Annotated in this window: 171 protein-coding genes, 2 tRNA genes and 1 riboswitch (2 of these 174 cut by a window edge); of the genes, 82 read left to right on the forward strand and 91 right to left on the reverse strand. The window is 63.6% G+C overall.

Features of this window, described 5'->3' with window-relative positions:
• Window positions 1-471, reverse strand: the 5' end (the start) of a protein-coding gene (locus A0W34_RS14620) for a COX15/CtaA family protein (RefSeq protein ID WP_021332987.1). It extends 504 nt beyond the left edge of the window; only the first 471 of its 975 coding nucleotides appear in the window; the start codon lies at window positions 469-471; its stop codon lies beyond the left edge, outside the window.
• Between the two features lie 216 nt (window positions 472-687).
• On the opposite strand from A0W34_RS14620, the gene A0W34_RS14625 reads away from it, so the two are divergent.
• Window positions 688-1,293: a site-specific integrase gene (locus A0W34_RS14625; RefSeq protein WP_081557854.1), complete on the forward strand. Its 606-nt coding sequence runs from the start codon at window positions 688-690 to the stop codon at window positions 1,291-1,293.
• A gap of 399 nt (window positions 1,294-1,692) precedes the next feature.
• On the opposite strand, the gene A0W34_RS32795 is transcribed toward A0W34_RS14625, so the two are convergent.
• Window positions 1,693-2,295 (reverse strand): hypothetical protein, encoded by a 603-nt coding sequence (locus A0W34_RS32795; protein ID WP_156888928.1) that lies wholly within the window; start codon window positions 2,293-2,295, stop codon window positions 1,693-1,695.
• Window positions 2,296-2,749: 454 nt separating this feature from the next.
• Between A0W34_RS32795 and A0W34_RS14635 the strand changes: the two genes are divergently transcribed.
• Window positions 2,750-2,992: a DUF2188 domain-containing protein gene (locus tag A0W34_RS14635; protein ID WP_064075319.1), complete on the forward strand. Its 243-nt coding sequence runs from the start codon at window positions 2,750-2,752 to the stop codon at window positions 2,990-2,992.
• A gap of 188 nt (window positions 2,993-3,180) precedes the next feature.
• Here A0W34_RS14635 and A0W34_RS14640 read toward each other — a convergent pair whose 3' ends face one another.
• From A0W34_RS14640 to mptB, 4 genes are read right to left on the reverse strand one after another with little or no spacing between them, the layout of a single operon-like run.
• On the reverse strand, window positions 3,181-4,575 hold the full coding sequence (locus A0W34_RS14640; RefSeq protein ID WP_232330050.1) for a hypothetical protein: 1,395 nt from the start codon (window positions 4,573-4,575) through the stop codon (window positions 3,181-3,183).
• A 47-nt stretch (window positions 4,576-4,622) separates the two neighbouring features.
• Window positions 4,623-5,459, reverse strand: coding sequence for an ABC transporter permease (locus A0W34_RS14645; protein ID WP_442971949.1), 837 nt, complete (start codon window positions 5,457-5,459; stop codon window positions 4,623-4,625).
• A gap of 14 nt (window positions 5,460-5,473) precedes the next feature.
• A complete protein-coding gene (locus A0W34_RS14650) occupies window positions 5,474-6,415 on the reverse strand; it encodes an ABC transporter ATP-binding protein (protein WP_007727917.1) in 942 nt (313 codons plus the stop codon).
• Window positions 6,412-8,166 (reverse strand): polyprenol phosphomannose-dependent alpha 1,6 mannosyltransferase MptB, encoded by a 1,755-nt coding sequence (gene mptB / locus A0W34_RS14655; protein WP_081557857.1) that lies wholly within the window; start codon window positions 8,164-8,166, stop codon window positions 6,412-6,414. Before mptB ends, A0W34_RS14650 begins: the two co-directional genes overlap by 4 nt.
• A gap of 217 nt (window positions 8,167-8,383) precedes the next feature.
• Between mptB and A0W34_RS14660 the strand changes: the two genes are divergently transcribed.
• The 8 genes from A0W34_RS14660 to A0W34_RS14695 all read left to right on the forward strand — a co-directional run bounded on the left by A0W34_RS14660 (window position 8,384) and on the right by A0W34_RS14695 (window position 29,569).
• Window positions 8,384-9,043, forward strand: a complete 660-nt coding sequence (locus A0W34_RS14660; protein WP_003944857.1) for a helix-turn-helix transcriptional regulator — start codon at window positions 8,384-8,386, stop codon at window positions 9,041-9,043.
• Between the two features lie 155 nt (window positions 9,044-9,198).
• The gene (gene sufB / locus A0W34_RS14665; protein WP_003944799.1) at window positions 9,199-10,659 is read left to right on the forward strand and encodes a Fe-S cluster assembly protein SufB; all 1,461 of its coding nucleotides are present in this window, start codon (window positions 9,199-9,201) and stop codon (window positions 10,657-10,659) included.
• Window positions 10,659-11,879 (forward strand): Fe-S cluster assembly protein SufD, encoded by a 1,221-nt coding sequence (gene sufD / locus A0W34_RS14670; protein ID WP_081557858.1) that lies wholly within the window; start codon window positions 10,659-10,661, stop codon window positions 11,877-11,879. The genes sufB and sufD overlap by 1 nt, the downstream gene beginning before the upstream one ends.
• Before the next feature lie 61 nt (window positions 11,880-11,940).
• A complete protein-coding gene (sufC, locus tag A0W34_RS14675; RefSeq protein ID WP_003944795.1) occupies window positions 11,941-12,747 on the forward strand; it encodes a Fe-S cluster assembly ATPase SufC in 807 nt (268 codons plus the stop codon).
• Window positions 12,748-12,752: 5 nt separating this feature from the next.
• Window positions 12,753-14,018 carry a cysteine desulfurase gene (locus A0W34_RS14680; RefSeq protein ID WP_081557859.1) on the forward strand — a complete coding sequence of 422 codons (1,266 nt, stop codon included), beginning with the start codon at window positions 12,753-12,755 and terminating at the stop codon, window positions 14,016-14,018.
• Window positions 14,019-14,021: 3 nt separating this feature from the next.
• Window positions 14,022-14,525 carry a Fe-S cluster assembly sulfur transfer protein SufU gene (sufU, locus tag A0W34_RS14685; RefSeq protein WP_003944894.1) on the forward strand — a complete coding sequence of 168 codons (504 nt, stop codon included), beginning with the start codon at window positions 14,022-14,024 and terminating at the stop codon, window positions 14,523-14,525.
• Window positions 14,522-14,944, forward strand: coding sequence for a metal-sulfur cluster assembly factor (locus tag A0W34_RS14690; RefSeq protein WP_003944963.1), 423 nt, complete (start codon window positions 14,522-14,524; stop codon window positions 14,942-14,944). The genes sufU and A0W34_RS14690 overlap by 4 nt, the downstream gene beginning before the upstream one ends.
• A gap of 339 nt (window positions 14,945-15,283) precedes the next feature.
• A complete protein-coding gene (locus A0W34_RS14695) occupies window positions 15,284-29,569 on the forward strand; it encodes a non-ribosomal peptide synthetase (RefSeq protein ID WP_081557860.1) in 14,286 nt (4,761 codons plus the stop codon).
• A gap of 1 nt (window position 29,570) precedes the next feature.
• Here A0W34_RS14695 and ku read toward each other — a convergent pair whose 3' ends face one another.
• Window positions 29,571-30,410: a non-homologous end joining protein Ku gene (ku, locus tag A0W34_RS14700; RefSeq protein WP_172932851.1), complete on the reverse strand. Its 840-nt coding sequence runs from the start codon at window positions 30,408-30,410 to the stop codon at window positions 29,571-29,573.
• Window positions 30,411-30,559: 149 nt separating this feature from the next.
• Between ku and A0W34_RS14705 the strand changes: the two genes are divergently transcribed.
• Window positions 30,560-31,531: an alpha/beta hydrolase gene (locus A0W34_RS14705; protein WP_081557861.1), complete on the forward strand. Its 972-nt coding sequence runs from the start codon at window positions 30,560-30,562 to the stop codon at window positions 31,529-31,531.
• Between the two features lie 14 nt (window positions 31,532-31,545).
• Here the strand turns inward: A0W34_RS14705 and A0W34_RS14710 are convergent, their stop codons facing one another.
• Together A0W34_RS14710 and A0W34_RS14715 are read right to left on the reverse strand one after the other, a co-directional pair.
• Window positions 31,546-32,676 (reverse strand): lycopene cyclase family protein, encoded by a 1,131-nt coding sequence (locus A0W34_RS14710; protein WP_081557862.1) that lies wholly within the window; start codon window positions 32,674-32,676, stop codon window positions 31,546-31,548.
• Between the two features lie 10 nt (window positions 32,677-32,686).
• Entirely contained in the window at window positions 32,687-33,472 is a 786-nt protein-coding gene (locus A0W34_RS14715; protein WP_081557863.1) for an SDR family oxidoreductase, read from the reverse strand.
• Window positions 33,473-33,601: 129 nt separating this feature from the next.
• Here A0W34_RS14715 and A0W34_RS14720 point away from each other — a divergent pair, with 129 nt between their 5' ends.
• The gene (locus A0W34_RS14720) at window positions 33,602-35,233 is read left to right on the forward strand and encodes an ABC-F family ATP-binding cassette domain-containing protein (protein ID WP_003944932.1); all 1,632 of its coding nucleotides are present in this window, start codon (window positions 33,602-33,604) and stop codon (window positions 35,231-35,233) included.
• A gap of 60 nt (window positions 35,234-35,293) precedes the next feature.
• Here the strand turns inward: A0W34_RS14720 and A0W34_RS14725 are convergent, their stop codons facing one another.
• A complete protein-coding gene (locus tag A0W34_RS14725; RefSeq protein WP_003944970.1) occupies window positions 35,294-35,860 on the reverse strand; it encodes a TetR/AcrR family transcriptional regulator in 567 nt (188 codons plus the stop codon).
• A 180-nt stretch (window positions 35,861-36,040) separates the two neighbouring features.
• Window positions 36,041-38,842: an aconitate hydratase AcnA gene (gene acnA / locus A0W34_RS14730; protein WP_081557864.1), complete on the reverse strand. Its 2,802-nt coding sequence runs from the start codon at window positions 38,840-38,842 to the stop codon at window positions 36,041-36,043.
• A 456-nt stretch (window positions 38,843-39,298) separates the two neighbouring features.
• On the opposite strand from acnA, the gene A0W34_RS14735 reads away from it, so the two are divergent.
• The 8 genes from A0W34_RS14735 to A0W34_RS14775 all read left to right on the forward strand — a co-directional run bounded on the left by A0W34_RS14735 (window position 39,299) and on the right by A0W34_RS14775 (window position 48,028).
• Window positions 39,299-39,889 carry an Rv1476 family membrane protein gene (locus A0W34_RS14735; protein ID WP_021332993.1) on the forward strand — a complete coding sequence of 197 codons (591 nt, stop codon included), beginning with the start codon at window positions 39,299-39,301 and terminating at the stop codon, window positions 39,887-39,889.
• A 451-nt stretch (window positions 39,890-40,340) separates the two neighbouring features.
• Window positions 40,341-41,888, forward strand: a complete 1,548-nt coding sequence (locus A0W34_RS14745) for an NlpC/P60 family protein (RefSeq protein ID WP_003944866.1) — start codon at window positions 40,341-40,343, stop codon at window positions 41,886-41,888.
• A 150-nt stretch (window positions 41,889-42,038) separates the two neighbouring features.
• Window positions 42,039-43,253, forward strand: coding sequence for an AAA family ATPase (locus A0W34_RS14750; RefSeq protein WP_081557865.1), 1,215 nt, complete (start codon window positions 42,039-42,041; stop codon window positions 43,251-43,253).
• The gene (locus A0W34_RS14755; RefSeq protein WP_003944991.1) at window positions 43,250-44,242 is read left to right on the forward strand and encodes a DUF58 domain-containing protein; all 993 of its coding nucleotides are present in this window, start codon (window positions 43,250-43,252) and stop codon (window positions 44,240-44,242) included. The genes A0W34_RS14750 and A0W34_RS14755 overlap by 4 nt, the downstream gene beginning before the upstream one ends.
• Window positions 44,239-45,219, forward strand: coding sequence for a VWA domain-containing protein (locus tag A0W34_RS14760; protein WP_003944878.1), 981 nt, complete (start codon window positions 44,239-44,241; stop codon window positions 45,217-45,219). Before A0W34_RS14755 ends, A0W34_RS14760 begins: the two co-directional genes overlap by 4 nt.
• A gap of 70 nt (window positions 45,220-45,289) precedes the next feature.
• Complete coding sequence (fabG1, locus tag A0W34_RS14765; protein WP_081557866.1) at window positions 45,290-46,039, forward strand: 3-oxoacyl-ACP reductase FabG1; 750 nt, start codon at window positions 45,290-45,292, stop codon at window positions 46,037-46,039.
• Window positions 46,040-46,093: 54 nt separating this feature from the next.
• Window positions 46,094-46,891 (forward strand): NADH-dependent enoyl-ACP reductase InhA, encoded by a 798-nt coding sequence (gene inhA / locus A0W34_RS14770; protein ID WP_003944803.1) that lies wholly within the window; start codon window positions 46,094-46,096, stop codon window positions 46,889-46,891.
• Between the two features lie 84 nt (window positions 46,892-46,975).
• Window positions 46,976-48,028 (forward strand): ferrochelatase, encoded by a 1,053-nt coding sequence (locus A0W34_RS14775; RefSeq protein WP_081557867.1) that lies wholly within the window; start codon window positions 46,976-46,978, stop codon window positions 48,026-48,028.
• 11 nt (window positions 48,029-48,039) lie between these two features.
• Here A0W34_RS14775 and A0W34_RS14780 read toward each other — a convergent pair whose 3' ends face one another.
• Together A0W34_RS14780 and A0W34_RS14785 are read right to left on the reverse strand one after the other, a co-directional pair.
• Window positions 48,040-48,648: a transcriptional regulator gene (locus tag A0W34_RS14780; protein ID WP_007727873.1), complete on the reverse strand. Its 609-nt coding sequence runs from the start codon at window positions 48,646-48,648 to the stop codon at window positions 48,040-48,042.
• Between the two features lie 106 nt (window positions 48,649-48,754).
• On the reverse strand, window positions 48,755-49,096 hold the full coding sequence (locus A0W34_RS14785) for a metallopeptidase family protein (RefSeq protein ID WP_003944783.1): 342 nt from the start codon (window positions 49,094-49,096) through the stop codon (window positions 48,755-48,757).
• Between the two features lie 77 nt (window positions 49,097-49,173).
• On the opposite strand from A0W34_RS14785, the gene A0W34_RS14790 reads away from it, so the two are divergent.
• On the forward strand, window positions 49,174-49,665 hold the full coding sequence (locus A0W34_RS14790) for a hypothetical protein (RefSeq protein WP_003944993.1): 492 nt from the start codon (window positions 49,174-49,176) through the stop codon (window positions 49,663-49,665).
• A 154-nt stretch (window positions 49,666-49,819) separates the two neighbouring features.
• Complete coding sequence (locus tag A0W34_RS14795) at window positions 49,820-51,613, forward strand: enoyl-CoA hydratase-related protein (RefSeq protein ID WP_081557868.1); 1,794 nt, start codon at window positions 49,820-49,822, stop codon at window positions 51,611-51,613.
• On the opposite strand, the gene A0W34_RS14800 is transcribed toward A0W34_RS14795, so the two are convergent.
• A complete protein-coding gene (locus tag A0W34_RS14800; RefSeq protein WP_075833170.1) occupies window positions 51,603-52,394 on the reverse strand; it encodes a hypothetical protein in 792 nt (263 codons plus the stop codon). The two genes, A0W34_RS14795 and A0W34_RS14800, sit on opposite strands and share 11 nt — an antisense overlap.
• Window positions 52,395-52,461: 67 nt before the next feature.
• Here A0W34_RS14800 and A0W34_RS14805 point away from each other — a divergent pair, with 67 nt between their 5' ends.
• The 3 genes from A0W34_RS14805 to A0W34_RS14815 are packed head-to-tail and all read left to right on the forward strand — an operon-like array spanning window position 52,462 to window position 55,046.
• Window positions 52,462-53,289: a DUF3097 domain-containing protein gene (locus tag A0W34_RS14805; protein WP_065455737.1), complete on the forward strand. Its 828-nt coding sequence runs from the start codon at window positions 52,462-52,464 to the stop codon at window positions 53,287-53,289.
• A 42-nt stretch (window positions 53,290-53,331) separates the two neighbouring features.
• Entirely contained in the window at window positions 53,332-53,763 is a 432-nt protein-coding gene (locus tag A0W34_RS14810; protein WP_003944877.1) for an NfeD family protein, read from the forward strand.
• Complete coding sequence (locus A0W34_RS14815) at window positions 53,763-55,046, forward strand: SPFH domain-containing protein (protein ID WP_030536387.1); 1,284 nt, start codon at window positions 53,763-53,765, stop codon at window positions 55,044-55,046. Before A0W34_RS14810 ends, A0W34_RS14815 begins: the two co-directional genes overlap by 1 nt.
• 43 nt (window positions 55,047-55,089) lie before the next feature.
• Here A0W34_RS14815 and A0W34_RS14820 read toward each other — a convergent pair whose 3' ends face one another.
• The 3 genes from A0W34_RS14820 to A0W34_RS14830 are packed head-to-tail and all read right to left on the reverse strand — an operon-like array spanning window position 55,090 to window position 57,014.
• Complete coding sequence (locus tag A0W34_RS14820) at window positions 55,090-55,623, reverse strand: hypothetical protein (protein WP_003944797.1); 534 nt, start codon at window positions 55,621-55,623, stop codon at window positions 55,090-55,092.
• Window positions 55,624-55,678: 55 nt separating this feature from the next.
• On the reverse strand, window positions 55,679-56,275 hold the full coding sequence (locus A0W34_RS14825; protein ID WP_042449124.1) for a hypothetical protein: 597 nt from the start codon (window positions 56,273-56,275) through the stop codon (window positions 55,679-55,681).
• A gap of 31 nt (window positions 56,276-56,306) precedes the next feature.
• A complete protein-coding gene (locus A0W34_RS14830) occupies window positions 56,307-57,014 on the reverse strand; it encodes a TVP38/TMEM64 family protein (RefSeq protein WP_198035711.1) in 708 nt (235 codons plus the stop codon).
• Between the two features lie 423 nt (window positions 57,015-57,437).
• Between A0W34_RS14830 and mutA the strand changes: the two genes are divergently transcribed.
• The 3 genes from mutA to meaB are packed head-to-tail and all read left to right on the forward strand — an operon-like array spanning window position 57,438 to window position 62,592.
• A complete protein-coding gene (mutA, locus tag A0W34_RS14835; RefSeq protein ID WP_030536386.1) occupies window positions 57,438-59,333 on the forward strand; it encodes a methylmalonyl-CoA mutase small subunit in 1,896 nt (631 codons plus the stop codon).
• The gene (gene scpA, locus A0W34_RS14840; RefSeq protein WP_003944912.1) at window positions 59,330-61,582 is read left to right on the forward strand and encodes a methylmalonyl-CoA mutase; all 2,253 of its coding nucleotides are present in this window, start codon (window positions 59,330-59,332) and stop codon (window positions 61,580-61,582) included. The genes mutA and scpA overlap by 4 nt, the downstream gene beginning before the upstream one ends.
• Before the next feature lie 17 nt (window positions 61,583-61,599).
• On the forward strand, window positions 61,600-62,592 hold the full coding sequence (gene meaB / locus A0W34_RS14845) for a methylmalonyl Co-A mutase-associated GTPase MeaB (protein WP_007727819.1): 993 nt from the start codon (window positions 61,600-61,602) through the stop codon (window positions 62,590-62,592).
• Window positions 62,593-62,654: 62 nt separating this feature from the next.
• On the opposite strand, the gene A0W34_RS14850 is transcribed toward meaB, so the two are convergent.
• The 14 genes from A0W34_RS14850 to A0W34_RS14920 all read right to left on the reverse strand — a co-directional run bounded on the left by A0W34_RS14850 (window position 62,655) and on the right by A0W34_RS14920 (window position 79,547).
• Entirely contained in the window at window positions 62,655-63,602 is a 948-nt protein-coding gene (locus A0W34_RS14850) for a sulfite exporter TauE/SafE family protein (protein WP_007727818.1), read from the reverse strand.
• Window positions 63,603-63,832: 230 nt separating this feature from the next.
• Entirely contained in the window at window positions 63,833-64,867 is a 1,035-nt protein-coding gene (locus A0W34_RS14855; protein WP_003945017.1) for a nucleoside hydrolase, read from the reverse strand.
• Entirely contained in the window at window positions 64,860-65,336 is a 477-nt protein-coding gene (locus A0W34_RS14860; RefSeq protein ID WP_007727816.1) for an OsmC family protein, read from the reverse strand. Before A0W34_RS14860 ends, A0W34_RS14855 begins: the two co-directional genes overlap by 8 nt.
• 31 nt (window positions 65,337-65,367) lie before the next feature.
• Window positions 65,368-66,681, reverse strand: coding sequence for a CoA transferase (locus tag A0W34_RS14865; RefSeq protein ID WP_081557870.1), 1,314 nt, complete (start codon window positions 66,679-66,681; stop codon window positions 65,368-65,370).
• An 18-nt stretch (window positions 66,682-66,699) separates the two neighbouring features.
• Window positions 66,700-67,578 (reverse strand): hypothetical protein, encoded by an 879-nt coding sequence (locus A0W34_RS14870; RefSeq protein WP_030536382.1) that lies wholly within the window; start codon window positions 67,576-67,578, stop codon window positions 66,700-66,702.
• Between the two features lie 3 nt (window positions 67,579-67,581).
• On the reverse strand, window positions 67,582-68,670 hold the full coding sequence (locus A0W34_RS14875; protein WP_003944826.1) for a hemolysin family protein: 1,089 nt from the start codon (window positions 68,668-68,670) through the stop codon (window positions 67,582-67,584).
• Window positions 68,663-70,045, reverse strand: coding sequence for a hemolysin family protein (locus A0W34_RS14880; protein WP_003944847.1), 1,383 nt, complete (start codon window positions 70,043-70,045; stop codon window positions 68,663-68,665). Before A0W34_RS14880 ends, A0W34_RS14875 begins: the two co-directional genes overlap by 8 nt.
• A gap of 311 nt (window positions 70,046-70,356) precedes the next feature.
• Entirely contained in the window at window positions 70,357-71,793 is a 1,437-nt protein-coding gene (locus tag A0W34_RS14890; RefSeq protein ID WP_020969620.1) for a GuaB1 family IMP dehydrogenase-related protein, read from the reverse strand.
• Window positions 71,794-71,796: 3 nt separating this feature from the next.
• Window positions 71,797-72,678: a DMT family transporter gene (locus A0W34_RS14895; protein WP_042919783.1), complete on the reverse strand. Its 882-nt coding sequence runs from the start codon at window positions 72,676-72,678 to the stop codon at window positions 71,797-71,799.
• Between the two features lie 4 nt (window positions 72,679-72,682).
• On the reverse strand, window positions 72,683-74,185 hold the full coding sequence (locus A0W34_RS14900) for a DEAD/DEAH box helicase (RefSeq protein WP_003944962.1): 1,503 nt from the start codon (window positions 74,183-74,185) through the stop codon (window positions 72,683-72,685).
• A 62-nt stretch (window positions 74,186-74,247) separates the two neighbouring features.
• The gene (gndA, locus tag A0W34_RS14905) at window positions 74,248-75,705 is read right to left on the reverse strand and encodes an NADP-dependent phosphogluconate dehydrogenase (RefSeq protein ID WP_007730904.1); all 1,458 of its coding nucleotides are present in this window, start codon (window positions 75,703-75,705) and stop codon (window positions 74,248-74,250) included.
• Window positions 75,706-75,922: 217 nt separating this feature from the next.
• A complete protein-coding gene (locus tag A0W34_RS14910; RefSeq protein WP_081557872.1) occupies window positions 75,923-77,893 on the reverse strand; it encodes a DEAD/DEAH box helicase in 1,971 nt (656 codons plus the stop codon).
• A 261-nt stretch (window positions 77,894-78,154) separates the two neighbouring features.
• Entirely contained in the window at window positions 78,155-79,108 is a 954-nt protein-coding gene (locus A0W34_RS14915) for a M56 family metallopeptidase (RefSeq protein ID WP_003944922.1), read from the reverse strand.
• A 25-nt stretch (window positions 79,109-79,133) separates the two neighbouring features.
• Window positions 79,134-79,547: a BlaI/MecI/CopY family transcriptional regulator gene (locus A0W34_RS14920; RefSeq protein WP_003944876.1), complete on the reverse strand. Its 414-nt coding sequence runs from the start codon at window positions 79,545-79,547 to the stop codon at window positions 79,134-79,136.
• A 191-nt stretch (window positions 79,548-79,738) separates the two neighbouring features.
• Here A0W34_RS14920 and A0W34_RS14925 point away from each other — a divergent pair, with 191 nt between their 5' ends.
• Window positions 79,739-82,312: a bifunctional lysylphosphatidylglycerol flippase/synthetase MprF gene (locus tag A0W34_RS14925; protein WP_042450926.1), complete on the forward strand. Its 2,574-nt coding sequence runs from the start codon at window positions 79,739-79,741 to the stop codon at window positions 82,310-82,312.
• A gap of 10 nt (window positions 82,313-82,322) precedes the next feature.
• On the opposite strand, the gene A0W34_RS14930 is transcribed toward A0W34_RS14925, so the two are convergent.
• The 3 genes from A0W34_RS14930 to A0W34_RS14940 are packed head-to-tail and all read right to left on the reverse strand — an operon-like array spanning window position 82,323 to window position 85,719.
• On the reverse strand, window positions 82,323-83,174 hold the full coding sequence (locus A0W34_RS14930; protein WP_081557873.1) for an ABC transporter ATP-binding protein: 852 nt from the start codon (window positions 83,172-83,174) through the stop codon (window positions 82,323-82,325).
• Complete coding sequence (locus A0W34_RS14935; RefSeq protein ID WP_003944960.1) at window positions 83,171-84,262, reverse strand: FecCD family ABC transporter permease; 1,092 nt, start codon at window positions 84,260-84,262, stop codon at window positions 83,171-83,173. The genes A0W34_RS14930 and A0W34_RS14935 overlap by 4 nt, the downstream gene beginning before the upstream one ends.
• Window positions 84,259-85,719: a FecCD family ABC transporter permease gene (locus A0W34_RS14940; protein WP_081557874.1), complete on the reverse strand. Its 1,461-nt coding sequence runs from the start codon at window positions 85,717-85,719 to the stop codon at window positions 84,259-84,261. Before A0W34_RS14940 ends, A0W34_RS14935 begins: the two co-directional genes overlap by 4 nt.
• Window positions 85,720-85,921: 202 nt before the next feature.
• Here A0W34_RS14940 and A0W34_RS14945 point away from each other — a divergent pair, with 202 nt between their 5' ends.
• Complete coding sequence (locus A0W34_RS14945; protein WP_003944809.1) at window positions 85,922-86,704, forward strand: hypothetical protein; 783 nt, start codon at window positions 85,922-85,924, stop codon at window positions 86,702-86,704.
• A 236-nt stretch (window positions 86,705-86,940) separates the two neighbouring features.
• Complete coding sequence (locus A0W34_RS14950; protein ID WP_003945020.1) at window positions 86,941-87,369, forward strand: PaaI family thioesterase; 429 nt, start codon at window positions 86,941-86,943, stop codon at window positions 87,367-87,369.
• An 83-nt stretch (window positions 87,370-87,452) separates the two neighbouring features.
• Here A0W34_RS14950 and A0W34_RS14955 read toward each other — a convergent pair whose 3' ends face one another.
• Window positions 87,453-88,868, reverse strand: coding sequence for an NAD(P)/FAD-dependent oxidoreductase (locus A0W34_RS14955; RefSeq protein WP_003944885.1), 1,416 nt, complete (start codon window positions 88,866-88,868; stop codon window positions 87,453-87,455).
• 411 nt (window positions 88,869-89,279) lie between these two features.
• On the opposite strand from A0W34_RS14955, the gene A0W34_RS14960 reads away from it, so the two are divergent.
• The gene (locus A0W34_RS14960; RefSeq protein WP_080961164.1) at window positions 89,280-90,077 is read left to right on the forward strand and encodes an ArsR/SmtB family transcription factor; all 798 of its coding nucleotides are present in this window, start codon (window positions 89,280-89,282) and stop codon (window positions 90,075-90,077) included.
• 451 nt (window positions 90,078-90,528) lie between these two features.
• Here A0W34_RS14960 and A0W34_RS14965 read toward each other — a convergent pair whose 3' ends face one another.
• Window positions 90,529-90,810: a hypothetical protein gene (locus A0W34_RS14965; protein WP_042450929.1), complete on the reverse strand. Its 282-nt coding sequence runs from the start codon at window positions 90,808-90,810 to the stop codon at window positions 90,529-90,531.
• Window positions 90,811-90,862: 52 nt separating this feature from the next.
• On the opposite strand from A0W34_RS14965, the gene A0W34_RS14970 reads away from it, so the two are divergent.
• The 5 genes from A0W34_RS14970 to galE all read left to right on the forward strand — a co-directional run bounded on the left by A0W34_RS14970 (window position 90,863) and on the right by galE (window position 96,259).
• Entirely contained in the window at window positions 90,863-92,950 is a 2,088-nt protein-coding gene (locus A0W34_RS14970; protein ID WP_081557875.1) for a glycosyltransferase, read from the forward strand.
• Window positions 92,951-92,996: 46 nt separating this feature from the next.
• The gene (locus tag A0W34_RS14975; RefSeq protein ID WP_081557876.1) at window positions 92,997-93,269 is read left to right on the forward strand and encodes a PqqD family protein; all 273 of its coding nucleotides are present in this window, start codon (window positions 92,997-92,999) and stop codon (window positions 93,267-93,269) included.
• A 64-nt stretch (window positions 93,270-93,333) separates the two neighbouring features.
• Window positions 93,334-94,155, forward strand: coding sequence for a hypothetical protein (locus A0W34_RS14980; RefSeq protein ID WP_081557877.1), 822 nt, complete (start codon window positions 93,334-93,336; stop codon window positions 94,153-94,155).
• Window positions 94,134-95,264, forward strand: coding sequence for a nucleotidyltransferase family protein (locus A0W34_RS14985; RefSeq protein WP_081557878.1), 1,131 nt, complete (start codon window positions 94,134-94,136; stop codon window positions 95,262-95,264). The genes A0W34_RS14980 and A0W34_RS14985 overlap by 22 nt, the downstream gene beginning before the upstream one ends.
• Window positions 95,261-96,259, forward strand: coding sequence for a UDP-glucose 4-epimerase GalE (galE, locus tag A0W34_RS14990; RefSeq protein WP_081557879.1), 999 nt, complete (start codon window positions 95,261-95,263; stop codon window positions 96,257-96,259). Before A0W34_RS14985 ends, galE begins: the two co-directional genes overlap by 4 nt.
• A gap of 7 nt (window positions 96,260-96,266) precedes the next feature.
• Here the strand turns inward: galE and A0W34_RS14995 are convergent, their stop codons facing one another.
• The gene (locus A0W34_RS14995) at window positions 96,267-97,250 is read right to left on the reverse strand and encodes a hypothetical protein (RefSeq protein ID WP_081557880.1); all 984 of its coding nucleotides are present in this window, start codon (window positions 97,248-97,250) and stop codon (window positions 96,267-96,269) included.
• A 603-nt stretch (window positions 97,251-97,853) separates the two neighbouring features.
• Between A0W34_RS14995 and A0W34_RS15000 the strand changes: the two genes are divergently transcribed.
• Window positions 97,854-98,903: a GGDEF domain-containing protein gene (locus tag A0W34_RS15000; protein ID WP_232329859.1), complete on the forward strand. Its 1,050-nt coding sequence runs from the start codon at window positions 97,854-97,856 to the stop codon at window positions 98,901-98,903.
• Here the strand turns inward: A0W34_RS15000 and A0W34_RS15005 are convergent.
• From A0W34_RS15005 to A0W34_RS15020, 4 genes are all read right to left on the reverse strand, one after another.
• A complete protein-coding gene (locus A0W34_RS15005) occupies window positions 98,892-99,365 on the reverse strand; it encodes a DUF5709 domain-containing protein (protein ID WP_003945009.1) in 474 nt (157 codons plus the stop codon). The two genes, A0W34_RS15000 and A0W34_RS15005, sit on opposite strands and share 12 nt — an antisense overlap.
• Window positions 99,366-99,438: 73 nt before the next feature.
• Window positions 99,439-100,614 (reverse strand): lipase family protein, encoded by a 1,176-nt coding sequence (locus A0W34_RS15010; protein ID WP_054827626.1) that lies wholly within the window; start codon window positions 100,612-100,614, stop codon window positions 99,439-99,441.
• Window positions 100,615-100,724: 110 nt separating this feature from the next.
• Complete coding sequence (locus A0W34_RS15015) at window positions 100,725-127,301, reverse strand: non-ribosomal peptide synthetase (RefSeq protein WP_081558814.1); 26,577 nt, start codon at window positions 127,299-127,301, stop codon at window positions 100,725-100,727.
• Between the two features lie 294 nt (window positions 127,302-127,595).
• Window positions 127,596-127,952: a hypothetical protein gene (locus A0W34_RS15020; protein WP_042450945.1), complete on the reverse strand. Its 357-nt coding sequence runs from the start codon at window positions 127,950-127,952 to the stop codon at window positions 127,596-127,598.
• 189 nt (window positions 127,953-128,141) lie between these two features.
• Between A0W34_RS15020 and A0W34_RS15025 the strand changes: the two genes are divergently transcribed.
• A complete protein-coding gene (locus A0W34_RS15025) occupies window positions 128,142-128,480 on the forward strand; it encodes an RNA polymerase-binding protein RbpA (RefSeq protein ID WP_003944971.1) in 339 nt (112 codons plus the stop codon).
• A 429-nt stretch (window positions 128,481-128,909) separates the two neighbouring features.
• Here the strand turns inward: A0W34_RS15025 and A0W34_RS15030 are convergent, their stop codons facing one another.
• The 6 genes from A0W34_RS15030 to A0W34_RS15055 form a co-directional block, all read right to left on the reverse strand.
• Complete coding sequence (locus A0W34_RS15030; protein ID WP_003944910.1) at window positions 128,910-130,088, reverse strand: PrsW family intramembrane metalloprotease; 1,179 nt, start codon at window positions 130,086-130,088, stop codon at window positions 128,910-128,912.
• Window positions 130,085-130,738, reverse strand: a complete 654-nt coding sequence (locus tag A0W34_RS15035; protein WP_232329860.1) for a hypothetical protein — start codon at window positions 130,736-130,738, stop codon at window positions 130,085-130,087. Before A0W34_RS15035 ends, A0W34_RS15030 begins: the two co-directional genes overlap by 4 nt.
• A gap of 136 nt (window positions 130,739-130,874) precedes the next feature.
• Window positions 130,875-131,705, reverse strand: coding sequence for a hypothetical protein (locus A0W34_RS15040; protein WP_081557883.1), 831 nt, complete (start codon window positions 131,703-131,705; stop codon window positions 130,875-130,877).
• A gap of 92 nt (window positions 131,706-131,797) precedes the next feature.
• Window positions 131,798-133,366 carry an apolipoprotein N-acyltransferase gene (lnt, locus tag A0W34_RS15045; RefSeq protein ID WP_081558815.1) on the reverse strand — a complete coding sequence of 523 codons (1,569 nt, stop codon included), beginning with the start codon at window positions 133,364-133,366 and terminating at the stop codon, window positions 131,798-131,800.
• A 37-nt stretch (window positions 133,367-133,403) separates the two neighbouring features.
• A complete protein-coding gene (locus A0W34_RS15050; RefSeq protein WP_073512414.1) occupies window positions 133,404-135,038 on the reverse strand; it encodes an amidohydrolase in 1,635 nt (544 codons plus the stop codon).
• A 12-nt stretch (window positions 135,039-135,050) separates the two neighbouring features.
• Window positions 135,051-135,611, reverse strand: a complete 561-nt coding sequence (locus A0W34_RS15055; protein ID WP_064444606.1) for an FxsA family protein — start codon at window positions 135,609-135,611, stop codon at window positions 135,051-135,053.
• 250 nt (window positions 135,612-135,861) lie between these two features.
• On the opposite strand from A0W34_RS15055, the gene A0W34_RS15060 reads away from it, so the two are divergent.
• Window positions 135,862-136,521 (forward strand): hypothetical protein, encoded by a 660-nt coding sequence (locus A0W34_RS15060; RefSeq protein WP_007729826.1) that lies wholly within the window; start codon window positions 135,862-135,864, stop codon window positions 136,519-136,521.
• 37 nt (window positions 136,522-136,558) lie between these two features.
• Here A0W34_RS15060 and A0W34_RS15065 read toward each other — a convergent pair whose 3' ends face one another.
• Entirely contained in the window at window positions 136,559-137,218 is a 660-nt protein-coding gene (locus tag A0W34_RS15065; protein ID WP_003945024.1) for a response regulator, read from the reverse strand.
• Window positions 137,219-137,275: 57 nt separating this feature from the next.
• The gene (locus tag A0W34_RS15070; RefSeq protein ID WP_064114397.1) at window positions 137,276-138,439 is read right to left on the reverse strand and encodes a sensor histidine kinase; all 1,164 of its coding nucleotides are present in this window, start codon (window positions 138,437-138,439) and stop codon (window positions 137,276-137,278) included.
• 38 nt (window positions 138,440-138,477) lie between these two features.
• Here A0W34_RS15070 and A0W34_RS15075 point away from each other — a divergent pair, with 38 nt between their 5' ends.
• From A0W34_RS15075 to A0W34_RS15090, 4 genes are read left to right on the forward strand one after another with little or no spacing between them, the layout of a single operon-like run.
• Window positions 138,478-139,245: a TSUP family transporter gene (locus A0W34_RS15075; RefSeq protein WP_030536361.1), complete on the forward strand. Its 768-nt coding sequence runs from the start codon at window positions 138,478-138,480 to the stop codon at window positions 139,243-139,245.
• 30 nt (window positions 139,246-139,275) lie between these two features.
• Window positions 139,276-140,796: a TldD/PmbA family protein gene (locus A0W34_RS15080; protein ID WP_081557884.1), complete on the forward strand. Its 1,521-nt coding sequence runs from the start codon at window positions 139,276-139,278 to the stop codon at window positions 140,794-140,796.
• A complete protein-coding gene (locus tag A0W34_RS15085; protein WP_081557885.1) occupies window positions 140,793-142,151 on the forward strand; it encodes a metallopeptidase TldD-related protein in 1,359 nt (452 codons plus the stop codon). The genes A0W34_RS15080 and A0W34_RS15085 overlap by 4 nt, the downstream gene beginning before the upstream one ends.
• A complete protein-coding gene (locus A0W34_RS15090; RefSeq protein WP_037131792.1) occupies window positions 142,151-143,056 on the forward strand; it encodes a TIGR01777 family oxidoreductase in 906 nt (301 codons plus the stop codon). Before A0W34_RS15085 ends, A0W34_RS15090 begins: the two co-directional genes overlap by 1 nt.
• A 7-nt stretch (window positions 143,057-143,063) precedes the next feature.
• On the opposite strand, the gene A0W34_RS15095 is transcribed toward A0W34_RS15090, so the two are convergent.
• Window positions 143,064-143,444, reverse strand: coding sequence for a PPOX class F420-dependent oxidoreductase (locus A0W34_RS15095; protein ID WP_042450954.1), 381 nt, complete (start codon window positions 143,442-143,444; stop codon window positions 143,064-143,066).
• A 203-nt stretch (window positions 143,445-143,647) separates the two neighbouring features.
• On the opposite strand from A0W34_RS15095, the gene A0W34_RS15100 reads away from it, so the two are divergent.
• Window positions 143,648-145,303 (forward strand): GMC oxidoreductase, encoded by a 1,656-nt coding sequence (locus A0W34_RS15100; protein ID WP_080726674.1) that lies wholly within the window; start codon window positions 143,648-143,650, stop codon window positions 145,301-145,303.
• A gap of 39 nt (window positions 145,304-145,342) precedes the next feature.
• Here A0W34_RS15100 and A0W34_RS15105 read toward each other — a convergent pair whose 3' ends face one another.
• Window positions 145,343-148,963: a cobaltochelatase subunit CobN gene (locus A0W34_RS15105; protein WP_081557886.1), complete on the reverse strand. Its 3,621-nt coding sequence runs from the start codon at window positions 148,961-148,963 to the stop codon at window positions 145,343-145,345.
• 39 nt (window positions 148,964-149,002) lie between these two features.
• A riboswitch (cobalamin riboswitch) is annotated at window positions 149,003-149,135 on the reverse strand.
• Window positions 149,136-149,186: 51 nt separating this feature from the next.
• On the opposite strand from A0W34_RS15105, the gene cobG reads away from it, so the two are divergent.
• The 7 genes from cobG (at window position 149,187) to A0W34_RS15140 (ending at window position 154,150) form a co-directional block, all read left to right on the forward strand.
• Window positions 149,187-150,329: a precorrin-3B synthase gene (gene cobG / locus A0W34_RS15110; RefSeq protein ID WP_075833204.1), complete on the forward strand. Its 1,143-nt coding sequence runs from the start codon at window positions 149,187-149,189 to the stop codon at window positions 150,327-150,329.
• Between the two features lie 19 nt (window positions 150,330-150,348).
• On the forward strand, window positions 150,349-150,975 hold the full coding sequence (locus tag A0W34_RS15115) for a precorrin-8X methylmutase (protein WP_007729839.1): 627 nt from the start codon (window positions 150,349-150,351) through the stop codon (window positions 150,973-150,975).
• Complete coding sequence (gene cobJ, locus A0W34_RS15120) at window positions 150,972-152,459, forward strand: precorrin-3B C(17)-methyltransferase (protein WP_030536355.1); 1,488 nt, start codon at window positions 150,972-150,974, stop codon at window positions 152,457-152,459. The genes A0W34_RS15115 and cobJ overlap by 4 nt, the downstream gene beginning before the upstream one ends.
• Before the next feature lie 26 nt (window positions 152,460-152,485).
• Window positions 152,486-152,845 (forward strand): HNH endonuclease, encoded by a 360-nt coding sequence (locus A0W34_RS15125; RefSeq protein ID WP_065455757.1) that lies wholly within the window; start codon window positions 152,486-152,488, stop codon window positions 152,843-152,845.
• Window positions 152,842-153,246 carry a nuclear transport factor 2 family protein gene (locus A0W34_RS15130; RefSeq protein ID WP_081557887.1) on the forward strand — a complete coding sequence of 135 codons (405 nt, stop codon included), beginning with the start codon at window positions 152,842-152,844 and terminating at the stop codon, window positions 153,244-153,246. The genes A0W34_RS15125 and A0W34_RS15130 overlap by 4 nt, the downstream gene beginning before the upstream one ends.
• Entirely contained in the window at window positions 153,243-153,482 is a 240-nt protein-coding gene (locus A0W34_RS15135; RefSeq protein ID WP_081557888.1) for a PLDc N-terminal domain-containing protein, read from the forward strand. Before A0W34_RS15130 ends, A0W34_RS15135 begins: the two co-directional genes overlap by 4 nt.
• 77 nt (window positions 153,483-153,559) lie before the next feature.
• Window positions 153,560-154,150, forward strand: a complete 591-nt coding sequence (locus tag A0W34_RS15140) for a dihydrofolate reductase family protein (RefSeq protein WP_081557889.1) — start codon at window positions 153,560-153,562, stop codon at window positions 154,148-154,150.
• Window positions 154,151-154,565: 415 nt separating this feature from the next.
• On the opposite strand, the gene A0W34_RS15145 is transcribed toward A0W34_RS15140, so the two are convergent.
• The 9 genes from A0W34_RS15145 to A0W34_RS15185 form a co-directional block, all read right to left on the reverse strand.
• Window positions 154,566-155,348 carry an alpha/beta hydrolase gene (locus A0W34_RS15145; protein ID WP_081557890.1) on the reverse strand — a complete coding sequence of 261 codons (783 nt, stop codon included), beginning with the start codon at window positions 155,346-155,348 and terminating at the stop codon, window positions 154,566-154,568.
• A 201-nt stretch (window positions 155,349-155,549) separates the two neighbouring features.
• A complete protein-coding gene (locus A0W34_RS15150) occupies window positions 155,550-156,065 on the reverse strand; it encodes a DUF1990 family protein (RefSeq protein WP_081557891.1) in 516 nt (171 codons plus the stop codon).
• Window positions 156,065-156,424 carry a VOC family protein gene (locus A0W34_RS15155; protein WP_019748498.1) on the reverse strand — a complete coding sequence of 120 codons (360 nt, stop codon included), beginning with the start codon at window positions 156,422-156,424 and terminating at the stop codon, window positions 156,065-156,067. Before A0W34_RS15155 ends, A0W34_RS15150 begins: the two co-directional genes overlap by 1 nt.
• Window positions 156,425-156,434: 10 nt before the next feature.
• A complete protein-coding gene (locus A0W34_RS15160) occupies window positions 156,435-157,076 on the reverse strand; it encodes a ScbR family autoregulator-binding transcription factor (RefSeq protein ID WP_019748499.1) in 642 nt (213 codons plus the stop codon).
• A gap of 159 nt (window positions 157,077-157,235) precedes the next feature.
• Window positions 157,236-158,156, reverse strand: coding sequence for a HAMP domain-containing protein (locus A0W34_RS15165; protein ID WP_007729850.1), 921 nt, complete (start codon window positions 158,154-158,156; stop codon window positions 157,236-157,238).
• 145 nt (window positions 158,157-158,301) lie between these two features.
• Window positions 158,302-159,075, reverse strand: a complete 774-nt coding sequence (locus A0W34_RS15170) for a cobalt-precorrin-6A reductase (protein WP_081557892.1) — start codon at window positions 159,073-159,075, stop codon at window positions 158,302-158,304.
• The gene (gene cobM / locus A0W34_RS15175; protein ID WP_003944967.1) at window positions 159,072-159,821 is read right to left on the reverse strand and encodes a precorrin-4 C(11)-methyltransferase; all 750 of its coding nucleotides are present in this window, start codon (window positions 159,819-159,821) and stop codon (window positions 159,072-159,074) included. Before cobM ends, A0W34_RS15170 begins: the two co-directional genes overlap by 4 nt.
• On the reverse strand, window positions 159,818-161,101 hold the full coding sequence (gene cbiE, locus A0W34_RS15180) for a precorrin-6y C5,15-methyltransferase (decarboxylating) subunit CbiE (RefSeq protein ID WP_081557893.1): 1,284 nt from the start codon (window positions 161,099-161,101) through the stop codon (window positions 159,818-159,820). The genes cobM and cbiE overlap by 4 nt, the downstream gene beginning before the upstream one ends.
• A complete protein-coding gene (locus A0W34_RS15185) occupies window positions 161,098-161,859 on the reverse strand; it encodes an SDR family NAD(P)-dependent oxidoreductase (RefSeq protein ID WP_081557894.1) in 762 nt (253 codons plus the stop codon). Before A0W34_RS15185 ends, cbiE begins: the two co-directional genes overlap by 4 nt.
• A gap of 30 nt (window positions 161,860-161,889) precedes the next feature.
• On the opposite strand from A0W34_RS15185, the gene A0W34_RS15190 reads away from it, so the two are divergent.
• Complete coding sequence (locus tag A0W34_RS15190; protein WP_030536346.1) at window positions 161,890-162,315, forward strand: PPOX class F420-dependent oxidoreductase; 426 nt, start codon at window positions 161,890-161,892, stop codon at window positions 162,313-162,315.
• On the opposite strand, the gene A0W34_RS15195 is transcribed toward A0W34_RS15190, so the two are convergent.
• Window positions 162,316-163,452, reverse strand: a complete 1,137-nt coding sequence (locus A0W34_RS15195; protein ID WP_030536345.1) for a M24 family metallopeptidase — start codon at window positions 163,450-163,452, stop codon at window positions 162,316-162,318.
• A gap of 37 nt (window positions 163,453-163,489) precedes the next feature.
• Between A0W34_RS15195 and A0W34_RS15200 the strand changes: the two genes are divergently transcribed.
• Window positions 163,490-164,455: a 5'-3' exonuclease gene (locus A0W34_RS15200; RefSeq protein ID WP_003944862.1), complete on the forward strand. Its 966-nt coding sequence runs from the start codon at window positions 163,490-163,492 to the stop codon at window positions 164,453-164,455.
• Between the two features lie 4 nt (window positions 164,456-164,459).
• On the opposite strand, the gene A0W34_RS15205 is transcribed toward A0W34_RS15200, so the two are convergent.
• The 7 genes from A0W34_RS15205 to pafA all read right to left on the reverse strand — a co-directional run bounded on the left by A0W34_RS15205 (window position 164,460) and on the right by pafA (window position 173,065).
• Complete coding sequence (locus A0W34_RS15205) at window positions 164,460-165,284, reverse strand: DUF4333 domain-containing protein (protein WP_003944884.1); 825 nt, start codon at window positions 165,282-165,284, stop codon at window positions 164,460-164,462.
• Window positions 165,285-165,336: 52 nt separating this feature from the next.
• Complete coding sequence (locus A0W34_RS15210) at window positions 165,337-168,048, reverse strand: DEAD/DEAH box helicase (protein WP_003944907.1); 2,712 nt, start codon at window positions 168,046-168,048, stop codon at window positions 165,337-165,339.
• 48 nt (window positions 168,049-168,096) lie between these two features.
• Complete coding sequence (tatC, locus tag A0W34_RS15215; protein ID WP_003945030.1) at window positions 168,097-169,125, reverse strand: twin-arginine translocase subunit TatC; 1,029 nt, start codon at window positions 169,123-169,125, stop codon at window positions 168,097-168,099.
• Window positions 169,126-169,198: 73 nt separating this feature from the next.
• Window positions 169,199-169,474: a Sec-independent protein translocase subunit TatA gene (gene tatA, locus A0W34_RS15220; RefSeq protein ID WP_003944836.1), complete on the reverse strand. Its 276-nt coding sequence runs from the start codon at window positions 169,472-169,474 to the stop codon at window positions 169,199-169,201.
• Window positions 169,475-169,608: 134 nt separating this feature from the next.
• The gene (locus tag A0W34_RS15225; protein ID WP_030536343.1) at window positions 169,609-170,586 is read right to left on the reverse strand and encodes a helix-turn-helix transcriptional regulator; all 978 of its coding nucleotides are present in this window, start codon (window positions 170,584-170,586) and stop codon (window positions 169,609-169,611) included.
• Complete coding sequence (locus A0W34_RS15230; protein ID WP_063316384.1) at window positions 170,583-171,596, reverse strand: helix-turn-helix transcriptional regulator; 1,014 nt, start codon at window positions 171,594-171,596, stop codon at window positions 170,583-170,585. Before A0W34_RS15230 ends, A0W34_RS15225 begins: the two co-directional genes overlap by 4 nt.
• Before the next feature lie 110 nt (window positions 171,597-171,706).
• Window positions 171,707-173,065, reverse strand: a complete 1,359-nt coding sequence (gene pafA, locus A0W34_RS15235; RefSeq protein ID WP_007729869.1) for a Pup--protein ligase — start codon at window positions 173,063-173,065, stop codon at window positions 171,707-171,709.
• A gap of 144 nt (window positions 173,066-173,209) precedes the next feature.
• Here pafA and A0W34_RS15240 point away from each other — a divergent pair, with 144 nt between their 5' ends.
• Window positions 173,210-174,628 (forward strand): bifunctional phosphatase PAP2/diacylglycerol kinase family protein, encoded by a 1,419-nt coding sequence (locus A0W34_RS15240; RefSeq protein WP_198035712.1) that lies wholly within the window; start codon window positions 173,210-173,212, stop codon window positions 174,626-174,628.
• Between the two features lie 37 nt (window positions 174,629-174,665).
• Here the strand turns inward: A0W34_RS15240 and prcA are convergent, their stop codons facing one another.
• From prcA to dop, 4 genes are all read right to left on the reverse strand, one after another.
• Entirely contained in the window at window positions 174,666-175,433 is a 768-nt protein-coding gene (gene prcA / locus A0W34_RS15245; protein ID WP_003945006.1) for a proteasome subunit alpha, read from the reverse strand.
• Window positions 175,430-176,308 carry a proteasome subunit beta gene (gene prcB / locus A0W34_RS15250; RefSeq protein WP_037131810.1) on the reverse strand — a complete coding sequence of 293 codons (879 nt, stop codon included), beginning with the start codon at window positions 176,306-176,308 and terminating at the stop codon, window positions 175,430-175,432. Before prcB ends, prcA begins: the two co-directional genes overlap by 4 nt.
• Window positions 176,305-176,499 carry a ubiquitin-like protein Pup gene (locus A0W34_RS15255; RefSeq protein WP_003944925.1) on the reverse strand — a complete coding sequence of 65 codons (195 nt, stop codon included), beginning with the start codon at window positions 176,497-176,499 and terminating at the stop codon, window positions 176,305-176,307. Before A0W34_RS15255 ends, prcB begins: the two co-directional genes overlap by 4 nt.
• A 148-nt stretch (window positions 176,500-176,647) precedes the next feature.
• Window positions 176,648-178,147: a depupylase/deamidase Dop gene (gene dop / locus A0W34_RS15260; protein WP_003944852.1), complete on the reverse strand. Its 1,500-nt coding sequence runs from the start codon at window positions 178,145-178,147 to the stop codon at window positions 176,648-176,650.
• Window positions 178,148-178,205: 58 nt separating this feature from the next.
• Here dop and A0W34_RS15265 point away from each other — a divergent pair, with 58 nt between their 5' ends.
• Window positions 178,206-178,763 carry an NUDIX hydrolase gene (locus tag A0W34_RS15265; RefSeq protein ID WP_007729886.1) on the forward strand — a complete coding sequence of 186 codons (558 nt, stop codon included), beginning with the start codon at window positions 178,206-178,208 and terminating at the stop codon, window positions 178,761-178,763.
• Window positions 178,764-178,814: 51 nt separating this feature from the next.
• Here the strand turns inward: A0W34_RS15265 and A0W34_RS15270 are convergent, their stop codons facing one another.
• A complete protein-coding gene (locus tag A0W34_RS15270; RefSeq protein WP_081557896.1) occupies window positions 178,815-179,492 on the reverse strand; it encodes a TIGR00266 family protein in 678 nt (225 codons plus the stop codon).
• Between the two features lie 118 nt (window positions 179,493-179,610).
• On the reverse strand, window positions 179,611-181,386 hold the full coding sequence (gene arc / locus A0W34_RS15275) for a proteasome ATPase (protein ID WP_003944870.1): 1,776 nt from the start codon (window positions 181,384-181,386) through the stop codon (window positions 179,611-179,613).
• A 195-nt stretch (window positions 181,387-181,581) separates the two neighbouring features.
• Between arc and A0W34_RS15280 the strand changes: the two genes are divergently transcribed.
• Window positions 181,582-182,106 (forward strand): hypothetical protein, encoded by a 525-nt coding sequence (locus A0W34_RS15280; protein ID WP_003944789.1) that lies wholly within the window; start codon window positions 181,582-181,584, stop codon window positions 182,104-182,106.
• A 64-nt stretch (window positions 182,107-182,170) separates the two neighbouring features.
• Here A0W34_RS15280 and A0W34_RS15285 read toward each other — a convergent pair whose 3' ends face one another.
• On the reverse strand, window positions 182,171-183,145 hold the full coding sequence (locus A0W34_RS15285; RefSeq protein WP_218960111.1) for a tRNA (adenine-N1)-methyltransferase: 975 nt from the start codon (window positions 183,143-183,145) through the stop codon (window positions 182,171-182,173).
• Between the two features lie 87 nt (window positions 183,146-183,232).
• Here A0W34_RS15285 and A0W34_RS15290 point away from each other — a divergent pair, with 87 nt between their 5' ends.
• A complete protein-coding gene (locus tag A0W34_RS15290; protein ID WP_372482296.1) occupies window positions 183,233-184,123 on the forward strand; it encodes a RecB family exonuclease in 891 nt (296 codons plus the stop codon).
• Window position 184,124: 1 nt separating this feature from the next.
• Window positions 184,125-184,934 carry a thioesterase family protein gene (locus A0W34_RS15295; protein WP_003944950.1) on the forward strand — a complete coding sequence of 270 codons (810 nt, stop codon included), beginning with the start codon at window positions 184,125-184,127 and terminating at the stop codon, window positions 184,932-184,934.
• 46 nt (window positions 184,935-184,980) lie between these two features.
• On the opposite strand, the gene hisG is transcribed toward A0W34_RS15295, so the two are convergent.
• The 6 genes from hisG to metH form a co-directional block, all read right to left on the reverse strand.
• Entirely contained in the window at window positions 184,981-185,832 is an 852-nt protein-coding gene (hisG, locus tag A0W34_RS15300) for an ATP phosphoribosyltransferase (protein WP_003944905.1), read from the reverse strand.
• Window positions 185,833-185,929: 97 nt separating this feature from the next.
• On the reverse strand, window positions 185,930-186,193 hold the full coding sequence (locus A0W34_RS15305; RefSeq protein WP_003944933.1) for a phosphoribosyl-ATP diphosphatase: 264 nt from the start codon (window positions 186,191-186,193) through the stop codon (window positions 185,930-185,932).
• 59 nt (window positions 186,194-186,252) lie between these two features.
• Window positions 186,253-187,113 carry a pseudouridine synthase gene (locus A0W34_RS15310; protein ID WP_047270562.1) on the reverse strand — a complete coding sequence of 287 codons (861 nt, stop codon included), beginning with the start codon at window positions 187,111-187,113 and terminating at the stop codon, window positions 186,253-186,255.
• 57 nt (window positions 187,114-187,170) lie between these two features.
• The gene (gene trhO, locus A0W34_RS15315; RefSeq protein ID WP_042450983.1) at window positions 187,171-188,031 is read right to left on the reverse strand and encodes an oxygen-dependent tRNA uridine(34) hydroxylase TrhO; all 861 of its coding nucleotides are present in this window, start codon (window positions 188,029-188,031) and stop codon (window positions 187,171-187,173) included.
• A gap of 12 nt (window positions 188,032-188,043) precedes the next feature.
• Entirely contained in the window at window positions 188,044-188,742 is a 699-nt protein-coding gene (locus tag A0W34_RS15320; RefSeq protein WP_007729900.1) for an HAD family hydrolase, read from the reverse strand.
• Window positions 188,735-192,304, reverse strand: coding sequence for a methionine synthase (gene metH, locus A0W34_RS15325; RefSeq protein WP_047270513.1), 3,570 nt, complete (start codon window positions 192,302-192,304; stop codon window positions 188,735-188,737). The genes A0W34_RS15320 and metH overlap by 8 nt, the downstream gene beginning before the upstream one ends.
• A gap of 168 nt (window positions 192,305-192,472) precedes the next feature.
• Here metH and A0W34_RS15330 point away from each other — a divergent pair, with 168 nt between their 5' ends.
• The 6 genes from A0W34_RS15330 (at window position 192,473) to A0W34_RS15360 (ending at window position 202,866) form a co-directional block, all read left to right on the forward strand.
• On the forward strand, window positions 192,473-193,327 hold the full coding sequence (locus A0W34_RS15330) for a PAC2 family protein (protein WP_232330052.1): 855 nt from the start codon (window positions 192,473-192,475) through the stop codon (window positions 193,325-193,327).
• Window positions 193,324-194,484 carry an MFS transporter gene (locus A0W34_RS15335; protein WP_050655280.1) on the forward strand — a complete coding sequence of 387 codons (1,161 nt, stop codon included), beginning with the start codon at window positions 193,324-193,326 and terminating at the stop codon, window positions 194,482-194,484. Before A0W34_RS15330 ends, A0W34_RS15335 begins: the two co-directional genes overlap by 4 nt.
• Before the next feature lie 146 nt (window positions 194,485-194,630).
• On the forward strand, window positions 194,631-195,716 hold the full coding sequence (locus tag A0W34_RS15345; protein ID WP_081557899.1) for a hypothetical protein: 1,086 nt from the start codon (window positions 194,631-194,633) through the stop codon (window positions 195,714-195,716).
• Between the two features lie 33 nt (window positions 195,717-195,749).
• A complete protein-coding gene (locus tag A0W34_RS15350) occupies window positions 195,750-197,255 on the forward strand; it encodes a TIGR02677 family protein (protein WP_081557900.1) in 1,506 nt (501 codons plus the stop codon).
• On the forward strand, window positions 197,252-198,694 hold the full coding sequence (locus A0W34_RS15355) for a TIGR02678 family protein (protein WP_058226710.1): 1,443 nt from the start codon (window positions 197,252-197,254) through the stop codon (window positions 198,692-198,694). Before A0W34_RS15350 ends, A0W34_RS15355 begins: the two co-directional genes overlap by 4 nt.
• Window positions 198,691-202,866: a TIGR02680 family protein gene (locus A0W34_RS15360; RefSeq protein WP_064688180.1), complete on the forward strand. Its 4,176-nt coding sequence runs from the start codon at window positions 198,691-198,693 to the stop codon at window positions 202,864-202,866. Before A0W34_RS15355 ends, A0W34_RS15360 begins: the two co-directional genes overlap by 4 nt.
• A 57-nt stretch (window positions 202,867-202,923) precedes the next feature.
• On the opposite strand, the gene mshC is transcribed toward A0W34_RS15360, so the two are convergent.
• Window positions 202,924-204,165, reverse strand: a complete 1,242-nt coding sequence (gene mshC, locus A0W34_RS15365) for a cysteine--1-D-myo-inosityl 2-amino-2-deoxy-alpha-D-glucopyranoside ligase (RefSeq protein WP_064688179.1) — start codon at window positions 204,163-204,165, stop codon at window positions 202,924-202,926.
• Window positions 204,166-204,175: 10 nt separating this feature from the next.
• Window positions 204,176-206,266: an MMPL family transporter gene (locus A0W34_RS15370; protein WP_370852732.1), complete on the reverse strand. Its 2,091-nt coding sequence runs from the start codon at window positions 206,264-206,266 to the stop codon at window positions 204,176-204,178.
• A 127-nt stretch (window positions 206,267-206,393) separates the two neighbouring features.
• Here A0W34_RS15370 and A0W34_RS15375 point away from each other — a divergent pair, with 127 nt between their 5' ends.
• Entirely contained in the window at window positions 206,394-206,852 is a 459-nt protein-coding gene (locus A0W34_RS15375) for a MarR family winged helix-turn-helix transcriptional regulator (protein ID WP_042450996.1), read from the forward strand.
• Here A0W34_RS15375 and A0W34_RS15380 read toward each other — a convergent pair.
• The 4 genes from A0W34_RS15380 to A0W34_RS15395 are packed head-to-tail and all read right to left on the reverse strand — an operon-like array spanning window position 206,849 to window position 209,914.
• Window positions 206,849-207,655 carry an SCO1664 family protein gene (locus A0W34_RS15380; protein ID WP_003946172.1) on the reverse strand — a complete coding sequence of 269 codons (807 nt, stop codon included), beginning with the start codon at window positions 207,653-207,655 and terminating at the stop codon, window positions 206,849-206,851. The genes A0W34_RS15375 and A0W34_RS15380 overlap by 4 nt on opposite strands.
• Window positions 207,656-207,659: 4 nt before the next feature.
• The gene (locus A0W34_RS15385) at window positions 207,660-208,259 is read right to left on the reverse strand and encodes a DUF3090 domain-containing protein (RefSeq protein ID WP_003946200.1); all 600 of its coding nucleotides are present in this window, start codon (window positions 208,257-208,259) and stop codon (window positions 207,660-207,662) included.
• A 55-nt stretch (window positions 208,260-208,314) separates the two neighbouring features.
• Entirely contained in the window at window positions 208,315-209,010 is a 696-nt protein-coding gene (locus A0W34_RS15390; RefSeq protein ID WP_003946173.1) for a histidine phosphatase family protein, read from the reverse strand.
• Window positions 209,011-209,068: 58 nt separating this feature from the next.
• Window positions 209,069-209,914 carry an undecaprenyl-diphosphate phosphatase gene (locus A0W34_RS15395; RefSeq protein WP_081557901.1) on the reverse strand — a complete coding sequence of 282 codons (846 nt, stop codon included), beginning with the start codon at window positions 209,912-209,914 and terminating at the stop codon, window positions 209,069-209,071.
• Window positions 209,915-210,142: 228 nt separating this feature from the next.
• On the opposite strand from A0W34_RS15395, the gene A0W34_RS15400 reads away from it, so the two are divergent.
• The 5 genes from A0W34_RS15400 (at window position 210,143) to A0W34_RS15420 (ending at window position 214,882) form a co-directional block, all read left to right on the forward strand.
• Complete coding sequence (locus A0W34_RS15400) at window positions 210,143-211,078, forward strand: aldo/keto reductase (protein WP_063316377.1); 936 nt, start codon at window positions 210,143-210,145, stop codon at window positions 211,076-211,078.
• A gap of 92 nt (window positions 211,079-211,170) precedes the next feature.
• Window positions 211,171-211,857: a biliverdin-producing heme oxygenase gene (locus tag A0W34_RS15405; protein ID WP_003946162.1), complete on the forward strand. Its 687-nt coding sequence runs from the start codon at window positions 211,171-211,173 to the stop codon at window positions 211,855-211,857.
• Window positions 211,854-212,861, forward strand: coding sequence for a heme/hemin ABC transporter substrate-binding protein (locus tag A0W34_RS15410; RefSeq protein WP_042450998.1), 1,008 nt, complete (start codon window positions 211,854-211,856; stop codon window positions 212,859-212,861). Before A0W34_RS15405 ends, A0W34_RS15410 begins: the two co-directional genes overlap by 4 nt.
• Before the next feature lie 63 nt (window positions 212,862-212,924).
• Window positions 212,925-214,022, forward strand: coding sequence for a FecCD family ABC transporter permease (locus tag A0W34_RS15415; RefSeq protein WP_030537529.1), 1,098 nt, complete (start codon window positions 212,925-212,927; stop codon window positions 214,020-214,022).
• Complete coding sequence (locus A0W34_RS15420) at window positions 214,019-214,882, forward strand: heme ABC transporter ATP-binding protein (RefSeq protein ID WP_007733386.1); 864 nt, start codon at window positions 214,019-214,021, stop codon at window positions 214,880-214,882. The genes A0W34_RS15415 and A0W34_RS15420 overlap by 4 nt, the downstream gene beginning before the upstream one ends.
• Here A0W34_RS15420 and A0W34_RS15425 read toward each other — a convergent pair.
• Window positions 214,863-215,285 carry a hypothetical protein gene (locus tag A0W34_RS15425; RefSeq protein WP_007733387.1) on the reverse strand — a complete coding sequence of 141 codons (423 nt, stop codon included), beginning with the start codon at window positions 215,283-215,285 and terminating at the stop codon, window positions 214,863-214,865. The genes A0W34_RS15420 and A0W34_RS15425 overlap by 20 nt on opposite strands.
• Before the next feature lie 183 nt (window positions 215,286-215,468).
• Here A0W34_RS15425 and A0W34_RS15430 point away from each other — a divergent pair, with 183 nt between their 5' ends.
• The 3 genes from A0W34_RS15430 to A0W34_RS15440 all read left to right on the forward strand — a co-directional run bounded on the left by A0W34_RS15430 (window position 215,469) and on the right by A0W34_RS15440 (window position 217,888).
• Entirely contained in the window at window positions 215,469-216,494 is a 1,026-nt protein-coding gene (locus A0W34_RS15430) for a YncE family protein (RefSeq protein WP_081557902.1), read from the forward strand.
• Entirely contained in the window at window positions 216,494-216,742 is a 249-nt protein-coding gene (locus tag A0W34_RS15435; protein ID WP_003946171.1) for a DUF5703 family protein, read from the forward strand. The genes A0W34_RS15430 and A0W34_RS15435 overlap by 1 nt, the downstream gene beginning before the upstream one ends.
• Window positions 216,743-216,817: 75 nt before the next feature.
• Entirely contained in the window at window positions 216,818-217,888 is a 1,071-nt protein-coding gene (locus tag A0W34_RS15440; RefSeq protein ID WP_054187384.1) for a quinone-dependent dihydroorotate dehydrogenase, read from the forward strand.
• 58 nt (window positions 217,889-217,946) lie between these two features.
• Here the strand turns inward: A0W34_RS15440 and A0W34_RS15445 are convergent, their stop codons facing one another.
• Together A0W34_RS15445 and A0W34_RS15450 are read right to left on the reverse strand one after the other, a co-directional pair.
• Complete coding sequence (locus A0W34_RS15445; protein WP_007733394.1) at window positions 217,947-218,483, reverse strand: YbhB/YbcL family Raf kinase inhibitor-like protein; 537 nt, start codon at window positions 218,481-218,483, stop codon at window positions 217,947-217,949.
• 65 nt (window positions 218,484-218,548) lie between these two features.
• Window positions 218,549-219,901, reverse strand: coding sequence for a M20/M25/M40 family metallo-hydrolase (locus A0W34_RS15450; RefSeq protein ID WP_003946170.1), 1,353 nt, complete (start codon window positions 219,899-219,901; stop codon window positions 218,549-218,551).
• A gap of 118 nt (window positions 219,902-220,019) precedes the next feature.
• On the opposite strand from A0W34_RS15450, the gene A0W34_RS15455 reads away from it, so the two are divergent.
• The 8 genes from A0W34_RS15455 to A0W34_RS15490 all read left to right on the forward strand — a co-directional run bounded on the left by A0W34_RS15455 (window position 220,020) and on the right by A0W34_RS15490 (window position 229,250).
• A tRNA-Leu gene (locus A0W34_RS15455) sits at window positions 220,020-220,105 on the forward strand.
• A gap of 162 nt (window positions 220,106-220,267) precedes the next feature.
• Window positions 220,268-220,353, forward strand: a tRNA-Leu gene (locus A0W34_RS15460).
• A gap of 108 nt (window positions 220,354-220,461) precedes the next feature.
• A complete protein-coding gene (locus A0W34_RS15465) occupies window positions 220,462-222,003 on the forward strand; it encodes an SDR family NAD(P)-dependent oxidoreductase (RefSeq protein ID WP_231917352.1) in 1,542 nt (513 codons plus the stop codon).
• 182 nt (window positions 222,004-222,185) lie between these two features.
• Window positions 222,186-222,617, forward strand: a complete 432-nt coding sequence (locus tag A0W34_RS15470) for a universal stress protein (RefSeq protein ID WP_081557903.1) — start codon at window positions 222,186-222,188, stop codon at window positions 222,615-222,617.
• 44 nt (window positions 222,618-222,661) lie between these two features.
• On the forward strand, window positions 222,662-223,912 hold the full coding sequence (locus A0W34_RS15475) for a saccharopine dehydrogenase family protein (RefSeq protein WP_042451005.1): 1,251 nt from the start codon (window positions 222,662-222,664) through the stop codon (window positions 223,910-223,912).
• Between the two features lie 152 nt (window positions 223,913-224,064).
• Window positions 224,065-226,248 (forward strand): malate synthase G, encoded by a 2,184-nt coding sequence (locus A0W34_RS15480; RefSeq protein ID WP_081557904.1) that lies wholly within the window; start codon window positions 224,065-224,067, stop codon window positions 226,246-226,248.
• Between the two features lie 159 nt (window positions 226,249-226,407).
• The gene (locus A0W34_RS15485; RefSeq protein WP_081557905.1) at window positions 226,408-228,102 is read left to right on the forward strand and encodes a VWA domain-containing protein; all 1,695 of its coding nucleotides are present in this window, start codon (window positions 226,408-226,410) and stop codon (window positions 228,100-228,102) included.
• Window positions 228,102-229,250 carry a metallophosphoesterase gene (locus A0W34_RS15490; protein WP_081557906.1) on the forward strand — a complete coding sequence of 383 codons (1,149 nt, stop codon included), beginning with the start codon at window positions 228,102-228,104 and terminating at the stop codon, window positions 229,248-229,250. Before A0W34_RS15485 ends, A0W34_RS15490 begins: the two co-directional genes overlap by 1 nt.
• A 22-nt stretch (window positions 229,251-229,272) precedes the next feature.
• On the opposite strand, the gene gcvP is transcribed toward A0W34_RS15490, so the two are convergent.
• Window positions 229,273-230,686, reverse strand: partial view of an aminomethyl-transferring glycine dehydrogenase gene (gcvP, locus tag A0W34_RS15495; RefSeq protein ID WP_081557907.1) — the final stretch only. Its footprint extends 1,445 nt past the window's final position; the window shows 1,414 of its 2,859 coding nt (coding positions 1,446-2,859); the start codon falls outside the window, past its right edge; the stop codon is at window positions 229,273-229,275.

Below are 230,686 nucleotides of genomic sequence, written 5' to 3' on the forward strand. Positions count from 1 at the left end.
CGTGGCAACCCAGACCATCAGCATCGACGCAACCAGGTGAATGGCGACCGTCCACCACAGCAAGCCTGTGAGGACGGTGATACCGCCGATCACTGCCTGAACGACAGTGCCGAGCGGCATCATCCAGGCGTAGACAAGCACTTCTTTGCGTCGGCGAGCGCGAGTCACCGCAAGCACGATCGCAGCGGCGACGATGACGACCAGGAAGGTCAGCAGGCGGTTGCCGAACTCGACGGCTTGGTGAATCACCGCGACCTGTCCGTGGCCGACCGGGACGAAGCTACCGGGGAAGCACTGCGGCCACGTCGGGCAACCGAGTCCCGAGTCCGTCACGCGCACCACCGCGCCGGTGACAGCGATGCCGCCCTGCGTCAGGATCACGATGAACGCGATGATTTTCTGCGTTTTCAGCGAGGGGAGAGGTAGTCGATCCACCAAGCGTAAAAATCCGGCATACACACGATTCACCACGCCAACGATCGTAGTTCCCCATCAACTACACAGTGTCGTTGGGGCCGTGCCGGGTGACTGCTCCGATGTGAGGAGTGGAAGTGTCAACTACAACGATTCTCGACGTTGCCCAGCAGAACCTTGCCAACAAGCAGGTGAAGGCATCAACCGTCTACCACTATCTGAGCACTCTGCGATGCCCTCGAACTGTGTGAGGTACCGATCGAACAGGCAACCGTGGGCTTTCTGCACAACCGCCTGCAAACCGTGCTGAACCAATCCACACGCAACAAGCATGCGATTGCACTGCGTTCGATGCTCGGTGTGCAGCTCAAAGTATCCAAAGGTCAACCACGGATCTACACACTTGCTCCGCTGACGACCATTCACCAGGCGATCGAATCGTCACGATACAAAATGTACGGCTTCTCAATGCTCTACGCTGGACTTCGTTTGGGCGAATCTGTTGTGAAGCAACGTATTTCGGGAAATGTCTTGCTCGTAGATCGGCAAATGCTACCGAACGGAACACTTAGTTCAGCGAAGTCATCCGGTCCGGTCGTAGTTCCTGAATGGTTTGCAGCGGAGTACGCGCAGTGGAATCCGAAGGTCACCAGAAATACTGTGTACCTCGGTCTGCAACGAGTAGGACGTAACTCAAAAATCGAAGTCACTCCGCATGCACTACGGCACAAGTTCGCAACAGAACTGGTCAACAACGGCTGTTCACCGGAGATTCTGCGTAGACAGCTGCGACACCACAGTGTGCAGACTTCGTTGAAGTTCTACGTACAAACCACAACCGATGACGTAGAAGCGCAAGTCAAACGAGCATTCGGGTAGCTACTGCTTACGGCAGACGGAGAAGTCCGTCTGCCGTTGCTGCGTAGTCCTATTTTTTGGCATGTAATGCTTTCTCTGATTAACAAAATTGGCTGTCTGGTCAATCTGTACCCGCCAGTGAATCTGATTAATCTGAACTGCTCTCCTGCGACGTACTCCAAAATTGTAACGACTGGTCTGTTCCGGCGATATAAGGACAAACCTAACGAAACGGGAGAAGCATGGACAAGAAATTTCTCGGCCTACTTGGAGTTCTGGCCCTGATCACAGTCTTAGCGCTCGGCGTTGGTTGGCTGAACAGCAGCAGAGACGACGATCAGAACACTGTGTACATAATTCGTACAGTCGAACCAGCCAATGCAATCGAAGGAAACGCCAAGTTCGTCGAATGCGTGAAGGTCATAGCTGCTTTTTCTTCAGACGTATTTCGATCTGTAGTGATCTAATTAATTTCGCGTGACATTTTGTCAACTCATCTATATCTATTTCCGCATCTCTTTCATCTCCTATTATTCCTTCTGGGCTCCTGAGTCTGACGAATTCTCCGTCTTCGCCGGGATAAAAGAAACTACGCTGAAGCCTTTCAATGCATAGGGCACTGTTCGTGTGGAGTTCGATAATTTGATCGGCAGATCTTAGAATACTATTCTCTGCACAGATTTCGATCTTGTGGCGAGCCGCCATCATGTCTCTGAGCGCTTTTCTAGCCTCGTCAGGCACTGTGTAGGTTGGCGGGATTGTGAAACGGTCATAGAGTCCGCTAACTGTAGTTATATGATCGCGACGGGAAATCGAGGACGCTACTAGCGCTGAAACAGCTTCCAGCAGTGCCGTACGACGCCAGCCATCAAGGTCTCGTTTCTTGCTGAAGTAATGCACGGCTAACCAACCACCGATTGCGATCAATCCACCGATGACAGCAGCGATGTAGACGTGCCAAGGTGTGCCGCTGGAAAGGCTGATTTCGTGAACGATCACGTTCTGTCTGAGCATGGGAACCATTCGCTGATCGTAGGTTCTGTCATCTATGCAGGTCAGACACGACACGCTAAGTCAGTTCAACTGCACATGTTTGTGAGTATGCAAAGACGTCGAACACTCGTTCACACGCACTGCGAGGTGTGCATGCTCTGCATGCTCCGGGCATTTCAAGGCATTAAGTATGGTGGGCGACACGCCTACATGTCGAAGACCTCGGCGCGCTGAACCCGGTCAGCCTGCAAATTTCAACGATGTAATTCACTACATCTCGCGTTATGTGTTTCTGTCGGCCACTAGGTGTAGTGTTTCAATCACCGAAAGCCCCGGTACCAATCCGGGTGTCGGACTGGAACGAGGCTTCGCGGCTTGTGGAACTTTCGACGGTTCACCTGTCAACGTAGTCTTCTCCAACGATTTTGGCAAAAGATGTCAAGATCGTGTCTGCCACAGAGCTTTTGGTGGGAAGGCCATAGAAATGGCTGCCAAGAACAACCGAGTCGTCAGCCCCAACCCAAAGGGTGGATGGGATGTGAAGGGCGCTCCTGGAAGCAAGCGCGCCAGTGCTCACACCGACACTCAGAAGCAAGCGATTTCCAAGGCGAATCAGATCGTGGGCAACGCTGGCGGCGGTGAAGTTTCGATCCAGGGCAAGAACGGTCAGATTCGCGAGAAGAACACCATTGCTCCTGGTAATGACCCGAGCAACGTCAAGGGGTAATTTGTAGTCCCAAACACCCCGGTTCGGCCGAACCGGGGTGTTTGTCGTTGTGAGATCATCCGAATATTCGACTGCTATTGTGCAGTGGAACGTACAACTACATGCGGTTATCCGGCATACACACGATTCACCACGCCAACGATCGTAGTTCCCCATCAACTACACAGTGTCGTTGGGGGCAGTTCGCATCAGTTCGCGCGAACTCGCACGATTCCCGAGATCGTTCCCTGGAAGTACTCGCCCGACTCGGTGATGAGTGCCGACATCTGAAGGGTGTCGTTGAGGATCGTCGACGGCAACGGAGTCGAACCGATCTGAGACCCGTCCTTCGAGTCGATCACCGCGAAGGAGTAACCGTCCAGCGGAGAGGTGTTCGGAGCACCGTCCCGTGTCACCGTGTAAATCGAGCCGTCAGCCGTCGAGAGGTGAGGTACCGCGGAGCTGCGAATCGTGTTGTCCCACACGACATGGCAGCCGACCGGATCGATGTCGACGCGGGTCATTCCGCCGTTGAAGGGTGCCGTGGCGGGGACCGCTGGACCGGCACCTTCAGGAGTCGTGGGGTACGGGTATCCGTGAGTGCCGGCGACGTAGACGGAATGACCGATGCCGACGGGGGAGTTCTCGCTGCCGCTCGGTGAGCCGTCCTGGCTGGCAGCGGACAACACCGGCTGCGTGCACACCTCGGCGCCCGTGTCAGCGCGATAGACATGCAAGCTCACTGTCGGGTGGGCGTTGTCGACGATGGTCAAGAAATCGCTGCCCGTCGACGGGCCGAAGTATGTCGGCGTCGATCCGGTTCCCCAGCTGAGCTGACCCGGATTACGGGCCGGCCCGCGGTCGTACGGCTGACGCCAGTCGATGACGACCTCGTCGCCATTTCGCTTCAGTTGGTAGAGCGCGTGGGTAGTTGCGACAGCAGTGCCCGTCGGGGAGGTGGAGATGCTGTTCTGCACCTGTTCACCTTCGGGGAGCGCAATGCTGTGCGCGATTCGATCCGCGCCGACATACCCGACGGTGCCGTGCCCGGTGGCGAACCAGACATTGCCGTCCCAGTCCGGAGCGAGGCCGGTGACGTTGTCGTCGGCGGCAACCGCACCACTGAGATCGATGACCTCCGCGAGTTCCAGCCGCCAACTGCCGTCCGGATTCTGCGCATGGGAAATGCGGACCAGTTGACGGTTTCCGTCGACGGCTACGAGACGGTTCTCGTTGTCGAGGTAGGCGTAGACGCCGCCGAGCAGACTGCCCTTCGCGAGCGGCAGTTGTGCTACGGATCTACCCAACGGCGTGGCGTCGGCCTTCGGATCGATCAAATGGATGGTCGGGATCTGGCCGATCATCGTCGTGCAGAGCGAGACGATCATGCCGTCGGAACCCTGGAGGACTGTCGGGCAGGCGGCCATCATCGGGAAAGCTGTCACCTCGTGTGGGCCGGTTCCTGGACCAGGCAGCGGCGTGACGTCGGACGAGCCCGCGTCACCGTGCATGGTGGAAGTACCGACGGGACCGAGGTACGGATTAGCAGGTGCGAGTGGACCGGACACCGAAGGGGTCGCCGTTGCGGGTCCGGCACACAACATGACTGTTGCGGCCACACAGCCGACGATCTGAGCTGTCCGTCGTGTACTCACGTGAACTTGAACCACCTTGCTGCGCAGATTCCGGCCACTGCGGCCCAGATGAGAAGTACGAGAATCGAGAACCAGTCCATCGAGGTGTCGAGGGCCGCTTCGAGTGCGTGTGCGAGAGCGCCGGACGGAACAATGCGTACCAGCGTATGAACGGCGGTCGGGAGTTCACCACTAGCGAAGACCACACTGCCGATGCCCACCATGATGAACCACAGGATGTTGGCGAGAGCGAGAACGATCTCTGCTCGCAAAGTACCGCCGAGCAGTAGGCCAAGCGCTGCAAATGTGACAGTACCGATGGCAATGACCACTGCGCCGAGTACAAGTTCGACAAATGACGGACGCCATCCCAACGCCAAACCGATAGCGCCGAGCAAGAGTGACTGCAGCGCCACGACGATGATGACGGCAGCGCTCTTGCCTGCGATGATTCCCCACCGCGGTAGCGGCGTTGCACCGAGTCGCTTGAGCGCGCCGTATCGGCGGTCGAATCCGACGGCGATGGCCTGTCCGGTGAACGCCGTCGACATCACGGCAACCATCATGACACCAGGGAGCACGGTATCGACCCGAGAATCGCCCAAATCGCCGATCGGAAGTAGACACAGTCCGATGAGCAGGGTGATCGGGATGAACATGGTGAGCAGCAATTGCTCACCGTTGCGGAGCAGAAGAGTCAGCTCCAGTTTGGTCTGCGCCGCCAGCATCTTGGCCGCCGAATTGGGGCGGGGATCCGGCGAGAAGGTGCCTGGCTCGAAGCGGTTCTCGGCGAGCCGTCGGTCTCTGGCAACGCTGATGGGACTGCTCTGGCCGTTCGACGCTGTTTCGTTCATGACCTTGATCTCCGTCATCCCCTCAGTTCCCGGCCCGTCAATTCGAGGAAGACGTCTTCCAGACTCCGTTGATCGACGCGAATGTCGTTGATCAGCACGTCCTGATCGGCACACCACGTTGCGACAGTCGCCACGGTTGCCGGATCGATTGCACCTTCGACGACGTAGGTGCCGGGGTTGGATTCCTCGATGCGGAACCCGGCGAGTGAACCGGCCAGCGAATCGAGGCTCAAACCGGGAACCGTCGTCAGACGGAGTTGTCCTTCGGCGCCCTTGCTGGTGACCTCCGCCGGCGTTCCCGACGCGACGATCTTGCCGTGGTCGATGATGACCAGTTCGTCGGCGAGCGCTTCGGCCTCGTCCATGAGGTGTGTGGTGAGCAGGACGCTCACGCCGTCGCGTCGCAGAGCGTCGATGAGTTCCCACACGAGTAGACGTGCCTGAGCGTCGAGGCCGGCGGTGGGTTCGTCCAGAAATACCAATTCGGGACGGCCGACCAGCGCGCACGCCAGTGACAGTCGTTGCTGCTGGCCTCCGGAGAGGCGGCGGTACGGGGTCTTGCGCGCATCGGTGAGGCCGAGTTTGGAAAGGAGCCAGGCGGGATCGAGCGGGTCGGCCGAGTATGCGGCCACGAGGTCGAGCATTTCCCCGGCCTTGGACCCGGGGTACGCGCCGCCGCCCTGCAGCATGACGCCGATTCGCGAGCGGACTTCACCGGAGTCGGCGATGGGATCGAGACCGAGCACTCGAACCGTGCCGGCATCGGGGGTGACAAACCCTTCGCACATCTCGACGGTGGTTGTCTTACCGGCTCCGTTGGGGCCGAGCAGGGCAACTACCTGGGCCGTCTCGACAGTGAGATCGATACCGTCGACGGCTCGAACACCGTCGAAGGACTTGACGACACCCTGGATCTGTACCGCCGGCGTCGACGATCTGGAGGCTCTCGAGGTCACGGGGAATCAGCGTAAGCCCCCGCCGAGTTGTCTTCGTCTACCGGTCCGCCTTTCGTGATCTCCGCTACTGGCTTGTCGCTACGCCAGGGGAGTGAATTGCGGGTGAAGACGATGAGCGTTCCGGCGGTGAGGATGGTCGCGATGACGGCCTGCACGATCATGAACGGAAGGTATTCGGCGCCGTTGGACATCAACATGACGCTGACGATCGAGGTGAAGACGACGGCAGGGATGCGGAAAATCGGCGCGGTGGCCCACGCCGCCAACGGAAGGATCGCCCACAGCAGGTACCACGGCTGAACGACGGGGAACAGGAGAACGATCGCTCCGAGTGCGATGCCGAGTCCACCGACCGGGTGTATGCGGCCCATGTACACCGAGATCATCATCCGTGCGGTGACGAGCATGGCGACGAGAGTTGCGATGGGCCGCGTGATCGTGAGGATCGCCGTCGTGTGATCGCCGAGTCCGAGTAGTACACCGGCCAATCCCGTGCCGACGCCCAGGAGCGTCGGGATGGACATCCAACTCCGGACTGCGGTGGCGGTGTCGAGGGTGTTGATCCAACCCATACCGAGCCCACTGGCCACGCTGATGACAAACGTGACGACAGCGGCAACGATGCCCAGGAGAATCGCGGCTCCCGCCAAGGCTTTCCAGGTTCCACCCCAACGCCGGGCCAAAGCCATGCCGACAAATCCCAGTGCAAGCAAGGACGGAATTTTGACGGTCGACGACAAGGCGATCAAACCTGATCCCGCAACGAGATAGAACAGCGCTCGCCCACGGATGGGCCCGGACCCTTCGACTGCGCGAAGAGCGATCTCGATTCCGGCGAGCATCAACCCGAGCATGAGTGCTTCGTTGTGGATGCCGGCCACCAAGTGGAAGAGCAACAGTGGGTTCGCGGCACCGAGCCAGAGCGAACTGACGGCAGAGACACCGCATCGCTTGGCCAGTCGCGGTATCGCCCACACGATGAGCGCGACGCCGGCCAATGCGAGCAAGCGGTGCAAGAAGATTCCGGCCACGATGTTGTCGCCGGTCAGTGAGCTGATCCCGCGTCCCAGCCACAGGAAGAACGGTCCGTACGGAGCCGGGGTGTCGCGCCAGATCGTCGGAACCGTGCGGGTGAGAACGTGGTCGACGCCCAGTGCCGCCTTGGGGCCGATGGCGTACGGATCGAGTCCACGGGCCGCGATTTCGCTTTGAGCCAGATACGAGTAGACGTCGCGGCTGAACATCGGCGGTGCGACCGAGAGCGGCAGGATCCACAGCAGGAGTGTGCGGTCCAACTGGGAACGGGTCATGCGCCGCGGTGCGCCGGAACGGCTGCGTATGTCCCCGACTGCAAATCGGCCCATCATCAGCCAGGCCAGAACGACGAGCACGGTTCCGGTCATCGTCATGGTGAGTGAGACCGTCGGCATACGTCCGGGAAGGCTGAGGACTCGAAGTCCTGCGGTCGGATTCTGCAGGACAGGTTGTGCGCCGGCGCCGAGCGCTCCGACTGCCATCAAGACCGCGCCAGTTGCGCCGAATCGGCGAATCCCTCGCAGTTGTGCGGTTTCCTTCGCGTTCAGGCCCGGGCGCTCGTCCTCGTCGCCGTGCAGCACGGCGGCCATACTCTGCCGGGGAGCGGAACCGAAAGGCCGAACGCCGATCGTGGAAAGCGCGAGTGCCTTGGGTTTTTCCAGCAGGGTCGCGCGCGCCGATCGCGCGGTCGTCGTCTTCTCGGGGGTCTGCGGCACACCAGGCAGCGTAGCGGCTCGATCCAGCCGGACAGACAAGCACAAACAACGTGCGTTGTCCGGATATTCCCGAATGTAATGCAGGTTGCCCTTAGTAGACCTGTGAAAAGAATTCCGTCACACTTGTGTTGTGAAAAGAAATGCGTCAGACCCTCGAAGCAAGGAAGTTGCAGGTCAGCCCACTGTAGCGACCTCGCCTAGTGCTGCCGCAAATCCGGTGACGGTGAGCGTCGAAGGCCAGACCCGGGCCGCAGTGGTCAAGCTGCTACTCGAAGAAGGCCCCATTACCGCCTCCGAAATCGGCACGCGCCTCGGTTTGAGTGCCGCAGGTGTCCGACGTCACTTGGACGCTTTGATCGAGTCCGGGGAAGCCCGAACCGCTTCGGCGGCGTCGCTGCGTCAGCGTGGACGAGGTCGTCCCGCCAAGCAGTTCCAGATCACCGCGACCGGCCGAGGCCGCCTCGGCCACACCTACGACGATCTGGCGGGAGCCGCGATGCGGCAACTCCGTGAAATCGGCGGAGACGCGGCAATCGAGGAGTTCGCCAAGCGTCGGGTTCAGGCGATCGTCGGAGACGTCGAACCGGCTGATCCGACAGATGTCGACAACGTCGAGGCGACAGCGGACGCAATCGCCGAAGCCTTCAACGCGGTGGGGTTCGCGGCGTCGACCCGGCCGGTCGGCAACGGCGTGCAGATCTGCCAACACCATTGCCCGGTTTCCCATGTGGCAGAAGAGTTTCCGGAACTGTGCGAGGCAGAGCAGCAAGCATTCCGGCAATTGCTCGGGACTCATGTTCAGCGTCTGGCGACCATCGCCAACGGTGACTGCGCCTGCACGACGCACGTGCCCCTCGTGTCCACCGGGAGTAGATGACCGGACCAGAGTGTTCTACAGAGCGTTGCCACCGTGCAGCGTTCGAATAGAGATTTTTCAGCTAGTTCTTCAAAGTCAGAACTGCTCGACCACAGCGACCAGCCCTCGCTGAGCCCGAGCAGCCGTCAAGAAACAAGACTCCGGAAGGAGCTCGCATGACCGTCACATCAGACCAGGCGACTACCACTGCGGCAGCAGGCACCGAGCCGCTCACGCAGGAAGAGACCATCGCGTCCCTCGGTCATTACGGCTACGGCTGGTCCGATTCCGACGAAGCCGGAGCCAGCGCGCAGCGCGGGTTGTCCGAGGCTGTCGTGCGGGACATCTCCGCCAAGAAGAGCGAGCCCGAGTGGATGCTCGACATCCGCCTCAAGGCGCTGCGCACCTTCGACAAGAAGCCGATGCCGAACTGGGGCAGCGACCTCGAAGGTATTCACTTCGACAACATCAAGTACTTCGTCCGGTCCAGCGAGAAGCAGGCCGAGTCGTGGGAAGACCTGCCCGAGGACATCAAGAACACGTACGACAAGCTCGGCATCCCCGAGGCGGAGAAGCAGCGCCTCGTTGCCGGCGTCGCAGCTCAGTACGAGTCCGAGGTCGTCTACCACTCGATCCGTGAGGACCTCGAGGAGCAGGGCGTCATCTTCCTCGACACGGACACCGGTCTCAAGCAGCACCCGGAGCTGTTCAAGGAGTACTTCGGATCGGTCATCCCGGCCGGCGACAACAAGTTCTCCGCGCTGAACACCGCCGTGTGGTCCGGTGGCTCGTTCATCTACGTTCCGCCGGGAGTCCACGTGGACATCCCGTTGCAGGCGTACTTCCGCATCAACACCGAGAACATGGGTCAGTTCGAGCGCACCCTGATCATCGTCGACGAAGATGCCTCCGTGCACTACGTCGAGGGTTGCACCGCGCCGATCTACAAGTCCGATTCACTGCACTCGGCCGTCGTCGAGATCATCGTGAAGAAGGGCGGCCACTGCCGCTACACGACCATCCAGAACTGGTCCAACAACGTCTACAACCTGGTGACCAAGCGCACCAAGGTCGAGGCAGGCGGATCCATGGAGTGGGTCGACGGCAACATCGGCTCCAAGGTCACCATGAAGTACCCGGCCGTGTGGCTGATGGGCGAGTACGCCCGCGGTGAGGTTCTCTCCGTTGCGTTCTCCGGCGAGGGCCAGCACCAGGACACCGGCGCCAAGATGCTCCACCTCGCGCCGCACACGTCCTCGACCATCATCAGCAAGTCTGTCGCCCGTGGTGGTGGACGTGCGTCGTACCGCGGTCTGGTGCAGGTCAACAAGGGTGCCCACGGCTCCAAGTCGACCGTCAAGTGTGACGCTCTGCTGGTCGACCAGATCAGCCGAAGCGACACCTACCCGTACGTCGACATCCGCGAGGACGACGTCACCATGGGTCACGAGGCCACCGTTTCGAAGGTCAGTGACGATCAGCTCTTCTACCTGATGAGCCGCGGACTGACCGAGGACGAGGCGATGGCCACCATCGTGCGTGGATTCGTCGAGCCCATCGCGAAGGAACTCCCGATGGAGTACGCGCTCGAGCTCAACCGCCTTATCGAACTTCAGATGGAAGGGGCTGTGGGTTAGTGACCACGCCAGAGACCGGAGTCATCGGAGCTGTTGCCGGGGAGAACCCGACCGCTCCTGTAAAGGGTGCAGCCACCGGCTCACCCATCACGAACAAGGGTGAGCAGTTCTCCTCGTTCGACGTCAATGCTTTCGAGGTTCCCGGCGGACGTGACGAGATCTGGCGGTTCACCCCGCTGCGTCGCCTCCGGGGATTGCACGACGGCAGCGCCGTCGCCAACGGACAGGTCACCGTCGAGGTCGACGGCGGAAGCGACATCACCGTCGAGACCGTCGGGCGTGACGACGCACGTCTGGGCAAAGCCGGCGTTCCCGCTGATCGCGTTGCAGCGCAGGCGTATTCGAGCTTCGAGACGGCAACGGTCATCTCGGTTGGTGCCGAGGTCGAGGTCGAGAAGCCCGTTGTGGTCACCATGACCGGCCCCGGAGTCGACAACGTCGCCTACGGACACACCCAGATTCGGCTGGCGCAGTTCGCCAAGGCGACGTTCGTGATCGACCAGCGCGGCAGCGGAACCTTCGCGGAGAACATCGAATTCGTTCTCGGTGACAGTTCGCAGCTGACCGTGGTGGCCATCCAGGACTGGGCGGACGACGCGGTTCACGTGACGTCACACCACGCTCGCCTGAACCGCGACGCAGTGCTTCGATACACCTCGATCAGCCTGGGCGGCGATCTGGTTCGCCTGTCCGCCACCGTCAAGTACGACGGACCGGGCGGCGACGCCGAACTGCTCGGCCTGTACTTCGCCGACGCCGGCCAGCATCTGGAACAGCGTCTGCTGGTGGACCATTCGCAGCCCAACTGCAAGTCCAACGTGGTCTACAAGGGTGCGCTTCAGGGAGATCCCGGATCCGGCAAGCCCGACGCGCACACCGTGTGGATCGGCGACGTTCTCATCCGCGCCGCAGCGGAGGGCACCGACACGTTCGAGCTCAACCGCAACCTGGTGCTGACCGACGGCGCCCGCGCCGACTCGGTTCCGAACCTCGAAATCGAAACCGGTGAGATCGTCGGGGCCGGCCACGCAAGTGCAACGGGACGTTTCGACGACGAGCAGCTGTTCTACCTGCGTGCTCGTGGTATCCCGGAGGATCAGGCTCGTCGTCTGGTCGTACGTGGGTTCTTCCACGAAATCATCAACAAGATCGCTGTTCCCGAGGTGCGCGATCGCCTCGAAGCCGCAGTCGAAGCCGAACTCGCAGCCGTCGGCTCCTGACCGCCCCGCCTGCGACACCACCCCGTCGCTACGCTCGCCCGCCTCATCTTGAAGGAATTTCATGTCTACCAGTGACAACACCACCACCTCGGTCCTCGAGGTTCGTGACCTGCACGTCGAGGTCGCCAACTCCGATGCCAACGCCGAGCCCATCCAGATCCTCAAGGGCGTCGACCTGACGGTCCGCTCGGGGGAGACCCACGCGATCATGGGCCCCAACGGCTCCGGCAAGTCGACTCTGTCGTACGCCATCGCCGGTCACCCCAAGTACCAGGTCACGTCCGGCTCCATCACCCTCAACGGTGAAGACGTCCTCGCAATGAGCGTCGACGAGCGTGCACGTGCCGGGCTCTTCCTGGCCATGCAGTACCCCGTCGAGGTTCCCGGCGTTTCCATGTCCAACTTCCTGCGCACCGCCGCTACGGCCGTGCGAGGCGAGGCTCCCAAGCTGCGCCACTGGGTCAAGGAAGTCAAGGAAGCCCTCAGCGAGCTCGAGATCGATCCCTCGTTCATCGAGCGCTCGGTCAACGAAGGCTTCTCCGGTGGCGAGAAGAAGCGCCACGAGATCCTGCAGTTGGGCATGCTCAAGCCGAAGATCGCGATCCTCGACGAGACCGACTCCGGCCTCGACGTCGACGCTCTGCGCACCGTCTCGGAAGGCGTCAACCGCTACAAGGAGCGCGAGAACGGCGGCGTTCTGCTGATCACGCACTACACGCGCATTCTGCGCTACATCAACCCCGACTTCGTTCACGTGTTCGTCGGTGGCCGCATCGTCGAGTCCGGTGGACCGGAGCTGGCCGACGAGCTCGAGACCAACGGCTACGTTCGTTTCACCGCGGACACCGCAGCTACCCAGGGAGCGTAATCACGATGACCACCTCGGTGCGCGAGCTCGACGTCACAGCGGTTCGGGCCGACTTCCCGATCCTGGCGCGAACCGTGCGCGACGGAAAACCTTTGGTGTACTTGGATTCCGGCGCTACCTCGCAGCGTCCGGTCCAGGTACTCGATGCCGAACGGGACTTCCTGACCACGTGTAACGCGGCAGTACACCGGGGTGCTCATCAGCTCGCAGAAGAGGCGACGGACGCGTACGAGAATGCTCGCGCCACCATCGCTTCTTTCGTGGGTGCGGAATCGGACGAGTTGGTGTTCACCAAGAACGCCACCGAGGCTCTCAATCTGGTGACCTACGTTCTCGGTGACGATCGCTTCGACCGCCACGTCGGTCCTGGCGACGAAATCGTCATCACCGAACTCGAACACCACGCCAACCTCGTTCCCTGGCAGGAACTTGCGCGCCGAACCGGTGCGACGCTCAAGTGGTACGGCGTCACCGACGACGGCCGGATCGATCTCGATTCGCTGGAGCTGACGGACGCGGTGAAGGTCGTTTCGTTCACCCACCAGTCCAACGTGACCGGCGCGATCGCGCCCGTCGAGGAATTGGTGCGACGAGCACGCGCCGTCGGTGCACTCGTCGTGCTCGACGCGTGCCAGTCGGTGCCTCACATGGCGGTCGACTTCCACGAACTGGGAGTGGACTACGCGGCGTTCTCCGGTCACAAGATGCTCGGCCCTTCGGGGGTCGGAGTTCTCTACGGCCGTCGTGAACTGCTGGCAGCGATGCCTCCGTTCATCACCGGTGGCTCGATGATCGAGACGGTCACCATGGAGGTCAGCACTTACGCGCCACCGCCTCAGCGTTTCGAAGCCGGCGTACCGATGACCTCACAGGTGGTCGGACTGGGCGCTGCCGTGGATTACCTGAACACCTTCGGGATGGACGCCGTCGCTGCGCACGAGCACGTGTTGGTGGAGGCTGCTCTCGAAAAGTTGTCGGCGATCGAAGGTCTGCGCATCATCGGACCACAGACGTCCGAGAACCGCGGCGGAGCGATTTCCTTTGTCGTGGACGGTATTCACGCCCACGACCTCGGACAGATCCTCGACGACGAGGGCGTCGCGATTCGCGTCGGACACCATTGTGCGTGGCCGCTGCATCGTAAGTTCGGTGTCGCTGCGACGGCCCGTGCGTCGTTTGCGCTCTACAACACCACCGCGGAAATCGATGTTCTCGTTGCCGCGATCAAGCGTGCGCAGGAATTTTTCGGTGTCGCAGGGGAGTTGAACTGAATCATGCGCATGGAGCAGATGTATCAGGAAGTGATCCTCGATCACTACAAACATCCGCACGGCCGCGGACTCCGTGAGCCGTTCGGCGCCGAGGTGCACCACGTCAACCCGACGTGTGGCGACGAGGTGACGTTGCGCGTCCAGATCTCCGAGGACGGAACGGTCTCCGACGTCTCGTACGACGGTCAGGGTTGTTCGATCAGCCAGGCGTCGACGTCGGTGCTCAACGACCTCGTCATCGGGATGCAGGTCACCGACGCACTGAAGACGGTGACGGCGTTCAACGAGATGGTGAGCAGTCGGGGCACCGTCGAGGGGGACGAGGACGTTCTCGGCGACGGCATCGCGTTCGTCGGTGTCTCGAAGTATCCGGCACGCGTGAAGTGCGCCTTGCTCGGATGGATGGCATTCAAGGATGCTGTAGTCCAGATTGTCGACGGCAGTGCTGTGACGACGGCGGACAGCAGCAGTGAATTGGTCGACACTACTGAAGGACAGGGATCATGACCGAGACACAACCAGTGCAGGACGCCGAGGTCGGCGCTCCGGTGAATCCGAATCCCGATTCCACTGCGGAATTCGGTGGCGCACAGGGCAGTGGCACTGTCCCGTCGCCTGAGCGACTCGACGAACTCGAAGAAGCGATGCGCGACGTCGTCGACCCCGAACTGGGAATCAACGTCGTCGATCTCGGCTTGGTCTACGGACTCTTCGAAGACGACGGTGTCGTCACGATCGACATGACTTTGACGTCGGCGGCGTGCCCGTTGACCGACGTGATCGAGGACCAGGCACGCGGCGCACTTGTGCGTAGCGATCTGTGTACCGACATGAAGATCAACTGGGTGTGGTTGCCGCCGTGGGGACCGGACAAGATCACCGAAGACGGACGCGAGCAACTTCGCGCACTCGGCTTCACGGTCTGACAAGCAACCTCGGCACGATCAACTGAATACATTTCACCGGAGCGTCGGTGCCCGTTCGTCGGGTACCGGCGCTTCGGTTTGTTATATAGGGCCGTTTTAGCCATGATATTCAGGACAATAGTCCCAAATGGTTGTTTGATGAATATTTGCTGGAAGCTGACTGATCGGTAACATCGCAGCTGATTGTCACGATGTGATCTCCGGCGGGCGATTTGCCAGTTTCCACCCGAGCTTTCCAAAGTATTCGTCTCATTTTCGAAGTGCCCCGATCAGTTCGAAGCGTCCAGCGGACGCATATACCTGTTTGCATCATGATCAAGTTGTAAGAGGGAGATTCGTGTGGATGGCAGTCCCGACCGAGGAATCGTTTCCGCAGCTCGTCCGGACGACGAACTCACCTTCCCTCTTTCTGCCGCGCAACTTTCCCTGCTTGTCGCACAACAGCTTCGACCCGAGATTCCCGTCAGCATCGCTCAGTACGTGGACGTGGACGGCCCACTCGACATCGAGCTGCTGACCGCTGCCAGCAAACAGACCGGCCGTGAGATCGGCTCCGGATATCTGCGCCTGGTCGAGGTGGACGGGGTTGCGCGTCAGTGGCTCGATCTCGACATGGACGACTCCCTCGACGTGGTCGATCTTCGCGCCGAATCGGATCCGGAATCTGCAGCGCAGGAATGGATGCGCAGAGAGCACACTGCTGCCATCGATCCGTTCACCGATCGCCTGGTCAGGCTGGCAGTCCTGGTGCTTCGCGACGACCATTACTACTGGTACAGCCGTATTCATCATGTGGCGCTCGACGGTTTCGGCGCGATGTCGATGATGAACCGCACAGCCGAGATCTACACCGCTGTGGTGCGCGATCTGCCAGTTCCCCCAGCGGTAACTGCCCCCCTCCAATCGTTGGTGAAGGCAGAGGCCGACTATCTGGGCTCCACGCGGTGGGAGCGCGATCGCGACTACTGGAACACCAAGATGGCCGACAAACCGGGCGGAACCTCGCTCGCGTCCTCGACTGCTCCGTCGCAGGCATGGTCTCGCCTACGGTCGGCGACGGTACCTACGGAACTGCGGAGCTCCCTCGAACGGCTGGCCGCCGCCCACGATGTGACGACGTCGTCAGTGGTGATCGGTGCTCTGGCGGCTTACCTCGCCCGGGCCACCGGGACCCGCGACGTGGTCCTCAGCCTGCCGGTCTCGGGGCGGACGACAAAAGCTGCTCGCAGGTCCGGCGGAATGATGTCGAACGTCGTCCCGATACGTGCGAGCGTCGATCCGCATTTCGCGGTCGGGGACTTGCTGCACGAGGTGAAGATCGAACTCACCGGCGCACTGCGTCATCAGAAATACCGCCACGAGGACCTACGACGCGACCTCAACGCCGGTGATCACAGCATCGCCGACGGACGAGGCTTCCACGGGCCGTTGATCAACCTCATGCTGTTCCATTCCGGAATCACTCTCGGGGACGCGCACGGCGAACTGAACGTGATCTCGACCGGGCCGATCGAAGACCTCTCCGTCAACGTCTATCAGACTTCCGCAGCCGAAGAGATCCAGATCGACTTCGCCGCGAATCCAGACCTGTACACCAACGAGGACATCTCGCGTCACCACCGGCGTTTCCTCGAGTTCCTCGACTTGTTCTGCGCTGCGGAATCGGGAACTCGATTGATGGATATCGACCCCGACGCCGCGGGTAAATGGATCGCCGAAGTTCAACACGCCCGCAACGTCGAGTACTGGTCTGCGACCTTGTCGAACCCCGCCGAGGAACTGGGTTTGCCGGTCGTCGCCGGATCCGGTCGAACGTCCACGCCCCTCGAGATCGAGGCAGGCCTCTGCCGGAGCCTCGAGACGATGGCGACGACGATGAACACGAGTCTGTTCGTGCTGTTCCAGTCTGCGATGGCCGGACTGCTGCGCCGCGTCGGTTCGGCCGACGAGGTGTCGATCGGCGTCTCGGTCCGAGGGTACGGCGCCTCCAATCCGGACGATTTCGTCTCGATGTTCGCCAACCAGTTGGTGCTTCGCTCGACGGTGTCGAACACCATGACGCTCACCGACCTGGTCGGTGCGGTGGACACCGTCGCAATCGAAGCTCTCGAACACGCAGACATTCTTCTGTCTTCGGTGACCGCCGCACTCGGTGACGGCCGCTGGGTCGAGACGGGCCCGTTGTTCCGGGCGATGGTCTGTTTCGAGGAGCCGCTGGATGCTCACCCGAGATTTCCGGGGCTCATGGTCGGTGCGCCTATCGGATCGGATCTGGCCACCGTGCCGGAACTGTTTGTCTCCCTGGCGATTCCGACTGGTGAGCATGCCGATTTCGATCAGCCGATCTCCGGTGTTCTGGATTGGCTCGGCACGAAGAAGCAAGCCGAGGACCTCGCCGACCGTTATCTACGAATCTTGACCGCGATGGTCGGTACTCCGCACTCGGCGCTCGGCTCAGTGGATCTACTGCGCCCGGAGGCGCGCCAGGCGCTGGTGCCGCCCGTTCTGCCGATTACCCCGGTCCGAACGCTCTCCGAGATCCTTTCCGACCGCATTCGGGCGACCCCGGAAGCGATCGCCGTTGTCGCGGGCAGCGAGCGCGTGTCGTACCGCGAACTCGATCGACGATCGAATCAGTTGGCGCGCAAGCTCGTCGATCATGGCGTGCAATCCGAGTCGTTGGTCGGAATCATGCTGCCGAAATCCGTGGACATGATCGTTGCCGCTGTCGCGGTAGTGAAGGCCGGCGGCGGATACCTCCCACTCGATCGTGCACACCCCGCCGAGCGTTTGGCATACGTGGTCGAGGATGCGCAACCGGTGTGCGTCATCTCCGATTCCACTTTCCCGAACTCCGCCTTCCCGAACTCTGACGTGGTGGTCGTCGGCGTCGAATCCGACGAATACTCCGGTGAGAGTCTGGAAACCGATGAGCGCCCGCGCGGACACGGAGCCGACAATCTGGCGTACGTGATCTACACCTCGGGGTCGACGGGCCGACCCAAAGGTGTCTCCGTCACCCACGCCACTGTGGTGCGATTGTTCGAGAACACGCACGTCGAATTCGGATTCGACGGCAACGACGTGTGGACGATGTTCCACTCGTTCGCCTTCGACTTCTCGGTCTGGGAACTGTGGGGCGCGCTGCTCCACGGCGGAACGCTGGTCCTGGTCGATCACGAGGTATCACGCGACCCTGACGCCTTCCGGGCGCTGGTCGCCGCAGAAGGCGTCACCGTGCTCAATCAGACGCCCTCGGCCTTCTACCAGTACATCGAAGCCGACCTTCGGGCCGATTCGGAGACCCGGCTCCGGTACGTGATCTTCGGTGGCGAAGCCTTGGACCTGCGTCGACTCGGGCGCTGGTACGACAATCACCCGGGGTACGAAAGTCACACGGAATCCGCGCCTGCACTCGTCAACATGTACGGCATCACCGAGACGACGGTGCACGTCACCCATCTCGAACTCGACCGGGCGAGCGCGAGTGCGCTGACCGGCAGCCGGATCGGTGACGCGATCGACGGACTTCGTGTGTACCTGCTCGACGAGCATCTCTCCCCGGTCCCGGTGGGGATCGCGGGGGAGATCTATGTCGCGGGCGGTCAACTCGCCCGTGGCTATCTGGGCCGTCCAGACCTCACCGCGGGCCGGTTCGTCGCCGATCCGTTCAATGCCGGCGGACGACGGTTGTACCGGTCCGGCGACCGCGCACGATGGATTGCGCCCGGACAACTCGAGTACCTCGGACGCGGCGACGCGCAGGTCAAGATCCGCGGATTCCGGATCGAACTCGGCGAAATCGACTCCGTCATCCTCAGCGCGCCGGGAATCGACGATGCCGTGACCGTCGTGGCTCCGACGCCGGCGGGCGGCGCTCTCGTGACCTATGTGACCGCTTCCGACGTCGTGGACGCCGAAGCCCTCCGAGCTCACGCCGCCGAAGCCCTCCCGACCTACATGGTTCCCGATGCCTTCATGGTCCTCGATTCGATTCCGTTGACCACCAACGGAAAACTGGACCGGCGTGCGCTGCCTTCGCCTATCCTGGCCTCCACCAAGGTCTTCCGACCCCCGACGACCCCGACCGAGGGCAAGGTTGCGGCGGTTCTGGCTGACATCCTGAGTAGTGGACCGCTCGGACTCGACGATAATTTCTTCCATCTGGGCGGAAACTCGCTGGTAGCGACGACGGCGGTAGCGCGCTTGACCGAAGCCACCGGGGTTAAAATGCCGCTGCGTGCACTCTTCGACCATCCCACGGTGTCTGGGATCGCGGCGACGATCGAGCGTGCGGCACAGACCCCGGACGCCGACGGTATTCAGGTCGTGGCCCGGCCGGCTGTACTGCCTCTCGCTCCCGCGCAGCAGCGACTGTGGTTCCTGAACCGCGTGGCACCGGAATCAGGTGCGTACAACATTCCACTGGCGGTGTCGTTGCGCGGCGCCGTCGATCCCGACGCACTCAGTGCCGCGATCGTGGACGTCGTGACACGTCACGAGTCACTACGCACCGTGTTTCCTCAGGTCGGTGACAACGCGACGCAGAAGGTTCTGGGCCTGGGCGAGGGGATCGCAGGGCTCGAGTCGATCGACGTGGAACGCGGAAGCCTCGAGAGAGTGATCTTCGAATTCTCTTCGGCCGGTTTCGATCTGGTCCGCGAACGTCCGGTGCGCTACCTGCTGATCACTGTCGCCGCCGAGAAGGAAGGCGATGAGGAGGAAGCTGTCCTCGTAGTGGTTCTGCATCACATGGTGGCCGACGGTTGGTCACTCGCCCCGTTGGCTGCTGATCTCACCGGCGCTTACGCCGCTCGCGTCGGCGGCAACAGCCCGCAGTGGGCACCGCTTCCAGTGCAGTACGCCGACTACACGCTCTGGCACCGAGAACACCTCGGGGACACGGCATCCACCGAATCGCTTGCCCACTCACAGATCACGTTCTGGAAGCGGCAGCTGGCAGGAGCACCCGAGCAACTCCACCTGCCGACGGACCGTCCGCGCGCACTCGACCCGACCATGCGCGGAGCCGGAGTCGACATCAGAATCGGCGCTTCCACGCATCAGAAGCTCGTTGTACTTGCCGCCGATCACGACGCCACGCCGTTCATCGCCCTGCACGCGTGCTTCGCCCTGCTTCTGGCCAGGTACAGCGGCACGGACGACATCGTCATCGGAACACCGGTGGCCGGGCGAGGGGACAGATCTCTCGATCTGCTCGTCGGCATGTTCGTCAACACTCTTGCCCTGCGGACCGTCGTCGATCGGGACGTAACGTTTGCCGCACACCTGTCACAGGTCAGGGCCGTCGACGTGGATGCCTTCGACAATGCGGACGTGCCTTTCGACGTCGTCGTGGACGCGCTCGAACTGGACCGCTCGCCTGCGCACCACCCGGTCTTTCAAGCGGCCATCACCTCGCGGATAGCCACCACCCACACTGCCGAACTGGCCGGGGTGTCGATGACGGCGCGGGCAGTCGAGACGGGGCTGACCAAGTTCGACCTCGAGCTCACCGTCACCGAACGTCACGAGTCCGGGACCGCAGCTGGAATCGATGCCACGTTCACCTATTCCACCGACCTGTTCGACAACGCGACCGTCGAATCCTTGGCGCGAAACTTCGTGACCCTCGTGGAATCGGCAGTGTCGGAACCGACTGCACCGGTTGGTGATCTTCGTGTACTCGGATCCCGGGAGAGTGCCACGATATTGCCGCGGCGCGGCGTGGCTTCGGTGGGCGAATCGACGCTGGCGCAGATCCTCGGGGATACCGCGAGGACGTATCCCGACGCGATCGCCCTCGAAGACTCCGAGCGCTCACTCTCGTACGGGGAGCTGGAGCGTCGATCGAATCGGATCGCTCGATACCTCATGGACCTGGGAGTCGGCCCCGAGACACCGGTCGCACTGGCCGTCGCCCGATCGGTCGACTCCGTGCTCGCAGTCTGGTCGGTCACCAAAGCCGGTGGCGTTTTCGTCCCGGTCGATCCCCGTTATCCCGCAGATCGAGTTGCGCACATGCTCGAGGATTCGGGTGTGCGGATCGGAATTCGGTCCGCCGAGGTTGCGGCTGGTCCGGCAGTCGGTGGGAACGTCGCAGTCTGGATCGACCTCGGCGACGCGGACACGGTTGCAGAATGTGCCGCCTACTCCGACGCTGCCATCGACGACGCTGACAGAACAGCGTCGATCACTGCGGCGTCGGCTGCGTACGTCATCTACACGTCCGGCTCGACCGGAGTGCCGAAGGGCACCGTCGTCACTCACGCGGGTTTGGCCAATCTTGCTCGCGAACAACAGGATCGGTACCGGATCACCGCCGGGTCGCGAACTCTGCATTTTGCGTCACCGAGCTTCGACGGCGCCGTACTCGAGCTACTGCTCGCCGGTTCGACCGGCGCGACGATGGTGATCGCCCCTCCCGACATCTACGGAGGGGAGGCGTTGAGCGAGTTCCTCCGAAGCCGCGAGGTCACTCATGCCTTCATCACTCCGGCTGCGCTGGCGACCGTCGATCCGGCGGGCGTGACGTCACTGGAATGCGTAGTCGTCGGCGGCGACGTGTGCACGCCGGAATTGGTCTCGAGCTGGGGCAACGGGCGCAGACTGCACAACGGATACGGTCCGACCGAAACCACTGTCATGGTTGCCATCAGTGACCCACTCTCACCGGGGGAGCCGATCACCATCGGCGGTCCCATCCGCGGAATCGACGCCGTGGTGCTCGACTCTCGGCTGCAACCGGTCCCGATCGGCGGCGTCGGCGAGCTGTACATCGGTGGGCCGGGCCTTGCACGTGGTTACCACCTTCGTCCCGCGCTGACGTCGGATCGGTTTGTCGCGCATCCGTACTCGACGCCCGGTGCCCGGATGTACCGAACCGGTGACCTGGTCCGCTGGACCAAGGACCTGACCCTTCGCTACGTGGGCCGCAGCGATCATCAGCTCAAGATCCGCGGGTTCCGCATCGAACTCGGCGAGATCGACGCTGCTCTGATGGATTCCCCTCTCGTCCAGTTCGCCACGACGATTCCCGTCGAATCCGCCGCGGGTACCACTCTGGCGTCGTACGTGTTGCTGAGCGGCGACGCTGATATCGAGTCGCTGTTCGTGGGACTCGCCGACACGCTACCGCGGTACATGATTCCGTCGTCGATCACCCCGATCGACGCCATTCCGTTGACTCCGGTCGGCAAACTCGATCGCAGAGCGTTGCCGACGCCGATACCGCGCGAAATCCTCGGAACGGGCCGTGAACCCGAGGCCGGACTCGAACGAACCGTTGCCGACGTGTTCGCTTCACTGCTCGACGTGCCCGAGGTCCGGGCCGGAGACAGCTTCTTCGATCTCGGGGGCAACTCGCTCGTCGCGACGCAGGTGTCCGCGCGGTTGAGCGCAGCGACGGGACTCACGGTGGACGTTCGCTCGATCTTCGAATCACCGACCGTCGAAGCTCTCGCTGCGCGTCTGGCGGCGAGCGCCGAAGAGTCAGACGATCGACCTGCCCTGAGCGCCGGTGCTCGCCCTGACCGCCTACCGCTCTCCGCAGCGCAACAGCGCCTGTGGTTCGTCAATCGCTTCGATCCGCAGTCCTCGGTCTACAACATTCCGTTCGCGATCCGCATCACCGGCGACCTCCACGGCGATGCACTCGAGGAGGCGCTTGCGGACGTCATCGCACGCCACGAGGTACTTCGAACGATCTACGTCGACAGCGCGGACGGGCCGAGCCAGGTCATCCGAGCGCTTTCCGACATGCAGTTCTCCGTCGAGCGCTACTGCGGCTCCGAAGGTATCGACGCGGCGACGAGGGAGTTTGCGGCGCGGGGGTTCGATCTTGGTTCGGATCTGCCGATTCGGGCACTGCTCGTGCGCGTGGACGCCGACGCTCACGTACTGGTCGTCGTCATCCACCACATTGCCTTCGACGGCTGGTCGCTGACTCCTTTTGCCGCAGATTTCATCGCGGCGTACTCGGCGCGCTCTGTCGGAGATGCACCGGTTTTCACGCCGCTCGACGTGCAGTACGCCGATTACGCGCTGTGGCAGCAAGACTCGCTCGGACAGATCAACGATCCGGAGTCTCTGGTTGCCCGCGAGCTGACGTTCTGGACAGCTGCCATGGCTGGCGCCCCGGACGAGGTACTGCTACCGGTGGATCGCCCACGCGGATCTGTCACCACGACCGCCGTCGGATCGGTGCCGATCGTCATCGACGCGGCGACGGCGGAGCGACTCGGCGCCCTGGCGCGGCGCAGTGGCATGACGCAATTCATGGTCGTACACGCGATCTTGGCGGTTGTTCTCGCCCGTCTCGGTGCAACCGACGACGTGGTGATCGGGACTCCGGTAGCGGGCCGCGGGCGACCCGAACTGGATTCCCTGATCGGGATGTTCGTCAATTCGGTACCGCTTCGCACACCGGTCGATCACCGAGCGCCCTTCACCTCTTTGCTCGAGGTCGTCCGTGAACGCGACCTTGCCGCCTTCGCGCACCCCGAGCTGCCCTTCGAGGTGCTGGTCGACGCCCTCGACCTCGACCGGTCCACCACGCGCCACCCACTGTTTCAGGTCATGCTGTCGTTCCACCAGAATATGGTCTCGCCGCAGGTCACGGTCCACGACGCGCATCTCGAGGCGCAGCCACTCGAACCGTCCGTCGCGAAATTCGACCTCGAGTTCACCCTGCTGGCCGGCGATTCCGAGAACACGGAGATCACCGGGTCGCTCAGGTTTGCCGAGGCGCTCTTCGACATTTCCACCGCAGAATCGATCGCCGCTCGTGTGGAGTCGGTGGCCCGCGCCGTCGCCGCCGAACCGGACACGGCGATCGACGACATCGAATTCCTCAGCACCCTCGAGCGGGCGTCGCTGATGCCGGTTCGAGGTCCGGCGTGGACGGCCTCGCGTACCTTGGCCGAAATTTTGACGCGGACCGCCAACCTTTCAGGCGATTCGGTGGCCCTTCGATCCGGTGACACCACCGTGCTCTACCGAGATCTCTTCGCCCGTGCATCGGCGCTTGCCCGCCGTCTGACCACGGAAGGGATCGGTGCCGAAGACATTGTGGCGATCGCGATTCCGCGCTCGATCGACTCGATCGTCGCCTTGTGGGGCGTTTCCTTGACTGGCGCCGCGTTTGTTCCGGTCGATCCGCGATACCCCGCCGATCGCATTCTGCACATGCTCACCGACTCCGGAGCCACGCGCGGAGTGACCACAGAAGCGGTGATCGAATCACTGCCCCGCCCGGTTCCGTGGATGACGATGGACGACATCTACGGCGACGGTGTCGGGCAGCCGGTTCCGGCCGCGCCGATCCGAATCGACAACCTCGCCTACATCATCTACACCTCCGGATCGACGGGAAAGCCCAAGGGCGTCAGCGTCACTCATCGTGGCCTGAGCGCATTGGCGGCCGAGCAGACGGCGCGTTACGGCATCTCGGCGCAGTCGCGGACGCTGCACTTCTCCTCACCGAGCTTCGACGCGTCCATCCTCGAACTGCTGCTCGCAGTCGGTGAAGGCGCGACGATGGTGATCGCCTCTCCCGACGTCTACGGCGGCCAGGACCTAGCCGAATTGGTCACCGATCACCAGGTGACCCACGCGTTCATCACACCGGCAGCGCTGGCCTCGGTCGATCCCACCGGGCTGGACGTCCTGCAGTCGATCGTTGTCGGCGGCGAGGCATGCCCACCCGAACTGGTCCGCAAGTGGGCACCGGGTCGCCGATTGTTCAACGGCTACGGGCCGACGGAAACCACCGTCATGGTCTGCATCAGTGATGCCTTGAGCGTGGGGGAGACCGTGACCATCGGCGGGCCCGTCCGCGGCGTGTCCGCGGTAATTCTCGACGGCTCGGCTCAGCCGGTACCCGTCGGGGTCACCGGTGAGCTCTACATCGCCGGCCTGGGACTTGCCCGCGGCTACCTCGACCAACCCGCCTTGACGGCGACGCGATTCGTGGCAGCGCCGTTCGGCCCGGCCGGCACCCGCATGTACCGGACCGGTGACTTGGTTCGGTGGACGCCGCTCGAGACGATCGAATACGTTGGACGCTCCGATCACCAGGTGAAAGTGCGCGGATTCCGCATCGAACTGGGCGAGATCGACTCCGTCCTCAGCACTTACCCCGGCGTCGAGTTCGCGGTCACCGTGGGCGTCGACGCAGCTTCCGGTGAGACGATGTTGGCGTCGTACGTAGTGCTCGGCGCCGATGCGGTCGAGATGGACGAGTTGCTGAGCCATACGCGCCGCTCACTGCCCGCCTTCATGGTGCCGTCGGCGATCACCCCGATCGATCACGTACCGCTGACCCCCGTCGGGAAGCTCGACCGATCGGCGCTGCCGGCGCCGACACTGCGTTCGTCCGAGCGAAGTGTCGAGCCGCTGACGACCGCGACCGAACTCCAGGTTGCCGGCGTCGTGGCGGAACTGCTGGGTATCGAACAGATCAGTGCGTCGGACAGTTTCTTCGAACTCGGTGGCAACTCACTGCTCGCCACCAGACTGGCCCAGCGACTCGGCGAGTCGTTGGGCAGGCAGGTGCCTGTCCGAATGCTGTTCGAGCACCCCGAAATTTGGGAACTTGCCACCGCGCTCGACACATCCGCCGGGGCGAAGGCGCTTCCACGGATCACCGCCGTAGACCGCCCCGAGCGAATTCCGCTGTCCTACGCGCAAGCACGCATCTGGTTCCTCAACCAGATGGATCCCGGCTCACCCGCGTACAACGTCCCTGCTGCGATCTCCCTCGACGGTGCACTCGACGTGCCGGCCCTCGAAGCTGCGGTCCTCGACGTGATCGAAAGGCACGAAATCCTGCGCACGGTGTTCCCCGACTCCGGCACCGGTCCACACCAGGTGATCCAGGATGCATTCACCTCGCTCGAGTACGGAAATGCGGACACCCGTGAACCGGCAGAGCTCGCCAGAGAATTCGCGTCGCGTGGATTCGACATCACGACCCAAGCTCCCGTTCGCGCGCTCCTGCTCGAATCGACGCCGCAGCACCACACACTTGTCATCGTGATCCACCACATCGCGGCGGACGGATGGTCGATCGCGCCGTTGATGAAGGACGTGCTCACCGCCTACGTCGCGAGAAGTTCGGGACACGCTCCCGAGTTCACCGCGCTCGAGGTGCATTACGCGGACTTCGCGATCTGGCAGCGGGAAGCGCTGGGCGCGGTGAACGAATCCGCGAGCGTGCTCGGGGCACAGGCGTCGTATTGGCGGGAGACGTTGCGGGGCGCACCTGAATTGATCGACCTTCCGAGCGATCGAGCGCGTCCGCTCACCCAGTCGTTGAGCGGTGCCCACACCGCGGTCTCGCTTCCGGCGCACACCCGGATCGCGGTCGAGGCGGTTGCCGGAGCCAATGCGGCGACGCCGTTCATGGTGCTGCACGCTGCCTATGCCGTCCTGCTGTCCAGGCTGAGTCGAAGCACCGACATCGTGATCGGATCTCCGGTCGCCGGGCGAGGACACCGAGTTCTCGACGACCTCGTGGGAATGTTCGTGGGCACGGTGGGACTGCGCACGACGGTCGACCCCGGGTCGACGTTCGTCGACGTTCTGCGTACTGTCCGCTCCGTCGATCTCGACGCCTTCGCCCACGCGGACATTCCGTTCGAGCAGGTCGTGGACGTGGTGGCGCCGACCCGGAGTACCGACCGTCATCCGGTGTTCCAGACGATGATCTCGTTCCACGGCGCCCACCCGACGACGTGGGACCTGCCTGGACTTGCCGTTCGTGCCCACGAGATCACACCGGACATCGCCAAGTACGACCTGCAGTTCACCGTTGTCGAACAGACCGCGGAGGAAGGCGGCGGCTACGAGGCCTCCCTCACCTACGCGAAGGATCTCTTCGACACCGATACGGCGGAGTCGTTTGCAGTGATGCTGGAAACGATCGTCGAGACACTGACTGCCCAGCCCTCGGCCGTCGTCGGTGACGTGGATCTTGCGGGACGTGGCCTGCGTGCGTTGCCCGGACGTCCGGCCGGCGATGCTTTGACCCTGCCGGAGTTGCTGCTTCGCGGCGCTGCCGATCCGCACGCCCCGGCAATCGTCGACGTCGCCACATCCGTCACGCTCACGTACGGCGAACTCGACCGACGCTCCGACGCTATGGCGTTTGCGTTGATCGCTCGCGGAATAGCGCCGGAAATGATGGTGGCACTGGCGCTTCCGAGGTCGGCCGACTATGTGATCGCGCTCTGGGCCGTAGCGAAAGCCGGCGGAGTGTTTCTTCCCGTGGATCCGGCGTACCCCGCCGAGCGGATCGAGCACATGCTCACCGACAGTGGAGCGGTACTCGGTATCACCAGGGGCGAGTATGCGGCCGACCTTCCTGGCGTCACATCGTGGATCGAGTTGGATGCGATCGAATTCACCACCGAAATCGAGGCAGTCCATTCCGAGACACTGCCGGACGCGCCACTCGAGTTCGACAACCCGGCCTACTTGATCTACACCTCGGGCTCGACAGGAAAACCCAAGGGCGTGTTGGTCACTCACGCGGGACTGGCAGCGTTTGCCGACGAACAGCGGGAGCGTTTCGGCGTCACCGCGCACTCTCGCGCTCTGAGCTTCGCCTCGACGAGCTTCGACGCGTCGGTTCTCGAGCTCCTTCTGGCTTTCGGCGCCGGCGCAACGATGGTGATAGCGCCGCCGACAGTTCTCGGCGGTGTCGAATTGCACGAACTGCTCGACGAGCAGACGATCACCCATGCTTTCGTGACTCCAGCCGCCTTGGCGACTGTCGATCCCGCCGGGCTCGACCATCTCGAAGCCGTCGTCGTCGGCGGCGACGCCTGTTCCGCCGACCTCGTATCTCGGTGGGCACCGGGGCGCCGAATGTTCAACGCGTACGGCCCGACCGAGGCCACCGTCGCAGTCACCATCAGTGATTCGCTGGTCGCGGGGGAGCCTGTGACGATCGGCGGCCCGATCCGCGGCGTGGACGCGATGATTCTCGATTCCCGACTGCACTCGGTTCCCGGCCAGGTCGTCGGTGAGCTCTACGTCAGCGGCGACGGTCTCGCCCGCGGGTACCTCGGCAACCCCGCACTCACAGCCGCGCGCTTCGTCGCCGACCCGCATGGACCCGAAGGCGCTCGGATGTACCGCACCGGGGATCTTGTGCGCGAAGATCGCTCAGGGGCACTGATCTACCTCGGACGCGCAGACCACCAGGTCAAGATCCGAGGGTTCCGAATCGAACTCGGAGAAATCGACGCGGTGCTGGCAGCGGAAGCGTCCGTGCATTCGGCTGTCAGCGTCGTCGTCGGGGAGGGCGTCGACGCTCGGATCGTCGCGTACGTCGTCCCGGCACATGCGGACTTCGACGCCGCCGCGCTGCGCCGTCACGCAGGTATATCGCTGCCTGCGCACATGATCCCGTCCGCTGTTGTCGTGATCGGCGCAGTCCCGACCACACCGGCGGGCAAGCTCGATCGCAGCGCTCTGCCTGCTCCCAACTGGGAGTCGCCGAGTGGACGCAGTCCGGAAGGCAGCGACGAGATCGCGATCTGCGCTGCTTTCGCAGAGGTACTCGATCTGGCCGACGTAGACACGTACGCCGATTCGAGTTTCTTCGAACTCGGCGGCAACTCACTCATGGCAACGCGTTTGGTCGCTGCCATCAAAGAACGCACCAGCATGACCGTCCCCGTCGCGTGGATATTCTCCGACCCGACTCCGGAGGCATTGGCGCGCAGACTCTTCGAACTCGAGGCAACAGTTGTGACAAGTGACGCGGATACCTCCGCACTTGCGGTAGTCCTGCCACTACGTCCGGAAGGCCGCGCCGAGCCACTGTTCTGCATCCATCCGGCCATCGGATTGGCCTGGTGCTACGGAGCGCTCGATCGCTACGTCGACTCCAGCCGGCCGCTCTACGGCCTGCAGTCGCCGGTCCTGACGGACTCCGAATTTCGGGCGGAGCTGATCGAGGACTTCGCGGCGCGGTACGTCGAGGAAATTCGCGGAGTTCAGCCGCACGGTCCGTATCACCTGCTGGGGTGGTCGATCGGCGGATTGATCGCTCACGCGGCGGCGGTGCAGTTGCAAGCCGCGGGTGAGAGCGTCGCCGACCTGATTCTGCTCGACAGCTTCGTTCTCGAAGACCCGACGATGGCAGGCGCGCAGCCTTCTCTCGCCGAACTGATCGGCGGGTTGGGGATCTCGGTCCCGGACACCGGCGAGCGTGATCTGACACCCGAGGACGCCGAAGCACTCTTGCGTGAAACCATCGGCGATCACCCCTTGGTCTCGCGCGATCGGATCGAGCGACTGTTCGAGGAATACTCCGCCGGCGCCGAACTGGCTCACCGATACCGCCCGGGCAAGTTCGTGGGCGATCTGCTGTTCTTCTCGGCACACGCCGACACCTTCGACCCGCTGCGAACCGCGTCGGCGTGGCGACCGTTCGTCTCCGGGGTGATCATCGACCGTCCGGTGCCCACGTCACACGCCGAAATGTTCACCGAGGCAGGTCTGGAGGCGATCGGACCCGTGATCAACCTTGCGGTCGGAACGGGTCGTCACGCGGCCCCGGACGTCGACGCAGAGTTGGACGCTCTGATCGAGATCCAAGACGTGCGCGGCTGACTCAGGCTCGTTTCTTCCTCGGTGTAGTCGACTTCGACGAGCCGGCCTTGGAGGCGTTCGACTTCGCTTCGTCCACACTGCGCTGCAGTGCGGCAACCAGGTCGACCACCTCCGCATCGGTGCCCTCCTGGTCGACCTCGGCGGCGGGGATGACCTTCTTGCCGCCGTTCTCGATCATCTCGTCGAGCAACTGCCGCAGTTGGAGCTGGTAGTCGTCGGTGAACTCGGTCGGATCGAAATCGCCCGCCATGCTCTCGACCAGCGTCTGCGCCATCTTCAGTTCCTTCGCCTTCGGCTTCTCCACGTCGTCGAGGGAAGGGAACTCTGCTGCACGAACTTCGTCGGGCCACAGCAAGGTCTGGATCACCAGAACACCATCGCGAGCGCGCATCGCGGCCAGGCGCGTCTTCTGTCGCAGCGTGAAATGCACCAGTGCCGTTCGATCACTCTCGGTGAGCACAGTCGAAAGCAGGACGTACGCCTTCGGCGACGCCGAATCGGGCTCGAGGAAGTAACTCTTCTCGAACAAGATCGGATCGATCTGATCGTTCGGCACGAATTCCAGCACCGGAATCTCGTGCTTCTCCGCAGCCGGGAGTTTGTTGAAGTCCTCGTCGCTCAAGATGACGCGCGATCCGTCTTCCGAGTCGTACGCCTTGTCGATGTCCGCGAACTGAACCGTGTTTCCGCACTCGGAACACACACGGTTGTACTTGATGCGGCCACCGTCTTTTGCATGGACCTGGTGAAATCGGATGTCGTGGTCCTCGGTCGCCGAGTACACCTTGACCGGGACGTTGACCAGACCGAAGGCTATCGAGCCTTTCCAAATCGAGCGCATGCCTCCCATGATGGTCGCCGCCGGCCGTTTGCGCGAGGCAAACGATCACGGTTGATCCCGAACCGTTGCGTGTGGATGGGTCGGTTCGGGGCGTATCGAGCGGGTATCCGCTTCGAGAACCCGACTCGCACACCTGGGGAGACGCTCCGATGAGAATCCGAACCTACCGTCGACGCGTCACCGCGGCGCTGGCGATTTCACTGGTTCCACTGCTGTTTGCGCCTTTGCCCGCGAACGCAGATCCGGCACGCAACGTAACCATCAGCGTCCACTCCGATGCGATGGGCCGCGACATTCCACTCGAGGTGATCCTCCCCGCCGACACGAGCGCCCCACGGCCCACGTTGTATCTGCTCAACGGCGCCGGTGGTGGCGAGGACAGTGCAACGTGGGAAGGACGGACCGATGTCCTGGACTTCTTCGCCGACAAGAACGTCAACGTCGTGACGCCGCTGGAAGGAGCGTTCAGCTACTACACCGACTGGCAGAAAGACGATCCCGTACTCGGGCGCAACAAGTGGCAGACGTTCCTCACTCGCGAACTGCCGCCCGTCATCGATGCGCAGTTCGGTACCAACGGGGTCAACTCCATCGCGGCGATTTCGATGACGGCGACGTCGGTACTCAATCTCGCGATCTCGGCACCAGGGCTTTATCGGAGTGTCGGGGCCTACAGCGGGTGCGCGGAGACTTCCACCCAGCCGGGTCAGGACTATGTGCGGTTGGTGGTCGGCGCGCGGGGTGGCGCTGATCCGACAAACATGTGGGGACCGTTCGACGGTCCGGGGTGGCGCGAGAACGATCCGGTCGTGAACGCGGAGAAGTTGCGGGGGACCGCACTGTACGTCTCCACCGGATCCGGGCTGCCCGGTCCGCACGACAACCTTCAGGCACCAGATGTGAACGGAAATCCCGGTGCGCTCCTGAATCAGATCGTCGTCGGAGGCATCATCGAATCCGCGGTAAACGGGTGCACACATGGCTTGGCGGACCGACTCAATGCCCTGGGCATCCCCGCGACCTTCGACTTCAAGCCGACCGGAACCCACTCGTGGGGTTACTGGCAGGACGACCTTCACAATTCGTGGCCGATGATCGCCGGCTCGATGGGAGCGCAGTAGTCGGTCCAGAGTGCTCACCTCAGAAACGGCGCGCGCATCAACGTCTTTCGGACGTGCCACGGTGACGATCGGAACAGGGTTGCCATCACCTTCGCCGTCGCGGACGCGTCCCGCCGATCGGACAGGTAGGACCGCTGAGCCTCGACCGGTAGATCGAAGAACGTGTCGAAGAATGTCGCGACCTCTCCCGAGTCGAGGGTGAGAAGTGCGTTCAGGCCAACGCGGCGAAGGGCAGAGACCGCCTTGGCCGACCGCGGCCAGAGCGCCGCGTTGGGATCTCCACCGTCGGCGATTGCCTTCGCGACTGCGTCTGCCTCGGCGAGTGAGGAGGCAACGCTGTATCCGGTTCCCGGATGCATCAGACCGCCTCGCCCGCCGAACCGGAGGACACCGTCGGGGAACGACTTCTTCGGGCCTTCGACTGCAAAACGGACTCGCTCGACCAGTGCGTCGTCGGGGACTTCGCAGCCCCGATTGCGAAGCCGGGTGCGCAGACGCGCTTCGAGTTCGCGGAGCCCCAACGCCGGCCGGCCGACGAGGCAGGTCTCCTCGAGGAGAACTCGCTCGTCATCGAGTGGGACCGCATAGAGAAACGACGGAGTGTCGGCGTCGGAGGCGCCGTTGTCTGTTCGCCAGTCCATGAACCAGGCTTCGCCACCACCCAGAATCGGATCGGCCAGAGCGCGGTCGACGATCACTCCGAAGGCGGTCTGCTGGGCGGTTGTCACCGTCAGTTCGGTACCCCGGGCGTCGATGACGACGGAACCTGTCAGCTGCGATCCGTCCACGCACAGGACGGCGGTAGGTGACAGTGTTTGAGCACGTAAGGCTCTGAACTGTACGGATGTGCCCGAGAGAAATGATTGCAGTAAAGATGTATTCAATACGCAATATGTGCGATCAAGCGTTTTCTGTCTGCGGGTCCACACGCTCGGGCGTTCGATCCGGCTTGCGATCACATCGACCGGCAGCCACGACGGCAGCTCGTCAGCCCACGCCGAATAGGTCGGCGTCCGCACCCGATGGGGATGCGGATCGACAACGACGACGGTGAGTTGCCGGGCGATACAGCGGGTGGCGAGTGCCCGCCCGGCCGGGCCGCCACCGACGATCACCACGTCGGCGGAAGAGTTGTCTGTGCTCACGACCGGCGCACTACATCGATCCCGTTGCGAGCAGACCGCCGTCGACCCGGACCGTTTCGCCCGTGATCCACGCCGCCGCGTCGGAGACGAGGAAGCCGACCAGACCGGCAACGTCCTCGGGGGTGCCGAGCCGCTTCATCGGGTAGCCCGCCGACGCCTTGTCCTCGCCGGCAGCGACCAGGGCTGCCGCGAACTGCGTCTTGACGATCCCGGGAGCTACGGCGTTGACACGAATCTTCGGTCCCAGTTGCCAGGCCAGTTCTTCCGTCAGGCGGATGAGCGCAGCCTTCGACGCGCCGTACGCCGCGATGACGCCCGTCGACCGGATCCCGGCCACACTTGCCAGGTTCACGACGGCTCCACCGTGTTCGCCCATCCATGCCCGATGTGCTTGTTGGACGTAACCGAGGGCGGCAACCACATTCACGTCGAAGATCTTGCGCACGGCGTCGAGGTCCGCTTCCATGAGCGCACCGAAGACGGGGTTGATTCCGGTGTTGTTGACCAGAATGTCGAGTGAACCGAATTCGGACACGGCGCGGTCGACGGCACCGGAGCGGGCTTCGGCATCGGCTGCGTTGCCCGCGAATGCGACGACCTTTCCGCCGTGCCCCAGAGCGGACAGCTCGGATGCGGCGGCCTCGAGAGGCTCCGGCTTGCGGGCTGTGATCAAGACGTCGGCACCGCGAGCGAGGAGTTCGGCGGCGACAGCTTTGCCGATTCCGCGACTTGCGCCGGTGACGATGGCGGCACGGCCTTCGAGGTCGCGAGGACGAGTGCTGTTTTCGCTAGTCATGTCCCGAACGTTAGCGGACTCACACGCTGCTGGTCGGAACGACCGTCAGGTCACGGTAAAATCGATAGTTCTTGTGTCTGTAGTCAGGCATTGTTTACCCGTATTCGTCGTTTTTCCTGAGGAGTTTGCTTGATTACCGCCACTGACCTCGAAGTTCGTGCCGGTGTCCGCACCCTTCTCACGGCTCCCGGGCCTTCGTTGCGCATCCAGCCGGGCGACCGGATCGGACTCGTCGGACGTAACGGAGCCGGAAAGACGACCACACTGCGCATCCTCGCCGGCGAAGGTGAGGCATATGCGGGAAGCGTCGTACGTACCGGTGAACTCGGATACCTCCCGCAGGACCCCAAAGAGGGCGACCTGAGCGTCCTCGCCAAGGACCGGGTTCTCTCCGCACGTGGCCTCGACACGATGCTCCGCGAGATGGAGAAGCAGCAGATTCTGATGGGCGAGGTGCTCGATCAGGAATCGCAGGACCGCGCGGTCAAGAAGTACGGTCAGCTCGAGGATCGGTTCTCGGCCCTCGGCGGATACGAAGCCGAGAGTGAAGCTGCACGCATCACCAGCAGCCTCGGTCTCGAAGACCGCATTCTCGGGCAGCCGCTCAGCACGCTGTCCGGCGGTCAGCGTCGTCGCGTCGAATTGGCGCGCATCCTCTTCGCCGCCTCCGACGGCAGCGGTGCCCGCTCGGACACGACTCTGCTGCTCGACGAGCCCACCAACCACCTCGACGCCGACTCCATCACCTGGCTGCGTGGCTTCCTCCAGAACCACGAGGGTGGACTGGTGGTCATCAGCCACGACGTCGACCTGCTCAACGACGTCGTCAACCGCGTGTGGTTCCTCGATGCCGTCCGCGGTGAGGCCGACGTCTACAACATGAACTGGAAGAAGTACCTCGACGCTCGTGCCACGGACGAGCAGCGTCGTCGCCGCGAGCGCGCCAACGCCGAGAAGAAGGCCGGTGCGCTGAGGATTCAGGCCGCCAAGATGGGCGCAAAGGCAACCAAGGCCGTCGCGGCTCAGAACATGGCCAAGCGAGCCGACAAATTGATGGCGAACCTCGATGCCGAACGTGTCTCGGACAAGGTTGCGCGGATTCGTTTCCCCGAACCCGCCGCTTGTGGCAAGACTCCGCTGATGGGCAAGAACCTCACCAAGGTGTACGGCTCGCTCGAGATCTTCACCGGTGTCGATCTGGCGATCGATCGTGGGTCTCGTGTGGTGATCCTCGGACTCAACGGTGCAGGTAAGACCACGCTGCTCCGCATCCTCGCGGGCGCGGAGAAGGCGGACGCTGGTGAGCTGATCGCCGGTCACGGACTCAAGGTCGGCTACTTCGCTCAGGAGCACGACACCCTCGACGACGACGCGTCCGTGTGGGAGAACATCCGCCACGCCGCGCCGGACACAGGGGAGCAGGAACTGCGTTCGCTGCTCGGTGCCTTCATGTTCACCGGCCCGCAGCTCGAACAGCCGGCCGGAACGCTCTCGGGTGGTGAGAAGACGCGTCTGGCTCTGGCCGGTCTGGTGTCTTCGGCTGCCAACGTTCTGCTTCTCGACGAGCCCACCAACAACCTGGACCCGATCTCACGCGAGCAGGTGCTCGACGCGCTCCGCAGCTACACCGGTGCCGTCGTCCTGGTCACCCACGATCCGGGCGCTGCCGAGGCCCTCAACCCCGAGCGGGTCATCCTCCTGCCCGACGGCAACGAGGACCACTGGTCGCAGGAATACCTCGAGCTGATCCAGCTCGCCTAACCCCCTGTGCGCCTTTTTGGTAGTGGGAACTACCAAAAAGGCGCACAGGGGCGAAGCCCCTCAATCTCTCCGCCGCACCGATTCCTCGACCAGATCGAGAACCGCTGACAGGTTGTCGACGCCGTGGCCGGAGGCGATTCTCGCGACCAGGCCGTCCATCACCAGATCCAGATACCCGATCAGAATTTCGGTGGGAACGTCGTCACGGAGCCGACCGGCCGATTTCTGTCTGGCGAGGCGCGCACTGGTCGCTTCCGTCAGTTCTACGGAGCGCTGTGACCACTTCTCGCGGAAATCGGCGTCATTGCGCAGTCGACGCGCTATCTCCAGTCGCGTTCCCAGCCAATCGAATTGATCGGGCTGCGCGAGCATGTCCCGCATGACCTGGACGAGGCCCTCTTCGGCGACGACATCTGCCATCCGGCTCGCATCCTCGCTTGCGAGAGCGAGGAACAGGCCGTCCTTGTCCTTGAAGTGATGAAAGATCGCTCCGCGGGACAAACCGGTGACTTCTTCGAGACGGCGAACTGTGGCGCCGTCGTAGCCGTATTCCGCAAAGCAGCGGCGGGCGCCGTCAAGGATCTGACTGCGCCGTGCCGCGAGATGGTCTTCACTGACCTTGGGCACGGGCATCCCTCCTTTGTCGGGTTGCCTGTGAACACTTTCGGCCGTAGACGCTGAATGTCGACTCAGTGCACAAAGCGCTCACGACCACCGATGAAACCTGGTTCGCCTTCCGGCGAAAGTGGTCGTGAGCGCTTTGTGACCCGTCAGGGGCCGAAAGTGCTCACAGGCACGTAGTGCCTACTAGCCCCGGATCATGTTGCGAAGCACGTACTGCAGGATGCCACCGTTGCGGTAGTAATCCGCTTCGCCGGGGGTATCGATGCGTACGACTGCGTCGAACACGACCTTCTCGCCGTTCTCGCGCGTCGCCGTGACCTTCATGGTCTTCGGGGTGACGCCCTCGTTGAGCTTCTCGACACCTTCGATGTCGAAGGTCTCGGTGCCGTCGAGCTTGAGCGAACCTGCGGACTCGCCGACCGGGAACTGCAGCGGGACAACGCCCATGCCGATCAGGTTGGAGCGGTGGATGCGCTCGAACGACTCGGTGATGACGGCCTTGACGCCGAGCAGGCTCGTGCCCTTGGCTGCCCAGTCACGCGAGGATCCGGAGCCGTACTCCTTGCCGCCCAGGACGACCAGCGGGATGCCGGCTGCCTGGTAGTTCTGCGACGCGTCGTAGATGAATGCCTGCGGTGCGCCTTCCTGCGTGAAGTCGCGGGTGTAACCACCCGAGACGTCGTCGAGGAGCTGGTTGCGCAGACGGATGTTCGCGAACGTTCCGCGAATCATGACCTCGTGGTTACCGCGACGCGAGCCGAGCGAGTTGTAATCCGCACGCTCGACGCCATGGGAGTCGAGGTACTGCGCAGCGGGGGTGCCGACCTTGATCGGACCTGCCGGGCTGATGTGGTCGGTGGTGACCGAGTCGCCGAGCAGTGCGAGGACGCGAGCGCCCTTGATGTCCTTGACCGGAGCCGGATCCATCGTCATGCCGTCGAAGTAAGGTGGCTTCCGCACGTAGGTGGAGTTCTCGTCCCACTCGAAGGTGTCACCCTTCGGGGTTTCGAGGTTCTGCCAGCGGCTGTCGCCCGCAAAGATGGTTGCGTACGACTTGCGGAACATGTCCTGGTCGATCGAGGACTTGATCGTCTCTTCGATTTCCTGCGTGGACGGCCAGATGTCCTTGAGGTAGACGGGGTTTCCGTCGGTGTCGTTACCGAGCGAATCGGTCTCGAAGTCGAAGTCCATGGTTCCGGCGAGGCCGTAGGCAATCACGAGCGGCGGGGAAGCCAGGTAGTTCATCTTGACGTCGGGGGAGATACGTCCCTCGAAGTTACGGTTACCCGAGAGCACCGCGGTGACCGAGAGGTCGTTGTCGTTGATGGCCTTCGAGACTGCCTCGGGCAGCGGTCCGGTGTTACCGATGCACGTGGTGCAGCCGTAACCGCCGAGGTAGTAACCGAGCTTCTCGAGGTACGGCCACAGGCCGGCCTTCTCGTAGTAATCGGTGACGACCTGCGAACCGGGAGCCATGTTGGTCTTGACCCACGGCTTGGTGGCGAGGCCCTTCTCGACGGCGTTGCGTGCGAGCAGTGCAGCACCGAGCATGACCGACGGGTTGGACGTGTTGGTGCAGGAGGTGATACCTGCAACGACGACGGCGCCGTGGTCGAGAACGAACTCACCGGCGTCGGACTTGACGACGACCGGCTTGCTCGGACGGCCTTCTGCACCGTTTGCAGCAGAGAGAACGTCGACCGCTCCGTCGTCGGCAAACGACAGAACCGCGGGATCGGAAGCCGGGAAGGACTCTTCGACGGCCTCGTCGAGCTGGGTGTGCTCGGTCGGGTAGTTCTCTTCCACGTAGTTGTGGATGTCCTTGCGGAACGCAGTCTTGGACTCCGACAACAGGATTCGGTCCTGCGGGCGCTTCGGGCCGGCGATCGAGGGAACAACGGTTCCCAGATCCAGCTCGATGTACTCCGAGAAGACGGGTTCCTTGTCGGGGTTGTGCCACAGGCCCTGTTCCTTGGCGTACGCCTCGACGAGAGCGAGCTGCTCGTCGCTGCGGCCGGTGAGGCGCAGGTACTCGATGGTCTCGGCGTCGATCGGGAAGATCGCTGCGGTGGAACCGAATTCGGGGCTCATGTTGCCCAGCGTCGCGCGGTTCGCGAGCGGAACCTCGGCAACACCGTTGCCGTAGAACTCGACGAACTTGCCGACGACGCCGTGCTTACGGAGCATCTCGGTGGCGGTGAGCACGACGTCGGTTGCGGTGACGCCGGGCTTGATCTCACCGGAGAGCTTGAAGCCGACGACGCGGGGGATCAGCATGGAGACGGGCTGGCCGAGCATTGCTGCCTCGGCCTCGATGCCGCCGACGCCCCAGCCGAGCACGCCGAGGCCGTTGACCATCGTGGTGTGCGAGTCGGTGCCGACACAGGTGTCGGGGTATGCCTGTCCGTTACGCGACATGACGGTGGGTGCCAGGTACTCGATGTTGACCTGGTGAACGATGCCCATTCCCGGGGGGACGACCTTGAAGTCGTCGAATGCGCCCTGGCCCCAACGGAGGAACTGGTAACGCTCGCCGTTGCGCTCGTATTCGAGGTCGACGTTGCGCTCGAGTGCGTCGGCCTGGCCGAAGACGTCGAGGATGACCGAGTGGTCGATGACCATGTCGGCGGGGGAGAGCGGGTTGACCTTGTTCGGGTCGCCACCGAGGGTGGTGACGGCCTCACGCATGGTGGCGAGGTCGACGATGCAAGGAACGCCGGTGAAGTCCTGCATGATCACGCGGGCAGGCGTGAACTGGATTTCGATGCTCGGCTCGGCTGAGGGATCCCAGCTTGCGATTGCGCGGATGTGATCCGCGGTGATGTTGGCGCCGTCTTCGGTGCGGAGAAGGTTCTCGGCGAGAACCTTCAAGGAATAGGGCAATTTCTCGGTGCCGGGGACGGCCGAGAGGCGGAAGATCTCGTAAGAGTTCTCACCGACCTCGAGGGTTCCCTTGGCTCCGAATGAATCGATACTGGTGCTCACGTCTGCTCCACTCGTCTATGAGGGTCGCTACCGACGGGGCTGTGTCGGCAGCTGAAGCGAGGTACTTCGGCCGGGAAGATCCTCCGTAGCTCACGCCAATCGCACAGTTCGCGTGAGAACTGTCCGAACATCGGAGCTGCAGTAGAACCTGTCCTGACCGGTGGTACCTCTTGGTCCAAGTCTAACAGTACGCTTGTCCTGTGAGAATTCAGGGCAAGTTGACCGAAACAATCTTCATGCAGACTGCGGGCCTGCGCAACGCAGGCTTGGCTGGGTGACCGCACCCACAGCTACCGCTCGGGCGGCACGCGCGGCGGTTGTGTGTGACGCCTGGTGGCAGTCGACCTGAAGTAGGGTGCATGCAGGCCCGTCGCGGGTCGGCCGCCGAAAAACGACCTCGGAAGAACTCCCCGCATCTCAGCGGTGGACGGAATCCGAACAGCACCCGGATGAGAGATGTCTGCTCCTACAAATCACGCTTTTGCGCCTGTGCACGTGAAGTCCCCGTTGCACGTCGCTGTTCCGTCGGACGTCGATCTCGACGACGTGCTCGCGGACATTTCGACGGACGGCGTCTCCGCCCCCGCGGATGATGTTGCGGGGCTGACCGCGGTGGTGACCGACGCTCGTGAACGTGGTGTCGACTTGAGCGTCGTAGTAGTCGACGCAAATCCGGGCCGGCCGTCCGATCTTCGAGACCTGGCCACGACGGTCGGCAAAACAGAAGGCGGAACGGTTCTCGTTCTGAGCCCTGACTGGATGGGTAGCTATAGCGATTCGATCAGTCGAGTGCAGCTCGAAACTGCACAGGACCGATCTTTCGGCGAAAGCGCAAGCGTGACCGCGGACCGCTTCTCGCACGAGATCGTGGCGCCAGGTCCGCCGTGGACGCTTTACACGGTCCTTGTCATCGCAGTGGTGGCGGTTATTGCCGGAATTACCTTTGCCGTCAAGTGGCGGCGAGAGCCAGAAAACGCGCAAACCAGACATATCGCCTCGACTTCGGAAACACCAGCACCATCCGACCACCGGGCCGATTCCGTCTGACCTTGGTCCTTTTGCGAGATTTTCAGTAACTCGTCGAAAACAGGTACTCACTGCTGTTTGCGGTGAGTACCTGCCCTTTTTGGTGCCTGCATGCCATTCGACCAGCTCAAATACCGTTTGTGTTATTTGTGGCTAAAGTTTCCAAAGAACGCTTGAGTGTCGTACGGTACAACTGGCACTTTTTGGGGAAGAAGTGTCGCAGACAGGCTGATGTTGTTCGACGCGTACTTGTCGGTTGCCTCGTTCTCGAGGTGTCGACGGTGGCGTTCGTACGGCACGTCCAGGTCGACGAGCAGCTCTCGGGCTGTGGGCGACCGGTGCTTGGTCTGCGCATTCCCTCCCCGCACGGATCGGCGACCCAGCGGGCCGTGGCGTTACACGCGAGGGAGAGTTATTTGTGAGGCAAGTAACACGTGGCGGCGAGTCCCGTCGTGGTCCTTCCCGTAAATCGATGCGCCTGGCGCAACTGGTCATCGGATTCGGCGTCGTCGGATCCCTGATCGTCGGGACGCCGGCCATGTCCTCGGCCGTACCGCCACCGCCGCCGAATCCGAGTGACTCGGATATCGCCGCGGCAGATTCGCAGGTCTCGTCGAGCGTCGGCACCGTCAGCGCGCTCATCAATCAAGTCGCATCGGCAAACGAACAGTTGTCGGCACTCGACAACGAAGTTGCGATCAAGCGTGAAGACGTCAACAAGACTCTCGTGGATCTGCAGAACGCTCGCGGCGCCGCAGACTCCGCAGCGCAGGCCGTCGGAGTCACGAAACAAGCTCTGAAGGACGCGTCGGCGCAGATCGAGGTCGCTCAGACGGACTTCGACAAGTACGCACGCTCGAGCTACGTCAAGGGCACCAATACTGCGTCGATCTCGTCGTTCCTCGACGCCAAGGGTCCTGGCGACGTTCTCGACCGCGCGCAGGTCCTCAAGCTTCTCGCCAATACGCAGAGTGCAGTGCTCGACGGTCTCCAGCGAGCACGTACCGAGCAGGCGAACAAGGATTCCGCGACCCGCCAGGCCAAGCAGCAGGCCGATGCCGCCGCCGAGGTCGCCGCGCAGCTGAAGGATCTGGCGGAGCAAGCGATTCAGATCGCGCGCAACGCTCTCGATCAGCAGGTAGCCAAGAAGGCCGCGATCGAAGCCGAGCGCAACTCTGCCCAGGCTCAGCTCGACGCCGCCCGCAACGCCGTCGCCGGCTTGCAGGGTCAACGCCAGGCATACGCGACCTGGGACGAACAGCGCCGCGCCGAGGAAGCTCATCAGAAGGCTCTCGAAGCCGCTGCCAAGGAAGCGGCCGCTCAGGCCGCCGCCCGTGCCGCAGCCGACCAGGCAGCCAAGGATCGAGCTGCCGCACTGGCAGCAGCCCAGCGTCCGCACACCGCGGTCGAAGACCCGACTCCGACCGTCATACCGGACGACGACGACACCTGGACTGACGAAGAAACAGGGACCGACGAGGAAACAGGCACGGACGAAGAGACCGGCACCGACGAGGAAACGGTCACGACGCCCAAGCCCACCACCCCGAAGCCGACGACGCCGAAACCCACCACTCCGAAGCCTTCCGTTACCGGAAGCGCTGCAATCGAATCCGTCATCGACCGCGGAATGTCTCAGCTAGGCGTGCAGTATGCCTGGGGCGGCGGCGACGAGAACGGACCGACGCGAGGCATCCGTGACGGCGGCGTCGCTGACAGTTACGGCGACTTCAACAAGGTCGGGTTCGACTGCTCCGGCTTGATGATTTATGCCTTTGCCGGCATCGGGATCTCGCTGCCGCACTACACCGGCTACCAGTACACCGCAGGCACTCAGGTTCCGTCTTCGGAGATGAAGCGCGGCGACATGATCTTCTACGGCCCCAACGCCAGCCAACACGTGGCGCTCTACCTCGGTAACGGTCAGATGCTCGAGGCACCACAATCCGGTTCGAGTGTCATGGTCTCACCGGTTCGGTGGGGTGGAATGACGCCGTACGCCGTCCGACTGGTGTCCTGACCGTCAGAGGAAATGCCACTGACACCCGCATTGTCAGGGAAGTATCAAGTTCCCGACGTGGTGTTACGGCATCGAGCGCAACTACCTGGAATAGTTGACGGGGAACACGTTACTGTCGGTACTTTTCTAGGTGAAAGCGATGGATTCTTGGTGACCTCACGTGAAGATTCGGTCGGAACGGTCGACGTAAGCAAGGCGAGTGGAAGTGCGGACGGAGCAGCACCTTCCCTGGCAGCCGACGTTCAGACCTTGGAACGAGCGATTTACGAGGTCAAGCGAGTCATCGTCGGGCAGGACCGGCTTGTCGAGCGCATTCTCGTCGGACTTCTCGCCAAGGGGCACGTCCTCCTCGAAGGCGTCCCCGGTGTCGCCAAGACGCTGGCCGTCGAGACTTTCGCGAAGGTCGTCGGCGGTTCGTTCTCCCGCGTCCAGTTCACCCCGGACTTGGTGCCCACCGACCTGATCGGCACGCGCATCTACCGTCAGGGCCGCGAGGAGTTCGACACCGAACTCGGACCCGTCGTCGCCAACTTCGTGTTGGCCGACGAGATCAACCGTGCCCCGGCCAAGGTGCAGTCCGCGCTCCTCGAGGTGATGGCAGAACGCCACGTCTCGATCGGTGGCAAGCGGTACCACATGCCCGATCCGTTCCTGGTGATGGCGACGCAGAACCCCATCGAGAACGAGGGCGTCTACCCGCTCCCCGAAGCGCAGCGCGACCGCTTCCTGTTCAAGATCCTCGTCGATTACCCGACAGTGGAGGAAGAACGCGAAATCGTCTACCGGATGGGCGTCGCGGCTCCGGAGCCGCACCAGATCCTCGGTCCGGAGGAGTTGGTCAGGCTCCAACGCGTCGCCAGCAACGTCTTCGTTCACCACGCGCTCGTCGATTACGTTGTCCGGGTCATCGCCGCTACGCGTACGCCGCGTGAGGTCGGACTCGAGGACGTCGCCGGCTGGATCGCGTACGGCGCCTCACCCCGCGCGACGCTCGGCATCATCGCCGCGTCGCGGGCCCTCGCTCTCGTCCGCGGGCGCGACTACGTAGTGCCGCAGGACGTCATCGAGGTGATCCCGGACGTGTTGCGTCACCGTCTCGTTCTTTCCTACGACGCCATGGCCGACGAGGTGACTCCCGACGCCGTCATCGCCCGGGTGCTGCAGACCGTCGGACTGCCGCAGATCGCCGCGCGGCCGGTTCCTACCGTTCCCGGACCGCCCCAGCAGGGCGCACCGCAAGCACCGCAGTTCAACGCACCGGGCACAGCTAATCCGCAGGGCACAGCTAATCCGCAGGGCACAGCTAATCCGCAGGGCAACGGCGCGCCGATCGCGACCGCTGAGACGATGAGTCGCCCGCAGTGACCGAAGGCCGCGACGGTGGCCAGGCGACACCCGCCGGATCCACCGGTTCTCCGCCGTCGTTCCGATCCGGGGAGCTCAGCGACCCCAAACTCACCGCTGCGCTGCGCACCCTCGAGCTGACGGTTCGCCGTCGCCTCGACGGTGTGCTGCACGGCGATCATCTCGGCCTGATTCCCGGTCCGGGTTCGGAGCCGGGAGATGCCCGCGAGTATCAGCCGGGCGACGACGTGCGGCAGATGGACTGGTCCGTCACCGCACGGACGACGCACCCACACGTGCGTCAGTCGGTCGCAGATCGTGAGCTCGAGACGTGGCTCGTCATCGACTTGTCCGCAAGTCTCGACTTCGGGACCGCCGGATGCGAGAAGCGCGACCTGGTCGTCGCCGCAGCCGCGGCGATCACTCACCTGACCAGTTCGGGCGGTAACCGCGTCGGCGCCATCATCTCGACCGGCGCACAGACAACTCGAATTCCGGCCCGCGGTGGGCGAATTCACGCACAGGCGATGCTCCGCAAGATCGCGACGACTCCGCACGCGCCGGACGGGGTACGCGGTGATCTGGTCGGCGCGATCGAAGCGCTCAGACGCCCACAGCGTCGGCGCGGACTCGCGGTCGTCATCAGCGACTTCCTCGGACCGATCGACTGGGAACGCTCGCTGCGCGCCATTTCGGGACGGCACGACGTGCTCGGTGTGGAAGTGGTCGATCCGCGAGACCTCGAACTGCCCGACGTGGGCGACGTGGTGCTCCACGATCCCGAGTCCGGCCGGACCAGAGAATTCACCACGACGCCGCAATTGCGCGCCGACTTCGCCAGAGTCGCCGCCGAGCACCGCGTCGAGGTCAGGCAAGCTCTACGTCGTTGCGGCGCACCGCTCATGTCCCTGCACACCGATCGGGACTGGATCGCCGACGTCGTGAGATTCATCTCGGCACGCCGACACAGTTATGGTGCCGGCGCCGGAACTGGGGGCGTTCGTTCGTGAGTCTTTCTCAATTCACCGCACCGTGGTGGCTGCTGTTCCTCGCTGTCATCGCCGCGTTGGTGGTCGGTTACGTACTCGTGCAGAAGCAGCGAGCCAAGCACACACTTCGGTTCACGAACTTCGCACTGTTGGAGAAGGTCGCGCCTTCGCGGCCCGGGCGGTGGCGTCATATTCCGGCGATTCTGATGGTCATCGCATTGGTGTTCTTCACCGTCGCCCTTGCCGGTCCGACGGCAGACAAGAAGGTCCCGCGAAACCGTGCCACGGTGATCCTCGTGATCGACGTGTCGCTGTCGATGCAGGCCACCGACGTCGAGCCGACGCGATTGGCAGCAGCGCAGGAAGCTGCCAAGTCGTTCGCCGACGGTCTGACTCCCGGCATCAACCTCGGGTTGGTCGCATTTGCCGGGACCGCTTCGGTTCTGGTGTCGCCCACCACGAATCGTGACGCGACGAAGGTCGCCATCGACAACCTCAAGCTCAGTGAGCGAACGGCGACGGGCGAAGCGATCTTCACCTCGTTGCAGTCGATCGACACGCTGTCGGCTGTTCTCGGCGGCAGCGACCAGGCGCCACCGGCGCGCATCGTGTTGCTGTCCGACGGTAAGCAGACCGTTCCCGAAAACTCGGACGATCCGCGGGGCGGATTCACCGCTGCCCGTCAGGCCAAGGACAAGGGCGTTCCGATCTCGACCATTTCCTTCGGAACGACATACGGGCGAGTCGAGATCGAAGGAGACCGAATCCCCGTCCCGGTCGACGACGCGTCATTGAAGGAGATCGCCAACCTTTCCGGCGGAAGTTTCTTCACGGCATCGAGCCTCGAAGAACTGCGCCAGGTGTACGACACGCTCGAAGAGCAGATCGGTTTCGAGACGACACGAGGAGACGCGAGTCGACCGTGGTTGGTCCTCGGCGTCGTGTTCGCGACCGCTGGTCTGACGATTGCCCTGGTACGCAGGCAGCGTCTGCCCTGATCGAGAGCAGTTCCGAATTGTCCAAATACCGCTGGTACGCGGCCCGCAGAGAATTGATAGGTTGATCGCCATGTCTACCCCTCCCACGACAGTGGTTTCCGAACGGACCGTCACCACACCTCGCTCGGTGCTCGTCACCGGCGGTAACCGCGGAATCGGCTTGGCCGTCGCTCAGCGGCTCGCCGCAGACGGCCACAAGGTAGCCGTCACGCACCGCGGTTCCGGTGTCCCCGAAGGGTTGTTCGGCGTCGTGTGCGACGTCACCGACACCCAGTCGATCGACCGTGCGTTCAAAGAGGTCGAAGCGCACCAGGGGCCGGTCGAGGTCATCGTCGCCAATGCCGGCGTCACCGACGACACACTGATCATGCGAATGAGCGAAGAGCAGTTCACGAGCGTCGTCGACGCGAACCTCACCGGTACGTTCCGCCTCTCGAAGCGTGCGACCCGGTCGATGCTGCGCGCGCGTTTCGGACGGTTCATCTTCCTCGGCTCTGTGGTGGGTCTGGCAGGTCAAGCCGGCCAGGTCAACTACGCCGCGTCCAAAGCAGGCATCGTCGGTATCGCTCGTTCCCTGACAAGGGAACTCGGCTCACGTTCGATCACCGCCAACGTCGTCGCACCGGGTTTCATCGAGACCGACATGACGGCAGCACTGGGCGACGACGTCAAGGACAAGGCCACCGAGTTCATCCCGTTGCAGCGGACCGGAAAGCCGGAAGATGTTGCAGCAGTTGTCAGTTTCCTCGCCTCCGACGATTCGGCCTACGTCTCGGGTGCGGTGATCCCCGTCGACGGTGGACTCGGCATGGGGCACTGACCCGCTTTTCGCACACACACCTTTCTCGTACGTCTGAAATCAGGAGGACATCTCATGGGCGGCTTGCTCGAGGGTAAGACCATTCTTGTCACCGGCATCATCACCGATTCGTCGATCGCGTTCCACGTGGCCAAGGTCGCGCAGGAGCAGGGCGCGAAGGTACTGATCACCGGATTCGATCGTCTGCGCCTCATCGATCGCATCGCCCAGCGACTGCCGCAGCCCGTGCCGCCGGCAATCTCGCTCAACGTCCAGAGCTCGGAGGATCTCGCATCTCTCGCCGAGCGTGTGCGCGAGCTGGCTCCCGAGGGTATCGACGGCGTCGTCCACTCGATCGGCTTCGCTCCCCGCTCCTGCCTGGGAAGCCCGTTCATGGACGCGCCGTGGGAAGACGTGGCGGTCGCACTCGAGGTGTCCGCCTACTCGTACAGCGCACTGGCCAAGGCCTTGCTGCCAGTGCTCAACGACAACGCGTCCATCGTCGGTATGGACTTCGATCCGGCGCGCGCGATGCCGTTCTACAACTGGATGGGTGTCTCCAAGGCGACCCTCGAGGCCGTCAACCGTTACGTCGCCAAAGAGGTCGGCGTCCGCGGCATCCGCTCGAACCTGGTGTCCTCCGGCCCGATCAAGACCTTGGCCGCCAAGGCCATTGCCGGTGACAGCACCGGTCCGGGCGCGGAGTTGGACAAGCTGAACACCGCATGGGACGGTGCTGCGCCCATCGGCTGGGACGTCGACGACCGCGAACCGGTCGCCAAAACTGTCTGCACCGTACTCTCGGATTGGTTGCCCGGCACGACCGCGTCGATCATCTACGTCGACGGCGGCTTCCACGCGATGGTCGGCTAGTAGCACCCCTTCTACTACGCAGGTGAGTACCCGGGTGACTCCCGCCGAACGGCATCGCGCAAGATTGAACTCATGACCGTAAGTATGGACATGCAGTTCGATGCTCTTCTCGTTTTGTCGTTCGGCGGTCCCGAAAAACCCGAAGACGTACGGCCGTTCCTCGAAAACGTCACGCGCGGTAGGGGAGTGCCACCGGAGCGGCTCGACGCTGTCGTCGAGCACTACATGCATTTCGGTGGAGTTTCGCCCATCAACGCGCTCAACCGAGACCTGATCGAACGGGTCGAAGGTGAGCTGACAGCAGCCGGCGTGGATTTGCCCGTGTACTTCGGCAACCGCAACTGGCACCCGATGGTCGAAGACACCGTTGCCGAGATGCGCGAGGACGGTGTCCGCAACGCCGCCGTGTTCGCCACGTCGGCGTGGGGTGGTTACTCCGGATGTCGGCAGTACCACGAGGACATCGCCCGTGCCCGTGAGGCGGTCGGTGACGGCGCACCGACGCTGACAAAACTTCGCCAGTACTACGACCATCCGCTGGTCGTCGGCGCGTTCGCCGACGGTGTGCGCGCGGCCCGCGCAGAGTTGCCCGAAGCGACTCGCGATACTGCGCGCCTGGTGTTCACCGCGCATTCGGTACCGAGTGCCGCAGACCGCAATGCAGGGCCGCCGGCAGAGGGCGGAAACCTCTACAGTCGACAGGTCGCCGAGGCAGCGAAGTTGGTTGCCGAGGCCGTCGGCGTCGAGGATTTCGATCTGGTGTGGCAGTCGCGATCAGGCCCGCCGCAGGTTCCGTGGTTGGACCCCGACATCTGTGATCACCTGGATACGTTGTCCGCCAAAGATGTTCGCGCCGTGATCGTGTGCCCCGTCGGTTTCGTCTCCGATCACCTCGAAGTGGTGTGGGACCTGGACACCGAGGCCAAGGACAAGGCAGCCGAACTCGGGATGGATTTCGTTCGGGCAGCAACGCCCGGCCGCGATCAGCGTTTCGCGCAGCTGGTGCCCACGCTCATTCGGGAACTGGCCGAGGCCGAGCAGCCACTGCGACTGGGGGTCGAGCCGCTGCTCGGCTCGACCACCAACGGTCTCTCGTGTGCGCTCAATTGCTGCGCGGCCGTTCAGCGTCTCCGCTGACGGTCCGACGCTCAGGTGTTCGGATGCTTGAGCTTTCCGCAGGGCCCGGGAACGGTGGACGTGCTGCGCGAGGTGAGGAGCGTCTCGACGATCTGTCGATCCTCGGGGCTCAGTGACGGGTCGATGTAGTTGAGTTCGGGCGCGCCCAGTTCGCGGACTCGCCCGGCGAGGGTCGCGACAAACGAGACGCGTTCTTCGTCGTCGTCGTTGACGTCGTGGATCTGCAGCACCGACACCGGAAACTTGCGCAGCGTCACAGGCAGGAAGCGGGCGCCGAGCACATGGTCGACGTTGAATCCCGCCCACTGCCCCTGGTTGGCCTCCACGCATTCGGCGTCGGAGTGAATTGCGCTCTCGCCGATGTACTTACGTGCGGGCAGCATCTTCTTGGGTGCAAGTTCGGATGCGCCCTGCTGAAGGACGGGAAAGTCGCCGTCCGAGTACAACCAGGGCTGGTTGGCCATCTTGATCAACCGACCGGCGTCCAGATCCGGGAGATAGCGAGACTTGAGGAGAAACGCGACGCTGTCGACCGAGATGCCCAGCAGTTCTGCGGCCTTCTGTCGGCTCATCGCGAACGTCGGGGCATTCTTCGGGGCGATCTGGATCAAATTGACCATGCGAACTCCTGTAAGTGTTCAATTGTTGCGGGCTTGGTACAGCTGACATGACAATTCGCCGATTATCAACCTCTAGCTGATTTCCGACTTGTAGATGAGTCGGTTGTCACCATCCGAGTTCACGCAACCGGGGATCTCCGATCCCGAAGTGGTGGCCGATTTCGTGGATCACTGTTCGGCGAACTTGCTCGATCACCTCGTCTTCGGTGCTGCAGATCGCACAGATGGCCCTGCGGTAGATCGTGATGCGGTCGGGAAGGACGCCGGCGTACGTGGTGGTTCTCTTGGTCAGTGGGATGCCCTGATACAGCCCGAGTAGCCCCGGTCGTCCACCTTCGAGTTGAACGGTCACTGCGACATTGGCCATCTCCGCACCCAATTTCGGTGGCAGGCTGTCGAGCGCCCGCTTGACCATGTCCTCGAACTGGCTGTCGTCCACGTCGATCATCTGCCCATTGTGCGTGCGGGGGCGGGATCCGGGTGTGTCCATGTGGAAACAGTGCAGCTTACGGCTATGTTCATTGCGTGGCCGAAGACCTCTATCACCGTTACGAATTCACATTCATCGTTCAGATGCTGACAGTCTCGCAAGAGCAGGCGATCGAAGAGAGCTTGGGCGGAAGGGTCGAGGACCGACGCGGGCTGCAGCTGCTGACGCTCACCTCGGAAGGTATGCGAGCGGCGACAACGGCTATCACAGTGGTGGACCAGTTGGTGGCTGCAGGCGTGCGTCCCCAGCGGACACATCCCGATCTGGTGTCACGTCAGGACATTGCCGACCGTGCGGGGGTGACGCGGCAAGCTGTCGGGCAGTGGGTGCGAGGGGTCCGGCAGGCGGCTACGCCTTTCCCGATTCCGTACAACTCGGTTGCCGGGGGGATCTGGTTCTGGGGCGACGTCCTGGATTGGTTGCGCCGTCAGGGGTACAGCCAGGACACCGGTTTGCGCTACCCGACGCTGGATGAACATATTCGCATCGACCGCCATATCGCGATCAATCACAAGACTGTGGGTTGATCGATCAAACGGTTTGCTTGAAAATAGCTATTGAAACAAACCGACGGTAGGTATAAAGTCCCAAAATACCTCAATCAATCTATCGGTGCGTCGGTCCTGCTCTGGGGGGAGTCTGGTCTGCGCTGCAGATACCCGAGCATGCGAGCAGGAATTCATGGTTTCGACCCCCGAAGTACGACCGATGCCCAAATCGGCCGCGCTCACGACTTCTGTGGCTATTTCCAGCGATGCAGCAACGGCGAAGCTACGTGAAGGTGTATCGGGCAGGGGCCGTCTGCGAGCGGCGACGGCGGCGCTGTTCCGGCGCTCACGCCCACGTACGACTTCCGCGCCACCGTTGAGCGTGCTTCTTCTCGTCACCTCCGACAACGGTCTCTCGCAGCGGGCCGGTCTTGTTCTTCGCGAGGCGGGACACCAAGTCCGTACAGCCGTCGTCGCCGACGCGGACGCAGTGCTGGCCGCGACTTCTTCGGGAGATTTTGACCTCGTCATCTGCCCGTTCTTGAAAGCCTATGTCCCGGAATCTGTTTGGCAGCGGTGGACGACGATCATCATCCATCCCGGCCCGCCCGGAGATCGCGGGCCGTCGTCGCTGGACTGGGCGATAACGGATGGCGAACCGATCTGGGGTGTCACGGCATTGCAGGCCGCTGAGGAACTCGACGCCGGGCCGGTGTGGGCCTGGCGGACGTTCGAACTCCGGAACGGGGCAACCAAATCCTCGGTATACAACGAGGAAGTCACCGACGCGGCGATGGAGTGCATTACGCAGGTCGTCGAACATTTCCGTACTCCTGACTTCCAGGCGATCCCATCGGACCGAGTTGCGCGGCCCGTGGCTTCGACCCGATCGCGGCCGAGCATGAAACAGGCCGATCGCGTTTTCAGCTGGGAGGAAGACGCGTCGAGCATCGTCCGCGCCGTCAACGCCGCCGACGGGTTTCCCGGCGTCGCCGTTCAGTTGGGGCTCGACCGGGTCTACGTCTACGACGCTCACCTCGATACCCACGTCGATGCAGCGCCCGGCACCATCGTCGAGTACTTCCACCAGGCAATACGTGTTGCCACCGGTGCGGGCTCCGTATGGATCGGACACGCGCGGCTCGTCGGCACCGGCAATGTCAAACTTCCGTCGACCGCGGTCGTACGTCCGGACGTGTTCGTTCCACAGGTCTGGGAGAGTCGTTACCCCGAGACCGACTATCACCGCGACGGCGAAATCGGATATCTCTCGGTCCGCTTCTACAACGGTGCGATGAGTACGAAGCAATGCGCGCGACTGGCCTCCAGGCTCCGCTGGGCGATCGCGCAGGACACCAAGATCCTTGTCCTGACGGGTGACTACGACAGATTCAGCAACGGTATCCACCTCAACGTCATCGAGGCCGCGTCGGATCAAGCCGGAGAAGCGTGGGCCAACATCAAAGCCATCAACGAGATCGCGAAAGCGATCGTCACCTGTACGGAACAGGTTGTGGTGGCGGCATTCACAGGCAACGCCGGTGCCGGCGGGGTCATGCTCCCGCTTGGAGCCGACGTAGTCGTGGCCAGGGACGGTGTGGTTCTCAATCCTCATTACGCCACGATGGGCCTGTTCGGCTCGGAACTGCACACGTACACACTTCCGGCTCGGGTCGGCGAGGAGCAGGCCCGCAGTCTGCTGGCCGAGTGCAGTGCGATAGGCATCCGTCGAGCCTTGGACATCGGACTTGTCGACGCGATCGGCCCCAGGCGGCCGGATCTGTTCGAGGCGTGGTTGCGCGAGGTCGCCACCGACTTGCTCGAAGGAGATCGGCTGGAATCGATGCTGGAGCGCAAACGTCTTCGACTGGAACGTGATCCGGTGGAGCCCTACGAGGAGCGTGAGCTCGAAGAGATGAAGATCGACATGTTCGGTGACCGCAACGGGTTTGCCGAGAAACGCCGGAACTTCGTGCTCAAGCTCTGATCGACACGCTGTTCGCCGACGCGACACGGGCAGTGCGAACAACGTCCCACAGTCGTCGCAGCAGGTCGTCACGCCTCTGCGCAGTGGACACGCTCGGGGCCTGATTGGTCGATATCGACGCAGCCACGGTGAGAATGGCTGCCACGTTGTCGGCGGTGTCGATCACCTGTAAATGCCGAGGTGACAGTGTCGACGGCCAGCGGTGTCCGGCCTGGGCCTGCAGGGCTTCGGCGACCAGCGTACGAGCGTCGTTTCCAGGCATTCCGGTGGCTACGGCCGGAAGCCCGCCGAGCACCTCGGCTGCGTCCCGAACAGCTTGGCGCAGTTCGTATTCGGCTTCGCGGAGTCCGATCGATTCGGCGCTGCCCGCCACAGTGGGAATGGAGAAGACCGTCCATCGCAGGACGTCCGGGCCTTCCTTCGACGGCACGAGTCCGACTCCCGGCTTGCCGACGGCGCCGATCTGTATCCCTTCACCCGTTGCGATCGCAGCGCGCGCGAACTCGGTCCCGGTGGGCAGACCACGTACGTCACCGGCCGTGGGAAGGACCAGGCGGACCTCGGCAGCCTCCGAGCGCGCGATTCTGAGCAGGGTGGGCACGCCGGAAGCCGTGACTCCCGGCCATTCGAGATCGTGGCGGACCGCGGTTTCCGCATCGGCGGCGCCGATCAGGTGCATCGGTGCCCACGCGGCAAGGGCGTCGATGACGTCGTCCGGCGCAGCGTCGCCGGCGAGCCATGACGCTGCCCACACGGTGAGGGTTGCGCTGGGAGAACTCATGACCGTGAAGTTTAGTTCGGCGTGGCGACATGCGCGGCCCCGGCGTTGTGACCTAGCGTGATCCGGCGTGAGCGGTGGCAACGGATACGGTGACATTTTTGCGGGTCATACCCGCAAACAGAAGCGCGTGACGCCTGAAGTGGCGGCGGAGCGTGATCTTGTCGTCGAGGATGCGGCGACGGGATTCTGCGGTGCGGTAGTCGGTTTCGAGCGCACGTACGACGGCGATTTCGTGCGACTCGAGGACGGTCGTTCCCGGACGCGGTTGTTCGCGATGCGCGAGGCGGCCTTCCTCATCGACGGCTCACCGGTCACCCTCGTACGCCCGGCCCCCAAGCCCGTGTCCACCAAACCCGCACGGTCGGCTTCGGGTTCGACGCGAGTCGAAGGCTTACGCGCCCGCACGGCACTGCCCAGCCGGATCTGGGTGGAGGGAGTACACGATGCTGCCCTCGTCGAGCGGGTGTGGGGTCACGATCTTCGCGTCGAAGGTGTTGTCGTCGAACATCTCGAAGGACTCGACAATCTGGGGGAGCGGCTTGCCGAATTCGGGCCTGGTCCCGGCCGCCGCGTCGGGGTCCTGGTCGACCACCTGGTCACCGGTTCCAAGGAAACCCAACTGACTCAGGGCCTCGGCCCGGACGTGTTGGTGACCGGGCACCCGTACATCGACGTGTGGGAGGCCGTTCGTCCCAAATCTGTCGGAATCGCCTCCTGGCCGAAGATTCCACGCGGCGAGGATTGGAAGACGGGAATCTGCCGCGAACTGGGCTGGGGGACACCTCAGGAGGGCTGGCGGCGGGTCTACAACTCGGTCGAGAGCTTCCGCGATCTGGAAGCTCCTTTGATCGGTGCAGTCGAACAACTTGTCGATTTCGTTACCGAGCCGAACTGACGTAGCGGCGGCCTGGGTCACACATTCTGGTTAGATGGTGTTGTGGCTGCACTTATTTGGCTGATCGGAGCACTGGTGCTCGCCGGGGCCGAAGCACTGGTGGGGGATTTCTTCCTGCTGATGCTCGCCGGTGGGGCGCTCGCTACTGCCGGTGTCAGTGCTGTCACCGACTTCCCGGTGTGGGTCGACGCCGTCATGTTCGGAGTGTTCTCCGCCGCCCTCGTCCTGGGCGTGCGACCGATCATGTTGCGTCGCTTCGGTAGTCCGCCGCCGACCCCGACCGGAATACAGGCACTCGAAGGTAAGCACGCTCTGGTTCTGGAAGAAGTGGGCGAGCATTCCGGGCAGGTCAAGTTGGACGGCGAGGTGTGGACTGCCAGGCCGTACGACACCACCGAGGTGTACCCGCCGGGTACCAAGGTGACGGTGATGGAAATCAACGGCGCAACAGCAGTCGTCTGGAGGGGACCTTAATGGCAGCACTCATAGTGCTCGGTGTGTTGGTGCTATTCGTGATCTTGGTGGTCGCGAAGTCGGTAGCACTGGTACCGCAGGCAGAAGCCGCGGTGATCGAGCGGCTCGGTAGGTATTCGAAGACGGTGTCCGGGCAGCTCACGTTCTTGATCCCGTTCGCCGATCGTGTGCGCGCCAAGGTGGATCTTCGTGAGCGGGTGGTCTCCTTCCCACCGCAGCCGGTGATCACCCAGGACAACCTGACACTGTCCATCGACACGGTGGTGTACTTCCAGGTCACCAATCCGCAAGCTGCGGTGTACGAGATCAGCAACTACATCGCTGCCGTCGAGCAGTTGGCAACCACCACGCTGCGAAACGTCGTCGGCGGAATGACCCTCGAAGAGACGCTTACCTCGCGTGATTCCATCAACGGTCAGCTTCGTGGTGTCCTCGACGAGGCGACTGGTCGCTGGGGCCTGCGAGTGGCCCGCGTCGAGCTCAAGAGCATCGATCCGCCGCCCTCGATCCAGGAGTCGATGGAAAAGCAGATGAAGGCGGACCGCGAGAAGCGCGCGATGATTCTGACGGCTGAAGGTCACCGCGAATCCGCTATCAAGACCGCCGAGGGTGCCAAGCAGAGCCAGATTCTTTCTGCCGAGGGAAACAAGCAGGCCTCGATCCTGAACGCCGAGGGTGAGCGTCAGTCCCAGATCCTTCGCGCTCAAGGTGACCGCGCGGCCAAGTACTTGCAGGCTCAAGGCGAGGCCAAGGCCATCGAGAAGGTTTTCGCTGCAATCAAGTCCGGTAAGCCGACTCCGGAATTGCTTGCATACCAGTATCTTCAGACGTTGCCGCAGATGGCGCAAGGCGATGCGAACAAGGTGTGGCTCGTACCCAGCGACTTCGGTGACGCGCTGAAGGGATTTGCCAAAACGCTTGGCGCGCAAGGGCAGGATGGCGTTTTCCGGTACGAGCCGCCGGCCGCCGAAGAGAATCTTCCCAATCCTGAGGACGATTCAGCCGAGGTGGCGGAGTGGTTCGAGACCAAATCCGATCCGGCTATCGCGGAAGCAGTGCGCGCTGCTGAAGTTGCTGCACGCACACCGGTCGAAGACCCGGCAGCTGCGGTCAGGCACCGCCGTGAGAGTGCGCCCGAGCAGCCTGGATTCGTAGATCCCGCGTTGCCACAGCAGGGCGAAAATCCTTGGCCGGGTCAGTTGCCGCTGCCGCCCGAGCGTGAAGATTTCCAGCAGAAGTACCCGTACCAGGGGCAGCCGCCCGAGGGTGGCCAGCGCCAGTAGACGCCTCTCGTAGCGAACGTTGATCGGGACGGGCACTCATCACCTACGTGATGAGTGCCCGTCCCGTTCCGCATACGGCGATCGCCCAGAGGACACTGACGAAGGTTCCCATGATGAACTGCTCGGACGCATGAGGTTCGCGAAGTTCCGGGTACCGCGCGAGCCCCTTGACTGCCAAGACGATCGCGATGCCTTCCGGCCAGGTTGCGAGAATCGATGCCGCCACCGCGAGCCGTTCGAGGATGCCGATCACACGTCCGCCGCGAAGAGGTCCGGCGTCCGGTGCCGGGCTCCCGTCCGGTTGGCGACGAGCGATCTTGAAGGTGGCAAGTACCAACGGTGCACCGGCCGTGGCGGCGGCAAGTACGCACAGGACAAGCGTCGCCCCGAGAGCGAAACCGGTGACCGGGGTCGTTCGGGTCGATGCCAGTGCGGCAACACCCAGCGCCGGAAGAGCCACCACGGACGACGCCCATTCGGGGACTTCCAGTCGACCACGACTGAGCGGTCCCAGTGCCGCTGCAACTGCTGGTGCCGCGGCGGCGACGGCGAGCGCGATCAACGCCAGAACGACCATGTATTCGAGCCCCCTGCTGTGTCGACGAGTTTGTACCGGTGCGAGCGTGAGCAGTCTAGGGCTGGAGTCTGACCAAAAGTCGTTCTGCGAGTCTGCGCCCGGCGAGTTCTGCGTGCCACCCGGCTGTCAGGAGTCGCTTGGACATGGCCTGTTTGGTGATTCCGAGGTGGGCCGCTGCGCTGACCTGAGTGAGTCCGCTGTCCATCAGGGCGATGGCTTCGCGTCCGTCCTTCGTCTGTCTCGTGACGATCGTTCCGAGCAAGGTGAACGCGGCATCGACATCTGCGGCGAGTTCGTCGCGTGAGCTATCCGCCGGCGCCTGTTCGACGGCAATTCTGGCCGGAGCTCGCTTGGCTCGCTCGACGGCGATCCGAGCAGCTTCGAATGCCGGTCCGCGTCCGGCCCGGGTCTGCCGTGGGAGAGGCTGCTCGACGGGACCGATCCCGATCCCGACACTCCAGTGCTCGCGCCGAATCAGCTCGAGTGCGACGAGGACGAGTAGCGCCGGATCGTCGGTCACCGCTTGAATCTCGTCGCCCGCTGTGCGCTCGAACGGCCGCAGGAGCCTGCAATCGGCCATGTCGTCGATGATGTCCCCGACGCGGTCGACATCCCGTCGGCTACCTCGCTGATCCACCGTCAGTACAAACATTAGTCAATGCTAGATAGTTGACTTTCAATAGTCAATCGTTTTGGGTTGACTCAATCAAATCAACCTCTTGGGGTTGACCGTTGTCAACGATGGTTTCGCCCGGTGAAGACTGACGGCGAGCGTCGAACACCAGACCGGCGATGCCGATCGCAATGCAGATCCCGGACAGAATCAGGAGACGAGGATCGGCTTCGCCGGAGAGCGCATCGCCCAGAACGACAATCCCAACAGTGCCGGGCAAGATGCCGACGACGGTGGCAAGGATGTAGGGCACGATCCGGATCGACGAAATGCCGCAGCAGTAGTTCACCACCGAGAAGGGGACAAACGCGATCAAGCGCAGAGAGCCGACGGCCAGCCACCCCCGCTTTTCGATCCGCTCGTCCACCCGCCGGATCGTCGGACTCGAAATCCGTTGCCACACGACGTCGCGGCCGATGGCGCGGACCAGGTAGAGGGCCAGAACGGCGCTCACAGTCGTTGCCGCCACGGTAAGAGCGATGCCGGTCACCGAGCCGAAAAGAACCCCCGCGCTGAGCGTGAAGACGGTGCGCGGGAACGGCGCGACGGTGACTATCGAATGAACCAGGAAGAACACGAGGGGAAACGCCGGGCCAACCGAGTCCGCCCACTCTCGCACCTGGGACACCGTGGGATGTGGGGCGAGGAGGGCTGCGAGGAACAAAGCGAGCACTACCAGGACTATTGCGATCAATCTTCGGTCCAGCAGGCGTCCCATCACAGGTCACAAGGCTACCTGCGAACGGTGAACCGGGCCGACTGCCGACCCGCAATCGTGAGTCGAACATCGCCACGGGGGCGGGAAAGCGACGTGCTCCAGGCGACAATGAAACGGCGCTGTGACGAAAACCACTAGGCTTTCGGAGTGGCCTTCACCTGCAGTCCCGGCCAGTGAAACGAACTCGCGGGTAACCCGCAAACATGCTGAACAATCGCTAGGTAAGGGCCGGTTACACGTGCACGAACGACCGAATCCGCACGTCGCCCGGCCGGTCGGAAAGTGGCCACGAACAGCCCTGTGAAGAACATGACGTGATCCTCACGATATCTGGGCTCAACCGCGGGTTAGCATCACAGAACTAACGAACAAATCCGATTATCGGTAAAGCGCTCACGCAAAAAATGAGAGGGAGCGGACACAGTGTCATTAGCTTCAGAAGCCGAGGCTGTCGAGCAGGCGTACGCGGAGTGGCAGCGCTCCGTAGCCGGTGTGCTCGCCAAGTCCCGCAGAGTCGATGCGGCAGAACTGGGCCCCGAGCCACAGAAACTGCTCGAAACCGTCACCTACGACGGTGTCACTGTCGCACCGCTCTACAGCCCACGCGACGAGCGTCCCGAGCAGAGCTTGCCGGGCACGTTTCCGTACGTGCGTGGCGTCGACGCTCACCGTGATGTCAATGCCGGTTGGTTGGTTTCCGCTGCATTCGGAACCGCCTCGGCGGCCGAGACCAATCGCGCCATCCTGGACGCCCTCGAAAACGGAGTCAGCGCACTCTGGTTGAAGGTGGGCGCCGACGGCGTTCCGGTCACCGACCTCGCCGCTGCGCTCGAGGGCGTGCTTCTCGACCTCGCACCGCTCACGCTCGATGCAGGCGCAGCGACAAACGATGCAGCCCGAGCACTCTTCTCACTCCTCGATGCACGCAGCGAAGCCGGCGACGGTGTCAGCGATCGCAGCAGTATCCGAGTTCACCTCGGTGCAGCACCGCTGACCAGTTCGTTCTCCGGCGCAGCCGACGTCGAATTTGCAGGCGCAGTCGAGTTGGCCGCCCTCGCCGCCGCTCGTGCGGAAACCGTGCACGCGATCACCGTGGACGGCACGGCCTTTCACAACGCGGGTGCCGGCGACGCCGAAGAACTCGGAGCCGCAATCGCCGCCGGCCTCGAGTACCTCCGTGCACTCACCGCCCAGAGCGGCCTGACCATCGGTGCTGCGTTGTCGCAGTTGGCTTTCCGCTACGCGGCAACCGACGATCAGTTCCAGACCATCGCGAAGTTCCGCGCCGCACGTCTCGTATGGGCACGCATCGCCCAGGTCTGCGGAGCTTCCGATTTCGGTGGAGCGCCGCAGCACGCAGTCACCTCCGCCGCGATGATGGCTCAGCGTGATCCCTGGGTGAACATGCTGCGCACGACCCTCGCTGCATTCGGCGCCGGCGTCGGCGGAGCAGATGCAGTGACTGTTCTTCCGTTCGACGTCGCCCTGGCCGACGGCACCCTCGGTGTCAGCAAGTCCTTCTCCTCGCGCATCGCGCGCAACACACAGCTGCTCCTGCTCGAGGAGTCGCACCTGGGCCGTGTCCTCGATCCGTCGGCCGGGTCTTGGTACGTCGAGGACCTGACACAGCAGATCGCCGCCACCGCGTGGGAGTTCTTCCAGGAAATCGAAGCAGCCGGCGGATATCTGGCGGCACTCGAAGCGGGAATCGTCTCCGGTCGCATCGCCGCTACCAAGGCCAAGCGCGACTCCGACATCGCACACCGCAAGACCACGGTCACCGGTGTCAACGAGTTCCCGAACCTCGGCGAAACGCCGCTGTCCGCCGAAGCCGTCGAGCCCGGCCAGTCCGTCGCCCGCTACGCAGCTGCATTCGAAGCGCTTCGTGACCGTTCGGACGCGTTCCTCGCCGCCGGCGGCGCCCGTCCCACTGCGCTTCTCGCGCCGCTGGGCTCGGTTGCAGAACACAACGTGCGCACCACGTTTGCGTCCAACCTGCTCGCTTCGGGTGGTATCGACGCAGTCAACCCCGGCCCGCTCGAGGTGGGCGCCGAGGCCATCTCCGCTGCAGTCAAGGCTTCCGGTGCCACCGTCGCCGTGCTGTGCGGCACGGACAAGCGCTACGGCGAGAGCGCCGCAGCGGCCGTCGCCGAACTTCGCGCCGCCGGCATCACCAAGGTGCTGCTCGCAGGACCGGAGAAGGCAGTCGCCGACGCGACCGGCGATTCTCGCCCGGACGGATTCCTCACCGCCCGCATCGACGCAGTGTCGGCTCTGACCGAACTGCTCGACTTCATCGAGACGGGAAGCTCCAAGTGACGACACGAGAGGTCAAGCACGTGATCGGCAGTTTCGCCGAGGTCCCACTCGAGGACCCGCAGTCTCCGGCACCCACACCGCCGTCGGTCGAGCAGGCCCAGGCGCTCATCGAAGAGGGCGCCAACGCCAACAACTACGCCGCCGAGCAGGTTGTCTGGTCCACCCCCGAAGGCATCGACGTCAAGCCGGTGTACACCGGTGCGGACCGCACGGCCGCCGCCGAGTCGGGTTACCCGCTCGACAGCTTCCCGGGCGCAGCGCCGTTCCTGCGTGGTCCGTACCCGACCATGTACGTGAACCAGCCGTGGACCATTCGCCAGTACGCCGGATTCTCCACTGCCGCGGAGTCGAATGCGTTCTACCGTCGTAACCTCGCGGCCGGTCAGAAGGGTCTCTCGGTCGCCTTCGACCTCGCCACACACCGCGGCTACGACTCCGATCATCCTCGCGTTGCCGGTGACGTCGGAATGGCCGGTGTCGCAATCGATTCCATCCTCGACATGCGTCAGCTCTTCGACGGAATCGACCTCTCGCAGGTCTCGGTCTCGATGACGATGAACGGCGCCGTGCTGCCGATTCTCGCGCTGTACGTCGCTGCGGCAGGCGAGCAAGGTGTCACTCCGGACAAGCTGGCCGGAACGATCCAGAACGACATCCTCAAAGAGTTCATGGTTCGTAACACCTACATCTATCCGCCGAAGCCCTCGATGCGGATCATCTCGGACATCTTCGCGTATTCCAGCGCGGAAATGCCGAAGTACAACTCCATCTCCATCTCGGGCTACCACATCCAGGAAGCCGGAGCGACGGCCGATCTGGAACTGGCGTACACCCTCGCCGACGGCGTCGAGTACATCCGCGCCGGCCTCGACGCCGGTATGGACATCGACAAGTTCGCACCTCGCCTGTCCTTCTTCTGGGCCATCGGCATGAACTTCTTCATGGAGGTCGCCAAGCTCCGCGCCGGACGCCTCCTGTGGGCCGAGCTTGTCGCCAAGTTCGACCCCAAGAGCGCGAAGTCGCTCTCGCTGCGTACCCACTCGCAGACCTCCGGCTGGTCCCTGACCGCGCAGGACGTCTTCAACAACGTGCCGCGTACCTGCGTCGAAGCCATGGCTGCCACCCAGGGCCACACCCAGTCCTTGCACACCAACGCACTCGACGAAGCGATCGCATTGCCGACGGACTTCTCCGCCCGCATCGCCCGTAACACCCAGTTGCTGCTGCAGCAGGAATCCGGCACCGTGCGTCCCATCGACCCGTGGGGTGGCTCGTACTACGTCGAGTGGCTCACCAACGAACTCGCCAACCGGGCTCGTAAGCACATCGAAGAGGTCGAGGAAGCCGGCGGAATGGCTCAGGCCATCAACGAAGGCATCCCGAAGCTGCGCATCGAGGAAGCTGCCGCCCGCACCCAGGCACGCATCGACTCCGGTCGGCAGCCGCTCGTCGGCGTCAACAAGTACGTTCCCGACGAGGTCGACACCATCGAAGTTCTCAAGGTCGAGAACTCCAAGGTCCGCAAGGAACAGCTCGAGAAGTTGGTTCGCCTTCGCGCGGAACGTGATCCGGAAGCCGTCGAGGCCGCACTGGCGAACCTCACTCGCGCTGCCGCATCCACCGAAGGCGGCATGGAGAACAACCTCCTCGCCCTCGCTGTCGTCGCCGCCCGCGCGATGGCTACCGTCGGCGAGATTTCCGACGCCCTCGAAAAGGTGTACGGACGCCACCAGGCCGAGATCCGCACCATCAGTGGTGTGTACCGCGACGAGGCAGGAACGGTGAGCAACATCAGCAAGGCGATGGAACTGGTCGAGAAGTTCGCCGAGGACGAGGGACGTCGTCCCCGCATCCTCGTCGCGAAGATGGGCCAGGACGGTCACGACCGTGGCCAGAAGGTCATCTCCACCGCCTTCGCGGACATCGGATTCGACGTCGACGTCGGACCGCTGTTCCAGACCCCCGAAGAGGTCGCCAATCAGGCGGCCGACAACGACGTCCACGTAGTCGGTGTGTCGTCGTTGGCAGCCGGTCACCTCACCTTGGTGCCGGCGCTGCGGGAGGCTTTGGCTGCGGCCGGTCGTCCCGACATCATGATCGTCGTCGGCGGCGTCATTCCGCCTGGTGACTTCGACGAACTCTACGAGGCCGGCGCTGCTGCCATCTTCCCGCCCGGCACCGTCATCGCCGACGCTGCCAGCGGATTGTTGGAGAAGCTCTCCGCCCAACTGGGTCACGACAACAGCTGAGAAGGGGGTCACTGAAGATGGCACGTCAGCCCATCGACATTGATTCCCTCGCCGAGGCGGTGCGCGGAAATCAGCGTGCCGGCCTCGCTCGGGCGATCACCCTCGTCGAGTCCACTCGCGACGACCACCGGGCCCTCGCGCAGCAACTTCTACTGAAGTTGCTGCCGGAGGCCGGGGGAGCGCACCGGATCGGCATCACCGGAGTTCCCGGCGTCGGCAAGTCGACCTTCATCGACGCGCTCGGAATGTACTTGCTGAGCAAGGGACATCGGGTTGCGGTGTTGGCGGTCGATCCGTCGTCCACCCGCACCGGCGGCTCGATTCTCGGCGACAAGACACGCATGGCTCGGCTCACCGTCGAACCGAATGCGTACATCCGGCCGTCACCGACGTCCGGCACGCTCGGTGGTGTAGCCAAGGCAACCCGCGAGACCATCGTGCTTCTCGAAGCTGCCGGTTTCGACGTCATCCTGGTGGAAACGGTGGGTGTCGGCCAGTCCGAAGTCACTGTTGCCAACATGGTGGACTGCTTCACGTTCCTGACCCTCGCTCGTACCGGTGATCAGCTCCAGGGCATCAAGAAGGGTGTCCTCGAGCTCGCAGATCTGGTGGCGGTCAACAAGGCCGATGGCAAGCATGAGCGCGAGGCAAAGGGCGCTGCCCGCGAATTGGCGGGTGCGCTTCGCCTGATCTACCCGCACGACGCCATCTGGAAGCCGCCCGTCATCACGATGAGCGGTCTCGAAGGTGTCGGGCTGGACGAGTTCTGGGGAACTGTCACCAAACACCGTGAGGTGCTCACCGAAGCGGGACAGTTCGAGGAGAAGCGTCGCAAGCAACAGGTCGATTGGACCTGGACGATGGTCAACGATCAGCTGCTACGCAGGCTCTCGAGCAACGATCGGGTGCGTGCGATCCGGGCCGACGTCGAGCAGAGCGTGCGTGACGGTTCGCTGACGGCAGCGTTGGCGGCGGGGCGAATTCTCGACGCGTTCGACGGAAGCAACTAGCGCGGAAAGAACGAAATCCCGGGTATCCGAGCGCGGATACCCGGGATTTCTTCTGTGACGAGCTATCGTTCGCGTTTGACTGCAGGCTCGGTGAGTTCGGTCTCGACAGCGAGTTCGACTCCCGTGAAATCGCCTTCTGCCTCGGCCGGGGTGAGCGTGGACCGCTTCCACGCGTAGAACAGCAGCGCTGCCCACGCGCCGAGAATGGTCAGGTAACCGGCCACTGTGACCGCCCCGGTGATGTCGAAGGATTTGAACAGCTTCTGTGCGTTGGTCAACACGATGACGCCGCCCACCGCCGTTCCGAGCAAGGTTGCAGGTACGCGGCTGACCAGCCACGCCGCGAACGGAGCTGCGATGACACCGCCGAGCGCGAGACCGGCGACAACGAGGAGGTTTCCCGCCGACTCACGTCCCAATCCGACAAGGAATCCCAGCGACGCGGCTGACGCGACCAGAAACTCCGAGGCGCTGACCGAGCCGATCACGGTGCGCGGCGCGGTCTTTCCTCGTGAGAGCAGCGTGCTGGTGGTGATCGGACCCCAACCACCACCGCCGGATGCATCGATGAAACCACCGAACAGGCCGAGTGGGGACAGGAAACGTGCAGTGTGCGGGGTGGTACGAGCGTCCGCGACGGCCGGTGGGCGGACCGAAAAGCGTAGTGCCACATAGATACCGATGGCCAGCAGGATCGTCGCCGTGATGGGGACTGCCGCTTCGGTGGACAGACCCGAGAGCACAGTTGCGCCGATGAATGCACCGACTGCGCCGGGCACACCGAGCTTGGCGACGAGCTTCCAGTCGATGTTCTTGAACTTCCAATGCGACACACCCGAAGCGAGGGTGGTGCCGACCTCGGCCAGGTGAACAGCGGCGCTGGCCTGAGCCGGACCGAGGCCACCGATCATCAACAGAGTGGTTGCGGTGACACCGAAGGCCATACCGAGGGCGCCGTCGACGAGCTGGGCGCCGACGCCGACAAGGGTGAACAAAAGAAGGTTGAACATGAGAAGACAGACCCCGAGCGAAGAAGCGACAAAGTCAGGGGTGCAGGCAGCGAGAATCGCCGCTCAGCAACACGCCTGATCGAAGCATGCGCTACGACGAGTGGGCCAGAACGCCATCAATCCGAGCGCAAATGCCGGGGAGGCATCGTGGCTGGAAATCTGCACGTCAGGTCCTTTGTTCTCGTTCGTTGGTGTTCTGTCCATGCGAGCATAGCCGGTGACCGGCTCGGTCAACCCACGACGCGGGCGTAATTTCCCACTCGGTGGACAAGTCGATCGAAGAATTCCGCCGGATCGGTTCTGACCGCGATATCCGCGTTGGGCTCACGCTGCCAGTGCCCGACCCAGTCCGCGACCGTCGTTCCGATCAGCAGTGGACTCTCGGTTTCGACATCTACCGTTGCCGGTTTCAGCGTCGCCAGGCTCGGATCGAGCGCGACGGCAGCAGCGAAGGGATCATGCATGTGAGCAAGAAATCCCTGGTCGTATTCACGGTGGAATTCCATGTAGAACCGGATTGCGTCGGACATATGCCTGATCACGCTGTTGGACGCGGAACTGCGGACGTCGGGACCGTCGTCAGGCGAGATGATCTCTTCCGGGGTGCTCCCGGCAGCTTCGGCGAGCCGACGCACATGTTCGGGGAACATCTCGATGGATTCGGTGACGTTGAGGCCGCAGATGATCGGGCGCCGGTGCGCGGGTACGACGGAGAACGCGTCGAACACCTCCTTGGCGGCGTGCGGATCGACCGAGACGTTCCACTCCGCGGTCGGCGTCGTGTTGCCCGGATAGTTGAACGACCCACCCATCACTACCAGTCGCTTCAGCAGAGACGGCAGATCGGGTTCACGTCTGATCGCCAAGGCCAGGTTGGTGAGCGGCCCCGTCACCAGCCCGGTGAGTTGTCCGGGGTACTCCCGGACGAGATCCACCCAGAGGTCGGTGGCGGTTCGGACCGAGCGCTTGCGACCCGAATCGGGGAGGACCGCATGGCCGATTCCTTGCGGACCGTGAGTCTCCTCGGTGGTGCGCAACGGTATGACCAATGGCTCGCGGGCGCCGAGTGCAACCTCGATGTCCGGGGCGCCGCAGAGCGCAAGCCAGTTCAAGTTGTTGGCCGCGACCTGTTCCACCGGAACGTTGCCGGCGGTGCTCGCAATCCCCAGTATCTCGGCTTCGGGGCTGGCAAGGAGATAGAGAAGCGCCAACGAGTCGTCGATACCGGTGTCGACGTCGACGATGAGTTTGTGCATGTCACTCATCGGTGGCCACCAGGATCGTCGGGGAATGCAGGACGGGGAAGTTCACCGACCGAGCGATGAAGCACTTCGTGTGTGCGGGGCCGTGAAGCTCCTGGGCCTTCTCGACCATCGACGCCTCCGCGACCAACACCGTCGGATTCAACGTCACTTCGATGAACTGGCCGCCGCCATCGGATTCCTCGATCATGCTGCCGACCGGCTGATCGCTGTAGTCGAGAACGACGACCCCAGCGGCAGCTGCCAGCCCGAGGTACCAGAGCATGTGGCACTGGGCGAGGGAGGCAACGAGCAGTTCCTCGGGGTTCCATCGCTGCGCGTCACCGCGGAACGAGGGATCGGAGCTGCCGAGAAGTTCCGGCTTTCCGACCGCGGATATTGCATGATTGCGCGAATATCCCTGCGTGCTGGACGTTCCGGTTCCCAGATCGCCCGTCCACTGAAGGTCGAGTGTGTAGGTATGTGACTTCACAGGTCCATCTTGCCCTGAATGTGCCGGTCCCTCAGTGTGCCCACTCCGCGCGATCCGATCCCCACGGATGCGCCGGTTCGGGGTAGTCCTCGAACTCTGCCAGCGCGGGTCGTGCGGTGGTCACGTCGGCATGGTTGACAACAACATTCAGGCCGGGAGCCGTCGGCAGACCAGGATGGGCGGTTCGGCCGGGTGCGTCGAGAAGACGGGACCCGGTGCTGGCCAATGACACGTCGACATCGCGGCCACGGCCGTCCTGCGAGCGCAGCGTCAACGCGTCGAGGATCCCCGCTGCCAGGAAGTATCCGGTCGAGTGGTCGAGTGCCTGCGCCGGAAGTGCGCCAGGGTTCTCACCGCCCTCGAGGAACGAAATGCCGGACGCGGCCTGCACAATGCTGTCGAAGCCGCGGCGATTCGCCCACGGACCTTCCCATCCCCATGCGCTGACGCGCCCGTGAATCAGGTGGGCGGGAAGATCCTGCCCGATGAGCGCTTCGAGTGCACCCGGCCGGTAGCCGGTGACCAGTACGTCTGCGGTTTCGAGGAGTTCTCGGAACGCTGTCGCTCCCGCCGAGGACTTCAGGTCGAGAAGCGCCGACCGCTTGCCCTGTCCACTGTCGAGGTGCTGCCATCCGATCTCGGGGATCGCCGGAGGGTCGATCCGCAGAACGTCAGCGCCGACCAACGCCAGGGCACGCGTCGCGACCGGACCGGCGATGACGCGGGTCAGGTCGAGAACACGTGGGCGCGTCGGATGCGTGCGGGGTTTTCCCTCGTCGCGTACTCGGATGGATACCAGAGGCTCAGACCTCGCAGCTGCGCACTGCTCACTCAGGCGCCACTCGGTCTCGGTACGAACACGGACCGCGATGGCTCCGATCTCGGCGGCCTGCTGCTCGATCTCGATGGCGCTGAGTTCGGATATACGTTGCGCCACTGCATCTTTGGGTGATCCATGATCGAGCTCGAGGACGGCGAGCAGGCGGTCGCGATGGTGCGGATAGTTGCCGTGCGTGCGGACCCAACCGTCGCGGGCGGCAAAGAACCCCGAGTGCTCGGAGAACCCGTTGATCGGCTCGCCGCCGATCCGGAACAGTCGATCGCTCGAGAAGGACGCGGCGATGCGCTCGGGATCGAGGGTCCAGTATCCGTCGCCCGGGCCGGTTGACCGATGAATCGCCGAGGCGAACGCCGCTACCGAGCCCGCAGCGAGGTCGAACACCGGCAAGTGCGCCGCAAGGAAACCCGCCGAGTCCGGGCATTCGATGTGCCCGCGTCGGTCGTCGCTGTGCACCCCGACGTCACGCTGGTATTCGTCGAGATAGAACCCGTACCCGTGATCCATGCGACGCCTTTCGGCAGTTCAGTGGCCGAGAAGCTCCCGGCACTTCTCTGCCAGCGTATCGCGGAGCGGCGCAGCACGATCCGCCAACTGTTGTTGCTGACGCACGTATTCGGCGCGGCCCGCGGGAGTTTCGATACGAATGGGGGAGTACCCGTACTCGGCGAGGTCGTATGGGCTCGCGCGCATGTCGAGTTCACGGGCCAGGAGCGCGTGTTCGAAGCACCGCATCACCAGGTCGGAATCGACGAGTGGCAACAATTTGAAGCTCCACTTGTACAGGTCCATACCGGCGTGCAGGCAGCCCGGCTGTTCGTGATCGATCTGAGTTTCGCGTGCAAGCGGGAGCGAGTTCTTGGGGGCCGCGTCCGGTGTGAAGAACCGGAACGCGTCGTAGTGCGTGCATTTGAGTGGCAGGGATTCGACGACCGCGTCGGTACCGGCGAACCCGAGTCGCAGCGGCACCGACTGGTGACGGATTGCGTCCTCGCCCCCGCGATAGACCATCGCCCATTCGTGGAGGCCGAAGCAACCCAGCACAGCGGGCCGCGCAGACGTCTGATTCAACAGATTCCACACGAATTCGACTGTGTGACGCCGACGCTCCAGCACTGAGGCCTCGACCGTCGCGGTACCCGACTCGTCGACGCGGTAGCCGGAGAAGGCTGCGTATTCGGCGGCGTTCTCGAGCGCGACTCCGTACCCGGGGTGCCAGCGGCGCAGTTGGGCGGGTTTGAAGTTGTAGTACGTGAAGAGGAAGTCGTGCACCGGGTGAGAGATACCGGCGCTACGACGCGCTCGGTGCGGCTCGACGAGCTTCTCCACCTCCTCGAGGTGAAGTGCCCGCCGAGCCGTCCACTCGCTCTGCGCGAGTGCGAGTGAATGCACCGAACGTGTCATCGATCAGCTGTTTCTTTGTCCGGGAACAGCATCCGTGCCGCGATGCGTGCCATCGCGGACCGTTCCGACGTACTCCTCGAGGAGATCCTCGAGCGCGACGATACCGATCACCACTCCGTCAGCGTCCGTGACAGCGCCGAGGTGCGAGCTGGCCCGACGAAGGCCGGCCAACGCTTCGGCCAGCGGTGTGCTGAGCGGAACGATGGGCAGCGGCCGGATATCCGACGTCGGAACGACGGTGTCCGGTCCAGCGGCCTCGTCGAGCACCTCGTCGAGCACGTCCTTGAGGTGCACGTACCCAGCCAGCGATCCGTCGCTCGCTCGCACCGGGTAACGCGAGTATCCGGTCTCGATGACCGCACGCTCGATCTCACCCAGTGTTGTTCCCGACGGTGTGAGGGGAATGGTCCGCACCTTGTCGAGAGTGATCAGGACCTCGGAGACGGTCCGATCGGTCGATTCGAGTGCCTGCTTCAACCGCCGGTGTTCTTCGGCGTCGATCAGACCTTCGGATCGCGATTCACCGATCATCGCGGACAACTCCACCGCCGAGACCGTGACGTCGAGTTCGTCCTTGGGTTCGACGCGCAGGAGCTTGAGCACTCCGTTCGCGCACAGGTTGTAGAACGCGATGATCGGGCGAGCGATCTTGATGAACGCCAGATGCACGGGAACGAGCAGCATGGCCGTCTTCTCGGGGCCGGCCAACGCGATGTTCTTGGGCACCATCTCGCCGAGCAGGATGTGCAGCACGACGACGAGCGACAGCGCGATGGCAAACGAGATCGGGTGCAGCAATCCGTCGGGCAGGCCGACGGCTTCCATCGGCACCTCGAGGAGGTGCGCAATGGCGGGCTCGGCGACCTTACCGAGGAGGATCGAGCAGATCGTGATGCCCAGCTGAGCCGCCGCAAGCATGAGCGAGAGGTTCTCACCGGCCTTGATGACTGTGAGCGCCCGCTTCTTGCCTTGCGCGACCAGTGCTTCGAGGCGGTCACGTCGTGCGGAGATCAGTGCGAACTCCGCACCGACGAAGAATGCATTGCCGGCGAGCAGCACGACGGTGAGGAGTACACCGAAGAGGTTATTCATCGTCGGACTCCTTCTTGCTGTCGTCTGCGGATTCGGGTTCGACGTAAGCGGGGACCGGCGTGATGGTCACCCGGTCGATACGGCGGCCGTCCATGCCGGTCACTCGTGCAATCCACTTTCCGCGCGAATCACCGGACGAGTCGACGTCGGGCAATTCCACCTCGTCACCCTCGTCGGGGATGCGGCCCAGTTCGGTGAGCACCAAGCCGCCGAGCGTGTCGTAGTCGCCTTCGGGAGCGGTGTACCCGGTAGCCGAAGTGACCTCGTCGATGCGCAGGAGACCGGAGCACGACCATCCGTCGCCGACGCGCTGTACGTCGAGTTCGGGTTCGTCGTGTTCGTCGCGCACATCGCCGACGATTTCCTCGATGAGGTCTTCCATCGTGACGATGCCGGCAGTTCCGCCGTACTCGTCGACGACGAGCGCAACCTGCATGCCGTCGGAGCGGATCCGCTCCATGACGGTGTCTCCGTCCAGGCTCGACGGCACGACGGGAACACGTTGAGCCAGACTGTCGACGCGCGTCGTGCGCCTGCGCTCGGCCGGAACGGTGAACGCGTGCTTGATGTGTACGACGCCGACCGTGTCGTCGAGATCGCCGCGAACGACCGGGAAGCGCGAATAGCCGGTCCGCGACGCCGTCACGATCAGGTCTGCGACGGTGTCCGAGAGTTCCAGCGATTCGATCTTCACTCGCGGAGTCATCAGCTCTTCTGCCGTGCGGTCACCGAACTGCAGTGAACGGTCGACGAGCATCGCCGTGCCCTTGTCGATGGAGCCGCGCTGCGCGGACGTCCGCACGAGGGACCCGAGTTCCTGCGGTGATCGCGCGGAGCGCAATTCCTCCGCGGGTTCGATGCCCAGGCGTCGCACGATCCAGTTGGCGGTTCCGTTGAGGCCGTTGATGGCCCACCGGAAGATCAGCGAGAACCCTGCTTGCAGGCCCGCAGTCGCGCGGGCGGTGGGCATCGGCTTGGAGATTGCGAGGTTCTTCGGTACGAGCTCACCGAAGATCATGGAGAACGAGGTCGCGATCACGAGCGCCAGGATCAAAGACGTTGTCGAGGCAGCGGATTCACTGAGCCCGACGGCCTTCGTGACCGGTGTGATGAACCGTGCCAGGACCGGCTCGGCCAGGTAACCGGTGATCAGGGTTGTGATCGTGATGCCCAGCTGAGCGCCGGAGAGCTGGAACGAAAGAGTCTTGTGCGCGTGTTGAACCTGCCGCGAGCGTCGGTCGCCGCCACGAGCAGCTTCGTCGACGGTGCTGCGTTCGAGCGCGGTCAGTGAGAATTCGGCCGCCACGAAGAGGGCGGTGCCTGCAGTCAGCGCGATGAAGCCGACCAGGCTGAGAATGGTGAAAACGATGTCCATGTGTCATCGCCACCTGAGATGTGCACGGGGGCCGCCGGGTTTGTCTCCCGGCTCGCTAGAGGATCCCTCCGAACCGGCGGAATCAGAAGATTCCTCGGATAAAACGACGGGTGTAGCGCCGGGTAAGTGTGTGGGTGCCTCGGGCACCGGGTTCCTTTCGTCAGAGCCGAGTAGTTCTCGGCTGTAGCGGGCTCGGTCGGGTCGCCGAAGGGCACCCGACCGAGTTTTGTTTTCTGTTTACGGATCCAATGATACCGGCGGGTGCCCGGGAGTAGGGACCCGAGCACCCGCCGACAGTCACAGAACGTGGTTCACCAACCAGACGGAAGCGGCCGTCCTTCGGCAAATCCGGCGGCGGACTGCACGCCCAGAACGGCCTTCTCGTGCAGCTCCTCGAGAGAGCGCGCACCCGCGTACGTGCAGGTACTGCGCACGCCGGAACAGATCTGATCGATCAGGTCCTCGACTCCGGGGCGCTCGGGATCGAGACGCATCCGCGAACTGGAGATGCCTTCCTCGAACAATCCCTTACGAGCGCGATCGAAAGCCGTTTCGGTGGCCGTGCGAGCGGCAACAGCGCGCTTGGAGGCCATACCGAAGCTCTCCTTGTACGCGTTGCCCGCCTGATCGACTTTGAGATCGCCGGGGGACTCGTACGTGCCGGCGAACCACGAGCCGATCATGACGTTCGACGCGCCCGCCGCGAGGGCGAGTGCAACGTCGCGGGGGTGGCGAACGCCGCCGTCGGCCCAGACGTGCTTGCCGAGCTCACGTGCCGCTGCAGCACATTCCGCGACGGCCGAGAACTGCGGGCGTCCGACGCCGGTCATCATGCGAGTCGTGCACATGGCTCCGGGCCCGACGCCGACCTTGACGATGTCCGCGCCTGCGGCGATCAGATCACGGGTTCCCTGTGCGGAGACCACGTTGCCTGCAACCAACGGGACGCCGAGATCGAGCGCCTTGAGGGTGGTGAGCGCATCGATCATTCTCTGCTGGTGACCGTGAGCCGTGTCCACGACGATCACGTCGGCACCGGCGTCGACGAGAGCCTTGGCCTTGGCGCCCACGTCACCGTTCACACCGACCGCCGCAGCGACCCGGAGTGCGCCGCGCTCGTCGACTGCGGGGTCGTAGATGCCGGCACGAATCGCGCCGGTGCGGGTGAGGACGCCGGCAAGAGTCCCGTCTTCGTTGACGATGACCGCCAGCGGATCATGCTTGGTTTCGAGCAGTTCGAAGACCTCACGCGGTGTGGCGGTGACCGGGGCCGTGACGAAGTCGGTGATCGCGACGGTACGGAGGCGAGTGAACCGATCGACATCCGCGCAGGCAGCCTCGGTGACGACACCGAGAGGCTTACCGTCCTCGACCACCACGACCGCGCCGTGAGCGCGCTTGGGAAGCAGCGCCAGCGCATCGGAGACGGCGTCGTCCGGACTCAGCGTGACCGGCGTATCGGCGACGAGGTGGCGGCTCTTGACGAACGCCACGGTCTCGGCGACAGCTTCGGTGGGGACGTCCTGCGGAATGATGACCAGTCCGCCGCGGCGGGCGACAGTCTCCGCCATGCGGCGGCCGGCGACTGCGGTCATATTGGCGACCACGACGGGAATGGTCGTTCCGGATCCGTCGGAAGAATTGAGATCGACGTCGAACCGAGAGGTGACCTCGGTCCGGTTAGGGACGAGGAAGACGTCGTCGTAGGTCAGGTCGTATGGGGGGCGTTGCCCTTCGAGGAACTGCACGTTTCACGAGCCTACCGTCGATTCCGCCGTAGCGCCCTCGGTATCGCGCGCTTGTGAGCGGGAAAGGGCGATCGTGGTCATGATCATGACGGCGACGGCGCACCCGATGAGAGCAATTCCGGGACCGTCGACGCGGAGGCGTTCGTCGAGCACTGTCATCCCCAGGAAGATGGCCGCGATCGGCTCGCCGATCGTCAGGGCGGGTAGCGACGCCGACAGCGGCCCGACCTGGAACGCGCGCTGTTGCAGGTAGACCCCGATTGCGCCCGAGGCGATCAGCGCCCACGTCTGCCATGCCGAAATCACCCCGATGACGCCGTGGCCGAGTAGGTCGGTGACGTACTTGGTGAATGCGACGGCGACGCCGTAGAAGATTCCTGCCGCAGAGCCGAGAAGCAGTGCGCGCCAGCCGCCGTCGAGTTTGGACAAGCCGCCGACAGTTGCGGCCACGGCCACTGCGACCGTAATCGTCAGGGGCACAGCCCAATCCGACCACGGTGCGTTGCTGTCTCCCTCGGTGGGATCGCCGACGACGAGGAAGATCGCCAAGGAAATCGCGAGCATGATCGCCAGTGACCACGCGGAACGGGTGATGCGGATTCCCGAGAATTTGGCCGAGAGAGGCAGCGCGAACAGCAACGAGGTCACGATCAGCGGCTGCACCACCAACACCGAACCCAACGACAGTGCAACGGCCTGCATGACGTACCCGCCGCCGTCACCGATCAGCCCGGCCCACCACCGAGGACTGCGAATCAACGACGCCACCAACGCCTCGCCCTCGGGAACCGCGGACGCCGCCCGTTGCTGAGCGACCGAAGCGCACGCGAAGAGCAGTGCAGCGAGAAGTGCGCAGAGAACCGAGATCAGTGGAAGATCACCCATTCCATCAGTGTGCGCGCTTGCCCGCCCGATTTCCGGCAGACGGCTTTCCTGCGCCGGGTGCGCCGCGACGCGGGGTCAAGCCCTTGGACGCCAGACGCTCCGAACGGGTCGGGACCGGAGTGCCGTCCGCACGGATCTTCTTCACACTCTTCGGATCGGTGACGCGCCGCGAGGAGGCGGCGCGCTTGTCTCCGTCCTTCTTCATCCGGCCTCCGGCAGCGGTCCGGCCTGCAGTGTCGTGTTCCTGACGGCCACGCTTGGCGGTGTGCTTGACGGCAACCGTCGTATCGGGAGCCTCGACCGGAATTCCCGTCGGCTCCATCGCACCGGTGATGCGCGTGAGTTCAAGATCGTCAGGACGAACCCGCACACCGTGAACCTTGATGCCTGCCTGCTTGGTCAACTTCTCGACCGAATCACGTTCTTCGTCGGTGACGATGGTGACGACGACGCCCGATTCGCCGGCGCGTGCCGTCCGGCCGGCCCGGTGCAGGTAGTCCTTCGCCTCGGCCGGGGGATCGACGTGAACGACGAGCGTCACGTCGTCGACATGGATTCCGCGCGCGGCGACATCGGTGGCGACCAGGACCGGTGTTGTCCCGTCGGAGAACGACGCGAGGGTCTTGGTCCGATTGTTCTGCGTCTTGCCGCCGTGCAGAGCCCCGGCCGAGACGCCGATCAAATGCAGTTGCTGCGCAAGACGATCCACACCGTGCTTGGTCTTGACGAACATGATGGTCCGCCCCGCACGCGAAGCGATATGTGCGACAACGGATCTCTTGTCGTCGCGGTCGACGAAGAGCAGATGATGTTCCATGGTCGAGACGGTCGCAACCGGGGGAGCAGTCGAGTGCGACGCCGGATTGCGCAGGTAACCCGCGACCAGATCGTCGACCTTGCCGTCGAGTGTCGCCGAGAAGAGAAGACGCTGACCGTCTTTCGGAGTCGTGTCGAGAATCTTCGCAACCTCGTCGATGAAGCCCATGTCCGCCATGTGGTCGGCTTCGTCGATGGTCGTGATCACGACGTCGTCGAGAATCACCGACTTCTGCTCGAGTAGGTCGAGCAAGCGCCCGGGGGTCGCGATCAGCAGATCGACGCCGCGGGCAAGGATGTCGGCCTGACGCTTGATCGGAACGCCCCCGACCGCATTTGCCACACGCAAACCGATCTCGGTAGCGGCGTCGTCGAGTGCCTTGTGGATCTGGATCGCCAGCTCACGGGTGGGAGCGAGCACCAAACCGCGCGGACGATTCCGCTTGCTCGCCCCACCCTTGAGGCGCACCAGCATCGGAAGCCCGAAGGCCAGAGTCTTTCCGGAACCCGTCGCACCGCGCCCGAGTACATCCCGACCGGCAAGAACATCGGGGATGGTTGCCGACTGAATGGGGAAGGGGGCATCGATGCCGCTTCGGCGCAACGCGTGCACCATCACGGCGGGGATTCCGAGGTCGACGAACGAACGCCCTTCGGTCGAGGTGGGCGAGTCGATCGTCGATTCCTGCATTTGTCCAGGCTACCGGGTATCGGTAGACGCAGATGACCGCATCTACCGATACCCGCTGTGAATCAGGCCTCGATTTCGCTGCGGTCACCGCTCCACAGTGTGTGGAACTTGCCCGGCTTGTCGATGCGCTCGTAGGTGTGCGCGCCGAAGAAGTCGCGCTGACCCTGAGTCAGGGCGGCCGGCAGACGCTCCGCGCGGAGACCGTCGTAGTACGACAGCGAGGACGCGAACGCAGGTACCGGAATGCCGAGCATCGTCGCGGTGGCGACCACGCGGCGCCAGCTGTCGATGCCTGCCTCGATGGCCTCGCGGAAGTACGGCGCCAGAATCAAGCTCGGCAGGCTCGGATCGGCGTCGAACGCGTCCTTGATGCGGTTGAGGAACTGCGCACGGATGATGCAGCCACCGCGCCAGATCGTCGCCAGGTCGGCAGGCTTGAGGTTCCAGTCGTACTCGGCGCTGCCGGCAGCGATCTGATCGAAGCCCTGCGCGTACGCCACGATCTTCGACGCGTACAGCGCGGCCTGGATGTCGGCGGCGAACTGCTCGGCGTCAGCAGGCTTGTCGCCGAGAGAGCCGGCAGCCAGACCCTGCGCCTGAGCTGCAGCGCGCTGATTGCGGCTACCGGACAGTGCGCGAGCAAACACGGCTTCGGCGATACCGGTGACCGGCACGCCCAGATCCAGAGCGGACTTGACCGTCCAGCGGCCCGTGCCCTTCTGCTCGGCAGCGTCGACGATGACGTCGACCAAAGGCTTGCCGGTCTCGGCGTCGACCTGGCGGAGCACCTCGGCGGTGATCTCGATCAGGTAGGACTCGAGGGTGCCCTTGTTCCACTCGGTGAAGACGTCGGCAACCTGACCGGCGTCGTAGCCCAGAGCGTCGCGGAAGAGGTTGTACGCCTCGCCGATGAGCTGCATGTCGGCGTACTCGATGCCGTTGTGCACCATCTTGACGAAGTGACCGCTGCCGTCGGGGCCGATGTGCGTGCAGCACGGGGTGCCGTCGACGTGAGCGGAGATGGACTCGAGAAGCGGGCCGAGAGCCTCGTAGGACTCCTTCGGGCCGCCCGGCATGATCGACGGACCGTTGAGTGCGCCTTCTTCGCCACCGGAGATACCGGCGCCGACGAAGTGCAGTCCGCGGGCGCGGATCGCCGCTTCACGACGGATCGTGTCGGTGTAGAGCGAGTTGCCACCGTCGATGATGATGTCGCCGGGCTCCATGGCGTTTGCGAGCTCTTCGATGACAGCATCGGTCGGGGCGCCGGCCTTGACCATGATCAGGACGCGTCGCGGCTTCTGAAGTGCGGCAACAAACTCCTCGACGGTCTCGGTGCGCACGAAATCGCCCTCGGAACCATGCTCGGCGATCAGGGCATCGGTCTTCGCGATGCTGCGGTTGTGCAGGGCAACGGTGTGACCGTGGCGGGCGAAATTGCGGGCAATATTCGAACCCATGACGGCCAGGCCGGTGACGCCGATCTGAGCTCGGGGTGATTCGGTGCTAGTGGTTGACATGCTTACAGCTTTCCCTCTCGGTCCGCGGCTGTGAAATCCTGCGCTGTGCGCAGCCGAAAACGGTGCGGCCGCGACGCGCGTGAACATCAGACCGTGCATACAAAACACGGATGCAGATCACTTTAATTGCAGTGACCTGCATCCGTCTCGATACAGCTTCCGGCACAGCCGGAAGGTTCTCAGTGTTCAGTTGTCGAGCCGCAGCTCAGCGCAGGTATTACCGCTGATCGCGCTTCGGGCCGTCGAATCCGTCATAGCTACGACGGTCGGTGCGGCTGCGGAAGCCGCCACCGCTGGTCGAGGCTGCACGGTTGTCGCCGCCTTCGCGGTTTCCCTGGTATCCACCGGAGGAGCGGTTGCCCTGGTAGCCGGTCGAGGGGCGGCTGTCGCGATCGCCGTACGAGCGGTTGTTGTCGCGGTTGCCCTGGTATCCACCACCGGACGAGCGGTTGCCCTGGTATCCGCCGCGGCTCTCGCCGTCGCGGCTTCCCTGGTATCCGCCCGAAGAGCGGTTGCCCTGGTAACCCGTCGACGGGCGGCTGTCGCGGTCTCCGTAGGACGGACGGCTGTCACGGTTGCCCTGGTAACCACCGCTGGAGCGATCACCCTGGTATCCACCACCGGACGAGCGGTTGCCCTGGTATCCGCCGCGGCTCTCGCCGTCGCGGTTGCCCTGGTAGCCACCCGAGGAGCGGTTTCCTTGGTATCCGGTCGAGGGGCGGCTGTCGCGGTTGCCCTGGTAACCACCACTGGAGCGATCACCCTGGTATCCGCCGCGGCTCTCGCCGTCGCAGTTGCCCTGGTAGCCACCCGAAGAACGGTTGCCTTGGTATCCACCGGACGAGCGGTTGCCCTGGTATCCGCCACGGCTTCCACCACGATCACCGAAGGAACGCTCGCCACGAGAAGAGCTCTCGCGCAACGGTTCTCCGGTCGGCTTCTTGGCGCCGGTGATGCGAGCAAGTTCAGCAGAACCCGGGGTGACGGCAACGGCTGCGGCATTGACGCCGGCCATACCGGTCAGACGCTTGAACTGACGCTTCTGGTTGGGCAGCACGATGGCGACAACGGTGCCCTTCTCGCCGGCGCGAGCGGTACGACCAGCGCGGTGCAGGTAGTCCTTGTGGTCGGCCGGGGGATCGACGTGAACGACGAGGTCGATGCCGTCGACGTGGATGCCGCGTGCTGCGACGTCCGTTGCGACGAGGACCGGGGTGCGGCCGTTCTTGAAACGCTCGAGGACGCGGGTGCGCTGGTTCTGTGCCTTGCCGCCGTGAAGCGACTCGGCAGCGATGCCGACTGCGCGGAGGCGGTCGGTGATTCCCTCGCAACCGAGCTTGGTGCGGGCGAACATGATGGTGCGTCCGTCGCGGGCACCGATCTCGGCGAGAACGGAATCCTTCTGTCCACGATCGACGAGGAGAACGTAGTGCTCCATCGTGTCGACGCTTGCGCGGCCGTCTTCGGTGGAGTGGGTGACGTGGTTGGCCAGGAACTGACGAACCAGCGACTGGACCTCACGGTCGAGGGTTGCCGAGAACAGCAGACGCTGTCCGTCTGCGGGGGTCTCACCGAGGATCGAGCGAACCTCGGGCAGAAAGCCCATGTCCGCCATCTGATCGGCTTCGTCGAGTGCGGTGATTTCCACCGAGTCGAGGATGCAGGTGCCCTGACGCAGGTGGTCGCCGAGACGACCCGGCGTTGCGACGAGGACGTCTACGCCGCGGCGAAGCTGATCGACCTGCTTGGCGAACGGCGTTCCACCGACAGCGGGGCGAACCGTGAGTCCGAGTGCTCCGGCGTAGGAGTTGAGGGAGTCGACCACCTGGAAAGCAAGCTCACGGGTGGGGACGAGCACGAGTGCGCGGGGACGCTTGGCGGCCGGGCGATCTTCGTGGCGTGAGAGGCGGGTCAGCATCGGCAGGCCGAAGGCGAGGGTCTTGCCCGATCCGGTCTGTGCGCGGCCGAGAACGTTGGTTCCGGCGAGCGCGTCCGGGATGGACTGCGCCTGGATGGGGGACGGGACGGTGATGGAGTTGCGCGCCAATGCGGCAACAAGCTGCTCGGGCAGGCCGATCTCGGCGAAGGTGATACCCGGCTCGGTGGCGACTGCTTCTTCGGCAGCGGGGGTGTTGACGGTGGGGTCTTCGATGTTCTCGGAAGACGACATTTGGACAGCGTTGGTCACGCGGAAACCTCTCCGGACTACGGGCACGTCGCGGAGCGGAAGAAGCCATGCTGAAATACACGACACAGTTCGCAAAGGGACGAGCCAGGGCACATGTCACCTGGCAATCCGAACGCATACTGCGGGGAATTGGGCTGTGTGCCGTTATATGTTGACGGACCACGATGGTGGCCGTGATCCACTCTACGCCACCGGGGACACCGAAGTCAGGTAGCCCCGCCTGTGACCTGCACTACTACACGGGGTTACGCAGGTCAAGACTCAGTATGCGTTGAAAAGCAGTCGAAGTTCGGTGAGCCAGGGCACAGCCACCGCAACCGTGGGAACAACGAGAATCGCGACCGCCCCGAGATACGCAAAAACTGCGATGCGGGGATCTGCGTCGTCGGCCGAGAGGCGTTGCACTCGGATGAGCGTCGACGGCCCGCCCGCTGCCATTGCCCCGCGGGGTGCCGTCGATCCGGCACACGCGACAAGCGCCCGCGCGAGGGGAGTGGGACCGGTAGCCCGCACGGCTGAATCGTCGGCGAGCAACTCCACCAGTAGCTGCACCGATCCCAGGGCCGACTTGCTACGAACGAAACGGGGGAACGCGTGGTTGACGGCAGTGAAAGCCTCGAGGACCAGATCGTGACGAGCTCGCAGGTGGGAACGCTCGTGCGTCAGGATGGCTTTGACCTCGGCATGATCGAGGTTCTGCAGAGTGCCTTGACTGAGAACCACGCGTTGACGCAGACCTGGCAGGCAGTATGCGATCGGTTCGTCGACGTCCAGTACCCGCAGATCGGGTGTGCGTTCCACTGACGCAGGCATGGCGCAGTCGTCGAGAAGGTCCACCAACACACGGTGACGTGCACGGCGACGTCGGGTTCTCACAGCGACCTGGATGATCGAGAAGATCAGCTTCGCGCCGATCAGGAGCGTCAGGGCAAAAACAACCACGTACAGAATCCACAGCGGGAGCCCAAGTGCATCGATTTCGGCGGTCGGGGCCGTCGTCGGCCTACCGTCAGCGCCGGGAACGAGCAGCTGGCTGGCAATGGCCAGCCCCGAGCTGAATGCCGACAACACCGCAGCAATTGCGACGGCTTGCCACAGAACCAACGCCGCGCGTGGAGCGCGGTAAGGCCACGTGGAGCGGCTCAGGAGTGCGGGAACCGGACCGGCCAGCAACAAGGCAAGCAGTCCGAAAACCAGTGCAGTAGTGGCGTTCATGTCCTACACATCATGCACGACGAAATCAGTTCGGCCTAGAAATTCCGGGCTGCGCAGCCTTTTTCGCGGACTCGCGCACCTCGAGGGCAGCGAGCGCCTCGCGGAGAGCATCGGCTTCGTCAGCATTGACCTGTCCCACGAAGTGGACGAGCGCCGCAGCGCGACCGCCGGACTCCGGAGCCTGGGCCAGCGCGTCGACCATCAGACTCGCGACCAGTTCTTCGCGCTTGTTGACGGGAAGATAGCGATGTGCGCGATCGTCACGCTGCTGAATCACCAGATGCTTCTTCGCCAGGCGCTGCAGAACGGTCATCACCGTCGTGTACGCCAATTCGCGATGCGTCGCGAGTGCTTCATGCACCTGTCGCACAGTTTGCGGTTCCGATGTGGACCACAAATGATCCATCACCGCGCGTTCGAGTTCACCTAGACCTGCCATTCTTCGATTCTACGGACTTCCACGACGAAATACGTACTACTGGTAGTAGTAACCACCTCGGTGGGGGTGTGGTATTGGCCATAGTGATCTGCGTGACGGTTACGGTGGTGTGAGACGACGAAAGTCCCGACAATGACGATGCCCGATAATTGCAAGCCAACAGTCGATCCGCAGAAAGTAGCCGCACGTAGATGACGATCGACAGTTCGCCGGGCACCGAAGAATCGACATCACGGGCGCGGGTAGTCACGCAGAAAGCTGCCGGCATCATCCGTTTCGGCATTCGCGACGCACCGTTGACGGTCGTTCTACTTCTCACCATGTGGATCGTGGGTGCCGCAACCGGCAGCCTCGTTCACGGACCGTCCCGCGATCTCGAGCACACGATCGGTGCCGGAATGGGCTCGATCCAGCACGGCCGCATCTGGACTCCGCTCACGTCCGTGCTGTGGGCAGGAAACCTGCTCGGGTACCTCGGCGCGACCGTGCTCCTGATCGCAGTCGCCGCACCCCTCGAACGCCGAATGGGAACGATCAAGCTTGCGATCGCCGGCGCAAGCACTCAAATCTTGGGAGTCCTGCTCGGGCTCGGCTGGGCGTCGTTTGCGAAGGTGTTCGATTCCAGTTGGGGATTCCGCCTCCACGTGGGCTCCGCGGTCGGAGCCAGTGCATGGATCGTCGGCGCTGCGATGGCCGCCAGCTCGAACATGGGCACCCTGTGGCGCCGTCGCATTCGCGTCGGAACTTTGGCGTTGACGATCACTTTGGCCTTGTTCAGTGGTCAGCTGCAAGACGTCATCCGATTCTTTGCCGCTGTGGTGGGTTTGGTGATCGGTCAGTGGATCGTCGGACGATCGGCGCGCGGTGAGCGCATCGCCGGGACACAGCGAGAGGGTCGCGTCCTGGTCGCCATCGTCGTCGCGGCGAGTGCGATCGGCCCGATGATCGCCGCATTGTCCCCGCAGGCGGTCGGCCCACTCGCGGTCCTCCGTGACCTCTTCCGCGGAGTTCCCTGGACTGTCGCCGAGGTTCGAGAACTGTGCGAGGAGTCGTCGTCGGATCCGGACTGCCGACGAGGACTCCTCGAGCTCAGACTCTCCGGTATCGGCCCGACTCTGCTCTCGCTGATGCCGTCGATCTTCGTTCTCGTGTTGAGTGACGGGCTCCGTCGTGGCCGCAGATTCGCCTGGATTGCGACAGTGTGTGCTCAGGTAGTCCTACTCGTCCTCTCGATCGGGAACTTCGTCATCAGGTTCGTCGACGCCGTCGACAGTGACAGCTTGTTCTACGGAATCAGCGATCCGAACGTGTACCGAACTCTGGTGCCGTTCCTGACACCGCTCTTCGTACTGATCCTGCTGATCGCGACACGTCGATACTTCGACGTCGCGGCCCCGGCCAAGACATACCGACGTCTCGGTGCTGCGATCGTGACCTTGCTCGCGGTCCTCGCCGTGATCTACGTCGGCGGCGGAATGCTCGCCAGGCACGGGTTCGATCGCGAGCCCACCGTAACGATGTTGCTCGCGGACTTCCCTCAGCGCCTTGTACCGCCCGTGTACCTGCAGTTGATCGATCCGCGTCTGCTTCCCGTGGACATCGAGTCGACGTTGCTCTTCGAGTGGACCGGCGTCGTGTTCTGGGGCGTCGCCGCCGTGTTGGTGTTCGTGAGTTTCCTCAAGCCGGTCAAGACCGCCGATCCCAAAGCCGCCGAACGAGCGCGATCCATGTTGATCGCCGGTACCGGCAGCCCGTTGTCCTGGATGACGACGTGGAAGGGAAACACATACTGGTTCAGCGCGGACGGTTCGAGTTACGTCGCGTATCGCGTCATCGCCGGTGTTGCTCTCACAACCGGTGATCCGGTCGGTCCTCCAGATCGCATGCGCACGGCGATCGAGGAGTTTGCCGAGTTCGCGTCGTCGAACGGTTGGATTCCCTGCTTCTATTCAGTGACCGACGACGCCCGAAGCATCACTGATTCCATGGGCTGGAGCGGCCTGCAGGTCGCCGAGGAAACCGTGCTCGACCTCGGACAGGTCGCGTTCACAGGAAAGCGGTTCCAGGATGTGCGAACAGCACTGAACCGGGCGAAGAAGTCCGGGATCACGGCCGAGTGGATTTCCTTCCCTCATGCACCTCTCGCGATCAAGGATCAGATAGTTGCGATCTCGGAGGAATGGGTGGCGGACAAGGGGATGCCCGAGATGGGATTCACCCTCGGCGGACTCGACGAGGTCGACGACGAACAAGTGCGGTGCCTGATCGCCGTCGACGAGGATCGCACCGTGCACGGTGTCACGTCGTGGCTACCGGTGTACCGCGACGGCAAAGTCGTCGGGTGGACACTCGACTTCATGAGGCGACGCTCCGAAGGATTCCGTCCCGCGATGGAGTTCCTCATCGCCTCCGCTGCACTGAAATTGGAGGAGGAGGGCGTCGAGTTCCTCAGTCTGTCCGGTGCACCGTTGGCAACAATCGCCGGTGACTCCGAGAGGAATGCGAACGAACCGGAGGCCACGACTTTCTCGGCGATGATGGACAGCGTGCTCGACCTACTCGGTCGCACCCTGGAACCGGTGTACGGATTTCGTTCGCTGTTGGCCTTCAAATCGAAGTTCCAGCCTCGGTACGTGCCGATGCACATGACCTTCGCCGATCCAGCCGCGTTGCCGAGCATCGGGAACGCGGTCGGACGGGCGTACCTGCCGACCGTGACGATCGGTCAAGGATTCAAACTTGTTCGGACGATTCTGGGTCGCTGATTCGCGATCGTCACGCAGGCTTTGCCGGCCCGCCGACGGCGCCGAACACGTGCCGGGTTCCGATCGGAACGATCAGCGGCCGATCCGAGACGGGATCGTCGATGACCGCAGCTTCGAGACCGAACACCTCGAGCAGAAGTTCCGCGGAAATGATGTCCCTGGGGACACCAGAAGCGACGACGGCGCCGTCGCGCATCACGATCAGATGATCGCTGTATCTGACCGCGAGATTGAGGTCGTGCAGAACCATCACCACGGTGCGCCCCATTTCCTCGTGGAGTTGATCCACCAGGTCGAGGACTTCCATCGAGTGCGCGAGGTCCAGATAGGTAGTCGGTTCGTCGAGAAGCAGAATGTCGGTTCCCTGGGCGAGAGCCATCGAGATCCAGGCCCGCTGGCGCTGACCGCCGGACAATTGATCGACGGGTCGATCGGCGAGATCCGAGACACCGGTCAGCTCCAGCGCTTCGGCGACCTCGCCCTCGTCGTCCGCGGACCACTGCCTGATCCACGACTGGTGCGGGTGGCGCCCACGTGAGACCAGATCGGCGACCGTGAGTCCTTCGGGCGCAACCGGAGTCTGGGGGAGCATTCCGAGCACCCGTGCGACTTCCTTGGTCTTCATCGAACTGATCGCCTTGCCGTCCAGGACGACCGATCCGCCCTTGGGCTTGAGCAGACGACCGAGCGCACGCAGGAGCGTCGACTTGCCGCAGCCGTTGGGGCCGATGACCGTCGTGATCACGCCGGTAGGGATCTCGAGATCGAGTCCGTCGACGATGATGCGGTCCCCGTACCCGAGCGTCAGGTTCTTGGCGACGAGACGCGAAGGAGTATCGGTGGACTGGGCGATGGTGGTCATGCTGTGACCTTCCGATTGTTACGAACCAACAGGTAGAGCAGGAACGGACCACCAAGTGCGGAAGTCACGATTCCGACGGGGAGTTCCACAGGCAGAATTGTTCGAGCGATGACGTCGCTGCCGACCACCAGTACAGCACCGGTCAGCGCGGACGCCACGATGGGCGGGCCGGCAGAGCGCACCAGACGCATGGCGACCTGTGGCGCAGCCAGGGCGACAAAGCCGACCGGACCTGCTGCGGCGGTTGCGATGGCGGCCAGCGCCACGGCGGAGAGCAACAGTTTGGCCTGCGATGACTGCAAGCGAACACCGAGAGAGGTGGCGTTGTCGTCGCCCAACCGCAGCGCTCCCATGGTGAACGATGCGATCACCGCGTAGCCGCCGACTACCGCGACAGCGATGGCTACCGGCCACATCTGATTCCAGGTGGCACCGTTGAGCGAACCGTTGAGCCACACCTGTGCGCGGGAAGCATCGTTGATGTCCGCCGAGATGAGAAGCCATCCCGTCGCTGCCACGAGCATGGCGTTGATGCCGATGCCGATCAGGATGAGGCGGAACCCCTCGACGCCTTTTCGCCATGCGAGGGCGTAGATCACCACTGCTGTCAGTAGGCCGCCGCAGAGTGCAGCCAACGGAATCCCCAGTGTGGCAAGCAGTCCCACGAACGACCCGCCACCGCCGAGCACGATGAGAGCAACCGCGGCAGCACTCGATCCGGCCGTGATTCCGAGGATGTCGGGGCTGGCGAGGGCGTTGCGAGCGATCGTCTGGGTGACCGCACCGGCAATGCCGAGTGCCATGCCGATGAAGAGTGCGGTGAGCGATCGAGGAAGTCGGAGATCGAAGACGATCAGGTTCTGTGTCTTGCTTCCATTACCGAGCAGGACGGAAATGACATCGGGGATCGAGATCGGATAGTCGCCGCGTCCGATGTTGATGCAGAGCAGAAGGAAGAGTGCGACCGCGAGCGCAATGCACACCGACACCGCGAGTGGACGGTAGACCAGCGAGAATCCACCGATACGAATCGACTTACGTGAGGGGACGGTCCGGGGGAGTACCCGGAGTTCTTGCTTGAGCGTCACAGACTTGCCAACTTCCTGCGGCGTACGAGAGCGATGAAGAACGGGGCGCCGAACAGGGCCAGGATGATTCCGACCTGCAACTCGCCGGGACGCACGACTACGCGGCCGATGATGTCCGCGGTGATCAACATGACCGCGCCGAGCAAGCCCGCGTACGGGACCAGCCAGCGGTAGTCGGGTCCGGTGATGGCCCGGGCCACGTGGGGGACCACCAATCCGATGAACGCGATAGGTCCACACGCTGCGGTCGCGGCGCCGGTCAGCAGGGTGATCGCGATGATGCCGAGTGTGCGACTGAACGCGATGTTCGTTCCCAACGCTTTTGCGACGTCTTCACCCAGGCTGAGGACATTGAGACCAGGCGTACTCGCCAGGGCGATGACCAAACCGAGTATCAGGAAGGGGAGGACCTGCCAGAGAACGTCGAACCCGCGACCGGACACCGACCCGACTACCCAGAAACGGTAGGCGTCCAGGCTCGTCTGGTCGAGGATTATCACGGCGTTGGTCATGGCTTGCAGGAAGAACGCGACGGCCGCGCCCGCCAGAGCCAGACTCAGAGGACTTGCGCCGCCGTTTCCGATGGAGGACAAGCCGAAGACGACGATGCTGGCGACGAACGATCCTGAAAACGCGAACCAGAGGTACTGACTCGGGGCGGTGAAACCGAAGAGATAGATCGCCATGACTACGAAGAAAGCCGCGCCGGCGTTGAGGCCGAGTAATCCGGCATCTGCCAACGGGTTACGGGTGTGTCCCTGAATCAGGGCGCCGGCGATACCGAGTGCGATGCCGACGACAAGACCCAGGATGGTCCGCGGAGCGCGCAACGTTCGCACGATGATGTCCGTCTGGGTGCCGTCCGAACTGAAGATGGCGTGGAAGATCTCGGCAAACGTCAGCGGACGTGCGCCCACCGCGATGCTCGCGAGCATGACGAGCGCGAGAAGAACCGTGAGCACCGCGAGACCGATCAGCCGGCGTCGACGAGTTGCCCCGACGCTGTTGTCGCGCGCGAGTTCCTCGAACCCTTCTTCGCGCGCCGTGCTTTCACGGACCACCTCGATACTGGTTCGATCGAACGGCCTGCGCAGAGCTCGGCGAACACCGATGGGCTGCTTTGTCTTCGCGTCACGCGTGACCAGACCTACCCATCCCTTTCCCGAGGTCCGGCCTGTGGCACCTTCGCGGAATCCCAGGTTCCACACGAGGAGACCAACGGCAATGGCTATTGCCGTCCCACCGAATACTGCGCGGTCGGCTTCGCCGCCACCGTTCTCGTCTCGGAGCGACTGAACGACGTACCAGCCGACGAGCAACGGAAGCAGGAACACCCCCGCGTCGAAAATCCCAGCTAGAACACGCATTCGGACAGGAGCCGGGCCGCGCGGCACTATGCGCCGTCCGTACGTCTCGCTGGGTCCTCGGGGATGTCCGTTCCCGAGCGGTTTGATCATCGTCACTGGCGGTTCGAGCTCCTGGTCTTTGTGCGCAGGGAATTCGCATCTTAGGTTACGGAACCCTATGTGGGTGTGCTCCCTGCGGGGCAAGTTCCTGTGAATATGCGGTGCCCAGCGTCACAGTTCTTTACTCTTGAATTATGGTGAGGCTAACCTACATTAAGAACCACAAGACAACTTCGGCCGATTGGAGTGCACGGTGACAATCACCTTGACTACCCAGCATGCGGATGTTCGTGAATTCGAACTCCGGTCGAACGCATTGAGCCGCACCAGCGTTCGCCTACGAGCACTCAACCCTGACTACCCGCGCGTCTACGCGGTTGCCGCCATGTCAGGTGAAGGCAAACGGCGTTGGTGGCAGTTGAGTGAAGGCTTGTGCGGGGATCGGGTGCATCAGATGTTCGCCCGCTCGCTCCAGGATCTCGACAGTGCCGAAGCTGCGGCGATACAGGTCGCAACATCACTGATTCACGCTGTGGTCGGCAGGGTTGCCGCATCGATCGTCTCCGAAGGTGCCGCTTGGGATCCAGGCCTCGAGAACCTGTTCATCCACATGGACAGCGACGGCGGTATCGACTGGGCCGGGGTGATCGACGAAACTCTGCGAGTTGCGCCGAACGGACGGGAGTCCGGCAGTGACGGCGTCGTCGACATGCCGTGCGAAGAAGCGCTCCTCGTCTGGACCGCGCACCGTTGCCTGACCTCGCTACGGGCGATCTACGACGCCGTCTCCAGGTGTGCGCCCGTCGACCAGTTCAGATTCTGGGGCTTGGTAGGGGAGTCGATCCTGGGCGCAGCGGCATATGTCCCCATCTTGGCCGGCGGGGGCGAATCAGCCGCTCAGCGCCGCGGGCAGGGGCTGCTGGACGCTTTTGTCGCCGCAGGGCTGCCCGTGCGTGCACGCCGCAAGGTCTCGCTGCGTCCTCGTTGGAACCAGTTCGACGAAGGGCTTGCTAAATTAGGTCAGCCTTGCCTATGATTGTGGAACACCACGCGGAGAGTTACACCCCGCGAGAGTGACGAAACTGCCGGACCGCGCCGGAGTCCTGAGGGCTGCAGAGACTCCCGGTCCTTCCCACGGCGGGTTTCACATCGAATGATGTGAAACCCGCCGGTTCTTTTTCCAGACCTGATTCCAAGCTCGAGTTACCTCTCGTGTAATCAGGTAGGGAGTGGCAGCCACACCGGCGCCAGAGAATCACAGATGGAGATGGCATGGTCGACACTGCTGAGACCGCAGAGATGATGAAACGGCTCGGAACGGGCTTCGACGCCACCATCGGCCTGGAATACACCGAACTGAGCCCAGATCGCGTGCGGGCGCAATGGACCGTCAAGCCCACGCTGCACCAGCCCGCCGGGATACAGCACGGGGGTGTGTACTGCTCGGTGGTGGAGTCTCTCGCCAGCGTCGGTGGCACCGTGTGGCTGGGCGAGCGAGGACACGTGGTCGGAGTCAACAACAACACCGACTTCCTGCGCGCAACGCGGGAGGGCACTCTCACCGCTGAAGCCACCCCGATTCATCGCGGACGCACCCAGCAACTCTGGGAAGTTCGCATCACCGACGAGAACGACCGACTCGTTTCCAAGGGACAGGTTCGCCTCGCGAACATCACCGAGGTGGCGAAGATCGGAAACTGACCACGCGGCAGTCGATCGAATGACGGAGGGCAGCTGTGGAGTTGAACTCCACAGCCGCCCTCCGCCGGTCACTCAGGTGTTGATCAGCCGGCGGCCTTCTGCTGCTTGCCGGCAGCCTTCTTGGCTTCGCCATTCGAAGCGCTGCCGGACTCCGTCGCTTCCTTGTTTTTCTTCTCCAATTCGCCCATCGCGTTTCGCGCGAAGACCTGCTGCTCGGTGGACGCCATCTGAGCACGGCCACGCCCGAAGAACGTCACCGCCCATGACAACAGCGTCGAGGCACGGGAACGGAATCCGACGAGGTAGAGGAGGTGAATTGCCAGCCAGGCAACCCACCCGATGAAGCCGCTGATCTCGAGCTTGCCCACCTTGGCTACCGCGCTGAAGCGCGAGATCGTTGCCATACTGCCCTTGTCGAAGTACTTGAACGGAACTCGTTCCGACGGTGACTTGCCGTCCAGTGACGCTTTGATCTGCTTGGCCGCGTACTTGCCACCCTGCATGGCAACCTGAGCCAATCCGGGCAGCTTGTCGAGCGACATCATGTCGCCGATGACAAAGACGTTGGGGTGCCCGGGCAGAGACAAGTCGGGATTGACCATGACGCGGCCGGCGCGGTCGGTTTCTCCGCCGCTCTGTTCTGCGAGCTGCTTGCCGAGGGGGCTGGCCTGCACGCCGGCGGACCACACCTTGCACTGCGACTCGATACGGCGAAGCGTGCCGTCCTTCTCCTTGATGATCAGACCGTCGTTGTCCACGTCGGTGACCATCGCGTCGAGCTGGATCTCGACGCCGAGCTTCTCGAGCGTCTCGGCAGCCTTGCGGCTGAGCTTCCCGCCGTACACGGGCAACACGGCAGGGGCGCCGTCGAGGAGCACGACGCGCGCTTCACGAGGATCGATCTTGCGGAACGCGCCGTCCAGCGTTCGACGGGAAAGCTCGGCGATCTGCCCGGCCAACTCCACGCCGGTGGGGCCGGCGCCGACAACGACGAAGGTGAGCAAGCGCGCACGCTCGGCGGGATCGTCCGACAGTTCGGCCTGTTCGAAGGCCCCAAGGATTCGTCCGCGCAGTTCGAGGGCGTCGTCGATCGTTTTCATTCCGGGGGCGAACTCCGCGAACTGGTCGTTGCCGAAGTACGACTGACCGGCACCGGCTGCCACGATCAGACTGTCGAACGGCGTAACAGTGACGCGTTCGAGCAGGCGCGAGGTCACGGTCTGATTCTCGAGATCAATGGTCTCGACCTCACCGAGCAGTACCTGTGCGTTCTTCTGCTTGCGCAGCACCAGTCTCGTGGCGGGAGCGATGTCACCGACCGAGAGGATGCCGGTCGCAACCTGATAGAGGAGCGGCTGAAACAGATGGTGGGTTGTACGCGCGATCATCGTGATGTCGGCATCGGCTTTTTTGAGAGCCTGAGTGCCGAACAATCCTCCGAAGCCGGAACCGATCACCACTACGCGGTGGCGGTGCGGTTCAACCGACTGGATGCTCATTCCGTACTCCTCGAGTTCTAGGCGACAGTCCTACGGTAGTCCCACCGCGGCCGAGCTTCTCTGCGAGCAGTTCGACGCGCGCCGGTGTGTCCGAATCGATCAAGCGGCCTCGAGGGTGATCACTCCCGAGGTGATCGGCTTGGCCGGACCCCGGGGTGATCACCACTTTGTCGAGGTGTCGGCTACTGGCGGACGGACAAGATGAACAGTGCGATGCACCCGCCGACGAAAACCAGGATCGACAGGGCCACCGAGGCATACCCGACACCCACTCCAATTGCTGCCCAGTCCATGTGCCCAACCTCTCTTACGGTGTAATCCGGGATTCAGATCACATCTGCCTAGAGACATCACACCTCATCTGTCCCAACTTTCGAAACCCGGCACGCCCAACCGTTGACATGCAAGTAAATGCTTGCATATTGTGAAGTTGTGAACGACCGGATGAATGCAGCCTTCAAAGCACTGGCCGATCCCACACGAAGGCTTCTCCTGGACCGCTTGTTCGTAGCCAACGGTCAGTCGCTCGGCGAGCTGTGCGACAGCCTCGACATGAGTCGGCAAGCTGTCACTCAACACCTCACCATGCTCGAGGACGCCAATCTGATCAGCACGGTCCGACAGGGGAGGGCAAAGCTTCACTATCTCAATCCCGTTGCGCTCGAGGAGATTCGAGAGCGGTGGATCAACAAGTTCGAGGTACCGCGCCTTCGTGCGCTCAGTACCGTCAAAAAAATCGCGGAGGAAGCCATGACCGACAAGCCCAGTTTTGTGTACGTCACCTACATTGCGAGCACGGCGGACAACGTCTGGAAAGCGCTCACCGACGCACAGGCCACCGCAGAGTATTGGGGACACAGCAACGTCTCCGACTGGCAGCCGGGATCGACCTGGGAGCACCGCCGGATCGACGGTTCGAACATTGCCGATGTAGTCGGCACCGTAGTCGAGAGCAACCCTCCGTCGAGGTTGGTCACCACCTGGGCTGATCCGAACGGCGAACCGGGCGTCGACATCTCTCGGGTGAGTTTCGACATCGAAGCCTTCGGCGCGATCGTGCGACTGACCGTCAAGCACACCGATCTGGCGGACGAATCGGCTCGCGTGGAGGTGGCCGGCGGATGGTCGGCGGTGCTGTCGAATCTGAAGTCCTACCTCGAGACCGGAAATACTCTTCCGGTGGCGCCGTGGGAGATGCCGGTCGGTTGACGGTTGTCGACCGGGACAAACGAGTCCCCTGAACAGGAGGAGATCGCCGTACGTTTGTCCGAACAGTCGGCCCAGTCCGGACTCAAATTCGCATAACCGTCAAATATCGGCGCGTTCAGTCTGTAAAGTTGCCAGAAGGATGCTAGCGTTTTGCCCGACATCGAGTGAGGACGACCTCGTCTCGGACGCATGGGAGAAACGCTATGGGCGGCGACGCTTTTCAGAATGTTCCAGTTGATCGACGCAAGTTCGTCAAGACAGTTCTAGCGGCCTCGGCGGTAACTGTGCCAGTCGTGACGTCGATCAGCCTCGGTGGTGCGGCGCCGGCCTTCGCAGCCGGTGACACGCCGAATCTTTCCGGAGCGCCAAGTCGTGGCCAGCAGAATCCGAATCAACCAGGCGGTGAGCAACCAGGCGGGAATCAACCCGGTGGTAATACTCCGGGAGGGAATCAGCCGGGCGGAAACGAGCCGGGCAATCCCGGATCATCGGGAAGTTCGGGATCGTCAGGAAGTTCGGGTAGTTCCGGGAGTTCGGGACCGTCCGGAAGTTCCACAGGTTCCGGATCAACCGGTAGCTCGTCAGGTTCGGGTGGAACGACGACCGCCAAACCCACCGGGCCGACAGCGCCGACGGAGCCGACCGTCCCGACTGTGCCAACCGTACCGACGGTGCCGACCACTCGCACCGAGCCGACCTTCCCGACCCCTCCGACCCAGCCGACAAATCCCACGGAACCTACGTAGCCGACACGACGCGACTGGTTCCGAGGGGGAACACCGACGATGACAGAGTTCGACGTCGCGCTACACCGCGCTCTGAAGAAGTTTCAGAGCGCGGGGTCGGTTCAGGTGAAGGAGACTCCGCCACACGGAGAACCGGCCGATCTGACTGTCGCGATCGCGACCTACGACGATTTCGACGGCGCGTACTTCACGATCCACTCGATCTTGGTCCATCATCGCGAGGTTCTGGACAGAGTCGAATTCGTCTTGTTGGACAACAACCCCGAGGGGTTGCCGGCGCCGATGCTCGAATCGTTTGCCGGTTACATCGATCGGTTCCGCTACATCCCGTTCACCGACGTTCGATCGACTGCGGTGCGGGACGTCCTGTTCCGCAAGGCCACCGGAAAGTATGTCCTTGTCCTCGACTCTCACGTGATCTTGGCACCGGGATCGTTGTCGGCGTTGCTGGCGTATTTCGATGCGGACCCGGAAACCGACGATCTGATCCAGGGACCGATGCTCTCCCAGGATTCCTCGCACATCGCGGCCACCCACATGGACCCCAAGTGGCGCAACGGGATGTTCGGCTCGTGGGGAGTTGATTCGCGCGCGAAGCAACACCCTGACGTGCCTTTCGAGATCGTCATGCAGGGCCTCGGCTCATTTGCCTGCAGGCGTGAGGCATGGCCGGGATTGAACTCGCACTTCACCGGATTCGGCGGTGAAGAGGGATACATCCACGAGAAGTTCCGGATCAACGGCGGCAAGGTCGTCTGCCTTCCGGCCTTCGGTTGGCACCATCGGTTCGAGCGCCCGGCCGGCGTCCCGTATCGAATAAACTGGGAAGATCGTGTTCACAATTACCTGCTCGGTTGGAGTGAGGTCGGATGGGATCTCGACTCACTCCATCGTCAGTTCTCCAGGTACCTCGGTGATTCGTATCCCGAGATTCGTCGCCGCGCCGAGCTGAGCGTCCAGAGACCCGAGTTGGTCTTTGGTGGAGTGATCGTTCTCGGCGACGACCGCCGAGTCGCTCCGTGGCGTTCATGCCTGGCGGAGGCCGAGTCGATCGAACTGACCGTTCACCGTGCCATTCCGGCGGAGGACGACGGTCCGGATGGGTGGAGGACGGCCTCTGCGTTCGTCGCCGGACTCGACAAGGCAATTCTGCTGGGCTGGAAGTCGGTGGTTTTTCTGGACGAGGCGCGCGTGATCGAACCCGCCGTTATGTACAAGCTACGGAACATCGTCGACGACCTCCCGGCCGAGGCCGATACGGCTGTCATCCACGCACACGGCGAAGATCTGGTCGGAGCTGCACTGATTGTTCACGCGGCGACCTACGGAACTTTGCGAGACGAACTCTCACGAAGGATCAACGGACCCGTGCCGTCCGACTTCTCACTGGCGGCTTATCTGCTCGAGCGAGGCGCAGTCGACGTTGTGCTCGATCGCCCACTGTCGCCTGTCCGAGTAGGGGGAGAACCCAACCCCGTTGTCGAGGATTCTGAGTCGGACCTCGGTGTTGCCGTCGTGAATCTCGATCTCGACATCGACAGATGGAAAGCGTCCTGGCATAGATTCATTCGCTTACCGCGCGTAACAGCGGTGGAAAGAGTGTCGGCTTTCGAGGACGCGATGAATCAGGACGCGGCCTTTGCCGTCTCGTGGCGTCGTGCGCTCGCTCGGGCGACTGAGAAGGGCTGGGATTCGGTCCTCATCGCTGCTGATGACGTCAGTTTGCTGGATGCCGCCGCATCGATCCTTGGCCATGCCCGCGAAGAGTTGGATCACGGCGATTGGGATGTCGTCCACCTCGGACACGACCCGAAATCGAGGGACGGAGCTCTGCTCGACGGTTCGGCACTCTTGCGCACCAGTCCTGAGAACCGTGGAGTCCACGCCGTTCTCGTACATTCGCGCGCCTTCGAGCGAATTCTCGACGAGATTGCGGATCCGGAGTCAGATCCCGAAGCATTCGGACAATGGACGGGTCACTACCGAACTCTGGGCGACTACCTGGTGGATGCGAGTGCCGGGGGAGCGCTCACGTGCCTGACGCTGTCGCCCGGCATCGCCTCCACACGCAGCCTGATTCGTTCGGGCGCAATCGAATCCGAATACTCACGACGCTTCGCACTGTGAGACCACCACCGAAACGAAATCGGATTCGCTGAATCAAGGAGATATCTTGACCGAACTACTCGAAGGTGTGAGACCGCAACGCTCTCAGACGGTGGAAAGCAACGATCTCACCGACGGTGTTGTGCTGTACGACAGCTCCAGCGAGGTTGCCCATCACCTCAACCCGGTCGCGACGTTGGTGTGGGAACTGTGTGACGGCCGGACCGTCAGCGAAATTGTCCAGGCCGTGGCAGAAGTGCTCGAGATCCCTGACGACGAGGCGAAGTCGGTAGTCAACGAGACGTACGGACCGCTGAGCACCTCTCGTCTGCTGGTGTGAGAATTCCGTGACAGGCAACCACGTACCACAATTCCGGGCGCATTACCTTTGGGTTGACGCGATTGTGCGCGGTTTCCGCATACCCGAGGTCGGTGTCGTCGAGCATCGGATTGCCAGCCCGTGGCCTGCGGACAACAACGTCGAAGTTCGGATTCAGCGGAATCGAGCGACATTCGGTCGCTGGGACGTCACCATCGAATCGACCATCGGCGGCAGCCATGAAACGCTGATCGGTCTGGACGGTCTCCAGCTCGCGGAGAGCGTGTACCGCACGGTGCACCGGGATGTCATGACGGCCGCGCACGCCCGACAGTGGACACGCCTGCACGCCGCTCTGGTCGACTGCAACGGTGTGAGAGTGGCGATCGCCGGGCATTCAGGGGCGGGCAAGACCACCTTGGCGCTCGCCCTTGCCATGCGGGGTGCACAACTGCGTGCTGACGAAGGCGTCTTCATTCGTGGTACCGAAGCTGTGGGCTTACCGCGGCGGGTTCACCTCAAAGCCGGTACGTTCGACGTCCTCCCGGAGATCAAAGCGCACGATTCGCTGTATCTTCCGTACGCCCCGCCGGTGTGGGCGTTGGACCCGTCGACCTTGCCTGCTGAACGAAACGTCAGCTCGGCGGTTCGCGGAATCGACCTGGTGCTGATCCTCGATGGATGGGACGAGGCGCCGACTCGACTCGCTCCGATGCCCGTATCCCAAGCGATACAGTCGCTGGCCGGGCAATCCGCACTGTGGTCCGACAATCACGGAGTGACCCTGAGAAACATCGCTGCTCTACTCTCGAATGCCCCGTGCTACAGACTGATTCGACATCACGGCGATACCGGCGCCGACACGGTGGAGGAACTGGTGGCGTCATGCGTGACACCCGGTACCTGATTTCCATGTTGAAACCCGAGTGTGGGGCCGACGTCATCCGCTTGTGTTCGCAGCAGGATTGGCCCAGAGTCATCGACGCCGCTGTAAGGCACAAGGTATTGCCGCTGCTCGCCTCCCGATCGGTCGAGGCCGGCTTCGCATCGGTCCTACCTGCGAGCTTCGCGGAAATGCTGTCGGAATCCTCGGCCACCGCATCGAGTCCGGAACTGACGCTGAGCCTTGTCCATCACCGAAACACCATAAGGATCTCGGACCTCGACGCGCAGCGAGTGGAACTGCAAGAGTTGTTACACAGCAACGGATTTCCGACGGTTGCACTGAAGGGTGCCGCCCTTCTCGAGCGAAAAATCTGGCCGAACCCGGCAGCTCGACGGATGACGGACATCGACCTTTTGGTCGTCGACCCTGCACATGCCGTTCCGGCCAACGACGCGATCCTCGATTTCGGCTACCGAATGGTCCGCCCCGACGAAGTGGACTCCGACTCCATCGATCACGACGATCACCAGGAACCGGCACTCCTTCGCGACGACCGTCATGGCTCCGTCGAAATCCATTCGCACTTGCTTCCGCGGTTCGCACGTCACGCGCTGACCCGAGAGGCCGCGGTCCGAGAAATCAGCGCGGAGGCGGAAGGATCCCGCCTTGCGATGGCCGACGTGACGCTGCACGTCATCGCTCACGCGCGGCTTGCCGATCGGGCCTTGATTCGAGCCGATTTGTCGTTGAACAGTGTCTTCGACGTGGGGTACCTGCTCACTTCCGAACCGGAACTCGCTGTGACGCTCTCCAGACGCCAGTTGCCACGCGATGTCCGTCGGGCGGTGAACGTCCACTGGGCGGCGGTGGAATCGATCTTCGGCGTCAGTACCGGAATGACGACCATCTCGGCGCGTTGGTGGTGGCGATGGACGCTGTGGTTGGCGGATCGCCCACGCCTGCACTCGCTCTACCGCGATCTGGTCATGGTGCCGCTCTTTCTCGACCGTGATCGGCTTTCCATCCGGGACGGGCGTGACCTACGTGGATGGGACTTGGCCCGCTCACGCGTGTCCCACTTCGTCCGTCGTGCGAGGACTGCCGTCGAAGATGCCGGGGGAGCGGCGTGAAAGTACTGATCACGGGCGGAGCGGGATTCATCGGAAGCACCGTCGCGTCGAAGTGCGTCGACGCCGGGATCGATGTCGTGATTCTCGACAACCTGCTGACCGGCCGCGCCGAATTTGCGCACAGATTCCCGTTCTACTGCGGCGACATCGCGGACGAGAAACTGCTCGACAAAGTATTCGCAGATCATTCCGATATCGATGCGACAGTTCACTGTGCGGCCTTGATCGTGGTCGGAGATTCCGTGAGTAACCCGGCGCGGTACTACGAGAACAACGTATCCAAGTCGCTGACGCTGGTATCGAGTGTCCTTCGGAACGGGTGTGAGCGCTTCTTGTTCAGTTCCTCTGCGGCGGTGTATGCGCCGAGCGACGGTGGGTGTGTCGACGAACGTTGGGGGATCGCACCGCAGAGTCCCTATGCGCACAGCAAGGCTCAGTTCGAAACGATGCTCGACGACATTGCGGCGGCCACTGAATTATCGGCGATATCTCTACGCTACTTCAACCCGGTCGGGGCAGATCCGGATCTGCGAAGTGGTACACCATCGGCACGCCCGACCCACGCACTCGGAAAGCTGTTCGAATCATATTCGACAGGAACGCCTTTCAGGGTTACGGGAACGGATTGGCCGACGCGCGACGGATCCGGAGTGCGTGATTACGTTCATGTCTGGGACCTTGCAGACGCTCATGTTCGAGCACTGAAAAGGTTCGACCGGGTCACCGCTGAATCATCACGCATGACTGTGGTCAATCTGGGCAGCGGGCGGGGGACGACGGTGTGGGAGCTGGTACACACATTCGAGAACGTGTTCGGCGAAGATATCGACGTGGTCGCTGCCGGCCGACGCACCGGTGACACTGCCGGCGCTTACGCATCGAACGATCGTGCGTTGCGACTACTCGGGTGGGTTCCGACATTCACCCTGGAACAGGGGATCGAGGACACCGCGCGGTGGCTGGCAGTGCGGCCGCACCTGCTCAACTCGGTGTAGCCGAACGTCAGCCCGTCGGGTCGTCGTCAACGGTGATGTTGTTGCTACGTAGCCAGAAGGTGGCGTCCGGATTCCACCCGGCGAGCACAGTGGCCCCCGCGTTGGCCGACAACGGGATCGCGACACCTGGCGTGGTCAGATAAGCCATCATGGTCAGGTGCACGGCGTCGTAATCCGCGGACACCGAAACCCAGTCCGGAATGAACCAGTCACGGTATTCACCGGTCGTGTCGTACCACACGGAGCGACGTGAAGCGGGCACAGGCAGGGGATAGGTATCGACCAGATTCGCCCAGTCCTGCGGACCGGTGATCTCGTAGATCCGGGGCGCGCCGTAGATCCTTACCGGCTGCACCCGCGCCTCGTTCGAGGAGCTGTCTTCTTCGAGAAACACCCCGAGCGCCCCGATACCGTCGCGGGCCCTGGTTGTTTCGGTTGTACCGTTGGCAAACGGGATAGACCACCATTCGCCTCCGATGTGACGGTCCGGATCTTCGATCTGGTATTCCAGAAACTGACGTTCGTTGTCGAGTGCCTCAGCACGCCACTGTTCGAGGCCGTCCTCTGCACGGTAAATCCGCAAGGGTAGGTCCGACCAGCCGTAAATAGGGTTTCGCTTTTCAACCAGATTCTGGTTCAGAAGGTCAGCAGGCTCGGCCCACCAGGCAGTGTGTGGCGAGTCGAGTAGTGCTTGAGCGATCGGGCGCAATGCCGCTGCGACATCCGGCCGGACGAAGATCAGGTCTTCTTCGTCCGGCGGCTCCCAGTAGCGTGCGCAATCTACGGCATACGCAAGACAGTGCAGAATCTCGAGTTCGGACATCTCGCCGATTGCCCGGATATCAACAGCGCCGAGAACTTGGAGCGCATCTTCCGGCGATTGAGGCCAGTGTCCACCGGATGTGCGTGCGCCGGCGCGGCATGCGTAACCGACGTTCGCACAGAAGCGACGGCCACGTGGTGAACCGAGGACGAGTGCAACGGAATCCATGTGGGTAAAGCTAGCGGACAAGCTGACGGGGGACGTTCGAATATCCATTACTTGACATAATGTAGATTATCGGCAAATTCTCGACCTGGCGATATCCGGTTCACGCCTGGTTCGTGCAACCTTCTTTGTTTCCGCCCACCCATGTCTGTCTGCCGGTACATTTGCCGGCTTTCCTGCGTTTCCGTCCGAGATCTGCGACCGGCTTGCACGACTCGACTATTGCGACTCCGCGATCGCCGGCTGAATTACTACCGATCACCGCCTGGCCTCGCCGGCGACTGCGGCTACGCCGCGCGACCTGGACGTCAGGAACGACCAATAAGTGCTCTGATGTGGATTGATGCCGATAAACACGTCTCACCGACTTCCGGCTACCCCACCTCAATTCGTCACTGTGACGTATTATGGTCGACAGGCTGGAGGCGAGTTCAGTTTCATTGTCATCGCCACGGACTACTATCGCCGCATGTGTTGTATTCGACCGGCCGCTTCTCATGGTCAGTGGCCGCGATGAGTGACACACCCAAGGTCGTGCATCGCTGGCTCGCAGTGCCAGACCAGTTTGACCGATTCACGCGATTCTTGCGCGACAACGGAATTCTGATGCCGACTCGGATAGGCATCGGCGTATTGGTTTTCCTCCTGGGTATCACGATTCTGCTCAAGCGACTGGGCACTCATTCGGTACAGACCATCGGATTTCCGTTGGACGTCGTCGTCTCAGTGCTTGTGATGATCGGCGGAATTGCCCTGCCTGTCATGGCGACCACCCGTGAAAGGTCGTATTTCTTCGTCGTTGCCGGGGACTTCGCTGTTGCGGTGATCGTGCTGGCTGAGGCGAATCCGGATCAGAGATTGCTCGGATGTCTCGTCTTCGGGCTCGTCGGCTCGTACATAGCCTTCTTTCACAATCTTCGAACTCAGCTGTGGCACCTGCTGTTTTCCGGGGCGGTCATCGTTGTCGCCAGCATCGGCGTGTTCACCGATGTACCTTCTGGCCTTCCAGACGTCCTGGGGCGCATTGCCTTTGCCATTCCTGTCATCACTGTCATACCGGTGGTCACGCAGATTGCTCTGGCGCTCCTGAGCAACGACGCTCAAAGCTCAGAACTCGATCCGTTGACGGACCTGCTGAATCGGCGCGGACTCGCACGGCGGACTTCCGAACTACTGCAAGCGAAATCCAGCCTCGACCAGTCTTTGCTGGTGGTGGTGATCGACATCGACAATTTCAAACACTTCAACGACACCTACGGTCACGACGTCGGCGACCGAGTCATACTGCGCACGGCCTATCGACTACACGACTGGGCCAGATCGGACGCGGCGATAGCGCGCATCGGCGGTGACGAGTTCGTCGTCGTTCAGATGATGCCGTTGCCGTACGTCGGCGATCTACTGGCCCGGATCGCGCCCATCATGAACTCCCCTACAGGCGAACCAATCTCGACGACCAGCATCGGCATAGCCATCCACAACGGCGCCTGGCCGGACGTACACGCAGCAGAAAGTGGCGTTCACGATCTACATCGCCTCGCCGATTCGGCGATGTACGAAAGCAAGAGAATGGGTGGAAATCACGTCCACTCCATCGTTCTCACCGATCAACAGCTACAACAGCCACAACAGTCAGGCGGTCGTTCAGTCCTCTGAATCGTCGATCAGATGCATCGCGGCTTCCTCTGCCGACGCTGCGCCGCCGTCGATTCCGACGTCTCCGGCAATGAGTTCACTTTCCTCGTCCTCGTATCTGCCCTCGTCTTCGGCAACGAGACGGCCGACCCGACGGTTACCCACTTCGTCACCGTTCGGGAATTCTTCTTCCCGTTCGAATTCGTCGGCATCGGCGGGATCCTTCAAAGGATCTCCGAGCGACGCGTACGGATCGGGTTCTTCTTCGGCCAGGCGCTCGTCGAGGGTCTCCCCCGCTGATTCCTCGCTGCCGGTCAACCCGTGGGCATCAAGTCCCAGTGGGCGTTCCGGTGGTGAGATTCCCTCGTCGAGAATGTCGTCGACGCCTCGATCGATCAGAGTGTCTTCAGGTTGAAGCTGGTCGTCGGGATCGAGACTGTAATCGCCATTGCCGGCCGCGCCGGTGTCATCCGTGTCGCTCATACGATCAACGATGCCACGGGCACACCGAGTTGGCCATGTGCCGCGCCTGCTCGATACGTCACTCCGGAGACATTCAGCACGAACGCGGGGCCGGCACTCCGTCGAATCGGTCCTGTAGGTACTCGAATGCGGTGGGCAGACCGAGGACCGCAGTGGTGAGGTGGTCCGGGCTGGGGAACAGTTGGGATTGAATCGTGGCTCCGGCGGCGCAGTACCGCGAAATCGTGTTGACCACCGAATCGATGGGGATCAGAACGTCGTCGGGCGTGTGCCATTCGAACACCGGGGCAGTCGGCACACCGGGATAGAGTTCGACGCTGTTGTCGTCCATCACCTTTCGCACTTCAGGGCTGGACAGCAAGGATGTCGACGTCGACACCTGAGAGGCACTGCGCCCGGCACCGACCCTGAGGATGTCGTTGGTGCACGCGTTGGTGAGTTCGGCCCGCATCGACCGTCCGAGGTCGTTGAGTTGGTTGCTCAGCGGCAGTAGGTCGGGATACTCGCGTTCGAGGCCCATTGCTGCGGCGAAGGCGAGGCCGAATGCCGGGTGCGGATCCTGTCCGAGGCCGTTTGCCATCTTGGACAGATTCATCGGGACGCCGCCCTCGGCTACACCGACAAGGTTGACCTCGGGTGCGTAGCTCGGGGCCAGTGCGGCCGCCCACGCGGTGGCCATGCCGCCGCCGGAGTAGCCGGCAATACCTACAGGGCTGGCGCCACTACGCAATTCGGGGACTTTCTGAACGGCGCGGATACCGTCGAGCGTGATCTGTCCGCCCAGGCGCGCGGCGCCGTACGCACTGTTGGGTCCGAGATGGTCGGGAAGGGCAATGGTCCATCCACGTTGCAGCGCGACGTTGAGGATGGGCGCTTCACGGATGACGATGTTGGGATCCGATGCGTAAAGCGCGCGAGATGGCGCACATCCCGTACCGAGTGCATTGACGATGTGCTGATACGAGAGCAACGGGCCGTCTTGTGCTTGATTCGGCGGGACCAGGATCGTGCTGACCGCGGCAATAGGCTTGTTCTCTGAGTTCGTGGACCTGTAACTGACCTGCCAGATCGCGACGCCGGGAAAGGTCATCAGGTCAGGGGCCCGGCGCACGGAGATCGGCGTGCCGGCGGTCCCCTCGGCAGCTGCTTGCGAGTAGAACGGGTCCGGGTCCGGTGCCGGATATGCGGGATCGGCCTGTGCAGTCCCCCCGGAGAGCAGTGCGGCAGTCAGTGCAGCGGCAGTCAGCATCGATCCGGTAAACACGCGTGTGGTTCGCAGTTTCAACGTTTTCCCCTCGTCCGGACCCACCCGGGGTCCATCACCCTGTGTGTTTCACTCATACCCATGTCGAACCTGGTTCAGACACCCCACTGAGCGATAACTTCTCGCAATCGTACAGCTATGGTTGCCGCCGGACCCGGTTCGATCATCTGGTTGTGTTCGCAATCGACTTCGGTGACTCGGATGTCCCCTTCTACAAACCTTCGCCATTCGGCGACATCGTGTCCGTTCTCCGTAGATCTTCCGGCTACGAAGAACTCGATGGCTCCAACGTGGACAGGCGGTTGGTGCCGATTCGTCAATTCGACGGAGTGGGAGTAACCGCGACTGATCCGCGCCAGATGCTCCGCTTCGATTCCGATTCCGGCACCCAGGGTCTGCTCCAGCAATTCCGCCGCTTCTTCGAAGGTCTCGACCGTCTTGGATCCCGCCGGCATCGCGAGCCCGGCCAGTAGTTCGGAGACCGAGAGTTCTGCGGGCTGATCGGAATCCGACGACGGATAGCTGTCGAGTATCGACAGAGTCACGTCACGTCCGCTCCGAGTGAGGCTGTGTGCCACGGCGTGTGCGATCACGCCGCCGAGCGACCAGCCGGCCAGATGGATCGGGCCGGTCGATGCCACGGCTGCAATGCGATTCGCGTAGTCGTCGGCGAGTTCGGTCAGCGAGTCGAAGCTGGGCCCGCCGCTCAGGGACGGTAGCTGAAGACCGTAGACGGGTTGATCCAGCTCGAGATGCTTGACGAATTCTGCGTAACCCCAGGACAATCCGATACCCGGATGGACGAAGAACAGTGGTGCACGATCGGATCCGGCGCGCAGCGTGATCATCGGGGCGAGAAGATCCGACGAATCGTCCGGCGAGTGTGCGTCCATTCCGTCGGCAGCCCGGGCGACTCCGGCAGGTGTCGGATCCAGGAAAAGCGATTGCAACGGCACTCGCATCCCGAGACGCTTCTCGAGTTCGATGGTGATGCGAGTGGCCACGATCGACGTTCCGCCCAGTTCGAAGAAGTCGTCGTCGACGCCGATGTGCTCGTGCCCGAGCACGGTCTCGAAGATGTCGACGACCGTTCGTTCGGTGTTGTTTGTCGGCGGTGCGTACGGGACCGTGCGTCGCTCGAAGCTCGGGGTCGGCAGTGCCTTGCGGTCCAGCTTGCCGACCGGTGTCACCGGAATGCGGTCGACGACGACGATCGCGCCGGGAACCATGTGCGCGGGCAGGCGAGAAGACAGATGGCGGCGAAGCTCCCAGTCGTCGACGGTCTGTCCTTCCACGGGCTGGATGTAGGAGGCGATCATCGTCTCCCCCGACGGCGCTTCGTGCCCGAGTGTGGCGGCGAAGTAGACGGATGGGTGTGCCATCAGGACAGAGTCGATTTCGCCGAGCTCGATGCGGAATCCGCGGACTTTGATCTGGAAGTCGCTGCGGCCCAGGTATTCGAGGGTGCTGTCGGAGCGCCAGCGCACCAGGTCGCCCGTGCGGTACATCCGCTGGCCTGGTTCGCCGAACGGATCGGCGACAAATCGGTCGGCGGTGAGGTCGGGACGATTGTGGTATCCCCGGGCGAGTCCGGGGCCGGTCACGTACAGCTCCCCGATGACTCCCACGGGCACGGGCTTGAGGTGCCCGTCGAGGACCAGTCCGGCAAAGCCGATGGCCGGTCGTCCGATGTTGATGTCCTTGCCCGGCCGCATGGGTTCACTGACGCTGGCCTGGATGGTGGATTCGGTGGGTCCGTATCCGTTGAACATGCGACGGTCGCGGCCCCAGATGTCCACGAGTTCGGGTGGGCAGGCCTCGCCACCGACTGCGAGTACGCGGAGTTCGGGTAGCGCGGAGCTTTCGATCGAGCTGAGCGCGGTCGGAGTGATGAACGCGTGTGAGACGTGTTCGTCGGCAAAGATTTCGGCCAACTCGGATCCGCCGAAGACCGTCGGTGGGATGACGACCAGGCACGCTCCGCTGCCGAACGCCATCATGAGTTCGAAGACCGAGGCGTCGAAGCTCGGTGATGCCAGGTGAGAGATCCGCGAATAGGGCTGGACGTTGAATCTCTGATGTTCCTCGGCGTTGAGGTTTGACAACCCGAGGTGGGTGACGATGACGCCCTTCGGCTTCCCGGTTGAACCCGAGGTGTAGATCAGGTACGCGGGATGCCCGTGATGCAAGGGGATCGTGCGGTCGCGATCGGTGATCGCGGCTGCGCTCTGGGCGTCGATCTCGTCGACGGTCTCGGCTTCATCGAGGACCATCCACTCGACCGTGTCGGGAAGTTGACTGCGGTGAGCGTCGTCGGTGATGCCGAGTACGGCCCGCGAATCGTCGAGCATGTGGTTGATGCGATCGTCGGGATAGTTCGGGTCGACCGGCAAGAATGCTGCACCGGTTTTCGTGACCGCCCAGATCGCGACGATCTCCGCGGTGGACCGCGGCAGACCCAGCGCCACAAAATCTTCGGGACCGACGCCGCGCCGACACAGCGCGCGCGCCAGCTTCGTCGATTCCTCGTCGAGCTCGCGGTAGGTCATCGACCTCTCGCGACTCGAGAGGGCTGGGGCATCCGGGTTCGAGGCGACTGCTTCGGCGAGGATCTCCGGCCACACCCGCGCTCGAGTCGCGGCGGCACCGGATGCCGGCACCAGGGCAGCTGTTTCATCGGCGCCGAGGATGCCGATGTCGGCGATACGTGTTGCGGGGTCGCGTCCGACAGCGTCCAGGATCAGGCGCAGTCGGTCGGCAAACCGACGAATGGTGGCGGGTTCGAAGAGATCGGTTGCGAAGTCGAAGGCTGCGGACATCCCAGCCGGGATGCCGAACTCGTCGAACTTCTCGTCGACGATCAGCTCCAGGTCCTCCTTCGCGAATTTGGTTTCCACGGTCAGTCCGTCGATGTCGAGGCCGGGTAGGTGGAAATGTGCGGGTTCATTGTTCTGAAGTTCGAGGGCGACCTGGAACAACGGTGAGTACGACGTGGATCTGGTTGGGTTGATGACGTCGACGAGCCGTTCGAATGGCAGGTCCGAGTTCTGGAATGCGGCCAGGTCGATTTCCCGGACGTGCTCCAACAGGTCGGCAAACGTGATGTCGGGATCGACGCTGGTTCGCAGGACCAGTGTGTTGACGAACATTCCGACGAGATGGTCGAGCGCTGCCTGACCTCGGCCGGCGATCGGTGTGCCGATGGTGACTTCGTCGGCGCCCGACAACTTGGACATCAGCACTGCGAGCGCGCCGTGCAGCGCCATGAACATCGTGACACCGTTTGCCCTGGTGAGGTCCGCGAGGGCGCGGTGGGTGTTCGCGTCGATGTCGAAGGTGAATCGGTCACCGTGGAAGGTCTGTTGCACGGGTCGCGGGTGGTCGGCGGGCAGTGCGATGACGTCGTCGAGTCCGGCGAGTTGCTCACTCCAGTAGTGCAATTGGCGACTGATGACGGATTCCGGGTCGTCTTCCGATCCGAGGACGCGATGCTGCCACAACGTGAAGTCTGCGTACTGCACCTCGAGCGGCGTCCACGTGGGCTCGGTCCCTGCCGTACGCGCCAGGTAGGCCGTCATCACGTCGCGTGCGAGCGGCGCCATCGACGATCCGTCGGCACAGATGTGATGGACCACGACAAACAGAATGTGAACGGGTTCAGCGGTGTCGAGTCGGAACAGTGCCACGCGCAGCGGCAGGTCCACCGACACGTCGAAGCCGGTCGTGGCGAGTCGTTGCATGCGCTCCGCGAGCTCGTCCTCCCCCAACGTCATTTCACGGACCTGCGGTACTGCCTCGTCGACGGTGAGCACTTGCTGAATCGGATCGCCGCCGACGGCGGGGAACACCGTCCGCAGTGTTTCGTGCCGCTCGACGACGTCGGCGATGGCCTGTTGCATGGCCGTGACGTCGAGGTCACCGGTAAGGCGAACAGCTAGTGGGATGTTGTACGCGGCTGAGCGTGTGTCGAATTGGTTCAGGAACCACATGCGCTTCTGCGCCAACGAGAGCGGGACGCTGCCACTGCGCTCCATGGGAGTGAGCGGCACAGTGCCGACGGCAGTGACAGCGCTGGAGAGCCGTTCGGCGAGCTGAGCCGTCGTCGGTGCCTCGAACAGCACGCGCACCCCGACGTCGATGTTCAGTGCGGAGTTGAGCCGCGAGACCACGCGAGTGGCGATCAGCGAGTTGCCGCCGAGCTCGAAGAAATTGTCGTCGACGCCGACCCGTTCGACGCCGAGTACGTCGATGAACGCATCGGCGATCCGACGTTCGAGGCTGGTGCCGGGCGCCCGGAATTCCACACCGGTTCCGGTGAACTCCGGCGTCGGCAACGCTTTTCGATCGAGCTTGCCGACCGCGGTGCGCGGTAGCTCGTCGACGATCATGATGCTGGCCGGAACCATGTGCGAGGGAACACGTCCGGCGAGGTGCGCGGTGATCTCTGCCCCGGTCAGCGTCGATCCTTCCTCGACGGTGAGGTAGGACGCGAGAACTGTGGCGCCGGCCGGTCCGTCGACGCCGAGTGTCACGCAATTCGTGACACTCGCCATTGCGGTGATCTGGGCGTCGACCTCGCCGAGCTCGATGCGGAATCCGCGAATCTTGACCTGGAAGTCGCTGCGCCCGACGTATTCGATGGTGTGATCGCTTCGCCAGGAGACGATGTCGCCCGTGCGGTACATCCGGTCGCCTGGCTTGCCGAAGGGGTCGGCGACAAATCGCTCGCTGGTCAGGCCGGGACGCCGGTGGTATCCGCGAGCCAGGCCGATGCCGGCGATGTACAGCTCACCGGGAGCTCCGACGGGTACAGGTTGCAGGCGCGAATCGAGGATCATCTCGTGCACGCCGCGGATCGGTCCACCGATCGTGATGGGTGCGCCCACTGTCATGGGTTCGCTGATGTCTGCCATGACGGTTGTCTCGGTCGGGCCGTAGGCGTTGACGAATTCTCGTCCGGGAGCCCAGAGGCCGACGAGATGCGGCGGTAGTGTCTCTCCCCCGACGACGACGTGCCGGAACTCGTCCAGGCCGGCCGGGTCGACGGTGGCGAGTGCTGCCGTGGTGACGAACGCGTGAGTGACGTGTTCGCGGCGGATGAGACTTGCCAGTTCGGCGCCGCCGTAGATGTCGGTCGGGACGATCACCATGGTTGCTCCGACACCGAATGCCTGCAGGTACTCGAAGACGGCTCCGTCGAAGCTGGGGGTGGCGAAGTGCAGGGTTCGAGAGTGGTGATCTGCGTGGAATCGACGCTGCTGGTCGAGTGCGAAGCTGTCGAGTCCGGTGTGGGTGACGACAACTCCCTTGGGTCGGCCGGTGGATCCCGAGGTGTAGACCACGTAGGCGGCGTTGTCCATGACCACCGGTGCACGCCGTTCGTCCTGGGTGATCGGCAGCGTGCAACTGGTGGCGACGTCGTCGTCGAATGCCTCTTCTCCGAGCACCAACCAGGACACGATGGGTGGAAGTGTGTCGATGGCGTCGACGACGGTCAACCCGAACAACACCTCGGAGTCGCTGAGCATGTGTTCGATTCGGTCAGCCGGATAGGTGGGGTCGACGGGGACGAACGCTGCGCCGGTCTTGGCCACCGCCCACACCGCGAGTACGGATTCGACGGACCTTTCGATGCCGATGGCAACCGACGTCTCGGGCCCGGCGCCGCGGCGAATCATGGCTCTGGCCAACTGGTTCGAGCGCCGGTCCAGTTCGGCGTAGGTCATGGAACGGCTGCCGGCCGAGAGCGCGATGCGGTCGGGATAGGTGGCAGAGACGTCGGCGAGAATCTCTGGGAGCGTTCGCGCGGAGCGCCCCGGGGAGCCGAAGACCGGCGCAAGATCACGGCTCTCGAACTCCGTGAGAACCTGCAGACGGGCCAGCGGCTGATCCGGTGCCGAGGCGAGTTGCCCGAGGACGATGCCCACGCGCTCGGTGATCTTGGCGACTTCGCGGGCGGAGAAGTGCGTCGGCAAGTACTCCATCTTCAGATTCAGCGTGTCACTTTCGGACGCCACCACGGCAATCGGATAGTGCGCCGAGTCGCGTCCGTCGATGCCGAGAACGTGCATTCCCGCGATGTCGGTTTCGGCGGTCAGGGCTGCCTCGTCGACGGGATACGACTCGAATACCGTCAGGGTGTCGAAGGAACCGGCGGCGCCGACTGCTCCGGCGATGTCCGACAGTCCGATGTGGTGGTGGTCGAGCAATGACGCTTGCTCGGATTGGACGCGAATGGCCAGTTCGGCGAGGGTTTCTCGGGCGTCGAGGCGGACTCGGACAGGCACCGTGTTGATGAACAGGCCGACTATCGATTCCACGCCGGGCACCTGTGGTGGGCGTCCTGAGACCGTTCCGCCGAAGACGACGTCGTCGCGTCCGAGAAGTTCGGCGAGCACGATTCCCCATGCCACCTGTACCAGGGTCGCCATTGTCAGGCCGCGGCTTCGCGCGAACGCTCGAAGAGTCTCGGTTCGTTCTGTCGGCAGCGAGTACGAGTGGATTTCACTTGCCACGGTTTCGGCGGCGGTGTCTGCCCTCGAGAGGTGGGTGGACGTGTCGACGCCCCGTAGCGCTTCGCGCCACGCCCGTAGCGAAGTCTCGGGTTCTTGCTTCGAGATCCAGGAGAGATAGTCGCGATACGACTGAACTCGGGGCAGAATCTCGGGGTCACCGTCGGTTGCGTAGAGAGTGAGCAGGTCTCGAAGCAACAGCGGGGTGGACCAGCCATCGAGCAGGATGTGGTGGTTCGTCACGACGAGGCGTGCTGTGTCCGGTCCGATTCGCACGAGCATGAAGCGGATCAACGGGGCTGTTTCCATGTAGAAACGATGAGCGCGATCGCGTTCGAGCAGCTGACCGAACGCGACTTCACTGTCTTCGGCCCCGGACAGGTCGATCTCGGCCCAGCCGATGTCGACACCGGAACGGATCACCTGCAGTGCCCGCCCTCCCGGTGCGGAGACAAATCCCGCGCGCAGGCTCGGATGACGATCAACCAAGGCCTGCGCGGCGCGGCGCAGGCGCGGCGCCTCCACCCGACCCCCGAGCTCGAGGGTCAGTTGCACCATGTACGGGTCGATTTCGGTTTCGTCGAACTGGGCGTGGAAGAGCATGCCCGACTGCAGAGGTGACAGTGACCAGATGTCGGTCAGGTCGGGGAATCTGCGCTCGAGCTGTTCGATGCTCTGTTGATCCGCGGTGACGAGATCGAGATCGGTGGGCGTGAGCTCGCGCTCGGAGTGTTCCTCCACGTATTCACTCAGTGCGCCCAGTGCTCGGGCCCAGAGCTCCGCCAGTTCGGTGACTTCGGCCTCGCTGAGAATGCCGCGGGGGAAGGACCACGTAGCGCGCAGAATCGGACCGTGTGCGGTATCGGTCGTGACGGCGTTGATGTCGAGCACCGACGCGGCGGCCAATTCGCCGCTGTGCGCTTCGTCGAGGGTCACTTCCGAGATCGGCAGCCACGGCACTTCGCCGTGCTCGGGATCCGAGCCGGCAAATCGTCCGAGGTAGTTGAACGAGATCTGCGGCGTGGGCAGCTCACGAAGTTCCTCGTTTCGATCGAGGTACTTCAGGATGCCGAACCCGATTCCGTTGTCGGGCAGGCCGAGCAGCGTTTCCTTGACGAGTTTCACGGCGGAGGCGGCGGTTGATCCCCCGGCCAGTGCATCGACGACATCGAGTCCGGTGAGATCGATCCGGACGGGGAACAAGGTGGTGAACCAACCGACCGTGCGCGAGAGGTCGGCGCCCGGTACGGCGTTCTCCTCCCGGCCGTGCCCTTCGAGGTTGACGAGCACGTCCCCGCTGCGCTGTCCGCGCGATCGACGCCAGGCGGTAACGGCAATCGCGAGAGCAGCGAGCAGCCCGTCGTTCACCGAGCCTCCGAAATGCTGAGGCACCGTCGAGATGACGTTCTCGGTCACGGAGGTCGGAACGTCGACGCTGACTCGGTCGACGGTGGCTCCGACATCGACGGCTGGGTCGAGCCCGCGTGCCCCGAGCAATGGCTCGTCGGTCCGCATTCTCGACCACAGGTCGATCTCGTCGCGTCGCAGCGCAGCGGTCTCGGCGAGCGCTGTCGCCCAGCGACGTATCGACGTTCCGCCCGGCTGAAGTATGGGTGTTTCTCCGTCGAACGCCGAGGCATAAGCAGTGACCAGGCCCGGGACGAGCATGCGCCAGGACACACCGTCGACCGCGAGGTGATGAAGGACCAGGAGCAACCGTCCGGCTTCGGCCCGGTTGCCGTTCGAGCTGACGGGATCCAACCAGACTGCGCTGATCATCTTCCCGTGTTCGGGATCGAGGCGGCCGGATGCGTCCTGCATCGCGGTTTCCGCAGCGGCGACGAATTCTTCGCCGCTGGTGGACACGATGGAGGTTCGGCGCAGGATGTCGGGGGCGGTGATGCTCCCTGGCTCGCGGATCTCGAGTTGGTGAGTCGCGGCGTCCAGGCGCGCCCGCAGCACGTCGTGACGATCGAGGATCGTTTGCAATGCTCGTTCCAGCGCGGGGCCGGAGACATCCGCGGGCAGTGCGATCAGCGCGCTCTGGCTGTAACTGCGGATCGTGCTCAGGTCACCGCGACTGCGTTCGACGAGCCACTCCATGATCGGCGTGAGCGGTAGCGGGCCGGCTCCCCCGCCGGGTAGCTCCGTGAGAACCGGTGCCGTTTCCGATGATTCGATGAGGAGCACTTTGGTGAGGCCGGCCACGGTCTTCGCTTCGAAGACGTCCCGCGGAGTGAAGACGAGGCCTGCGGACTTCGCCCGTGAGACGAGTTGGATCGACATGATCGAATCGCCGCCGAGACCGAAGAAGGAATCGTCTACTCCGATACTGCCCCGACCCAGCACCTCCGCGAAGAGGTCCGCGAGGACCGCTTCGGTAGCGGTGGCCGGCGCCCGCGTCGCCTCGGTTGTTCCCGTGACGGTGAAGTCCGGAGCCGGGAGGCTGCGTCGGTCGAGCTTTCCGTTGACCGTCAGTGGAAGCGATTCGAGGACGACGATCGCGGTGGGCACCATGTACTCCGCGAGTTCGGCGGCGACGAAGTCGGTCACCGTCGCTGAATCGACGGTACTGCCTGTTTCGGCGACCACGTACCCGACGATCCGCGGTGACGCTCCCTCTGTCCGAACAAGTGCTACCGAGGCCGCGACGCCGGGGCAGCGGAGCATTGCGGCTTCGATCTCTCCGAGTTCGATGCGGAAACCACGCACCTTCACCTGGAAATCACTGCGGCCCACGTACTCCAACTGCCCCGCGTCGTTCCACCTCGCCAGGTCCCCGCTCCGATACATTCGATCCCCCGAACTACCGAATGGATCGGGAAGGAACCGCACCGAAGTCAATGCGGGTTTCCCGAGGTATCCCCGAGTCACCTGATCACCGGCGACGTACATTTCGCCGACGACACCTGGTGGTACCAAGTTCAGTCGCCGATCGAGTACGTAGACGGACAATCCCGGTACTGCTCGCCCGATGATGCTCGCCGACGCGTGCTCGCTGTCGTTGCGGTCGAGTGCGATTCGACTGACGTGCACTGTCGTCTCGGTGATCCCGTACATGTTGACCAACGTCGGGGCCGTGTCGGGCCGCCTGTCGTACCACTTGCGCAACTGCCCGAGGTCGAGCGCTTCGCCACCGAAGACGACGTAACGCAGTGCAAGGTCGGGACCCGTGCCGTTCGGTGAGTACGCACGGTCGGCTTCGGCGAGTTGGTAGAAGGCGGTGGGCGTTTGGTTCAGGACCGTCACTCGCTCACGGCGGAGCAGTTCGTGGAACATGTCCGGTGATCTGGTCGTGTAGTAGTCGACGACGACCAGCCGGCCCCCGTGTAGCAGCGGCCCCCACAGCTCCCAGACGGAGAAGTCGAATGCGTACGAGTGGAACATGGTCCACACGTCCGTGTCGTCGAACCCGAACGTCGGGGCGGTGTTGTCCATCAGAGTCAGGACGTTGCGGTGGCTGACCTGGACACCTTTGGGGCGCCCTGTGGATCCGGAGGTGTAGATGATGTACGCGACCGCGTCGGGCAGAAGTGGTGTCGTCCGGTCCGCGTCGGTGATGCGATGGGGCGCGGAGTGATCGAGGCGTACCGCGATCTCCGGCGATCCGAGTTCGACGATGTCGATGCCGGATTCGATGATCTCCGAAGGTAGGTCCCTTCGGAAGTCTCCGGTCGTGACCAGGCATACCGGCCGCGCGTCGTCGAAGAGGAACCGCATGCGCTCGGCCGGGTAGGTGATGTCGACCGGCAGGTATGCCGCTCCGGTTTTGATGACGGCGACGAGGGCGAGCACGAGATCGGTGGTTCTGGGCATTGCAACGGCAACCACGGATTCCGGACCGATACCGCGGCCGATCAGGAGTCGGGCCAGGCGGTTAGCGCGCCCGTCCAGTTCGGCGTACGTCATGGCGCCGTCGCTGTCGTTGACCGCGGTCGACGACGGATGTGCTGCAACAGCCTCGAAGAATCGGTCCGCGATGTTGTCCGCTGGAGCCGGTTCGGCGTGAGTGTTCCACTCGGTCAGCATCTGTCGACGCTCGTCGGCGCTCACGACGTCGATGTCACCGGTAGGAGTCGACGGCTCTCGCGAGACCGCCTCGAGGATGGTGAGCAGTCTGCGTGAGAACGAATCGATCAAGTCACCGTCGAACAGGTCTGTGGCGTAGATGAATTCGGCGTCGATTCCATCCGTTCCGCCATCCGCGTCGTAACGCTCGGTGACCGAGAGTTGCAGATCGAACTTGGCGACGGGTAGGTCGAACTCGACGCCCGAGACCGACAGCCCCGGCAATTCGAGTTGTGGGAGTGCATTGTTGCGGAACTCGATGAGGATCTGGAACAACGGAGTGTGCGAAGTCGAGCGTTCCGGGTCGAGTGCGTCGACCAACCTTTCGAAGGGCAAATCGGTGTGCTGGAACGCGCCGAGGTCGCCTTCGCGAACCTGGGCGAGGACGTCCTCGAACGACGCGTCGGGCGTGATCTGTGTTCGCAGCACGAGAGTGTTGACGAACATACCGACCAGGTGATCGAGTTCGGCCTCGCCGCGGCCGGCGACGGGTGTCCCGATGGCGATGTCCTCGGTACCGGCCAGGCGCGCCGCAAGTACCGCCAGTGCTGCGTGCATGAGCATGAACATGGTGGTGCCGTGCTCACGTGCCAGGTCGGTCAGCGCCCGATGGGTCTGCGGCGATACCGCGAACCGGTGGACCGAGCCGACCATGGACGGCTTTGCCGGACGTGGGAACGACGTCGGCAACGCGATCGGCTCGCCCAGTCCCGCGAGTCGGTCCTTCCAGTAATCGAGCTGACGGGTCAGAGCCGAGTCCGGATCTTCCTCGGAGCCGAGCACTTCGTGCTGCCACACAGCGAAGTCGCCGTACTGCACGGCCAGTTCCGACCAGTTCGGCGCACTGCCGGCACTGCGGGCCGCGTAAGCCGCTGCCACGTCCGCTGCGAGGGGGTTCATCGAGAACCCGTCGGCGACGATGTGGTGGACGACGATCACGAGTACGTGCCTGCGCTCGTCCCCGTCGACGCGCAGGACCGCGCAGCGGATCGGAACTTCGGCCGAGGCGTCGAAGCCTGCCGAGGCCAGCTCGAGGATTCGATCGGACACTCTGGCAGCAGTGACGATTTCCGGCTCCAGGATCGGCATGACCTCGTCGCTGGACATCACCTGCTGAACCGGCTGTCCGTCGATCGAGGGGAACTTCGTCCGCAAGCTCTCGTGGCGCCCCAGTACGTCCGCTACCGCGGCCTGCAATGCGGCGAAGTCCAGATCGCCGTCGAGGCGCACTGCCAGGGGAACGTTGTAGGCGGGGGACGTCACGTCGAACTGGTTGAGGAACCACATCCGCTTCTGTGCCAGTGACACGGGCAGTGGGTCCGGGCGGGATCGCCGAGTCAACGGTGGTCTGGGGTTCTCGCCGCGGCCGACGCTCTCCGCCAGACGAGACAGCTGCCGAACTGTCGGAGACTCGAACAATCCTCGAACGCCGATGTCGGTGCCGAGAAGTGCGTTGACGCGGGCGATGACGCGGGTCGCGGTCAGTGAGTTTCCGCCGACGTCGAAGAAGTGAGTGTCGATACCGATCGGAGACACTCCGAGCACGTCCTCGAAAACGCCCACCACCAGCCGTTCCAACTCGGTGGCCGGTGCAGTGAGTGTCTCGGCATCGGTGTCGAAACGAGGCGCCGGAAGAGCAGCCCGATCGACCTTGCCGACGCCGGTCAGCGGTAGTTCGTCGAGCACGACGACGCTTGCGGGCACCATGTGTGCCGGCAGTAGCTCCCGTGCCGCCGCCCGGATGTCCTCGGCGCTCACCCGGCGTTCGTCGTCGCAGACGACATATGCCGCCAAGGCCTGCTCGTCGGAGGGTCCGCGCACCGCCAACGTGACCGCGTACTCCACGCCGGGCAGCTGACCCAACGCCGTGTCGACCTCGCCGAGTTCGATACGGAAGCCGCGGATCTTGACCTGGAAGTCGCTGCGTCCGAGGTACTCGATGGTGCGGTCGCTGCGCCAGCGCACCACGTCGCCCGTGCGGTACATCCGCTCCCCCGGCTCGCCGTACGGGTTGGCGACAAATCGTTCGCTCGTCAGTGGTGAGCGCCCGTGATAGCCGCGCGCGAGTCCGACTCCGGCGACATACAGTTCGCCGGGAACTCCGACGGACACCGGTTGAAGTCTGCGATCGAGGACGACCTCGCTGAATCCGCGGTTCGGCGGTCCGAGATAGACCTTCTCGCCGGCCGGGATGGGGTCGCTGAGGTTGCAGGAGATGGTGGTTTCGGTGGGTCCGTAGACGTTGACGAACGATCTTCCCGGCGCCCAGGTGCGCACCAGGTCCGCCGAGGGCGCCTCGCCGCCCACCGTGATGGTGGTCAGTTCGTCGATTCCCTCGGGATCCACCGACGTCAGCGCTGCAGGCGTGATGAACGCGTGGGTGACATGTCCCTCGCGGAGAACGTCGGCCAGTTCGGTTCCTCCGTAGACGGTGGTGGGAGCTACGACCAGTTCGCCGCCGACGGCGAAGGCGAGCAGGTACTCGAGAACGGAGGCGTCGAAGCTCGGAGAGGCGAAATGCAGTGCGCGTGAATTCTCGGTGAGACCGTAGCGATGACGCTGTTCGTCGGCGAAGTTCTCGAGACCGGTGTGCGTGACGACGACGCCCTTGGGTCGGCCGGTCGAGCCCGAGGTGTAGATGAGGTAGGCAGTGTTCTCCAACCGCGGGGTTCCTCGACGCTCGTCCTCGCGTAGCGGTGCCGCGGATACTCCGGAGAGCCGAGCGATGCTCGTCGGGTCGTCGAGTTCGAGCCACTTCGTCACACCGCCGTCGCCGGGTCTGTGGGCAGCCGTGGTCAATCCGAGCGAGGATGCCGAGTCCTCGAGCATGAACGAGATCCGGTCACTCGGGTAGCGAGGATCGATCGGCACGAAGGCGGCGCCGGTCTTGGTGATCGCCCAGACCGCTGCGACGGATTCGAAGGACCGTTCCACACAGATCGCCAACCGTGAGTCCGGGCCGGCGCCTTCCGAGATGAGCACGCGCGCCCACTGGTTCGACGCCTCGTCCAGCTCTCGATAGGTCATCTTTCTCTCACCACAGGACAGTGCGACCCGTTCGGGGAATCTGCTCGCGGTGTCCGAAAAGATGCGATCGAGTGTCCTGACCGAGCGGCCCTGCCGGCCGCGCGCGGGAACCAATTGCTGCACTTGCGAATCCGGCATCAGGCGCAGTTTCGCCAGCGGGAGATCCGGTTGCGCGGTGATCAGCTCGAGGGTGCGGAGCAGCCGGTCGGCGATCGCGTCGATGTCGTGATCGCCCAGGACTCCCGGGAAATACTCGAATTTGAGCCGCAGTCGCCCGTCTGCCGCAGAGGCGACGATCGCGAGTGGATAGTGCGCGGCATCCTCGGCGTCGTGGACGTCGAGAACGTGCATTCCGGCTATGTCGGTGCCGGAGGAGAGTTCGCCGCGGTCGACGGGATACGACTCGAACACAGTCAGCGTGTCGAACGATGCAGCGGACCCCACAGCCGAAGTGATGTGCGAAAGCCCGACATGATGGTGATCGGACAACCGCGCCTGTTCCGCTTGGACGCGAACGCACAGCGCCGCCAGGGACTCTCTTGGATCGAGGCGAACTCGGACGGGGACGGTGTTGATGAACAAACCCACCATCGACTCGACGCCGGACACCTGGGGTGGTCGGCCGGAGACGGTTCCACCGAAGACGACGTCGTCGCGGCCGAGGAGTTCGGCGAGCACGATTCCCCAGGCCACCTGGATCAAGGAGGCTGTCGTCAGGCCACGGGAGCGGACGAATCCACGCAGAAGTTCCGTCTCACGTTCTCCGAGCGCTGTGGTCGTCGAGCGTGAGGTAGCGCCGTCCTCGTCGACGGCGTGAGTTCCGGTGAGCAGCGTCGGGTCGTCGAGTCCGCGGAGTGCTTCGCCCCAGGCTTCGATCGACACGCTGTCGTCGCGAGTGCTGATCCAGCTCAGATAGTCCCGGTAGGGGTGTACGCGTGGGATGGCACTGTGATCACTGTCTGTCGCGTAGAGCGTCAGTAGGTCGCGGACCAGCAGCGGCATCGACCATCCGTCGAGGAGGATGTGGTGGTTGGTCAGGATCAACCGATAAGCGTCGTCACCGGTTCGCAGAAGCAGGAACCGCAGCAGGGGCGGAGTGGCCATGTCGAAGCCGCGGACCCGATCCGCATGGAGAAGCTCGCGTATCTCGGTCGCCTGTTCGGTGGGGGCCAACGGAGAGATGTCGATCTCGGTCCACGGCACGTCAACGTCTGCGTTGATCACCTGCACCGATCGTCCACCGGTGTCGGTCGTGAACGCCGCGCGTAGGTTCTCGTGTCTGTCGAGCAGTGCCTGTGCGGCGCGGTGCAACCGGGACGCGTCGACGCCGTCGAGTTCGAGTGCGAGTTGGACGGTGTACGCGTCGACTGTGTGTTCGGCGTAGCGGGCGTGGAAGAGCAGTCCGGATTGCAGCGGTGAGAGGGACCAGACGTCGGTCAGTGTCGGGAACTCGCGCTCGAGGTGGTCGATGGACTCCTGGTCCAGTTCGATCAGATCGATGTCGGACGGGGTGAGTCCCCCGCGTTCGCTGTGTTCGGCATAGGTGGCCAGCGCGCGCAACGCCTGCACCCAGAGGTCGGCGATGGCGCGAGCATCGCGCTCTGCCAGCACGCCGGTGGGATAGGCGATAGTGGCACCGATGTGCGGTGCGCCCGAGATCTCGGTGGTGACGACGTTGACGTCCAGGACCGAACCCACTGGCATCTCGGACCGCGCTGCCGCTTCCAGATCGACGTCCCGGGCCAGTGCCCAGTCCCCCAGTGACTCTCCTGCTTCGGTGCCGGAGAAACGGCCCAGATAGTTGAACGAGATCTGCGGTTGGCGGAGGTCTTCGAGTTCCGCTCGACCCACCTCGTCGAGGTAACGCAGAACTCCGTAGCCGATGCCGCTGTCCGGAACACCCAAGAGTTCTTCCTTGACACGCTTGAGCACCACCGCTGCCTCTGGGGCGCTGCTCATCACTTCCGCGATGTCGATGCCGGCGAGGTCGATCCGCATCGGGAAGACGCTGGTGAACCAGCCGACCGTGTGCAGGACGTCCGCACCGGGCACCACGTGAGCTTCGCGTCCGTGGCCCTCCATCGAGATGAGTACGTTGTCGGTTCGTATGCCCTGTGCCTGCCTCCACTGCGTCAGTGCCAGTGCGAGAGCAGCAACGAGACCGTCGTTGACTGATCCACCGAAAAGCGCCGGAAGCGTGGTCAGGACTGTGTCGGACAGTTCGACGGGTACGTCGGCGACAACTCGGCCGACCGAATCGAACGTGTCGAGCCGCGGGTCCAGCGGCCGGGTTCCGATCAGCGGGTCGGCACCTTCGAGTATCGAACGCCACCGGGGCAATTCGACTCTTCGATCGGGCGCGATGTCGCGGAGCGCATGCGACCAACGACGAACCGACGTGCCCGAGTACGACGGCTCCGGTTCCTCGCCTGCATCGATGCGGTGGAAAGCCGACGCAAGTTCCGGCACGAGGACGCGCCAGGAGACACCGTCGACGGCGAGGTGGTGGATCACCAGGAGCAGCCGGCCGGTGTTGCGCACGCCGGACAACCAGACGACCCGCACCATCACGCCCCGGCCGGGGTCGAGTTCTCGACGCGCACCGCCCAGTGCGTCGACGATCGCCGCGTCGAACACCGCGGTGCCCGGCTCGGCCTCTACCTCGATCACCCGGCAAATATTCTCGGCTGCAACAGATCCCGGCTCGCCGACAACAAGCCTGCGCTCGCCGTCGAGCTCGAGGCGTGCGCGAAGGATGTCGTGACGATCGAGAACAACTTGAAGAGCCGCGGTCAACTGGTCCACACTGTGAAGCCCGTGCGGCGCGTTGAGAAGAGTCGCTTGGGAGAACGAATCGAGACCTCGGAGATCGGAGCCGAGCCGGTCGAGCCACCACTGAGCCACCGGCATCAACGGCACGAGGCCCACGCCGTCTCCGGGAAGTTCCTCGAGCACCTCGGGTTCGTCGTCCTTGGTCGATGCCAGCAAAACCGCAAGACCGGCGACCGATTTCACCTCGAAGACGTCACGCGGGGTGAAGACGAGCCCGGCATCGCGGGCACGGGCGACGAGCTGAATCGACATGATCGAATCGCCGCCCATCGAGAAGAACGAGTCGTCGACGCCCACCGATTCGACACCGAGGACATCGACGAACAAGGCGGCCAGCGTGCGTTCGGTATCGGATTCGGCGGCCCGCGAGCGTGCCTGGGTTGCTCGCAAGTCGGGAACCGGCAGGGCTCGGCGGTCGAGCTTTCCGTTGGCAGTCATCGGCAGTTCGTCGAGAACGACCACGACCGCAGGAACCATGTACGGGGCCAGAGCCGAGCCCGCGAACGCGATGACGGCCTCGGGATCCACAGTCTGAGCGTCGTTGGCAGGCACGACGTATCCGACGATCCGTGCGGCGCCTCCGTCACGTTCGAGCGTGGTCACCACGGAATGTGCAACGCCGGGATAGCGAGCCAGAACTGCCTCGATCTCGCCGAGTTCGATGCGGAATCCGCGAATCTTGACCTGGAAATCGCCTCGACCCTGGTACTCGAGTTCGCCGTTCTTGTTCCACCTGGCGAGGTCACCGGTTCGGTACATCCGTGTGCCCGCACTGCCCGCAGGATTGGGCACGAATCGTTCGGCGGTCGTGCCGGCGCGGTTTCGGTAACCGCGGGCGAGTCCGTCGCCGCTGACGTACAGCTCTCCCGTCACTCCGACCGGGACGCGGTGCAGGCGATTGTCGAGGACCCACGCGCTGATGCCTGTCGACGGGCGACCGATCGTCACTCGATCGGTCGGGGACATCGGCTCGGTGATGCTGGCGACGACCGTCGATTCGGTTGGTCCGTAGGCATTGATCATGATCCGGTGATCGCTGACCCAGGCGGCGACGAGGTCGGGTGGGCAGACGTCGCCGCCGGTTCCGATGCACACCAGCTCGTTCAGTCCGCTCGGATCGACCGTGGCCAGTGCGGCTGGTGTGATGAAGGCGTGCGTGACGTGCTGGTCGGCGATCAGACTCGTCAGTTCGGTTCCGCCGATGATGCTCGGTGGGGCGATGACCATCGTGGCCCCGGCACCAACAGCCATCAGGAGTTCGAGAATCGAGGCGTCGAAGCTCGGTGAGCTGAAATGCAGCGTGCGCGAGGTCGACTCGACGCGGAAGCGACTGCGTTCCTGCTCGGCGAGTGCCGAAAGCCCACGGTGAGTGACCATGACGCCTTTGGGGACGCCGGTGGAACCGGAGGTGTAGATGACATAGGCCGGGTTGTCCAGGGACACCGCAGCCAGCAGCTCCGAGGCATCTATCCGCTGATCACCGATCTGTTCGAGGGTTGCGAGTGTCTTTGCCTGATCGAGCAGAACGGCGTCTGCCTCGTCGGGGACGACACCCACATGCTCGGCGGTGGTGAGAACGACGCCCGCTCCCGAGTCGTTGATCATGTGGTGCACGCGGTCGACGGGATACGCCGGGTCGACGGGTACGAATGCAGCGCCGGACCGGGCAACCGCCCAGATCGCGACCACGGATTCCAGTGAGCGTGGTAATGCCAGGGCGACAACGGATTCCGGACCGACCCCGCGGCTGATCAACAGTCGTGCAAGCCGGTTGGCGCGGCGGTCCAGATCGGAGTAGGTCAGATGGCGGTCGCCGAAAATCAGTGCAGTCCTCTGCGGTTCGTCGACGTACTTCCGCTCGAGCAACGTCGAGAAGTGAACCTGCTCGGGAAGTTCCGGTGCGACGGCGCGAATCGTGTCGAGATCACTCACGAGATCGATGTCGCCGACCGGCGTGTGCGGTGATTCGGTGACAGCACCGAGAATCCGAACCAGGTATCGAGCGAAACCTTCGACGGTCGACTCGTCGAACAGGGCGCTGGCGTAGGTGAACCCGGCCTCGATTCCCGCCGGCCGGCCGTCGTCGTCGAAGGTCTCGGCAAGCGTGAGTTGCAGATCGAAATTCGAGACGGCGGATTCGAGTTCGAGGACCTCGACGTCCAAATCCGTCAGACGAACTGCTGGCCGAGTGGTGTTCTTGAACTCCAGCATCACCTGGAACAACGGTGAATGCGACGTCGACCGCTCCGGAGCCAGCGCATCGACGACGCGCTCGAAGGGGACGTCTGCGTGAGCGAAGGCGTCGAGGTCGGTGCTGCGAACTCTGGCCAACAGATCGGTGAACGAGGCGGCGGGGTCGACGTCGGCGCGCAGGACCAACGTGCCGACGAACATACCGACCATCGGATCCAGCAGGGCATTTCCGCGCCCGGCGATCGGTGAGCCGATCGTGATGTCTTCCATGCCGGACAATCTCGCCACGAGCACTGCGTATGCGGCGTGTACCGCCATGAACATACTGCTTCGGTGTTCGATCGCGGTTTCGCTCAGACGGCGGTGGATGCCGGCATCGATGTCGAATCGAACGACGCCGCCCGAGAGATCCTGCACACGCGGACGCGGTCGATCTGCGGGGAGCGCAAGAAGTTCGGGAACACTCGCCAGTTGACGTGTCCAGTACTCGAGCTGACCTGCAAGAGTGCTGTCCGCTTCGTCGATCCGACCGAGAGCCCTTTCCTGCCAGATGGCGAAGTCCGCGTACTGGACCGGAAGAGGAGACCAGTCGGGCGCCTCACCTCGATGCCTTGCCGAGTACGCGCTCATCACGTCGAACGCCAACGGTGCCATCGAGAATCCGTCGGCGCAGATGTGATGGACGACCACGGTCAGGACGTGATCTTCTTCGTCGACCTCGATCAATTCCGCCCTGATCGGTGGAGCCTGCGTGACGTCGAAGCCCCTCGAGGTGAGACGTTCGATCTCCCCGAGTACCGCTTCGGCGTTTGCGGCGACAACCGGCAGCGCGCCCAACGCTTCACCGGGTTCGACGATCACCTGCGCCGGCACTCCCTCGATCATGGGAAACAGCGTGCGCAGCGATTCGTGGCGAGTAAGCACGTCGGTGATCGCGCCCTCCAACACGGCAACGTCCAACCGGCCTCTCAGCCTGATCGCTATGGCGACGTTGTACGCCGCGGACGTGACGTCGAATTGATTGACGAACCACATGCGCTTTTGTGCCAGCGACAGCGGGATCGTCTGTGGCCGCGGCAATGCCTCGAGCGGAAGGACTGCCGGTCCCCCTCGTGCCGTGGCGCACTCGACCGCCAACTGCGCAACGGTCGGCGCGTCGAACAACTCTCTGATCGACAAGTTCAACGACAGCGAATCGTTCACGCGCGCCACAGCGCGTGCAGCGACGAGGCTGTTTCCGCCGATCTCGAAGAAGTTGTCGTGAACACCGACTGCCCCGGATTCCAGAAGCTCCTCGAAGATCGCCGCCAACTGCGCTTCGAGCGGTGTTCGCGGCGCCAGATACGTCTGCGAACTGTCGAAGCTGGGCGCGGGCAGAGCCTTCCGATCAAGCTTGCCGGTCGAACCGAGAGGGAACACGTCGAGGGCGATGACCACAGCGGGAACCATGTAGGCCGGAAGGAGACCTCTCAACTCGGTGCGTAGGCCGTCCGTGTCGATCGAAGTGCCGGTGTCGGCGATGACGTAGCCGACCAAACTGTCACCGACCACGTCGTCGTGATGGACGAGAGCAGCAGCTTGCGCGACACCGGGCAGCCTGAGCAATGCTGCTTCGACCTCGGCGAGTTCGATGCGCTGGCCGCGGATCTTGACCTGGAAATCGCGTCGACCGACATAGTCGAGCAGCCCGTCGGCGCGCCACCGGACGACATCACCGGTTCGGTACATCCGGGTGCCAGACGGGCCGTACGGGTCGGCCACGAACCTGTCGGCGGTGAGATCGCTGCGCCCGAGGTATCCACGCGCCAGTTGCACTCCCGCCAGATACAGCTCGCCGTGAACGCCGACCGGAACCGGATGCAGCCGCCCGTCGAGGACATAGAGCTGGGTGTTCCACACGGGCGCACCGATGGGAACGGTGACGGTCATGTCGGGGGTGAATTCGGCGGCGCTGACGTCGACGGCAGCCTCTGTGGGTCCGTACAGGTTGAACAGTCCCGCAGAACTCAGACGGGTGAACGCCTCCGCAGTGGTAGGCGCGAGGGCTTCACCGCTGCAGAACACCTGACGCAGGCTCGCACACTGCCCGGCAGTCGCGGCAGCGACGAATTCCGCGAGCATCGACGGAACGAAGTGCGCCGTCGTGACGCCTCTGTCGGCAATCAACGCCGACAGGTACCCGGGATCACGGTGCCCGTCCGGTTCCGCGATCACCAACTGCGCGCCGGTCTGCAGGGGCCAGAACAGTTCCCACACCGAGACGTCGAAGGTCACCGGGGTCTTGTGCAGCACCACGTCCGACGCGTGAAGGGGGTACGTGTCCTGCATCCACAGCAGGCGATTGACGATCGAACGGTGTGATACTGCAACACCTTTCGGTCGACCCGTCGATCCGGACGTGAAGATCACGTAAGCAGCATTGTCCGGGCGCAGGGGTCCGAGCCGATCAGCGTCGGTGATCGGCGCCGTCGTGGACACCTGACGATCGAGATCGACGTCCACGATCGGGACTCGCGCGGGAAGAGCGCCGTGGTCCTGGGGCCGGCTCAGCACGCAGATCGGTTCCGCGATATAGAAGACGTACGCGATGCGCTCGGCGGGATGATCGGGATCCACCGGGACGTATGCCGCACCGGCACGGATCACGGCGTGGACCGCGACGAGTAGTTCCGGTGACCGTCGAATCGACACCGCGACGCGCATGTCCGGGCCGACCCCGCGGGCGATGAGGGTTCTGGCAAGTTCACCGACCCTCGCGTCGAACTCCGCATAGGTCAGTGTCCGCTCGCCGTAGACCAGCGCGGCCCCCTCGGGTGTCCGGGCTGCCTGCTCCGCCACCAGGTCCGAGAGGGTGGTGATCGGTACGGCGTGTTCGGTGGCATTCCAACGCTCGAGGACCAGTTCCGCCTCGCCCGGAGCTGTGAGATCGACGTCGCCGACGACGGATTCCGGGTAGGCAGCTACCGCGTCGAGGAGCATCGTGAAGCGATCAGCGAGGCCGGACATGGTGTCCGAGTCGAAAAGCTGGCTGGCGTAGTTCAACTGGCCGTCGAGATGGTCGCCGCGGTCGGTGAGAATGACCTGAAGGTCGAACTTTGCCGCGCCCGTCGACAGTTCGTCGACCGTGACCTCGAGCTCGGGCAAAGTGACCTCGGTGGGAGCGGCGCCCTGCATCACCAGCATCACCTGGAACAGCGGCGCCTGGTTGTCTGCGAGGGATTCGACGAGTACGTCGTACGGCACTTCGGTGTGCTGCAAGGCCGCCACGTCGACGTCGCGGACGCGGGTGAGAACTTCACCGAAGGTGAGTCCCCCCTCGAGAACCGTCCTCAGCACCACCGTGTTGACGAACATTCCGACGACGTCGTCGAGAGCGCGCTCGCTCCGCCCGGCCACCGGAGTGCCGATCGTGATGTCGTTCGCTCCGGATTCTCGGCTGAGCAGGACGGCCAGCGCGGCGTGGATCACCATGAACACGCTGACGTCGCTGCGCGCCGCGATCTCGCCGACCCGGCGGTACGTCGCGGAGTCGATCCGGAAATCGAGATCGTCACCGCGGAGCGAGACACCCGCAGGGCGCGGATGATCCATCGGCAGTTCCGCGAGCTCACCGCGTTCGGTGAGCGTGTGCGACCAGAACCGCAACTGCTCGGCAAGAATCGAATCCGGGTCGGACGCTTCACCGAGCGCTCCGCGTTGCCACTCGCTGAAATCGCCGTACTGCACTTCGAGTGGCAGCCACGCCGGCACGCGTCCGCTCGCCCGCGAGGCGTACGCCACCATCACGTCACGAGCCAGCGGCGCCATCGACAGGCCGTCTGCTGCAATGTGGTGCACGACGAGGACCAAGGTGTGCTCGCGTTCGTTCACCTCGAGCAGAGTCGCGCGGATCGGCACCGATTCGCTGACGTCGAATCCCTCTCGCGCGAGCTCACTCGCCCGCGCCGAGGTCGCTGCGGCAGGCACCGTTTCCACCTCGAGATGATCGAACATCTCGTCCACACCGAGAACGTGCTGGACGGGGCCACGCGCACTCTCGGGGAAAACGGTCCGCAAGATCTCGTGTCGAACGATCACGTCCCGCAGCGCGGTGAACAGTGCATCGACGTCGAGATCGCCGGTCATCGAAACCGCGATCGGAATGTTGTACGCCGGCGAACTCGGATCGAGTTGATTGGTCAGCCACATTCGTTGCTGCGCCAGAGATACCGGTATCCGGTCAGGGCGATCGATACGCGTCAGTGCTGGGGCACGTGTGTTCCGCGAGTCCGCGAGGTCGGCACGTGCTGCCAGAGCGGAGACGGTCGGCGCCTCGAAGAGGTCGAGAACGCTCAGCGTCGTTCCGAGAGCTCCGTTGACCCGCGACACGACGCGGGTCGCGATCAACGAGTCACCGCCGAGGTCGAAGAAACTGTCGTCTGCTCCCGCCCGGGTGATACCGAGCAGATCGCAGAACACCGCCGAAATTCGCTTCTCGGTCGAGGTCTCGGGGGCACGGTATTCAGCCGACCCGCCCACAGAATCGATGTCCGGTAACGCTTTCCTGTCGATCTTTCCTGCCGGAGTCAACGGAATGGAGTCGAGGACGACGATCCGCGCCGGAACCATGTGGGCTGCCAACGAAGATCTCGCGTGGGCGACCAGCTCGGAGTTGTCGATGTGTGTGCCCACAGCCGCCGTGACGTACGCCGCCAACAGTGTTTCCCCACTCGGGCCCGCAACTCCGGCGGTGACTGCCTGTGCGACGCTCGGGTGGCGGCGCAGCACGTCGTCGATCTCGCCGAGCTCGACGCGGAAACCGCGGATCTTGATCTGGAAGTCGCTCCGGCCGAGGTACTCCAGCTCACCCTCGCCGTTCCACCGCGCGAGGTCACCCGTGCGGTACATGCGCTCTCCCGCAACACCGTTGGGGTCGGCAACAAATCGTTCGGCCGTAATCGTGGCACGCGCGTGGTACCCGCGCGCCAAACCGACACCGCTCACATAGAGCTCGCCGGCGACACCGATCGGCACCGGTTGAAGCCGCGAGTCCAGGAGGACGGTTGCGGCTCCGCGCATCGGCTTCCCGATGGTGACGGGAACATCGCTGCTCAGCGGTCCGGTCAGAGTGGCGACGACGGTGGTTTCGGTCGGTCCGTACGCGTTGAACATCGAGCGTCCGTGTGACCACTGATCCACCAGCGCGGGTGAGCATGCGTCGCCGCCGGTCACGACCACTCGTAGATCCGGTAGGCCGGCGGGATCGACTGTTGCCAGCGCGGCCGGGGTGACGAAAGCGTGGGTGACCCGTCCGATACGCATCACCTGTGCCAGTTCGTCGCCGCCGTACACGGTGGGCGGCGCGATCACCATCGTTGCCGCGCCCCCGAAGGCAAGGAGGAGTTCGAGGACCGAAGCGTCGAAGCTCGGCGAAGAGAAATGCAGGGTGCGGTCTCCAGGTTCGACTCCGAACCTGACTCGTTCTTCGGCGGCGAAGCTGCTCAGCCCGCGGTGACTGACCACGACGCCTTTGGGGACACCAGTGGAGCCGGACGTGTAGATGAGGTATGCCGGATCGTCGTAGCTCAGGCGCGTACGCCGCTCGGCGTCGTCGACCGGTGCATCGGAATGGTGCGAGGTGTCCAGTTCGTCGAGGAGCAGCCAATCCACCGAATCGGCGAGCCCGCCGTGGTGCTCCCCCACACTGATTCCGACTACAGCTCCCGAATCGGTGAGCATGTGCCGAATACGATCCTCGGGGTAGTGCGGATCGATCGGGAGGAAGGCACCGCCGGTCTTGGCCACCGCCCACGTCGCGGTCACCGATTCGAGAGACCTCGACAGCGCAAGGGCGACATAGGTGCCGGGGCCGACTCCCCTGTTGATCAGTTCACGGGCGAGTGTGTTCGACTCGGCGTCGAGATCCCGGTAGCTCACCTCACGATCACCGAAAACGAGCGCTGGGGCATCGGGGTTCACAGCCGAAGCCCGGCGGAGAATATCGGGGAGGGTCAACGGGGAGGACGCGGTCGCTCCCCGCGCCGGTACCAGGGACTCACGCTCGAAGTCGTCGAGGAGATCGAGGTCTCCGACCGGCGTTCGCGGGGCTGCTGCTGCGCCTGCAAGGATCCGCACCAGTCGCGAGAGGAAGGCTCGGACCGTGGATTCGGCGTAGTGCTGCGTGGAGTACGCAACCTCGAGGGCGCCGGTATCTGCGTGGACGTCGATCGCCACGTCGAGGCCGGCAATCGTGGTCTCCTGCGAGCCGTCGTTGAGGTGGACGTGCAACTCGGGCAGTGCGGGGACACCTGCCGCCGATCGAATCGACAACGTATCGCGTTCTCGAGCAAGAGAACTCACGAACTCGTCGAACGGCGCCGCCGGATCGACCTCGCAGCGCAGGGGCAAAGTTCCCCACTCGGTCCTCGTTCCGATCAGCACGTCCCGGCGCTCGGTCGATCTCGACAGCAACGAAGCAAATGCGGCATGGACAACGGCAAAGAGGGAGACGCCTTCCGTGCGCGCAAGTTCGGCGACCGCGGGATCGAGTGGGACGCTCAGCCGATTCGTACCGGTGGGCTCCGATTCGGCGTCGATTCGCTCGAGGCCCAGTGTCTCGAGGTCCAGTGTGGAGCCCTCGTCGGAGTCCCCCAGGTATCTCGCCCAGAACCGCTCGAGTTCCCTGCGCTGTGCACTGCGCGCCCCTACCTCGGCACTTGCCGGATGAATCCGGTTCATCGGCGTACCGGCCGGTGCTGCTGTCAGTTCTGCGACCAACTCGGTGAACGCCCGGTGGTGCTCGGCCAGTTCGTCGTGTCCGTAGCGATTGGGGTTTCCGCGAAAGTCGATCAACGTCTGCGCCGGATCGCCGCTCTGGTACACGTTGACCAGCAGATCCTCGACCGGACCCGACGTGACGATGTGATACTCACCGGTCAGTGGCCCGAGGGTTATCTCCTGCCGGAAGAGCATCACATTCATCATCGGGCCGGACAGACGCGCGTCGCCGACGGTCAGACCGGCATCACGCCGGATGTCCTCGAGGCTGCATCGCTGATGACGAAGCGCACCGAGAAGTTCGAGTTGCACGCGCCCGACCAGATCGTCGACACTTTCGTCCGGGTTTACGTGGATGTGTAGCGGCGCGACGTTGACCAGCATTCCGCCGGACCGCTGCAGCGGTGCCGTCGTCCTCGCGGAAACCGGCAGGTTGATCAGCACGTCGTCGTAGCCGGTACTGCGGGACAGGTAGCACGCCAGTGCCGAAATCAACACTGCGGCCGGAGTTGCACCGGAACGTGAATTCCACTCGTCCAAGGCAGCAAGGCTGTTCGCCGACATCGCGGCACTGACGAGTTCACTGCGTGCAGTCGGGGGTCCCTCACGGGTGGCCAACGTCGAACCGTGTTCGACGCCCGACACACGCTGGGCCCAGTACTCGCGGTCGGCTTCGAATCGGCTCGATTCGCGGTACTTCTGGTCGAGCTCGGACAGCGTCGTGACGTCGAGCGCCTTGTTCACCGCAGGCTCTCGACCTTCGACGGCTGCGGTGTAGATCGCCGCAATCCGATTGACGATCGTCATACCGCTGTATCCGTCGAGAGCGACGTGATGAATCCTGGTGTACCACAGGTAATCCCGATCACCAGTTTGAAGAATTGTCATCTCGACGAGACGATCGCGAGTCAGATCGAGCGTCGTCGCGTAATCGTTGTCCATCCACTCCGAGGCAGCCTGCCGAGGGTTCTCACGCTCGCGGAAGTCGAAGTAGTCGATGCCCGGGTCGATCGTGAAGTCCACGATCTGGCAGGGCTCCCCATCCGGGTACATCAACCGTAGAAACGGTGATTCGAACTCGTGGGCAGCCTCCACCGCGGCGCGACTGAGCAGTTGCATGTCCAAATCGCCGTGGAACTCGATGTACTGCGCGATGAAGTACGGGACCGTCGGGTGAATTTGCTGCGCAAACCACATGCTGCGCTGCACCGCTGACAGGGGGAACGCTCCTGCCGGCAGGCTTCGCGATCCGGTGAGCGGGTCGATCCTCTTGTCGGTATCCATCACGACCACCTCCACACAGCGTTGTGACGATCAGCGTTGCCACGATCAGCGCCGGGAAGTGTGGCTCGGGGAAAGAAGAGAAACATCGCACCGCCTCGATATCGAGTGGAAACCATGTGGCGATCCTGCGAGAGCGCAGCCGAAGGTCATCGACCTCGACGAAGGGTCGCTTCGAAGTCCGAACCTCCCCGAAGGTCCGAACTCAGGATCAAAATTTGTCGTCGTCAGGCGTCAGGAGCACCGCAGTGTTGCAGTGCTCGACGCAAGGCTAGAAACCGGTTGCCCACACCTGCTCTACCGGAAACGTTCGGCTTCGCGGGCAAGCTCGGTCAACCGTTCACACAACTGTGTGAGCTCTGAACTCTCTGCGCCCTCGGCAACTGCTGTCGCCACATCTTCGGCAGCGCATCGGACCTCGAACATCCGATCCACGAGTTCGACCGCTTCGACTGCGGTCAAGATGACGGCGTCAGCCGGGATCGACGTGCCCTTGACGGCATTGCGCTGCTCGTACGCACGCTGTCGACAAGACTGGCTGCAGTACCGGCGTCGACGACCGACACCGGTCACCGCGACCTCTCGACCACACCACACACACGGGTTTCCCGAACGCGCAGACTGCGGTGATCCGACGCGTGTGCTCTCAGCCATGAATCGACACTGTACTCGAGATTCGGACGCCTTCGATGAACGCGCACGGTACCCGGTAAGATGGAGAGGTTGCGTCTTCTCGCCACACGGGAACCAATCGGGTGCTCGTGGCGTTGTAGATGAGTGTGAGCGTCTACTCCCCAAGTCAGGGCGCCCACCAGCGGTGACGAACGAAGAGAGGACACCACCATGGCAGATCGCGTACTTCGAGGTAGCCGACTCGGAGCTGTGAGCTACGAGACCGACCGTGACCATGACCTCGCGCCCCGTCGTATGGCCAAGTACAAGTGCGAGAACGGCGAGATCTTCGACATCCCGTTCGCGGACGAAGCCGAGATCCCCGGCACCTGGTTGTGCCGAAACGGCCTCGAAGGCACCCTCATGGAGGGGACTGCTCCCGAAGCCAAGAAGGTCAAGCCTCCCCGCACCCACTGGGACATGCTGCTCGAGCGTCGCTCGGTCGAGGAACTCGAAGAGCTCCTCAAAGAGCGTCTCGATTTGCTGAAGGCCAAGCGTCGCGGCGCATGAACTAGCACTTCGATCAAGACCGTCCGGTTCTACACCGGGCGGTCTTTCTCGTTCTACGGGGAGTGATCGTTCACAAGTCGACGTCATACTTCGGCCCTTCTTCGACGTGGCAACTTCAGGATGCTTCGCGGTCCTCAAAGACACTTCGGGACAACGTCATTCAGCATCCAGGCGCACTCGCGGGCCGACAGTGCGCAAATCCTGGACTTGCGCTCGAGAACCATCGGCACTGCTTCGTGCACCAGTGTGAGCTGTATCCCCCACCCCGCGACACACCAAACTTCGGTACACCAAACTTCGATACGGAGTGAACGGGTAGCCCAGTCACTCGGCCGGGTTGCTTGCCAAGTGACGATGGCAAGCAACCCGGCCGACTGGGGTGTGGGTGAATGATTTGCGGTGCTGAACGGTTCTTCCGCTACTTCCCGGTCACCGAGTGATGCTCTGTGCCGCGGTTCCTTGGCGGAGGCGGGTGATTTCGTTGCGTGATTCGACGACCTGGGGGCTGTCGTCGCCCTTGCTGACAGCTAGGTCGCTGCACAGATCCAGCGCGGCACGAACGATATGTCGTCGTTGGCGACGTTCGGTGCGAGTGGGTGCGGCTTTCGCGTAAGTACGTTGTTGTCGCCATCCGCCGGCGGCTGTCACCTCGGCGTCGGTCAGGACGCCGGACTCGATTTCCGGGGCGAGAATGTCACGGACGAAGTGGGATTCACGTGGGTGCGCCCAGACGAACGCGATCCACAAGGCAGTGAACGCGAAGACGATGTCGCCGATCATGATGACGAACACGAGCGAACTGCTGCCGCCGGCGATCGCGAGCATGGAATCCCACACGCCGTGGATCAGGATGGGTGCCACGATCAACGCCAATCCGCGTCCGATCCGCCGGGGCTGGGCCGGGGTGCCGATCAGATAGATCACGCCGGCGCAGAAAAGGGCGGTGAACAGGGGATGAGAGACGATGTCGGAGTAGGTGCGGGTGGCGATGGAACCGAGCAGGCCGTCGGTTTGGTGGGCGCCGAAGCCCTGTGTCGCGCCGGCAATCGAGTACAGAAAGTCTTCGCTGGTTTGAAATCCCAAGCCGATGAAAGCACCGAGGAGCAGGCCGTCGGTTGCGGTGCGCACCAGGCGTGGTGCAAGCGCGAGGAGGACTACGATGCCGATGCCTTTGGCGGTTTCCTCCACGAAGGGTGCAGAGAGGCCCGCATGCCAGTCCTGAGCCCATACCTGCCCGAAAATCTTCGAGTAGAGCGAACCGACTGCTCCGTTCGCGGGTACTGCGATAGTGAACGTTGCTGCGGTGGCGCCCCAGATGAAGCCGGTGACCACTAGTCCTACGGGTTGGCGTTCGTAGCGGTCGATGTGCCGGAACCACCATGTCCAGACCGCGGCGCTGATGACGCCGACGATGCCGGCCACGAGGAGTGCGCGCCCGAAGTATCCGGCGAAAGGGGCAAACATCTGCCAGCCTTTGACGAGGCCGAATCCGCACATCCACAGGTATATCCAGAACACGACGTTGCGTGGCTGGAAGAAGTGAAATTTCTCGCCCCAGGCCGTCGTATCGAATGCGCGGGAGCGGGTTTCGAGGAGATCGGTGCTCACTTGGTGTCTTCCTCGTGTGTGCCGATAGAGGCGATCATGTCGGTGATTTCTCGACTGCGGGCGGCGATCTGATCGGGTGGGCCGACTACCTGTACCCGAATTCCCTTGCCGTCGACGACGAATGTGGTCACCGATCCGGCGGACCGCGGAGTGTCAAAGCTGACCTGGACGCCGCTCAGACCCCCGTCGGTGCTGATCGGCTGGCGCGCACCGGAGACCGCAAGCACGGAACTGCCGTTCGTCGCAAGACTCACGGCATCTGTTTGGGAGAGGAGTTCGTCGGCAGTTCCACTGAATGTGTCGGCGTCGACGCTCACGGTGACGGTGCCATCGGTCAACGTCACACGTGGGAGCGAATCGGACGCGCCATGTTGGTCGGTTCGGAAACCACTGTCGACATTCCAGCCCGCAGGTGCGGCGAAGGAGACCGTTTCGGTCACGGCCATCCGGTCTCCGGCGCCGGTTGGATCTTCGGAGGAGACAGCGGAATCGATGGCGGGCACGATCACGGTCCAGAGCATCCACACCGCCAAGATCGCGAGGGCGTGTGGAAAGACTCGTGTGTCGAATCCGAGGAAGCGGTGATCCGCTGGTGGACGTCTTCCGTGTAGGGGCTCGTGCTTGTGTGCAGTACTCGAAATAACGCTCAATTTCCCTCGTTTCCATTGCACGGCAGGTGCACTGACTATCGCAGAAACGGACAAGTTCCGTGCATCAGCCGGCACCTGCCGGTCATCGAGACGATCGTGCACCAAGTTCCCGTAGGCGCGAGATCACCGAGAGCTCCTAGTCGACGGTGAACCGTCGCATCGCCAGATGTCCGAACACGCCGACCAGAATCAACGTGACGCCTGCGGTCACGGAAACGGAGTCGGTCACCAACCCCGCGATGCCGGTCACGGCTACGAACACCGGCAAAAAGTCGAACAGCCTGAAAATCGACTGCGGTGGTTCGGTTTCGAGGCCCCGAGCCTGAGCGGCCTTGTTCGGCGCATACTCGGGGTACCACTCGGTGAAGGAGATCGCGAAGAAGGTTCCGAGCAACTGCAGAATCCATCCGGTCCAGAAGTTGTCACCGTCGTGCAGCAGTGCGTCTCCGAACAGGCCCACTGCGGCCGACCAGGTGAAGGCGAGAGCCCACACCGCCGTAATGACGTAGTTGATGTGCAGAAACAGTGGCGTCGTCCAATACTCTTCGGGCGTCGACTCTTTCGCGTACTGCAAAGTGAAAGGATTGCGGAGCAGGATCGATCCGAAGGCAAAGACCACCAGCGCGATGTTGGTCAGTTCGCCTCCCCAGAGTTCGAACCATCGAATCGTGTTCGCCGACGCGAGGAGGCCGATGGCCGCCAGAACGCCGAAGAACACGACGTCGAAGACCTCCAACAGCTTCACGGTGCCGCCGCGCCGGTGACTGGCCGCCAAGATCAGCAGCGACAACCCGAGGGCTGCGGCCGCGGATTCCTCGAACCTTCCCGGCCCGGAGAGCAAGGACAGCAAGATCCACGGTGACAGGCCGGCGAGCGGTGACTGCAGAACCGCGTCGACGACACTGGTTTTGTGAACTGCATCCCGGGGCTCGGACTTGTCTGGCTCGGTTTTCTCAGGCTCGGTCACAAGAAGCCGCCTTACGCAGGAACGGGTGGCACAGCGAGTACCCGCGTAGGCGCTCCTCGGAACATCGGCAGCCCTAATATCCGATGCTCGGCTCAGATTGCCGCAGTCTCCTCGGGTGAGTGCTCAGCCTGATCTCGGCGCCGGGCCAGCACTGCCATGGCAATCGCGCCGACCGCGATGATGCTGAGCACGATCTCCGGCACCGGACCTACTCGGCTGGCAAGGGTGGAGCTGGTCGAGAGCGGCACCTTCGCCACCAGGGCCGCCGGCACGAACAGGTCGGTTTGCGAAGTCACCGCACCGTCGGGAGCGATGATGGCGCTGACACCACTGGTTGCGGCGACAACGACGGCGCGGCCGTGCTCGACTGCCCGCACACGCGACATTGCCAGCTGCTGATAGGTCATCTCGGTGTCCCCGAAAGTGGCGTTGTTGGTCGGTACCGCCAGCAACTGTGCACCGTTGCGCACCGATTCCTGGAACGCCCGGTCGAACGCCACCTCGTAACAAGTCGCGACACCGATGGGTACCCCCGCTGCATGGACAACGCCGTTGCCCTCGCCGGGAACGAAATTGCCCGCGCGATCGGCGTACGAGGAGAAGTTCCGGAAGAAGCTTCGGTAGGGCAGGTATTCGCCGAACGGCTGAATGATCTTCTTGTCGTGCTGTTCCTGAGGACCGTTGGCGCCGTCCCACACGATCACCGAATTGGTGGTCGTACGATCGGCGTTCACGAGTACGGTGCCGACAAGAATCGGCGCTCCGATCGCTTCGGAGGCCCGGGTGATGTCGGCAGCGGCATCGGCGTTTCGCAGGGGGTCGATGTCCGAGGCGTTCTCCGGCCAGATCACGACGTCAGGCTGATCGACGCGGCCCGCGTCCACCTCGGCAGCAAGTTTCACGGTTTCGGCGACATGGTTGTCGAGGACCTGCTTGCGTTGCGAGTTGAAGTCCAAGCCCAACCTCGGAACGCTTCCCTGAATGGCGGCGACGGTGATCGTTCGATCACCGGAATCCATGGTGGACAAGAACGGCGACACCACGAGAGCAATAATCACGGGCACGAGGGCAGCGGCAACAGCTCCGAAGAATCCTCGGTCCCATCGTTTGGCCGCGACAGCCACTGCAACTGCTGCCAAGCCGGTACCGGTCAGGGCCACCGCGAAGCTGAGCAGCGGCGCACCGCCGACACTCGCAAGAGGGAGGAGCCACCCTTCGGATTGACCGAATGCGAGCCTGCCCCAAGGAAATCCGCCGAAAGGAACGCTGGAACGAAGCCACTCGGTGAGCGTCCAGGTCGCAGCAATCCACAAGGGTGCCCATGGCAACCTCGCCACCAGAACCGCAAGCAGCCCGAACAGTCCGATGAACAACGACTCCACCGCGGCCAACGCGATCCACGGGACCGCACCTACGAACACACCGATCCACGGAAGCAACGGCACCAGAAATCCGAGACCGGCCAAGTATCCGTAACCGAAGCCGGCACGAAGGCGCAGTCCGCCGCGCCCGAAGTTCGTCAACACACACGTCAGAAGAGCGATCCCGACGGGCGCCAAGAACCACAGCGGGCGGGGTGGGAACCCTGCGAAGATCAGGAATCCACCTGCGGCCGCGTACAGCGAACGTAGCCATGCGGAACGGGTGAGCACAGCGCTCACACGGGAGCGATCACCGACAGACGCCTCTGCGCCGGCCTCACTCACTCGACGAGCCGCGCTGATAGACGACGCGTCCGCGATGCACCGACTTGATGCAGACCGGAATCGGCGCATCTTCCGCCAGCCTCGGCAGAGCGGGTACGCGCGAGCGCGGATCGGTAGACCATCGCTGAACCGAGTCGGCGGGTGCGCTCACTTCGAGTTCGCCTGCCTCCCACAACACGTAGGAGGCCGGTGCGCCCGGATTGAGGGTTCCCGCGGCGCCGTCCCGCACTCCGCCCGCGCGCCAGGCGCCGCGAGTTGCCGCGGAGAAGGCCGCACGCGGCGAGATTCCACTTCCGTCGGTGCGGTGCTGGACAGCGGCGCGCAGCATCGCCCACGGCTCGATGGGGGTGACCGGGGCGTCGGAGCTGAATGCGAGCGAGACACCCTTACCGGCAGCAGGTGCAAACGGATTCAACGCTGCTGCGCGCTCGACTCCCAGGCGCGTGGCGTAAAGACCGTCGGTGCCACCCCACAGTGCGTCGAACACCGGTTGGACGCTAGCGATGACACCCAAGGCGGCAAAGGTTTCCGCGTCGGCCATGGACATCATTTCCGCGTGCTCGAGGCGGTGACCCAACGCGGCGACCTTGGGGCCACCCAGTTCGTCGGCGACCCTGCGGAACGCGGCAGCTGCCGACGAGACGGCGCCGTCACCGATGGCATGGAACCCGGCCTGGACGCCCGCGAGGGTACAGGCCCGGATGTGTGCGGCGATCGCGTCGACGTCGAGGTAGGCATTGCCCGTCGAATCAGGTTGGTCTGCATAGGGTTCGAGCAACCACGCGGTATGCGAACCGAGCGAGCCGTCGATGAAGAGATCCCCGCCGAGTCCGTCTGCTCCGGTTTTGTCGAGGAGCGCGCGAGCATCCTCTTCGCTGTCGACACGCTCACCCCAGTAGCCCCGAACCTCCACGCCGTGATCGTGGGCCAACAGTTCCTGGAAATCGGTCAATCCCGAGATGTCCGGTCCCCCGCACTCGTGAACGGCCACGATTCCGCGTGAGGCGCAGAGATCGAGCGCAGCGGTACGAGCAGAAGCGCGCTGAGTTTCCGTCAGCAGATTCCGAGCGGCATTGCGCGCCAGGTGGTGTGCGTCGAACGTCAACGGGCCTTCGGCTGAGTATCCAGCGGTGTCGGTGAGGCCGGAGATCCCGTCGCGCAATGCGCTCGAGCACGCGGCCGAGTGAACGTCGATCCGCGAGAGATACACCTTGCGGCCAGGGGCGGCCGCATCGAGATCTGCGGTCGACGGCGGGGTCTGCTCGGCCCACTCGGTGTCGTCCCAACCGTGTCCCCAGATGACTGCGTCGGGATGGGCAGTTTCGGGGTTCGCGGCTGCGAATGTTCGTACTCGCGCGAGACATTCGTCCAGAGAGTTCGCGCCCACGAGATCGAGGCCGACGAGATTGAGTCCCAGTGCGGTGATGTGGACGTGGGTGTCGACGAACCCGGGAGTGACAAACGCACCACCCAGATCTTCGATCTCCGCGGCGGGGTGCAACGCCCGTCCGGCGCGCTCGTCGCCGACCCACACGACGGTGCCGTCGGTGATGGCGATCGAGGTCGCGTCAGGTGCAAATGAACTGTAGATCCGGCCGTTGACCAGCAGACGAGTAGTCACGAGCACCCAGTCTGCCTGTTAGTACTGCGGCCCCCGCGAACGGGTGGGTGCATCCGTGTCCAGAATCTCACCCTCGAGGACGAGTTCCTTGCCGTTGCTGGCGACGTACTCGGTGGTTTCGGGTGTCTCGACGATGATCTCGCCGTCGATCACCTCGCCGTTTCCGCGCATCCGCGCCGCGTAGCCGACGGTTCCGGCGAAGGCGTCACCACCGGCGGCAAATGCTGCTGCGCGCTTACCTGCCAGGAGCACTGCAAGCGGGCGCAGCGCCCAGCGGGTCGGCGGAATCAGAAGCAGCAGGCCCAGAACCGAAGTCACGAGTCCGGGTACGAACATCAACGCGGAGCCCGCCGCGACCAAGGCGCCGTCGGCGACCGCCAGTGACGGCGATCCCTCACCCCGCGTGGCCTTACGGAACCCGTCCATGACCCTTCGCCACTGCGAGCGCATGAGGATCAATCCGACAAGCGATCCGGCGAGAAACAGCAGCACTGTCCAGGCGACACCGATGGCGTTGCCCACGATGACCAAGGCTGCGATCTCGACGATCACGTAGAGGAGAAATACGGCGGCGATCATGACGTCCCCTTTCAGACGGTCTATTCGTTCAACGCTCGAGGGACCGGTTTTTCTCCCGACAACGACGCAGAGGTGCAAAACAGGTGGGTGCCGTGAGTCACACGGGCCTTCTCTCACGCACGTGCGACTTGCCTGGCGTTAACTAACGCTCCGCTAACGATTCTAAACCTCAAGTTGACGTTGAGACTCTGCGCATGGTCAAGTCACTTCGGGCCGCATTTCCCGGCCTCATGAAATGAAGGAGCCCGACATGAGCCGACTCCCCGGCAAGACACTCGCCCGACGCATTCCCGCTGCCATCGCCGGCACTGCCGCCGTCGTGGCACTCACCGCCGGCAGCGCGATGATCAGCGCGGGAACCGCGGCCGCAGAACCGGTGGTACCCGAAGGAATTGCCGCGCTGATCGCGCAGGCCGCAGCCATCTCCCCCGAAGCCTCTGCTGCTGTTCAGCAGTTGATCGGCACGGCAGGCGCTGATCAGATCACGACCGCTCTCGATCTCCCGGACATCGGCGTCACCAAGCCGCAGTCGTTCATGTACCCCGCACCGACGGTCGGGTGTGGCGTGGCCGGTGAACCCGTCACCGTCACCCTCAGCTCCGCACAGGCCGGTCCGAACTTCCCGTTGCCGCCGTGGGTCGAGGCCGACCATCTCCGTTTCCAGGCAATCCCGGGTTACGTCGGCATACCCAAGACCTCAGGGTTGAGTGTTGCCTGGATCAACGTCGGCACGTTCAAGGGCGGCATCGTCCCGTTGGACGAGAAGTTGCCCGTACTCGATACGCCGTTGCTCTCGAAGGTCGTCGACACCGGTGACGGCAAGGTGTTTGCCGCTCTGTTCGGCAATGTCGATTACGCAGACGGGAAGACCTGCATCGTGCTGCCAACAGTGGGCTCTTTTGATGCTTGAGCAGAGCGAAACGCTCGATCCCTGACAGGCGGCTGGCCTACGCGCCCGGAGTCACCAGTCCGGTCTCGTAGGCCAGCACCACAGCCTGCACACGATCACGCAGATCGAGTTTGGTGAGAATGCGTCCGACGTGCGACTTGATCGTCGATTCGGACAGGTACAGCTGCTGTGCGATCTCGATGTTCGACAGTCCCGTGGCCACGTGTCCGAGGACTTCGCGTTCGCGTTCGGTCAGGACGTCGAGAACTACCGGATCGCGCCGGGGCGCCGGACCGTCCACGATGAACCTCGACAGCAGACGACGTGTCACCTTCGGGGAAACAACCGCGTCACCGGCTGCCACGCTGCGGATTGCCGACACGAGATCCTCGGGCGGGGTGTCCTTGAGAAGGAAGCCGCTGGCTCCGGCGCGCAAGGCACCGAGAGCGTGTTCGTCCAGGTCGAAGGTCGTCATCACCAGGACCCTGGATTCGATCCCGGAGGCAAGAATCTGCTCGGTCGCTTTCACTCCGTCGACAATCGGCATCCGCACGTCCATCAACACGACGTCAGGCTTCAGCGCCACCGCCGCTGCGACCGCCGCGGCCCCGTCGCCGGCCTCACCGATGACGGAGATGTCTTCATGAGCTTCGAGCACCATGTTCAGGCCCATCCGCATGAGTTCCTGATCGTCGACTAGCAGCACGGTGATGGGCACGGCGTAAACCTATCGGGCCTGAGACGTCGGTGCCAATGCGATTGCGGCGAGCCGGTATCAATCGTGGATCTCGAGCGGCAACTCTGCGTACACACGCCAACTGCCGTCGGGGCGTCGTCCCGTCTCGAGTGTCCCGTGCAGTACCGCCACCCGCTCACGCATTCCGACCAGTCCATTCCCCGAACCGTGGGAGAAGGTCGAACTCGACGTTCCGTTGTCGACGACCTCGAGCAGCACCGCGGTGTCGGTGCGGCGCACGGTGACTCGTGCCTTCGGATTTGCGCCGGCGTGGCGGAGGACATTGGTCAGTGACTCTTGGACCAGGCGATGAATGCCCAGGCTGACTGAAGGACTGACGTCGTCGAGCTCGCCGGTCAGTTCTAGCCGCACCCCGAGACCGGCGGCACGCATCATCTCGACGACCTTGGCGATGCCGGCAGTTCCGTGTTGCGGCATCGCATCAGTACTGACCTCGGTGCGCAGCAGCGAGACGGTACGGCGAAGCTCGGCAAGGGCGTCGCGTCCGGTGCTGGAGATGTTGCCGAGCGCCTTCTTGGCCAACGCGGGATTGGAATCGACCGCATACGACGCGCCGTCGGCCTGGACGATCATCACGCTGACCGCGTGGGCGACGACATCGTGGAGTTCGCGGGCGATTCGGGTTCTTTCCGTGGCCACCGCATCCTCGGCACGCCGATCCCGTTCGTATTCGGCCACTTCGAGTCTGGCGGCCACTTCCTCGTCGTAGGCGCGGCGGGCGCTCAAGAACTCGGCGGTGATCCAGGCGAGTGCATAGAGCAGGGTCGCAATGATGATCGTGAGGATCACGTCTTCGCGGATGACGAGCAACGAGAGTGTCATGTCCAGGGCAAGGAAGCACGCAAAAATCGCCCCGGTGCGTCGATCGACATACGCAACGAGTGTGTAGAGCGAGACCCCGAGCGCCAACAGGCCTGGATGTTCCGCAGCCGGATCCCCTGTCGCCCACATCATCAAGGTCGCGAAGTACGACATCGACAAGATCGACGCGGCGGAGATACGCGGATATTTGCGACGCCACACGACGGGAAGGCAGATCAGAAATCCGACGACGAGCTGAGGCCACCGCTCCTCACGCGGCGAACTGACGAACGTGACTACCTCGAGCGCGAAGAACACGAGCGCCAGCGCGCTGTCCGCGATCATCGGCTTTCCTCGCAGCCACAGGCTGAACCTCCGCATGTGCTCAAGAGTGTCACAGCTGTGAAAGAGTCACCGCCGTGGATATTGCTGATTGGGGACTGCTGATGACGGCAGCGACGGCGGCGGGTTGGGTCGACGCCGTGGTCGGCGGCGGTGGATTGATTCTGTTGCCGGCGCTCTTTCTGGTCGCCCCGCAATTGACCCCACAGGCGGCACTGGCCACCAATAAATTGACGGCATTCACCGGGACGAGTGCTGCGGTGTACACGTTCTCCCGTCGAATCCCGATGGAGTGGCGGCAGATGGCGCCGGCAGCCGCGTTGGCTGCGGTGACGGCCGCGTGCGGGGCGGCGGCCGTTTCGCTGATCGACAAGAAGTACTTCATTCCGATCGTGATGGTCGTCCTCGTCGCCGTCGCCGTCTTCGTGACCATGCGTCCGACGCTGGGCACCACGATCGCGACCCATCGTCCGACGCAGCGCAAGACCGTCCTCGTCCTGCTGCTCTCCGCCGGACTCATCGGCCTCTACGACGGTCTGCTCGGACCCGGCACCGGCACCTTCCTCATCATCAGCTTCGCGACCTTCCTCGGAACCGAATTCGTTCGGAGCGCAGCGATGGCGAAGGTGATCAATCTCGGTTCCAATTTCGGCGCGCTCGCCTACTTCGCCGTCACCGGGCATGTCTGGTGGAGTTTGGGTTTGGCGATGGCGGTGTGCAACGTTCTCGGCGCGGTCATCGGTTCGCGGATGGCGCTGAGCAAGGGATCCGGATTCGTGCGGATCACGCTGTTGGTGGTCGTGATCGCCATGGTGATTCGCCTCGGATGGCAGCAGTTCGGCTGAGATCGGCGGTCGTCGGCTAGCGTCGTGTGCGTGACCGTCACCCGAGATGTCGATGCAGATTTCCTCGCCCTCCCGCTGCGAGCTGTCGCTGATGCGGCGCTGTCGGCAGCGAGAACGGCCGGCGCCCAGCACGCCGATGTTCGTGTCCACCGCGTGCTCACACAGTCGATCAGGTTGCGCGACGGCGTAGTTCAGGCGGTGTCCGACGGAGACGAGATCGGGGTCGCCGTCCGTGTGATCGTCGACGGCACGTGGGGATTCGCCTCGCACGCCGAGGTGTCCCCCGATGTCGCTGCTGCGCTGGCACGCCAAGCGGTCGAGGTCGCGAAGGCATTGCGCTCGCTCAATCGGGATCCGGTCACACTCGCCGACGAGCCCGTCTACGCCGACGCGACGTGGGTGTCGCCGTACCTCGAAGATCCCTTCGCGACACCGACGGCCGAGAAGGTAGGCCTGCTGGTCGACTACTCCGGACGGCTTCAAGCCGCCGACGGCGTGGATCACGTCACGGCGAGTGTCCTCCAGGTCAAGGAGCAGACCTTCTACGCGGATCTGGCCGGTTCGTCGATCACCCAGCAACGGGTGCGTCTGCACCCCGAGTTCGAGGCGACCGCCGTCGACAAGTCGGCCGGCAGCTTCGAATCGATGCGCACCTTGGCGCCGCCGGTAGGCCGCGGATGGGAGTACCTCGGGGCGGAGAGCACATGGAACTGGGGCGATGAGCTCGCGCAGATCCCGGAGTGGCTGGCCGAGAAGACCAAGGCACCGACCGTCGAAGCGGGTCCGACCGACCTCGTGATCGATCCGACCAATCTGTGGCTCACGATCCACGAATCCATCGGACACGCCACCGAATACGACCGCGCGATCGGCTACGAAGCGGCCTACGCCGGTACGTCGTTCGCGACGCCGGACGAGCTGGGAACGCTGAAATACGGAACGCCACTCATGCACGTGACCGCCGACCGAAACGAAGAGCACGGCCTGGCCAGCGTCGGATTCGACGACGACGGCGTCGCCTCTCAACGGTGGGATCTGGTGGCAGAGGGAACACTGGTCGGGTATCAACTAGACCGCGTGTTCGCGCCGAGGCTGGGGCTGACGCGTTCCAACGGTTGCTCGTACGCCGACTCCGCACATCACGTTCCCATCCAGCGAATGGCCAACGTCTCGCTCTCCCCCGACCCTTCTACGGACACCTCGACCGCAGACCTGATCTCGCGAGTCGAGAACGGCATCTACGTCGTCGGTGACAAGTCCTGGTCGATCGACATGCAGCGCTACAACTTTCAGTTCACCGGTCAGCGGTTCTTCAAGATCCGTGACGGAAAGCTCGACGGTCAGGTGCGCGACGTGGCGTATCAGGCGACGACGACGGATTTCTGGGGCTCGATGGAAGCCGTTGGCGGTGAGTCGACCTGGCGCCTGCAGGGCGCGTTCAACTGCGGCAAGGCGCAACCCGGTCAGGTTGCGGCGGTCAGCCACGGCTGCCCGTCCGCTCTGTTCCGCGGAGTCAACATCCTCAATACTCGTTCGGAGGCTCAGCAGTGATCGATCCGCAGCAGGTCGTCGAGCGTGCATTGGCCGCGAGGACGGTAGACGAATCGTTGGTGATCGTGACCGATGCGAGTGAGGCGTCGCTGCGGTGGGCCAACAATTCGATGACCACCAACGGAGTTTCGCTGTCCCGGACGTGGACGGTGATCTCGATCGTGCGCGAGGGTGACATCGCGAAGGTGGGCACTGTCAGTTCCAGCAGTGTCGATCCGGAGCAGATTTCCGCGCTCGTACAGGCAAGCGAAGAAGCTGCGCGCACAGCCACTCCGGCTGACGACGCGTCCGACCTGATCACGCAGTCGGCGGCAGAGACCGACTGGGACCTGCCGGCCGCCCTGACCGACATCGGTGTCTTTGCTCAGTTGGCTGCAGACCTGGCGAAGGGCTTCGACGGCGGCGACCAGTTGTTCGGCTTCGCTCACCACCAGTTGCACACCACCTGGCTCGGCACCTCGACGGGCGTGCGACGTAGAACGGCTCAGGCCACCGGCTCCGTGGAAATCAACGGCAAGCGCGGCGACGCCAGCGCCTGGGTCGGATCCGGAACTGTCGATTTCAGCGATATCTCGATACCGAAGCTCTTGTCGCAGTTGACCACTCGACTCGACTGGGCGGGTAACTCCGTCAGTCTGCCTGCCGGCCGCTACGAGACAATTCTTCCGCCGTCGGCTGTGGCGGACCTGATGATCTATCTGATGTGGACCATGGAGGGTCGCGGCGCCGAAGAGGGCCACACCGCACTGTCCACCACCGGTGGTACCCGGATCGGCGAGAAGCTCGGATTGCCACTGACACTCACCTCCGACCCCGGCGCCGAGGGCTTGCAATCCGCGCCGTTCGTGATCACGACGTCGTCGAGTGAATCCGTCTCACTGTTCGACAACGGTATGGAGATCGAACCCGTCGACTGGGTCCGAGACGGCGTCGTCAATGCGCTGGCGTACCCGCGCCACGCTGCACGAGAATTCGGTCGACCTGTCGCAGTTCCCGGCGACAATCTCATCCTGACCGGTGGTGACGACACCTCGATCGAGGACATGATCGCAGGTACCGAGAAGGGTCTACTGCTCACAACCCTCTGGTACATCCGTGAGGTGGATCCGACGACGCTGCTGTTGACCGGACTCACCCGTGACGGGGTGTATTTGATCGAGGACGGCAAGATCGTCGGCGCCGTCAACAACTTCCGTTTCAACGAGAGCCCTCTCGATCTCCTGCGGCGGGTCACCGAGGCTGGACGTACCGAGATCACGCTTCCCCGGGAGTGGAAAGACTGGTTCACCCGCACGGCCATGCCGCCCATGCGGGTTCCCGACTTCCACATGTCCTCGGTCAGCCAGGCGCAGTGATGACGAAGGTCGTGATCGCCGGCGGCACCGGCGCTCTCGGCCGCCGGATCAGCGACGATCTCGCCGACCGTGGGTATGACGTCGTGGTCCTGACTCGCTCACCGAAACCCGGCAGGCACAGGCAGGTTCAGTGGGACGGTGTCACGGTGGGTGACTGGGCAGGAGAACTCGACGGCGCCGCGGTGATCAATCTGGCCGGCGAGTTGGTCGATCGCCGACCCACCCCGGCAAACATCGCACTGCTCACCAGTTCCCGAGTCGATCCGACCCGCGCGCTGGTTGAAGCGTCGAAACTACTGGCGAACCCTGTTCCGGTGTGGATCCAGGCGAGCACGCTCGCGATCTACGGCGATGCGGGTGAGGCACGATTGGACGAGGATTCTCCCCTCGCTGACGGGCCACCTCAGATGACCGACGTCGCAAAGGACTGGGAGGCAGCGGTCGAGGGTGCAAACGCGTCACGAGTGGTGATCCTGCGAACCAGTGTCGTGTTGGAGAAGGGCACACCGGCGCTCGAGCGACTGCTGTTGCTCGTGCGTCTCGGTCTGGGCGGACGCGTCGCCTCGGGTAGGCAGTGGACCAGTTGGATTCACATCGAGGACTGGCTGTCGATCGTTCGTTGGGCACTCGAACCCGATTCGGCTGCCTCGGGCGTGGTCATCGCGACGGCTCCGGATCCCGTCCGCAATTCAGAACTGATGGCCGGGCTGCGCAAGCACCTTCACCGGCCACCTGCGCCGCCGACGCCCGCTTTCATGGTCAGAATCGGCGCGTTCCTTCTTCGCAGCGACGCTGCCCTGGGCCTGACGGGTCGTCAAGCCGTATCGAAAGTGTTGGCGGACAAAGGCTTCACATTCACCTATCCGCGCTTCGACTCAGCGTTGGACGATCTGCTCGGCAACTGACGCGCGGTCAGGCTGCAGTGACGGCAAGTCCGATCGTTCCGGTCTTGCCGCGGCGAAGGAGACTGCCCTTCATGGTGATCCAGCCGAGGATTCCGTACCGACGTGCTATCGCGTCGCGAGCATGATCGGTGCCCGGTCCGTCGAGGATCTCGGCGACGGCGGCCACCGGTTCACCCTTGGGATTTCCCCGAGCGTCACACGCAGCGACGGTGACCGACGGGTTTCGCCTGATCCGCTTGACCTTGTAGGAATCGGTGACGGTCCACATCAGGAGCTTGTCGCCGTCCGGCGCGGCCCAGAGCGGAGTCGCCACCGGCGTTCCGTCCTTGCGGAAGGTCGTGAGTAGGACGTACTTGGCCTCGGAGACGCGCTTGAAGTCGGAGTTCACTCCTCGAGGATAGGTGCGAGCGCCTCTCGCTGAACATCGACAGGTTTCCGCGACTATCTGGCGACCGATCAGTACCACCCAGGAAGTGCCACTTATGCACGTTTTATCCGGTTCTTCTTGACGTCGGACACGCCGTTTCGTCCCCGAACTCCATCTCGAGTTATTCTGAGGCAAACCGTCGAACTGGGGAGTCGAACTTACACATGCAGCGCCGTGACATGCAGCGTCGTGACTTTTTCAAAGCCGCCGGGGCGGGGGCAGCAGTTGCCGCCGCGACACCGCTCATCTCGACGTCGACCAGCCACGCCACCCCCGCACCACTGCGGGCGCTCCCGATGGGTGCTGATCACTACCGCGCGCTCGTCCCCGAGTTGTTCGCACCCTCTCCTACTCCCCCGGAGCATTCCGAAGCCATCGTCATCGGGTCCGGATTCGGCGCAAGCGCCACCGCCCTCAGACTGGCGCAGAGCGGCACCCAGATCACCATCCTCGAACGCGGACTTCGGTGGCCCCACGATCCGCAACGGGAGATTCACACCTCCGACATGCTGGCCGACGGCCGCGGAGTCTTCCGGCGAACATCGTTCACCAACCTCACCGGACTCCCCGTGGCGTGCGACTACTTCAGCGGCGTCCTCGATGCCACCGACTACGAACACATCTCGGTATGGCGCGGCGCTGCAGTCGGCGGTGGTTCCATCATCTTCACCGGCGTGATGATCGCGCCCGAGCGCCGATTCTTCGACGCAGTCTTCGGCAACTCCCTCGACTACGACGAGATGGCGTCCACCTGGTACCCCAAAGTGCGCCAGATGCTGCGTCTGAGCCCGTTGCCCGAAGACATTTACCAAACCCCGAACTTCGGTCACTCGCGTCGTTGGGATCAGGACGCTCGTCGTGCCGGATTCGATCCGCAGCGGATCGACGGGATCTGGAACTGGGACGTGGTGCGCTCAGAACTCGACGGCCGAACCCGAGCCTCGGCCACTGTCGGTGACAGCAACATGGGTAACTCCAACGGCGCGAAGTTCGACCTCACACAGAACTACATTCCTGCCGCCGAAGCCACCGGACGAGCCACCGTCTGTTACGGACATCAGGTGCTCGCGATCAGTCGCGAACGTGATGGACGCTACGTCGTCGACGTCGAATCGACGGATCCGACGGGTGGCGTTCTGGCCCGGAAGACTCTTACCTGTGACCGTCTGTTCCTCGGCGCCGGTTCGATCGGCACGTCCGAACTGTTGGTACGCGCCCAGGCGACGGGCGCGCTGCCCAACCTCAACGAACACGTCGGTAAGGGCTGGGGAACGAACGGCGACGCCGGGATGGTGCGCTCGTTCGGCTTCAGTGACGGCACCGCGCAAGCCGCACCGTCGGCATCACGCATCGTCGACGAGTCGGGAATGCCACTCTCCCTGGAAAATTGGTACGTCCCCGGCCTACCCGTCAACATCGGCATGCTCGGAACATTGGGGATGACCCTCGACTCGCAGCGCGCCGACTTCGCCTACGACGGCGGCTCCGATCGGGTGGTGCTGAACTGGCCGAAGAACGGCAACGACGCCACCGTCGAGGCACTACGCGCCGTCCAGAACAAGATGGCCTTCGCCGGCACCACGCTGCCGTCGGCATTGCCGTTCGCGAAGGACGTCAATTCCTCGTTCACCGCGCATCCCCTCGGCGGTGCGGTTCTGGGCAAGGCCACCGACGGTTACGGGCGAGTCAAGGGCTACGACGGCCTGTACGTGATGGACGGCGCTGCCATTCCGGGCAGCACCGGCACCGTCAATCCGTCACTGACCATCACTGCTCTGGCGGAGCGGAACATCGCTCAGATCATCAAGTCCGGACGCTGACACACTTCAGCGCCCGGACCTGCCGGTGATTCTCGAGGTTTACTCCCCCTCGAGTTCGCCTTCGGTTTCGAGGTACACCTGACGCAAGCCGTCGAGTGTCTTCTGCTCGGGGTGCTCCCACATGTTGCGCTCGGCGGCTTCGAGGAGCCGCTCGGCGATTCCGTGCAAGGCCCACGGGTTGGACTGCGTCATGAACTTCTGGTTCTGCTCGTCCAGAACGTAGGTCTCGGCGAGCTTTTCGTACATCCAGTCCGCGACCACGTTTGTGGTGGCGTCGTACCCGAAGAGGTAGTCGACCGTGGCCGCCATCTCGAACGCACCCTTGTACCCGTGACGGCGCATCGCGTCGAGCCAGCGGGGATTGACCACGCGCGCCCGGAAGACACGTGCGGTCTCTTCCGAAAGTGTGCGTGTGCGAACCGATTCCGGTCGAGTGCTGTCGCCGATATATGCCTCGGGCGACTTTCCGGTCAGCGCGCGCACGGTGGCAACCATGCCGCCGTGGTACTGGAAGTAGTCGTCCGAATCGGCGATGTCGTGCTCACGCGTGTCGGTGTTCTTGGCCGCCACGTTGATTCGACGGTATGCACTGCGCATGTCGTCGGCTGCCGGGATTCCGTCGAGCCCACGGCCGTACGCGAAGCCGCCCCAGTTGGTGTACACCTCGGCGAGGTCGTCGTCACCGCGCCAGGTCTTGGAGTCGATGAGTTGCAGCAGGCCGGCGCCGTAGGTTCCGGGCTTCGAACCGAAGATGCGAGTGGTCGCACGCCTGGCATCGCCGTGCTCGGCAAGGTCGGCCTGCGCGTGGGCGCGCACGTAGTTCTGCTCGTCCGTCTCGTCCAATGCGGCGACCAACTGAACAGCGTCGTCGAGCAGTGCGAGCACGTGCGGGAACGCATCACGGAAGAATCCGGAGATGCGGACGGTGACGTCGATGCGCGGGCGGCCGAGCTCTTCGAGATCGATGACCTCGAGGTTGACCACGCGTCGGCTTGCTTCGTCCCAGACAGGGCGAACACCGAGGAGCGCGAACACTTCGGCGATGTCGTCGCCGGAGGTACGCATGGCGGCGGTACCCCACACGGACAGACCCACCGAGCGCGGGTACTCGCCGTGATCGGCGAGATATCGAGCGGCGAGCGACTCGGCCATCGCCTGACCGGTCTCCCACGCCAGTCGTGAGGGAACTGCCTTGGGATCGACGGAGTAGAAGTTACGACCGGTGGGAAGCACGTTGATCAGGCCGCGCAGCGGTGACCCACTCGGTCCGGCGGCGATGAAGCCGCCGTCGAGCGCGTGCAGGACCTGCTTGATCTCGTTGTTCGTCTGTCGGAGGCGTGGAACCACTTCGGTGGCCGCGAACTGAAGGATCTTCACGACGGTCTCGTCGTCGCTGAGTTGTTCTGCCGCAGCGGGGTTCCAGTCGGCGTCGTACATGCCGCGAACCAGAGCGTGCGCCTTTTCCTCGACGTCGTCGACTCGGTTGCGGGACTCGTCGCCGTCTTCGCTGAGCCCGAGAGCTTCGCGCAGACCAGGGACGCTCTGTTCGCCGCCCCACATCTGACGGGCACGGAGCATGGCCAGGACCAGTTCGATTTCGGCGTCGCCCTCGGGTGCGCGGCCGAGAATGTGCAGGCCGTCGCGGATCTGGACGTCCTTGATCTCACACAGCCAACCGTCGACGTGCAGGAGCATGTCGTCGAACACGTCTTCTTCGGGACGCTCCGCGAGGCCGAGGTCGTGGTCCATCTTGGCTGCCCGCATCAGCGTCCAGATCTGCTGGCGAATGGCCGGCAGCTTGGACGGGTCGAGTGCGGAGATGTTGGAGTGCTCGTCGAGCAGTTGCTCGAGGCGGGAGATGTCGCCGTAGCTTTCGGCGCGGGCCATCGGTGGGATCAGGTGATCGACGAGTGTCGCGTGGGCGCGACGCTTTGCCTGTGTTCCTTCACCCGGGTCGTTGACGAGGAACGGGTAGATCAGCGGCAGGTCGCCCAGGGCTGCGTCGGTACCGCAGTTGCTGGACATGCCGAGTGTCTTGCCGGGCAACCATTCGAGGTTTCCGTGCTTGCCGAGGTGCACAACGGCGTCGGCGCCGAATCCGCCGTTGTCCGGTGTTGCAGCGATCCAGCGGTAGGCCGCGAGGTAGTGGTGGCTCGGCGGCAGATCCGGGTCGTGGTAGATCGCGACGGGCTTTTCACCGAATCCCCGCGGCGGCTGGACCATGAGGACGATGTTGTTGAATCGCAGTGCCGCGATGACAATTTCGCCGTCGGGATCCTGCGAGCGGTCGACGTACAGCTCTCCGGGCGCTGCGCCCCAGTGCTCTTCGACACCGCTGCGCAGTTCCTCGGGCAGGGTGGCGAACCATTCGCGGTACTTCGCTGCCGAGATGCGGATCGGATTGCCCTCGAGCTGCTCGGCAGTGAGCCAGTCGGGATCCTGGCCGCCGGCCGCGATCAGGGCATGGATCAGCGCGTCGCCGCCCTTCGCCGCCAGGCCGGGAACTGCGTCCGGACCGTCGACCGGACCGAGATCGTAACCGGCAGAACGCATTTCGGTGAGCAGGTCGATTGCGCTCGCCGGAGTATCGAGACCGACGGCGTTGCCGATGCGGGCGTGCTTGGTCGGGTACGCCGAGAGCATCAGAGCAACGCGACGCTCGGTGGTGGGAATGTGGCGCAGCTTGCCGTGACGGACCGCGATCCCGGCGACACGGGCAGCGCGCTCGACGTCGGGGACGTACGTGGACAGTCCGTCGGAGTCGATTTCCTTGAAGGAGAACGGGACGGTAATGATGCGGCCGTCGAATTCCGGCACCGCGACCTGGGTCGCGACGTCGAGAGGCGACAGTCCATCGTCGTTCTCGTCCCAGGTGGCGCGGCTACTGGTCAGGCACAGGCCCTGCAGGATGGGGACGTCGAGCGCAGCGAGTGCGGCGACATCCCAGGCTTCGTCGTCGCCACCGGCGGACGCGGTCGCGGGCTTCGTGCCACCGGCAGCAAGAACTGTCACGACCATGGCGTCGGCGCGGCGGAGCGTGCTCAGAAGTTCGGCTTCTGCGGTTCGCAGAGATGCGCAGTAGATCGGCAGCGCGGTGCCACCGGCCTCGGCGACCGCGTCGCACAACGCCTGGATGTACCGGGTGTTTCCGGCCAAATGCTGGGCGCGGTAGTACAGAACTGCGATGACCGGACCGCTCGCCGAGTCGAGATCGGGCGCGAAATCAGCGATGCCCCAGGAAGGCAGGTGGGCCGGCGGTTCGAACCCGTGGCCGGTGAGCAGGACGGTGTCAGACAGGAAGTGGTGCAGCTGTGCCAGATTCTGTGCGCCACCCTCGGCCAGGTAGTTGTGAGCCTCGGCAGCGACACCGGCGGAAACCGTCGAGCACTCCATGAGGTCGGCGTCCGGCGCGTGCTCGCCGCCGAGAACGACTACGGGGAGTCCGGAGGCGAGGACCATGTCCACGCCGTCTTCCCAGCTGCGACGGCTACCGAGGATACGAACGATCACGAGGTCGACGCCGTCGAGCAAGGGCGGCAAGTCCTCCGAGACCAGCAAGCGTGAGGGGTTGGCCCAGCGATAGGAGACGCCGTCGCCGGCTTCCTGGCTGGCGCGGGCGCTCAGCAGATCGGTGTCGGACGTGGAGAGCAGAAGAATCACGGGTGAAGCCTTCCTGGGGTTTCGCGCCCCGTGGCACAGATCTGTCATCGACGGCGGTTGAGGGTCTGACTCGTGTTTCCGAGCGGAAACACGTCCCGCTCGAGCAACACTCACAGTGGCGCGACCGCACCGGACTCTCACCGGTTTCCTCAACTGCCGTCACTGGTGGTGGTGATGCTACCGGTCCGCAGAAGGCACTCATGACAGGTCGTACCCTGGAGCCATGCCCACGGACCGTTCACAGCCAGACGCGTGCCCGGGTGCACTGCAAGTTCACCACGCCGCCGACGGCGCATTGGCACGCGTGCGCCTACCCGGCGGACTCCTCACCCCGGTCCAATTGCAGACGCTCGCCGACGCAGCGCGCGATCTCGGCAACGGGCAGATGGAACTCACCTCGAGGGGCAACGTACAACTGCGCTCGGTCTCGGACCCCGAAGCCTTCGCGGCGCGTATCGCTTCGGCCGGTCTGCTGCCGTCCGCGACGCACGAACGAGTGCGCAACATCCTCGCGTCCCCACTGTCCGGCCGTATCGGGGGCGTCGCCGACATTCGTGAACTGGTCCACCGTCTCGATTCGGCGATCCAAGCGGATCAAGCATTGGCAGATCTGCCAGGGCGAACCCTGTTCACCCTCGACGACGGGCGCGGAGACATCACCGGGCTACGGGGCGATTTCGGACTCCATGCGCGCAGCGCCACCGAGCATTCACTGGTGCTCGCCGGTCACCACACCACTCATCTCGTCCAGGCGGACGACGCCGTCGAATTGCTCCTCGAGGCGGCCCGATCATTCCTCGACGTCCGCGACAAGCACTGGCGCCTGGCCGAGGTTCCGGACGGAATCGAACGCACCCTCGAGCAGCTGGGTCTGAGCGCCGAGTCCACCGTTGCGGCGGACCTCACGCCGGATGCACGGCCCACTATCGGCTGGCTCGAGCAGCGCGACGGGACCGTAGCTCTGGGCGGCGGCCTGCGATTCGGGCTGCTCGACGCTCGGCTGGCCGAGTTCCTCGCCGCCGTCGACAAGCCCGTCGTCGTGACGCCGTGGCGATCGGTGCATATCTTCGACCTCGACGAATGGGCAGCCGAGCAGGTAGTCCGGGTGCTGGCACCCATGGGGTTGATCTTCGACGAGAACTCACCGTGGCTCGAGGTCACCGCCTGCACCGGAAGTCCGGGATGCGAGAAGTCGCTCGCCGACGTGCGCGCCGACGCGATCACCGCCGTCGAGCAGGCAGAACTTCCGGTTGTCGGGCGCCAGCACTGGGCCGGGTGCGACCGCAGCTGCGGACGTCCCCGCGGGGACGTAGCGGATGTGATCGCGACGGGTGACGGTTACCGGGTGAATCCGCCCGATCGGTGATGCCTCTATCGTGTGGCACATGATCGAGTACATCCGTGACGGCGCGGAAATCTATCGCCAGTCCTTTGCCACCATTCGGGCCGAAGCCGACCTGAGCCGTTTCCCGGCGGATGTCTCGCAAGCTGTAGTGCGCATGATTCATGCAAGTGGCCAGGTCGATCTCGTCGACGACGTCGCCTTCACACCCGGTGTCGTCTCGGCTGCGCGCGCAGCTCTGCGCGACGGCGCGCCGATTTTCTGCGACGCCCAGATGGTGGCTGCCGGCATCACGCGCAAGCGTCTGCCCGCCGGCAACGACGTCATCTGCACCCTCGGCGATCCGCGGGTTCCCGTGCTGGCGTCGACCATCGACAACACTCGCTCGGCGGCTGCTCTCGAACTGTGGGGAGCCAAGCTCGAGGGCGCTGTTGTCGCGATCGGAAACGCACCCACCGCACTGTTCCATCTCCTGAACCTCATCGAAGCCGGCGCACCCCGTCCGGCCGCCATCGTCGGAGGTCCGGTCGGCTTCATCGGCGCTGCCGAGTCGAAGGAAGCCCTCATCGAACACGCCAGCGGGATCGATCATCTCGTTCTCCGCGGCCGACGCGGCGGCAGCGCGATCACCGCCGCCGTCGTCAATGCGATTGCGAGCGAAGTCGAATGAGTGCAGGCAAGCTCTGGGGTGTCGGTATCGGCCCCGGCGATCCCGAATTGGTGACCGTCAAGGCTGCCCGCGTCATCGGCGAGGCCGATGTGGTTGCGTTCCACTCCGCGCGGCACGGCAAGAGCATCTCCCGCGGAGTTGCAGCGCCGTACATGCGCGAAGGACAGATCGAAGAACACCTCGTCTACCCCGTGACCACCGAGACCGTTGATCATCCCGGCGGATACCAGGGCGCGATGGACGAGTTCTACGAAGCAGCTGCCGAACGGCTGGCAGTTCACCTCGCGGCCGGTCGAACCGTCGCGTTGCTCGCCGCCGGCGATCCGCTCTTCTACAGCTCCTACATGCACATGCACAAGAGACTGGCCGATCGCTTCGACGCCGAAGTGATTCCCGGCGTCACCTCCGTCAGCGCGGCATCTGCTGCACTCGGAAAGCCGCTGGTCGAGGGTGAAGAGATCCTCACGATCCTGCCCGGAACGTTGCCGCAGGCCGAGCTGACCAGGCGGCTCAAGGAAACCGACGCCGCGGCCATCCTCAAGCTCGGACGTACCTTCCCACCGGTCCTCCAATCGCTCGAGGATTCCGGTCGCCTCGGCGAGGCCCACTACGTCGAGCGCGCGAGCACCACACGTCAACGCGTCGAATCCGCTGCGGAGGTCGACCCGGACGGAGTTCCGTACTTCTCGATCGCCATCGTTCCGAGCCCGTCGAACAACCCTCGACCTGCGACCGAGTCTCGCGGCGAGGTGGTCGTGGTCGGACTCGGGCCGGGCGACACCGCCTGGACCACACCCGAAGTGGCGCATGAGCTTTCGTTGGCAACCGACCTCGTCGGCTACGGCCCGTACGTCGATCGCGTGCCGACGCGTCCAGGCCAGCGGCGCCATTCCAGCGACAACCGCGTCGAAGCCGAACGCGCCGCGATGGCGTTGGACCTGGCGAAGAACGGCGCCCGTGTAGCTGTCGTCTCATCGGGAGATCCCGGTGTATTCGCCATGGCTGCAGCAGTTCTCGAAGTTGCCGCCGAAGACCAGTGGCGCGGGGTCCCGGTCCGCATCCTTCCCGGCATGACGGCGGCAAACGCTGTCGCCAGTCGCGTCGGCGCTCCCCTCGGGCACGACTATGCGGTGCTCTCGTTGTCTGATCGCCTCAAGCCGTGGGATGTCGTCGCGCGCCGTATTTCGGCAGTTGCAGCCGCAGACATGGCATTTGCGGTCTACAACCCGGCGTCCAAGTCTCGGACGTGGCAGGTCCAAGCCATGAAGGACCTCGTGCTCGAGCACCGCTCCCCCGAGACTCCTGTTGTCATCGGGCGCGATGTTGCCGGTGCCGAGGAATCAGTTCGCGTCGTGACCCTCGGCGAGCTCGAGCCTTCCGAGATCGACATGCGAACTCTGCTGATCGTCGGCTCCTCGATGACGACGGTCGTCGAAACCGGTTCGGGCCGTCAGGTGTTCACCCCGCGGCGCTACCCGGAGTGAACGCCGCACGGCGATAGCATGGCCTCATGCCCGTCAACCGGACCCGGAAAGCCAGATACGCGCGTAGGCGCAAACGCCGAATGGATCTGATGGAGCACGACCTGTCCGTCGAGCAGTGGTCCGCGCTCAAAGCGGCCTGGGGTGGCTGCGCGTACTGTGGCGAGCCGGACGAGTCGCCGCAGCGTGACTGTGTGCTGGCGATCTCCCGCGGTGGGCGCTACACGCTCGACAACATCGCACCGGCGTGCCGCTCGTGCAATGCAAGCAAATGCAACAGCGAGGTCACTCTCTGGTTGCGGCGCAAGGGGTATGACGAGAAGGCCTTCCTCCTGCGACACGCGGAGATAGGTATCGAGATGAGGGCGCAGTTCTCGGAGCAGTCGTGACGGCCCCGGACGAGTTGCGCCCGATCCTCGACGAGTTGATGGAGTTCGAACCTCTGTTTCACCGAACTCGAGTAGCGATGTCACAAGACGAGTTCGATGCGGTCGTCGACCCGGAGTTCCGGGAGATCGGAGCCTCGGGTGCGCGATACACCCGCGATTACGTGCAATCGGTAATCGCGAGCCGGCGACTCCGCGGCGAAGTGAACGACGCCGCCGAACTCGGGTGGACGGTTGACCGGCCAGCGCTGAGCCGGATCGCGCCTGACACGTATCTGGTGACGTACCGGCTGGCGCAGGCGCGTCGGGTTACCGAGCGATCATCCATCTGGCGGTTCGCCGAGAATCGATGGAGCGTGTTGTTTCATCAAGGCACAGTCATCGAAAGTGGTCTGGAAGCATGAACGAATCGACCCACAACCCCACCATTCCGCTTTGGATGGACATCACCTTCACCGTCTTCGTTCTTGCCTGGATCTTCATCACGATTAGCGCGCTCGTGGCGATCGTGCGCACCGACTTCGACCGCTCGGGCGGCAAATTCTGGTGGTCGGCACTGGTGATCGCGGTGCCTGTACTCGGTGCGCTCGTCTGGTTGCTTGCTGGACGACCCCCGCGTGACTCCAGGTCCCGAACCTGATCTACACCGACGGCCCGGCAGTAGTCTGAGTACGGTCCGGTGCTGTCACTCTGCGCGTATCAGGGGAGAACAACGAGATGAGACCACTTCGATACTCGATCAACGTCACACTCGACGGCTGCTGCCATCACGAGGCGGGGCTCCCACCCGACCAGGAGTCGATGCGCTACTGGACCGCTCAGATGGAACGAGCCGATGCCTTGCTGTTCGGCCGGGTGACCTACGAGATGATGGAGTCGGCGTGGCGGCGGCCCGCAACGGGCACATGGCCTGACTGGATGGACGAGTGGGAGATCCCGTTCGCCCAGGCCATGGACCGGGCGAAGAAGTACGTCGTGTCGAACACGCTGAGCGGGGTCGATTGGAATGCCGAACTCGTGCAAGGCGACTTGGGGCCAGTGATTCTACGGCTCAAGGAGCAGCCCGGCGAAGGCCTGTGGGTTGGCGGCGTAACACTCCCCCTGGCATTGGCAGACCTGGGACTGATCGACGAGTACGAGTTCGTTGTGCAACCGGTCCTCGCCGGACACGGACCGACGTTGCTCGCCGGTCTGCGCAAGCGCATCCAACTCGAACTCGTCGATCGCCACGAGTTCCAGTCGGGTGCAGTCGCCGTGCGATATCGGCCCACTCAAGTACCGCCCCCGGGTCAGGTATCGGACGGGTAGTCGACGCATGGCTGGACATGCGCGGTTGAAACACATGTCGTCGCCTCAGTTCGGACGAGAGAAGAGTTTCCAGTCTTGTTCGGTGTTAGGTATTGACCGGACACTCGGCACAGCACGAGCATTAGCCACCGAAGTTCTCCGGACAATCCTCGACGAGATCGAAGCATCGAACTGGATCACGAACAAGTTCGTTCCGCCCGGCGGACCGTAAGGACCACTTGTCGCTATCGAACACTCTGGCCCCTTATTCCACGGGCACTGCACCTCGAGCTGTAAGCACCCCCGGTCGAGGGCCATGCTTGCGCGCACCCTCGCGCGCCTCAGCAAAAGTGGCCAAGCTGGACGGCTACTAGCGAGCGAAGGATCGAGATCGTATCGGCGTCCGACACAGGCCGGACGCCGATACGTGTTCACGTCAGCTCACAGGAGCGCCACCGCTCCCGCCGAGGTGGCGGGCGAAGAACCGAGCCGAACTGTCTCGCTCGTAGTCGGGCACCGGATAGTGCCTGCCCGAGTAGGCGTGCAGCGTCTTCTCCTTCGAGCCGAAGGCATCGAACAACGCCACCCCTGACGTGCGGTCGTAATCCTTGTCGTCCCAAGGGATCCGGTACTCGACCGGGACCGTGAGCTTTCGCGCTACCTCGAGGAGGGAGCTGTCCACAAAAACTCCCCCGAAGCTCACGGCAGCGATCCTGGATTCGACCGGGGCCAACATCAGCCCGGTCACGACCCCTAGCGACACGCCGCCAAAGCCGATCGGAGCGTCGGCGTTGACGTCGGGCAGCGTTTGCAGAGCGTCGATGGTCGCCTGCCATTCCGGCACTGCACGCTCCGCCAGCGATCGGTTGTACTCGACGACGATCGGGGCGATCGGCTCGTGGGCCGCCCTAGCCTGGTGGATCGCCTCGACCCACTGTTCGTCCTGTGTGTTCCGCGGGCGGTCGCCGTGTCCGGGCGCGTCGATCGCGGCGACTGTGAACCCGTGGGAGCTCACGCTGTGGAGTGCGCTGGCAACCAGTCCCGGCGCCTTCTTGTGCATGCCGCCGGAGTGCCCGGACAGCAGAAGGGGTGATTCGACAGATCCGGACGCGGGTGACCAGAGCACACCGGTGATGTCGTCTACAACGAAATGGCGTTCGATGACACCGTTCGACGTTGTCTCGGAGGTGAATTCGATGGTCTGAGAATTGGATTGCATGGTGTTACCTTTCGGGATTGCCTACTCAAGGCGCTCCCGGCGACACCTACGTCAATCGCCGATCCGTGAACACGAGTGGGAGCACCCACATGGTTACAGCGTTCATGGGTCTCACCTCCTGGCGTGTTGTCACGGTCTCGCACAAGCTATCAACCCGAACCGAAGCTCGTCCAATCATTTTTCCAGCGCGCCCGGCAGCGGTCATACCCGCGATCGGGCGACGCTCTGGCGGACGGCACGGACGTAGCGGCGCGTGACAAACGCCTGTACTCGACGTCCGATCGGAGCGCCGAGACGCACCCACCACGTTCCGGGCTTGGAGAACGCAACGATCTCGATACGAACCGCTTGGCTGGCCTCGTCGAACTGGACGACAAACAATTCCTCCCCGCATTCGGGGTGGCCCGCGCGGGTTCCGTACGCGAAGCCCTTGCGATTGGGTTCGTCTACGACATAGACGATCCGAACGGGGATAGTCACCGGACCGAGTCCGAAGGTCGCATCTTGACCCGCCACGGCGGTCGGGGCTGCCGTCCGTACGGCCAGTCCGGCTCCGCGGTGCATTCCCCAATTCGCGACGGTTCGAGCGGCAACCTCGAAATCCTCCCGTCCGGATCCGACCGTCGCGCTCTCGTGAACGTGGTGATAGCCGGCGGGGAGAACGCCTGACGTTGCGCCCACCTCGAGGTACGTCAGCCCGCCCGGGCGGGACGCCATCATTGCTCGCGTCGGTGGCTGAGGATGTTGATCACGTGGCCGTCGGGGTCGGCAGCGAAGAACCTGCGGACCCCCCACGGCTCCTCGGTGACGGGATAGACGATGGTGTCGCCGCGCTGCACCGCGGCCTCGTACGCCGCGTCGAGATCATCCACCTCGACGGAGACGTCCGGTACTACGGGCGCATGAGCGTCGTGCGTCATGACGCTGATCTGCAATGACGGATCCGTCGGCGAAGCCAACGTCACGATCCACCCGTGATCCATGACAACTTCGAGGCCCAGCACTTCGGTGTAGAAGCGCTGCGCGGCCTCGAGCGAACTACTCGACAGATCCGAAACTATCCGCGTGACGGCCATGTCCCGCAGGTTACGCCGCCGCCGGAGTCCACCGCGACTTGACGAGGCGCTCGATGTCACCGGAAAGTTCGTCGCTGACGATCCCCGGAAGCAGGATCTGCCACATCTCGTCGACACGATCCGGAAGATCCGAGCGTCGGGTGAGAACGTTCGAAACCAGCTGTACCCCCGTGAATGCCGAGGGCATGAACCTGCCGAACGATTCTGCGCTGACCGATTTTCGGATTTCACCTTCCGCCTGAGCCCTGGCGGTGAGATCGGTGATTGCCGAGATCCATTCGGCGTACGGTTCCACCGGCCCCTCGTACGTGCTCAGTTCCAGCGTGAGGCGAATGCCCGCGCGAACGATCGGCTCGTCGACAATCTGGCGTGCCATTTCGTGCGTGAGCATGATCATCTGTTCCAACGGGTCCTTGCCCGTCGCGGAAATCGCCTGCACCGACTCGATCGAGAGCCGATGCTGTTCGGCAATGATGAATTGCGCGAGCTCGTCCTTCGACGCGAAATGGAAATACAACGCGCCCTTGGTAGTACCGGCCCCCGAGACTATGTCGGCCATGCTGGTGCTGCCGTAACCAGTCTTCTCGAACTGCGCGGCCGCGCCGGCAACGATTTGCTGCCGAGTCAGCTCGGCGCGTGCTTGCTTGACCACTGAATCCCTCTCGTCCTCCAAAGGCCCCCGCCCAGCAAACCCCACGGTTCGCGCCACATTCCAGCTATACCCAAAAACTTCACAATTGCCCCACATTACCAGCGCTCCTTCCATTGCTTCAATTACGAATGCAACAAAGTCGCTGGTCAGACGTCCGATTTAGAGGGAATCTCCTCTCCCCAACGTGCTTTCGTCAACCCGCGCACGGTCCACCAACTCTCCGACGAGGAGCGTCAACTCCATCATCTGGTCGGTGATTTCCTCACGCAGCTGCGTTGCATCCGCCTCGGAAATCGCGCCGGACTTGGTATCGAAAGACATCAACAACTCGATATTGGTGCGAAGTGCAGTCAAAGGAGCCAGAAGGTCCTGGCCCGCTTCGGTGATCAGACTTCTCTGGCGTGCCCGCGATTCCGACAACGTCCCGAGCATCCGATTGAAACTGACTGTCAACGACGCCAACTCGTCGTCACCGGTCACCGGGATCGGCGCAAGATCATCCGTTTCGGCGACCCGCCGCGTCGCCGCAGTAAGTCGCGCAATTGGCCGTAATCCTGTGCGTGCCACAGCATCTCCGGCCGCGTAGGCTAGGGCGATTCCGGCCGCCCCGAGTGCCGCCAACACCACTGCCAGTCGCTTGAGTACCGAACGCGTCGGCCCCAGGGATTGCGCGACAACCAAAGTCTGGCCCGCAACCGAGGGCTCGACCAGAATTCGATACGCATCAACGGTCGCGATTGTCTGCGACGAATTGCCGTCTGCGATCGACCTGATGGCGTCTGCGCTCGTGCTGAACGGCGGCAGACCGGGAGTCGCCGTCACCAAGGCGCCGTCGGCAGTAAGAAGCCCCACCGCCTGGATGACCGCTGTATCCGCGCCGGCCGTCAATCCCAGAACCGGTGTGACACCGCCGAAATTGACGGTGTCGGTGATCGCGTCACTCGTGCGCTCGAGTTGCCGATCGACGTTGCCTTGCAAATACGCGTTGAACACTATGTACACCGCCGACGCCGACACGATCACCGCGATCGCCACCAGGCCTGCAGTCAGCAATTTCACGCGAGCATGGAGCGTCCGCACGTGAATTCCCGATGGTTTTCGACGGCTCATTCCGGGAACCGACACTCTCATGCGCGGTCCCGCAGTGCGGCGTCGAAAAATCCCAACATCCCTCCAGTATGGTCACGGAACCTTAGACGAACCTGAAGCGAACGCGATGTCGGCCTCACAGCGCCGTTCCACGACCGAAAGCCGTGAGCCAGTCCATCGCCTCGGCTTCGGTATCGAATGCCGGGACGGTCGCCGGGATCGGTGGTCGTTCGACGACGATCACCGGGATCGACAATTGCCTGGCTGCGGCGATCTTTGCGTACGTCTTCTCGCCGCCACTGTTCTTGGTGATCACGACGTCGATGCTGTGAGTTCGCATCAGATCCACTTCCGCTTCGATGGCGAATGGACCACGTGCGAGCAGCAATTGCGCGTGAGGCGGCAATGTCCCCGAAGGCGGATCGATCGAGCGGACGAGAAACGAGACGCTCTTCACGCGGTCGAACGCCGAAACTCCTTGCCTCCCGATCGTCAGAAAAGCGCGTGAGCCGACCGTCGGCACCAACTCTGCGGCGTGATCGAGATCGCGTGCCGGAAGCCAAGTGTCACCGGGTTGCTCGCGCCAGGGCGGGCGTCGGTACATGGCGTACGGCACGGAATTCGCAATGCACGCTTCGAACGCATTCTGGGTGATGCGAGCGGCAAACGGATGCGTGGCGTCGAGCACTGCACGAATATCATTGGCCGACAACCACTCCGACAGCCCTTCGGCTCCCCCGAACCCGCCGATACGCACTTCCCCCTCCGGCCATCGAGGATCACGAACCCGGCCGGCCAGCGATGTGACAACCTCGAGGTCGGCTGAACCGGCCAAGCGAGAAGCGATCACTCGACCTTCGCCTGTGCCGCCGAGCAGGAGTACGCGGCGACGAGTACCTGTCGAGGTCAGTGTGTGCTTCTCTCGCGCGCTGCCGAGTAGAGGTAGCTGTCCGGAAACCCCTCCGCAGTCAACACTCGGCCGACGATCACGACGGCCGTCTTCGTGATGCCGGCCGCATGAACAAGTTCGACGATCGTCTTCAAAGTGCCTCGAACAACGATCTCCTCGGGCCGTGAGGCGAAGGCGACCACCGCGACCGGGCAGTCCTCGCCGTAATTGTCGGCCAACTCGGATGCGATCTGTTCGATGCGATGAGCGCCGAGGTGAATCACCATCGTCGCGCCGCTGCGGCCGAGGGACCGCAGATCCTCGCCCTCCGGCATCGCCGTCGACAAGGTGGAGACTCGGGTGAGAACAATGGTCTGCGAGACGCCTGGGACAGTCAGCTCGCGCCCCAGCGCGGCTGCAGCCGCGGTAAATGCAGGAACACCGGGAATCATGTCGAAATCGACTCCTGCGGCGTCCAGGCGACGAGCTTGCTCTGCCACTGCACTGAAGATCGACGGATCACCGGAATGCAAACGCGCGACGTCCAGCCCAGCGGAATCCGCTTCGACAAGAATCGCGGTGATCTCGTCCAGGCTCAGCCGAGCAGTGTCCACGACCTGAGCTCCGACCGGGCACCACTCGAGCAACTCCGCTGGAACAAGGCTGCCTGCGTACAAGCACACAGGGCTCGCAGCGATGATCCGTTGCGCGCGGACAGTGATCAAATCTGCCGCACCGGGACCCGCACCGATGAAATGAACGGTCATTGTGTGGATTCCTCCGGCGTATCTGTGTCTGCGCCTGCAGACGGCTGACGTTTTGTGACGGACCATTGGACCACCGGAAGTTGCGGTCGCCAAACGTTGAACGTTCCCAACGGCTCGGCGCGCTGCACCTGAAAGCGTCGAAGCGTCCCACCATGGCGACTCATCCAGCCGAGCAGCAACGATTCGGACTCGGCGGTCACGGCGTTCGCGACCAGACGACCACCCACGCTCAACTGCTCCCAGCACGCTTCGAGCATTCCCGGTTGCGTGACGCCGCCGCCGACAAACACCGCATCGGGTCGTCGGACTTCGTCCGCAAACGCCTCCGGCGCGGCCCCTTTCACGTTCAACGCGGGCACGCCGAGATTGAGCGCGTTGACACCGATCTGCGACACGCGGCTCGCCACCTTCTCGAATGTTGTTGCAGTGCAACGTGGGTGAGTCCGCATCCACTCGATGGCGACGGTTCCCGACCCACCGCCCACGTCCCAGAGGTGTTCTCCCGGCGCCGGGGCAAGCGCGCACAACGTCAACGCACGGATCTCCTGCTTGGTCATCTGACCGTCGCCGACAAAAGCAGCATCCGGTAGCCCCGGGATTCGAGTCAGCCGCAAGAGAGGATCGGCCGCGATGCACTCGACGGCCAGAACGTTCAACGCGTCCACGTCATCGTCCGCGTGATCCCACTCGTCTGCGACCGTGACGGTCCGCGATTCCCCGGCCCCGCCCAGCTGGGCCAGCACGGTCACGATCGATCGACCGAAGCCCGCGCCGGACAACAGACGTGCCACCTCCCCCGGTGTCGAGCGCCCGTTGCTCAGAACCAACAGGCGCGCGCCATCGACCACTGCCGCCAAGACGGTCGCCGAGTCTCGGTTCACCAGGCTCACGACGTCGACCTCGGCCGATGCCCATCCCATTCGCGCGCTCGCCAACGCCACCGACGACGGGTGCGAGATCACTCGCACGTTGTCCGCGCCGAGCAGCCGGACCAACGTGACGCCTAGGCCGTGGAACATCGGGTCACCACTGGCGAGAACACATACTCTGCGGTCCGCGTTCTCGGCGAACATCGACGGCAACGCCGGAATCATCGGAGACGGCCAGGTGAGCCTGGTGGGCGCACGCCGTGCCCCGAGATGTGTCGCCGGGACCAAGTCCAATTGGCGCGGCGACCCCATCAGGACCTCCGCGCCCAGGATTGCGCCCTTTGCGCTCTCGGACAGCCCATCCCAGCCGTCGGCGCCGATGCCGACGATCACCACCGGGTGTGTGGTCATCGCGGCATCCGGCGCCAGATCGTCTGAGGCAGAAGCCGCATGACGAAGAACACCGGCTGCAGAATTCGCGGTACCCACACACGCGTCGCCCCGGAGTTCAGTCCCCGCACGACGGCGTCCGCGACCTGCGACGGAGTGCTCGACATAGGGGCAGGCGACATTCCCTCGGTCATTTTGCCGATGACGAACCCGGGCCGTACCAGCATCAATTGGACGCCCGAACCGTGCAGCGCGTCGCCGAGACCGCTGGCAAAACCGTCCAAGCCGGCCTTTGCGCTCCCGTAGACGTAGTTGGCGCGGCGAACCCGGACGCCGGCGACGGACGAGAACACCACGATCTTTCCGGTTCCCTGTCGGCGCATGATCTCTGCGAGGTGGGTGAGGATGCTGACCTGTGCCACGTAGTCGGTGTGCACCACCGCGACCGCGTGCGCCGAGTCGGTTTCGGCACGCGCCTGATCGCCGAGAATTCCGAAGGCCAGCACTGCAACCGAAATCCGACCGTGCTCGGCGACTACGGCGCCCAGGAGCTCTCCGTGCGTGTCCACGGCGTCGGCGTCGAACTCGACGGTGGAGACGTCGACAGCGCCGGCGTTTTTGAGCATCTGCTCCTGCTCCGACAGCTCTCCGCTGCGTCTGGCAGCCAGAACGATGTTGCGGCCTGGCGCGAGCCTGACCGCGATCTCGAGGCCGATCTCACTTCGTCCGCCGAGGAGCAGTACCGTCTCGATGTCATTCACGTTCGCACCCGCAGTCACCGCTCCAGTGTCCTGGATTACCGTCGTGGCATGACGCTCACCCCCTCCACCACGCCATCGTCACAGCAGACTCTCACCGAAGACGGGCTGAAGTTCGTCGGTGAATACCACCTCGCGACACTCACGACGTTGCGTCCGAACGGCACCCCACACGTCGTTGCCGTCGGGTTCACCTGGGACCAGGAAGCCGGAAAGGCGCGCGTGATCACCAGCGGTGGCTCACAGAAGGCGATCAACGCAGCGCGTGGCGGATACGCCGCCGTCAGTTCGGTCGACGGTGGCCGCTGGCTCACGCTCGAGGGGCCGGCACGCGTGCTCACCGACGCGGACTCCGTGGCCGACGCCGTTCGGCGCTATGCCGAGCGGTACCGCCAGCCACGGGTCAATCCCGCGCGCGTGGTCATCGAAATCGACGTCACACGCATACTCGGGTCCGCTGCATTCAAGGAAAGCTGATCAGTCGAGGACAGTCAGGCCGTGCGGACGGTTGTTGAACGACTCGCAACCGTCCGCGGTCACGACGACGATGTCCTCGATACGGGCACCCCAACTGCCGCGGAAGTAGATTCCCGGTTCGATGCTGAAGGCCATACCTTCGACGAGTTCGATGGTGTTGCCCTCGACGATGTACGGCTCCTCGTGTACGGACAGCCCGATACCGTGACCGGTGCGGTGAACGAATACCTCTGCAAGCCCTTGTGCGGCAAGCACTTCGCGAGCTGCAACGTCCACGGATTCTGCGGAGATTCCTGGCCGCACCGAATCGACCGCAGCCTGCTGCGCCGCCTCGAGTACCGCGAACTGTGCGGCAACCTCCGCGGACGGCTGCCCCATGCTGTACGTGCGAGTGGAGTCCGAGTTGTATCCGGGCTCGACCGGTCCGCCGATGTCGATGACCACGATATCGCCGCTCTCGATCACCCGGTCCGAAACCTCGTGATGCGGATCGGCGCCGTGCGGGCCCGAACCGACAATCACGAACGCGGCCTCGGTGTGCCCCTCTTCGAGAATCGCCGCCGAAATCGCTTCGCCTACTTCAGCTTCCGTACGTCCGACGACCAAGAACTCGGCCATGCGGGCGTGAACACGGTCGATGGCCGCACCGGCTCGCCGCAACGCCTCGATCTCGGCGCCGTCCTTGACCATCCGCAATTCGCGCAAGACGCCGGTGGCGAGAATCGGCAACGCGCCCAAGGTGTCTGCGAGCGGGATCAGATGCAGCGCAGGCATCGCATCCGTCACCGCCACCTTCGCGCCGGTCGGGAGTTGCGCCGCCACAATCGCATACGGGTCGACACCGTCGACCCAGTCGAGGACGGTCAACCCGAGATCGCCCACTGCCGATTCCTTCAGCGACGCCAACTCCAACCGAGGAAGTACGACGGATGCCTTCGCCGTGTCCGCGGCGATGACCAACGCGGTCAAGCGCTCGAACGAGTCAGCCCGAGAACCCGTCAGGTACCGCAGATCCGGACCGGGAGTCACCACCAGACCGTCGAGACCTGCTGATCGAGCCAACTCGGCGGCACGAGCGATACGTGCGCCGTACACGGCGCTGGAGAATCGGGAATCCTGTTCGGCTGGAGACGTCATGGCTTACAGGTTAGTGCCGACTGGCAGGATGGTGACCATGAGTGGGCCATTGCTTCTCCTCGACGGTGCCAGCCTGTGGTTTCGTGCGTTCTACGCACTGCCCGAGTCATTCGTCGACCCCGACGGCAGACCTGTCAACGCGGTGCGCGGATTCACCGACATGGTTGCTTCCCTGATCACCAAACACCAGCCGAGTCGTCTCGCCGTGTGCCTGGACTTGGACTGGCGACCGCAGTTCCGCGTCGATGCAGTCCCGACGTACAAAGCGCATCGCGTCGAGGAAGGCTCTGACGGTGCGTCCGAAGAAGTTCCGGACACGTTGACGCCTCAGGTCGACATGATCATGGACGTGCTCGCTGCAGCGGGTATCGCGACGGCGGGTGCAGTCGGACTCGAAGCCGACGACGTACTGGGAACGCTTGCCGCCACCGAGCGCGAAGATCTCACCGTCGTCGTCAGTGGTGACCGAGACCTACTGCAGGTCGTCACCGACGAGTACGTGCCCGTCCGTGTCCTGTACGTGGGCCGTGGCCTGTCCAAGGCGGAACTCTTCGGACCGGTCGAGGTTGCGGAGAAGTACGGAGTACCCGGTGACCGTGCGGGCGAGGCTTACGCCGAACTCGCGGTACTGCGCGGAGACGCCTCCGACGGTCTACCCGGCATCAAAGGTGTCGGTGAGAAGACTGCGTCGACACTGATGCTCCGTTACGGCTCGTTGGCCGGACTTCGGGCGGCCGCTGCTGATCCTGAATCGGATATGGCCAAGGGGATTCGCGCAAAACTGACCTCACCTGAGGCAATGGCTTACCTTGATGCTGCGTTGCCGGTCGTACGAGTGGTTCGCGACGCGGACGTTCAGTTCTCGAAGGACGACCGACTCCCGGCGACCCCCGTCGATCCCGCACGCCTCGAGGAAGTGGCGGCCTCGCTGAACATCGAGCGCTCGGCCGGCCGGCTTGCCGCCGCGCTCGAGGCTGCGGCGGCAGGCCGTTCCGACCAATAGGGCGTCAGCTCGGGCGGCTGACCTCGTACGTGCCGTTGTCGTCGACAAACGTCACGGTCACGTTCGACTTCACACCCGCGATCGAAAGCGTGCAGGTGAACTTGTTGCCTGACTTGACTTCCTGGTCCGCGGGGCACTGAACGTTGCTCACGTTCTTCGCCCCGTAGGACTCGGTGACGATCTTCTCGACGCCGGCCTGAGCCGCGCTCTGATCGAGTGTGTTCTTGCCGAAGACTCCGAACACCAGGGCCACCACGACAGCGGCAAGAACGACGAGAACGCCGATCGCACCGAAGATCAGGGGCTTCTTCGACTTACCCGACTGGTTTCCGGGCGCACCGGGACTCGGGAACGGCTGAGCCTGGTTCCACTGGTTCTGCTGTCCCGGAGTCTGCCCGGGGGCCGTGGCGCCCCACGCCTGCTGCGGTGCGGCAGCCGGAGGCTGACCCCACGCCTGGGTTGCGTCAGGTGACTGCTGTTGCCCGGGCTGACCCCACGGCTGTGCGGGAGGTTGTTGCTGGGGTTGTCCCCACGGCTGTTGCTGGCCGGGTTGTCCTTGTCCAGGTTGCTGCGGCTGACCGTACGCAGGCTGACCACCCGGCTGGCCGTAGGCAGGTTGTCCCCACGGCTGTTGCTGGCCGGGCTGCTGACCGGGCTGCGGTGTTTGACCAGGCTGACCCCACGGCTGTTGCTGGCCGGGCTGCTGACCAGGCTGCTGTTGTCCGCCCGGCTGCTGAGGATTCTGCCCCCACTGCTGCTCGTTCGGCTGCTGCTGATCACCAGGACCCCATTGCCGATTCGGATCGTTCGGTCCGTAAGGCCCGCTCATGTTCGCCTCCCACTCGAAATACCAGTCTGCGAATCAAACCACATAGTTGCGGTCATGCTGCGTCGACAGCAACTACCCCGCGACGAATTGCAGCTACCGCCCGCGCCGCAGTCTTCGCGACGTCGGCATCCGTCGAAGTCAGGCGGACCTGATCGAGGAGATCGATCACCTGACGACACCAACGTACAAAGTCACCCGCAGACAGCGCACGACCCTGCACTCCAGCCGCGATCAGTGCGTCGACAAGCGAGTTCTCGCTCGCCCAGTGATAAACGGCAGTGACGAATCCGAGATCCGGTTCCCGCGTCGGCGGCAGCTTGTGGCGAATCTCGTCCGACCGCAGTTCGCTCCACAATCGTTGAGTGTCGTTGAGGGCGTGACGAAGCGCCGCTGTCGGCACCCGATCCACGGTGTCCCCGTCCCGACGTGATTCGTAGACCACCGAGGACACGACGGCCGCCAGCTCGGCCGGGCTGAGACCTGTCCACGCCCCCGTCCGCAGGCATTCGGCGACCAGAAGGTCGCTTTCCGAGTAGATGCGGCTGAGTCGTCGTCCGGATTCGGTGACTTCGGGCGCTGCTTCGGCAGTCATGTACTCACGCTCTTTGAGTAGCGCAATGATGCGGTCGAACGTCCGCGCCAACGAGTTGGTGGTGGCCGCAGCCTTTTCCCTCATCGACTGCGTTTCCCTGGCCAGCCGGTTGTAGCGCTCACCGATCCGGCTCAGATGTTCACGATCGGGCCAGCTGTGGCACGGATGCGAGCGAATAGCACGTCGCAAAGTAGCGACCTCGGCATCTTCGGACGCGCCGGCCTTGTGGCGCTTCTTTCGCCGGGGGGCACTGATCCCGGTACTACGCAACGCCGAGGCCAGATCGCGCCGGATCCGGGCGGTGTGGTGATCGACATGCTTGGGCAGTCGCATCTTTCCGAGAACGTCGGCTGCTTCCGGGAAATCACCCGAGGAGAGTCGGCCGGCCCACTGATCGGCCGTCAGAACCAGCGGACGCGGGTCCTTCGGATCGTTGTCCGGGACGAGGACCACTGCCACCCCGGAATGACGACCGATGGGAATTGCGATCACGTCACCGCGGGCGAGTGCACGAAGGGACTCCACCGCATCTCCGCGTCGGTCTTCGCGGCCCTTACGTTCGAGCGCGCGCTCGCGCGCACTGAGCCGCTCACGCAACGACGCGTATTCGAAGTATTCGCCGTCCGCACCGCCGAGTTTCTCCTGCAAACCCTTCAGTGCTTCTTCGTTCCGCTCGATGCCACGCACCAGGCCGACCACCGAGCGATCCGCTTGGAACTGCGCGAAGGAACGTTCGAGCAGCTTCCGTGAATCCGCCGCGCCCATGCGCTCGACGAGATTGATCGACATGTTGTACGAGGGGCGGAACGAACTGCGGAGCGGGAACGTCCGTGTCGACGCCAAGCCGGCGACATCCGTCGGCTCGACCCCGGGCTGCCACAGGACCACAGCGTGGCCTTCGACGTCGATGCCGCGTCGGCCGGCCCGACCCGTCAGCTGCGTGTACTCCCCCGGCGTCAGTTCGGCGTGCGATTCACCGTTGTACTTGACCAGACGTTCGAGCACCACCGTGCGTGCCGGCATGTTGATGCCGAGGGCCAGCGTCTCGGTCGCGAAGACCGCCCGCACGAGCCCCTTGACGAACAGTTCCTCGACTGTCTGGCGGAATGCCGGCAGCATGCCGGCATGGTGAGATGCCAGTCCGCGTCGTAGTGCCTTGCACCAGTCCCGATATCCGAGAACTTCGAGATCCTCTTCGGGTAGTTCCCCGGTGTGTTTCTCGATGATGGTGTCGATCTCGCGGACCTGCTCCGGCGAAGTGAGATCCAGTCTGGACCGCAGGCACTGTGCAAGAGCCGCATCACAACCGGCGCGGCTGAAGATGAAAGTGATGGCCGGGAGCAGTCCGGACTGATCGAGCTGAGCGATGACGTCAGGTCGTGGCAAGGGCCGGAAATCGTTGGAACTCTGGTAGCTGCCGCGTCGTCCGCGGCCACGCGGCTGCCAGCTCTCGACGCGTTCGAGAGCCTGACGCTGCTTGACGTGGCGAACCAGATCCTGGTCGACGAGCACGGTCTTCGGCCCGGCAGCAGGATGACTACGACTGTCGAAGAGATCGAAGATTCGCCTACCGACCATGATGTGCTGCCACAGCGGGATCGGCCGCGTCTCGTCCACGACCACAGTGGTGTCGCCGCGGACGGTTTCCATCCAGGCACCGAATTCTTCGGCATTGCTCACGGTCGCCGACAAACTCACCAGGCGTACGTCCTCGGACAGGTGCAGGATCACTTCCTCCCACACCGCCCCACGGAACCGGTCGGCCAGGTAATGCACTTCGTCCATGACGACGTGCGAAAGCCCGCGCAGTGCCTCGGAGTTGGCGTAGAGCATGTTCCGCAGGACTTCGGTGGTCATGACGACCACCGGTGCGTCGGAGTTGATACTCGAATCACCCGTCAGCAGACCGACTTCGCCGGGGCCGTACCGCTCGACGAGTTCGGCGTACTTCTGATTGCTCAACGCTTTGATCGGCGTCGTGTAGAAACACTTGCGGCCCGCCGCGAGAGCCAGGTGGACAGCGAACTCGCCGACCACGGTCTTGCCTGCACCGGTCGGCGCGCAGACAAGGACGCCGTGGCCCGCTTCGAGCGCAACGCATGCCTTCACCTGGAATGGATCGAGTTCGAACTTCAGGCTGGACGCGAACGTGCTCAGTTCACTCTTGTTCATAACCACCTCGTCAGGGTTTCACACGCCGCCGACGTGGTGGCACGGCGCTCAGAGAGTGTCAGTGAAATCCTGGCCGGGTGCGTTGTCGCCGGCGGTGTCGGATTTCTCCGCGACCGGAGCCTTGGACTTGGACTTACGTCCGAACAATCCACTCGATTCGGCCTTGGGTTTGGTCGGATTGTCGAAAGCCTCGTTCAGATCGGACGGAGCCGAGATGGAGGAAGCTTCCTCGTCGGACAGTGCGCCCCAGTCTTCACCGGCTCGCTTGGCCTTACGTTTGTCGTTGAGGCGAGCGATCTGGACCGCGACCTCGAAGAGAAGCGTCAGAGCCAGCGCGAGCGCCAACATCGAGAACGGATCCGACCCTGGCGTGGCAACTGCAGCGAATACGAAGAGCCCGAAGATCAATCCTCGACGCCAGGCCTTCAAACGCTCGTACGTCAGAATGCCGGCAAAGTTCAACACGACGACGAGCAGTGGAATTTCGAAGCTGACGCCGAAGATGAGCAGCAGATTGATGATGAAGCCGAAGTACTCCGAACCACTGAGCGCGGTGATCTGGACGTTGTCACCGATGGTCAGGAGGAAGTGCAAAGCCTTCGCCACGACGAGGTACGCCAGGATTGCGCCGAGAATGAAGAGTGCGGCACCTGCGGTGACGAATCCGACCGCGTAGCGACGCTCTTTGGCATATAGGCCCGGGGTGATGAATGCCCACAATTGGTAAAGCCACACCGGGCAGGCAAGAACGATGCCGGCGGTGAGCGCCACTTTGAATCGCAGCATGAACTGCTCGAACGGCCCGGTCGCCAGCAATCGGCACGCGTCGTCGGTGCTGAGGTTGGCGCGACTCTCGGACGGAAGCTCACAGTACGGTCCGCGAAGCAGATCGCCCAGACTTTCGAGACCGAGTATCGAGTGTGAATACCAGAAGAAGCCGAACGCCGTGGTGATGATCACGCCGAGGAATGCGAACAACAAACGAGTCCGCAATTCGTACAGGTGGTCGACCAACGACATGGTGCCGTCTGGGTTGACCTTCCGCTTGCGGTTACGCGGGTCTAACGGAATACGCACTGTGCATCCTGGTCTTGGTCAGCAGACAACCGGGGTGAACGAATATTTCACCCCGGCTAGAACGCAGTGTGTACTAGAGCGGCTTGACTTCGGTCGGCTGCGCAACAGGTGCTGCTGCACCGTTTGCGACCACCGCGGTGTTGGCCGTCGGCAACTGTGCCGGAGCAGGCTGTGCGACCGGCGCGCTTGCGGGCGCCGCATCGTCGTTCTGCATTTCCTTGACTTCGCTCTTGAAGATGCGGAGGGAACGACCCAGACCGCGTGCTGCATCGGGAAGCTTCTTCGACCCGAACAGAATTACGACGACAACAGCGACAATCAGCCAATGCATCGGCTGCATTGCACCCATAACGACCTCCCATGATCAGATTCCTCGATGCTACCGGACACAACCGGCGCTCGGAGGTGCCAAAGCACTTACTTCAGCTACCTTTTACCTGTTTGTTTCCTGCGAACTCACTGAACGTGAAGTTTCCCGAAGTTTTACGAACCGATTACGTCATAGGCGTCGAGCGCCGCAACGGCTCGATCATGGACTTCGGAGACCAGTTCCGGCGGATGAAGGACCCGAACGCCCTCACCGAATCCCAACACCAGCCTTGCCATCCATTCAAGTGTTCCGAAACTCATCGTCGCCTCGACCGACCCGTCGTCGTTCACGTGCTCGACGTCCAACGGGTAGTAGTCGAGCATCCACACCCACTCTTTGGTGATGAACAACCGCGCTTCCGGAAGGGAACCGTCGCCGCTGAACAATTCGAGATTCGAATCCTCCTCGAGGGCCTGCGGCGGCGGGTCGGCGGGCTCGTCGAGTTGGACGGCGGCGTCGATCCGATCGAATCTGAACAACCGCACGCCCTCGGCTTGACGGCACCACGCCTGGAGGTAGCTGTAGTTGTCGACCAACACGATACGAACGGGGTCGACGATGCGCTCGGAGACCGCGTCACGCGAGGCCGAGTAATACGTCAATCGCAGGGCGGTCTTGTCTGCGAGCGCGGCTCTGACCGTCGCGGCTATCGGGTCTTCGGCGATATCCGGCGCAGGCGATGTGTCCCGGTCCTGACCGATGGCTCGTGCCGCGGCCGAGCCTGCTGCGTCCTCGATCTTCGCGATGGCACGCTGCGCCGAGGACGGATCGACCATGCCCGGCATTTCCACCAAGGACCGCAGGGCGATCAGCAACGCCGTCGCCTCCGTCGAGGTGAGGCGCAACGGGCGATCGATCCCGGCCGAGAACGTGACCTCGATACTTTCCTCGGAGAAGGACAGGTCGATGAGATCACCGGGACCGTAACCGGGCAGTCCGCACACCCACAGTTGATTGAGGTCGGTCATCAGTTGAGTGGTGCTGACACCGAGCTCCTCGGCGGCCTCGGCGGGACTGATGCCAGGATTCGCGATGAAGTACGGCACGAGGTTGAGCAGCCGTGCCAACCGCGACGACAGTCGATTGCTCATCTGTTTTCCCCCTGTCCATGGCCGGTGATCGGGCTCGCCGCGGCGGCGCGCAGCTTCGCGACGACCTCAGCACGCAAATCCGGTGGGTCCAGCACCAATGCGTCCAACCCGTGACCGGCGATCAACCGAGCGGTCCATTCCCAGGATCGAACGGGGATGGCCAGCACGCTGCCGTCGCGATCGGTCAACCGCCGTTCGGACGACGACGTCGCAAGCCGCCGAAGCTCATGGGCGCGGCCGTCTGCGACCCATACCGTAGCCGTCCCGGTCACGACGCCCGAACCGGTCACGCGATCGACGACCTCGCGAAGGTCGACACCTTCAGGTTTGTGAACCGAACCGGCCGGGCCGAACTCCCTGACGTCGTCACCGATCCGTGAGAGCCGGAAGGTCCTCACCGCATCACGGTCGACGTCGTGCCCGACCAGGTACCACTTGCCGTTGTGCGTGACGACGCCCCACGGCTCGACGGTGCGTTCGGTGAACGGTTCGTTCAATGCGCCGCGGTGCTGAAAATGAACTGCTCGGCCGGCGTCGACCGCTGCAAGAAGCTTGCCGAGCGCGGGCTCCGAACCGCGGGTGCGCGCGGGAATCGCGGTGACCGGGGCGGCACTGACTTCTGAGTCGACCTGGACGCCGGCCGCTCGGAGTTTGAGTAGTGCACTCTGGGCTGCCGAAATCAGTTCCGGCGACTCCCACAACTGCACTGCGACGGCGACAGCAGCAGATTCCTCGCTGGTGAGGTCCACGTCCGGAAGCTCGTAGGCATTGCGATTGATCCGATACCCCTCGACGGTCGAGAACCGTCCTGCCAGACCGGTTTCCAACGGGACACCCAGGTCACGAAGTTCGTTCTTGTCGCGCTCGAACATGCGACTGAACGCTTCGTAGTTCGCGGAATCGTTGTACCCGGCCACACTGTCACGGATTTTCTCCGCCGTGAGGAACTGTCTGGTGGACAGCAACGCGATCACCAGGTTCATCAACCGCTCGATTTTTGATGTCGCCACGCCGAAATCCTAGTGGCTATCCGATAACCGAACGCGCGCCGGACACTTTCGTGCCCGGCGCGTCGCCGCAAAACAGACCTGCCGTCTTGTACATCTCGAAATTGAGTGACCTACATCGAAGCGATCAAACGCTCGACACGCTCGTCGACGGAGCGGAACGGGTCCTTGCACAGCACCGTTCTCTGCGCCTGATCGTTGAGCTTGAGGTGAACCCAGTCGACTGTGAAGTCCCGGCCTGCTGCCTGGGCTGCGGTGATGAAGTCGCCCCGCAATTTGGCGCGCGTGGTCTGCGGCGGATTCTCGACGGCGTCGTCGATCGTTTCGTCCTCGGTGACCCGCTTGACCAAGCCCTTGCGCTGGAGAACGTCGAAGACACCCCGGCCGCGTTTGATGTCGTGGTACGCCAAGTCGAGCTGCGCGATCTTGGGATCGGACAGGTCGAAACCGTGACGGTCCTGGTAGCGCTGGAACAGCTTGCGCTTGATGACCCAGTCGATCTCCGTGTCGACCTTCGCAAAATCCTGAGCTTCGACGGCATCGAGGGTGCGACCCCACAGGTCGACTACCTGCTCCACCTGCGGGTCCGGTTCGCGGTTACGCAGATGTTCGACTGCCTTGGCGTGGTATTCGCGTTGAATATCGAGGGCACTGGCCTGACGTCCACCAGCAAGGCGAACCGGCTTTTTACCGGTCACGTCGTGACTGACCTCGCGGATGGCACGAATCGGGTTGTCCAGCGCGAAATCGCGGAACGACACCCCGGCTTCGATCATCTCGAGCACCAGTGCGGCAGAACCGACCTTGAGCATCGTCGTCGTTTCGGCCATGTTCGAATCGCCGACGATCACGTGCAGGCGGCGGTACTTCTCGGCGTCCGCGTGCGGTTCGTCGCGGGTGTTGATGATCGGACGGGAGCGAGTGGTAGCCGACGAGACGCCCTCCCAGATGTGTTCCGCGCGCTGCGAGAGGCAGAACGTCGCGGCCTTCGGAGTCTGCAGTACCTTTCCGGCGCCGCAGATCAACTGGCGCGTGACGAGGAACGGCAACAAGACATCCGAAATGCGGGAGAACTCACCGGCGCGCGCGACGAGAAAGTTCTCGTGGCAGCCGTACGAGTTTCCGGCCGAGTCGGTGTTGTTCTTGAAGAGATAGATGTCGCCACCAATACCCTCCTCGGCGAGTCTCGCCTCGGCGTCGATCAGCAGTTCTTCGAGCACACGCTCACCGGCACGGTCGTGATTGACCAGCTGGATGAGGCTGTCGCACTCGGCCGTCGCGTACTCCGGGTGCGAACCCACATCCAGGTACAAGCGGGCTCCGTTACGGAGGAAGACGTTGGAGCTGCGACCCCACGACACGACACGACGGAAGAGGTAACGAGCAACCTCGTCGGGGCTCAGTCTCCTGTGCCCGTGAAAGGTGCAGGTAACGCCGAATTCCGTCTCGATACCCATGATTCGTCTCTGCACACTTCGACAGTACAACCAGAATGCGAGGTTCACCCGTGTACTTCGATCGCGTCGTAAGTCACGACTCGACAACGTCGGGCGGCAGCATAGTGTGACGGTGTGAGCCTTATTCGCCGAAAAGTTGTCCGAAGCGACGTCAAAGTCATGGAAAGCACTGGAGCACTGCGCCCTTCCGTGCTCGACCCGACCATGCGGTTTCTCTCCAGAGCCGCCGATCACGGCGTTTTGTGGATGGTTGTCGCCGCCTTGCTCGCGATGATCGGCGGGCGGCCCCGTAGGGCAGCAGCACGCGGGCTGCTCGCACTGGCCGGTTCCAGCGCGCTGGCCAACGGCATACTCAAGCCCCTCTTTCCCCGCCGACGCCCACCGGCACGCGTCTGGCTGAGCCCGAAGCGAGGCGTCGACATTCCGACGTCGTCCTCGTTCCCCTCCGGACATTCGTCTTCGGCCGCGGCATTCACCGCGGCAGTGGCCATGGAGTCCCCGGTTGCTGGAGCTGCTCTGGCACCACTGGCCGCAGCAGTGGCGTACTCACGCGTTCACAACGGAGTCCACTGGCCGTCCGACGTCTTCGCAGGCCTCGCGGTCGGCGGTGCTATCGCTGCCGGCACGCGTCGTTGGTGGGCGGTGCGGGACGAAGAGCCCGCCGAACTCGGACCCGAGTGCGTGGTTCCCGCGCTCCCGCGCGGAGAAGGCTTGTTGGTCTTCACCAATCCTGGTTCAGGCTCCGAGGACGACGGGATCGTGGAATCGATTCGAGAACTACTACCGGAAGCGATCGTCTACGAGTTCGACGCGGACATCGACTTCGACATGCAGATCGATGCCAAGATCCCCGAGCTCTCACCGAAAGCGTTGGGTGTATGCGGCGGCGACGGAACAGTGGTCACGGTCGCGACCGCGGCGACAAAGCATGAGCTACCACTTGCGGTTTTTCCCGGCGGAACATTGAACCATTTCGCCCGCGACGTCGGGGCGGTGAATGTCGAGGAGACCGCACACGCAGTCGAGTCCGGTCAGGCGGCATTCGTCGACCACGCGGTGGTGCGCACGGATTCCGGAGTGACTGCACGGTTTCTCAACACAGCCAGCCTCGGTGGATACCCGGATGCTGTGCGCCTGAGGGAAAAATGGGAACCGCGTTTCGGTAAGTGGCCGGCCGCAGGAGCCGCGATGATCCGGGTTCTCGCAGCGGCGGAGCCGATGACGGTCACCATCGACGGGAAGCGGACCACAATCTGGATGCTGTTCGTCGGAAACGGGCGATACTCCCCCGCCGATCAGGTGCCGATGTCGCGTCCGGAGATGAACCGTGGACTACTCGACGTCCGCTATCTGCGCGCGGACAAGAAGTTCTCGCGCTCACGTCTGCTGTTTGCGGCTGCCACAGGAACATTGGGCAGCTCGCGGGTCTACGTTCGCGAACTCGTCTCGTCGATGTCGGTCCGAGTCGCCGATTCACCCGTAGCCATCGCCACCGACGGTGAAGTGGTGGCAGACGCGCGCCGGTTCGATTTCGACACCGAACCGGGCGCGGTGGCCGTCTACCGAGTCACTCAGTAACTCCAGACCTGCAGTAACTCCCAGACCTACGGAGTATCTACGAGGGTGCGTCGCCGTTTGCCGGCGGCGCATCCTCGACTGCTGCCGGAGCTGGAAGCATCTCTTCCAAAACCGTTCCAGCGATCCGTTTGAACGCACGGCGTGGACGATTGCTGTCGAGTACGGCAACCTCGAGTGCACTCACATCGAGAGTTCGTGGTTCCGCCTCAGTGGTTCCGGCCGGTGCCGGGCCGCCCTTTTGGAGCGCCCCGACTGCAATCCGCACTGCGGATTCGAGGTCGAGGTCTCGCTGGTACGACTCGCGCATCGCCGTCACGATCGGTTCGGTCGTGCCGCCCATGACCACGAATTCCTGCTCGTCCGCGATGGATCCGTCGTACGTGATCCGGTAGAGCTGAGCCGGCGTACTGCTTCCGAAGCGACCGATCTCGGCAACACAGATCTCGACCTCGTACGGCTTGGGCTGCTCGGTGAAGATCGTTCCCAGGGTTTGTGCGTACGCATTGGCGAGCGAACGCCCGGTGACGTCCCGACGGTCGTACGAGTACCCACGCATGTCTGCGTGGACGATGCCCGCGCGGCGCAGATTCTCGAACTCGTTGTACTTGCCCACTGCCGCGAATCCGAGACGGTCGTACAGTTCGCTGACCTTGTGCAGAGCACGCGACGGATTCTCGGCGACAAAGAGCACTCCGTCGCGGTAGGTGAGAACGACGACGCTGCGCCCGCGGGCAATTCCCTTGCGCGCCAATTCCGAACGATCGCGCATGATCTGTTCGGCTGATGCGTAATACGGCATCGTCATAGCGCAGACTCCCCTTCCGGACTCACGGTCGCCGTGCGAGCCGCGACGATCTCCCTGGCGATCTCGGCAGCCCTGGTGGGCAACAACTCCACAGCGCCGGCCGAGGTGATGGTGACCGCCGTCGGATAGATCCCTCGTGTCAGATCAGGGCCACCGGTAGCCGAATCGTCATCTGCCGCGTCGTAGAGCGCCTCGACGGCGAACCGAAGCGCGGTGTCCTCGTCGATTCCCGGTGAATACAGCTTCTTGAGCGCCGATTTCGCGAACAGGGAGCCGGATCCGACTGCGTGATAGCCCGCGCGCTCCTCGTATCGCCCACCGACGACGTCGTAGGAGACGATGCGACCGGCGGTGGACGGATCGACCGCGTCCAGGTCGTAACCCACGAGCAGTGGCACAACCGCCAAACCTTGCATCGCTGCTCCGAGATTTCCTCGAACCATCGACGAAAGTCGATTGGCCTTGCCGTCGAACGTGAGTGGGACGCCTTCGATCTTCTCGTAATGTTCGAGCTCGACCGCGAAGAGCCGGACCAGTTCGATTGCGATCCCGGCCGTACCGGCAATACCCGCAGCCGAGTAGTCGTCCGTGACGTACACCTTCTGCACGTCACGGCTGGCGATGAGATTGCCCATCGTCGCTCGGCGATCACCCGCGAGCAGAACACCACCCGCATAGCTGATCGCGACGATGGTGGTGCCGTGCGGAGCTACGTCTCCCCCGCCCATGACAACACCTCCTGTGTCGGCGAAGCGGTTCTGCGGAAGATGCTCCGGTGCATGCACCCGAAGGTATTCCGAGAATGACGACAGATTCGAGCCGAAGCTCAACCGTGTGTCCCCGTCTGTGATCCGGGGCGCGCGATCCACCGTCACTGGCCGCCCTTCTGGACGTAGGCACGGACGAAGTCCTCGGCGTTCTCTTCCAACACGTCGTCGATCTCGTCGAGCAGGTCGTCGGTTTCTGCAGCGAGCTTCTCGCGACGTTCCTGGCCGGCACTGCCGTCGCCACCAGTGGTTTCGTCGTCTTCGCCGCCACCGGCACGCTGCGTCTGTTCTTGAGCCATCGCCGTCGACCTCCTTGTGTGAAGGGAGCTCTCGCGAGCATCCTGTTCGGCCCAGCAGAGTCGGTAACTGATCCCGCTCGGACCTTCACCCTACCGAGCGGCACCGTCAGGTGTGGAGAGACGCGACGGCGAGCCGCATCGGCTGATTTCAGTGAGTGAGCTGATCAACCAGTTCCGCGGCGCTGTCCACGGAGTCGAGCAACGCTCCGACGTGCGCTTTGGTACCTCGAAGCGGCTCGAGGGTGGGGATACGGATCAACGATTCACCGCCGAGATCGAAGATGACCGAATCCCAGCTCGCGGCCGCGATATCGGCGCCGAATCGGCGTAGGCACTCGCCCCGGAAGTATGCGCGAGTGTCGGTGGGAGGGTTCGTGACCGCGTCGAGAACCTGCTGTTCGGTGACAAGCCGCTCCATGGAGCCGCGAGCAACCAGGCGGTTGTACAGGCCCTTGTCGAGTCGCACGTCGGAGTACTGCAGATCCACCAGATGCAATCGCGGCGCCGACCACGCGAGTCCCTCACGATTGCGGAACCCTTCGAGCAGACGCAGTTTGGCCGGCCAGTCGAGGATGTTCGCGCACTCCATGGGATCGCGCTCGAGGAGATCGAGAACCATCGCCCACTTGGCGACGATATCGTCCGCTCGCGGATCACGATCGGTCTCACGGTCGAGGAACTTCGAGACACGTTCGAGGTAAATGCGTTGCAGCGCAAGCCCTGTCAGTTCACGTCCGTCGGCCAGCGCAACGGTCTTGCGCAGAGTGGGGTCGTGACTGATGTGGTGGACGGCCGTGACCGGACGCGCCAGTTGCAGATCGGTGAGGTCGACACCTGCCTCGATCAGGTCGAGTACCAGCGCCGTTGTTCCAACCTTGAGGTACGTCGACATCTCCGCGAGGTTCGCGTCACCGATGATGACGTGCAGGCGGCGATACTTGTCCGCATCCGCGTGCGGTTCGTCGCGGGTGTTGATGATTCCGCGCTTGAGAGTGGTCTCGAGGCCTACTTCGACCTCGATGTAGTCGGATCGCTGCGAAAGCTGGAATCCGGCCTCGTCGCCGGACTGACCGAGACCCACACGACCGGAACCGCAGATCACCTGCCGGGACGCGAAAAACGGCGTCAATCCTGTCACGATCGAGGCGAACGGGGTCTCACGTGAGCAGAGGTAGTTCTCGTGCGTGCCGTACGAGGCACCCTTGCCGTCGACGTTGTTCTTGTACAGCTGGAGCCGAGGCGCACCCGGCACGCTGGATGCGTGCCGCGCAGCCGCTTCCATGACGCGTTCGCCGGCCTTGTCCCAGATCACGGCGTCGAGCGGGTCGGCGACCTCGGGCGCCGAATACTCCGGATGTGCGTGGTCGACGTACAACCGTGCCCCGTTGGTGAGAATCATGTTCGCGGCGCCGATCTCGTCCGCGTCGATCACCGGCGCGGGACCGCTCATTCGCCCCAGATCGAAGCCTCGGGCATCTCGCAGCGGAGATTCGACCTCGTAATCCCAGCGTGTGCGCTTGGCCCGTGGCACGCCCGCTGCGGCGGCGTAGGCAAGCACCGCCTGGGTTGAAGTGAGAATCGGATTCGCCGACGGCTCACTGGGTGAAGATATTCCGTATTCGACCTCGACACCGATGATCCGCTGCATGACACAAGAGCCTATGTGATTGCGGCGCGGCACCCACAGGCGTGGCACAGTTGGAGGAATGCACCAACCTCTCACCGCAGACCTGAATCCCGCGGACGAGGTAGTCGCCGTGTACGACCGGACGGGTAATCCGATCGGCCGAGCACCACGTTCCGTCGTCTACTCGGGTGGGCTCTGGCACGCGAGTGCGGGCGTCCTGGTTCGTACCGGGGACGGCTCCCGCATATACGTCCATCGCCGAACCGACACGAAAGCGGTGTTCGGGGGCTATCACGACTGTCTTGCCGGAGGTGTCGTCGATCCAGGTGAGACGCCGCAGGAAACTGCGATCCGTGAAGTCGGTGAAGAACTCGGAATCTTCGGAACGGCAGACCAGCCACTCCGACTGACGGAGATCGCTCGAAAATCCTGGGACGGCGAGTGGAACAACTCTCCGTTGCGCTGTCACCTGTTTGCGTTCGAACTCAGATACGACGGGCCGATGGCACATCAGCCCAGCGAGATCGCCGAAGGTTGGTGGTGGACGCCGAAAGAACTCGGCGCCCACCTGCAGGACCCGTCGTGGCCGTTCGTTCCGGACTCACGCGCGCTGCTGGCCGACTATTGCTGGAGCTGAACACCGCTGGGACTGAACACCGCTGGGACTGAACACTGGTGGGACCTGTGATCAGCCCGGGGTGATCGCCGAGAGCCACGCAGTGAACGCGCTGGGGTTGCGGGTCTGCGCGAGAACGCGTCCTGGGCCGGTGAAGTCGAAGACAAATCCTTCACCGGACTTCATCGACTGAATGGTGCGCCCCTGAACGGCGCGCCGCATGTTGAAATTCATGCCGAGGTCGTAGGCGACCACGTGACCGGTATCGATCGTGACTGTCTCGCCTGGCTGCAAGTCGATGACGTCGATCGCGCCGTAGACGGCCAGCACTACTTCACCGTCGCCACTTGCCCGCAGGCCGAAGCCTCCCTCACCGCCGAAGAGGTTGGACATGCCGCCCCACTTGGACTCGACCGTCACACCGTAGGAGTTGGCCAACCAGGTTCCACGGTTGAGGAAGAACGGGCGATCAGAGGTGATGGTCAGCGGGATCAGATCTCCGGGAAGCACACCAGTCACGTCGACCCAACCACCCTGCGGCGGAGCGGTATACGTCGTGACGAAGAATGATTCGCCGCTCAGCATCGACCGCTTGAGTCCCTGCAGGACGCCGCCCTGCGCCTTCGCTTCGAGAACTACGCCGGCAGAATGCGCGAGCATCGCCCCGCTCTCCACGCGCAGCGGTTCGCCGGGCGCGAGGTAGCAGCGAGCGACTGTGGACGACGGATTGTGTCGAAGATGTATCTGCACGGCGGGACTCTAAACCAGCGCGACCGACCGGTCCAATCGCAACGAAGTCAACGGCAGCGACGCAGAGATCGGGCCGACAACTCTCGAGGAGTGGCCGGCCCGATCGATGTTCGTTTCGCTACAGGTACTGGCCGGTGTTCGATTCCGTGTCGATCGCGCGGCTTGCACTGGCGTTCTTGCCCGTGACGAGAGTGCGGATGTAGACGATCCGCTCCCCCTTCTTACCCGAAATACGTGCCCAGTCATCAGGATTGGTGGTGTTGGGCAGATCCTCGTTCTCGGCGAACTCGTCGACGATGGAATCGAAGAGGTGCTGCACACGCAAGCCCGGAGCACCGGTGTCGAGTACCGACTTGATCGCGTACTTCTTGGCGCGGTCGACGATGTTCTGGATCATCGCACCCGAGTTGAAGTCCTTGAAGAACAGAACTTCCTTGTCGCCGTTGGCGTAGGTGACCTCGAGAAAACGATTCTCTTCGCTCTCCGCGTACATGCGATCGACGACGCGAACGATCATCGCCTTCAAGCAGGCGGTGCGATCGCCACCGAACTCGGCGAGGTCGTCCGCATTGATCGGCAGACCGTCCACCAGGTACTTCGAGAAGATGTCCTGAGCGGATTCCGCGTCGGGGCGCTCGATCTTGATCTTCACGTCCAGTCGGCCCGGACGCAGGATGGCCGGGTCGATCATGTCCTCACGGTTGGAAGCGCCGATGACGATGACGTTCTCGAGCCCTTCCACACCGTCGATCTCGCTGAGCAGCTGCGGAACAACCGTTGTCTCGACGTCGGAGGAGACTCCCGAACCACGGGTACGGAAGATCGAGTCCATCTCGTCGAAGAAGACGATCACCGGCGTGCCCTCGGACGCCTTCTCACGAGCACGCTGGAAGATCATCCGGATGTGACGCTCGGTTTCGCCGACGAACTTGTTCAGAAGTTCCGGGCCCTTGATGTTCAGGAAGTAGGACTTGGCGTCCTTGCTGTCCTGACCGCGAGCTTCGGCGATCTTCTTGGCCAACGAGTTGGCGACGGCCTTGGCGATGAGCGTCTTGCCGCAACCGGGCGGACCGTAGAGCAGTACACCCTTCGGCGGCCTCAGCGAGTACTCGTGGAACAGATCCTTGTGGAGGAACGGGAGTTCGACGGCATCACGGATCTGCTCGATCTGACGCCCGAGACCACCGATGTCGTCGTAGTGAACGTCCGGAACTTCTTCGAGAACCAGATCTTCGACCTCGGCCTTCGGGATGCGCTCGAAGGCGTACCCGGCCTTGGTGTCGACGAGCAACGAGTCACCCGGACGCAGTTTCCTGGTCGGAGAATCGGCGTCGTACGCGATGATGTCGGCTTCGGGGTCGGCGAAGACGGCCGCCAACGGTGCTGCGAGCCAGACGATGCGCTCTTCGTCGGCATGGCCGACCACCAGTGCGCGCAAGCCGTCGTCGAGTACCTCACGGAGCGTGCTGATCTCACCGACCTGCTCGTAGGTGCCGGCCTCGACGATGGTGAGTGCCTCGTTGAGGCGAACCGTCTGCCCGAGGGCGAGGGTGTCCGTGTCGATGTTCGGTGAGCACGTCAACCGCATCTTGCGACCCGACGTGAACACGTCGACGGTCTTGTCCTCGTGTACCGAGAGAAGGACTCCGTAACCGCTCGGCGGTTGACCGAGTCTGTCGACTTCTTCACGAAGCGCGATGAGCTGCTGACGGGCCTCTTTGAGGGTGTCCATCAACTTGCTGTTTCGGATGGACAACGAGTCCACCTTCGACTCCAGCTCACGCACCTGCTCCGGCGATTGTGCAAGTTGTCGGCGCAGTACTTGTGCTTCCACTCGTAGCGCGTGGAGTTCTTCTGCTGCCGCAACCGAATCCGGGTTCTCTGTCGAGCTCATGTGCGTCTCCTCCCAGTGCGATCCATCAACGCTACCGGCATAAGGCCCCAACTGTCGCCAGACACGGTGCGCGAGTGCGAATTCACACCTGCGCGCGGACCGTGCCGACTGGTCTCGAGCCAGAATTTGGTCATGTTAGCCTTGCCTACAAGATGGAGACAGCGCCTGTCTCTCTTTACAACGAAAGGTAACGCTGTGATCATCCGCAAGACTCTCATCAGCGCTTGTGCTGTCGCTGCCGTCCTGACCATGGGTGCATGCAGCTCGGACGACAACAAGGATTCGACGGCTGCAAGTTCGACTTCCGCCGCCGCCTCGAGCACCACGGCGAAGGCCTCGGCTTCCGCCACGACGTCAGCTGCCGCTGCCGCAGCGGCTCCGACGGCCGAGGAGCTCAACGCTTCGCTCGTCGCTCTGATCGATCCGGCCAAGCCGATCGAGGAGAAGACCGCTCTGGTGGTCGACGGAACCAAGCGTCAGGCCAACATCGAGACGATGAGTGCTGCGCTGGGCGGTAACCCTGCCTACGCGATCACGTTCAACGTGGACAACGTCAAGGTCGACGGTCAGACCGCAACCGCAGACGTCGCCGTCGTCAGCCCGCACGGCGCCGCCCCGGCCACCCCGTGGACCTGGGAGCTCGAAGACGGCTCCTGGAAGCTGTCCGACACCTCGGCTTGCGTGCTCCTGGAAATGGGCCGCGCTTCCTGCACCGCATAACTTCCAGCTACTACAAGAGCGGCGATCCGGATACCGGATCGCCGCTCTTGTTGTTTTCGTGTGACTACTTGGCCGCGGTGTTCGAGCCCTTGCCCGCACGCCGCTGCGGCTTCGGGGTGACAGTTCCTTCGGCGAGACGACGAGCGCTCACGAGGAACGCGGTGTGGCCTTGCATCCGATGTTCGGGGCGCACCGCCAATCCGACGACGTGCCAACCGCGCACGATCGATTCCCACGAGCGTGGCTCGGTCCAGCATTCCTGCTCGCGCATCGCCTCGACGACCTTCGAGAGCTGAGTAACGGTCGCGACGTAGACGATCAACACGCCGCCCGGCACGAGTGCCTTCGAGACGGCGGGCAGGACGTCCCACGGGGCCAGCATGTCGAGGACGACGCGATCGACCTTGCCTCCGTGCGCTTCCGGATCGAACTCGGCGAGATCGGCGATGGTCAGTTCCCAGTTCGGCGGACGTTCCCCGAAGAAGGTCTCGACGTTGCGAACCGCATGTTCGGCATGATCGTCGCGGACCTCGTAGGAGATGACCTTGCCCTCGGGTCCGACGGCACGCAGCAGCGAACATGTCAGTGCGCCGGAGCCGGCTCCGGCCTCGAGCACGCGTGCTCCTGGGAACACGTCGCCTTCGTGGACGATCTGAGCTGCGTCCTTCGGGTAGATGACCTGGGCACCGCGCGGCATGGACAGCACGTAGTCCACCAGCAGGGGGCGCAGTGCGAGATAGGGCGTGCCGTTGACCGACTTGACGACGCTGCCCTCGTCGGCACCGATCAGATCGTTGTGAACGATTCCGCCCTTGTGGGTGTGGTATTCGCGGTTCGCCTCGAGAACGATCGTGTAGTGGCGTCCCTTGCCGTCGGTCAGCTGTACTCGGTCGCCGACGCGGAACGGACCTGACGGCCGCTTGCCCGGCGCAGTGAGATCAGCTTCTGGAAGCTCTTGTTCGGGAATCTCGGCGACAGCGGACTGCGCAACCTCATCCACTTCGGTCGTGCCTTCTTCTGGTTGCAGCTCGTTCGCCATGCGCAGATGATCCCTGTTCGCTTGTTTCCGGTGTCCTCGCCACCGGCTCCGACGGAGTTGTCGGACCAACCGCATAGCCTGCCAGGTGTGAGCTCTGTCGAATTGCCAACCCCCACTCCAACGGGTGCAACATCACACGAGCGCCCGCGTAGTCGGCCGGCGCTCTCTCCGTCTCGGGCGGGTGACTACAAACAATGCCCCCTGCTCTATCGCTTCCGAGCAGTCGACAAAATTCCGGAAACGCCAACCAGAGCCCAGGTCAGAGGCACCGTCGTACACGCGGCACTGGAAGCACTGTTTGCACTCCCGACCGGTCACCGGGTTCCGGATCGCGCAGCCGAACTCGTCCGTCCCGCGTGGGAACGTGTCAGTGCCGAGTCTCCCGAGGCCGCTGACCTTGTTCCGGAGGGCGAGCTGGATTCGTTCCTCGACGAAGTCGGCAAGCTCGTCGCGACGTACTACACGCTCGAAGATCCCACTCGATTCGATGCCGAGGCGTGCGAGGTCTACGTCGAGACCGAATTGGAGAACGGCGTTCGACTCCGCGGCTTCGTCGACCGGATAGACGTTGCACCGACGGGTGAGGTGCGGGTGGTCGACTACAAGACCGGAAAAGCGCCTCGCGAGTTCACCGAATCCAAGGCGCTCTTCCAGATGAAGTTCTACGCGCTCGTACTGCTGCGCACTCGCGGAATCGTTCCCGCACAACTGCGCCTGATCTATCTGGCCTCCGGCTCGATTCTCACGTACGCCCCGGATCACGACGAGCTCATCCGATTCGAGCGAACCCTCTCCGCCATCTGGAGAGCGATCCTCGCAGCAGGTGCGACCGGAGACTTCAGACCCAAGCCTGGCAAACTGTGCGACTGGTGCGATCACAAGTCACTGTGCCCCTCGTTCGGCGGAACACCTCCGCCCTATCCAGGTTGGCCGGACCTGCTGAGCACCGAACCTGTTGCCGCAAAGGAGAATTCATAACATGACGGACAGTTCGTACTACCGCTACCTCGGAACGACGGAGGAAGGGCACGAGCGGTTCGCGAGCACGCAGGCAACTGTCAGCATCTGGGGCCCGACACTGCAGCACGGCGCTCCCCCGTCGGCGCTGTTGGTACGAGCCCTCGAGCGGTGCGGTGCGCGCGACGAAACCCGTCTGACGCGCGTCGTCGTCGAGATTCTCGGACCGATTCCGATTGCCGACCTCGAAGTCCGGTCCTGGATCGAACGACCCGGTCGCCGAATCGAATTGATCGTCGCCGAACTGTGGGCAACCACCGCCGACGGATCTGCACGCGCGGTTGCGCGCGGTACGGCGTGGCGGATGGAGACGGTGGATACCGGCGACGTCGTCCACGTAGTCGATCCCCCGCTCGAACCCCGCGACAGCGGCACCCCGGGCGTTCTCGAGGGTCTGTGGAGCGTCGGCTATCTCAAGACCCTCGACTGGTCCTGGATTGCTCCGATCGGGTGCGTGGGAACCGGGAAGGTATGGGCGCGCCCCAAGCCAGAGCTGGTCGAGGGTGAGAAGATGTCTGCTCTCGAGCGTTTGTTCGCGGTGGCCGACATCTCAAACGGGGTCGGCGCCAAGCTCGACCCGGAGCACTGGACGTTCCTCAACACAGATCTCACGGTGCATATCTTCCGTGTGCCCGAGGGAGAGTGGGTCGGTGTCGCCGCCGAAACCACAACGGGTCCGGACGGCGTCGGCATGTGCGCGGGCGTGCTCTACGACGAGCAGGGTGCCGTGGGCCGTATCGCCCAGACTTTGCAGATTCGCGCCCGTTCCTGATTTCCAGGAACGGGCGCGAATGCGCGTAAATCTATTTAGGCAGTGATCAGAAAGCGCGTACCGAGCGGATGTTCGACGCGAGGATGGCCTTGGCACCGAGTTCGGCCAAGGCATCCATCACCTGGTTGTGTCCCTTGATCGGGACCATCGCGCGAACCGCGACCCAGTCGGGATCGGCCAACGGCGAGAGGGTCGGCGATTCCATACCCGGAGTCATCTTGATGGCGTCGTCGAGGATGGTGCGCGGGCAGTCGTAGTCGATCATCAGATTCTGCTGCGCGAAGACAATTCCGCGTACGCGTTCGATGAGCTGGTTGCGGGCGGGATCGTCCTGCGGAGCGCCGGTGCGCTCGATCAGGACACCTTCGGAATCGCAGAGCGATTCACCGAAAGCCACGAGGTTGTGTTGGCGGAGAGTACGACCCGATCCGACCACGTCGGCGATCGCGTCGGCGACGCCGAGCTGAATCGAGATTTCCACTGCTCCGTCGAGACGGATGACGGTGGCGTCGAGTCCGCGATCTGTGAGGTCCTTACGGACCAGGTTCGGGTACGACGTTGCAATGCGCAGGCCGGACAGATCCTCGACGGCCCAGTCCTTGCCGGCCGGTGCTGCGTAACGGAACGACGAACGGCCGAAGCCCAGTGACAGACGCTCGGATACGGGAGCACCCGAGTCGCCGGCGAGATCACGACCGGTGATGCCGAGATCCAGCTCACCGGAGCCGACGTAGATCGCAATGTCCTTGGGGCGCAAGAAGAAGAACTCGACCTGATTGGCCGGATCGAGGACTGTCAGATCACGGGAATCGGTGCGTCGACGGTAGCCGGCCTCGCTGAGAATCTCGGCGGCGGACTCGGACAGTGAGCCTTTGTTGGGAACTGCTACGCGCAGCATGGTGGATGTCCTTTCGGAAGGTGTGGGTGACGTGAGACGACATGAATCGGAAGCCCTGGACGAGCGAGACGGAGTACATCTCGCTGGTCAGCTCCGATCACAGATGTCGGTACACGTCCTCGAGGGTCAGTCCGCGACCGACCATCAACACCTGCGTCCAATACAGCAGCTGGGAAATTTCCTCGGCTAGCTGCTCATCGCTCTGGTATTCCGCAGCGATCCACACTTCACCGGCTTCCTCGATGACCTTTTTGCCCTGAGCATGCACACCGGCGTCGAGGGCGGCGACAGTGCCGGACCCCTCGGGGCGAGTAGCAGCGCGCTCGGTCAATTCGGCGAACAAGGATTCGAAGGTCTTCACGGGTAGCTATTCTTTCACGAGGACGGAAGCGGTTTTCACACGCCCACGAACAGCGGTGTTCACAGGCCTGCGTCGAGGCTGCGCGAACTCACGAACCTGCGGGTCTGCCCGGTGATCGGATCCGGGTACTCCAACGCTCGCGCCAACAATCGCAACGGAGTCGAGAAGTCACCGGGCACTGCGGGCAGATACTCCGGATAGTAGTTGTCACCGACGATCGGGACGCCCAGCGAGTTGAGGTGCAGCCGAAGCTGATGGGTCCGGCCGGTCCGTGGGAGCAACCTGTATCGCCCGAGCGTCCGGCCGGCCGAGTCGGTGATCACCTCGATCAGTTCGATCGAGGTCTCACTATTCGGCTCGCCCGCGATTTCGGTAGCCGTCATCTCGCCGTGAACTTTGTTGATGCGGCTGCGCACCGTGCGAGGGAAAGTCAGTTCCGGATCGAAGCCCGCAATCGCCTCGTACTCCTTGACGATCCGCTGCTCGGCAAAAAGTTCCTGGTACGGCCGTCGTAGGTCCGGTGTCACGGTGAACACGATGACACCCGCCGTCATCCGGTCGAGGCGGTGAACTGGCGCAAGATCCGGAAGGTCCAGGTCACGGCGCAGGCGCACGACTGCGCTTTCGACGATGTGCGCTCCCCGTGGAATGGTCGCCAGGAAGTGCGGTTTGTCGATCACGAGAATCGAGTCGTCGCGGTACAAGATCTCGATCTCGTGCGGAACCGGAATCTCGGGGGCCGGCTCGCGGTAGAAGTACACGAACCGGGTCGGCTGATAGGGCGTTCGGCTCGTGATCTTCCGCCCGTGCTCGTCGACGACGTCCCCGGCGCTGACGAGGTCCGCCCACAGGTCCCGCTCCCCGGGATGCTCGCCGACCAGGTGCTCGAGGACGGTCCGCGCCGACGACTCCGCCGGCATCCGCAGCCGGTCAGGTCCGAGACCGTTTCGGATCGGCAACGGAGCCTTGGGCACAGCTCAGTCCTGCTCGAGGTCTGGTGAACAACTCTCGCAGAGCAATTCGAGGGTTCGGCCGTCGCCATCGATCCGGTTGCGGTACCGCGGGGTCGGAGTACCACAATCGACACACACGCCGAGTGTCTTGGCTTCGGATGAGAACTCGATGTTCATCCGCTTGTCGAACACGTACAGGGAACCGTCCCAGAGGCCGCGGTCGCCGAAAGTCTCGCCGTAACGGACGATTCCGCCGTCCAACTGATAGACCTCGTCGAAGCCACGTGAGCGCATCAGCGAAGACAACACCTCACAGCGCACTCCGCCGGTGCAGTACGTGACCACGGCTTTGCCCTTGAGATGGTCGTATTTGCCACTGTCGAGTTCGTTGACGAAATCCCGAGTGGTGGCGACGTCCGGAACTATCGCATCTCGGAAACGGCCGATCTCGGCTTCGAAGGCATTGCGCCCGTCGAAGAACACGACGTCGTCACCGCGAGTGTCGACGAGTTCGTGTAGTTCCTTGGGCACCAGGTGAACTCCTCCGCCGACCACACCGTTCTCGTCGACTTTCAGCTCGTCGGGGGCACCGAACGTCACGATCTCCGAGCGTGCCTTGACACTCAGACGAGGGAAATCGTTCCCGAGGCCGTCCGACCACTTGATGTCAGCGGTACGGAAGGGTTCGTAACCACGCGTACCACGGACATATCGCTTGACATCCTCGATGTCTCCGCCGACCGTCGCGTTGATCCCGTGCGGCGAGACGATGATCCGGCCCGTCAGGTTGTTGGACTCGGCCAGGCTGTGCTGCCACAGCTTGATCGCTTCCGGGTCCGCCAACGGCGTGAACTGGTAGAAGAGAACAATTTTCGGAATAGCCACAGCAAATCCAGCCTAACGTGCCGCGCTCGAGTGAACGTCGTGAAGATCGTGAATGGACAAGTCCAACAGGGACTCTCGAAACACGCGTCCAGGGCCGGCGGGGACGTCGACCTCACACGGAACGACGAGCACCGCGCAACCCGCAGCGCTGGCCGACGCCGTGCCGGTCGGCGAGTCCTCGATCGCGAGGCACTGCGCAGGCTCGAGTCCGAGCAGATGCGCGCCGCGCAGGTACGGATCCGCTGCCGGTTTCCCGTTGGGGACCTCGTCGCCACACACCGAATGGTCGAAGAACTCACGGCCGAGCATGCCGAGTGCCCGATCTACCAGAACTCGCTCGGTGTTGGTGACCAGTGCCGAACGCAAACCACCGTCACGCACGGTCGACAGTGCGTCGCGAGCACCTGGCCGCCAGGTCACGCCGTCCTCGAACAGATCGCCGACGCGGGTGTACATCCAGTCCTTCGCCTCGGCGATGGCATCGGGATGCTTCTCCAGGCCGAGCGCGTCGAACACCGTCGCAAGGGCGAAGGGACTCGACGCACCGATGACGGCAACGCGTGTCGCTTCCGTCATCGGTCCGCCCAGGCGTAGGGACAGCTCACGAAGCGCGATGTCCCACAGCTTCTCCGAATCGAGCAGGGTGCCGTCCATGTCCCACAGGACACCACCGAGCGTTGATTCGGATACTTCGGTCAACAACTCAGACATTGAAATACTTTGCTTCCGGGTGGTGCAGGACAAAAGCGTCCGTGGACTGCTCAGGATGCAGCTGCAGTTCCTCGGACAATTCGACGCCGATTCGTTCGGGTTCGAGCAACGCAACCAACTTGGCTCGATCCTCGAGATCCGGGCACGCGCCGTATCCGAACGAATAACGAGCGCCGCGGTACTCGAGATCGAAGTAGCCGGCAACCTCGGTGGGATCCTGCTCCGCGACGGTGTGACCCTCGGGAAGCACTAGCTCTTCACGGACGCGTCGATGCCAGTACTCGGCCAGAGACTCCGTGAGCTGGACACCGATTCCGTGAACCTCGAGGTAATCGCGGTACGAGTTCGACGCGAACAACTCGTTGGCGAAGTCCGCGATCGGCTGACCCATCGTCACCAACTGGAACGGGAGGACGTCGACCTGCCCGGTGGCCTCGGCGTCCTTGCGCGAGCGAACGAAGTCCGCGATGCACAGGAAGCGGTCGCGGTGCTGGCGCGGGTAGGTGAACCGGAACCTTTCGGGTGCATCCGGTTTCGGCTCGGTGAGCACGATGACGTCGTCGCCCTCCGAGATCGCCGGGAAGTACCCGTACACGACCGCGGCATGCGCGAGGATGCCCTCGGACGTCAGCCGATCGAGCCAGTACCGAAGTCGCGGACGGCCTTCCGACTCGACCAGTTCCTCGTACGTCGGACCGTCGCCCTTGCGCTGACCGCGAAGGCCCCACTGGCCGAGGAAAAGAGCGCGCTCGTCGAGCAGCCCCGAGTACTCGGACAGCGAGATTCCCTTGACGATGCGCGAGCCCCAGAAGGGAGGTGTCGGCACCGCGATGTCGGTTGCGACATCGGAACGCTCCGGCAGGACCACGGGAACCGCTGCAGCCTTACGCTTTTCGGCGATGCGCTTGGAACGCTCGTGACGTGCCTTACGCTCGGCAGCCTTCTCGCGAGCAGCGATGGCCTCCGGGCTGTCCGGCGCCGGGCCGCCACCACGCTTGGTCGTCATGATCTGGTCCATCAAGTTCAGACCCTCGAAGGCGTCGCGGGCATAGCTGACGTCGCCCTCGTACACCTCCTGCAGGTCGTTCTCGACGTAGGAGCGCGTGAGCGCCGCACCACCGAGCAGAACCGGGAACTTCTCGGCGACTCCGCGTGCGTTGAGTTCCTGGAGGTTTTCCTTCATCACGACAGTGGACTTCACGAGCAGTCCGGACATGCCGATCACGTCGGCTTTCTTGTCCAACGCGACGTCGAGGATGGTCGCGATCGGCTGCTTGATACCGATGTTGACGACCTCGTAGCCGTTGTTGCTCAAGATGATGTCGACCAGGTTCTTGCCGATGTCGTGAACGTCGCCCTTGACGGTCGCGATCACGATGCGACCCTTGCCGTCCTCGTCGCTCGCTTCCATGTGCGGTTCGAGGAATGCCACGGCAGCCTTCATGACCTCGGCCGACTGCAACACGAACGGCAACTGCATCTGTCCGGAGCCGAACAGCTCGCCGACGGTCTTCATGCCCGAGAGCAAGGTCTCGTTGATGATGGCCAGCGGAGGCTTGATCGTCATCGCCTCGGTGAGGTCGTCGTCGAGGCCGTTGCGCTCGCCGTCGACGATGCGGCGTTCGAGCCGGTCGAACAACGGAAGTCCCGCCAGTTCCTGCGCACGGGACTCGCGCGCCGACGCAGCCGAGACACCCTCGAACAGAGCCATCAGCTTCTGCAGCGGGTCGTACCCCTCGCTACGACGGTCGTAGACGAGGTCGAGTGCGGTTTCACGCTGCTCGTCAGGAATTCGGGCCATCGGCAGAATCTTGGACGCATGAACGATCGCCGTGTCCAGACCTGCCTCGGTGCACTCGTGCAGGAACACCGAGTTGAGGACCTGCCGTGCGGCCGGGTTCAAACCGAACGAGATGTTCGAGATACCCAGGGTGAAGTGGAGTTCCGGGTACGCAGCCTTGAGCTGACGGATGGCTTCGATGGTCTCGATGCCGTCGCGTCGCACCTCTTCCTGACCGGTGGAGATGGGGAAGGTCAAGGCGTCGACGATGATGTCGGACTCGGCGAGTCCCCAGTTTCCCTTGATGTCCTCGATCAGACGCTTGGCGATGGCGACCTTCGTCTCGGCGGTGCGAGCCTGGCCCTCTTCGTCGATGGTCAGGGCGACGACCGCCGCGCCGTGCTCCTTGACCAGAGTCATGATCTTGTGGAAACGCGATTCGGGGCCGGCGCCGTCTTCGTAGTTGACGGAGTTGACGGCGCAGCGGCCACCGAGGTGCTCGAGGCCGGCTTGCAGCACGGCAGGCTCGGTGGAGTCGAGCATGATCGGCAGCGTCGAGGACGTCGCCAGGCGGCTGGCAAGTTCCGACATGTCGGCGGCACCGTCGCGGCCCACGTAGTCGACGTTGAGGTCGAGCATGTGTGCGCCGTCGCGGGTCTGGTCCTTGGCGATGTCCAGGCACTTCTGGTAGTCCGCGGAGAGCATCGCCTCGCGGAAAGCCTTGGAGCCGTTGGAGTTCGTGCGTTCGCCGATCATCAGGATGCTGGCGTCCTGCTCGAACGGCACCGCCGAGTACAGCGAAGAGGTGCTCGGCTCGTGGATCGGCGTGCGCTGGGCCTTCTCGACCTGACGAACCGCGTCGGCGACCGCGCTGATGTGCTCGGGCGTCGTACCGCAGCAGCCACCGACGAGGCCGAGTCCGAACTCGGAGACGAAACCACTGAGGGCTTCGGCCAATTCGTCGGCAGTCAGCGGATACTCGGCACCCTTGGGGCCGAGCTGCGGCAGGCCGGCATTGGGCATGACCGACACCGGCAGCGTGGAGTACTTGGACAGATGACGGAGATGTTCACTCATCTCGGCCGGCCCGGTGGCACAGTTCAGACCGATCATGTCGATACCGAGTGGCTCGAGTGCCGTCAGCGCCGCACCGATCTCACTGCCCAGGAGCATCGTTCCGGTTGTCTCGACCGTCACGTGCGTGATGATCGGCAACCGCAGTCCGAGTTGCTCCATCGCACGCTGGCTGCCGAGGATTGCAGCTTTCACCTGAAGCAGGTCCTGGCAGGTTTCGACGAGGATGGCGTCGGCGCCACCGTCGATCATGCCGAGCGCAGCTTCGGTGTACGCGTCACGCAGGACTGCGTACGGTGCGTGTCCCAGGCTGGGGAGCTTGGTTCCCGGTCCCATCGAGCCGAGTACGAATCGGGCCATGCCGTCGCGGCCTGGTCCCATCTCGTCCGCTACTTCACGGGCGAGAGCAGTGCCTTTTTCCGCGAGTTCGCGGATCCGGTGAGAGATGTCGTAGTCGGCGAGGTTGGGCAGGTTGCAACCGAAGGTGTTGGTCTCGACGGCATCGGCACCAGCGGCGAAGTACGCACGGTGGATGTCTTTGAGCACGTCGGGACGGGTGTCGTTGAGGATCTCATTGCACCCCTCGAGGCCGAGGAAGTCGTCCAGGGTGAGGTCCGCGGCCTGCAACATGGTGCCCATCGCTCCGTCGCCGATGACAACGCGCTGTTTCAGCGCATCAAGCAGGGCAGAGTTAAATGGGGCAGACATGCCGTCCAGAGTAGTGGGCGCACCGACAAGCTCTGGCCGTAGGCTGGGTGGGTGAGTCCAAGTGAGTTCCCCGTCACTCCCGACGGCCCGGTCGATTTCGATGATTCCGCGGCCTTCGAGAGCCCTGACGGCTTTGCCGTCGACAGCAGCGACCGCCTCGAGGGCGACATCCCTGTCCTACGTGATCCCATCCTCGTTGCAGCTTTCGAGGGCTGGAACGACGCCGGTGACGCAGCCAGCGGTGCGGTCGAACATCTCGAGCTGATCTGGGATGCCCAGCCGCTCGCCGAACTCGATTCAGAGGACTACTACGACTATCAGGTCAACCGCCCCACAGTCCGGCAGGTCGACGGTGTCACTCGCGAAATCGTTTGGCCGGCAACACGTTTGTCGGTCTGTTCGCCTCCTGGCAGCGAGAGCGACATCGTCCTGCTTCGCGGGATCGAGCCCAACATGCGGTGGCGCAGTTTCTGCGAGGATCTGCTCGAGCTGATCGACCAACTGAACGTCAAGACGGTCGTCATCCTCGGCGCCCTGCTCGCCGATACTCCGCACACCCGACCGGTCCCGGTGACGGGCACGGCCTACAGCAGTGAATCCGCCGCCCGATTCAACCTGGAACAGACGCGGTACGAAGGCCCGACGGGCATCACCGGGGTTCTTCAGGACGAGTGCGTTCGTGCTGGTGTACCCGCTATTTCGTTCTGGGCGGCGATTCCGCACTACGTCTCGCAGCCACCCAACCCGAAGGCCACAGTGGCCCTCCTTCAACGAGTCGAGGATGTTCTCGACATCGAGGTCCCACTCGGGGAGCTCCCGGCTCAGTCGGAGGATTGGGAGGAAGCGGTCAACGAAATGACCGCGGACGATGAGGAAATCGGCGAATACGTGCGCACCCTGGAAGAACGGGGAGACGCCGAAACCGACATCAGCGAAGCAATCTCCAAGATCGACGGCGATGCCATCGCCGCGGAATTCGAGCGCTACCTCAGACGGCGAGGCCCCGGCAGCTTCGGACTGTGAGCAAGAACACTCCAGAAGAAGGCGGAAGTACACAGCGCCCACTGCGCCTCCGGCTTCAGCTGATCGCGCTGTACGCCGGCGGGTTCCTCGGCCCGTTCGGCGGCGGCGTGGTTGCTTCGATCCTTCCCGAGATCGGTGACGATCTAGGGGTCGGTCCGTCGGCGGCCGCCTCTTCCCTCACCGCGTACCTGCTCCCCTTCGCCGCTCTGATGTTGGTGTCGGGGACACTCGGGACGCGGTGGGGCAAGGTTCGGACGGTGCGCATCGCTTACGGCGTCTACGTCCTCGCGTCGTTGGCATGCTTCCTCGCCCCGACACTCGAGATCTTCCTTGCCGCCCGGGTACTGCAGGGCTCCGCGAACGCATTCACCACGCCGCTACTGCTTGCCTCGTTGGCGGCCGCAACACCGCAGGCACGGCTGGGTCGAGCCCTCGGAGCCTTCGGCGCTTTCCAGGCCGCAGGGCAGTCGTCGGCTCCGTTGATCGGCGGACTGGCGGCCGAATTCGACTGGCGTCTGGCCTTTCTCGTCATCGCAGTGGTCGCGGGCATTCTGGGAGCCGTCGGACTTCCGAAGTCCGAAGCACCGGCAGCGACCACTCCCGCCCGTCTCCGCGATGCATTACGCCCCGAAGTGCTCCGCATCGGTATCGCTGCATTGCTCGGCTGGGGCGCCCTCGGTGGACTGAGCTTCCTGCTCGCCTTCCGCTTCGAAGACGAGTTCGGGCTGTCCCCCACCGTCCGCGGCCTACTGCTCACCGTCTTCGGCGTGGCCGGCATCCTCTCGGCCCGGCGCATCGGAATCCTCATCGATCGCATCGGCGCACGCTCCTCCGTGATGATCGGCGCCCTGGGCGGAGCAGTTCTGGTCTCCGTCGTCGGCCTTGCCGGCTTGGTGCCGGTGATCGCGATCGCATGGTTTGTCGCAGGCGTCGCGAGCCAGTTCGTGCTGGTCGGCGTCAACGCGGCGGTCCTCGGATCCGCGGGGCCGAACCGTGGCGGCGCCGTGTCCGTCGTCCAAGCGATGCGCTTCGGCGGCGCCGCTCTTGCTCCCCTGGCCCTGACACCGATTTACGACTCTTCGCCTGCCGCGAGCTTCCTGATCCCCGCACTACTGCTCGCCGTCGTCGCTCCCCTGATCATGCCGAAGCAACGCTGATCGGTCTCGGCAATTTCGAATTTGAAGTTGTGTAGGTAGTGAGTTTCTCGGCGAAAGCGACCACCGTTGTCGCGAGGCTGTCGGGTCGAACATTATTCGGAAAATCTTGTGTTTCCGTCGTCGACAGATATTGATACCATTGGAACATGAGCGATTCTGAGTCGGAACCGGAACGGCCGATCGACATTTTTCGGCGATCGGTTGCCGTCATCGAAGAAAATTTGCCTCCTACCTGGTCTTTGTCGACACAGCGCTCCCCCGACCTGTCCGAGGCACCACTCCGACTCGACCTCCGCTCCCCTGACGGCGCGGTGGCCAAATTCGGCGTCTACGCCGCTCACGGTGTCCTGAGCAGCGACGTTCCCGGTATCGCCGATCGCTTCCCCACCGGTCAACCCGGCTTCGTGTGCGCAAAATATCTGTCCGAGCCGGTTCGCCGGCAGCTCGATTCCCACGCGATTTCGTACGCAGACGCCACGGGCAACGTGTCGTTGACCGCTGATCGACCCGCCGTCTGGGTGCGTGGACGCGGAGCCGACGCCGATCCGTGGCGGGGGCCCGGACGTCCTTCCGGACAGCTGACGGGTGATCCGTCAGCTCGCGTCGTGCGTGCGCTTGCCGATTTCGCGGCGCCACTGGCGATCACTGCCTTGGTGCGCCTGGCCGGTGCATCGACGGGAGCAACCTACCGGGTGGTTCAGACACTGTCGGATCGCGAACTGGTCACCCGGCTCCCCCGCGGCGGAATCGGTGACGTCCGCTGGCCGAAGATGCTTCGTGAATGGGCGGCTGAGGCCGGGGCCAAAGCGCCGACGCCTCACGGCTTTCATGCGCCGGACGGGTTGGAAGCACTCTTCGATCAACTGCGTCAGCTCAGCGGTCACATCTACGCCGGTACCGCCTCGGTGGCCGCCGCACCCTTTGCTCGGTACGCGCCCACTCGACGTGCCCACTTCCATGCCGACAACGTCGATCAGTTCGCCGACGCTCTCGGACTACGGCGTGTGGAATCCGGCGGTGACGTGTGGATCACCGCTCCCCTCTCACCGTCTGCCTTCGACCGATTGCTCACCCGCGACGGCATCCGCATCGTCGCCCCCAGCCAAGCGTTCGCCGATCTGCTGGTCGGCCCGGACTCCGACGAGGCGGCGGCCGAGCACCTGCTCACATGGATGATCGAGAACGAATCGCAGTGGCGACGCGCCGCATCCCCTGCTACGGATCGCCCGTAGGAAAAAGAGGGGGCGTCTCTCGCCTACCCTGTCATGGTGGAAGAAACGAGTGCGCCCGATTACGCCGCGTACGCCGACACCAATCGACTGAAGCTGTTTTCGTTCACGATCGCGGAAAAACGGGCCGAGTACCTCTGGGTACTTCGTGCCTTCGACCATGCTCGCGCCAACTACACCGTCCTGCTGCATGCCGGAGCCGTCGCGCACATCCTCGAGAAGATCGGTGGATCGGATCCGGCGGCCGATCTGTCGGCAGCAGAGGTCACTCCCCTGTTGGATCAGCTCCACGTGTGGGAGATCCTCGAGCGCAGCTACGACGGCACCCGCGCGGCCACGCTGGCCGAGTACCGCAATCGCCACTTCGTCTACCAGTTCGGTCAGGCCGGATACCAGGTCTATCGATCAGTCGAAGACGTTCTCGCCGCACGCCTGGACTCGGCGTCGCTCTCGCGTCTCGCTCTGCCGGACCTGCTCGCAGACATGTCCGAACTCGCCGAGGCCAACCGAAGCTCCGACGGCGATCTGATCTTCCGCAAGCTCAAGCGCCTCGACTCAACACTCTCCGACATGGCTGATCGAGCCGCGCACTTCTATCTGACCCTCGGGGACCTCGTACGGACCACGGAGATCACTCCGCAGGCTTTCCTCACGCACAAGGACGCTCTGCTCACGCACATGCGGGAGTTCAGCTCTGATCTGGCGCGCTACGCCCCCAAGCTCAAGGAAGCGATCGAGCACGTCGAATCCACCGGGGTCGATCGCATGATCCGCCTCGCCGCCGCCAGTGACGAACGGGTGTTCGTCCCGATCTCCGAACGCGAAGACGACTGGGCTGCGCGTTGGCGAGGATTGACCGCCTGGTTCGTCTCCGCGGAATCGGGGATCAGCGAGTCCGAGCGTCTACGTGAGGGCACGATGAGCGCGATCGCCGCGGTTCTGGCGCTCCTTCGCCGCGTCACGGAAACCCGTCGCGGCGGCGTCAGCCGTGAGAGCCAGCTCCGGCACCTCGCCGGCTGGTTCGCCGCCACGCCGTCCGAAGACGCAGCTCATGCTCTGTTCCAGGCAGTGTTCGACCTCGGCCGTCCACGCCACCTCTCGATGGTGCATCCGGACGCCGACATCATTTCTCACTCACGCTCGTGGTGGGAGGCACCGCCGGTCGAGATCGCGCGAACACTCGCCGAAACCGGCCGCCCGCCCTCACCAGGATTGCCGAGCAAGGTCGCCCGCAACGACGGCAGCATCCGCCGTCTGCGCGAAGAGCAATTGGCGGCGCAACGTACGCGCAGCGCCGCGGCGCAATCACTCGCGTCGAACGGTGTTTATCAGCGCGAACTCAACGAGCAGGAGACCGAAGTTTTGCTGAGTCTGCTCAATGCAGCACTGACCGCGCGCGTTCCGGTGGTGGGACGCGTCAAGAGCTCCACCGGTAGCGAGAACGGGGTGAAGCTGACACTCAGTCCCTCGGACGGTTCGACCACCATCAAGACTGCTCGCGGACGAATGCATCTCGACGGCATCGAGGTCAGTGTTCGATGAGAGCTCGCGAGATCACGCCCCTAGCCCTCGACTCGTATCAACGCGCGGCGCGAGTGATCCTGTCCAACCACCTGATCACCTCGACGTACCCGGATCGAATTGCGTTGCCGCTCTTGCGCCGTTGGGCCACCGAACTGCGTGACGACCTACTCGAACTGTTCGGCTACCGCCTCGAGGTGACGGAGACCACCGCGCGCCTGTTCACGGTGTCGGATCGGCTCAACCCGTCAGCACCGGCCAGAACTGCCTCCGAGCGAACCTTCGATCGCACGCGCTACGCGTACCTGGCGTTGTGCCTGGCCGCATTGGGCCGCGCCGGAAACCAGATCACGTTGTCGGAGTTGGCCGATCACGTCGCGGCCGACGCCGCGCAGGTCGACGGCGTCGAACTCTCCACCGATCGTGCGTCCGACCGCGACGCCTTCGTCGACGCAGTGGGCTGGCTCGGAGTCAGAGGCGCCATCGCCCTCGCCGACGGTGACGCAAACGGCTGGGCGTCCAATCCCGAAGCGGGAGAAGCACTCTACGACATCGACCGTTCCGTCGTCGTAGCGCTGTTCCGTCCACCGCGCGCCCTGCAGCACCTTCACTCCATCCGCGGACTCCTGGCCGCCGAGACCTCGAGCGCCTCCGAGGACGACGGAATTCCCGTGGACGCGAAAGAGATCGGACGCCGAGTGCGTCGGGCTCTGGTCGAGCGGCCGGTCGTACTGGCCGGTGAACTCGATCAGCACGAATTGATCGCGTTGGCGCAGCCCAAGACCGCGTCGGAAGTCGAACTACTGACGGGGTTGGTGGCCGAGCGCCGCGCCGAGGGAATCGCGATGATCGATCCCACCGGCCGACTCTCCGACGTCCGCTTCCCGAGCACCGGAACGATCGCTCAGGTGGCACTTCTCCTGGCCGGCGAGATTGCCGACCGCGTACTCGACGTCGACGCTCCTGAACTGCCGAAACTTCCGATCCCGCACGTGTCGGACGATCACCTGATCGAACAACTCGATGCCGCCATCCCCGAGGCCGGGATCTTCGAGGACCTCGCCGACGAGGACGACGACTTCGTGCTGCCCGCCGGCGAACCGGCCGAGCCACCGCCACCCGTCACGTACCCGAAAATCGACGACGACTGGCTCGCCGACAAGGTCACCGAGTTGGTGGACCAGTTCGGGCGAACTTTCGCGGCGCAGTGGCAGGCCGATCACAACGGGCTGCGCAAGCAGGCGCTCGGGTTGCTGCAACGTCTGCGCCTGACGCATGCGGTCGACGGCGGCGTACTGGTGTTGCCCGTCCTTGCCCGGTACCGCGACGTCGTGGTCTCCGTGCGCGAACGCGATCCTCAGATCGACTTCGCGGTGGACAACTCCGCACCGGATCCGGTCGACGAATTCGGCCCCGAACCTTCCCCCAACGGCGAACTATCAGAGGTAGAGAACGTATGAGCAACGCCCGCTTCCGACCTACTCGGGCTGGAATCATCAACCTCTGGGATTACCGAGACCAAGAGTTCTCGTTCGCCGACGGTCGACTGGTTCTGCGGGGACCCAACGGATCCGGCAAGACCAAGGCCCTCGAGGTCCTGTTCCCGTTCGTCTTCGACGGCCGCATCGAACCGCGGCGCCTCAACCCGTTCGCCGGTGAAGAGCGCACGATGAAGTCCAACCTGCTCTACCGGGGCCAGGACAGCGCGCACTCCTACGTGTGGATGGAGTTCTGCCGCGGCTCCCTCGAAGATCCCGAGTCGGTGACCGTGGGAATCGGCATGCGCGCAACACGCACCAACGACAAGGTCACCCGCTGGTACTTCGTCGCCGACGGCCGCGTCGGGGTCGACTTCTCGCTGATCGGCAACGACGATCGCCCCCTGACCAAGAAGCAGCTTGCCGAACAACTCGGCAGCGATGCCATCACCGACCGTCCCCTCGACTACCGCACAGCCATCGACGCGCGGATGTTCGGTCTCGGTGTGCAGCGATACGACCAGCTGATCAACCTCATTCTCACGCTTCGCCGCCCCCAGCTCGCGAAGAACCTCGACCCGAAGGGCCTTTCGCAGGCACTCACCGACGGTCTCCGTCCACTCGACGATCAGTTGGTCCTCGAAGCTGCGCGTTCGTTCAGCGACATGGAGGAAGTCGGCCGCGCGCTCGAGGGGCTCGCGGCCGCCGATCAGGCAGCCCAGAGTTTCATCGGGGTCTACACCAAGTACCTGCGTCAGCAGTCTCGCGGAGAGATCGAACAGGTCAGCACCCGCCTCGCAGCAGTCACCAGAGGCGTTGCCGCCATGGACGAGTCGTCGCTTGCCCAGACCCGCAGCCGTGAGGCCCGGGCAGCAGCCGAGGAGCGCTTCAACCAGGCCGAGCAGGCACTCGAGAACGCGCGCGCCAATGTCGAAGCGTTGCAACGCTCGAGCGCCTACGAAGGCAAACAGCAACTCGACGATCTCGCCCAGGCCGTCTCGACGCTCAAGCTCTCGACCGAGCAGCAGGCAGACAAGTCCCGGAAAGCGCAGGCCGCACTCGCTCAACGCGGCGACGAAGCCGACAAGGCTGCATCGTCAGTCAAGCGTGCGGCCGAAGCACTCTCGCGCGCCGAGGACGAACTTCAGGCAGCAGCCGAGGACGCCGGCATCGTCTGGACTCCCCTGCCCGACGGCTCACGCAGTGACCAGATCACGGCAGCCGTCCGTGGCCATGCCGAGGAGCGTGACGGTGACGTACGCGTCGTCCGCACCGCACTGGCGACCGTCGAGAAGGCGGCGACCGAACGAACCCGGGCCGAAAACAGCTCTCGCCGTGGACAAGAGCTGCTCGAAGCGTCCAAGGCGGCTGTGCTCGAGGGCGAAGCTGCCGTGGAACTCGCACGAAGTCAGTGCGCCAGCGGGCTGCGCGCGTGGTGGACCGATCACTCCTCCCTGTTTTCGGCTGTCGGCGCCGACACGTCGCTGTTCGAAGCTCTCGACGCGGCGCTCGCCGAAGTCGGCGACGAAGACGCTCCGGCGCTGTCCGCAGTTCTCGCCGAGCACACCGAAGCCGGCACCGAGACGCTGCGCGAGCGTCGACGTGAGGCCGAAGCTGAAATATCTGCCTCACACGCCTCCATCGCGGCTCTCAAATCCGAGCGCAAGGCCGTCTCGGCGGAACACGACGACGCTCCGCCTGCCTTCCACGCACGCACCGACAACCGCAGTGAACTGGGTGGTGCACCGCTATGGCAGTTGGTGCGCTTCGCCGATTCCGTCGAACCAGACGTGGCCACGGGAATCGAATCCGCACTCCAAGCGGCAAATCTGCTCGACGGCTGGGTCTGCCCGGACGAGAAGATTCCCGAGCACGTCAGCGAGCAGTTCCTGACGGCTCTGACCGTCAAGCAGCGTCCGAAGGGACGAACGCTGGCCGACGTCCTCCAGGTCGAAGGCAATGCCGACGTACCCGACGCTCGGGTACAGGACATTCTCGCGTCGATCAGTCTCGTCGAGGCGCCGGGCGACTCCGACGCAAGCGTCGCGATCGGCGTCGACGGCCGCTTCTGGCAGGGCGTCGCGCGTGGTCGGCACGTCAAGGCCGATGCCGAGTACATCGGCACCACAGCACGGGCGCGTCGACGCGAAGCTCGGATCACCGAGATCGACGCGGCTCTGGAAGAACTTGCCGCGGCAGTCGATACGGCCAAGGCACTGGTGGCGCAGACCAACGAGCAACTGAGCCGAATCAACTCTGCAGCAAAGGAATTGCCGAAGACAGGTTCGATCCTGCGCGCACTCAAGACGGTCACCGAATCCGCCGGCGCACTCCGTACTCGCTCGGAGGCCACGGAAACGGCACAACGCGAACTCGATGCGGCGATCGCTGATCTCGCGGCGAAGGAAAAGCAACTCCGAGCGACGGCGTCGCAGCACCGGACCCCGCATATCGGCCGTGAACTCGACTCCCTCGCGGCGGCGATCCGTCATTTCGAGAAGCAGGGGGAACTGGCGCTGCGCTGCCGACGGGAGCATGCCAAGGAAGTCGAACTCGAACGCGAGTCTCGCGACCGTCTCGACGAATCACGCGCCAATGCGGAGGAATTCGCCGAGGAAGCCGCCATCGCCGAGGAGAGTCTGCTCCAGCAGGTGCAGCGTCTCGAGACGCTGCGCGACACCCTCGGTGCCAGCGCCGAGCAGATCGACCTGGACCTGGCAAAAGCCCGCGCGAAGATCGAAGAATGCAAGGTCGAACAGCGTGCGGCGCGAAAGGCGTACGACGCTGCCGTCCTCCAGATCGGCACGGCGGAGGGTGCGTACAACACCGCTGTCGAGACTCTTCGGCACACCCTGACCGAAACCCGCAGTGATGCAGAGCGACTCGCACCCTATGCTCGCCCCGACTTGCTGGAATTGTTGGGCGTCAAGGATCACCTGAGCTGGCCGGCCAGTTCAGCGGCGTGGATGAGCCCCGATCAGTTGGTCTACCGCATCCAGAACGAAGATCGCAGCGAGGACGCGGCCCACCCGCCTGTCCTCCCCGAAGACGTCGACAAGTTGTACCGAGCGCTCGAAGCTGCGACCTCGGCAGTCCGAGTCACCGACGGCGCCCGAAAGGCAACCCGCACGGCACTGACCTCGGCGCTGCAGGACTTCGACGCGCAACTCGCAGCAGCCGGACAGGACTACCGTCTGCAGTGGGATGCACCGGATGGGCTGACCGTCGTACGAGTCCAGGACGATCAGGGCTATTCGTCGATCGGCGAGTTCGCAACGCGGATCCACGACGCTCGCGGCGATCAGGAGCAGTTGCTCACCGAATCCGAGCGTCGCATTCTCGAAGATGCCCTGTTGACGGGATTGGCTCAGCAGATCCACGAGCGCACGGTCGACGCACGCGAGTTGATCGCACAGATGGGCACCGAGATGCGTGAGCGTCGGATGTCCTCAGGTAATACCATCGGCGTTCACTGGGTGCTCGCCGACAACCTCGACGACAGCTCGCGGGCGATCTCCAAGCTGCTGGATCGAGACGCGTCGGCCCTCGGCGTCGATGAACTGGCAACTCTGCGAGCACATTTCGCGACGCAGATCCGTACCGCCCGCGCGGCGCACCCCGAACGCTCGTACCCGGAGATTCTGTCCTCGGCGCTCGACTACCGTCAATGGCGCGTGTTCTCGTTCACCCTCATCAGCGGTGAGGGCAAGGAAGACCGTCTTACCGTCGCGCGGCACAGCGCGCTGTCCGGTGGCGAGCAGTCCGTCTCGCTGCACCTTCCTTTGTTCGCCGCGGCGCACGTCATGTTGGACTCGGCCGACCCGCACGCCCCGCGTCTGCTGGCACTCGACGAGGCCTTCGCCGGTGTCGACGACAACGGTCGCAGCGAGCTTCTCGGCTTGAGCGTTCAGTTCGACCTGGACCTCTTCATGACCGGCTACGACCTGTGGATCACGTACGCAGACGTCCCCGGCTGTGCGCACTACGACCTCGCGCACTCCACGGCCGAACAGGCTGTCAGCGCCGCGCTGCTGGTCTGGTCGAACGGTGAGCTGCTCGCCGAGCACGACGGAACGGATCTGGCGAGGGCATTGGGCTCGCCGCTACGGCGCCGGGTGCCGACACCCGCCGAAGGTGCGTTGGACTACGCCTAGAAACTGCTGTGCGCCTTTATTAACCGCGGGCGGTTAATAAAGGCGCACAGCAGGGGTTCAGCGAAGCGAAATACCCAGTAGGGCGTCGACGGCATCGGCGAACTCGCCGGGTGCCTGCGTGTCGGATCCGCCGCCCTCGATGGCGCGGCGGGCCCAACCGTCGAGCGCGTCGAGCGCCTTCGGGGTGTCGAGATCGTCGGCCAGGTGCTGACGCAAACGCGCAACAGTGTCAGTGGCAGACGGCGCAGAACCGAGAGCTGCTGCCTCGCGCCACACCTTCAGGCGCGACTGAGCATCCGCGAGGACCTGATCGGTCCACGCGCGATCCTGGCGGTAGTGGCCGGACAGAAGTCCGAGACGGATTGCCGCTGGGTCCACCCCCTCGCCGCGCAGCTTGGAGACGAAGACCAGGTTTCCGCGACTCTTCGACATCTTCTCGCCGTCGAGACCGATCATGCCGGTGTGCACATAGTGCCGCGCGAATCGGCGATCACCCGTTGCCGATTCGGCATGCGCAGCCGAGAACTCGTGGTGCGGGAAGATCAGATCGCTGCCACCGCCCTGGACGTCGAAGCCGGAGCCGATGCGGTTGAGTGCAATGGCCGCGCATTCGATGTGCCAGCCGGGGCGCCCCGGCCCGAAGGGTGAGGGCCACGAGGGCTCGCCCGGACGCTCCGCACGCCAGACAAGTGCGTCGAGAGGATTGCGCTTTCCGACGCGATCGGGATCTCCGCCGCGTTCGGCAAAGAACCTCTCCATCGTCGCGCGGTCGTAGCCCGACTCGTAGCCGAACTGCTCGGTCGCGTCGGCACGGAAGTAGACGTCGGGGAACTCCGCGTCGTCGACGATGTACGCGGCGCCGGACGCCACGAACTTCTCCACCAACTCCACTACTTCGTTCACCGATTCGACGGCGCCGATGTAGTCCTTCGGCGGAAGCACACGCAGCGCTTCCATGTCCTCGCGGAAGAGAGCCGTCTCACGCATGCCGAGGACGATCCAGTCCTCGCCGTCGCGATTGGCTCGCTCGAACAGCGGGTCGTCCACGTCGGTCACGTTCTGGACGTAGTGGACATCGTGTCCGGCGTCGCGCCAGATGCGGTTCACGAGGTCGAACGTGAGGTACGTGGCCGCGTGGCCGAGGTGGGTGGCGTCGTACGGGGTGATGCCGCAGACGTACATCGTCGCCTTCTCGCCCGGGGTGACGGGGCGAACCTGACGGTCGGCTGTGTCGTACAGCCGCAACGGCGGCCCCTGACCGGGAACGGACGGGAGTGCGGTATCGGACCAAGACTGCATGCTGCCGAGCCTAGTGGAGACTGCTCTGAGGCTGGGAAGGTGCTGGCTGATCCTGCTCCGGTTCGGGCGTCGACGCGAGCTTGCTCGGCCACCAGATCTTCTGACCGATGTCGTAGGTCAAGGCCGGGACCAGCAAGGATCGGACGATCAGAGCGTCGAGCAGGACACCGAACGCCACGATGAACGCGATCTGGGCGAGGAACAACAGAGGGATCACCGCCAACGCCGAGAAGGTTGCTGCCAGAACAACTCCGGCAGATGTGATCACCCCGCCGGTCACCGTGAGTCCCCGCAGAGCACCCGCCCTGGTGCCGATCTTCAGCGCTTCCTCACGCACCCTCGTCATGAGGAAGATGTTGTAGTCGATTCCCAGAGCCACGAGGAACACGAACGCAAAGAGCGGGACCACCGGATCCGCGCCGGGGAAACCGAAGACGTGGTCGAACACCAGCGACGAAATGCCCAGTGTCGCAGCAAACGAGAGCACAACGGTGCCCATGAGAAGCAGCGGTGCGAGAAGCGAACGCAGCAAGAGCGAGAGAATCACGAACACCACGATGATCACCACGGGAATGATGAGTGTCCGGTCCCGTGTCGAGGTGGTCTTCGTGTCGAGGTCGGTCGCAGTGACGCCACCGACCAATGCGTCGGCGCCCTCCACTGAGTGAACTGCATCACGCAGTCGCACGATGGTGTCTTCGGCCTCGAGCGAGTCGGCAGCGTCAGTCAACGTCGCCTGCAGGGAGACTCGCCCGTCGACAACCAGTGGGGCTCCCCCGTTCTGCACGACGCTTACGTCGCTGACACCCTCCACGCGACTGGCTGCCGCAACGGCATCCACTTGGTCTGCATTCGCGATGACCACGGCCGGTGAACCCGAACCCGCGTCGAAGTGCTCGCCGAGAATCTCCTGGCCTGCAACCGAATCGACATCGAGCAAGAAGATGTCGGACGACGAGACACCGCTGGCTTTGAACTGCGGCATCATCATCGCGAAGATCACCAGCACCAGCGTCGACGCCACCCAGAAGCGGCGCGGATGCCTACCGATTCGAGCAGCGAGCCCGGCCCAGAACCGGTGATCGTTCGCCTCGTCGTGGTGTTCGCGGTCGGCATCGAACTTCGGCTTGGTCGGCCAGTACGCCGTCCTCCCGAACAGAACCAGGACAGCAGGTAGGAAGGTCATCGATGCGAGGAAGGACGCGGCGATACCGATGGCGGCCACCGGACCGAGTCCGCGGTTCGAGTTCAGGTCGGAGAGCAACAGGCACAGAACGCCCGCGATGACCGTTCCTGCAGACGCTGCGACAGGTTCGAGCGTCGCGCGCCACGCAGTGCGCATTGCTGCGTACTTGTCCTTCTCGATCCGCAATTCTTCCCGGTAGCGAGAGACCAGCAGTAGCGCGTAGTCGGTGGCGGCACCGAACACGAGGATGAACAGGATGCCCTGGCTCTGACCGTTCAGTGCGATGACGTCCGCGTCCGCGAGCAGATACACGAGCAAGCTCGACAATCCGAGTGCGAAGATCGCCGAGAAGATCACCACGAACGGCAGGATCGGGCTTCGGTAAACGATGATCAGGATCACGATCACGACGGATCCGGCTACCAACAACAGCAATCCGTCGATACCGGCGAATGCTGCCGACAGATCCGCAACCTGCCCAGCGGGGCCCGTGACCTTGACTGTCAGTCCGTCAGGGCTCGACTCCAGCGCCGCGCGCAGCGCTTTCACGCTGTCCTTGACTTCGAGGGTGCTGTCGACCGGCAGGAACATCTGGAGTGCCTGGCCGTCGGCCGACGGGATCGGCGGCGATGAGGCGTCGCCGAATCCTTCGGTACCGACGAACGAATCGACGGTCTGGGAAAGGAAGGTCGAGTCGGCGGGCTCGAGGCCACCCGGTCGTTCCGCCACGATGATGGCCGGCACGAAGCGCGTGTCCGTGAAGCTCTCTTGAAGCTTTGCCACCTCGGTCGCTTCGGCCGACGCGGGCAGGAACGACGTGTTGTCGTTCTGCTGCACCGTGCTGAGCTTTCCGGCGAACGGACCGCCGAATCCTCCGATTGCCAGCCAGCCGATCACGAGGAGAGCTGGCACAATCCATCGAAGGCGACGAACAGGACGATTTTGTACTGGTGTGCTCACTGGGTCTCCAGGGATCGGCAGCAGAGGACTTGCCGACTATTTTGTTCAGCATGCTGAGTAATTGCAAACGGAAGGCAGAAAAATGAGCAGCGACGGCCTGGACGACTGGCCCACCGGCCGGCTGTTGTCCACCGCTGCACGCCTGGTGGAGCACTCGTGGGAGAAGGTCTTGCGGTCTCAGGACATGACGCACGCGGGCCTGATCGTGCTCCACTCGATCGCCGGTGGGGCGGCGTCTCAACGCGACATCGCGAAGAACGCCCGCGTCACCGATCAGACGATGAGCCGCACGATCGACCGTCTCGAACGAGCGGGTTACGTCACTCGTGACACCGATCCGAGGGACGAGCGTCGGCGCGTGATCGCGATAACCGACGCCGGAAGACTGACGTACGAGCGACTACTGACGCTCGAGAAGGAAGATGCGGCGTTGACCGTCGGCGTCGGGGATGTCGCCGCGCTGCGCGAACAACTACTGCGATTGGTTCGCTCACCCGGATTGACGGCAACTCGCGAACAGCAGGAAACGTCTCGCGACTAGAAGGCCGGCCAGGGAATCGTTCGATGGCCGTTCGGCTCAGGCATCACAGCGGACTCGGCGAACTGCATCGCCCGCACCGCCAAGGCCACGATTTCCTCTTCGGTGATCAGTTCGGACAACTCGTCGCCGAGATCCCCGTCGAGAGTTGTCGCGAATTCGGCGACGTCGGCGATCAAAGCACCGGGTACGGGCTGCCCGGCCCACCCCCACAACACGGTCCGCAGCTTGTTCTCCGAGTGAAGACAGATTCCGTGATCAACGCCGTACACCGAGCCGTCGACGCCTTCGAGAGCGTGACCACCTTTGCGGTCGGCGTTGTTGATGAGGACGTCCAGAACGGCCATTCGCTGCAGCCGTGGATCGTCCGCATGGATCAGGGAGACTGGTTCACCCTCCGAGTCGAAGGCCTGCAGGACCTCGAACCACCCCGGCGGAACGTTGCCGGGACTGCACAGGTCCACCATCTCGAGTCCGCCAGATCCATCCGCGCGGCGATCGACGGTGTCGATCCATCGCTGCACCATGCCTGGACCGAAGGGGCCGTCCCGCAACACTGTTCGCGGAATCACTCCCCAACCCAGCGCCTCGGACACGCGGTACGACGCGACCTCACGCCCCGCCAGAGTGCCGTCCGGGAAATCCCACAGTGGGCGTTCACCCCGCACCGGCTTGTAGACCACACGGGTGGACTGCTCCCCCAGAGTCGACTCACATACCAGCGTGGCGTTGCTCGCTGTGGTGATCTGACCGATCAGAGTCAGATCACCCTCGAGCAGAACGTCCGGCACACCAGGTTCGGACACGACGTCAGACCTCGTCGTCGTCTGCGTCGTCGATCGCGAAACCGAAGGACTCGCCGCGTCGGTACCCATTGGTGCGGATGCAGACGTGCCCCTCGGGCGCCAACGGTTCACCACACAGCGGGCACGGCGCGCGTCCCGCCGCGATGACGCGTTCGGACCGCAGCGAAAACTCGCGCGCTTGCTCCGGAGTCAGGAACACACGGACTGCGTCCGGACCGTCGTCGGCGTCGTCGAGGACAACCGATTCGTCGAACTCCGTCTCGCTGACGGCAAGCAGCTCCACGACGACCGCCCCGGCATCGGCGTCCCAACCGAGCCCCATCGTGCCGACCCGGAACTCCGCGTCGAGTGGTGTGACCAGCGGGCTGAGGTCGGAGACGTCGTCGGCTTGTGGCGGAACCTCGGTTCCGAAGCGTCGATGTACCTCTTCGAGGAGTAAGCCCATGCGATCGGCGAGGACCTGAACCTGCTGCTTCTCTAGCAGCACACTCACCACCCGTGATTCGTGCACGGCCTGGAGATAGAAAGACCTGTCACCGGGTTCGCCCACCGTTCCTGCGACAAATCGGTCAGGAGTGCGAAATACGTGAATCGCGCGCGACATTGCACCTCCTCGAGTTCGAGCAGAACATCACTGAATACCCATTATCCGTCACAGCTCACGCACCGACCTCTCCGCCGGGGACGGACTCCTGCGCGGGAGCCGAACCGTTGGTCGCGGCCTTAGCTGCACCGATCGCGGCGAGTACGTCTCCGGTGTCGTTGACGCGAAGAACGAACGGCAGTGTCGCCGTGTAGCGAATCACACTGACCGAGGCGGGCTCGGCGACGATGCGCTGGAACGAATCGAGATGCATCGCAAACGCGTCGGCGAGAACCGATTTGATGACGTCACCGTGCGTGCACGCGATCCAGACGACGTCCTTGCCGTGTTCTTCGGCCAGCCGTGCGTCGTGCTCTCGGATCGCGGCAACGGCTCGCGCCTGTACCTGGGCCAGCCCTTCACCGCCGGGAAACACTGCACCGGAAGCGTGGCGCTGCACCACTTTCCAGAGCGGTTCTTCCAAGAGTTCCTTGAGCGGGCGACCCGTCCAGTCGCCGTAATCGACCTCGATGAGGCGATCCTCGACCACCGGCGTCAGACCACGGTCGACGGCAATGGGGCCGACCGTCTGCTCACACCGCAACAGCGGCGAGCGGACGATCTCCGCGATGTCCAGACCGACCAGCCGATCGACGACGCCTTCGGCCTGTTTCCGGCCGTGGTCGTCGAGTTCCACACCCGGCGTTCGACCGGCCAGGGTATGGGCAGTGTTGGACGTCGACCGCCCGTGCCGCAGTAGGACAACTGTCATTCCACAACCCTAATGGGGCGGTGGCCGCACGGACGGGTGGTCGACGTCGAAACGGGCCCTATGTCGCGGACACGACCCCTGCGGCCAGCAACGCAAGGACGACTACGCCGAGAGCGATTCTGTATCCGACGAACCAGTACATGGAGTGATCGACAACAAATCGAAGCAGCCAGGCGATCGCTGCGTAACCGACCGCGAAGGCGATGACGGTTGCCACCAGCAACTGCGGACCGCTCGCGTTCAGACCCTCACCGGCCGGCTCGAAGGCATCCGGGAGGCTGAACAAACCGGAGGCGAGAACTGCCGGAATCGCCAACAGGAACGAGTAACGGGCTGCGGCCTCACGGGTGAGTCCGAGGAAAAGGCCGGCACTGATCGTGCCACCCGAACGTGAGACACCCGGGATGAGCGCGAGCGCCTGAGCCGAACCCATGATGATGCCGTCACGCGCTGTGAGCGATTCGATCGGGCGCGTCTTGCGTCCGTAGTACTCGGCAGCAGCGATGACGAGCGCGAACACGATCAGCATCGTGGCAATCAGCCACAGATTGCGTGCGCCGGTACGGATCTGGTCTTTGAAGAAGAACCCGAGGATGCCGACCGGGATGGTGCCGATGATGACGTACCAGCCCATCCGGTAATCGAGATCGCCCCGGTGCTCGGCATTGAACACACCTCGGAACCAGGCAGTGATGATCCTCACGATGTCGCGTGCGAAGTAGATCAGGACCGCCAACTCGGTGCCGAGCTGCGTCACCGCGGTGAACGATGCGCCGGCGTCACTGCCGAAGAATATCTCCGACACGATTCGCAAATGTCCGGAAGACGAGATGGGCAGGAACTCGGTCAAGCCCTGCACGAGGCCCAGGATCACGGCCTGGAGCCAGGTCATCGCTTCGCCCATCACTCACCGATCCCGGCTGATTCGAATGGGGTTACTGCACACAGGTTTCGTGTGTCGGGTTCACGTTTCACCGGCGCCACGCTACCGGGGCCCACGGCGCCGCGCCGCGCCCGGCACGTCCGTGTCCGAATACCCCGACTCGAGGCGACCGCCTACTAGTCTGCACGTGGTGAGATCTCTCGGGTGCCGCACTTGCGCACACGAGTCGGGCGCGAGATGCAGGCGGTTATGAAGCACAGATCTGTCGGAACGAGCGGACTTCGGGTCTCGCGACTTGGGCTCGGCACACTGACATGGGGACGCGACACGGACGGCGACGAGGCTGCTGCGCAGCTACTCGCGTTCGCCGAGGCCGGCGGAACCCTGGTCGACACCTCGCCCGCCTACGGCGCCGGTGCGGCGCAACGGATCCTCGCCGAGTTGCTCGACGACGTCGTTCCACGTGACGAACTCATCGTCAGCTCGAGCGCCGGCATCGACCCCACACCGATCGGCACCGACCGCGTCGACTGCTCGCGGCGCGGATTGCTCCGCCAGCTCGACGCGACTCTTCGTGAACTCGGAACCGACTTCCTCGACATGTGGCAGGTCGCAACCTGGGATCCGCTCACGCCCGTCGACGAGGTTGCAGCAACCCTCGACTACGCCGTCTCGAGCGGCAAGGTGCGGTACGTCGGAGTTCGCGGCTACCTCGGCTGGCAGCTCGCGACGGCCGTAGGAGCCGGTGGCGCAACAACACTCGCCGCGACGCAGGCCGAGTACTCGTTGCTCGCACGCGGCGTCGAGGAAGAATTGTTCGCAGCGGCGGCCCATCACGGCGTCGGAGTGTTCGCCGCAGTACCCCTCGCGGGCGGTGTGCTGACCGGCAAGTACCGCGACGGCATTCCCGTCGATTCCCGCGGCGCCGACGAAGCACATTCGCAGGATGTGCAGAGCTATCTGACCGATTCCTCGATCCGGGTGGTCGACGCAGTCGTTACCGCTGCCGACGGTCTGGGTACTTCCCCACTGGCGGTGGCACTGGCCTGGGCGCGCGATCGCGCCGGGGTGGCCAGCGCCGTCGTCGGCACGCGTGATCTCGCCCAGTTGACAGGAGTACTGGCAACCGAAGAATTGGAACTTCCGAAAGCGATTGCCGCGGCTCTCGACGATGTGAGCGCTTGATCTGTCCCGCTGATCGAAATACCGGAGGTATCGCGTTGGCGAGGGCAGGCTAACCTAGTAGGCAACGCTTGACTACAGCCTCAGGAGAATCAATGACCACGCTCGACGTAGACAGCCTTTCCGCAGACGCAGGCCCAGCCTTCTCCGAACGAATCAAGACCGAGACGGACGCAGCACACCGCGAGACGGAGCAGTCGCGATTCGTAGGCGCACTACTCGGCGGTGAGCTGACCACGGCTGGCTACGCCGCACTTCTGGGACAGACGTACCTCGTCTACACGAGCCTCGAAGAGGCCGGCCGCACACACGCCGACAACGAGTTGGTCGCCCCGTTCCTGTCCGAGGATCTGTTGCGCGTGGCTTCACTCGAGGCCGATCTCGAGTTCCTCGGCGGACCGAACTGGCGCGACGAACTCGTGGCACTGCCGGCAACCGAGCGCTACATCGCCCGCCTGAAGGAGGTGGCGTTCGACTGGCCTGCCGGCTTCGTCGCACATCACTACCTTCGGTACATGGGCGATCTCTCGGGCGGACAGATCATCCGCCGGATGCTCGAACGCGCCTACGGATTCGAGACCGACGGACTTCGCTTCTACATCTTCGAAGGCATCCCCAAGCCGAAGCCTTTCAAGGACGACTACCGCTCGAATCTGGATGCACTGCAGATTCCCGCCGAGGAACAGCAGCGTTTCATCGACGAGGTGAATCTGGCGTACCGCCTCAACGGCGACCTGTTCGCCGACCTCGAAGGCGACATCGAGAGCTACCTCGTCAAATGATGAAGCGCTTGGCCGCGGCGGCTCTGGTCGCAGCAGCCGGTTTCGGTCTGGTGGCTTGCGGGTCCAGCGACACTTCGACGACATCTCAGGGTGCCAGGACCGCGGTACTCGAAGATTCCAGCCCGGTTCCCGTGTCCGACAACCCGACCGCGACACTGCCCGTGACGGTGAAGAGCTTCGACGGCGTCGACGTGACCATCACCGACAACAGCCGGATTGTTGCGGCCGACCGCTACGGGACGCTCGCGACGACGACGGTGGCGCTCGGCCTCGGTGACAATCTCGTCGGCCGCGACACCGCCGCCAAGTTCCCCGCGGTCGCGGACGTGCCGGTTGTCACGGTCGGCGGCCAATCGCTCAACACCGAGGCAATTCTCGACCTCAATCCCACCGTTGTTCTCACCGACACCAGTATCGGGCCCAAGAGCGTCCAGGATCAGTTGCGCGCCGCCGGTGTTCCCGTCGTCTTCTTCGATCCGACCCGAACACTCGAGGGTGTGCCAGGACAACTCCAGGCCGTCGCCGACGCGCTCGGCGTCCCTGCCCAGGGCGCGGCGCTGGTCGACCGGACCGAATCGGAAATCGCTGGAGCTCGTGACCTGGTCCCCACCGAGGGCGATCCACTGAAAATCGCATTCCTCTACATGCGCGGATCGGCCATCACCATGATCGGCGGTGAAGGGTCCGGAGCAGATTCCTTGATCGAGGCACTCGGCGCCACCGATGCAGGAACCGCCTCGGGCATCACACAACAGTTCGTGCCCATCACCAGCGAAGCGCTCATCGCCGCAGCGCCTGACGCCCTGCTGATGATGACGGACGGATTGGCATCGATCGGCGGAATCGACGGCCTCGAAAAGGTCCCTGGCATCGCTCAGACGCCGGCTGGAAAGAACAAACGAGTAGTCGACATGGCGGACGGTGTACTGCTCAGCTTCGGGCCGAACACCGGACGCGTCATGGCGGCACTCGCCGAAGCGATCTACGAGCCCGGTGGATCGTGAGCAAAGATTCGTGAGTGCTGATTCGTGAGTACAGAGACAGGTAGTTCCGAAGCAGGTAAGACTGTGTCCGCAGCCGAGGATTCACACGACGTCGGGGGCGCCGACAAGTCGGCGTCTGGCCCCGCGTCGCGGTCGCGGGTGAGTGCGGTTCTGGTCAGCTTGACTCTCGCCCTGGTGATCGTCGCGGTACTGTCGGCGTGCATCGGCCAAGTTCCGACGTCGCCTCTCGAGGTTTTGGGCAGCATCCTGCATCGCATCGGGCTCGACCTCGGTCCGATGCCCGCCCATCCCAGCGGTGAAGTGACTTTGTGGGAGGTTCGTTTCCCCCGCGTCGTGCTCGCCATCTGTGTCGGCGCGGCGCTGGGATGTTCCGGTGCGCTCCTGCAGGGTGTGTTCTCCAATCCGCTCGCAGAACCCGGAGTGATCGGAGTGTCTGCGGGCGCGGCAGTTGGCGCGAGTGCTGTCATCGTCGTCGGGGGAACGTTCGTGGCCGGCTGGGCCGTTGCTGCGGCTGCGTTCGTCGCCGGGCTGGTCACCACCGCGGCGGTCTACCTTCTGGCTCGGCACGAAGGCCGAACCGAAGTAGTGACGTTGGTGCTGACGGGCGTCGCGATCAACGCGTTCGCCGGCGGGCTCATCGCGTTCTTCACCTTCGTCGCCAGCCCGTCCGCTCGCGATCAGATCGTGTTCTGGCAACTCGGCTCACTCAACGGCGCTTCCTGGAACGCAGTCCTGATCGTGGCGCCGATGACCGTCGTCGGGATCGCCGCGACCATGATGATCGCCCCACGTCTCGACCTGCTGGCGCTCGGTGAACACGCGGCCCGTCATCTGGGCGTCAACGTCGAACGGCTTCGCCAGTTCGCGGTACTGATCGTCGCTCTCTTGGTCTCGGCGAGTGTTGCCTTCACGGGAATCATCCTCTTCGTCGGCCTGGTCGTTCCGCACCTGATGCGCATTCTCGTCGGACCTGGCCACCGCGCGCTGATTCCGGCGAGCGCCCTCGCCGGCGCACTGGTTCTGCTTGTCGCAGATCTGGGCTCGCGGTCGCTGATCGACAACGCAGACCTGCCCCTCGGAATGCTGACCGCTCTGGTGGGCGGCCCCTTCTTCTTCTGGCTTCTCCGACGCACGCGCGCGCAACAGGGCGGGTGGGCATGAGCAGCCTCGTAAGAAACTGGCGCGAACTGTTCGGCCGCGTCACCCCCGAACCGAAGAGCCCAGCCGTCGGTGATGTCACCCTCGAGGCGCGCGACATCACAGTCGAACGCGGTGGTCGGCAGATTCTGGAAGGCGTGTCCATCGAAGTCCGGGCAGGCGAGCTAGTCGTTCTCGTCGGACCGAACGGCGCCGGTAAGTCGACTCTTCTTGCGGCGTTGGCCGGTGATCAGCCCGTCATCGCTGGGCGGGTGGACGTTGACGGCACCGACCTCACTCAGTGGTCGCCGATCGACATGGCGCGCCGACGCGCGGTGCTCCCCCAGAAACACACCATCGGATTTTCGTTCAGCGCTCGCCAGGTGGTTCGTATGGGACGTGCGCCATGGACCGGAACTCGCCGAGAAGACCGCGACGGCGCTGCTATCACCGCGGCGATGAAGACCTGCGATGTCGAGGGGTTCGCCAATCGGCCGTTCGCCGTGCTGTCCGGCGGCGAGCAAGCGCGGGTCGCGCTGGCCCGGGTACTGGCACAGGAAACGTCGACCATCCTGCTGGACGAGCCGACTGCAGCTCTCGACCTCGGACACCAGGAAGCGGTGATGTCCGTGGCGCGCGCTCGCGCTGCGGACGGCGATGCCGTCGTCGTCGTTTTGCACGACCTCGCGTTGGCAGCGGCGTACGCGGATCGGATCGTCGTGCTCGAAAACGGCCGCATCGCCGCTGACGGTCCCCCGGAATCGGTGTTGCACGAAGAGCTTCTGACCCGCGTCTACGGTTATCCGGTCGAGGTGTTCCCGCATCCGACAACCGGAGCAACCCTGGTCATCCCGCGCCGAGAATTCACCGAACAGAATCGATGATCGATCCCAGCCTGTTCAGGACGGCTCTCACCGTCGGCAGGCTGCGGCCGTCTCCCTCGCGAACTCCGTCACCGGGACCGGGCTGTGACCAATCAGCCTCCGTGGACAGAACTGCGTCGCGGACCACACCGGCGATGCTTCGCTCGTCGGTCAGATCGATGTCGGTCACCGATCGCTCCGCGGTGGCGACAACGTCTGCAGGGGTCGGCACACTGTGCTCGCAGTATTCGCCGTATACCTCGACGAACAGCATGCTCTTTCGTACGCGGAACGCGAAAGTTCGACCGTCGGACCTGCCGAAACCGTGTGCATGGGCGCCGACGGTGAGGTCCTCGATCTCGAAGCCCGGCCGCGCCGGTTCGGGCGACTGCGCGCCGGAATCGGTGGGTTCTGTGGGAATCACAATGATCTCCTCGGTGATTGCAGCGTCAACCGCAATCGCTGTTCGTACGGTATCGCGTCAAGGGTGTGAGCGGAATGGTCGGTAGTTCCTCGACGCGATGAACGGCGCCCGACTGCGATCAGGGATGATCGATGACAGTCGCACTGCGTGAAGAACAGATGACAAGAAAAAGAGGAACTACACATGGCTCGCCTAGGGATCCGCACCACTGCAGCAGCAATGGGGGCGGCGGTTCTGCTGGTCACAGGATGTTCTTCCGGAGATGGCGGAGACGACCTCATCACGATCGATCCCGCAACGGCAGCGGTCTCACCGGCCACCACCAGCACCCCGGACGGCGTGGTTCACCCGTATTCAGGTCTGATCGATTCCATCACATTCGACCCGATCACGCGCAGCGCTGTTCTGGTTGCCAACGACCCACGATCGGTGCTGGTCGTTCCTTCGGACAGTTTGGCCGGCGCCGACCCCGCCTCTGCAGGTCGTCCGACAGCCCTGGATTCCGACGTACGCGACGTTTCGATCGGCTCTGACGGTAGCGCTCTTCTGTCGATGGATCGCCAGGTCGTGAAGCTGAATCTGACTTCGGGCGAACGGACGTCCATCCCGGTAGACGGGCAGGCGAATTCAGCGGTCGAACTCAACGACGGCCGCATCGCGATCGGCACGGACAATGGTTCAGTTCACATCGTCGACCCGAAGACCGATCAGTCACAGACGGTTTCGGGATTCGCATCCGTCGACGAACTCGCGGTCACCGGCGACAACCTGAGCGCCCTCGATCACCGTCAGACCTCGCTGACGGCGATCAATCTCGAAGACGGCAAACTCGGCGTCGCTCTTCGCGCCGGTGAGGGCGCAACTCATCTGGCCACCGATCGCTTCGGACGCATCCTTGTCACCGACACCACCGGGAACGAACTGCTCGTCTTCACTGCCGATCCGCTCCTGTTGCACCAGCGCTACCCCGTCGGCGAGTCGCCATACGCCGTCGCCTACGACGAGGCCGCGGATCGGGTGTGGGTGACACTGACCGCGACCAATGAAGTGGTCGGCTTCGATCTGTCGTCCGGCATCCCCGTGGAGACCGGACGGTTCAAGACGGTGCGACAGCCGAATTCGTTGGCCGTAGACTCTTCCAACGGCAATCTGATCGTCGGATCGGCAACCGGTGACGGGCTGCAGGTCATCCCGTCACGGGAGAACTGATGGAAAAGCGTACGCGCGGGATCCCCGCGCAGTGGGAGACGTCGGACGACAAGTTCGACTATGTGCCCCTTCGACTACCGCCGAATGTTTCGCGGGTCACGGCGTCGATGCGTCTGGCGATCTCCGCCGAGTTCGGCGGATGGGAACTCTCCCGAGTCCGTCTCTACCCCGACGGCAGTCGTCGCGTGCTCCTCAAGCGAAAGAAGACGCCGCTGCACGTGACCGATCCGGACGGCATTCAGCACTGATCGTCCAACAGACGACCAGGGCCCGCCGCTGTCGAAACCGCTGACAAAATCACACCATCGAAGAGCTGGAGAATCGTGTACCAACTGCTGCTGAGCCTGATGTTCCGGGTCCCACCGGAACGCATCCACCACATTGCCTTCACCGCGATGAAACTGGTGACACGGTTCGCTCCCCTTCGCTGGCTGGTCGCAAAAGTCCTTGTCGTCGACGACCCGGTTCTGCGGAGTCAGGCATTCGGTCTGACGTTCCCGGCACCTCTCGGCCTCGCCGCAGGATTCGACAAGGACGCCACCGGCGTCGACGCCTGGGGCCCGTTGGGATTCGGTTTCGCCGAGGTCGGAACAGTGACGGCCCAGGCTCAGCCCGGTAACCCCGCGCCGCGTCTCTTCCGTCTTCCGGCCGACCGCGCTTTGATCAACCGGATGGGCTTCAACAACCACGGCGCTGGTCACGCGGCGAATTTCCTGCGACAGCGCCGCGTCACGGTCCCGATCGGTGCCAACATCGGCAAGACCAAGATCGTCGAAGCCGCCGACGCCGCTGCCGACTACACCGCCAGCGCGCAGCTTCTGGGTCCGCTGGCCGACTTCATGGTCGTGAATGTCAGCTCGCCGAACACGCCCGGACTCCGTGATCTGCAGGCCGTCGAATCACTGCGCCCGATCCTGCAGGCCGTGCTCGACACCGTCAGCGTGCCGGTACTGGTGAAGATCGCGCCCGACCTCTCGGACGAGGACGTCGACGCGGTCGCCGATCTGGCAATCGAACTCGGGCTTGCCGGAATCGTCGCGACCAACACCACGATCCGTCGCGACGGTTTGAAGACCCCGGACGCCGAGGTAGCTGCACTCGGCGCAGGCGGGCTGTCCGGTGCACCGGTCGCCGAGCGCTCACTCGAAGTACTTCGGCGCCTGTACGTCCGAGTGGGCGACAAGATGACCATCATCTCGGTCGGCGGTATCGAGACGGCCGATCAGGCGTGGGAACGGATCCTCGCCGGCGCGACACTGGTGCAGGGATACACCGGCTTCATCTACGGCGGACCGTTCTGGGCTCGCAGCATCCACAAGGGGATAGCCAAGCGGGTCCGCGCAGCGGGTTTCTCGTCGATCGCCCAGGCTGTGGGAGCTGAGAACCCTCGCTAGAGAGTGCTGTGCGCCTTTATTAACCGCCCGCGGTTAATAAAGGCGCACAGCAAAGTGACTATTCGACCTCGAACGTCCCGGTCAAGGTTGCACGCGCAATCGCGTGATGGAACACGTTGAAACCGAGGAACGCCGGCGACGAGTCAGGGGTGACTCCGTCGAGTGTCTCCACGTCGAGGGCATGCACCGCGACGATGTAGCGATGCGGACCGTGCCCGGGAGGCGGGCCTGCACCGATGAAACCGAACCCACCACCATCGTGGCGGAGGGTGACGGTTCCGGCGGGCAGGACATCGCTGTCCGCCGCGCCGGCACCGGCGGGGAGCTCGGTGACGGAAGCGGGGATGTTCGCCACGGCCCAGTGCCAGAACCCCGACGCAGTCGGTGCGTCCGGATCGAACACCGTCACGACGAAGCTCTTCGTCTCGGCCGGAAAGCCGGACCACGAGAGCTGCGGTGAGATGTCTTCGCCACCGGGGACACCGAAGGCTCCACTGGCCTGAGCAAGCTTCAGCGGCTGGCCCGCAGTGATGTCGTCACTGGTCAGCTCGAAACTCGGCAACTTCGGCAATGGTTCGTACGGATCGTGCGCCATGCGAATCCTTTCTGTGACAAGAGAGCTCGATGTGCGTCGAGCTCACGGATCTATCTACGTGCTCGTCAGGAATTGAGCAGGAAATGTTCCAGAACACGTGTCCCGAACAGTAGTGCGTCCACCGGAACTCGCTCGTCGACGCCGTGGAACAGCGCGCTGAAATCCAGCTCGGGCGGCAACTGCAACGGCGCGAAGCCGAAGCAGCGAATGCCCAGTTTCGCGAATGCCTTCGCGTCGGTTCCGCCGGAGAGCATGTACGGAACTGTGCGAGCCTCCGGATCGTGGGCGAGGATCGCCTCGTTCATGGCGTCTACGAGATGGCCGTCGAACGTTGTTTCGTACGAATCCAGCTTGGTGATCCACTCGCGGGTCACGTCGGGACCGATCAGTTGGTCCACCGTTCGCTCGAATTCGGCCTGACGTCCCGGCAGCACGCGGCAGTCGAAGACCGCCTCGGCCGTCTGCGGAATGACGTTCGCCTTGTATCCGGCCTTGAGCATCGTCGGGTTCGCGGTGTCACGGAACGTCGCGCCGATGATGTTGGCGATCGTGCCCAGCTTCGCGAGGGTTCCGTCGATGTCGGGTGATCCCGGATCGAAGTCCAATCCGGTCTCCTCGCCGACGGCGGTCAGGAACTCCGCGACCGAATCCGAGATCACGATCGGGAACTGGTGGGCAGCAAGCCTCGAGACCGCGCCGGCGAGTGTCGCGACCGCGTTGTCGTCGTGGAGGAAGGAGCCGTGTCCGGCGCGTCCCTTGGCAGTCAGACGCATCCAACCGAGGCCCTTTTCCGCAGTCTCCACGAGGTAGAGACGGCGGTCGGTTCCGTCAGGCCGCGGAACCGTCAGCGAGAAACCGCCGACCTCACCCACGGCCTCGGTCACTCCCTCGAACAGATCCGGGCGGTGCTCGACCAGCCACTGGCATCCGTACTTTCCGCCCGCTTCCTCGTCCGCCACGAAAGCGAACACCAGATCACGCGGCGGTACGACGCCTTCCGCCTTGAACTGTCTGGCGAGGGCCAGGATCATCCCGACCATGTCCTTCATGTCCACGGCGCCGCGCCCCCAGACGTAACCGTCCTGGACGGTGCCGGCAAAGGGATGGACGCTCCAGTCGGCGGGCTCGGCCGGAACTACGTCGAGGTGACCGTGAAGCATCAACGCACCACGACCCGACTCGGCTCCCTTCAAGCGAGCAAAGACATTTCCTCGGCCGGGTGCTCCGGACTCGACGTATTCCGTCTCGTAACCGACTTCTTGAAGCTGCGCGGCAACCCACTCCGCGCACGCACGCTCGCCTTTGGTGGTTTCGAGTTCTCCCGTGTTCGAGGTGTCGAAGCGGATGAGGGAACTGACCAGTTCGACTACTTCTGCTTCGGCTCTGCTCGGATTCGGATTATTCGGGGTTGTGGTCATTCCACTTTCCTACCATCGAATCAAACGACGCGGGCGACCTGAATGCCCCGCAACCTGGCGATTTGGGGCAGCTCACCTAATCGGATACTCTTTCCCAGCACCGAGAAATCGGGGCCGAGTCCGAGTGGCGGAATGGCAGACGCGCTAGCTTGAGGTGCTAGTGTCCTATTAACGGACGTGGGGGTTCAAGTCCCCCCTCGGACACTCGAATACAGCAGAAAGACCCCAACCTGATCAGGTTGGGGTCTTTTTGCTGTGCGCCTTTATTAACCCCCGGCGGTTAATAAGGGCGCACAGCAGTGGGGCGATTTGGGACCTGGGGATGGCATCGGATACTCTTTCCCAGCACCGAGAAATCGGGGCCGAGTCCGAGTGGCGGAATGGCAGACGCGCTAGCTTGAGGTGCTAGTGTCCTATTAACGGACGTGGGGGTTCAAGTCCCCCCTCGGACACTCTGTGTTGAGACAGACAGGAAAAGCTCCGGTTCATCGAACCGGAGCTTTTCTCGTAATTGGCGAAGTTCCCGCACCAGGGAACAGTCCGCGCGAGCGGCGATCGAGATGGAACAGAAGTTCGAAGTGGATACAGACACCAAGAAGTCGGATGCACTGCAGGCAGATTCGCTGGAAACAGCCGATTCAGAATCTGCTCGAGCCGAACTCACCGGACTCGACCCCGCAGAACTCGAAATCTGCCTGAAGGTCCTTTCCGAAGCCGCCGAACTCGACGACGAGCATCCCGATTCGATCACCATGCAGCGCGCTGTCGGCCATCTGTTCAAGCGACTCAAGAAGAAGCGTCGCCTCGCCTCGCGCGCAGCCGTCAACGAAGCCGACCGCCAAGTGGTCGCTGCGACTGCCACCGGTTCACCCGATCGCATCGACGACGAGACCGCAGGCATTCCGATCAAGTCGAACACCGCGGGCGCTTCCGCCGGCACGCTCATCAAGGCGCGGCCGTGCTACATCTGCAAGCAGCGCTACACCGCAGTCGACGCCTTCTACCACCAACTGTGCCCCGATTGCGCTGCCACCAGCCGCAGCAAACGTGATGCCAGCACTGATCTCACCGGCCGACGCGCACTTCTGACCGGCGGCCGCGCGAAGATCGGCATGTACATCGCGTTGCGCCTGCTGCGTGACGGCGCACATCTGACCATCACGACGCGATTCCCCAACGACGCGATCCGCAGATTCAAAGCGATGGAAGACAGCAACGACTGGATTCACCGTCTGCGCATCGTCGGCATCGACCTCCGCGACCCCGCCCAGGTTGTTGCACTCGCGGATTCCGTTGCCGCACAGGGTCCACTCGACATCCTCATCAACAACGCCGCGCAAACCGTCCGACGCTCCCCCGGTGCCTACGGCGCTCTGGTCGACGCCGAGTCCAGTGCGCTTCCCGCCGGTGAACTCCCTGATGTCCTGACTTTCGGCAAGACGAGCGACGCCCACCCCGCGGCTCTGGCCGGATCGCTGTCGGACGTCGCAAGCATCACCTCCGGAAATCTGTCCGCCGACGCGGTCAGTTCACTCGCCCTCGTCGCCAAGTCGGCGTCACCCGATCGCATCGAGCAGGGCATCGCCATCGACGCGGGCGGGCTGCTGCCCGACCTCGCGCACACCAACAGCTGGGTTCAGACCGTCGAAGAGGTCGATCCAATCGAGCTTCTCGAAGTCCAGCTCTGCAACTCGGTCGCGCCCTTCATTCTCGTTTCGCGCTTGCGCCCGTCGATGGCCGCGGCCGCTGCACGACGCAAGTACGTCGTGAACGTTTCCGCCATGGAAGGCCAGTTCAGCCGCGCGTACAAGGGCCCTGGCCACCCGCACACCAACATGGCCAAGGCAGCACTGAACATGCTGACCCGCACCAGCTCCAAGGAAATGCTCGACGACGGCATCCTCATGACCGCCGTCGACACCGGCTGGATCACCGACGAACGCCCACACTTCACCAAGATGCGGTTGGCCGACGAAGGTTTTCACGCACCACTCGACCTCGTCGACGGTGCCGCCCGCGTCTACGACCCCATCGTTCAGGGTGAACTGGGCGTCGACCTGCACGGCTGCTTCCTCAAGGACTACAAACCCTCGCCGTGGTGATGGGCGGCACCGCCGCGGTGGTGATGGGCGGCACCGCCGCGGTGGTGACAGGCAGCACCTAGCCGCCCCGATGTGGCGATCTCGTCACCCCCAAACCCCCGTGTCGAGTAGCTCATTTCAGGTAGAGCACAGCATTGCAGGCGATAATGGAGTGCGTACCTGCTCACCGACTCGGAGGAACCATGACGATCGCCGTCGTACACAAGGACAGCCCGGAAGGCCGCGCCGCAATCGTGGCCGCCGCACGGGAATCCGTGGGTCGAAGCGAGGAACTGCTGGTTCTGCACGTCCTGGACGACGTCAACATCGGAGGCACGGTCAACCTCGGAGACACCGAGGACGATCGGGCCGCTCTTCGCGGCGAGATCCAGTCAGCGCTCGACGCCGGTGGATTCTCGGAGACGAAGTGGGATCTGCGCACCACCGAGCACGACGGCGATCCGGTTACCGCGCTCGTCGACCTGGTCCACGACGCGGGTGCCGATCTCCTGATCGTCGGAACACGCCGGATGTCCCCCATCGGCAAGTTCCTCCTCGAACGCCCGCTGCAGCGTCTCCTACTCGAAGTGGAGGCTCCGATCCTCGTCGTCAAGGAACCCCTCCCCGCCGAGTGACCTCGGTCACATCACTTTCGGGTGCTCGTTTGTAGGCTGGCTCCATGACTGGAACCTCGCCCGCCCGAGAACTCGACATCATCGTCTACGGAGCGAGCGGCTTCGTCGGTAAGCTACTCGCCGACTACCTCGTCAAACATGCTCCCGAAGGCACGAAGATCGGCCTCGGTGGCCGCTCCCTCGAAAAGTTGGCAGCCACTCGCGCCGATCTGGGTACTGCCGCTGCCGATCTCCCCTTGATCATCGCCGACGCCGACGACGCAACCGCACTGAAGGCACTCGCCCAGCGAACCCGGGTCGTCGCCACCACGGTCGGCCCGTATGCCAAGTACGGCCACGCCCTTGTTCACGAATGCGCCTCCGCCGGAACTCATTACGTCGACCTGACCGGTGAGGTGCTGTTCCACCGCGAGAGCATCGACGACAACCATGAGCTGGCGGTCTCGACCGGTGCCAAGATCGTCCATTCCTGCGGATTCGATTCCATCCCTTCCGATCTCGGAGTTCACGTCCTGCACGAGAAGGTCGCCGCCGACGGCGCCGGCGAGCTCACCGACACCACCCTGGTGGTCACGGCCCTGCGCGGCGGCGTGAGCGGTGGCACCATCGATTCGCTTCGCAACCAAATCGACGTGTCGAAAGACGATGCGCGCCTGCGGAAACTTGCTGCCTCGCCGTACTCGCTGAGCCCCGATCGTGATCGGGAGCCCGAACTCGGACGCCAGAGCGACGTGAGCGTAATCGACGGCAAGAAGATCGATCCGTCGTTGAAGGGGTGGAAAGCGCCGTTCGTGATGGCGTCGTACAACACACGAGTCGTCCGTCGCAGCAATGCGCTCCGAGAGTGGGCGTACGGCAAGAAGTTCAAGTACAGCGAGGTGATGAGCGTCGGCTCATCGGTGGTGTCACCGGTGATTGCGGGCGGCGTGGCGGTCGGCCTCGGCGCGCTGGTCGCCGGACTCGCTCTACCTCCGACACGTTTCCTTCTCGACAAGGTCTTGCCGGCTCCCGGTGAAGGTCCGAGCGAGAGCACCCAGAAGAAGGGCCACTTCACGCTCGACGTGTTCACCACGACCACGACCGGCGCCCGATACACATCACGAGTGAAGGCGAAGGGCGACCCGGGATACAGCGCGACGGCGGTAATGCTCGGCGAATCTGCGTTGTCGTTGGCGAAGGACCAAAAGGCTCTTCCCCCGGCCACCGGCGTTTTGACTCCAGCGACAGCGCTCGGCGACGTCCTGGTCGAGCGTCTACGCGCGGCTGGTTTCGAGATTTCCGCGCGCAAACTATAGACAGAACGAATTTCACTTGATCGTTTCAGCTCTTCGCGCCCGATTATCGCAGCTCAGGGCGCGGACAGCGGTGGGAATACTCCCAGGTAACATTGATGTTGGTTCATGGCATCCATATGTGATGCTCCGCTTTCGGAAAAGTGAGGCTATTCATGACTGAGCGCGTTCAGGTCGGCAGTCTTCAGGTTGCCAAGGTTCTCTACGACTTCGTGGTCGAGGAGGCTCTTCCCGGCACCGGTGTAGACGCCGAAACGTTCTGGGCCGGCGCCGACAAGGTCATCACCGAGCTCGCACCGAAGAACCGCGACTTGCTTGCCAAGCGTGACGATCTGCAGGCTCAGATCGATCAGTGGCATCGCGATCACGCCGGCGCTCCCATCGGCGCCGCTGCATACAAGGCGTTCCTGCAGGAAATCGGCTACCTCCTGCCGACGCCTGCCGAATTCTCGGTCACCACCGCGAACGTCGACACCGAGATCACCTCGACGGCCGGCCCGCAGTTGGTCGTGCCGATCCTCAACGCGCGCTTCGCACTCAACGCGTCCAACGCCCGCTGGGGTTCGTTGTACGACGCGCTGTACGGCACCAACGCCATCTCCGAGGAGAACGGCGCCGAGAAGGGTTCCGGCTACAACAAGGTCCGCGGCGACAAAGTCATCGCCTGGGCGCGTGAATTCCTCGATGCGGCAGCACCTCTCGCGTCGGGATCGCATGCAGATTCAACCAAGTACGTTGTCGACGGCAGTGAACTGAAGATCACGTTGGCAGACGGTACTGTCACCACGCTCGCCCAGCCGGAGAAGTTCGTCGGCTACCTCGGCGAGAAGGACGCACCGACGAGCATCCTGCTGCTCAACAACGGATTGCACGCCGAGATCCAGATCGACGCCTCGTCCCCGATCGGCAGCACCGACGCCGCCGGCGTCAAGGACGTCGTTCTCGAATCCGCCGTCACCACGATCATGGACTTCGAGGACTCGGTCGCCGCTGTCGACGCCGACGACAAGGTTGTCGGCTACCGAAACTGGTTGGGTCTCAACCGCGGTGACCTGTCCGAGGAGATCAAGAAGGGCGCCAAGTCCTTCACCCGCACGCTCAACGGCGACCGTAAGTACACCGCAGTCGACGGCAGCGAACTCAGCCTGCACGGTCGTTCGCTCCTGTTCGTCCGCAACGTCGGTCACCTCATGACCAACCCCGCGATCCTCGACGCCGACGGCAACGAGGTCCCCGAGGGCATCCTCGACGCCTTGATCACCAGTGCCTGTGCAGTGCACGGCCTCTCGATCAGTGACGCCAACGGACCGCTCGACAACAGCCGCACCGGCTCGATCTACATCGTCAAGCCCAAGCAGCACGGTCCCGAGGAAGTTGCCTTCACCACCGAACTGTTCGGCCGTGTCGAGCAGGTCCTCGGGCTTCCGGAGAACACGCTCAAGGTCGGCATCATGGACGAGGAGCGTCGTACGACGGTCAACCTCGCCGCCTGCATCAAGGAAGCCGTCGACCGCGTGGTGTTCATCAACACCGGCTTCCTCGACCGCACCGGCGACGAGATCCACACCTCCATGGAAGCCGGCGCGATGGTGCGCAAGGCCGAGATGAAGAAGCAGAAGTGGATCGGCGCCTACGAGGACTGGAACGTCGACACCGGTCTGGCCTGCGGTCTGCAGGGCAAGGCCCAGATCGGCAAGGGCATGTGGGCCATGACCGAGTTGATGGCAGACATGCTCGAGCAGAAGATCGGTCACCCCAAGGCCGGCGCCAACACTGCATGGGTACCTTCGCCGACCGGCGCAACGCTGCACGCGACGCACTACCACCGCGTCGACGTATTCGCAGTTCAGGACAGCCTGAAGGGCAAGCCTCGCGCGAGCGTCGACGACATCCTGACCATCCCGCTCGCTCCCAGCACCGACTGGACGGACGCGGAGAAGAAGGAAGAGCTCGACAACAACTGCCAGTCCATCCTCGGCTACGTGGTCCGTTGGATCGACGCGGGTGTCGGCTGCTCCAAGGTTCCCGACATCCACGATGTCGCGCTCATGGAGGACCGCGCCACCCTGCGCATCTCGAGCCAGCTGCTCGCCAACTGGCTGCGTCACGGCATCGTCAGCGAGAGCGACGTTGTCAGTGCACTCGAGCGCATGGCCCCGGTTGTCGACCGTCAGAACGAGGGCGACGCCGAGTACCGCAACATGGCACCTGATTTCGATTCCAACATCGCGTTCCAGGCTGCCAAGGAACTCATCCTCGAAGGCGCGAAGCAGCCCAGCGGATACACGGAGCCGATCCTGCATCGCCGCCGCCGCGAGTACAAGGCTGCCAACGCCTGATTTCACCTTCTTCGAACTCGAAGCTGAACCCGAACAGCCTCGGCACCGCTCCCGGTGTCGAGGCTGTTCGCGTAGGCCCCGAAGATTCGTCACTAGACTGGCCGAGGACACAGTCCGTTCAACAGACATTCTTCGAGTGACCAAGGTAGGGCAAGGTACGTGGGCGAACATCGCGGCGGGTCAGGCGCCAGAGGTATCAGTAAGGGGCCGATTCTCGTCGTCGTGCTGATCGTCTTGATCGTGGCAGGCTTCTTCGGATGGAAGGCCCTCAGCAACCGGATCGACGATCAGGGACAGCAGGCAGCCGGTACGTGCGTCGAGGGCAACAAGACACTCGACGTCACCGCGGATCCGTCCATAGCCCCACAGGTCGAGGAACTGGCGAAGCGGTACACCCAGACCTCGCCGGTGGTGCGTGATCACTGCATCGCCGTCGTGGTGCACGGTGCGCCGTCCGCGTCGGTCTCGACGGCACTCGAAGCCGGTCCGGCGGCCCCCTGGGACGACGCAGCATTGGGACCGCGTCCCTCCCTGTGGATCCCGACGAGTTCGTTCGAACTCGCGCCACTGTCGGGCAAGGCCGTGATCAACGGTGATCCTCGCTCGCTCTCGAGTTCCCCGATCGTTCTGGCAGCCGGTCCCGAGACCGCGGCAGCATTGGCCGGCGCAGCATCGAGTTGGAAGTCTTTGCCTTCCGATCTGACGGTCGCCCTGCCGGTCGGAAGTACCGAAACCTCGATGGCTGCACAGGCGATCGCTGCCGACGTCGCCGATGCGGGTGCCGGTCCGGTCACGACGGATCAGGCGAAGTCCGCTCAGGTCAACGCTGCGCTCAGTGCACGGGCGTTGCAGTTCCAATCCTTGCCGACTCCCCCCTCGTCCACCGCCGAAGCCCTCGGAGCACTGAGCGCCGGAACACCGGATTCGGTGAAAGCCGTTCCGGCCACGGAACAGTCGATAGCGCAGAGCGCGAACGCGGCGATGACGACGTACTCCCCCGCCGGCGCAACGCCAGTCGCGGACTATCCGGCGGTCATCGTCTCGGGCAGCGGGATCGACGAAACCGCGTCGCGCGCAGCGGCACAGTTTGCCGATTTCATGCGTGAGCCGAATCAGTCACAGTTGTTCGTCGGCGCCGGTTTCCGGGTCGAGGGCCAAGACCTTCCCGATCTCGGGGCGGTGTCCCCGGCCAAGATCTCGTCCACGTTGAAACCGGCTTCGGCGGAGACCGCCGCGGCGCTCGGTGACATAGTCGCCAACCCGGTCTCGCCGCGTAGTGCCACCATCCTGATGGACACGTCGGCGTCGATGGGTACCGACGACGGTGGCACTACCCGCTTGGCGAACGTTGCCTCGGCGGTGAATACCCAATTGGGTCGCAGCCCTGACGCTTCGGACATCGGCCTTCGCGAGTTCAGCACGGGCACCGACGGAAAACCGTCCGAGCGCATCCTGGTTCCGGGCGGTTCACTGTCCGAGCCGAATCGGCGTGCCACGATCACCGATTTCCTCAACGGGCTTCGGGCCGGCGGAAAGACCTCCAAATACCCGGCGCTTGCCAGCTCCTACAAAGCCGCCGTGGACGGTTTCGACGCGGGGCGAGTCAACTCGGTGCTGCTGATCACCTCGAGTACGCCTGACGAATCCACCACGACGCGAGCCGAACTGCTCAGCGCGATCGCCGCTGCGGGCAATCCGTCGCGTCCGGTACAGGTCGACGTGATCGTCGTCGGTGCGGGCGACGACGTCTCCACACTCCAAGACGTCTCGGATCGGACGGGCGGAACATTGGTTCGGGTCGATTCGACGTCCGACCCCGCTCTCGCGGCCGCAGTGACCAAGATGCTGTCCTGATGGGGCGCGTCGCGGTTCTTGCAGTCCTTCTCGCCCTTCTGACCTGGTTCCTGCATCGCCGACTCGTTCGCGCCACCGGCATCCCGAGGCGATGGGCTCGTCTCGCCGACACTGCGCTTGTCGTCTTGGCGGTCTCGACGCTCATCGGGGTCGGCAGCGGCGAAGTCTTTCCGACATCGTGGGCGCGACCGATCGGATTTGTCGGATGGGTCTGGCTGGCTTCGTGGCTGTATCTGATTCCCGGACTGCTCGTGATCGGCCTGTTCGCCGGGATCGGTCGACTACGTGCACGCCACACGGATACCACGACCGAAGTCGACCCAGCCAAGCGTCGTACGTTGCAGTTGGCTACGGCAGCAGTCACTCTCGCGGCGATCGGCACCGCCGGCTACGGCGTCTACGAGGCGTCGGGCCCCAAGATTTCCCGCGTCCGCGTGCCGCTCGCTCGCCTACCTGAGGGCTTCAACGGATACCGGATCGCCTTGATCACCGACCTGCACGTGGGACCGGCCCGCGGGGTCGACTTCACCCGCAAGGTGGTCGATATCGTGAACTCGCAGAATGTCGATCTGATCGCGGTCGGCGGCGACCTCGTGGACGGAACCGTCGCGAAAGTTGCTCCCGATCTTGCTCCGCTCGCCGATCTTCGGGCGCCCGACGGAATCTTCGGAGTCAGCGGAAACCACGAGTTCTACGCCGACGACGGCGGCAAATGGCTCGACGTGTGGGAGACATTGGGGATCACCACACTTCGCAACAGCCGCACCTCGATCCAGCATGGCGGCGATACCATCGACATCGTGGGCATCCACGACTACACGTCGCCGGCCCCGTACGAGCCGAACCTGACTGCCGCGCTCGCAGGTCGCGATCCGAATACTTTCGCCTTGCTTCTCGCGCACGAACCGCGTCAAGCGATCGAGGCATCCGAGATGGGTATCGATCTGCAACTGTCCGGGCACACTCACGGCGGTCAGATGTGGCCGCTGCGGTATCTCGTTCCGCTGCAGCAGCCTTCGGTGCAAGGCTTGGACAGGGTCGGAAACACAGTGCTGTACACGACGCGTGGCGCCGGGGCTTGGGGTCCGCCGGTACGCGTCGGCGCCCCGCCGGAGATCACTGTTCTCGAACTCGTACACGAGAGGTGATGATCTCCGGCGGGCACACGCCTTAGTTGCCTGCGAACGCTTCGATCGGCGGGCAGGAGCAGACCAGGTTGCGGTCGCCATGTGCACCGTCGATACGACGCACGGACGGCCACACCTTCGGGCGGGCCTTGCCACGCGGGAAGACGGCGATCTCACGCGAGTACGGGTGATCCCACTGCGCTGCAATGCTTCCGGCAGTGTGGGGAGCACCGCGTAGCGGGTTGTCCTCGACCGTCCACTCGCCCGCTCCGACGCGATCGATTTCGCCGCGAATGGCGATCATCGCCTCGCAGAACTCGTCGATCTCTTCGAGGTTCTCGCTCTCGGTGGGCTCGACCATCAGTGTGCCGACCACGGGGAAGCTCATGGTCGGAGCATGGAAACCGTAGTCGGCCAGACGCTTTGCCACGTCGTCGACGGTGACGCCGGTGTCCTTGGTCAACCCACGGAGGTCGAGGATGCACTCGTGCGCGACCATGCCGTTCTCGCCGGTGTAGAGAACCGGGAAGTACTCGTCGAGTCGACGCGCGATGTAGTTGGCCGACGCGATGGCGGTCAGGCTGGCGCGGCGCAGGCCCGCAGCACCCATCATCCGGATGTAGGTCCAGGTGATGGGCAGAATGGACGCACTGCCGTACGGCGCCGCCGAGATCGTTCCTCTACCACCGAGTTCGGGGGCCATCGGGTGTCCGGGCAAAAACGGCGTCAAGTGTGAGCGCACACCGATCGGGCCGACGCCAGGTCCGCCGCCGCCGTGCGGGATGCAGAAGGTCTTGTGCAGATTCAGGTGGCTGACGTCGCCGCCGAATCGGCCCGGACGGGCAAGGCCGACAAGCGCATTGAGGTTGGCGCCGTCGACGTACACCTGGCCACCGGCGTCGTGTACCGCTGCGCAGATGTCGGAGATCTCGTGCTCGTAGACACCGTGTGTTGAAGGGTAGGTGATCATGATCGCGGCGAGACGCTCGGCGTGATCGGCGATCTTCGCGCGCAGATCGTCGACGTCGACGTCACCGTTGGGACGGCAGGCGACAACCTCGACGCGCATCCCGGCCATGACGGCAGAAGCCGCGTTGGTGCCGTGAGCACTCGACGGAATGAGGCAGGTGTCGCGGTGGTCGTCGCCCCGGCTGAGGTGGTAGTTGCGGATCGCGAGCAGGCCCGCGTATTCCCCCTGGCTGCCGGCGTTGGGTTGCAGGCTGACGTTGTCGTAGCCGGTGACCGCGACCAGCCAGTCTTCGAGATCCTTGATGATCTTCAGCAGACCGGGCGCATCCGATGTCGGCGCGAACGGATGGATCGCGTTGAACGCGGGCCAGGTGATGGATTCCATCTCGGCGGTCGCATTGAGCTTCATGGTGCACGAACCCAGCGGGATCATGCTGCGATCGAGGGCGATGTCCTTGTCGGACAGCGCGCGCAGGTAGCGAAGCATT

The sequence above is a fragment of the Rhodococcus sp. BH4 genome, assembly GCF_002079265.1.
In the GTDB taxonomy this organism is placed as follows: Bacteria; Actinomycetota; Actinomycetes; order Mycobacteriales; family Mycobacteriaceae; genus Rhodococcus_F; species Rhodococcus_F qingshengii.

Bases quoted from the DNA above. Each gene is read 5' to 3' on its own strand.
- A0W34_RS14940 (WP_081557874.1), bottom strand. From the start codon at position 85,719: ATGATCAAACCGCTCGGGAACGGACATCCCCGAGGACCCAGCGAGACG.
- A0W34_RS14820 (WP_003944797.1), bottom strand. From the start codon at position 55,623: ATGGTCGTTCTGGCGTTGATCGCGCTCGCCGTCGCCGCCGCGGCACCA.
- A0W34_RS15200 (WP_003944862.1), top strand. From the start codon at position 163,490: ATGAGTGGGCCATTGCTTCTCCTCGACGGTGCCAGCCTGTGGTTTCGT.
- A0W34_RS14635 (WP_064075319.1), top strand. From the start codon at position 2,750: ATGGCTGCCAAGAACAACCGAGTCGTCAGCCCCAACCCAAAGGGTGGA.
- prcA (WP_003945006.1), bottom strand. From the start codon at position 175,433: ATGACGATGCCGTATTACGCATCAGCCGAACAGATCATGCGCGATCGT.
- A0W34_RS14705 (WP_081557861.1), top strand. From the start codon at position 30,560: ATGAGAATCCGAACCTACCGTCGACGCGTCACCGCGGCGCTGGCGATT.
- A0W34_RS14795 (WP_081557868.1), top strand. From the start codon at position 49,820: ATGGTTTCGACCCCCGAAGTACGACCGATGCCCAAATCGGCCGCGCTC.
- A0W34_RS14870 (WP_030536382.1), bottom strand. From the start codon at position 67,578: ATGACACGTTCGGTGCATTCACTCGCACTCGCGCAGAGCGAGTGGACG.
- A0W34_RS14955 (WP_003944885.1), bottom strand. From the start codon at position 88,868: ATGAGCATCCAGTCGGTTGAACCGCACCGCCACCGCGTAGTGGTGATC.
- A0W34_RS14690 (WP_003944963.1), top strand. From the start codon at position 14,522: ATGACCGAGACACAACCAGTGCAGGACGCCGAGGTCGGCGCTCCGGTG.
- cbiE (WP_081557893.1), bottom strand. From the start codon at position 161,101: ATGACCACACACCCGGTGGTGATCGTCGGCATCGGCGCCGACGGCTGG.
- A0W34_RS15385 (WP_003946200.1), bottom strand. From the start codon at position 208,259: ATGTCGCGCGCGATTCACGTATTTCGCACTCCTGACCGATTTGTCGCA.
- A0W34_RS15465 (WP_231917352.1), top strand. From the start codon at position 220,462: ATGGAACAGAAGTTCGAAGTGGATACAGACACCAAGAAGTCGGATGCA.
- A0W34_RS15240 (WP_198035712.1), top strand. From the start codon at position 173,210: ATGGAAAGCACTGGAGCACTGCGCCCTTCCGTGCTCGACCCGACCATG.
- A0W34_RS15070 (WP_064114397.1), bottom strand. From the start codon at position 138,439: ATGCGGAGGTTCAGCCTGTGGCTGCGAGGAAAGCCGATGATCGCGGAC.
- A0W34_RS15210 (WP_003944907.1), bottom strand. From the start codon at position 168,048: ATGAACAAGAGTGAACTGAGCACGTTCGCGTCCAGCCTGAAGTTCGAA.
- A0W34_RS14895 (WP_042919783.1), bottom strand. From the start codon at position 72,678: ATGGGTGATCTTCCACTGATCTCGGTTCTCTGCGCACTTCTCGCTGCA.
- A0W34_RS15480 (WP_081557904.1), top strand. From the start codon at position 224,065: ATGACTGAGCGCGTTCAGGTCGGCAGTCTTCAGGTTGCCAAGGTTCTC.
- A0W34_RS14715 (WP_081557863.1), bottom strand. From the start codon at position 33,472: ATGACTAGCGAAAACAGCACTCGTCCTCGCGACCTCGAAGGCCGTGCC.
- A0W34_RS32795 (WP_156888928.1), bottom strand. From the start codon at position 2,295: ATGGTTCCCATGCTCAGACAGAACGTGATCGTTCACGAAATCAGCCTT.
- tatA (WP_003944836.1), bottom strand. From the start codon at position 169,474: ATGGGTGCAATGCAGCCGATGCATTGGCTGATTGTCGCTGTTGTCGTC.
- cobM (WP_003944967.1), bottom strand. From the start codon at position 159,821: ATGACCGTTCATTTCATCGGTGCGGGTCCCGGTGCGGCAGATTTGATC.
- A0W34_RS15405 (WP_003946162.1), top strand. From the start codon at position 211,171: ATGACCACGCTCGACGTAGACAGCCTTTCCGCAGACGCAGGCCCAGCC.
- A0W34_RS15020 (WP_042450945.1), bottom strand. From the start codon at position 127,952: ATGGCTGAGAGCACACGCGTCGGATCACCGCAGTCTGCGCGTTCGGGA.
- A0W34_RS15430 (WP_081557902.1), top strand. From the start codon at position 215,469: ATGGCTCGCCTAGGGATCCGCACCACTGCAGCAGCAATGGGGGCGGCG.
- A0W34_RS14825 (WP_042449124.1), bottom strand. From the start codon at position 56,275: ATGTTTGTACTGACGGTGGATCAGCGAGGTAGCCGACGGGATGTCGAC.
- A0W34_RS15475 (WP_042451005.1), top strand. From the start codon at position 222,662: ATGACTGGAACCTCGCCCGCCCGAGAACTCGACATCATCGTCTACGGA.
- A0W34_RS15060 (WP_007729826.1), top strand. From the start codon at position 135,862: ATGAGCCGACTCCCCGGCAAGACACTCGCCCGACGCATTCCCGCTGCC.
- A0W34_RS15360 (WP_064688180.1), top strand. From the start codon at position 198,691: ATGAGCAACGCCCGCTTCCGACCTACTCGGGCTGGAATCATCAACCTC.
- A0W34_RS15355 (WP_058226710.1), top strand. From the start codon at position 197,252: ATGAGAGCTCGCGAGATCACGCCCCTAGCCCTCGACTCGTATCAACGC.
- A0W34_RS15115 (WP_007729839.1), top strand. From the start codon at position 150,349: ATGATCGAGTACATCCGTGACGGCGCGGAAATCTATCGCCAGTCCTTT.
- A0W34_RS14880 (WP_003944847.1), bottom strand. From the start codon at position 70,045: ATGGACATCGTTTTCACCATTCTCAGCCTGGTCGGCTTCATCGCGCTG.
- A0W34_RS15295 (WP_003944950.1), top strand. From the start codon at position 184,125: ATGACGGACAGTTCGTACTACCGCTACCTCGGAACGACGGAGGAAGGG.
- A0W34_RS15100 (WP_080726674.1), top strand. From the start codon at position 143,648: ATGCAGCGCCGTGACATGCAGCGTCGTGACTTTTTCAAAGCCGCCGGG.
- A0W34_RS15125 (WP_065455757.1), top strand. From the start codon at position 152,486: ATGCCCGTCAACCGGACCCGGAAAGCCAGATACGCGCGTAGGCGCAAA.
- A0W34_RS15155 (WP_019748498.1), bottom strand. From the start codon at position 156,424: ATGGCCGTCACGCGGATAGTTTCGGATCTGTCGAGTAGTTCGCTCGAG.
- sufB (WP_003944799.1), top strand. From the start codon at position 9,199: ATGACCGTCACATCAGACCAGGCGACTACCACTGCGGCAGCAGGCACC.
- A0W34_RS15145 (WP_081557890.1), bottom strand. From the start codon at position 155,348: ATGCAATCCAATTCTCAGACCATCGAATTCACCTCCGAGACAACGTCG.
- metH (WP_047270513.1), bottom strand. From the start codon at position 192,304: ATGTCTGCCCCATTTAACTCTGCCCTGCTTGATGCGCTGAAACAGCGC.
- A0W34_RS15395 (WP_081557901.1), bottom strand. From the start codon at position 209,914: ATGGGCGAAGCGATGACCTGGCTCCAGGCCGTGATCCTGGGCCTCGTG.
- A0W34_RS15195 (WP_030536345.1), bottom strand. From the start codon at position 163,452: ATGACGTCTCCAGCCGAACAGGATTCCCGATTCTCCAGCGCCGTGTAC.
- A0W34_RS14925 (WP_042450926.1), top strand. From the start codon at position 79,739: ATGACGATCGACAGTTCGCCGGGCACCGAAGAATCGACATCACGGGCG.
- A0W34_RS15420 (WP_007733386.1), top strand. From the start codon at position 214,019: ATGAGCAGCCTCGTAAGAAACTGGCGCGAACTGTTCGGCCGCGTCACC.
- A0W34_RS15285 (WP_218960111.1), bottom strand. From the start codon at position 183,145: ATGGCGAACGAGCTGCAACCAGAAGAAGGCACGACCGAAGTGGATGAG.
- A0W34_RS15350 (WP_081557900.1), top strand. From the start codon at position 195,750: ATGGTGGAAGAAACGAGTGCGCCCGATTACGCCGCGTACGCCGACACC.
- A0W34_RS15010 (WP_054827626.1), bottom strand. From the start codon at position 100,614: ATGCTGACTGCCGCTGCACTGACTGCCGCACTGCTCTCCGGGGGGACT.
- A0W34_RS14815 (WP_030536387.1), top strand. From the start codon at position 53,763: ATGGCAGCACTCATAGTGCTCGGTGTGTTGGTGCTATTCGTGATCTTG.
- A0W34_RS15400 (WP_063316377.1), top strand. From the start codon at position 210,143: ATGAAGCACAGATCTGTCGGAACGAGCGGACTTCGGGTCTCGCGACTT.
- A0W34_RS14950 (WP_003945020.1), top strand. From the start codon at position 86,941: ATGGTCGACACTGCTGAGACCGCAGAGATGATGAAACGGCTCGGAACG.
- A0W34_RS15005 (WP_003945009.1), bottom strand. From the start codon at position 99,365: ATGAGCGACACGGATGACACCGGCGCGGCCGGCAATGGCGATTACAGT.
- A0W34_RS15320 (WP_007729900.1), bottom strand. From the start codon at position 188,742: ATGTCTGAGTTGTTGACCGAAGTATCCGAATCAACGCTCGGTGGTGTC.
- A0W34_RS15490 (WP_081557906.1), top strand. From the start codon at position 228,102: ATGGGGCGCGTCGCGGTTCTTGCAGTCCTTCTCGCCCTTCTGACCTGG.
- A0W34_RS14875 (WP_003944826.1), bottom strand. From the start codon at position 68,670: ATGAATAACCTCTTCGGTGTACTCCTCACCGTCGTGCTGCTCGCCGGC.
- mshC (WP_064688179.1), bottom strand. From the start codon at position 204,165: ATGCAGTCTTGGTCCGATACCGCACTCCCGTCCGTTCCCGGTCAGGGG.
- A0W34_RS15225 (WP_030536343.1), bottom strand. From the start codon at position 170,586: ATGAGCAATCGACTGTCGTCGCGGTTGGCACGGCTGCTCAACCTCGTG.
- A0W34_RS15090 (WP_037131792.1), top strand. From the start codon at position 142,151: ATGACGAAGGTCGTGATCGCCGGCGGCACCGGCGCTCTCGGCCGCCGG.
- A0W34_RS14735 (WP_021332993.1), top strand. From the start codon at position 39,299: ATGTCTGCTCCTACAAATCACGCTTTTGCGCCTGTGCACGTGAAGTCC.
- A0W34_RS14920 (WP_003944876.1), bottom strand. From the start codon at position 79,547: ATGGCAGGTCTAGGTGAACTCGAACGCGCGGTGATGGATCATTTGTGG.
- A0W34_RS15135 (WP_081557888.1), top strand. From the start codon at position 153,243: ATGAACGAATCGACCCACAACCCCACCATTCCGCTTTGGATGGACATC.
- A0W34_RS14850 (WP_007727818.1), bottom strand. From the start codon at position 63,602: ATGTTCAACCTTCTTTTGTTCACCCTTGTCGGCGTCGGCGCCCAGCTC.
- arc (WP_003944870.1), bottom strand. From the start codon at position 181,386: ATGAGCTCGACAGAGAACCCGGATTCGGTTGCGGCAGCAGAAGAACTC.
- A0W34_RS14985 (WP_081557878.1), top strand. From the start codon at position 94,134: ATGCGTGACACCCGGTACCTGATTTCCATGTTGAAACCCGAGTGTGGG.
- A0W34_RS15470 (WP_081557903.1), top strand. From the start codon at position 222,186: ATGACGATCGCCGTCGTACACAAGGACAGCCCGGAAGGCCGCGCCGCA.
- A0W34_RS14865 (WP_081557870.1), bottom strand. From the start codon at position 66,681: ATGGATCACGGGTACGGGTTCTATCTCGACGAATACCAGCGTGACGTC.
- A0W34_RS14785 (WP_003944783.1), bottom strand. From the start codon at position 49,096: ATGATCGACGTGGACGACAGCCAGTTCGAGGACATGGTCAAGCGGGCG.
- A0W34_RS15150 (WP_081557891.1), bottom strand. From the start codon at position 156,065: ATGGCGTCCCGCCCGGGCGGGCTGACGTACCTCGAGGTGGGCGCAACG.
- A0W34_RS14900 (WP_003944962.1), bottom strand. From the start codon at position 74,185: ATGCAGGAATCGACGATCGACTCGCCCACCTCGACCGAAGGGCGTTCG.
- hisG (WP_003944905.1), bottom strand. From the start codon at position 185,832: ATGCTGCGCGTAGCAGTTCCCAACAAAGGCTCACTGTCCGAGTCCGCC.
- A0W34_RS15055 (WP_064444606.1), bottom strand. From the start codon at position 135,611: ATGATCGCCGCCGTATTTCTCCTCTACGTGATCGTCGAGATCGCAGCC.
- A0W34_RS14775 (WP_081557867.1), top strand. From the start codon at position 46,976: ATGGACATGCAGTTCGATGCTCTTCTCGTTTTGTCGTTCGGCGGTCCC.
- A0W34_RS15450 (WP_003946170.1), bottom strand. From the start codon at position 219,901: ATGACCACAACCCCGAATAATCCGAATCCGAGCAGAGCCGAAGCAGAA.
- A0W34_RS14680 (WP_081557859.1), top strand. From the start codon at position 12,753: ATGACCACCTCGGTGCGCGAGCTCGACGTCACAGCGGTTCGGGCCGAC.
- A0W34_RS15345 (WP_081557899.1), top strand. From the start codon at position 194,631: ATGAGCGATTCTGAGTCGGAACCGGAACGGCCGATCGACATTTTTCGG.
- A0W34_RS15435 (WP_003946171.1), top strand. From the start codon at position 216,494: ATGGAAAAGCGTACGCGCGGGATCCCCGCGCAGTGGGAGACGTCGGAC.
- A0W34_RS15375 (WP_042450996.1), top strand. From the start codon at position 206,394: ATGAGCAGCGACGGCCTGGACGACTGGCCCACCGGCCGGCTGTTGTCC.
- A0W34_RS15000 (WP_232329859.1), top strand. From the start codon at position 97,854: ATGCCGACTCGGATAGGCATCGGCGTATTGGTTTTCCTCCTGGGTATC.
- A0W34_RS14995 (WP_081557880.1), bottom strand. From the start codon at position 97,250: ATGGATTCCGTTGCACTCGTCCTCGGTTCACCACGTGGCCGTCGCTTC.
- A0W34_RS15410 (WP_042450998.1), top strand. From the start codon at position 211,854: ATGATGAAGCGCTTGGCCGCGGCGGCTCTGGTCGCAGCAGCCGGTTTC.
- A0W34_RS14800 (WP_075833170.1), bottom strand. From the start codon at position 52,394: ATGAGTTCTCCCAGCGCAACCCTCACCGTGTGGGCAGCGTCATGGCTC.
- A0W34_RS15390 (WP_003946173.1), bottom strand. From the start codon at position 209,010: ATGACAGTTGTCCTACTGCGGCACGGGCGGTCGACGTCCAACACTGCC.
- A0W34_RS14745 (WP_003944866.1), top strand. From the start codon at position 40,341: ATGCGCCTGGCGCAACTGGTCATCGGATTCGGCGTCGTCGGATCCCTG.
- A0W34_RS15265 (WP_007729886.1), top strand. From the start codon at position 178,206: ATGCACCAACCTCTCACCGCAGACCTGAATCCCGCGGACGAGGTAGTC.
- A0W34_RS15445 (WP_007733394.1), bottom strand. From the start codon at position 218,483: ATGGCGCACGATCCGTACGAACCATTGCCGAAGTTGCCGAGTTTCGAG.
- A0W34_RS14830 (WP_198035711.1), bottom strand. From the start codon at position 57,014: ATGGGACGCCTGCTGGACCGAAGATTGATCGCAATAGTCCTGGTAGTG.
- sufU (WP_003944894.1), top strand. From the start codon at position 14,022: ATGCGCATGGAGCAGATGTATCAGGAAGTGATCCTCGATCACTACAAA.
- ku (WP_172932851.1), bottom strand. From the start codon at position 30,410: ATGCGCTCGATTTGGAAAGGCTCGATAGCCTTCGGTCTGGTCAACGTC.
- A0W34_RS15015 (WP_081558814.1), bottom strand. From the start codon at position 127,301: ATGGATACCGACAAGAGGATCGACCCGCTCACCGGATCGCGAAGCCTG.
- A0W34_RS14645 (WP_442971949.1), bottom strand. From the start codon at position 5,459: ATGAACGAAACAGCGTCGAACGGCCAGAGCAGTCCCATCAGCGTTGCC.
- meaB (WP_007727819.1), top strand. From the start codon at position 61,600: ATGGCACGTCAGCCCATCGACATTGATTCCCTCGCCGAGGCGGTGCGC.
- fabG1 (WP_081557866.1), top strand. From the start codon at position 45,290: ATGTCTACCCCTCCCACGACAGTGGTTTCCGAACGGACCGTCACCACA.
- A0W34_RS15205 (WP_003944884.1), bottom strand. From the start codon at position 165,284: ATGAGCGGGCCTTACGGACCGAACGATCCGAATCGGCAATGGGGTCCT.
- cobG (WP_075833204.1), top strand. From the start codon at position 149,187: ATGCCCACGGACCGTTCACAGCCAGACGCGTGCCCGGGTGCACTGCAA.
- A0W34_RS14915 (WP_003944922.1), bottom strand. From the start codon at position 79,108: ATGAACGCCACTACTGCACTGGTTTTCGGACTGCTTGCCTTGTTGCTG.
- A0W34_RS14780 (WP_007727873.1), bottom strand. From the start codon at position 48,648: ATGGTCAATTTGATCCAGATCGCCCCGAAGAATGCCCCGACGTTCGCG.
- A0W34_RS15255 (WP_003944925.1), bottom strand. From the start codon at position 176,499: ATGGCTCAAGAACAGACGCAGCGTGCCGGTGGCGGCGAAGACGACGAA.
- inhA (WP_003944803.1), top strand. From the start codon at position 46,094: ATGGGCGGCTTGCTCGAGGGTAAGACCATTCTTGTCACCGGCATCATC.
- cobJ (WP_030536355.1), top strand. From the start codon at position 150,972: ATGAGTGCAGGCAAGCTCTGGGGTGTCGGTATCGGCCCCGGCGATCCC.
- A0W34_RS15310 (WP_047270562.1), bottom strand. From the start codon at position 187,113: ATGCCGGCGGAGTCGTCGGCGCGGACCGTCCTCGAGCACCTGGTCGGC.
- gndA (WP_007730904.1), bottom strand. From the start codon at position 75,705: ATGTCAACCACTAGCACCGAATCACCCCGAGCTCAGATCGGCGTCACC.
- A0W34_RS15190 (WP_030536346.1), top strand. From the start codon at position 161,890: ATGACGCTCACCCCCTCCACCACGCCATCGTCACAGCAGACTCTCACC.
- A0W34_RS14960 (WP_080961164.1), top strand. From the start codon at position 89,280: ATGCTTGCATATTGTGAAGTTGTGAACGACCGGATGAATGCAGCCTTC.
- A0W34_RS15140 (WP_081557889.1), top strand. From the start codon at position 153,560: ATGAGACCACTTCGATACTCGATCAACGTCACACTCGACGGCTGCTGC.
- sufC (WP_003944795.1), top strand. From the start codon at position 11,941: ATGTCTACCAGTGACAACACCACCACCTCGGTCCTCGAGGTTCGTGAC.
- dop (WP_003944852.1), bottom strand. From the start codon at position 178,147: ATGCAGCGGATCATCGGTGTCGAGGTCGAATACGGAATATCTTCACCC.
- A0W34_RS14970 (WP_081557875.1), top strand. From the start codon at position 90,863: ATGACAGAGTTCGACGTCGCGCTACACCGCGCTCTGAAGAAGTTTCAG.
- A0W34_RS14930 (WP_081557873.1), bottom strand. From the start codon at position 83,174: ATGACCACCATCGCCCAGTCCACCGATACTCCTTCGCGTCTCGTCGCC.
- A0W34_RS14640 (WP_232330050.1), bottom strand. From the start codon at position 4,575: ATGTTGTGTGCCGGACCCGCAACGGCGACCCCTTCGGTGTCCGGTCCA.
- A0W34_RS14855 (WP_003945017.1), bottom strand. From the start codon at position 64,867: ATGAGTGACATGCACAAACTCATCGTCGACGTCGACACCGGTATCGAC.
- A0W34_RS15025 (WP_003944971.1), top strand. From the start codon at position 128,142: ATGGCAGATCGCGTACTTCGAGGTAGCCGACTCGGAGCTGTGAGCTAC.